The organism is Flavisolibacter nicotianae, assembly GCF_003628535.1.
GTDB lineage: Bacteria > Bacteroidota > Bacteroidia > Chitinophagales > Chitinophagaceae > Flavisolibacter > Flavisolibacter nicotianae.
The window spans coordinates 172,630-403,315 of sequence record NZ_RBCI01000003.1; the positions used below are offsets into that span (position 1 = coordinate 172,630).

187 protein-coding genes and 6 tRNA genes (2 of these 193 running past the window's edge) are annotated in these 230,686 nt (G+C 49.2%); 133 read left to right on the plus strand and 60 right to left on the minus strand.

From position 1 onward, the window contains the following. The 23 genes from D6024_RS09175 to D6024_RS09285 all read left to right on the plus strand — a co-directional run. On the plus strand, nt 1–25 hold the 3' portion of the coding sequence (locus D6024_RS09175) for a TIGR04282 family arsenosugar biosynthesis glycosyltransferase (protein ID WP_121354314.1). Its footprint begins 575 nt before the window's first position; only the last 25 of its 600 coding nucleotides appear in the window; the start codon falls outside the window, past its left edge; the stop codon is at nt 23–25. Next, on the plus strand, nt 22–408 hold the full coding sequence (locus tag D6024_RS09180; protein WP_121354315.1) for a hypothetical protein: 387 nt from the start codon (nt 22–24) through the stop codon (nt 406–408). The genes D6024_RS09175 and D6024_RS09180 overlap by 4 nt, the downstream gene beginning before the upstream one ends. Then, on the plus strand, nt 377–1,072 hold the full coding sequence (locus D6024_RS09185; RefSeq protein WP_121354316.1) for a TIGR04283 family arsenosugar biosynthesis glycosyltransferase: 696 nt from the start codon (nt 377–379) through the stop codon (nt 1,070–1,072). Before D6024_RS09180 ends, D6024_RS09185 begins: the two co-directional genes overlap by 32 nt. 2 nt (nt 1,073–1,074) lie before the next feature. Further along, nucleotides 1,075–1,773, plus strand: coding sequence for a TIGR04283 family arsenosugar biosynthesis glycosyltransferase (locus D6024_RS09190; RefSeq protein ID WP_121354317.1), 699 nt, complete (start codon nt 1,075–1,077; stop codon nt 1,771–1,773). Nucleotides 1,774–1,779: 6 nt separating this feature from the next. Then, nucleotides 1,780–3,216 (plus strand): dihydrolipoyl dehydrogenase family protein, encoded by a 1,437-nt coding sequence (locus D6024_RS09195; protein ID WP_121354318.1) that lies wholly within the window; start codon nt 1,780–1,782, stop codon nt 3,214–3,216. An 81-nt stretch (nt 3,217–3,297) separates the two neighbouring features. After that, nucleotides 3,298–3,621 carry a hypothetical protein gene (locus D6024_RS09200; RefSeq protein WP_121354319.1) on the plus strand — a complete coding sequence of 108 codons (324 nt, stop codon included), beginning with the start codon at nt 3,298–3,300 and terminating at the stop codon, nt 3,619–3,621. Between the two features lie 6 nt (nt 3,622–3,627). Then, entirely contained in the window at nt 3,628–4,308 is a 681-nt protein-coding gene (locus D6024_RS09205; protein WP_121354320.1) for a haloacid dehalogenase type II, read from the plus strand. After that, complete coding sequence (locus tag D6024_RS09210) at nt 4,305–5,378, plus strand: NAD(P)H-dependent oxidoreductase (RefSeq protein WP_121354321.1); 1,074 nt, start codon at nt 4,305–4,307, stop codon at nt 5,376–5,378. Before D6024_RS09205 ends, D6024_RS09210 begins: the two co-directional genes overlap by 4 nt. Continuing rightward, nucleotides 5,371–6,216 carry a sterol desaturase family protein gene (locus D6024_RS09215; protein ID WP_121354322.1) on the plus strand — a complete coding sequence of 282 codons (846 nt, stop codon included), beginning with the start codon at nt 5,371–5,373 and terminating at the stop codon, nt 6,214–6,216. Before D6024_RS09210 ends, D6024_RS09215 begins: the two co-directional genes overlap by 8 nt. 2 nt (nt 6,217–6,218) lie before the next feature. After that, nucleotides 6,219–6,779, plus strand: a complete 561-nt coding sequence (locus D6024_RS09220; RefSeq protein WP_121354323.1) for a peroxidase-related enzyme — start codon at nt 6,219–6,221, stop codon at nt 6,777–6,779. A 210-nt stretch (nt 6,780–6,989) separates the two neighbouring features. Then, nucleotides 6,990–7,364: an ArsR/SmtB family transcription factor gene (locus tag D6024_RS09225; protein ID WP_121354324.1), complete on the plus strand. Its 375-nt coding sequence runs from the start codon at nt 6,990–6,992 to the stop codon at nt 7,362–7,364. After that, nucleotides 7,361–7,987 (plus strand): mercuric transport protein MerTP, encoded by a 627-nt coding sequence (gene merTP / locus D6024_RS09230; protein ID WP_121354325.1) that lies wholly within the window; start codon nt 7,361–7,363, stop codon nt 7,985–7,987. The genes D6024_RS09225 and merTP overlap by 4 nt, the downstream gene beginning before the upstream one ends. 2 nt (nt 7,988–7,989) lie before the next feature. Next, nucleotides 7,990–9,420: a mercury(II) reductase gene (gene merA, locus D6024_RS09235; protein WP_121354326.1), complete on the plus strand. Its 1,431-nt coding sequence runs from the start codon at nt 7,990–7,992 to the stop codon at nt 9,418–9,420. Nucleotides 9,421–9,462: 42 nt separating this feature from the next. Continuing rightward, a complete protein-coding gene (locus D6024_RS26635; protein WP_162944650.1) occupies nt 9,463–9,852 on the plus strand; it encodes an HYC_CC_PP family protein in 390 nt (129 codons plus the stop codon). A 162-nt stretch (nt 9,853–10,014) separates the two neighbouring features. Then, on the plus strand, nt 10,015–10,272 hold the full coding sequence (locus D6024_RS09245) for a heavy metal-binding domain-containing protein (protein ID WP_121354328.1): 258 nt from the start codon (nt 10,015–10,017) through the stop codon (nt 10,270–10,272). 244 nt (nt 10,273–10,516) lie between these two features. Then, nucleotides 10,517–10,645: a four-helix bundle copper-binding protein gene (locus tag D6024_RS27590; protein WP_394338464.1), complete on the plus strand. Its 129-nt coding sequence runs from the start codon at nt 10,517–10,519 to the stop codon at nt 10,643–10,645. Nucleotides 10,646–10,716: 71 nt separating this feature from the next. After that, nucleotides 10,717–13,161: a copper-transporting P-type ATPase gene (locus tag D6024_RS09255; protein WP_121354330.1), complete on the plus strand. Its 2,445-nt coding sequence runs from the start codon at nt 10,717–10,719 to the stop codon at nt 13,159–13,161. 5 nt (nt 13,162–13,166) lie between these two features. After that, on the plus strand, nt 13,167–14,597 hold the full coding sequence (locus D6024_RS09260; protein ID WP_121354331.1) for a Na+/H+ antiporter NhaC family protein: 1,431 nt from the start codon (nt 13,167–13,169) through the stop codon (nt 14,595–14,597). Between the two features lie 27 nt (nt 14,598–14,624). After that, nucleotides 14,625–15,914, plus strand: coding sequence for an efflux RND transporter permease subunit (locus D6024_RS27420; protein WP_121354332.1), 1,290 nt, complete (start codon nt 14,625–14,627; stop codon nt 15,912–15,914). Then, nucleotides 15,911–17,857, plus strand: a complete 1,947-nt coding sequence (locus tag D6024_RS27425; protein ID WP_121354333.1) for an efflux RND transporter permease subunit — start codon at nt 15,911–15,913, stop codon at nt 17,855–17,857. Before D6024_RS27420 ends, D6024_RS27425 begins: the two co-directional genes overlap by 4 nt. A gap of 2 nt (nt 17,858–17,859) precedes the next feature. Continuing rightward, nucleotides 17,860–19,107: a TolC family protein gene (locus D6024_RS09275; RefSeq protein ID WP_121354334.1), complete on the plus strand. Its 1,248-nt coding sequence runs from the start codon at nt 17,860–17,862 to the stop codon at nt 19,105–19,107. Between the two features lie 33 nt (nt 19,108–19,140). Further along, the gene (locus tag D6024_RS09280; protein ID WP_205573254.1) at nt 19,141–20,370 is read left to right on the plus strand and encodes an efflux RND transporter periplasmic adaptor subunit; all 1,230 of its coding nucleotides are present in this window, start codon (nt 19,141–19,143) and stop codon (nt 20,368–20,370) included. A gap of 3 nt (nt 20,371–20,373) precedes the next feature. After that, a complete protein-coding gene (locus D6024_RS09285) occupies nt 20,374–21,624 on the plus strand; it encodes an efflux RND transporter periplasmic adaptor subunit (protein WP_205573255.1) in 1,251 nt (416 codons plus the stop codon). 1,218 nt (nt 21,625–22,842) lie between these two features. Here the strand turns inward: D6024_RS09285 and D6024_RS09290 are convergent. Continuing rightward, nucleotides 22,843–24,099: an alpha/beta hydrolase gene (locus D6024_RS09290; protein WP_205573256.1), complete on the minus strand. Its 1,257-nt coding sequence runs from the start codon at nt 24,097–24,099 to the stop codon at nt 22,843–22,845. A gap of 114 nt (nt 24,100–24,213) precedes the next feature. On the opposite strand from D6024_RS09290, the gene D6024_RS09295 reads away from it, so the two are divergent. From D6024_RS09295 to D6024_RS09305, 3 genes are all read left to right on the plus strand, one after another. After that, nucleotides 24,214–25,119, plus strand: coding sequence for a MerR family transcriptional regulator (locus tag D6024_RS09295; RefSeq protein WP_121354336.1), 906 nt, complete (start codon nt 24,214–24,216; stop codon nt 25,117–25,119). A 224-nt stretch (nt 25,120–25,343) separates the two neighbouring features. Further along, nucleotides 25,344–26,084, plus strand: coding sequence for a ferritin-like domain-containing protein (locus tag D6024_RS09300; RefSeq protein ID WP_121354337.1), 741 nt, complete (start codon nt 25,344–25,346; stop codon nt 26,082–26,084). A 10-nt stretch (nt 26,085–26,094) separates the two neighbouring features. After that, nucleotides 26,095–26,952: a ferritin-like domain-containing protein gene (locus D6024_RS09305; RefSeq protein ID WP_121354338.1), complete on the plus strand. Its 858-nt coding sequence runs from the start codon at nt 26,095–26,097 to the stop codon at nt 26,950–26,952. Nucleotides 26,953–27,096: 144 nt separating this feature from the next. On the opposite strand, the gene D6024_RS27515 is transcribed toward D6024_RS09305, so the two are convergent. Beyond that, nucleotides 27,097–27,456: a four-helix bundle copper-binding protein gene (locus D6024_RS27515; protein WP_317125268.1), complete on the minus strand. Its 360-nt coding sequence runs from the start codon at nt 27,454–27,456 to the stop codon at nt 27,097–27,099. Nucleotides 27,457–27,979: 523 nt separating this feature from the next. Between D6024_RS27515 and D6024_RS09315 the strand changes: the two genes are divergently transcribed. From D6024_RS09315 to D6024_RS09325, 3 genes are all read left to right on the plus strand, one after another. Then, nucleotides 27,980–28,663 carry a response regulator transcription factor gene (locus D6024_RS09315; protein ID WP_121354340.1) on the plus strand — a complete coding sequence of 228 codons (684 nt, stop codon included), beginning with the start codon at nt 27,980–27,982 and terminating at the stop codon, nt 28,661–28,663. Next, the gene (locus D6024_RS09320; RefSeq protein WP_121354341.1) at nt 28,660–29,931 is read left to right on the plus strand and encodes a sensor histidine kinase; all 1,272 of its coding nucleotides are present in this window, start codon (nt 28,660–28,662) and stop codon (nt 29,929–29,931) included. Before D6024_RS09315 ends, D6024_RS09320 begins: the two co-directional genes overlap by 4 nt. A 68-nt stretch (nt 29,932–29,999) precedes the next feature. Beyond that, complete coding sequence (locus D6024_RS09325) at nt 30,000–30,998, plus strand: YncE family protein (protein WP_121354342.1); 999 nt, start codon at nt 30,000–30,002, stop codon at nt 30,996–30,998. On the opposite strand, the gene D6024_RS09330 is transcribed toward D6024_RS09325, so the two are convergent. From D6024_RS09330 to D6024_RS09345, 5 genes are all read right to left on the minus strand, one after another. Further along, nucleotides 30,982–34,047, minus strand: a complete 3,066-nt coding sequence (locus tag D6024_RS09330) for an efflux RND transporter permease subunit (RefSeq protein WP_121354343.1) — start codon at nt 34,045–34,047, stop codon at nt 30,982–30,984. The genes D6024_RS09325 and D6024_RS09330 overlap by 17 nt on opposite strands. Next, nucleotides 34,044–34,979, minus strand: a complete 936-nt coding sequence (locus D6024_RS09335; protein WP_121354344.1) for an efflux RND transporter periplasmic adaptor subunit — start codon at nt 34,977–34,979, stop codon at nt 34,044–34,046. The genes D6024_RS09330 and D6024_RS09335 overlap by 4 nt, the downstream gene beginning before the upstream one ends. Before the next feature lie 17 nt (nt 34,980–34,996). Further along, on the minus strand, nt 34,997–36,229 hold the full coding sequence (locus D6024_RS09340; RefSeq protein ID WP_121354345.1) for a TolC family protein: 1,233 nt from the start codon (nt 36,227–36,229) through the stop codon (nt 34,997–34,999). A gap of 49 nt (nt 36,230–36,278) precedes the next feature. After that, nucleotides 36,279–36,428: a hypothetical protein gene (locus tag D6024_RS26640; protein ID WP_162944651.1), complete on the minus strand. Its 150-nt coding sequence runs from the start codon at nt 36,426–36,428 to the stop codon at nt 36,279–36,281. Between the two features lie 79 nt (nt 36,429–36,507). Beyond that, a complete protein-coding gene (locus D6024_RS09345) occupies nt 36,508–36,729 on the minus strand; it encodes a hypothetical protein (protein WP_121354346.1) in 222 nt (73 codons plus the stop codon). Nucleotides 36,730–36,872: 143 nt separating this feature from the next. On the opposite strand from D6024_RS09345, the gene D6024_RS09350 reads away from it, so the two are divergent. Beyond that, nucleotides 36,873–37,556 carry a phosphatase PAP2 family protein gene (locus tag D6024_RS09350; RefSeq protein ID WP_121354347.1) on the plus strand — a complete coding sequence of 228 codons (684 nt, stop codon included), beginning with the start codon at nt 36,873–36,875 and terminating at the stop codon, nt 37,554–37,556. Between the two features lie 18 nt (nt 37,557–37,574). Here D6024_RS09350 and D6024_RS09355 read toward each other — a convergent pair whose 3' ends face one another. The 3 genes from D6024_RS09355 to D6024_RS09365 all read right to left on the minus strand — a co-directional run bounded on the left by D6024_RS09355 (nt 37,575) and on the right by D6024_RS09365 (nt 40,322). Next, nucleotides 37,575–38,528 carry a phosphatase PAP2 family protein gene (locus tag D6024_RS09355; protein WP_121354348.1) on the minus strand — a complete coding sequence of 318 codons (954 nt, stop codon included), beginning with the start codon at nt 38,526–38,528 and terminating at the stop codon, nt 37,575–37,577. A gap of 79 nt (nt 38,529–38,607) precedes the next feature. Further along, nucleotides 38,608–39,150, minus strand: coding sequence for an MBT domain-containing protein (locus D6024_RS09360; RefSeq protein WP_162944652.1), 543 nt, complete (start codon nt 39,148–39,150; stop codon nt 38,608–38,610). Between the two features lie 221 nt (nt 39,151–39,371). Continuing rightward, nucleotides 39,372–40,322, minus strand: a complete 951-nt coding sequence (locus D6024_RS09365; protein WP_121354350.1) for a cation diffusion facilitator family transporter — start codon at nt 40,320–40,322, stop codon at nt 39,372–39,374. On the opposite strand from D6024_RS09365, the gene D6024_RS26645 reads away from it, so the two are divergent. Both D6024_RS26645 and D6024_RS09370 read left to right on the plus strand, forming a co-directional pair. Beyond that, complete coding sequence (locus tag D6024_RS26645) at nt 40,321–40,752, plus strand: hypothetical protein (protein WP_162944653.1); 432 nt, start codon at nt 40,321–40,323, stop codon at nt 40,750–40,752. The two genes, D6024_RS09365 and D6024_RS26645, sit on opposite strands and share 2 nt — an antisense overlap. 55 nt (nt 40,753–40,807) lie before the next feature. Next, nucleotides 40,808–42,790, plus strand: a complete 1,983-nt coding sequence (locus tag D6024_RS09370) for a phospholipase D-like domain-containing protein (RefSeq protein ID WP_162944655.1) — start codon at nt 40,808–40,810, stop codon at nt 42,788–42,790. Nucleotides 42,791–42,858: 68 nt separating this feature from the next. Here D6024_RS09370 and D6024_RS09375 read toward each other — a convergent pair whose 3' ends face one another. After that, on the minus strand, nt 42,859–43,671 hold the full coding sequence (locus D6024_RS09375) for an ATP-binding protein (protein ID WP_121354780.1): 813 nt from the start codon (nt 43,669–43,671) through the stop codon (nt 42,859–42,861). 196 nt (nt 43,672–43,867) lie between these two features. On the opposite strand from D6024_RS09375, the gene mgtA reads away from it, so the two are divergent. The 5 genes from mgtA to D6024_RS09400 all read left to right on the plus strand — a co-directional run bounded on the left by mgtA (nt 43,868) and on the right by D6024_RS09400 (nt 57,038). Beyond that, the gene (gene mgtA, locus D6024_RS09380; protein WP_121354352.1) at nt 43,868–46,420 is read left to right on the plus strand and encodes a magnesium-translocating P-type ATPase; all 2,553 of its coding nucleotides are present in this window, start codon (nt 43,868–43,870) and stop codon (nt 46,418–46,420) included. Nucleotides 46,421–47,211: 791 nt separating this feature from the next. After that, nucleotides 47,212–47,409 carry a hypothetical protein gene (locus D6024_RS09385; RefSeq protein ID WP_121354353.1) on the plus strand — a complete coding sequence of 66 codons (198 nt, stop codon included), beginning with the start codon at nt 47,212–47,214 and terminating at the stop codon, nt 47,407–47,409. Between the two features lie 329 nt (nt 47,410–47,738). Then, a complete protein-coding gene (locus D6024_RS09390) occupies nt 47,739–51,725 on the plus strand; it encodes a glycosyl hydrolase (protein WP_121354354.1) in 3,987 nt (1,328 codons plus the stop codon). Between the two features lie 35 nt (nt 51,726–51,760). Next, the gene (locus D6024_RS09395; RefSeq protein ID WP_121354355.1) at nt 51,761–54,211 is read left to right on the plus strand and encodes a glycoside hydrolase family 95 protein; all 2,451 of its coding nucleotides are present in this window, start codon (nt 51,761–51,763) and stop codon (nt 54,209–54,211) included. Between the two features lie 274 nt (nt 54,212–54,485). Next, nucleotides 54,486–57,038 carry a sensor histidine kinase gene (locus tag D6024_RS09400; RefSeq protein ID WP_121354356.1) on the plus strand — a complete coding sequence of 851 codons (2,553 nt, stop codon included), beginning with the start codon at nt 54,486–54,488 and terminating at the stop codon, nt 57,036–57,038. Nucleotides 57,039–57,073: 35 nt separating this feature from the next. On the opposite strand, the gene D6024_RS09405 is transcribed toward D6024_RS09400, so the two are convergent. From D6024_RS09405 to D6024_RS09415, 3 genes are read right to left on the minus strand one after another with little or no spacing between them, the layout of a single operon-like run. Next, nucleotides 57,074–57,577, minus strand: a complete 504-nt coding sequence (locus D6024_RS09405) for a GNAT family N-acetyltransferase (RefSeq protein ID WP_121354357.1) — start codon at nt 57,575–57,577, stop codon at nt 57,074–57,076. A gap of 37 nt (nt 57,578–57,614) precedes the next feature. Beyond that, entirely contained in the window at nt 57,615–57,926 is a 312-nt protein-coding gene (locus D6024_RS09410; RefSeq protein ID WP_121354358.1) for a hypothetical protein, read from the minus strand. Nucleotides 57,927–57,944: 18 nt separating this feature from the next. Then, nucleotides 57,945–59,594 (minus strand): CTP synthase, encoded by a 1,650-nt coding sequence (locus tag D6024_RS09415; RefSeq protein ID WP_121354359.1) that lies wholly within the window; start codon nt 59,592–59,594, stop codon nt 57,945–57,947. Between the two features lie 311 nt (nt 59,595–59,905). Here D6024_RS09415 and D6024_RS09425 point away from each other — a divergent pair, with 311 nt between their 5' ends. Next, on the plus strand, nt 59,906–60,595 hold the full coding sequence (locus D6024_RS09425) for a hypothetical protein (RefSeq protein ID WP_162944656.1): 690 nt from the start codon (nt 59,906–59,908) through the stop codon (nt 60,593–60,595). 71 nt (nt 60,596–60,666) lie between these two features. Here D6024_RS09425 and purL read toward each other — a convergent pair whose 3' ends face one another. Next, nucleotides 60,667–62,946 (minus strand): phosphoribosylformylglycinamidine synthase subunit PurL, encoded by a 2,280-nt coding sequence (purL, locus tag D6024_RS09430; RefSeq protein WP_240409993.1) that lies wholly within the window; start codon nt 62,944–62,946, stop codon nt 60,667–60,669. 135 nt (nt 62,947–63,081) lie between these two features. On the opposite strand from purL, the gene D6024_RS09435 reads away from it, so the two are divergent. The 3 genes from D6024_RS09435 to D6024_RS09445 all read left to right on the plus strand — a co-directional run bounded on the left by D6024_RS09435 (nt 63,082) and on the right by D6024_RS09445 (nt 67,442). Next, complete coding sequence (locus tag D6024_RS09435) at nt 63,082–64,359, plus strand: hypothetical protein (protein WP_162944657.1); 1,278 nt, start codon at nt 63,082–63,084, stop codon at nt 64,357–64,359. Nucleotides 64,360–64,516: 157 nt separating this feature from the next. Further along, complete coding sequence (locus D6024_RS09440; protein WP_121354364.1) at nt 64,517–66,706, plus strand: glutamine synthetase III family protein; 2,190 nt, start codon at nt 64,517–64,519, stop codon at nt 66,704–66,706. Nucleotides 66,707–66,824: 118 nt separating this feature from the next. Further along, nucleotides 66,825–67,442, plus strand: a complete 618-nt coding sequence (locus tag D6024_RS09445) for an HAD family hydrolase (protein ID WP_121354781.1) — start codon at nt 66,825–66,827, stop codon at nt 67,440–67,442. 16 nt (nt 67,443–67,458) lie between these two features. Here D6024_RS09445 and D6024_RS09450 read toward each other — a convergent pair whose 3' ends face one another. Together D6024_RS09450 and D6024_RS09455 are read right to left on the minus strand one after the other, a co-directional pair. Beyond that, nucleotides 67,459–68,379 carry a hypothetical protein gene (locus tag D6024_RS09450; RefSeq protein ID WP_162944658.1) on the minus strand — a complete coding sequence of 307 codons (921 nt, stop codon included), beginning with the start codon at nt 68,377–68,379 and terminating at the stop codon, nt 67,459–67,461. An 81-nt stretch (nt 68,380–68,460) separates the two neighbouring features. After that, complete coding sequence (locus D6024_RS09455) at nt 68,461–69,990, minus strand: hypothetical protein (RefSeq protein ID WP_162944660.1); 1,530 nt, start codon at nt 69,988–69,990, stop codon at nt 68,461–68,463. 184 nt (nt 69,991–70,174) lie between these two features. Here D6024_RS09455 and D6024_RS09460 point away from each other — a divergent pair, with 184 nt between their 5' ends. The 10 genes from D6024_RS09460 to D6024_RS09505 all read left to right on the plus strand — a co-directional run bounded on the left by D6024_RS09460 (nt 70,175) and on the right by D6024_RS09505 (nt 88,657). After that, complete coding sequence (locus D6024_RS09460; protein WP_121354367.1) at nt 70,175–72,148, plus strand: KUP/HAK/KT family potassium transporter; 1,974 nt, start codon at nt 70,175–70,177, stop codon at nt 72,146–72,148. Between the two features lie 217 nt (nt 72,149–72,365). Next, nucleotides 72,366–75,833, plus strand: coding sequence for a type IX secretion system periplasmic lipoprotein PorW/SprE (gene porW, locus D6024_RS09465; RefSeq protein WP_121354368.1), 3,468 nt, complete (start codon nt 72,366–72,368; stop codon nt 75,831–75,833). 189 nt (nt 75,834–76,022) lie between these two features. Then, entirely contained in the window at nt 76,023–78,458 is a 2,436-nt protein-coding gene (locus D6024_RS09470) for a penicillin-binding protein 1A (protein WP_121354369.1), read from the plus strand. A 405-nt stretch (nt 78,459–78,863) separates the two neighbouring features. After that, nucleotides 78,864–79,577: a cytochrome c biogenesis protein CcsA gene (ccsA, locus tag D6024_RS09475; protein ID WP_121354370.1), complete on the plus strand. Its 714-nt coding sequence runs from the start codon at nt 78,864–78,866 to the stop codon at nt 79,575–79,577. Beyond that, on the plus strand, nt 79,574–79,792 hold the full coding sequence (locus tag D6024_RS09480; RefSeq protein ID WP_121354371.1) for a CcmD family protein: 219 nt from the start codon (nt 79,574–79,576) through the stop codon (nt 79,790–79,792). Before ccsA ends, D6024_RS09480 begins: the two co-directional genes overlap by 4 nt. A 10-nt stretch (nt 79,793–79,802) precedes the next feature. Beyond that, nucleotides 79,803–81,224, plus strand: coding sequence for a Glu/Leu/Phe/Val family dehydrogenase (locus D6024_RS09485; protein ID WP_121354372.1), 1,422 nt, complete (start codon nt 79,803–79,805; stop codon nt 81,222–81,224). Between the two features lie 240 nt (nt 81,225–81,464). After that, a complete protein-coding gene (locus D6024_RS09490; RefSeq protein WP_121354373.1) occupies nt 81,465–83,018 on the plus strand; it encodes a hypothetical protein in 1,554 nt (517 codons plus the stop codon). After that, the gene (locus D6024_RS09495; protein WP_121354374.1) at nt 83,015–84,199 is read left to right on the plus strand and encodes a toll/interleukin-1 receptor domain-containing protein; all 1,185 of its coding nucleotides are present in this window, start codon (nt 83,015–83,017) and stop codon (nt 84,197–84,199) included. Before D6024_RS09490 ends, D6024_RS09495 begins: the two co-directional genes overlap by 4 nt. 175 nt (nt 84,200–84,374) lie before the next feature. Next, nucleotides 84,375–87,332: a SusC/RagA family TonB-linked outer membrane protein gene (locus D6024_RS09500; RefSeq protein ID WP_121354375.1), complete on the plus strand. Its 2,958-nt coding sequence runs from the start codon at nt 84,375–84,377 to the stop codon at nt 87,330–87,332. 17 nt (nt 87,333–87,349) lie between these two features. Then, entirely contained in the window at nt 87,350–88,657 is a 1,308-nt protein-coding gene (locus tag D6024_RS09505) for a RagB/SusD family nutrient uptake outer membrane protein (protein ID WP_121354376.1), read from the plus strand. Between the two features lie 177 nt (nt 88,658–88,834). Here the strand turns inward: D6024_RS09505 and D6024_RS09510 are convergent, their stop codons facing one another. Next, nucleotides 88,835–89,149 (minus strand): hypothetical protein, encoded by a 315-nt coding sequence (locus D6024_RS09510; protein WP_121354377.1) that lies wholly within the window; start codon nt 89,147–89,149, stop codon nt 88,835–88,837. A gap of 465 nt (nt 89,150–89,614) precedes the next feature. On the opposite strand from D6024_RS09510, the gene D6024_RS09520 reads away from it, so the two are divergent. Continuing rightward, nucleotides 89,615–89,887, plus strand: coding sequence for a hypothetical protein (locus D6024_RS09520; protein WP_162944661.1), 273 nt, complete (start codon nt 89,615–89,617; stop codon nt 89,885–89,887). A gap of 153 nt (nt 89,888–90,040) precedes the next feature. Beyond that, entirely contained in the window at nt 90,041–90,970 is a 930-nt protein-coding gene (gene mdh / locus D6024_RS09525; RefSeq protein ID WP_121354782.1) for a malate dehydrogenase, read from the plus strand. A gap of 50 nt (nt 90,971–91,020) precedes the next feature. On the opposite strand, the gene D6024_RS09530 is transcribed toward mdh, so the two are convergent. Further along, the gene (locus D6024_RS09530) at nt 91,021–93,600 is read right to left on the minus strand and encodes a S8 family peptidase (protein WP_162944663.1); all 2,580 of its coding nucleotides are present in this window, start codon (nt 93,598–93,600) and stop codon (nt 91,021–91,023) included. 141 nt (nt 93,601–93,741) lie between these two features. On the opposite strand from D6024_RS09530, the gene D6024_RS09535 reads away from it, so the two are divergent. The 3 genes from D6024_RS09535 (at nt 93,742) to D6024_RS09545 (ending at nt 96,515) form a co-directional block, all read left to right on the plus strand. Then, nucleotides 93,742–94,569, plus strand: a complete 828-nt coding sequence (locus D6024_RS09535) for a M57 family metalloprotease (protein ID WP_121354381.1) — start codon at nt 93,742–93,744, stop codon at nt 94,567–94,569. A 79-nt stretch (nt 94,570–94,648) separates the two neighbouring features. Beyond that, complete coding sequence (locus D6024_RS09540) at nt 94,649–95,470, plus strand: M57 family metalloprotease (protein WP_121354382.1); 822 nt, start codon at nt 94,649–94,651, stop codon at nt 95,468–95,470. A 235-nt stretch (nt 95,471–95,705) separates the two neighbouring features. Next, on the plus strand, nt 95,706–96,515 hold the full coding sequence (locus D6024_RS09545) for a M57 family metalloprotease (protein ID WP_121354383.1): 810 nt from the start codon (nt 95,706–95,708) through the stop codon (nt 96,513–96,515). A 99-nt stretch (nt 96,516–96,614) separates the two neighbouring features. Here D6024_RS09545 and D6024_RS09550 read toward each other — a convergent pair whose 3' ends face one another. Both D6024_RS09550 and D6024_RS09560 read right to left on the minus strand, forming a co-directional pair. Further along, a complete protein-coding gene (locus D6024_RS09550) occupies nt 96,615–98,018 on the minus strand; it encodes a S8 family peptidase (RefSeq protein WP_121354384.1) in 1,404 nt (467 codons plus the stop codon). A 276-nt stretch (nt 98,019–98,294) separates the two neighbouring features. Next, a complete protein-coding gene (locus D6024_RS09560) occupies nt 98,295–99,248 on the minus strand; it encodes a class I SAM-dependent methyltransferase (RefSeq protein WP_240409994.1) in 954 nt (317 codons plus the stop codon). 139 nt (nt 99,249–99,387) lie between these two features. Between D6024_RS09560 and D6024_RS09565 the strand changes: the two genes are divergently transcribed. The 3 genes from D6024_RS09565 (at nt 99,388) to D6024_RS09575 (ending at nt 102,811) form a co-directional block, all read left to right on the plus strand. Continuing rightward, complete coding sequence (locus D6024_RS09565) at nt 99,388–100,752, plus strand: exonuclease domain-containing protein (protein ID WP_121354386.1); 1,365 nt, start codon at nt 99,388–99,390, stop codon at nt 100,750–100,752. A gap of 161 nt (nt 100,753–100,913) precedes the next feature. After that, the gene (locus D6024_RS09570) at nt 100,914–101,834 is read left to right on the plus strand and encodes a hypothetical protein (protein WP_162944665.1); all 921 of its coding nucleotides are present in this window, start codon (nt 100,914–100,916) and stop codon (nt 101,832–101,834) included. Between the two features lie 224 nt (nt 101,835–102,058). Continuing rightward, complete coding sequence (locus D6024_RS09575) at nt 102,059–102,811, plus strand: DUF2625 domain-containing protein (protein ID WP_205573257.1); 753 nt, start codon at nt 102,059–102,061, stop codon at nt 102,809–102,811. 142 nt (nt 102,812–102,953) lie between these two features. Here the strand turns inward: D6024_RS09575 and D6024_RS09580 are convergent, their stop codons facing one another. Beyond that, nucleotides 102,954–103,388 (minus strand): acyl-CoA thioesterase, encoded by a 435-nt coding sequence (locus D6024_RS09580; RefSeq protein WP_121354388.1) that lies wholly within the window; start codon nt 103,386–103,388, stop codon nt 102,954–102,956. After that, entirely contained in the window at nt 103,385–104,581 is a 1,197-nt protein-coding gene (locus D6024_RS09585) for an MDR family MFS transporter (RefSeq protein WP_121354389.1), read from the minus strand. Before D6024_RS09585 ends, D6024_RS09580 begins: the two co-directional genes overlap by 4 nt. Before the next feature lie 63 nt (nt 104,582–104,644). Here D6024_RS09585 and D6024_RS09590 point away from each other — a divergent pair, with 63 nt between their 5' ends. Both D6024_RS09590 and D6024_RS09600 read left to right on the plus strand, forming a co-directional pair. Then, on the plus strand, nt 104,645–105,343 hold the full coding sequence (locus tag D6024_RS09590) for an FKBP-type peptidyl-prolyl cis-trans isomerase (RefSeq protein ID WP_121354785.1): 699 nt from the start codon (nt 104,645–104,647) through the stop codon (nt 105,341–105,343). A gap of 396 nt (nt 105,344–105,739) precedes the next feature. After that, nucleotides 105,740–106,879, plus strand: coding sequence for a hypothetical protein (locus D6024_RS09600; protein WP_121354391.1), 1,140 nt, complete (start codon nt 105,740–105,742; stop codon nt 106,877–106,879). An 83-nt stretch (nt 106,880–106,962) separates the two neighbouring features. On the opposite strand, the gene D6024_RS09605 is transcribed toward D6024_RS09600, so the two are convergent. Next, on the minus strand, nt 106,963–107,871 hold the full coding sequence (locus tag D6024_RS09605; RefSeq protein WP_121354392.1) for a S66 peptidase family protein: 909 nt from the start codon (nt 107,869–107,871) through the stop codon (nt 106,963–106,965). A gap of 202 nt (nt 107,872–108,073) precedes the next feature. Between D6024_RS09605 and metG the strand changes: the two genes are divergently transcribed. From metG to D6024_RS09625, 4 genes are all read left to right on the plus strand, one after another. Continuing rightward, nucleotides 108,074–110,248, plus strand: a complete 2,175-nt coding sequence (gene metG / locus D6024_RS09610) for a methionine--tRNA ligase (RefSeq protein ID WP_121354393.1) — start codon at nt 108,074–108,076, stop codon at nt 110,246–110,248. A gap of 177 nt (nt 110,249–110,425) precedes the next feature. Continuing rightward, nucleotides 110,426–110,878, plus strand: a complete 453-nt coding sequence (locus D6024_RS09615) for an OB-fold protein (RefSeq protein ID WP_121354394.1) — start codon at nt 110,426–110,428, stop codon at nt 110,876–110,878. Between the two features lie 20 nt (nt 110,879–110,898). Then, the gene (locus D6024_RS09620; protein ID WP_240409995.1) at nt 110,899–111,462 is read left to right on the plus strand and encodes a YceI family protein; all 564 of its coding nucleotides are present in this window, start codon (nt 110,899–110,901) and stop codon (nt 111,460–111,462) included. 9 nt (nt 111,463–111,471) lie between these two features. Beyond that, nucleotides 111,472–112,365, plus strand: a complete 894-nt coding sequence (locus D6024_RS09625; protein WP_240409996.1) for a DUF5777 family beta-barrel protein — start codon at nt 111,472–111,474, stop codon at nt 112,363–112,365. 111 nt (nt 112,366–112,476) lie between these two features. Here the strand turns inward: D6024_RS09625 and D6024_RS09630 are convergent, their stop codons facing one another. Both D6024_RS09630 and D6024_RS09635 read right to left on the minus strand, forming a co-directional pair. After that, complete coding sequence (locus tag D6024_RS09630; RefSeq protein WP_121354395.1) at nt 112,477–113,124, minus strand: heme exporter protein CcmB; 648 nt, start codon at nt 113,122–113,124, stop codon at nt 112,477–112,479. 6 nt (nt 113,125–113,130) lie between these two features. Further along, a complete protein-coding gene (locus tag D6024_RS09635; RefSeq protein WP_121354396.1) occupies nt 113,131–113,706 on the minus strand; it encodes a thymidine kinase in 576 nt (191 codons plus the stop codon). Between the two features lie 115 nt (nt 113,707–113,821). On the opposite strand from D6024_RS09635, the gene D6024_RS09640 reads away from it, so the two are divergent. Next, on the plus strand, nt 113,822–114,670 hold the full coding sequence (locus D6024_RS09640) for a hypothetical protein (RefSeq protein WP_121354397.1): 849 nt from the start codon (nt 113,822–113,824) through the stop codon (nt 114,668–114,670). Here D6024_RS09640 and D6024_RS09645 read toward each other — a convergent pair. After that, a complete protein-coding gene (locus D6024_RS09645) occupies nt 114,643–115,902 on the minus strand; it encodes a 3-deoxy-D-manno-octulosonic acid transferase (protein ID WP_162944667.1) in 1,260 nt (419 codons plus the stop codon). The genes D6024_RS09640 and D6024_RS09645 overlap by 28 nt on opposite strands. Nucleotides 115,903–116,068: 166 nt before the next feature. Here D6024_RS09645 and D6024_RS09650 point away from each other — a divergent pair, with 166 nt between their 5' ends. The 6 genes from D6024_RS09650 to rfbD all read left to right on the plus strand — a co-directional run bounded on the left by D6024_RS09650 (nt 116,069) and on the right by rfbD (nt 122,334). Continuing rightward, nucleotides 116,069–117,205, plus strand: a complete 1,137-nt coding sequence (locus D6024_RS09650; protein ID WP_121354399.1) for a DegT/DnrJ/EryC1/StrS family aminotransferase — start codon at nt 116,069–116,071, stop codon at nt 117,203–117,205. Between the two features lie 5 nt (nt 117,206–117,210). Then, entirely contained in the window at nt 117,211–118,542 is a 1,332-nt protein-coding gene (locus tag D6024_RS09655) for a UDP-glucose dehydrogenase family protein (RefSeq protein ID WP_121354400.1), read from the plus strand. Further along, entirely contained in the window at nt 118,539–119,516 is a 978-nt protein-coding gene (locus D6024_RS09660; RefSeq protein WP_121354401.1) for a UDP-glucuronic acid decarboxylase family protein, read from the plus strand. The genes D6024_RS09655 and D6024_RS09660 overlap by 4 nt, the downstream gene beginning before the upstream one ends. An 83-nt stretch (nt 119,517–119,599) precedes the next feature. Next, the gene (locus D6024_RS09665) at nt 119,600–120,889 is read left to right on the plus strand and encodes a nucleotide sugar dehydrogenase (RefSeq protein WP_121354402.1); all 1,290 of its coding nucleotides are present in this window, start codon (nt 119,600–119,602) and stop codon (nt 120,887–120,889) included. Nucleotides 120,890–120,892: 3 nt separating this feature from the next. Further along, entirely contained in the window at nt 120,893–121,453 is a 561-nt protein-coding gene (rfbC, locus tag D6024_RS09670; protein ID WP_121354403.1) for a dTDP-4-dehydrorhamnose 3,5-epimerase, read from the plus strand. Continuing rightward, nucleotides 121,453–122,334, plus strand: a complete 882-nt coding sequence (gene rfbD / locus D6024_RS09675) for a dTDP-4-dehydrorhamnose reductase (protein WP_121354404.1) — start codon at nt 121,453–121,455, stop codon at nt 122,332–122,334. Before rfbC ends, rfbD begins: the two co-directional genes overlap by 1 nt. A gap of 170 nt (nt 122,335–122,504) precedes the next feature. On the opposite strand, the gene D6024_RS09680 is transcribed toward rfbD, so the two are convergent. From D6024_RS09680 to D6024_RS26650, 5 genes are all read right to left on the minus strand, one after another. Further along, entirely contained in the window at nt 122,505–123,035 is a 531-nt protein-coding gene (locus D6024_RS09680) for a cytochrome c (RefSeq protein WP_162944668.1), read from the minus strand. A 91-nt stretch (nt 123,036–123,126) separates the two neighbouring features. Next, on the minus strand, nt 123,127–123,738 hold the full coding sequence (locus D6024_RS09685) for an SCO family protein (protein WP_121354406.1): 612 nt from the start codon (nt 123,736–123,738) through the stop codon (nt 123,127–123,129). Between the two features lie 2 nt (nt 123,739–123,740). Further along, the gene (locus D6024_RS09690; RefSeq protein ID WP_205573258.1) at nt 123,741–125,540 is read right to left on the minus strand and encodes a cbb3-type cytochrome c oxidase subunit I; all 1,800 of its coding nucleotides are present in this window, start codon (nt 125,538–125,540) and stop codon (nt 123,741–123,743) included. 45 nt (nt 125,541–125,585) lie between these two features. Next, entirely contained in the window at nt 125,586–126,041 is a 456-nt protein-coding gene (locus D6024_RS09695; protein WP_121354407.1) for a cytochrome c oxidase subunit II, read from the minus strand. Nucleotides 126,042–126,050: 9 nt separating this feature from the next. Continuing rightward, the gene (locus D6024_RS26650; RefSeq protein WP_162944670.1) at nt 126,051–126,206 is read right to left on the minus strand and encodes a hypothetical protein; all 156 of its coding nucleotides are present in this window, start codon (nt 126,204–126,206) and stop codon (nt 126,051–126,053) included. Between the two features lie 362 nt (nt 126,207–126,568). Here D6024_RS26650 and D6024_RS09700 point away from each other — a divergent pair, with 362 nt between their 5' ends. Then, nucleotides 126,569–127,123, plus strand: coding sequence for a hypothetical protein (locus tag D6024_RS09700; RefSeq protein WP_240409997.1), 555 nt, complete (start codon nt 126,569–126,571; stop codon nt 127,121–127,123). A gap of 88 nt (nt 127,124–127,211) precedes the next feature. Then, a complete protein-coding gene (locus tag D6024_RS09705; RefSeq protein ID WP_121354408.1) occupies nt 127,212–127,394 on the plus strand; it encodes a hypothetical protein in 183 nt (60 codons plus the stop codon). A 41-nt stretch (nt 127,395–127,435) separates the two neighbouring features. Here D6024_RS09705 and D6024_RS09710 read toward each other — a convergent pair whose 3' ends face one another. After that, complete coding sequence (locus D6024_RS09710) at nt 127,436–127,987, minus strand: GNAT family N-acetyltransferase (protein WP_121354409.1); 552 nt, start codon at nt 127,985–127,987, stop codon at nt 127,436–127,438. A gap of 120 nt (nt 127,988–128,107) precedes the next feature. On the opposite strand from D6024_RS09710, the gene D6024_RS09715 reads away from it, so the two are divergent. Then, on the plus strand, nt 128,108–129,373 hold the full coding sequence (locus D6024_RS09715; RefSeq protein WP_121354410.1) for a hypothetical protein: 1,266 nt from the start codon (nt 128,108–128,110) through the stop codon (nt 129,371–129,373). A gap of 316 nt (nt 129,374–129,689) precedes the next feature. Here the strand turns inward: D6024_RS09715 and ric are convergent, their stop codons facing one another. From ric to D6024_RS09755, 8 genes are all read right to left on the minus strand, one after another. Next, entirely contained in the window at nt 129,690–130,397 is a 708-nt protein-coding gene (ric, locus tag D6024_RS09720; protein ID WP_121354411.1) for an iron-sulfur cluster repair di-iron protein, read from the minus strand. A gap of 80 nt (nt 130,398–130,477) precedes the next feature. Next, nucleotides 130,478–131,245, minus strand: a complete 768-nt coding sequence (locus D6024_RS09725) for an ABC transporter permease subunit (RefSeq protein WP_121354412.1) — start codon at nt 131,243–131,245, stop codon at nt 130,478–130,480. Between the two features lie 107 nt (nt 131,246–131,352). After that, nucleotides 131,353–132,099: an ABC transporter ATP-binding protein gene (locus tag D6024_RS09730; RefSeq protein WP_121354413.1), complete on the minus strand. Its 747-nt coding sequence runs from the start codon at nt 132,097–132,099 to the stop codon at nt 131,353–131,355. Then, nucleotides 132,096–133,328 (minus strand): nitrous oxide reductase family maturation protein NosD, encoded by a 1,233-nt coding sequence (gene nosD, locus D6024_RS09735; protein ID WP_121354414.1) that lies wholly within the window; start codon nt 133,326–133,328, stop codon nt 132,096–132,098. The genes D6024_RS09730 and nosD overlap by 4 nt, the downstream gene beginning before the upstream one ends. A 15-nt stretch (nt 133,329–133,343) precedes the next feature. Next, complete coding sequence (locus tag D6024_RS09740; protein ID WP_205573259.1) at nt 133,344–134,378, minus strand: nitrous oxide reductase accessory protein NosL; 1,035 nt, start codon at nt 134,376–134,378, stop codon at nt 133,344–133,346. 61 nt (nt 134,379–134,439) lie between these two features. Continuing rightward, a complete protein-coding gene (locus tag D6024_RS09745) occupies nt 134,440–135,009 on the minus strand; it encodes a fasciclin domain-containing protein (RefSeq protein ID WP_121354415.1) in 570 nt (189 codons plus the stop codon). Nucleotides 135,010–135,059: 50 nt separating this feature from the next. Then, nucleotides 135,060–137,084 (minus strand): Sec-dependent nitrous-oxide reductase, encoded by a 2,025-nt coding sequence (gene nosZ, locus D6024_RS09750; RefSeq protein ID WP_121354416.1) that lies wholly within the window; start codon nt 137,082–137,084, stop codon nt 135,060–135,062. Between the two features lie 26 nt (nt 137,085–137,110). Then, nucleotides 137,111–137,584, minus strand: a complete 474-nt coding sequence (locus D6024_RS09755) for a c-type cytochrome (protein WP_121354417.1) — start codon at nt 137,582–137,584, stop codon at nt 137,111–137,113. 456 nt (nt 137,585–138,040) lie between these two features. Between D6024_RS09755 and D6024_RS09760 the strand changes: the two genes are divergently transcribed. Then, nucleotides 138,041–138,535, plus strand: coding sequence for a c-type cytochrome (locus D6024_RS09760; RefSeq protein ID WP_240409998.1), 495 nt, complete (start codon nt 138,041–138,043; stop codon nt 138,533–138,535). Nucleotides 138,536–138,608: 73 nt separating this feature from the next. On the opposite strand, the gene D6024_RS09765 is transcribed toward D6024_RS09760, so the two are convergent. Further along, nucleotides 138,609–139,859, minus strand: a complete 1,251-nt coding sequence (locus D6024_RS09765; protein ID WP_162944672.1) for a hypothetical protein — start codon at nt 139,857–139,859, stop codon at nt 138,609–138,611. Between the two features lie 165 nt (nt 139,860–140,024). Between D6024_RS09765 and D6024_RS09770 the strand changes: the two genes are divergently transcribed. The 6 genes from D6024_RS09770 to D6024_RS09795 all read left to right on the plus strand — a co-directional run bounded on the left by D6024_RS09770 (nt 140,025) and on the right by D6024_RS09795 (nt 146,757). Beyond that, nucleotides 140,025–140,471 (plus strand): RrF2 family transcriptional regulator, encoded by a 447-nt coding sequence (locus D6024_RS09770; protein WP_121354419.1) that lies wholly within the window; start codon nt 140,025–140,027, stop codon nt 140,469–140,471. Nucleotides 140,472–140,610: 139 nt separating this feature from the next. Continuing rightward, on the plus strand, nt 140,611–141,339 hold the full coding sequence (locus D6024_RS09775; RefSeq protein WP_121354420.1) for a DUF542 domain-containing protein: 729 nt from the start codon (nt 140,611–140,613) through the stop codon (nt 141,337–141,339). A gap of 42 nt (nt 141,340–141,381) precedes the next feature. Further along, nucleotides 141,382–142,965, plus strand: a complete 1,584-nt coding sequence (locus tag D6024_RS09780; protein WP_240409999.1) for a sensor histidine kinase — start codon at nt 141,382–141,384, stop codon at nt 142,963–142,965. Next, a complete protein-coding gene (locus D6024_RS09785; protein WP_121354421.1) occupies nt 142,940–143,998 on the plus strand; it encodes a response regulator in 1,059 nt (352 codons plus the stop codon). The genes D6024_RS09780 and D6024_RS09785 overlap by 26 nt, the downstream gene beginning before the upstream one ends. A 180-nt stretch (nt 143,999–144,178) precedes the next feature. Continuing rightward, nucleotides 144,179–145,537, plus strand: coding sequence for an oxygen-independent coproporphyrinogen III oxidase (hemN, locus tag D6024_RS09790; protein ID WP_162944674.1), 1,359 nt, complete (start codon nt 144,179–144,181; stop codon nt 145,535–145,537). Between the two features lie 203 nt (nt 145,538–145,740). Beyond that, the gene (locus D6024_RS09795; protein WP_121354423.1) at nt 145,741–146,757 is read left to right on the plus strand and encodes a potassium channel family protein; all 1,017 of its coding nucleotides are present in this window, start codon (nt 145,741–145,743) and stop codon (nt 146,755–146,757) included. Nucleotides 146,758–146,878: 121 nt separating this feature from the next. Here the strand turns inward: D6024_RS09795 and treS are convergent, their stop codons facing one another. The 4 genes from treS to folK all read right to left on the minus strand — a co-directional run bounded on the left by treS (nt 146,879) and on the right by folK (nt 151,780). Further along, nucleotides 146,879–150,229, minus strand: a complete 3,351-nt coding sequence (treS, locus tag D6024_RS09800) for a maltose alpha-D-glucosyltransferase (protein WP_121354424.1) — start codon at nt 150,227–150,229, stop codon at nt 146,879–146,881. 138 nt (nt 150,230–150,367) lie between these two features. Continuing rightward, a tRNA-Gln gene (locus D6024_RS09805) sits at nt 150,368–150,438 on the minus strand. A gap of 188 nt (nt 150,439–150,626) precedes the next feature. Then, nucleotides 150,627–151,259, minus strand: coding sequence for a deoxynucleoside kinase (locus tag D6024_RS09810; protein ID WP_121354425.1), 633 nt, complete (start codon nt 151,257–151,259; stop codon nt 150,627–150,629). A 38-nt stretch (nt 151,260–151,297) separates the two neighbouring features. Next, entirely contained in the window at nt 151,298–151,780 is a 483-nt protein-coding gene (gene folK / locus D6024_RS09815; protein WP_121354426.1) for a 2-amino-4-hydroxy-6-hydroxymethyldihydropteridine diphosphokinase, read from the minus strand. Between the two features lie 61 nt (nt 151,781–151,841). On the opposite strand from folK, the gene sppA reads away from it, so the two are divergent. The 10 genes from sppA to D6024_RS09865 all read left to right on the plus strand — a co-directional run bounded on the left by sppA (nt 151,842) and on the right by D6024_RS09865 (nt 164,925). Further along, nucleotides 151,842–153,590, plus strand: coding sequence for a signal peptide peptidase SppA (gene sppA, locus D6024_RS09820; RefSeq protein ID WP_121354793.1), 1,749 nt, complete (start codon nt 151,842–151,844; stop codon nt 153,588–153,590). 107 nt (nt 153,591–153,697) lie between these two features. Continuing rightward, a complete protein-coding gene (locus D6024_RS09825) occupies nt 153,698–154,795 on the plus strand; it encodes an ABC transporter permease (RefSeq protein ID WP_121354427.1) in 1,098 nt (365 codons plus the stop codon). Between the two features lie 404 nt (nt 154,796–155,199). After that, nucleotides 155,200–155,661: an SRPBCC family protein gene (locus D6024_RS09830; RefSeq protein ID WP_121354428.1), complete on the plus strand. Its 462-nt coding sequence runs from the start codon at nt 155,200–155,202 to the stop codon at nt 155,659–155,661. 75 nt (nt 155,662–155,736) lie between these two features. Further along, entirely contained in the window at nt 155,737–158,835 is a 3,099-nt protein-coding gene (locus D6024_RS09835) for a SusC/RagA family TonB-linked outer membrane protein (RefSeq protein WP_121354429.1), read from the plus strand. A gap of 17 nt (nt 158,836–158,852) precedes the next feature. Beyond that, a complete protein-coding gene (locus D6024_RS09840; RefSeq protein WP_205573260.1) occupies nt 158,853–160,148 on the plus strand; it encodes a RagB/SusD family nutrient uptake outer membrane protein in 1,296 nt (431 codons plus the stop codon). Between the two features lie 80 nt (nt 160,149–160,228). Further along, nucleotides 160,229–161,026, plus strand: a complete 798-nt coding sequence (locus tag D6024_RS09845) for a hypothetical protein (RefSeq protein WP_162944676.1) — start codon at nt 160,229–160,231, stop codon at nt 161,024–161,026. A 65-nt stretch (nt 161,027–161,091) separates the two neighbouring features. Further along, nucleotides 161,092–161,649, plus strand: a complete 558-nt coding sequence (locus tag D6024_RS09850) for an RNA polymerase sigma factor (protein WP_121354431.1) — start codon at nt 161,092–161,094, stop codon at nt 161,647–161,649. Beyond that, nucleotides 161,639–163,012: a TonB-dependent receptor gene (locus tag D6024_RS09855; RefSeq protein ID WP_121354432.1), complete on the plus strand. Its 1,374-nt coding sequence runs from the start codon at nt 161,639–161,641 to the stop codon at nt 163,010–163,012. The genes D6024_RS09850 and D6024_RS09855 overlap by 11 nt, the downstream gene beginning before the upstream one ends. Nucleotides 163,013–163,094: 82 nt before the next feature. Beyond that, nucleotides 163,095–164,360 (plus strand): LVIVD repeat-containing protein, encoded by a 1,266-nt coding sequence (locus tag D6024_RS09860; RefSeq protein WP_121354433.1) that lies wholly within the window; start codon nt 163,095–163,097, stop codon nt 164,358–164,360. A gap of 10 nt (nt 164,361–164,370) precedes the next feature. Further along, entirely contained in the window at nt 164,371–164,925 is a 555-nt protein-coding gene (locus tag D6024_RS09865; protein ID WP_121354434.1) for a hypothetical protein, read from the plus strand. Here D6024_RS09865 and queG read toward each other — a convergent pair. Beyond that, on the minus strand, nt 164,914–165,840 hold the full coding sequence (queG, locus tag D6024_RS09870; protein WP_121354795.1) for a tRNA epoxyqueuosine(34) reductase QueG: 927 nt from the start codon (nt 165,838–165,840) through the stop codon (nt 164,914–164,916). The genes D6024_RS09865 and queG overlap by 12 nt on opposite strands. Before the next feature lie 85 nt (nt 165,841–165,925). Next, entirely contained in the window at nt 165,926–166,897 is a 972-nt protein-coding gene (locus tag D6024_RS09875; protein WP_162944678.1) for a serine hydrolase domain-containing protein, read from the minus strand. A 179-nt stretch (nt 166,898–167,076) separates the two neighbouring features. Between D6024_RS09875 and clpB the strand changes: the two genes are divergently transcribed. The 7 genes from clpB (at nt 167,077) to D6024_RS09910 (ending at nt 175,265) form a co-directional block, all read left to right on the plus strand. Then, nucleotides 167,077–169,692, plus strand: coding sequence for an ATP-dependent chaperone ClpB (gene clpB, locus D6024_RS09880; RefSeq protein WP_121354436.1), 2,616 nt, complete (start codon nt 167,077–167,079; stop codon nt 169,690–169,692). Between the two features lie 146 nt (nt 169,693–169,838). Then, the gene (locus D6024_RS09885; RefSeq protein ID WP_121354437.1) at nt 169,839–170,714 is read left to right on the plus strand and encodes an alpha/beta fold hydrolase; all 876 of its coding nucleotides are present in this window, start codon (nt 169,839–169,841) and stop codon (nt 170,712–170,714) included. A gap of 122 nt (nt 170,715–170,836) precedes the next feature. After that, entirely contained in the window at nt 170,837–171,490 is a 654-nt protein-coding gene (locus D6024_RS09890) for a hypothetical protein (protein WP_121354438.1), read from the plus strand. 105 nt (nt 171,491–171,595) lie between these two features. Continuing rightward, nucleotides 171,596–171,793 (plus strand): hypothetical protein, encoded by a 198-nt coding sequence (locus D6024_RS09895; RefSeq protein WP_121354439.1) that lies wholly within the window; start codon nt 171,596–171,598, stop codon nt 171,791–171,793. Nucleotides 171,794–172,054: 261 nt separating this feature from the next. Beyond that, a complete protein-coding gene (locus D6024_RS09900; protein WP_121354440.1) occupies nt 172,055–172,345 on the plus strand; it encodes an isoamylase early set domain-containing protein in 291 nt (96 codons plus the stop codon). 227 nt (nt 172,346–172,572) lie between these two features. Further along, on the plus strand, nt 172,573–173,418 hold the full coding sequence (locus D6024_RS09905; RefSeq protein ID WP_121354441.1) for a universal stress protein: 846 nt from the start codon (nt 172,573–172,575) through the stop codon (nt 173,416–173,418). A 200-nt stretch (nt 173,419–173,618) separates the two neighbouring features. Beyond that, the gene (locus D6024_RS09910) at nt 173,619–175,265 is read left to right on the plus strand and encodes a carboxylesterase/lipase family protein (protein ID WP_121354442.1); all 1,647 of its coding nucleotides are present in this window, start codon (nt 173,619–173,621) and stop codon (nt 175,263–175,265) included. A 25-nt stretch (nt 175,266–175,290) separates the two neighbouring features. On the opposite strand, the gene D6024_RS09915 is transcribed toward D6024_RS09910, so the two are convergent. After that, nucleotides 175,291–176,073 (minus strand): DUF4184 family protein, encoded by a 783-nt coding sequence (locus D6024_RS09915; protein WP_121354443.1) that lies wholly within the window; start codon nt 176,071–176,073, stop codon nt 175,291–175,293. A 163-nt stretch (nt 176,074–176,236) separates the two neighbouring features. Between D6024_RS09915 and D6024_RS26655 the strand changes: the two genes are divergently transcribed. From D6024_RS26655 to D6024_RS09930, 3 genes are all read left to right on the plus strand, one after another. Next, on the plus strand, nt 176,237–176,443 hold the full coding sequence (locus D6024_RS26655; protein ID WP_162944679.1) for a hypothetical protein: 207 nt from the start codon (nt 176,237–176,239) through the stop codon (nt 176,441–176,443). A gap of 155 nt (nt 176,444–176,598) precedes the next feature. Continuing rightward, nucleotides 176,599–177,852 (plus strand): aminotransferase class V-fold PLP-dependent enzyme, encoded by a 1,254-nt coding sequence (locus tag D6024_RS09925; protein WP_240410000.1) that lies wholly within the window; start codon nt 176,599–176,601, stop codon nt 177,850–177,852. Nucleotides 177,853–177,867: 15 nt separating this feature from the next. Beyond that, on the plus strand, nt 177,868–179,220 hold the full coding sequence (locus D6024_RS09930) for an APC family permease (RefSeq protein WP_121354446.1): 1,353 nt from the start codon (nt 177,868–177,870) through the stop codon (nt 179,218–179,220). A gap of 184 nt (nt 179,221–179,404) precedes the next feature. Here D6024_RS09930 and tyrS read toward each other — a convergent pair whose 3' ends face one another. Beyond that, the gene (gene tyrS / locus D6024_RS09935) at nt 179,405–180,679 is read right to left on the minus strand and encodes a tyrosine--tRNA ligase (RefSeq protein WP_121354447.1); all 1,275 of its coding nucleotides are present in this window, start codon (nt 180,677–180,679) and stop codon (nt 179,405–179,407) included. A gap of 266 nt (nt 180,680–180,945) precedes the next feature. Between tyrS and D6024_RS09940 the strand changes: the two genes are divergently transcribed. The 3 genes from D6024_RS09940 (at nt 180,946) to D6024_RS09950 (ending at nt 188,828) form a co-directional block, all read left to right on the plus strand. Then, on the plus strand, nt 180,946–182,052 hold the full coding sequence (locus D6024_RS09940) for a putative type IX sorting system protein PorV2 (protein WP_121354448.1): 1,107 nt from the start codon (nt 180,946–180,948) through the stop codon (nt 182,050–182,052). A gap of 30 nt (nt 182,053–182,082) precedes the next feature. Continuing rightward, complete coding sequence (gene porU2, locus D6024_RS09945) at nt 182,083–187,152, plus strand: putative type IX secretion system sortase PorU2 (RefSeq protein ID WP_121354449.1); 5,070 nt, start codon at nt 182,083–182,085, stop codon at nt 187,150–187,152. 188 nt (nt 187,153–187,340) lie between these two features. Next, nucleotides 187,341–188,828: a hypothetical protein gene (locus tag D6024_RS09950; RefSeq protein WP_121354450.1), complete on the plus strand. Its 1,488-nt coding sequence runs from the start codon at nt 187,341–187,343 to the stop codon at nt 188,826–188,828. Nucleotides 188,829–188,894: 66 nt separating this feature from the next. On the opposite strand, the gene D6024_RS09955 is transcribed toward D6024_RS09950, so the two are convergent. Genes D6024_RS09955 through D6024_RS09970 form a run of 4 tightly spaced genes read right to left on the minus strand, consistent with a single transcriptional unit; the run spans nt 188,895 to nt 192,525 of the window. Next, a complete protein-coding gene (locus tag D6024_RS09955) occupies nt 188,895–189,647 on the minus strand; it encodes an SDR family NAD(P)-dependent oxidoreductase (RefSeq protein ID WP_121354451.1) in 753 nt (250 codons plus the stop codon). Then, on the minus strand, nt 189,640–190,794 hold the full coding sequence (locus D6024_RS09960; protein WP_121354452.1) for a radical SAM protein: 1,155 nt from the start codon (nt 190,792–190,794) through the stop codon (nt 189,640–189,642). Before D6024_RS09960 ends, D6024_RS09955 begins: the two co-directional genes overlap by 8 nt. A gap of 53 nt (nt 190,795–190,847) precedes the next feature. Next, nucleotides 190,848–191,954, minus strand: a complete 1,107-nt coding sequence (locus tag D6024_RS09965; RefSeq protein WP_121354453.1) for an acyltransferase family protein — start codon at nt 191,952–191,954, stop codon at nt 190,848–190,850. Then, nucleotides 191,935–192,525 carry a riboflavin synthase gene (locus D6024_RS09970; protein WP_121354454.1) on the minus strand — a complete coding sequence of 197 codons (591 nt, stop codon included), beginning with the start codon at nt 192,523–192,525 and terminating at the stop codon, nt 191,935–191,937. Before D6024_RS09970 ends, D6024_RS09965 begins: the two co-directional genes overlap by 20 nt. 96 nt (nt 192,526–192,621) lie before the next feature. Here D6024_RS09970 and rpsU point away from each other — a divergent pair, with 96 nt between their 5' ends. From rpsU to D6024_RS10035, 12 genes are all read left to right on the plus strand, one after another. Then, on the plus strand, nt 192,622–192,819 hold the full coding sequence (gene rpsU / locus D6024_RS09975; protein WP_121354455.1) for a 30S ribosomal protein S21: 198 nt from the start codon (nt 192,622–192,624) through the stop codon (nt 192,817–192,819). A 67-nt stretch (nt 192,820–192,886) separates the two neighbouring features. Then, nucleotides 192,887–193,783 carry a tyrosine-type recombinase/integrase gene (locus tag D6024_RS09980; RefSeq protein WP_121354456.1) on the plus strand — a complete coding sequence of 299 codons (897 nt, stop codon included), beginning with the start codon at nt 192,887–192,889 and terminating at the stop codon, nt 193,781–193,783. A 126-nt stretch (nt 193,784–193,909) separates the two neighbouring features. Beyond that, nucleotides 193,910–194,209, plus strand: coding sequence for an HPF/RaiA family ribosome-associated protein (locus D6024_RS09985; RefSeq protein WP_121354457.1), 300 nt, complete (start codon nt 193,910–193,912; stop codon nt 194,207–194,209). A gap of 144 nt (nt 194,210–194,353) precedes the next feature. Next, nucleotides 194,354–194,426 (plus strand) — tRNA-Thr (locus D6024_RS09990). Nucleotides 194,427–194,512: 86 nt separating this feature from the next. Then, nucleotides 194,513–194,594, plus strand: a tRNA-Tyr gene (locus tag D6024_RS09995). Between the two features lie 85 nt (nt 194,595–194,679). After that, nucleotides 194,680–194,752, plus strand: a tRNA-Gly gene (locus tag D6024_RS10000). A gap of 88 nt (nt 194,753–194,840) precedes the next feature. Next, nucleotides 194,841–194,912, plus strand: a tRNA-Thr gene (locus D6024_RS10005). Nucleotides 194,913–195,142: 230 nt separating this feature from the next. Continuing rightward, the gene (tuf, locus tag D6024_RS10010; RefSeq protein WP_121354458.1) at nt 195,143–196,330 is read left to right on the plus strand and encodes an elongation factor Tu; all 1,188 of its coding nucleotides are present in this window, start codon (nt 195,143–195,145) and stop codon (nt 196,328–196,330) included. A gap of 109 nt (nt 196,331–196,439) precedes the next feature. Beyond that, nucleotides 196,440–196,510, plus strand: a tRNA-Trp gene (locus tag D6024_RS10015). Nucleotides 196,511–196,599: 89 nt separating this feature from the next. Further along, nucleotides 196,600–196,791, plus strand: coding sequence for a preprotein translocase subunit SecE (gene secE, locus D6024_RS10020; RefSeq protein WP_121354459.1), 192 nt, complete (start codon nt 196,600–196,602; stop codon nt 196,789–196,791). Nucleotides 196,792–196,793: 2 nt separating this feature from the next. Then, nucleotides 196,794–197,378 (plus strand): transcription termination/antitermination protein NusG, encoded by a 585-nt coding sequence (gene nusG / locus D6024_RS10025; protein ID WP_121354460.1) that lies wholly within the window; start codon nt 196,794–196,796, stop codon nt 197,376–197,378. 709 nt (nt 197,379–198,087) lie between these two features. Continuing rightward, complete coding sequence (locus tag D6024_RS10035; protein ID WP_121354462.1) at nt 198,088–200,604, plus strand: DUF5916 domain-containing protein; 2,517 nt, start codon at nt 198,088–198,090, stop codon at nt 200,602–200,604. Nucleotides 200,605–200,634: 30 nt separating this feature from the next. On the opposite strand, the gene D6024_RS10040 is transcribed toward D6024_RS10035, so the two are convergent. Next, the gene (locus tag D6024_RS10040; protein ID WP_121354463.1) at nt 200,635–201,351 is read right to left on the minus strand and encodes a class I SAM-dependent methyltransferase; all 717 of its coding nucleotides are present in this window, start codon (nt 201,349–201,351) and stop codon (nt 200,635–200,637) included. Nucleotides 201,352–201,617: 266 nt separating this feature from the next. Between D6024_RS10040 and rplK the strand changes: the two genes are divergently transcribed. The 4 genes from rplK (at nt 201,618) to rplL (ending at nt 203,910) form a co-directional block, all read left to right on the plus strand. Continuing rightward, nucleotides 201,618–202,061 (plus strand): 50S ribosomal protein L11, encoded by a 444-nt coding sequence (rplK, locus tag D6024_RS10045; RefSeq protein WP_121354464.1) that lies wholly within the window; start codon nt 201,618–201,620, stop codon nt 202,059–202,061. A 27-nt stretch (nt 202,062–202,088) separates the two neighbouring features. Then, complete coding sequence (gene rplA, locus D6024_RS10050; protein ID WP_121354465.1) at nt 202,089–202,784, plus strand: 50S ribosomal protein L1; 696 nt, start codon at nt 202,089–202,091, stop codon at nt 202,782–202,784. A 28-nt stretch (nt 202,785–202,812) separates the two neighbouring features. Further along, a complete protein-coding gene (gene rplJ / locus D6024_RS10055) occupies nt 202,813–203,343 on the plus strand; it encodes a 50S ribosomal protein L10 (protein WP_121354466.1) in 531 nt (176 codons plus the stop codon). Between the two features lie 192 nt (nt 203,344–203,535). Beyond that, the gene (gene rplL / locus D6024_RS10060) at nt 203,536–203,910 is read left to right on the plus strand and encodes a 50S ribosomal protein L7/L12 (protein ID WP_121354467.1); all 375 of its coding nucleotides are present in this window, start codon (nt 203,536–203,538) and stop codon (nt 203,908–203,910) included. Nucleotides 203,911–203,966: 56 nt separating this feature from the next. Here rplL and D6024_RS10065 read toward each other — a convergent pair whose 3' ends face one another. Both D6024_RS10065 and D6024_RS10070 read right to left on the minus strand, forming a co-directional pair. Beyond that, nucleotides 203,967–204,920, minus strand: coding sequence for an alpha/beta fold hydrolase (locus D6024_RS10065; RefSeq protein WP_121354468.1), 954 nt, complete (start codon nt 204,918–204,920; stop codon nt 203,967–203,969). Between the two features lie 51 nt (nt 204,921–204,971). Further along, a complete protein-coding gene (locus D6024_RS10070; RefSeq protein ID WP_121354469.1) occupies nt 204,972–205,910 on the minus strand; it encodes a ComEA family DNA-binding protein in 939 nt (312 codons plus the stop codon). A 241-nt stretch (nt 205,911–206,151) separates the two neighbouring features. On the opposite strand from D6024_RS10070, the gene rpoB reads away from it, so the two are divergent. The 5 genes from rpoB (at nt 206,152) to D6024_RS10095 (ending at nt 217,782) form a co-directional block, all read left to right on the plus strand. Then, nucleotides 206,152–209,955 carry a DNA-directed RNA polymerase subunit beta gene (gene rpoB / locus D6024_RS10075; protein WP_121354470.1) on the plus strand — a complete coding sequence of 1,268 codons (3,804 nt, stop codon included), beginning with the start codon at nt 206,152–206,154 and terminating at the stop codon, nt 209,953–209,955. A 108-nt stretch (nt 209,956–210,063) separates the two neighbouring features. Beyond that, a complete protein-coding gene (gene rpoC, locus D6024_RS10080; protein ID WP_121354471.1) occupies nt 210,064–214,359 on the plus strand; it encodes a DNA-directed RNA polymerase subunit beta' in 4,296 nt (1,431 codons plus the stop codon). A gap of 188 nt (nt 214,360–214,547) precedes the next feature. Beyond that, nucleotides 214,548–215,141, plus strand: a complete 594-nt coding sequence (locus D6024_RS10085; protein ID WP_121354472.1) for an OmpH family outer membrane protein — start codon at nt 214,548–214,550, stop codon at nt 215,139–215,141. 181 nt (nt 215,142–215,322) lie between these two features. Continuing rightward, nucleotides 215,323–216,783, plus strand: a complete 1,461-nt coding sequence (locus D6024_RS10090; protein WP_121354473.1) for an APC family permease — start codon at nt 215,323–215,325, stop codon at nt 216,781–216,783. Between the two features lie 9 nt (nt 216,784–216,792). Continuing rightward, entirely contained in the window at nt 216,793–217,782 is a 990-nt protein-coding gene (locus D6024_RS10095) for a bifunctional heptose 7-phosphate kinase/heptose 1-phosphate adenyltransferase (RefSeq protein WP_121354474.1), read from the plus strand. A gap of 417 nt (nt 217,783–218,199) precedes the next feature. Here D6024_RS10095 and sucD read toward each other — a convergent pair whose 3' ends face one another. Then, entirely contained in the window at nt 218,200–219,072 is an 873-nt protein-coding gene (sucD, locus tag D6024_RS10100) for a succinate--CoA ligase subunit alpha (protein WP_121354475.1), read from the minus strand. Nucleotides 219,073–219,300: 228 nt separating this feature from the next. Here sucD and D6024_RS10105 point away from each other — a divergent pair, with 228 nt between their 5' ends. The 3 genes from D6024_RS10105 to D6024_RS10115 all read left to right on the plus strand — a co-directional run bounded on the left by D6024_RS10105 (nt 219,301) and on the right by D6024_RS10115 (nt 224,646). Beyond that, complete coding sequence (locus D6024_RS10105) at nt 219,301–220,626, plus strand: citrate (Si)-synthase, eukaryotic (RefSeq protein WP_121354476.1); 1,326 nt, start codon at nt 219,301–219,303, stop codon at nt 220,624–220,626. A 448-nt stretch (nt 220,627–221,074) separates the two neighbouring features. After that, nucleotides 221,075–222,967, plus strand: a complete 1,893-nt coding sequence (locus tag D6024_RS10110) for an ABC-F family ATP-binding cassette domain-containing protein (RefSeq protein WP_121354477.1) — start codon at nt 221,075–221,077, stop codon at nt 222,965–222,967. 122 nt (nt 222,968–223,089) lie between these two features. Beyond that, nucleotides 223,090–224,646, plus strand: a complete 1,557-nt coding sequence (locus D6024_RS10115) for an NAD(P)/FAD-dependent oxidoreductase (RefSeq protein ID WP_121354478.1) — start codon at nt 223,090–223,092, stop codon at nt 224,644–224,646. Between the two features lie 186 nt (nt 224,647–224,832). Here D6024_RS10115 and D6024_RS10120 read toward each other — a convergent pair whose 3' ends face one another. Then, the gene (locus tag D6024_RS10120) at nt 224,833–225,840 is read right to left on the minus strand and encodes a zinc dependent phospholipase C family protein (RefSeq protein WP_121354479.1); all 1,008 of its coding nucleotides are present in this window, start codon (nt 225,838–225,840) and stop codon (nt 224,833–224,835) included. A gap of 108 nt (nt 225,841–225,948) precedes the next feature. Then, entirely contained in the window at nt 225,949–226,743 is a 795-nt protein-coding gene (locus D6024_RS10125; protein ID WP_121354796.1) for a S1/P1 nuclease, read from the minus strand. Nucleotides 226,744–226,932: 189 nt separating this feature from the next. Between D6024_RS10125 and D6024_RS10130 the strand changes: the two genes are divergently transcribed. From D6024_RS10130 to D6024_RS10150, 4 genes are all read left to right on the plus strand, one after another. Then, on the plus strand, nt 226,933–227,868 hold the full coding sequence (locus tag D6024_RS10130) for an ABC transporter ATP-binding protein (protein WP_121354480.1): 936 nt from the start codon (nt 226,933–226,935) through the stop codon (nt 227,866–227,868). 11 nt (nt 227,869–227,879) lie between these two features. Beyond that, nucleotides 227,880–229,157, plus strand: coding sequence for an ABC transporter permease (locus D6024_RS10135; protein ID WP_121354481.1), 1,278 nt, complete (start codon nt 227,880–227,882; stop codon nt 229,155–229,157). A gap of 471 nt (nt 229,158–229,628) precedes the next feature. Next, complete coding sequence (locus D6024_RS10145; RefSeq protein ID WP_121354483.1) at nt 229,629–230,486, plus strand: UbiA family prenyltransferase; 858 nt, start codon at nt 229,629–229,631, stop codon at nt 230,484–230,486. Next, nucleotides 230,483–230,686 carry the 5' portion of a type III polyketide synthase gene (locus D6024_RS10150; RefSeq protein ID WP_121354484.1) on the plus strand. It continues 876 nt past the right edge of the window, so only the first 204 of its 1,080 coding nucleotides appear in the window; its start codon is at nt 230,483–230,485; its stop codon lies off the right edge, out of view. Before D6024_RS10145 ends, D6024_RS10150 begins: the two co-directional genes overlap by 4 nt.

The following is a 230,686-nucleotide window of genomic DNA, read 5'->3' on the forward strand; positions in this document are numbered from 1 at the left end:
CGCCTTAAATCTCGTAACGCCATGAAAGCGCAGCTCCTATTTGTTTACAATGCAAACAGCGGTTTATTCAGTACAATGACCGACTTTGCTCATAAGATTTTATCGCCTTCAACGTATCAATGCCAATTGTGTGCATTGACCTATGGGAACTTTACCGTAAAGCGGGACTGGAAAACATTCATTGAACGTCTGACAATAGAAACGGCTTTTCTCCACAAAGACGAATTCGAAAAGCAGTACGGATTACAATCTGCTTTGCCGGCTGTTTTTCTTTCAACGGCTAGTACACTTCATGAATCAATCACCAAACAACAAATAGAGCGCTGTCATTCATTGGAAGAACTGAAAAACGTAGTAACACAAAAAATACAGCAGCATGTTCAGCATCATCATTCCAACATACAATGAAGCTGACCAGATTGCACAAACGATCAGCAAAACACATGCGGCTAATGGCAAGTATGAAGCTGAAATCATTGTAGTAGACGGATGCAGCACTGACGGGACTGAGGACATTGCCGAAACAACCGGTGTAACAGTAGTAAGGAGTGAGAGAAAAGGAAGAGCAGCACAAATGAATAAAGGTGCTTCAGTTGCTAAATATGATATTCTTTACTTCCTACATGCCGACAGTACCCCGCCTCATGATTTTACAGGCCAGATATTACAAGCCTTACAAAGGGGTGCAAAGAGCGGTTGCTTTCGCCTTGCTTTTGACTATGACCATTGGTTTTTAAAAGCCAATACATGGTTCACCCGGTTTGATGTAAATGCTGTTCGCTTTGGAGATCAGAGCTTGTTTGTTGCAAAAGAGGTGTTTGAGCAGGCAGGTGGATTTAGAGAAGACTTGCTATTGATGGAAGACCAGGAGATCATACACCGGATAAAGAGACAAGGAAAGTTCAAAGTGTTGAATGATTATGTGATTACGTCTGCAAGAAAATACCTGGAGAATGGCGTGTACAGAATGCAGGGTATTTTTTACCGCATCTGGGCGCTTTATTATATGGGCTATTCGCAGCAGGAACTCCAAGAGGTTTACAGAAAACTGATCAAGAACCATAAGTTGTAGTTATGATAAGCATTGTTATTCCTACATTCAACGAAGAAAACTTTATTGAAAAGACTTTGATCCGACTGAGTGCATTGAAGAAAGAGGCTGATTTCGAAATTATCGTTACTGATGGAAAAAGCACTGACAGAACTACGACACTGGCTGGTACTTATGCAAAAGTTGTAACTGCGGATAAGGGGAAAGGAAGGCAATTGAATGCCGGTGCAAATCATGCAACGGGTGACATATTGTTTTTTGTTCACGCAGACATGTATCTGCCTGGTGGAGCTTTAAATAAAATTGAACAAGTGATCAATATTGACGGGTATGACGGCGGGGGATTTGTTAATGAGTTCTCTTCCCATAACAGGAAAATAAAACGTCTTAGTAGCTTGCTCAGTACTTTATTGATAAACAGATCCAGCAGGAACAAAAATATCTTTTATGGAGACAATGGAATATTCGTAAGAAAGGATGTTTTTCACTCATTAGGAGGCTTTAAAGAAATCCCTATTATGGAAGATTATGACTTTTCATTTCGATTGAAATCCTCATATAAGGTTTATGAAATTATTCAACCACCGCTTATTGTTGATCCAAGAAGGTTGCTGAAGGACGGTTGTGCAAAAACAATCATGAAGTGGATACTTATTAAAAAGTTTTACCTGATGGGTGTACCACCCCATAAACTTACGGCGTGGTATAAGGATACCAGATAATTTAAAATGGCAAAAAATTACTACGATATTATTGTTATTGGCGCGGGTTCAGGTGGTTTAAGCGTAGGCTTAACGATGAATAAGTTTGGCTTCAAAGTATTGATGCTGGCCAAATCCGATAAGGATATTGGCGGTGATTGCCTTAATGACGGATGTGTTCCAAGTAAAGCATTTATACATGTATCAAGATTGTTACACAATGCCAAACAGGCAACAGCATTTGGTTTGACAATTAATGGAAACCCAGATATTGGAAAAGGAATAGAATATGTTTATAGTAAACAGGAATTAATTCGCAAACATGAGAATGCAAAATGGCTGGAAGAGCAGGGAGTAACTGTTGAATTAGGTGAAGCGAAATTTTCAGGCAAAAATGAAGTTGAGATAAATGGTAAGAAATACAGCGCGAAGAATATTGTGATAACCACCGGGTCAAGGCCGAGAAAATTAAATGTGCCGGGTGTCGAGTTGGTAAAGTATTATGATAATGAAAGCATTTTCTATGTTGATAGCTTACCTGACAATATTCTAGTAGTTGGTGGCGGCCCTATCGGAATTGAAATTGCCCAGGCATTGAGGCGTTTTGATAAAAAGGTAACGGTGGTTCATCACGGCCAGAACATTTTAGAGCATGATGATAAAAGAGTTACCTCTATCCTCCTGAAACAATTACAACAGGAAGGAATAGAATTTATATTTTCTGCTACTCTCCAAAGTTTCACATCAGCACAAGAAGCGGTTGTAAAATTAAAGGATAACACAACAAAAAATTTGTTTTTTGAAGCTGTGTTTGTGGGTATAGGTCGGGAATTGCTGTTAGAACCCCTTCAATTGCAGAATGCAGGAATTGAAGTCAGGGAAAATAAGATTGTTGTAGATGATCATTTGCGCACAACCAACAAAAACATTTTTGTATGCGGTGATATCGCCGGGAACCTTGCCTTCTCCCATGCAGCCGAATTTCATGCCCGCATATTAGTTAACAATTTTCTTTCACCGATTAAAAAGAAGCTGAATAACGATCATTTTTCATGGGTAACCTTTACTGATCCTGAAATTGCAACCTTTGGTATAAACGAAAAGGAACTCAAGAAAAGAAAGATTAACTATGAAACCCTGGAAACAGATTTCAGTCACGATGATCGGGCGGTTGTCGATAATTATCAGTACGGGAAAGTCATTCTGTTTATCAGCAAAGGAAAGTTTTATAAAAAAGGAAGAGTATTGGGAGGCACCATGATTGCTCCACACGCAGGTGAGGTTATCCAGGAATTAATATTGGCTAACACGCAAAAGCTATCTGTGGACGCTATTTTTAATAAGATTTATCCTTACCCGGTATCATCCAGGATAAATCAGGGGGTAATTACTCAGCTTAAGGAAAAGCAGTTAACAAATAAGATTAAGAAGTTGTTACAATGGGCTTACAAGCTATTTGGATAATAAAGTCTAATACAATAGCACAACGGGATATAAAGTCAAAGGAGTTAATTAGAAATTCAAAAAATAAATACAAGCAAGCAAATGGAATGGTGGGAAGCTTTTAAGGAGTGGTTTTTAAGTTTGGGTAACAAATACAATGTCAATCCATACATATTTGGCGGCATATATATAGGTGCTATTCCATTCTTTTTCCTGAGCCTTGGCTGGACTATTAAGAAAATCAGGAAAAAGAAGTCTTTTGTATTGCCTTTATTGCTAACATCCTTCTTTTTTATCTCCGCTTACCTGTATCTTCTTTTTGTTGGAAAAAATATTCCTGTGTGGGTTTATGTTTTTATCGGAATTATGATTGCTTATGGCGTTTATTCAACATTTATCAAGATAAAATCAGCGTCGAAAAACTAATTAATTATGAAGCCCGTTATACTATTTGATGTAAACGAGACGATGTTAAACATGTCTCCTTTGAAGAAAAAAATAAACAGACTGTTAGGCAGCAGCAAAGGATTTCGTATTTGGTTCGGAATGTTATTGCAATATTCTCTGGTGGATAATTGTACCGACAATTACCATGATTTTGCAAGTACTGCTTCTGCCACACTTGATATGGCAGCAAAAACTTTAATGGCAGACCTGGATGAAAAAGAAAAAAAGGCAGCGTTGCAATCCATCAAAGAACTACCTGCATATGATGATGTTCCGAAAGGACTGAAATTACTGAAAGAAAATGGCTTTCGATTAGCCACACTTACAAATTCTTCCACAAACACATTGGTTGCACAACTGCAATATGCTGAACTCACCGAATATTTCGAAGCTACCTTAAGTATAGATACAATTAAGAAATATAAACCTTCTTTAGAAACTTATAAATGGGCAGCGGATCAACTGTCGGCAGATGTTTCGGAAGCCATACTAGTGGCGGCACATGGCTGGGACATTGCAGGTGCTCTGCAGGCAGGTTTACAGGCAGCATTCATAGAACGCAAAGGACAATCAGTATATCCGCTTGCTCCAAAACCAACATTTACAGGTAAAGACTTTGTGGATATCGCCAAACAAATTATCTCACGTTATAAACAGGAACGATGAAGCCAAATGACGATAATGCAAAGCTGCCTTCAGACCAGCGACCCTTTAGAGTATTAATTATTTCCGGATCTGACAGAAGGCAATATAATTGCCCCGGTGTTGATAGTAAATCAAGAACTCTCATGCTGAAGATGGCCGAAATGCTTCCGCAGGATTGGGAAATAGATTATGAAGACTTAGGGAATGTGTATGCAAGGGCAAGAATACAAAGTTGTAATGCATGTGTTTCAACTTCAATGGCTTTATGTGTATGGCCCTGCAACTGTTATGAAAAGTATAGTAGCAAGGAGCCTGACCTGATGTGGAATTTAGATCTTTATTCACGGCTTGATATGGCTGATGCCTGGGCGATTATTGGTCCGGTAAACTGGTATAGCTGCAGCAGTAATTTAAAACTGATGTTTGACAGGTTAGTATGCATGAACGGGGGCAACCCTGATGAAAAGACCATTGACCACAAGAACCCCGAAAAGGCAATGGCTCTGGAACATACCGGAGAATGGAAGGCATTAAGCTTAAATCATCTTGAAGGAAGAACCGCAGCTTTCTTTTGCTATGGTGATGAAGGAGGAGATGAAATGGATGAAACAGGAAGACCCAAAGTATTACAACATAAAAATTATTTTAATCCTGATGACGAACCTTTTGAAAATGAAAGAAACGCTTATGCACCTTTGGTTTGGCAATGCCGCTATGGCGGTGTGGAAGTGCCCGACCAGCTTTGGAAGCACTGCACGACAGGAAAAGGAAAAAAGTATAGCGACAACCAGGCAGAAGACATGATTAAAGAAGACGAATTTATTTCGACATTTAATACATGGGTAAAAAGCTTTGCAGGGTTTGTACAACAAAAAGGAAAGGTTCCACCCAACAAATACAGGGCTTTTGGTTATAAACCTCCAAAACACCTATGGGCAAGTGTAGAAGATGGTATCCGTTATTTCAGGATGATGGTTGGAAAAGCACCGAAAGGTTCATCACCGCAAATTCAGGATGATTTAGATTTGAATAATGATGCTACCTGGCATACAAAGAAAGGCGAAGGCGAAAAACTAAGAGGCGATGATTAAAGCCATCTTTGATACATATGGCACACCCTTACTAATAGCGCTATTTGCTATACTCTTTTTGGTTGAAAGCAAATTTCAATTACGAAAAAGAGTTCATAACAGGTGGAAAAGGATGTTTATCAATTTAATTGTTTCCATTCCTGCATTTGCATTACTTCGGCTTCTTTTTATTCCGTTGATGGTTTGGCTGGCAGTCCAAAATCAAACATGGCAGTTCGGAGTAAACTACCTGTATGAAAGTTCATTTGCAGGGAAAGCAGTTGTTAGTTTTTTACTGCTCGATTACAGCATTTATATCTGGCACATATTGCTGCATAAGCTGCCTATCCTTTGGCGCTTTCATTTAGTGCATCATACAGATTTAGATTTAGATGTTACTACAGCATTTCGTTTCCACTTTGGTGAAATGATTGGCTCCATCTTTTATCGTGGTGCTGCTATTTTGGTTATAGGTGCTTCACCATTGATGGTATTGATTTATGAAATTGTATTTGAAGCTGCGACCCAGTTTCATCATAGCAATATGAAGCTGCCATACAGATTTGAAAAAATACTGAACTACATTATTGTAACACCACGCATGCACGGCATTCATCATTCTATGATTAAGAAAGAAACAGATAGTAATTACTCGGTTATCTTTTCTTTCTGGGATAGGATACATAAAACAGTGCGGCTGAATGTTCACCAAAATGAAATAGTAACTGGTGTGCCTTCGTATGCAGACGAAAGGGAACTTACAATAGGCAAGTTATGGATCCTCCCATTCAAGTCAATCAGACAGTGGAAAGACAGCGAAAGGCAGACTGACAAAAAATTCAACCAGCTAAAAAAGTAAACATGGCAAGAATTAGTGTTGTGCAATATGAACAGGCAGAGGGTGAGCTAAAAAGCATCTATGATGATCTGATGGAAGAGCGAGGGAAGTTATCTGAAGTGTTGAAGATACAGAGTTTACACCCTGAAACAATTAAAAGCCATACACAGCTTTACCTGGACATTATGTTAACCCAATCGCCGCTAACAAGAGCGGAAAGAGAATTAATTGCTACAGTTGTTTCTGTAATTAACGGGTGCAATTATTGTCAGATACATCATTCGACTGCGTTAAATGCTTATTGGAAAGACCAGGAACGCATCAATAAATTGTTGAAAGACTATAAATTGGCAAGCTTATCAAGCAAAGAGATGGTTATGTGTGACTTTGCAGTACATCTAACGAAAAATCCATCCGAACATGAGAAAAACAACTACACTGAAACCCTTAAAGAGGTTGGATTGGACGATAGGTCAATACTCGATCTTGTGTTGGTTATATCGTACTTCAACTTTGTTAATCGGACTGTACTGGCATTGGGTGTGCAATTGGAACAAGACAAGGGTGAAGGGTACATATACTAATTGTCTTGAAGGCCCAACATTCAAATCAGTTTTTACGTGCTGTGTTTGGAGTTCAGAAACGACGCCTGAAAGTGGTACTTGTCACTTCTTCTTGCCAACTAATATGATCAGCTAAAAAGCGGTCATAAGGAAGAAGTAGGTCAGAATATTATATGATAGTTAACACTAAGGTTATTTAAGCAATTGCTTAAATAGTTATACCTTTAGGCTATGAGCACAACTTGTATTAGACCGTATGCTGACAACATTCTAATAGGAGAATGTAAAAAGAAACTCCAAAAAGCTATATCCTCATTTGATAAGCTAAGCCAGGTATTAAGCCTTGCAGCTAATGATGTACGATTAAAAATACTCTATCTGCTGGACGAAGAAGGCGAACTATGTGTATGTGATTTGGCGGACATCTTAGAAATGACCATTCCCGCCGTATCGCAGCATCTTAGAAAATTAAAGGATGGCAATGTTCTACAAACCCGTAGGGCTGGGCAGACCATTTTTTATTCTTTGAAGGCAGAACATTTAGAAATAATCAAACCCTTGTTTGAACACATAGCAATTGCTAACCGAAAAAAGCAAAAAGCATGAAACAGGAAACAACATCTAAAGCAGTTACAGGCGTAGGCATATTTGCTGCAATAGCGGCATCACTTTGTTGTATCACACCTGTATTAGCCTTATTTGCTGGTTTTAGTAGTGCAGCTTCATCCTTATCATGGTTAGAGCCTGCACGTCCATTTTTAATTGGTTTGGCAATAGCAGCATTAGGCTTTGCCTGGTATCGTTCACTACGCTCAAAAACCGATACAACGTGCGGTACTGAAGGTAGTTGTCAGGTGGAAAAGAAAAACTTTCTTGCTTCAAAAACCTTCCTGATTGTTATCACAATAGCTGCTATTGCCTTAATAGCATTCCCATACTATGCTAAAATCTTTTATCCAAAGCCACAGAAGCAAAATATAGTAGTAGTTGAAAGCAATAACATTCAGTCAGCCTCATTCACAATTAAAGGCATGACTTGCCAGGGATGTGAAACAGAGGTAAATAATGAATTGCACAAGGTGCCCGGTGTAATTGATGCAGAAACCCATTACGCAAAATGTACCAGCGTTGTAAGGTATGATAAAACTAAGGCAACAGCAGATCAATTGAAAAACGCTATTGCAAAAACAGGTTATGAAGTGACGAATTATCAACTTTTAAATCAATAAATATGGACTGTTGCAATGTTGATACAAAAAATAAGTTTGACCTTATTATTATAGGCGGCGGTTCAGCAGCATTTGCCGCAGCAATTCATGCCGATAGCATGAAACTATCAACTTTAATAATTAATGATGGTTTGCCATTAGGCGGCACTTGTGTGAACGTAGGTTGTGTTCCATCTAAGTTTTTAATAAGAGCCGCAGAAAGCATTCATCGTGCTGCTGCTTTAAACTTTGATGGTGTTACAACAGCTAAGCCTACTATCAATTTTGCTAAAATCATTAAACAAAAAGAAGATTTGGTAAAAGACCTGCAACAGCACAAGTATATTGACCTGTTACCGGGTTTGCAGTATGTGAAAGTAATAGAAGGCAGAGCAAAGTTTGAAGAGAAAAATAAAGTTGAAGTAAATGGAGAAGTATACGAAGGTGCTAAAATAATTATTGCAACAGGCGCCACGACACATATTCCCGATATTGATGGCATCTACGATGTGCCTTACTTAACAAGCAAAACACTTTTTGAGTTAGAACAACAACCACAATCACTTATCATTTTAGGTGCAGGTTATATTGCTCTTGAAATTGCACAGGCTTATCAAAGAATGGGTACTAAGGTTACAATAATTCAACGATCACAGAGTGTTTTGTCAAAAGAAACAAAAGATATTACTAACGAATTAGAAAAACTTCTAACTGCTGAAGGGATAACAATACATACAGGTTCAACAGTCAACAAAGTTTGGAAAGAAAGGAACAAAATCAAGGTGTTTTACACTAACGCACAGAAGGAGACTGATATACTTGAAGCAACTCATATTGTAGTGGCAACAGGCACAAAGGGAAATACAGCAGATTTAGATTTAGGAAAAATTGGGATAGAAATTACAGAAAAGGGGTTGATTAAAGTAGATGATTTATTAAAAACAAGCGCAGAAGATGTATTTGCTATTGGTGATGTTACCACCAATCCTCCTTTTGTTTATACAGCAGCGTACGAAGGAGGCAAAGCAGTTGTTAATGCTTTTAAATTACATCAAAAGCAAACGGACTTTTCTGTTCTGCCTTGGGTTGTATTTACTGATCCCCAGATAGCAGGAGTAGGAATAGATGAAAGAGAGGCAGAAGAAAAAGGCATTCCTCACCAGGTAACCACATTTTATTTAAAAGATATACCCAGAAGCATTGTAGCATTAGACACAAGGGGTTTTATCAAGCTGATCAGAAATCCTGAAAATGATTTGCTTTTAGGGGCAAGAATTGTAGCTCCCGAAGGTGGAGAACTTCTAATGCAACTAAGCCTGATGATAAAATATAAAATACCATTGAAAGAAATTGTAGGTATGTTTCACCCTTACCTTACTTTGTCCGAAGGTGTTAAATTAGCTGTAATGTCCTTTACTACTGATGTGAAGAATATGAGTTGTTGTGCAAGCTAGATTTTTAGATTGGCTTAAACATTGTAGCTTTATACAAGATAAATGAAAAAAGTTTCCGTCATATTACTTCTTTGCATTTACACATTGGCAACAATGGGTTTTAGCCTGAAGGAGTTTTATTGCTGCGGAAAATTAAAATCAATAACGGTTGCCTTTGCCGATAACGGAAAGACAAGTTGTAAAAATGGCAATAGCCAGGACGATAATTGTTGTAAGAATAAATTCCAATATTTTAAGATAAAGGATAATCATGTAACCGCTGCTCATGTCAGCGTTCCGGTTCTTCATTCCATCGGCTTTGAACTTTATTATGCTTCTTTTGAGCATATCGTTTTTGCTTCTCAAAAACCCGCCATTGCCTACCAAAGCCATGCACCGCCGATGCACACTGGCGTTCCTGTATATATTTCCAACTGCGTTTTCAGAATTTGATTTACTCTACTCCTGTTAAAGGCATACCTCTTGTTATGCCCATACGTCTTTGGGTGCATTAACCCAATTTTTCTATTTTTTATTTTCTAATCCTGTTTACCGGCAACCATGTTGCCCCGGTAAACACATCGTTAATTATTTCATTTAATAAAACATACAATCATGAAAAATTTATTTTTTATCGCAGCTATTATTTTATCAATTGCTTTTGTATTTACAGCCTGTTCAGATAACAAAAGCAAAGCAAAAACAGAGCAGTTAGCAAAAGATGAAATTTACACCTGCACCATGCATAACGAAGTAATGAGCGACCACCCCAGTGAATGCCCCAAGTGTGGTATGAAGCTGGTGAAACAAAAGATGACTGCCGAACAGGAGAAGATGATGAAAGAAGGCACCTATGTTAAGCCAAAAGAATAATACTGCAAGGGCAACAGCTAATCTGAAGACCGGGCAACAGCGGACCTGAAGAAAATTTAAAACGATTGTTATGACTGAACAAAAGTATGAAAACTGTATTGCCGCATGTGAGGCATGTGCAGAAGCCTGTGACACCTGTGCGGCACATAGCAACGGTAAACCCGGCATGGAACAATGCGAAACATTATGCAGGGAATGTGCGGACGCCTGCCGTAAATGCGCAGCAGATTGCAATCCGAAAACCATGCAACAGTGTGCCGATGCCTGTCGCCGCTGTGCAGAAGAATGCGAAAAGCACAACAATGAGCATTGCAAAAAATGCGCAGAAGAATGCCGTAAGTGTGAAACAGAATGCAGAAAGATGGTAGCCTGATTTCAATTGACAGGCTATCGGTTAACTAACTGGCAGCCTGTTAATTTTTAAGTTACACTAAACAAAAAATTATGCATGAACATAAAACCTCCACACAGAAACCGGTTGATGCCAGTGGCATTAAGTACGCTTGCCCCATGCACTGCGAAGGCGACAAAACCTATGATAGTCCCGGCAAGTGTCCTGTGTGTGGTATGAACTTGGTGCCGGTGCAGGAAGTAGGAAATAAAAAAAATGAAAATAAGCAGCACGATAAACATCAAACTGCTAACGGTAACACCGGCAAATACTATTGCCCCATGCACTGCGAAGGCGATAAGACTTATAACAAACCGGGCGACTGCCCTGTTTGCGGAATGCGTTTAGTAAAAGAACCAACAGCATCTTCACATGCAACAGCAAAGACGCAATACACCTGCCCCATGCATCCGCAAATCATCAGGGATGTACCGGGTTCATGCCCCATTTGCGGAATGGATTTAGTGCCCATGCAACCAGTTGAAGAAGATGAGGACAAGGCTTATAAAGAACTGTTGAAGAAGTTCAAAATAGCCGTACTGTTCACCCTACCTATACTTCTGATTGCCATGTCGGATATGTTGCCAAACAATCCGCTGCATTCGCTTTTCGGTCAGCCTGTTTGGAACTGGATACAATTTGCGTTATCGCTTCCGGTGGTGTTCTATGCCACCTGGATGTTTTTTAAAAGAGCCTGGACTTCTATTGTAACATGGAACTTAAACATGTTTACACTCATCGGCATCGGCACCGGAGTTGCCTTCCTGTTTAGTGTAATTGCCATGTTGTTCCCCCATATTTTTCCTGCCCAGTTCAAAACAGAAAGCGGAACTGTGTTTGTATATTTTGAAGCAACAACGGTAATTCTTACGCTAATTTTATTAGGTCAACTTTTGGAAGCAAGAGCACATAGCCGAACGAGCGGGGCTATTAAAGCCTTACTGAAATTAGTGCCATCGGAAGCAACACTGATTAGCAACGGCGAAGAAAAAGTAATTCCCATTGACCAGATAAAAAGTGGCGACCATTTACGGATTAAACCGGGAGAAAAAATTCCGGTTGATGGAAAATTAGTACAGGGTGAAGCCAGCATTGACGAAGCGATGATAACCGGCGAACCTGTTCCTGTTGATAAAAGGGTAAATGATAAAGTAACGTCAGGTACAATAAATACCACTTCTTCCTTTGTAATGGAAGCTGAAATAGTAGGCGCTGAAACCTTGCTTTCACAAATCATTCAATTGGTGAATGATGCCAGTCGCTCAAGAGCACCCATTCAAAAGTTAGCAGACAAAATATCCAAATACTTTGTTCCAATAGTAGTCATTGTTTCAGTACTCACATTCTTTGCATGGGTATTGTTTGGTCCCGAACCAAGGTATGTATATGCTTTTGTAAATGCCATTGCCGTATTGATTATTGCCTGTCCCTGTGCTTTGGGCTTGGCTACGCCAATGTCGGTAATGGTGGGTGTAGGCAGAGGCGCTCAATCAGGTGTTTTGATTAAGAATGCCGAAGCATTGGAAAAGATGAATAAGGTTGATACGCTTATCATTGATAAAACGGGCACTATCACCGAAGGCAAACCTTCTTTAGAAAAAGTAATAGCAACAGAAGGATATAATGAAGACGGTTTATTGCAACAAATAAGCTCACTGAATAAGCAAAGTGAACATCCTTTAGCAACCGCTGTCGTGAAATATGCCAATGAAAAGAAGGTGAAATTATCTGATGTAAAGGATTTTAATACCGTTGCCGGCAAAGGGGTTGTAGGAACAGTGGATGATAAAAAAATTGCATTGGGCAATGCAAAGCTGATGGAAGAAATTAAAACTACTATCCCTGAAAGCCTTTTAACACAGGTGCATGAAGAACAGGTATTGGGCAAAACGGTTTCTTTCATTTCAGTGGATGGTAAGGCAGCAGGCTATATTACGATTACAGACAAAATAAAAGAAACCAGTAAAGCCGCCATTGCAGAATTGCTCGAAAATAATATTGAAGTAATCATGCTTACCGGTGATAATGCCAACACAGCAAAAACGGTGGCGAATGAGTTGAACCTATCGGGTTATAAAGCAGAATTTTTACCACAAGACAAATTGAACGAAGTAAAATGGTTGCAGACAGAAGGTAAAAAAGTAGCAGTGGCCGGCGATGGCATTAACGATGCGCCGGCGTTGGCACAGGCCGATGTGGGCATTGGCATGGGTACAGGAACGGACGTAGCCATAGAAAGCGCAGCAATAACTTTAGTGAAAGGCGATTTACAAGGCATTGCCAAAGCAGAGAAGTTGAGTAAAGCAGTGATGCGGAACATCAAACAAAACTTGTTCTTTGCTTTTATCTATAACGTTATCGGGGTGCCTGTTGCCGCAGGAATACTGTTTCCATTCTTCGGCATTTTGTTATCACCCATGATTGCGGCTGCAGCCATGAGCGTTAGCTCTGTTTCCGTTATCGCCAATTCCCTGAGATTACGAAGTGTAAAATTGTAAAACAAATGGAAAACATGACATGGCTTTCAATCATACCACCTCTTCTAACCATTGCTATTGCAATCTGGTCAAAGAAAATTATTCCTTCTCTTTTAATTGGCTTATTAGTGGGAAGTTATCTGCTAAACCCCACTGTTGCAGGTGGTGTAGAAACAGCAGTTGACCAGATTGTAAAAACCCTGACAGACAAAGAAAATCTACAGGTTATCCTGTTCCTGTATCTGTTCAGTGGATTGATAGCCTTGATAAAAAATTCAGGTGGTATAAAGGCTTTTTCCCACGTAGCAGAAAAGTATATCAAAAGCAAAAAAGGAGTATTTGTTACTTTATGGGCACTCCTTCCTGTCACCTTTATTGACTGTGGCTTTAGGGTAGTTGGTGCAGGTTCTATTACACGTTCTCTTGCCGAAAAGAATAAGATAGCCCGGGAACGCCTTGCGTTTATGCTAAACAATACAGCAAGCCCGGTAGTGGAACTTATTCCTATTGCTACAACGTTTGTAGGTTTTAATGTAGCTATAATTAGCCAGGGCTTGAAGGCTGCAGGTAACCAGCAAAGCGGTTCTGCATATTCTATTTGGTTAAAAGCAATTCCATTTGAATATTTCAGCATTGTGGTAATACTAATCACTTTTCTTTCCATCTTTTTTCAGTTCAACAAACCGGAAAATGTTCAAAATAAATCTCAAACCAAAAAAGCGAATGGTAGGATGGATATGAAGATGGACATGGAAGAAGCAGAGCCTGTTCTAAAACCACGGGTGCTTAATCTTGTTTTTCCAATGGTATCCGTTATCGTTTTAAGTCTCTTCTTCTTTTGGTTTTTTGGAAAAAATCAATCTGCTAATACTTCAATTATTTCTGCGATAACAAATACGCAGCCGAACAAAGCAATGCTTGTTGCATTGTTGATTACAATACTCATCTCGTCGGTATTTTATTTCTTTCAAAAATATAATTTGAAAAAAATGACCGCCGATATTATCTCAGGCGGAAATGAGATCATGACCACTTTAGCCATCCTTGCAATAGCATGGTCATTAGCCGGAGTATCACAGCAATTAGGACTAAGTAATTTTATTCAGCAACAGGTTGGCAATTCACTACCGGATTGGAGTGTTCCCGTTTTGCTTTTTCTTCTATCTAGTGCTGTAACTTACTTTATTGGTTCAGGTTGGGGAGCGGCATCTTTAATCATGCCTTTCGCGATACCGCTTGCAGTGTCGGTTGGTGTGGCTATTCCATTGTGCGTAGCAGCAGTTCTAACTGGCGGCACATTTGGCGATGTTACTTCACCTGTGGCGGGAATGACAAATATGTCTTCCAACATAGCACATGCCGACCATTCCAAATACATAAAATATGCTAACCCTTATAATTTTATTGCAGCAGGAATAGCAACCGTTTTGTTTTTAGTCACAGGACTATTTCAATAATAGTCAGAAATAAAAAATTTAGACATAATGGTTCAGAAACTAATAGAAGTATCACTTCACAATCGCTACATCGTGTTGCTGTTAGCAGCAGGACTTTTTGTGTGGGGTATCTTTTCTATTCAAAAAAATCCCATTGATGCCATTCCCGATTTGTCCGAAAACCAGGTGATTGTTTTTACAGAATGGTCAGGCAGGGGACCGCAAATTATGGAAGACCAGGTCACCTACCCTTTGGTAAGTAATCTTCAGGGCATACCCAAAGTAAAAAACATACGTGGCACGTCCATGTTCGGGATGAGTTTTGTTTACATCATTTTTGAAGACAATGTGGATGTGTATTGGGCACGTACACGAGTGCTGGAAAGATTGAATTATGCACAGCGGTTATTGCCGCAGGATGTAACACCAACATTGGGTCCTGATGGAACCGGTGTGGGTCATGTGTTTTGGTACACACTCGATGCAAAACAAATGGATTTAGGCGAGCAACGGGCTTTGCAGGACTGGTATGTAAAATTCGCATTGCAGACGGTTCCCGGCGTGGCAGAAGTAGCTTCTTTTGGCGGTTTTGAAAAACAATACCAGGTAATTATTGACCCTGTGAAATTGCAGTATTACAACCTGTCAATGATGGATGTAATGAAGCAGGTAAAAGCCAATAACAATGATGTGGGCGGCAGAAAGTTTGAAATGTCTGATATGGCATACATCATACGAGGGCTGGGCTACATAAAAAATAAAGCAGATGTTGAAAACATTGCCGTGTCCAATATCAACGGCATCCCTATCAGAATAAAGGACATTGGCAGCGTTCAAATGGGTTCAGATTTACGATTGGGCATCTTTGATGAAAACGGCGAAGGGGAAGCAGTCGGTGGCATTGTAGTGATGCGTTATGGAGAGAATGCAGACAATGTAATCAATGCCGTAAAAATAAAGATGAAGGAAGTAGAAAAGGGTTTACCCGAAGGGGTAACATTTAAGACGGCTTATGACCGAAGCACATTGATTGAAGCTGCCATTGAAACCATCAAAGAAAAGCTGTTTGAAGAAATCATTATTGTATGCATTATCGTCATGCTGTTTTTGTTTAACTGGCGAAGTGCATTAAGCATCATCATTCAAATTCCGGTCACCATTGCTGTCAGTTTTATTTTATTAAATGCTTTCGGTTTGTCATCAAACATCATGTCATTAACAGGTATTGCATTGGCAATCGGGGTGATTGTTGACAACGGAATTATTATGAGTGAAAACGCCTACCGAAATCTATCACTTTGGCAAAATGACCCGGCTAATAAAAAAACAGAAGCATGAAATTCTTAAAACGAAAAATAAAAATAACCAGCAGGAATAGCTATCAAAAGATACCGGAAGGTGTCCGTATGGACATCATTGAAAAATCAAGCAAACAGGTTTCAAGAGGTGTGTTCTTTTCCACCGTAATCATCATTGCTTCCTTTCTTCCCGTGTTCATGCTCACTGGTCAGGAAGGAAAATTGTTCGGTCCGTTGGCTTTCACCAAAACTTTCATACTGGCTGTGGATGCCATACTGGTGTTGACATTAGCGCCAGTGTTGATTTCGTTTTTTATGAAAGGCAGGTTTAGAAATGAAAATGCCAATCCAATCAATCGTTTTTTGGAAAGGATGTATGAACCGGTGATACGAGCCTGCATCAAATGGCGCAAAACAACCATTGCTGTTAACATCATTGCATTGCTGATAAGCATTCCCTTGGTAATGAGCTTAGGCAAAGAATTTATGCCACCGTTGGACGAAGGTTCCATTCTTTTCATGCCCGTTACTCTACCTGATGTTTCCAATGCGGAAGTAAAAAGAATATTACAGGTGCAGGATAAATTAATCAAATCCGTTCCTGAAGTGGCAAATGTTTTAGGCAAAGCAGGTCGTGCTAATACCGCCACCGACAATTCGCCCATCAGCATGATTGAAACGATTGTAACCCTGAAGCCTAAAAGCGAATGGAGAGTAGGTATCACCAAAGAGGCAATCATCAATGAGTTAAACAGCAAGCTGCAAATACCCGGTGTCACCAACGGCCTGACACAGCCTATCATCAACCGCATCAACATGCTTTCTACAGGTATTCGTACCGATGTGGGCATAAAAGTGTTTGGACAAAACCTCGACACCATCAATGCATTAGAACAAAAAATCCGTACCGCCATGCAGGGCATTGAAGGGGTGAAAGATTTATATGTAGAACCCATCACCGGCGGAAAATATATTGACATCAATATTAAACGGGATGAAATTGGCAGGTATGGACTAAGCATCGATGATGTGAATGCTATTGTGGAAAGTGCCTTGGGCGGAATGAAGCTGACCACCACAGTTGAAGGCAGGCAACGCTTTTCGGTGAATGCGAGGTTTGGACAAGATTTCAGGGATAACATCCAGGCATTAAAACAGTTGCAGGTGCAAACGATGAGTGCCGGTCCTATTCCGTTGGAAGCAGTTGCAGATATAAAAATTAGCGAAGGTCCGCCTATGATAAGTTCTGAAAACGCTTTATTGAGAGGTACTGTTTTGTTTAATGTGCGGGACCGTGACCTTGGCGGAACCGTGGAAGAAGCAAGAGCAAGTTTAGATAAGATGATTGGTAAAATGCCCAAAGGATATTTCATTGAATGGAGCGGTCAGTATGAAAATTTAATAAGAAGCCAGAAGACATTGAAGCTAATATTACCCATTGTGCTGCTTATCATTTTTGTGTGTATGTACTTTGCTTTTCATTCTGCACGGGAAGCTTTTTTCAGTTTGATTTCTATTCCCTTTGCGTTAATCGGTGGTGCCTTTATGATTTACTTCTGGGGCGTGAATTTGTCAGTTGCAGTAGCAGTCGGATTTATAGCCCTATTTGGTTTGGCAGTAGAAACCGGTATCGTAATGGTCATTTACCTAAACGATGCCATGCAACAACTCGTAGCGTTAAAAGGAAATTCAAGAGAGACAATCACAAGAGAAGATATAAGAGAATATGTGATTGCCGGTGCTGCCAAAAGGCTGCGACCAAAAATTATGACCGTATCTGTTTCGTTGTTTGCCTTAATTCCAATCCTGTGGAGCACCGGCGTAGGCAGCGATGTAATGAAACCCATTGTGTTGCCAATGGTGGGTGGTGTGCTCACTTCTGCTACGCATATCTTATTGGTAACGCCATTGATTTTTTTGATGACCAAGGAATACGAGCTACGGAAGTTTGGAAAAATAGATGTGCTTGATGTAAAACATTAATCATGAAACTGAAAAATAAAATACTGCTGTTGCTGTTAACTATCTCGTCTGTTGCTGTTGCACAGGAGAAAAAAACCTTGCAGCAAATCATGCAAACAATAGAAAATCAAAATCCCGTTGCCAAAATGTACGATGCACAAATCCGCTCACTGGATGAAACCTCAAAGGGAGCAAGAAGCTGGATGCCTACCGACTTTGGAACCGGTTTTTGGATGACGCCTTACAATCCCAAACTTTGGAAGGGTGATAATGGCACAGGCGGCATGGGTCAATACTTGTTATCGGTGCAGCAAATGTTTCCCAACAAAAAAAAGCAGGATGCAGAAGCCTTATACATGGAAGGCATGTCCGCTTCGGAAAAAGAACATAAGAGATATGAATTATACCAGTTGTATGCTGATGCTAAGAAAAATTATTATGGCTGGGTGATTATAAAAAAGAAAATAAATGTGCTGAATGAAAATGAGAAGCTGCTCAACTTTATGATTAAGGATGCAGAATTGCGTTATAAAAATGGCTTGGATAAATTAAGTGCTTATTATAAAGCAAAAGCCGAACTGGGAAATGTTATCAATCAAAAAATTGAACTGCAAAATGAAATGGTGCAAAAACGCATCCGTTTAAATACATTAATGAACAGCAGCAAACTTGAAACATTTGATATAGATACCAGTTTTTCAGTTCGTGATGTTTCAGCTGAAATGTTAGATACTGCAATTCTCCGTAATCGCAGCGATCTGAAAGCTATTGACCGGGATATTCAGCTAACAGCTTTGCAACAAAATGTAGAACGCAACAAAGTAAAACCTGAATTTGGTGTACGGTATGAACACATGTTTGGATTAGGCGGTATGCCCATGCAGTATACCTTAATGGGCATGGTACGCATACCCATTGGCAGGGCAAACAGGGCATCAAAAGCAAATGTAGAGAGCCTGTCCTTCAAGACAGAAGCCTTACAGCAGCAAAAGCAAATGATTATAAACGAAGCATCAGGCATGGTTGCAGGAATGCTCAGTGAGATAGAAGCAAAGAAAAAGCAGGTAAAACTGTTTGAAGAAAACATTATTCCTGCACTTCAAAAAAACTACCAGGTAATGCAATTAGGCTACGAGCAAAACACAGAACAATTGTTTACACTGTTTGATGCCTGGGACACTCTGAATAAAACACAGTTTGAATATTTAAACCAGGTACAACAACTGCTAAACATGCAGGTTGAACTGGAAAGGATTTTAGAAATTAAATAGACTATGTTCAACAACTATAAAAAATATTCCTTCATGAGTGTCGTTGCTATTTTAGTAATGGTAGTTGCATCTTCCTGCAAGCAAAAAGAAACGGAAACCCACAATCACGAAACCACAGAAACCAAACAATTATACACTTGTCCCATGCATCCGCAGATTATCCGGGATAAGCCTGGTCAGTGCCCTATATGCGGAATGGATTTAGTGAAAAAGGAAACGGCTGCACAAAAGATTAATGATATACAGTTGGAAGACTTGTTGAAGCCTGTTAATGAATTTGTCATTTCTTCTTTGCCCGTTACCACCATTAAAAAAGCTGAAGAAACAATAACCATTGAAGCCATTGGCAGCGTTCAGAACGATACCCATGAAGTGGCTTCTATTTCAGCGTGGATTTCAGGAAGAATTGAAAAACTATATGTCCGCTATCGCTATCAAATGATTATGCCTGGCGACAAAATTATGGACATCTACAGTCCTGAAATTTCAACTGCCCAGCAAAACCTTTTATTCCTTTTGAAAAATGATGCCGCAAATACATCACTCATTAATGCAGCCAAACAAAAACTATTGTTATTAGGCATGAGCAACAGCCAACTGCAACAACTCATCAAAACACGTAAAGCATCCTTTACCATCACGGTCTATTCCCGTGTGATGGGTCATATACACGAAGCCGGGCAGGAAACCATGAATGCATCAGGTGATATGATTTCTTCAGCAGTAACAACAGCTCCTTTAGCTATTCGTGAAGGTATGTATGTACAGCAGGGACAAAAAGTATTTGCTTTAACCAATCCGAATAAAGCATGGGCGGTGCTCAACATCTTTCCCGAAAACCAACATCTTGTAAAAGTGGGCAATCCTGTAAAAATCACTCCAGAAGCAATGCCACATAAAGCATTTGCCGCCAAAATAAATTTCATTGAACCTTTCTTTCGGCAGGGTAGTAAAACATTAACGGCAAGAGTGTATTTCAACAATGGTAGTTTAGATATTCCCATCGGCAGTCCGGTTCGGGCAAATATTTTTGGTAGCACTGCAAACGCAAATTGGTTACCGCAGGAAGCCGTTGTATCTCTTGGCATGAACAATGTGGCTTTTGTAAAAAGTAATGGTGGTTTTGTTGCTAAAAAAGTAATTACGGGAATAAAACAAAACGGTTTGGTGCAGGTGGTGAGTGGCTTAACCGTGAAAGACACGGTGGCGGCAAACGCACAGTATTTAACCGACAGCGAAAGTTTTATAAAAGCAAATCAGTAACACATGAAAGTAAAATATTTTGAGCCTGGCATTAGTACATCTATGAAGCATTCGTTGCGTCGCACTCTTGTACTGTTGGTGCTTTTTTCAGCAATACTGTTAAGCATACCGGCTTGTAAAAATAAAAAAGCAGTTGTAGAAACGGATACGTTTTATACCTGTTCTATGCATCCGCAAATAATGGAGAAGCATCCCGGAAACTGCCCGATATGTGGCATGAAATTAATCCCCGTGAAAAAAGGCAATGCTCCCAAAGCCGGTGAAATACAACTAAGTGAACAACAGATACAATTAGGAAATATCCAGGTAGATACTATTGGCAAAGGCGTAATTGGAAATGAAACGGTATTAACGGCAACACTCAATTACGACCAGCACAAATTAACAGCTGTGAGTGCCAGGGTAACCGGCAGAATTGATAAACTGTATCATAAAAACATTGGCGATTACATCCGCAAAGGAGAACCGTTGGCAGAGGTATATAGCGAAGAACTGAACAATGCAAAGCAGGAATATCTTTTAGCATTGGAAAGAAGAAAGGTGCTTGATAACTCCCTGATAGATTTTGACCAGGTTATTAAAAGTGCCAAAACAAAACTATTGTTATGGGGCATGAGCGATGCCGAAATAAATGCATTGGCAAAAAACGGTAAAGCCAAAACAACCACTACGCTTTACAGTACCGAAAGCGGCTACATTACTGAACTAAATGCACAGGAAGGCGAATACATTAATGAAGGTGGAACGATTGTACAGTTAGCCGATTTGTCAACACTTTGGGCAGAAGCACAGGTTTATACCAGCCAGTTTGCTCAAATAAATAAGAGTGGTATGGTAACGGTGCAGTTGCCCGATATTGGAAAAGAAGTCAATGGAAAAATTGAATTTGTAAACCCTGAAATCAGCCCTGATAAAAGAATAAATTTAATAAGGGTAACCATCCCAAATCCAAACAACCAATTACGTCCCGGCATGTCAGCCTATGTAGTTGTAAAAGGCAATCAGCGAAACGTTTTATCACTTCCCGTTGATGCAGTGTTGCGGGACGAAAAAGGTGCTTCCGTATGGGTGCAGACGAGTAAAAATACATTCAGAAACCAGATGGTAACAATCGGCTTAGAAAGTGGCGACCGCATAGAAATCACTTACGGCTTGGCAAATGGTGATGCAGTGGTAACCAGTGGGGCTTACTTAATCAACAGCGAGTACATTTTCAAAAACGGTGCAGACCCGATGGCAGGGATGAAGATGTAAAGCAGAAAACTTGGATATCAATTTGTAGTACAAATGGCTTCAGTGAAGTGGTCGACTTTTGATGCAAACAAGCCAGATGATTAAATACGGAATACCAGCAGGAGCCATTAGTTTCTCATGACATTTACTTTTTGACAATGCTTTATTCCATCTTCTGGATAAATCCAAGCATTAGGAATACTCACATCAACAACAATTGTATTCGGTTCCGCTGTCAGTGAGTATTCTGAGAAGCGGCATCTGCTGATCTTCAATAAATCGAAATAAGCGATTATTTAAAAGATGCATCGCTATAGAAATCGTGACTTTGGTTGTCAGGTATTTCTTGTTACGTAAATCTTCCAGCTATAAGCACGAAAGAACTTTCGGACATCCGCAGCAAACTCCGGGTTCTCAATTATGGCCAAGAAATTAAGAATGTTTCAAAGCTTGCCGGCATTCATAGCATTAACCATCACGCTCATTCCTGACACATTGTTAACCTATGCAAGGGAACAACTAAGAATAATCCTTTCGGTACAAAAAGAATAAGGTGGTTTTTTGCCGTTGTCACAGATCATCATCATTCTTAATTGGTTATTAGTTTTGTGCTTTATTTTTTTCAAATAATAAGATTTTGAAAATGAAAATATCGGAAACAAACTGTTTTTACTCTATATGAGCTTTCATTAATGTTGCGTTTGGGCTCTCAGACACCAGTACTACTGGAGTTCCTCATTACTTTCCAATTACTTTTATTCTTTACTTCTAGTCAGTCTTTCTTTTCAGATTTAGCACCGGAGCTAAGTTTTGTCTAATGATGTGCTTTAAAGCGTAAATTCTACCTAATAAATCCCATATCTGGTTCGACTTTTTGCTGGTCACCTCCACAAATTATAAAAGCCTTGTAAATCAAGGCTTTTATAATTTGTCTTAACAAGAAAGTCGAACCCGAACTTTCGTTATTCATTTCGTATTTCCTAAGTCAAGAACGATGAAGCGTCAAAAGTTCTTACTCGGAACAATCTACAAAAGTGATTAATTATGTTTTTGCAGTTTATCTTAAGTGAGGAAACTGTTAGCGCCACTAAATTGAAATTGCAGAAAAACTTTTTCTGGTAAATCATTTAACTCTATATAAAAAGGAAGTCCAATCCTTTGAACTCCCTTTTCTGATTTCTTACAATATTTACTTGAACAATTGAAAATCTATATATTATATATACGGGCCGTACAGATTTATTTGTTGAATGATTTCTTCAATTCGCTTGCTGCATAAGCCTGGGCATCTTTTGCATCGGGCACCACAGTTGCCATACCAAAAAACTCGTGGGTTACACCATCATAGAGCTTATAATCTACATCTACACCGGCATCCTTTAATTTATCCGCCAGTAGCTTTCCTTCTGTTTGTAAAGGATCAATTTCTGCCCCAATAACGGTTGTTGGCGGCAAGCCTTTGAGATTGGCGTTTACCAGTGCGATACGGGGATCGGCAGCTTTGCTCATATCGCCTAAGTAGTTCTTCGCAAACCATTCCATCATGGGTTTATTCAGCGGTTTGGCAGCAGCATATTTATGATACGATTCTGAATTCATGTCGTTACTAGCTACCGGATAAACTAATAATTGATGAACAGGCATTTGGATACCCTTGTCTCTTGCCATAATGCTCATGTTGCAAGCCAGGTTGCCACCTGCACTTTCTCCTGCTACTGCTACCATTTTCGGATTGCCATTGATGTTGGCCGCATTTTGTAGCGCCCATTGATAGGCTGCAAACGCGTCATTGTGAGCTGTCGGAAACTTATGTTCAGGACCCTGGCGGTAATGCACCGAAACGACCACCGCCCCGGTTTGCTCTGCTAAAGCCTTTGCCGACGGATCGTACGTATTCAAATCTGCGATCACCCATCCGCCGCCATGGTAATAAACGATCATGGGAAAGGGGCCCTTTCCATTTTTAGGGGTATAAATTCTCGCATGAATTGTTCCGCCCTCCACTGGAATGTCTTTACCCATTGTATCACACATGGAGGGAGGCATAGCAATATTGTTCTCTTTCATGACATCCATTACAGCATCCGTTGGAGTATGCCCTTTTCTGGCAGCTTGTGCTGAAAGGGTTTCAATGGGAGGATCGCCATAGCTGGCTAATTTGTCTGTGACTACCTGCATATTGTCGTCTATATCCTTCGCCCAATCGGGTTTAGGGCCTTTGGGTTTTAAGTCAGGGACTGACATGCTGTTTTCTTTTGCGGAGTGATCACTACTATCCATGGAACTTTGTTTTGAATTTGATGAATTGGAATTGCAAGCCTGTAAAAGAAATATGAAAGCGGCTAGGTAGGAACCAAAAATTTTCATTGTAAATGTTTTTAAGCGAACCAGAACAAATCCTGTAGGAGTTGTAACCAAAAAACGCACCATGACAAGGACTATCAACTTGAAACTTCCCTTTGGTTTAAATAAACCTTCTCTTTTGCCAAAAAACATTCAACAAAATCTGTTTAAATTTTATGATCGAACAGTTTGGGTTGAATAAATGCTTAAATTATGAGCAGGCCCTAAGCTTAGCCATTAAAAAAATATTATTAAAACCGGTTGCTGATGACTTTCGTAGATAATCAAGGAATTAGGTCCAATGCATCTGTTATGGAATTTGGCATCAACGACCTGGAGCGATTATCCGGGATCAAAGCGCACACAATACGAACTTGGGAGCAACGGTATGGAATTCCTAAGCCCGCCTACCGAAACGGGAGAACAAGGATTTATAACCTTGACGATTTAAAACTCCTGTTGGATATCGCTATTTTAAACAGCAATGGCTACAAAATCTCCACTCTCGCCAACTTGTCGAAGGAAGAGATCGCACAAAGGATAAAGGTCTTAAATACGGATGAAGACCTTTATCGTAAGGTCATTAATGAATTGTTCAAAGTAATGTACCAATTGGAGCCGCGAGACTTTGAATCGATTATAGATCAGTGCTTTATCACCTGGCCTTGTCAAATTGTAATGGAGGAAATAGTCGTTCCTTTTCTTAGAAAAGCCGATCTTTTTTGGCAAGGCCGCCAGCTAACAGAAGAGCATTTGGTGGTAACGGTCCTACGAAAAAAAATCCTTTCCGCTATTGAAAAAATTGAAGTGCCGTTAAAAGAAAGTCGAAAGATTTTATTGTTTTTATCTGGCTCAAAGCAACTCGATTTGGCACTCTTATATGCTACTTTCTACATTCGGCATAAAGGCATAGAGGTTATTTACATGGGCAATGATGTTTCCCTTGATAATCTTTCCACCATCTTGGATACCATCAAACCCGATTTTCTGTATACCTACTTTCCTAGGAAATCTTCTTTCCCTTTCGACAAAGTAGCCTGCGTGATTAATCAAAAATCGCCTGGTACCGATATGGTTGTTACGATACATCCAGAGCAAGAGATTAAGTTAACCTCTTTTGACAAGATATCCTTTATGCAATTGGATGAAGCTCTTCCTTTCCTCTGCCAATAGTTGCGACAATGGAGTAATATTTTCACCATCGCTTTTCCACATCTGCTCAATCTATGGCTAGTTATTACTCTTTTAATTAAGCAAGTGAGTAAAGTATTTTTTGTAATCCAAAGGCATGTGATTTTCGTAAATGGCCATAACCCCCTTTTTAAAGAATATAGATCCACCTGTCTTTTTCATGCAATAGGGTTGTTTCTTTTTTCCTACACCTCAAATAAAATTTTATGGCTGAAAAAAAATTACCCGATGTCTATCCGGATGGATCTTCAGATCCAAAACAGGTATCTCGCCGCAAGTTTTTAAATTATGCTGGGCTTTCAGCAGTAACGGCCGTGGCGTTGGCCTCCTGCAAAAAAGATTTTCGGGGCGGAGAGCCTAATGCACCCTTTGCCCAGGATGATCCGCACAACATGCCTAAAAACACGGTTAACCTTGGCTCTGGCGATATAGGCATTCTAAATTATGCGTACGCTTTGGAACAGTTAGAAGCAGCGTTTTACATAAAAGTAGCTTCGTCATTCTATTCGGGAGCAACGAGTAAAGAAAAAGCTTATCTGGAAGATATCCGTGACCACGAGATAGCGCATCGCGAGTTTTTTAAAACAGCTTTAGGGAACAAGGCTATCGGGCCTTTGCTGTTTGATTTCAGTTCCATTGATTTCAGCAGCAGAGCTAGTGTATTGGGCACCGCTAAAGCATTTGAGGATTTAGGCGTTTCAGCCTATAATGGAGCTGGTGAACTATTGCAGAGTCCTGATTATCTGCTCCTTGCCGGTAAGATTGTTTCTGTGGAGGCACGGCATGCGGCCGCTATCCGCGATCTGCTGAGCTATGGAAGTTTTGCCGGGCCAGATGTCGTTGACTCAAATGGTTTGGATGTCTACCGCAAACCCATGGATGTTTTGAGCATCGCGAACAACTACATTGAAACCAAGATCATCGCCAATAATTTACCTACCGCTTAAACTTGATTTTATGAATTTGCATAATGTTATTACTGAAATTGAAAAGATTGACCCGGAGGTCTATGAGCGACTAGATGGAAGAAGAGAAGCTTTGAAGAGCCTTTCCAATGTAGGAAGTAAAATTGCACTGACCGCCCTGCCTTTTGCTCTTGGTTCCCTTTTTTCAAAAGCCTACGGTCAAAGCAGTTCAAGCCAGATATTGGATGTTTTAAATTTTGCTTTGACCCTGGAATACCTTGAAGCAGAATTCTACAATACAGGTCTTGCTTCGTCGGGATTGATTCCGGCAGGAGCGGACCGCAATGCCTTTCAGGTAATAGCCGATCACGAAAATGAACATGTACAATTTTTGAAAACCACCATCATGGCGTTGGGCGGTACGCCGGTGCCAAAGCCGACGTTTGATTATACAGCAGGTAACGGAAGCGGAATGGGGCCTTTTGCCGGCGTATTTACCAATTACAGTTTGTTCCTTGCGGTGTCCCAAACATTTGAAGATACCGGGGTAAGAGCATACAAAGGACAGGCAGCGAACCTTATCAGCAGTAACGAAGTATTGAGAGCTGCCCTTCGTATTCATTCAGTGGAGGCAAGGCATGCTGCGCACGTTCGTGAAATCAGGAGCCGTAGAACAGGAGACCCCTTGGTGGTAGGAATGCCTCAGCCATGGATCACGCTGAATCAAAGCAATATCGCTTCATCGGCAGTACAGCCCAGTTACAATGGTGAAGAAAACACCCTGCAGGCAGGTGTTCAGATCACAGGCATCAATGGATTTGCTATAACATCGGAAGATGCTTCCGAAGCATTTGATGAACCATTAACCAAACAGCAGGTTTTAATGATTGTTGATCCTTTTATTGTATAACATAAACGTTATTAGCTGATGCAGGAAGCCAGGATACTGGCTTCCTGCTATTATTTTTTCACGCATTGATTATACAGCCTCTTACGTTCTAATGAATATGCTTTAATGAGAAAAGCAGACTTTAAGCCTGCTTCTGTATAAATATTATGCTGCCATTTTCCTGCATTCTTCTGCACAGCGCTTACAGGCATTGGCGCATTCCTGGCAGTGCTCGGTTTGGTGTTTAGCACATTCAGCCCCGCATTTTTCGCATATGTCAGCGCAAATGCGACAAATGTCTTTTGCCATTTCGCTCCCTAGGCTCATCAATTGAGCTGCTGCATAACAAATAGCTGCGCATTCCATATCTAGCTGTATGCACTTAGCCATCATTTTCACATCCTCTTCTTGGGTGCAGGAGCTGGCACAATGGTTACAAATGGCGGCGCATTGTAAACAAGCATCAATACACGATTTGTAGGTATGGTATCCGGTCATAACTAATGATTTTGGTTTCGTACGCATGACACAAAAACTAAACCACGTAATATCGGATACCCTTATACTTATCTTATTCGTTTAGCCTTCATTAACTATAACTAGTCTTCTTCTTTTTTGATCCGCAGTTTTTTGGTTTTGAGACTGCTGAGCATTTTTGTCCAATTAAGGGCTTTAATGTGTAAATTCTACCCAATAAATCCCATATCTGGTTCGACTTTTTGTTGGTTAAGTCCACAAGCTTTAAACACGAACCCTGTCAGGTGTGAATCTGGTGGGGTTTTTTGTTGTCCGGGAAAAGGGGGCATTGCCAGCCGGAGCCGGCTTCAACATTTCTTCAATTTTGCTCCGAAACTTTGCTTCAAGTCCGGAGCGGTTGCATGTTTTTTAAAAAACAGGAAGACAAAAAGAACCGTCGCCTGGTTTTCCATTTCGGTCGATCGTACAGTTACCGACTGACGTATGTCGGGTGATCCGCAATGGTCATGTGCTTTGCGTCAACCCAATAGTAGTCGTCGCCATTCCGAAACATTGGCCTAAATTCAGGTAGATGAAAATACTGGTTGTTGAAGATGAAAAAGACCTGTCGCAAAGCATGTGCGATTACCTTTGTGGGGAGCAGTTCATGTGCGAGCAGGCCTTTGATTACCGGACCGCGATGGAAAAAGTTTCCCTCTACGATTATGCCTGCATTGTTCTCGACATTACACTGCCGGACGGCAGCGGGATGGACATTCTGAAATGGTTGAAAGAAGAAGACAAGCTGGATGGCGTGATCATTGTGTCGGCTAAAAATTCCATCGACGATAAAGTGCTGGGACTAAAGACCGGTGCTGATGATTACCTTACCAAGCCTTTTCACCTGATGGAACTTGGTGCAAGAGTGGATGCGATCATCCGCCGCAAAGCGTTCGAGGGAAAAAATATTCTTCGTTTCGATGCACTCGAACTCGACCTGCAGCAGAAAGAACTGCGGGTCGGGGATCAAACCGTCGAACTGACAAAAAAAGAATACGAATTGCTGCTTTACTTCATCAGCAATAAAAACAAGGTCATTGCAAAAAACGCCATTGCCACGCATCTCTGGGGCGACAATTTTGATATTGCAGACAACTATGATTTCATTTACACGCATATCAAAAACCTGCGAAAAAAAATCGAGCAGGCCGGTGCCTCGGACTACATCAAATCGGTTTACGGTATGGGCTATAAATTCAGCCTTCCTTCTACATGAAACTTTTTACCCGCTATAGCCTGGTTAACCTCGCTGCCAACATTGCCATTTTTGTTGTCGCCAGCATTGCTTTTTATTTTTCCATCCGCTATGTGCTCGTGCACCAGATCGATGAAGATTTGCAAATTGAACAGGACGAGATCGCGGCATTTGTAAAAGAACACAACCGTCTTCCCGAAAGCTTTTCGGTATCGGACCAGATCATCACTTTTGCACCCGCGCAAGTGCCGGTGCACCGTCATATCGCGACAGTGAAGCCAGCCCAAATCGGTGCCGCTGGTGTTTCGGGTAATTACCGGAGTCTTGTTTTTGGCATTTCAACGCAGGGGCAAAATTTCCAGGTCACTGTTTCCAAGTCGCTCGAAGGAACCGACAACCTTTTGCAATCCATTTTACTGGTCTCTATTTCAACCATCCTTCTCATCCTGCTGGTTTCGGCACTGCTTAACCGCTATTTGCTGAAAACATTATGGCAGCCTTTTTACGCGGCCTTGCAGGCAGTAAAAAATGTACGGGTAAGCCGGGATCAACCGCTTGCCCTGCCCATGACGAAAATCGACGAGTTCACATTTCTCAACAACACGCTGGAAAGCATCACCAAAGAATCAAGGCTTGAATACCTTTCGCTGAAAACCTTTACCGAAAACGCAGCCCACGAAATTCAAACACCCATTGCCATTATCCGTTCAAAACTGGACCTGCTCATCCAGGATGAGCACCTCACGCAAAAGCAGAGCGCTACCCTGCAGGGTGCCTACAACGCTGTGGAAAAACTAAGCCGGTTGAACGGTTCTCTTTTGCTCCTGGCAAAAATTGAAAACAACCAGTTCGAAGAACGTGAAGACATCTTAATGAAAGAGAAGCTGGAAGAAAAACTGCAGGACTTCCAGGAGTTGTGGCAGGTAAAATCTATCAGCGTTGCCGTGTCGCTGCATCCTGTGTGCGTTCGAATGAACAGGGTGCTAGCCGATATTTTATTGAATAATTTGTTGAGCAACGCCACGAACCACAATGAACCGGGCGGGCATATTTCCATTGAATTGAATGGAGAACAGCTGACAGTACGAAACAGCGGCCTCCGGTCTGCACTTCAAGCGGACAAATTGTTTCAGCGATTTTACAAGTCCTCAACCGGCAGTGCAAGCAATGGTCTTGGTCTTTCTATCGTCAAACAAATAGCCGATGTGTCGTCGATGAAGCTGTGTTACCGCTTTTTGGATCATGAACATTGCTTTACCGTGTTCTGGCCGCAGGATGAAAAAGTATAGTGGCGACAAACGAGCATTGCCACAAATAAATAAAACAGGATCATTTTTTAACGATCATAAATATGCTTATGAAAAAGTATTTCGCCGTGTTTGCGGCTGCCCTTTCTCTTTCTGCGGCTGCGCAAAAAGCGCCGGTTTTTACCATAAAAAAAACCTACCACATACAAAGCCCCGGTGGGTGGGATTATTTAGCCGTGAACAACGGGAAATTGTATGTGTCGCACGGTACCCAGGTCAATATTCTTAACGAGGCAACAGGTGATTCTGTTGGTGTAATTCCAAACACGTTGGGTGTACATGGTATTGCTTTCGACAATGATTTGGGCCGGGGCTACACCAGCAACGGCCGGAGCAACAACGTAACCGTCTTTGATTTGAAAAACGCCCAGGTGCTCACCCAAATCAGTACGGGTGAAAACCCGGATGCCATCCTGTTTGAGCCGCATGCCAAAACGATCATTACCTGTAACGGCCGTTCCAAAACCCTTTCGGTTATCGAACCCACGACAAACCGGGTTGTAAAGACAATTGACGTTGGCGGCAAGCCCGAAGAAGCAGCATCGGATGGCGAGGGCAAATTGTTTGTCAACCTGGAAGACAAAAATGAAATTGTCGTCGTCGATTTACAAACGCACAGTGTCATTCATCGCTGGTCCTTGAGTCCCGGCGAAGGACCCACCGGGCTTGCTTACGACAAAGAAACAAAACGACTCTTTGCCGGCTGCGAACAGTTACTGGTGGTCATGAATGCAGAAAATGGTGCTGTCGTTGCGAAACTCAAAATTGGTAATGGCTGCGATGGTGTTGTGTTTGATGCCAAACAAAAATTAATTTTTACGTCCAATGGCGAAGGAACGCTCAGCGTGATCAAAGAAGGCTCGCCAGAAAAATTTACCCTGCTGGGAAACTTTCCTACCAAACGTGGCGCACGGACCATCGCGTATAACGAAAAGACAGGAACGATCTTTCTGCCGACGGCAGAATTTGAAGCACCGGTCAGCGAAGGTGGACGGCCACGGATGAAACCCGGCTCGTTCCAGGTGCTGGTGATTAAGGCTGATCAGTAGGCGCCAGGCGTCTCCTCCGGAAAATCAACCGGAGCATCGAAGGCAGTACAATGAGCAGGAGCGGAAGCGCCGTAAGAAAACCGCCGATTACCGCGATGGCCAGGGGTTGGTGCAATTCGGCTCCCGTGCCCAGGCCCAGGGCCAGCGGCATCAGGGCTATGATGGCGCCCAATGCCGTCATCAGTTTGGGTCGTAACCTTGTGGAAATGGAATACACGATCGACTCATCCACATCGCCACTGGCCTGTAGCGATTCGCGGAATTGGAGGAAGGTGAAAATCGCGTTTTCGCCGATGATTCCGACAATCATAATCAGGCCTGTATAACTCCCCACATTCAGGGGCGTGTTGGTCAGGAAAAGGGCAAGATAGCTGCCCGATATGCCGAGTACCGCGAGAAGCAATATTAAGGTGGCCACGAAAAAATCCTGGAACAGGAAGAGGATCACACCAAAGACCAAAAGACTGGACGTGACGAGAATGAGCAGCAACTCGTGAAAGGATTGCTGCTGTTGTGCATAGGCACCGCCGTATTCGATGTGGTAGCCCTGTGGCAGCACTACTTGCGCCGACACGTTCCGGCGGATCTCTTTCATGGTGCTGCCCAGGTCGCGGTTCTCCAGCCGGCCGGTCACCACGCCCATTGATTGAAGGTTTTCCCGCTGAATTTCGGCATCACCCGGGTTGATCTCAACTGTTGCCAGTGACGTGATCGGCAGGAGACGACCGCCCGGTGTAAAAATCTGCAGGTGCCGGATGCCGTCCACGCTTTGCGCAGATGTGCCGGGATACACGATGCGGACCGCGGAGAGCTGCTGCCGTTCGAGGATGGTGCCAACCTGCGTGCCCTGCAGGCCAAGCTGAATTTGCGTTTGCAACGCTTGCGGTGTGAGGCCGTATTGCGCCAGCATGGCATTGTTGGGACGAATGCTTACGGACGGACCGGAAATGACAATGCCGTTGAAAACGTCTGCCGTGCCCTCCACTTTTTCAGTAATCTCATTCACCTGCTGCGAAAATTCACGCAGCCTTTCGATATTGTCGCCATAGATTTTGATTTCGATGGGCTGAACAGATTCCATCAGGTCGCCCAGCATGTCGTTGATCACCTGGCCGAAATCAATGGTCAGTGCCGGCTGGCTGCTTTCGACCTGGTGCCGTAGATCGGCGATGACCTCTTCGCTGGAACGCTTGCGGTTTTTCTTCAGTTGAATCAGGTAGTCGCCCCGGTTGGGCTCCGTGATGAAAAAGCCCATTTGCGTACCTGTTCGGCGTGAATACGCCTCCACTTCCGGTACCTTGTTAATGATCATTTCCACCTGGTGCAGCATGCGGTCGGTTTCTTCCAGCGACGTTCCAGGAGGCGAGTTATAATCCAGCACAATGCTTCCTTCATCCATCTCCGGTAAAAAACCGGTTTGCAACAAGGGCAATACCAACCAGATTGAAACGGCCAGCGCGGCGGTAATCACCAAACTGACAATGGGCTTATGGATAAAAAAGCCCACCCATTTTTGTTTCCGCACCTCGTGCGGCTGTTCCGTTGGTTTTGTTGTTGCGTCAGGGCCAGACTTTTCTTTCGTCAGCAAAAGATAAATAACGGGCAGGCAAATCCATGTTACAAAAAACGAACAGACCAGTGCAATGATCATGGTGTTTGTCATCACCTTGAAATATTCACCGGCAACGCCGCTCATGATTTCAAAAGGAATAAAGATTACGATCGTACTGAGCGAAGAACCCACCATTGCCGGCAGGAGATAGTGGATGGCTTTCTGTACCACAACCGTTGACGGCTGGTCCGGGTGCTCTTCGTGTGAACGGTGGATTTGCTCTACCACGACGATCGCATCGTCGATGATCAGACCGATGGCAGCGGCGATAGCACCAAGGGTCATGATGTTGAGTGTGTAGCCAACGGCATACACAACGATCAGTGTCAGGCAGATCGTTACAGGGATGGTGATGAGAATGGTGGCGCTGGCTTTCAGCGATCGCAGGAAAATGATGGCGACGATAATGGCCAGCACAAGACCGATCCACAAACTGTCTGTAACGCTCCTTACCGAATCGTGTACAAAATCGGCCTGTACATAATAAGGCTTTATACTGACGCCGCCGGGAAGCAAATGCCTGAGTTCTTCCACCTTGGCGGCCATGGCCGTAGAAAGGGCAACCAGGTTGGTATTCGGTTGCTTGATAATGGCGACCAGCAGCCCGGCCCTGCCATTGGCGTTGATCTTTGTGTATTCAACGCCTTCGTTGATTTTGGCATCGGCAATGTCTTTTAGTTGGACAATGCGTCGGCCGTCGTTGGCGATCACCAGGTTTTGCAGATCTACCAGCGAGTGAACGGTGGCATCCGTTACCGTAAGATAGAGTTGGCGGTAATCGGACAAATAGCCGTTCGCCTGGATAAAATTCGTTTGTCCCAGTGCCGTGGAAAGTTTATCGGGAGTAATTCCCAGCGTACTCATTTTTTGCGGATCAAGCGTGAGCCAGTATTCTTTTTGTTTCCCGCCGATGATGCGCACTTCCGCCACTCCCGGCACTTGCGAAAGAAACGGTTTGATGGTGTAGAGTGCCAGCATCTTCATGTCGATGGGGGTGTGGCTCTGGCTGGTCGTTTCGAGGGTGTAGCCGATGACCGGGAGAATGGACGGATTCATTTTCTCCACCGTGATCTGCACGTCGGGTGGCAGGCTGTTGCGGATTTGTGCAATGCGGCTTTCGATCCGTTGCTGGCTCAGGTCAATATTGGCGTCCCAGTTCATGAAAGCCGAGATCTCGCAACTGCCACGGCTGGTAATGCTGCGCACATCTTCGAGGTCGGGCACCTGCTTGATGGCATTTTCCAGCGGTTGCGTAACCGTAACCATCATCTTGTTCACCGGTTGCAGCCCTGCATCGGCAATGATCTTGATTTTGGGAAAGGTGATCTCGGGGAAAAGCGAAGTTTGCAGTTTGCCGTATACGTACACCCCGCCCATGAGGATGAGGGCAACGATCACTGTCAGCGGGTTTTTGTACGTGATAAAAAAATTCTTCATTGCTCTCCTTTCACAATTTTGACTTTGGCGGTATCGGGCAGGCCATAGTTGCCGGTCAGCAGGATTTTATCGGATGCGGAAAACGGCGGCCGGAGTATTTCGACACGGTCTTTTGTTTCCATTCCTTTGATGACGGGTACTTTCACGGCCGTTACCGAATCGATCATCTTCATTACCCAAAAGCTTGTTTGCGATTCGTTGGTCAATACGGCCTGCTTGGGAACCGACATTGCCTGCGACCGGTGCGATTTTACCACCCGCACTTTGGCGATCAGGTTTTGTGGAACGGTTGCCGGCGATGCCACTTTGATCAGCACGTTTTGCGTTTGCGAAACAGAGTCCACGTTGGGCAGGATGTTCGAAACAACCCCGTTGAGGTGCGTGTCATCGGGTAAGTCGATTTGCAATGCTTTACCGGTGGTTACGTAAGGCCGCAATTCGTAGGGAAGGTTCAGGATAAAGCCAAAACTCTTTGCGTCGGCCAGCACGGCCAGTTGCTCACCGTCCTGTACATAATCACCGGCCTGGTGGTCGACGGTTTGAACATAGCCACCGGTTGCGGCCCTGATGGTGATAATGCCGGAAAAACGGAAGGAGGGATCGAGCTGGTTGATGGTGTTGCCGAGGGCATGGGCTTCTTTTGTTTGCAGGGTAAACGCGGTTTGCCCCGCCTGTATCCGCTGTCCCGGTTTCACATTCACTGCTTTCAAGTAGCCATTGGCCGACGCCTTGATAAAATTGCTTTGCTGATACGTCGACGTGGCATTGAGCTCGATATAATCATCCAGCGAGGTCGTCTCCACGTTGGTGACGGTGACGGGTGTTCTCACGTCTTCCGGCGCCACTGCCGCCTCTTCTTCCGCTGCTTTTTCCCTGTGCTTGCAGGCAGCAGTCAGCAGAATAATGAAAGAAAAAAGAAGGAGTTTTTTCATGGCCGCTTGTTTTTGCGTTAACGGTTCCAATAATTGATTTCGTTGACAATGCGCAGCCGGTTGACGCTATTCAGTGTCGCCAGGTTTTGTGCATTCAGGTAGTTGTTGATCGCAATAACGTAATCCCGCATCGTGATATCCCCGGTTTGCAGGAGCTTGTTGTTGGCGACAATGAGGGTATGCGAGTAACGGATCTGCCGGTCGATTTTTTCCACGAGCAAATCCAGTGCATTCAACTGCCTGCGCAATTGAGACACCTGGATGGCGTATTGGTTCAGGAAAAACTGTTTGTTCGTCTGCCTCGTCCGCTCCCGTATATCCACCTGCGCCATCTTTAGCTGTTTTTGGCGGCCGTCGTAAATGGGGATGGTAAGGCTTACACCGGCACTGAACCCAAAATTTTTGTACGGCGTTTCCTGCAGGCTCGAGTTGTAGCCACCGTCCGCATAAGCACCCACCCGTGGCTTGTACTGGTAGTTGATTAGCTCTTTTTCGTTGGCAAGACGAAGGCTGTCGGTCGCAAACCGGCGCAGAAAAACCGTGTTCGATAGCGTTGCTTCCATCACTTCCTGCAGGTCGGGCTTTGCCAGTTGCTGAACGGTTGTATCCGTGATACCGGCGAGGTAATTCAGGGTCAGGTAATCGGCGGCATATTGGTTTTGTGCCTGCAGGTAAGCCAGTTCCTGCTGCTGCAAGGTGACGGTAAAATTCAGGTAATCCGTTTGTTTGAACACATTGGCCTGGGCCAGCTTCTTCAGCATTTCTTCCTCGCCCTTCATCAGGTCGAACACGTCTTTGGTAAACGCCATTGCCAACTGGTCGCCATATGCCGTGATGTATTGGTCGGTGAGAGTGCGTACCAGGTCGCGTTGCGAAAGTTGGATGGTGTCCAATAAGGCCCTGCGCTGCAGATCCAGTGTGCGGAGTTGTGCGGAAAGATTGGTGGCTGTTACAAAATTGCGGTTGGCCTGCACAAGCGCCGAAACATTTGCATAGTTGGTGATTGCCGGGTCGTAGCCCCAGCCGCGAAGGGTAGGCGCCACACTGTTGCTGCTAAGAAAGTTGACCTGTGTTCGGAGGGAGGCCCGCAATAACTGGCTGTCGATGCGGCTGATCAGGATCTGGTTTTGAAGGTCGTTGAGAACGGGACTGTTTTGCGTGGCCTGTTGCAAAAAGAAATCAAGGGTACGGGTTTGTGCAATGCACAACAGCGCATTCAACAAGAGTACAAGACTCATGAAATATCTCATCCTGTCTTCAGTTTTAAAAAACGACCGCTGTATACAGCTGTTTTATCCGCTAGGTTTTTCGTTTTTCTGTCACTTTTTGATCACTGCGATTATCGCCTGCATCATTTAGCAACTCCTTTCCCCGCACCGGCACGCTGTAAAAAATCGCCGCCTGCTTTGCTGATTCTTGCCATTTCTTTGAACCGCCTTCTTCCTGCATTTTGATGGCTGGATGACCTGGCGTTGGGCGGCGACATCATGAAGGTGGCCGCCATTCAATTTCAACAATTGTTCCTGTCCTATTGTTCCTGCAGGACATTGGAACGCTTTCGCATTAAAACCGGCTTCCGAATTTTTCGCTTCTTTTCCCTAATCGCCGATGCCGCAGGATGCGCTTTGCGAAAACTTTCTTCGGCGGCCACCGTGATCTTTCTCAAGGCGTGTTTTTGTGAAAACACCGGCCATGGAGCAAGACGCTCTGCTGCCGGCAATATGCGATTTTTAAGTTCGGCATTTTCCAAAAAGCAAACCTAGCCTGCAAATCTGAGTGAATTTTGTAGGAAGAATTTCCCCACTTCAGAATCTCTCCAGAATTGAAGCGCGGGCATTGCCTTGGCTGGAGGAGGCATGTTTTTCATTGCATGGTAAAAAGCAAACCCTTGAAATGAAGGAAGATCAAAAAGTCGTGCAAACGTCCAAAGGCATTTCGTTGCGATTGCTGTTTGTCGCCGGTGTGTTTCTGCTGGCCCTTTTCGTTTTTGGGCTCATTGCCGACGAAATGGTGCTGGAGAATGAAAATCATCTCGATTTCGTCGTGTTTCAAAAGCTGGGCGCCATCACGCATCCTTCGCTGACAAAGCTGATGGTTGCCGTTACGTTTTTTGGCTCCTCTTATTTTTTGTTTCCCGCTTACCTGGTGTTGCTGCTGTATTTTTTGCTTTGGAAAAAAGACAGCAAGGTCTCCTGGAATATCGCTGCCGTGGCCCTTACCAGCACCATCATCCTGTTTTCGCTGAAGGCGATTTTTCATCGCCACCGCCCGTTCGATCCGTTGGTGCAAAACGTCAATGGTTTTAGTTTTCCCAGCGGGCATTCGTTCTCTTCGTTCACTTTATGCGGGCTGCTGATTTATATCCTTTGGAAATACCGGGTCAACGCAGGCCTGCGGTGGACCCTTTCGGTGCTTTTGTTCCTGCTTGCCTGTGCTATTGCGTTGAGTCGCGTTTACCTGCACGTGCATTATGCCAGCGACGTGATTGCCGGTTTCTGCCTTTGCCTGGTGTGGCTCGGGGCATCCTTTTGGGTGCTGGAAAAAATTGGCCGTTCGCGCCGCGAAAAGACGTTGTAAAGAAGGCACTGCCAGGCGCTACCGAAACCGGTAGGTCAGGGCGGGCTCCAGGTGGTCGTAGTTGAATTGCACGCCGAGGGTGACACTGCCTTTTTTCTCCTTGTGGTTTTGCAGATACGCATACCGGTGGTAATTGCGCACGACCTGCAGGCCGGTGATATATCCCAGCCCGGCGCCGGCAAATACATCGCTGATCCAGTGCTTGTTTTCAGTGATGCGGCTGAGACCAATCAGTGTGGCAGCCCCGTATGCAACATAAGGTACCCACGGAAAGTCCCGGTATTCCTCGGCATAAACCGTGGCAGCGGCAAAGGCCGCCGTTGTGTGACCCGACGGAAAGGACGTGCTGCCATGCTTTGCGGAAAATGAGGGGCCGTGGAAAGTGGGATTGGGTTCCGTGGCGCCATCGGCAAGATAGTTTGGCCGTTGCCGCCCCGAAATGAATTTTCCCAGCGCTTCCACGGCACCGGCTACCAGGTACGATTGTGTCGCCAGCAGGGTGGTGGTTTTTATCTTTTGGTTTTTGAATGCCCAGCCATAGAGGCCAAGCGCAGCCAGGGTGTAGCCTTCATAAGCCGCCCCGAAATTGGTAACGAAATTGGAGAGCCCGCGATAGCTGCTGTTTCGTTCCATCAGGTCGGTTGCATACCGTTGAACGGGTTTGTCCAGGGCGAACATTATTCCTTCCAAAACAACGAACCCGCCCACTTTGTGCCAGGCTGAAGTGCGTGTATGAAACGGCCCGGTAACCTCCTGCGTAAAATCTGTTCCCAGCAGCGTAAAATAAACCGGCACATTGATCTTCGTCTTTTCGTTGTAGGCCGTCTGGTTCGTATTGATTTTCCGTCCGCCGGAACTGTCGGGGTGGGCCCTTAGGCTGTCGAGCTTTTTCGCTAAGGAGTCTGTGTTCTGCGCCTGTACGTTGTGTACGGCTAAAAGTGCAACCAGTGAAGAAAGAATGATTTTTTTCACGGTACCTGGGTTTTCAACAAGAAGCAGCAATCATTGCACCATGGTCAGTCCGGTGCACCGGCGCCAGTACTTTCTGCCTTTATTGCGAGTCTGTGCTGTTGCTTCCGATCGTGACCCTGTTCAGGCGGATCTTATGCGTTTTGCCTTCCCGGTCTGTTTCAAAACCACCCTGCCAGCCTGCGTCTTTAAAAGGCCCTGTCGTCCATTGGATGGCTTTCCGCTGCCTGTCGTAGGTGTACGTGCCCGACCCCAGATTCTTTTTACCCAAATCGTAGTAGTTGTATTGCCCGTTGTTTAGGTCAAAATAACCAAGTCGAATGGGCTGCGTCGGGTTGCCGTAAGAGAGGATCAGGTAGGTGCCGTTCCTGGGAGCATCTGCGGCCGGCATTGCACCTGTTTTTACAAGGCGGATATTGGAGGCTTTGATCCATTGCGATTGCGAATAATCCTGGTACTTCACATAGTAGTAACCGCTGTAATCCCCCTCGCCGGCTTTGACTATGCTGGCCTTGTACCAACCGCCTGAATTGAAAACGTCTACCAGGCTACCCGGCTGGAAGGTTTGCCCGTAACCCATTGCAAAAAGGAGCAAAAAAAGAAGAGATAGCGTAAGTCGTTTCATTGTCGGTTTGGTTTAATTCTGAACAAAGCCCCGGCGTTGACGCATGGGCAGCGATGCAATTTTGTACTTGCGAGCGAACTGCCTGCGTAAGCCGGTGCCTGCTGAAGATAAAAACAAATGGCAAGTGGTGCAAGCCGGAAACGCCTGGTCATGGGGCTGCAACGAATTTCCCTGTGGTGAGTCGCGAATGGGGAAGAATGAAATTGTCCAGGCATAATTGTTTAACCCGGTTTTTGCTGGTGCGTTCCTGTTTTTTTACTGCAGGAATCATCTTGCTTCCCGGTTTCAAGTTCCAGTGTGCTGTGGTGGATGTTGTGGTGTTGCAGTTCGTATTTGACCTGCCGGATAACAGCCAGCTTTTCTTCGAACGGCAGGTTGTCGGCAACAGAGATGTGTGCCGTCAGTGCGTTTTCGGTGGTGCTCAGGGGCCACACATGCACGTGATCGACATCCGTCACCTGGTCGACGCGGCGCATCACCGCCACAATTTCTTCGAGCGAAATGGCAGCGGGTACGGCATCAACGGCCAGGTGAAAGCTATCTCGCAGCAGCGACCAGGTGCTTACCAAAATAACGATCATCACCGCCAATCCTAAAACCGGGTCGATCCAGTACTTTCCCGTTAAAGAGATCAGCAGGCCGCCCACCACGACGCCAACGGATACCAGGGCATCGGCCAGCAGGTGCAGGTAGGCGCCTTTTATGTTGATATCATGCCTGCGGTGCCGGTAAAAGAGAAGGGCGGAAACGCTGCTGACCAAGATGCCCATACCGGCCACCCAGGCAATAGTGCTTCCGTTCACGGCAGCCGGATGCAACAGGCGGTTGATCGATTCGTAGCCCAACACACCGATGGCAATCAGGAGCAGGACGGCATTCATCAGGGCTGCCAGCACCGTAGTTTTCTTGTAGCCGTAGGTGTGTGTCCGTGTTGGCTTTTTTTGCGCCAGCCGAAAGGCAAGCAGCGATAGGAGCAGGCTGGCTACATCACTCGCATTGTGACCAGCATCAGTCAGGAGTGCCATCGAACCGTTCAGCAGGCCCGCTCCGATTTCTACGAGCACAAAAGCAATGTTCAGCGTAATCCCGATCACAAAGGATCGCTGGCTGACCTGAGCGGGATCGACGCTGTGCTGGTGCGAATGGCCGTGGTGATCATGCTGTTCACTCATGGTTAAAGAAGACGTCAATTTTCGTTCCCGTCTGAAACAGAAAAAGAACTACGATTTTGAAAATTCACTGCCGGAGCCAGCGGCCCTAAATTGGCGGACTCCCGGTCTTCGTCATCGGGTGAAAGCGAAAATCACGTTACCGGAAATGCCCGTCGATCCGCAGCCGGCAAACAGGGATTCCGGGATCGGAAACGGAAAACCGGTGTTGGTGACAAGGTGCGCATCGAATTCCCAATTCGGTTTCCGTAGATCACCCGGCATGGCCTGTTGCAAAGTGACGACAAAGGGAGAGTTACTCAAGTTTCATCCAACCTGGTTTTTGACATTGCAATTTGCGCTAATGTATTTTAGTTTTGGATTCGCGGTTGCTGTTTGCCAAAGGTGGATCAAGGACAGAAGCGGTTTTGCTGAAAGGAGCCAGGGCAAATAGTCGCTGCCATCAAGTTAAAACCTTTTTTATGCCATCTTCAACAAAGCAAAAGACAATGAGTCCAAAACAACGCCGCGGACTTGCTCCCGGTAGCGCCAGTGCGAGGCGCGTCGTTCCCAAAAAGACGAGCGTCAAAAAAGCGGGTGCGGTGCGAAGAATCGGCGCCCTTGCAGCAGACCGCTGGGGAAGCTGGACGCTGCAGGTTGCAAATCCCAACGACAGCACTGACTGCAAAGTCATCTCCGAACGCTTGAACGGAATGCAGATGATTGCCTACAAGGGCGATGCCATGACTTTGCTGGCTTTTGATCTTGATGAAGACAAGACGACGGATTTTGTCGGCTTTACCATCAAGTGCCAGCCCGGCAGCAATTCCCCGTATTTTTTGATCAACACGCTGCGCTTTGAAGACAAATACCGCGAAGACGAGCAGCTCCACGCCGTTTCGGCGCCACTGGGGACCGACAAGGCCCCGATCCAGAAGTTCCGTTGGCTGCACGTGCCGGGAGATGCGCATCAACCATTGAACAACCCGTTTTATGGTGAATACATTTACACGGTAACGCCCCGTTACTGGAAAAACAATGCACTACAGCCTCTGGATGCTGCGCTTTCTGTGAAAGTAAAAATCAACGTGGAGCCCTTCCGGAGCCAGACAAAAAAGATCACGCTTGGTTTTACACGGGGATTTGTGTCGTCGCAGGCCTATGTGCGCCGGTTTGGGCTGAACGCTGCACTGCGACCGCCACAAACAGTGAATACACTGGTGTTTGATACGAGGGGACAAAGCGGCACCACCAACAATGAGCCCTACACGTTCAAAGATCAATATGCCTGGACCGGCTTCACGGCGCACCGCCAGCTTTTTGCGTTTTTGGAAGAAGTGCGGGCCGATGCCCAAAGCAGCCTGGATGTTTTTGCATATGATCTCGACGAACCGGACATGTGCGCTTTGTTTTTGAGTTTGGCTGCAGAGGGCCGGATCCGTATCATCCTCGACAATGCAAGCCTGCACACGCAACCCGATACAAAAAAGGGCCAGCTAAAATCATTTGAAGACCAGTTCGAGGAAGCTTTTCTCAAGGTGAAAAAAGGCAAGGCAGCGATTGTTCGCGGAAAATTTTCGCGGTTTTCTCACGACAAAGTCATTCTTCAAAAAAAGAACAATGTGCCCGTAAAAGTGCTTACCGGGTCTACTAATTTTTCGTTGAATGGTTTGTACATCAATGCCAACCACATCCTGATTTTTGATGACACATCGGTGGCAGGCCTTTATGCGGATGTTTTTGAAAAATCGTTTTCGAAAGAGCTGATGAAAGCCTTTTCGTCAACGCCGCTAGCACAGGCTCCCAACCGGGCAGGGGGCGTCGATTATGCCTGTTTCAATTTCTCACCACACAAAAAAGGGCCGGCCGATACCTTGCTAAATCATATTGCCAATACCATCGACAGGGCCAGCCGCTGCGTGCTGTTTTCGGTGATGGACGTTACCGGTGGCGGGCCGGTGCTGGAGCATCTTCGCAACGAAAGCAACAATACAAACGTGCTGAGTTATGGGATTACCGATAACGGCGATCCGGCCGATCCGGCCGACCTGGTCTCCGGCCAAAAAACCAAAACGGTTCGCTATACAGCCGGCTCACGGAAAGGCGTGCTTGTCAACACCAGGCAAAGTTCCGCAAAGCTGCCGCCGCCATTCAACAAGGAACCAAGCTACAGGGCGCACAAGATCCATCACAAGTTTGTGGTGGTCGATTTCAACAGCAATAATGCAAAGCTTTACTGTGGCTCGTCAAACCTGGCAGCGGGAGGGGAGCAGGCCAATGGCGATAACCTGATCGAAATCTCGGACCGCGACATCGCAACAGTGTTTGCTATCGAGGCAGTGCGGCTGGTGGATCACTATGCGTTTCGCACCGCCGTGGATACGAACGGCGAGACCCGTCCGCTGGTCCTGGATAAAACGGACAAATGGTGCAGGCGTTATTACAACAAGGATGATATCAAATACATCGACAGGCTCTATTTTTCCCGGTAATCGGTTGGGCTGATATAGTTCGATTCTTTTTCCTTGTGAATGCAACCCTGCAGTACAAAACGCAGCTTCTATTTTAATTGGTAGGCGGCAACAGTTTTGGCAAAAAATGTCGGGACATAAACAATTTTTTTCACTGGGTCGTAGCCGATATCGGCCGTGTTCTTTTTGCTGGCCGATGTTTCCAGCAAGGTTTTGACAGTGCCGTTTGCGGATACGTAAAAGATATAACCACTCCAGGCACTTGCCAGAAAGTCGCCATTGCCCAGCGGTTCGATGCCGTCGCCGGGTTGCGGCAATTCTGCCAGTTTAGTGATGGTTTTGTTTTCATCGGCTTTGACAAAAGATTTACCGGAAGCAATATAAAGTTCGCGGCCCACAGCTTTCAGGCCATTCACACCCTGCATATTTTCGAGGAAGAGAACGGGTTGCTCTTTTTCCAACCGCCAGATTCTCGCGGTTTTTGAATCGGAAACGTATATAATGCCTTCGTCCGTGACGGTGATATCATTCAGGCCGCTGGCACCTGGGATGGGTATACGTTTTTCTGCCTGTGCTGTTTTGGTATTGATGACGACCACCTCGCTGATGTCGGCAACATAAAGATGGTTTTTGTAAAGTCCCAGGCCTTTGGGTGCGTTCAGTCCTTTTACCCAGGCGGAGTCATAATTTGTTCCATCGTCTTTCAGCCGCGCAATGCCTCCTTTGGCGTCGGCATCCCAGGGATTGCCGTCGATCAGCGAAACATACAGTAGACCGTTTTGTGTGTCGGGCAGCACCGACTCCGGGACAGCGACAACGCTGTCCGTTTCCCAACGTTTTTCCAGTTGCTGGCTGTGAGTGGATGAAAAGAAGAGCAGGAGTGCAAACAGAAGTGGTTTCATGACAGTTGACTTTGTATGAGGGAAAATAAGAAAATTCAGGCGCTTCTTGTCTCGTTGCGTAACCGGAAAATTGGGCCGGGCATTTTTGTGGTACAGTTTGGAATTCCTTTGTGTTGCTTGCGTTGCCTGACCACCGTTCTCCCGCGGCAAGACCGAAATCAGCCTTTTCAGACAATGGATTGCCTATTTTTTGTGCATGGATCAAATTGGACATCACGAGGCCGGACCGGCCTTCTGGACTTTGCCGCCGGCAGAAGCATTTCGCCTGGTAAGGACTTCGGCTGGTGGCCTGTCATCCTCCGTGGCTGCGCGGCGACTGCGTCGGTATGGTGCCAACAGCATTCATCCCAAACGAACAACCACGGATCTCCTGCTGTTTTTGTCGCAATTCAAAAGCCCTATCACGCTGTTGCTGATTATCGCCGGCGTGCTGTCGCTTACGCTTGGCGAATTTTCCGATGCGGTTATCATCCTGCTGATCATACTGGTGAGCAGCCTGCTGGGTTTTTGGCAGGAGCGGGGCGCCACCAATGCCGTGAACGAACTGCTGAAAATGGTGCAGGTCAGTTGCGCGGTTTTGCGTGACGGGAAAGAACAGGAACTCCCTGTAGAGAAAGTGGTGCCAGGAGACATTGTCGTTTTAAATGCGGGTGATGTAATTCCCGCCGACTGTCTTTTGCTCGAAGCGCAGGAATTGTATATCGATGAAGCAGCGTTCACCGGTGAAACGTTTCCGGTGGAAAAAAAGGCGGGGCTTGCAGAAGGCGATGCGCCCCTCGCAAAGCGAATCAATTCGGTTTTTATGGGATCGCATGTGATCAGCGGCACCGCCAAAGCCATCGTCATGCAAACAGGAAGCGCAACCGCCCTGGGTGATATTTCCGGTCGCCTCCAGGCAAGGACGCCGGAAACAGCCTTTGAGAAAGGCATCCGGCGGTTTGGTTATCTGCTGATGGAAATTACACTGGTGCTGGTCTTTATGATCCTTGCCATCAACGTGCTGTTGCACAAACCGGTGCTGGACAGCATCCTGTTTTCGCTGGCGCTGGCCGTGGGGCTGACACCGCAATTGCTGCCAGCCATTATCAGCATCAACCTGTCCGTTGGTGCCAGGGAGATGGCAAAAAAGCAGGTCATTGTGAAACGACTTTCTGCCATTGAAAACCTGGGGAGCATGGATATTCTTTGTTCCGACAAAACAGGCACCATCACGCAGGGTAAGGTGACACTGAAGGATACACTTGATGCAGCGGGCCGGCATTCGGAAAAAACGAAACGCTTTGCCTGGCTCAATGCTGTATTGCAAAAAGGATTTACCAATCCCATCGACGAAGCCATCCGCAGAGCGATCGATGAGCCCCTTACAGCCTATCGCCTGCAAGCGGAAGTGCCGTATGATTTTATCCGCAAGCGCCTGACTATACAGGTGCAGTCGGGAAACGAAAACCTCGTGATCACCAAGGGCGCATTGGACAATGTGCTTTCCGTTTGCAACAGGGTAGAGGAAGCCGATGGGAAGGTCTATCCACTGGTGGATAAACATGCAGATATCCGGAAGGCTTACAGGTCGTTAAGCCGTTCCGGTTACCGCGTGCTGGGTGTCGCATACACAACCGGTAGCGAGCAAAAAAAATTCACTCGTGCCGATGAAACCAACATGATCTTTTTGGGTTTTATCAGCCTGTTCGACCCGTTGAAGACCGATGTGCTGCAAACAATCCGGGATCTCGACGATGCGGGTGTAAAACTGAAAATCATTACCGGGGACAATGCGTTGGTGGCGGCCAGTCTTGCGCAGCAAGTCAACATAAAAGAACCGCTTATCGTCACGGGGAAAGACCTGCGGCTGATGAGCGAATCGGCCCTCGTTCACCAGGTAGGACGGACACACATTTTTGCCGAAGTGGAACCCAATCAAAAAGAGAAAATCATCCTGGCCCTGAAAAAGGCCGGTCACGTGGTTGGGTTCCTGGGCGACGGGATTAACGATGCACCGGCCTTACATGCCGCTGATGTCGGCATTTCGGTGGACACCGCCGTTGACGTTGCCAAAGAAGCTGCAGAGATTGTGCTTCTCAGCCATAGCCTACAGGTGCTCACCACCGGGATTATCGCCGGCCGGAAAACATTTACCAATACCATGAAGTACATCTTTATGGCAACAAGCGCCAACTTCGGGAACATGTTCAGCATGGCTGGCGCATCGTTGTTTTTGCCTTTTCTTCCCTTACAGCCCAAGCAGATTTTACTCACCAATCTTCTCACCGATGTGCCGGAAATGGCCATTGCAACCGACAGTGTCGATGCGTCGTCGCTCGACAAACCACAACGCTGGAGCCTGTCTTTTATTCAACGCTTCATGATCGTGTTCGGGTTAATCAGCTCTGTGTTTGATTACCTGACATTCGGTGTGTTGCTCTACCTGGTGAAAGCAGACCAGGCGCAATTCCGGACCGGGTGGTTTACCGAATCGGTGATTTCAGCCACGGTGATTGTGCTGGTGGTTCGAACCCGGTTGCCATTTTTCAAAAGCCGTCCCGGCAAATGGCTCATGTTGGCAACCTCGCTCGTGATTGCCTTTGTGCTGGCATTGCCTTATCTGCCGTTTGCTTCCTTGTTGGGATTCGAACAACTGCCCCTTGCACTTTATGGCTATATTTTTTCACTGGTCGCTCTTTATGTCCTGTGTGCGGAAACGGCAAAGCGATGGTTCTATCGGAAACACCGGTCCCCGCGAAAGGCCGGGTGAAATTCGTTTTGCGTTGTCTTTACGCTGCAACTTTCGGAGCCATCACCCAGGATTCTCGTGCCGATACGGTTTTTTTACGGGGTAAACATATGTGAACAAAAATATATTATTCGTTGGTTTTTAGTGTTTTGTGCTGAGGATTAGGATCTAGGGAGAAATAATCTCGAAAAATTTCCATCTCTTTTTTGGCTGTTTGCCAGGATATTTTATCTTCAATCCAGTTTTCATAGGGTACGGATTAAAAACGGGCTAAGGTTTCCACCTTGGCCTTCTTTTTACAAGTTATCCCCATTTTTTACCATTGCTTGCAAAATCGAAATTCAACCAGTAATCTTGTCTTGGTTTTTCATAGGATATTGGATTTTACAGCGGGGCAGGATTTCCATCCAGCCCTTTTTCTTTTCTACCCGGTTACCAGCCATCCTTCCGCCGCGCTGGTAAATAACACAAATTTCATTGCGTACTTCTACGATCAAATTTTCGGTGGTTTACGCGTTGCTGACGTAATATCTGTGGTGTGAAAAAAGAGCAATTCCGCCCTTGTGCAGCAAACTGTGCCCCGCTACTTTTGTGGCAGAAGTTGATTGATAGCGATATCAATAAATCCAATACCAAAAGAAAAGACTAAACACTATCCAAAGAAGACCGTCCAGTAAGTTTTTGTAAAAAATCCAGCACCTAAGAAAGCCAATAAAGTCCAGTATCAGTCAACTTCTTCTTTTCCGTTTAATCCCCACCGCAGAAAACTACCAGCATAACGTTTTAGTTATACATCCAAAGCCAATTGTCCTATGTATTTAAAACTTGCTATTGCGGGAAAGGTAATTGCCTCTGTTCCCCTCAATGTAAAAGAAGCCTCAAACCTGGAATACCTGTACACCAAGCGGTTTTTGCTGACGGAAGCCTGTTCGGCCCTACTGCACTCGCAAAAAGAAAACCCGGTTTATTTCATTGAAGTGGATTCGAAAATGAACCGTTCCGAAGCGTGACGAAGCACCCGCACATGCAAAACAAACCGCGTGGTTTTATACGGCTACGCCGTTGCATAAAGTGAAAGCAACGCCTGGTCGTTGATATGATTTTCCGATCCTGTCAAAAACAAATCCATTCGTCCCTGGCAATTCGTTCCTGCGAAAACAGATAACTCACCGTCGTACACCATTGCAGTCCCCTCCGGAAGAGGGGACTTTGCTATTGTACCTCCATCCATTCCCTTCCCGGTATTGTAATTTGGAAAAAAGAAGGACGAGAGCTTGTATTTCCTTTTCGCTATGCCTTACATTTAAGGACCTAATTTTCTAACGTACACCAGCAACCAATGACAGACCGGAGAGGTTTTTTAAAGAACACCATCATGACCTCAACCGGTATGATGATCCTTCCCTTTCTTTCGTTTGCTGAAAAAGCAGAACAGGAATTAACCGGTGATGAACTGGAAGAGGGGTTTTCCCGTCCTCCGGCTTCGGCCCGGCCCCTTGCGTTTTGGATGTGGATGAACGGGCATATTACCCGGGAAGGGATTTCCCGTGATATCGACGCCATGAAACAGATGGGTCTTGCCGGGGTCTTTATTTACAATGCGGGCATGGGTGTTGCCAAAGGCCCTGTTGCCTATGGCAGTGCCTTGTGGGATGAAATGGTTGTTCATGCCATGCAGGAGGCGCAGAAGGCAGGCCTGCAACTCTTCCTCCACAATTCACCGGGCTATTCCAGTTCCGGCGGCCGTGGTGTGACGCCGGCAATGGGCATGCAGCAACTGGTTTGGTCGGTCGTTCATGTCGAAAGCAAGGATGGCGTTGATGTGATTTTGCCGCAACCGTTTACCAAGCTGGGTTATTACCGGGATGCTTTCGTGGTGGCCTTTCCCGCAACGGCGGAGCGTAGACTGATGCGGGACCTGTTGCAACGTGTACGCATCAACGGAAAAGAAATTGACAAAAGCGTTTTGCTGCAGGCGAATACCGGCGGTGGACTGGAGCTCCGGCCGGAAAGCGATGGGAAGGCAGTGGTGCAACTGGAGTTTGCCGAACCTTTCACGGCACGATCAATTGCAGTAACGAGGCTTTCTGAACCTTCGGTTTCGGTGTACGACGCGGCGTTCGATCATCCGCCGGCGATGGTTTTGCAGCGCAGCGACGACGGCGTTTCATTTACCGATGTATGTCCTGTCAGCATGCCCTTTCTGCGGTCGGTGGATGCACCGGGTATACAAACCTTTCCTGCCGTAAAGTCGCGGTATTTTCGACTGATCGCTAATAAAAAAACAACACTGACCGGGGTGGAGTTGTTTGAAGGCCCGCGGCTCGCCGACTGGGCCGGCAAGGTTAATTTCACCGACCGCGAACAGGCCGAAAAGCCGGAACCAATCGACCAGCAATTTGTGATTGACCCGGCAACGGTTGTTGACCTGACATCACACCTGCAATCTGGCGGAAGGCTGCTGGCAAAACTGCCTGCGGGTAACTGGACGATCCTTCGTATGGGACATACCTGTACGGGCACCCGAACCGTCGCGACACCGGACGATGCAGGCGGCCTCGAGATCGATAAATTCAGCAAAGAAGCTGTTGACGCTTATTTCGAATTACAACTCGATTCACTTTTTTCGCGGCTGAAAAGATTTGCCGGAAATACTTTCAAAGGTGTATTGATCGACAGCTACGAAGTAGGGAAACAAAACTGGACCTCCCGCTTTCCCGAAGCCTTTGCCCAAAAACGGGGCTATCTGCTGGTGGGTTGGTTGCCGGCACTCACGGGCCGTGTTGTTCAATCGATTGAAAGCACCGAAAAGGTGCTGTGGGATGTACGCCGCACGCATGCGGATCTCATTGCCGAAAATTATTATGGTCGTTTCCGGGAACGCTGTGCATCTGCCGGCCTGCAATTCCTTGCACAGCCCAACGGCGACGGCGTATTCGACAGCCTGCAGGTGGGGCGCAACCTGGATGTTCCGATGGCGGAATTCTGGGCAAGTTACCTGCCGGGAACCATCAACCTGTGCAAACAGGCCGTCTCTATCGCCCATGGTTATGGGAAAAAAATCGTGGCGGCTGAAGCCTACACCGGTCTGCCGTTCACAACCAAATGGACAGCCTATCCCTTTGCCCTGAAAAGCCAGGGAGATCATATCTATTCGCTTGGCATCAACCGGTTTGTTTTCCACGTGATCGTTCACCAGCCTTATACAACCGGTTTGCCCGGCATGACCATGGGCCCGTTTGGAACGCATTTCGATCGCAACAATACCTGGTGCCGCCAGTCCGGCACCTGGATTGACTGCCTGGCCCGCAGCCAGTTCCTCTTGCAGCAGGGGCGGCCGGTCGCTGATATTCTTTATTTTAAGGGCGAGGATCCTGCATCGGGCATACCGGATGTCAACTATGTGGATCCGCCGGTGCCCAGAACCCTAAACGGTGATGTGATCGGGCCGGACGTCCTGCTTCACGATACGAAAATGTCGGGCACGACGATCATGCTGGCAGGCGGCATGCAATACCGCTTGCTGATCCTGGCGCCGCTAAAAAAACTTTCGGTACCCGTCCTGCAAAAACTACAGGAACTGGTTGCGCAGGGCATGATCCTGCTGGTAACTGCCCGGCCCACAGACATGCCGGGGCGGGCAAACGAAAGAGAGACCGAAGCCAGAAAGCTTGCCGGTGAACTGTGGGGTGACCTGGATGGACAGGCAATTAAAGAGCGATCCTATGGCAAGGGAAAGATTTACTGGAACAAACCACTTGCTGCTATCCTGGAGGAACAGGGCATTCTTCCCGACTTTGAATTTACATCCGCCCGAAACGATGCGGCGGTTCACTTTACGCACCGGGTCATGGGCGAAACGGAAATTTATTTTATCAGCAATCACCTGCGCAGAAGAGAAGCAATTGTTTGCCGCTTTCGCGTTGCCGGAAAGCAGCCCGAAACCTGGGATCCGCAAACCGGTGAAGTGAATATGCCGGTCGTGTACGACACGGAAAACGGCAGAACCAGCCTGCCTGTCGTACTGGATCATGCCGGTTCGCTGTTTGTCATTTTTCGTAAAAAGATTGCCTGGCGGTCTTACACGGCCATCGATCAAAATGGCGCATCCCTGCTTTCCGCGAAAGCCTTTCCCCCAGTCGTTCAAACTCCCTTTCCGGATGTGACCAACAATTTCACGATCCTTTTTTGGGTGAAACCGGATACCGCTTCCGTTCACCCGAAAGGGCTGCTGATTTTTCCACCGGAAGGTGAAACGGTTTATGGTACCGGTCATGCTGCCTGCGGAATGGCGGCCGGGCAAAACGGCATCCGGATATTTGAGCGGGAAAAAGGACCGAATCATGGTGCCCGTGAAATGATCAAAACAGTGCAGCCGCTGGAAGGCTGGACACACCTGGCGCTTCGTTATAAAGACGGCCAGCCTTCCCTGTACATCAATGGCCGACTGGCCGCCAGTGCCGCCGCTTCGGGGAAAATCGTTCATCCCGGCCTTGGTACGCCGCCGACAGACGAAGCTTTTTCTGCTTTTTTTGAAGGCAATTTTACGATGCCGCAACTGGTCAGAGAGGCACTGGGCGAAGCTGCCATTTACCAGCAGTTTCATGCCGGCTTGCCACCGACTGAACTGCCCTATCCGGTCCGGGTAAACAGGCAACAACCGGGCGAATTAGTGATGCAGGCCTGGCAAAATGGGTTCTACGAATTGCAAGGTGATGGAGCGAAAAAAGCAATTCAGGTGACGGGCTGCCGGGTCGTGCCTCTCCGAAATTCCTGGCAGGTGCAATTTCCCGCGGGTACCGGCGCTCCGTCTTTCATTCAGCTAACCGAGTTGCAGTCTCTCCATTTGCATCCGGAATTTGGCGTTCGGCATTTTTCCGGCACGGCAACCTACCGGGCAGTTTTTCAGTGGGAAAAAAACAAAACGTTTCCCGGTCAGCGGGTCTTGCTTGACCTTGGCCGTGTGGAAGTGGTGGCTGAAGTGGCGCTGAACGGGAAAGCGGCCGGCCTTCTTTGGAAAGAGCCCTTCTTTGCCGAGGTGACCAATTTGCTGCGTCCCGGGAGCAATGTGCTCACGGTCCGCGTAACGAACCTTTGGCCCAACCGGATGATTGGCGATGCCTACCTGCCGGAAGAAAATACCTACAACGAAAACGGTTTTGTAACGCAGTTCCCCGATTGGTTTCTCCACAACAAGGCCAAGCCGGGGCAGCGCATTACGTTTTCGGCGTGGAAAGCACTGGAGAAAACCAACCCCTTGCTGACATCGGGTTTGCTCGGCCCCGTCCGGCTGATTGTGGGCCGCCAAATGACTATCCGCGAATAAATTGAGCTTTCACATTCAAAACAACGAACAGGCACATGCGTTTTTCACATCGGTTTTTTTGTTCCTCAATTTTGGTCCTTGTTACCGGCCGGCTTTTGGCGCAGGCCGATGTGCAGGTGAAATTCGATTCGCCGGCAACACATTTCACGCAGGCCCTGCCGTTGGGCAATGGCCGGCTCGGGGCCATGGTTTTTGGCGGGACCAGCCAGGAGCGCATCGTGCTCAACGAGATTTCCATGTGGTCGGGTGGTGTAGAAGATCCGAATCGTCACGATGCGCATGAGCACCTGCCCGAAATCCAGCGCCTGCTGCAGCAGGAGAAAAACAAGGAAGCACAGGACTTGCTTCAACGCTATTTTACCTGTGCGGGCAAAGGCTCCGGCAACGGAAGCGGTGCCCATGTAAAATTTGGCTGTTATCAAACCCTGGGCGACCTTTTTATCCGCTGGCACGATACGGCAGCGGCAGTTACCGCGTACAACAGGGTTTTGCAACTCGACAAAGCCTTGGCGACGACTACCTGGAAGCGGGGTGCCGTTTCCTTCACCGAAGACGTGTTTGTCAGTGCGCCGCAGCAGGCCATTATCGTTCGCCTTCGCACCAACACTCCCGGTGTACTTTCGTTTGATCTTGCCCTGAACCGCAAAGAAGCGGCGACTGTCACGGCGAACGGGCGGGAACTTTCTTTCTCGGGTAGCCTTGACGGTGGCAATGGCGATAAAGGCGTGTCGTTTGCTGCCTATGCAACCGTGCTGCCGGCTGGCGGTAAAGTGGAAGCGGTCAATAGCCTGCTCCGTGTAACCGGCGGCACCGAATGCCTGGTGATCCTGGGCGCTGCAACAGACCTGAACTGGCCGGATGTGACGCATCGGGGCCCTGAGCCGTTGCCGGTTGCCACCCGGCAGGTAATGGCAGCAGCAAAGCTTCCTTATAAAACACTGTGGCAAAACCATCTTGCCGATTATGCATCCTATTTCGATCGCTGCCGGATCAACTTTTCAGGCGCTGCTTCTGATTCGCTGGTTTCTCTTTCAACTGCCCGACGCTTGCAACGCTATGCTGCCGGCGAAAGCGACACACAGTTGCCCGCACTTTATTTCAATTTCGGACGATATCTCCTGATCTCGAGTTCCCGACCCGGCGGCCTGCCGGCCAACCTGCAGGGGCTTTGGGCCGAAGAATACCAAACGCCCTGGAACGGCGACTATCATCTCAATATCAATTTACAGATGAATTACTGGCCGGCAGAGGTCACGAATCTTTCACGGTGTCACGAGCCTTTGCTGGAATTCACCAGGAATTTGGTGAGGCCAGGCGAAGAAACGGCAAAAGCCTACTACAACACCGGAGGCTGGACAGCACACATGATGAGTAATCCCTGGAAATTTACCGCACCCGGGGAAAGTGCAACCTGGGGCTCTTCGCTTACCGGTGGTGCCTGGCTTTGCGAGCACTTGTGGAACCATTACCGTTTTCATCCGGACAAGAATTACCTGCGAACCATCTACCCGGTACTCAAAGGAGCAGCACAGTTTTATACCGGCATCCTGATTACCGATCCGAAGACCGGCTGGCTGGTGACAGCGCCTTCCAATTCGCCGGAAAATACCTATATCACAGCCGAGGGTTTTCATGGGCAAACCACGATGGGGCCGACCATGGATATGCAAATCGGGCGGGAATTGTTGGGCAACACCATCGAAGCGGCTACGCAATTGGGTGTCGATAAAAGCTGGCGGGACTCGCTGGCCCAAACCAGGCAGCACCTCGCACGGAATCAAATCAGTCCGTCTACCGGGGGCATCCAGGAATGGATCCGCGATTACAGGGAAGCGGAACCGCAGCACCGGCATGTGTCGCAACTCTTTGGTCTTTATCCTTACAACGAGATCAATGCGATTGACGCCCCCGAACTGGTGGAAGCAGCAAAGAAAACCCTGTTGCGCCGCGGCGATGAAGGCACGGGCTGGTCGCGGGCCTGGAAGATTGCTTTTTGGGCCCGGCTCGGCGACGGCGATCACGCATTGAGAATGTTTCGGAATTTACTGGAGCCGGCTTTCAGATTGGATGTTTCTTATACAACAAAAGGGGCGGGTACCTATCCCAATCTTTTCTGTGCGCACCCGCCGTTCCAGATCGACGGCAATTTCGGCGCAACGGCAGCCATTGCAGAAATGCTGTTGCAAAGCATCGGCAAAGAGGGGATCATCCGCTTTTTACCCGCCCTTCCCACCAGCGCCGCCTGGCGCAGTGGCCGGGCAAAAGGCCTTTGCGCTCCCAATGGTTTTGAAACGGATTTTTCCTGGAAGGAAGGGGCTTTGCAAAAAGCTGTTATCCTTTCAACAGCAGGTAACGTTTGCACGGTGGATTTGCCGATTGGTATGCGGGCTTATACGGCCGCGGGCAAACCGGTTGCTCTTCGAAAAATTAGCGGTACGATCGTTTCGTTTGCAACCCGAAAGAACATGAAATATATGCTGCGCTGACAGCAGGTATTGTTGCTTGCGTGGCGGTTTGTTAATGCAAAAGCGCTTGTTTTTTCGAACGGTAATAAGTGGTGCCTGTCAGGGGGATAGGGAAGGAGGTGCCGCTTTGATGTGGATAAGGTAATACCCTTAGTTGCTAAAGGAAAGCGTGCTTTTTGAAAGATATGAGTGGTGGGTTTCCTATTTTTATTAACGTTTATTAACGAGTGTTTTTGCCAGTCTAAAACACTGGGCCCCTCGTGCGGGCAGTGAACATTGACAGAATGCTTTACCTATGACCAACCAATCCAAGCCGGCCGGCACCGGTGCGTGGCAGGAGCAATTAAAAGGGCAGCAAAGACTGCTGGACTTTTCACCGGATGTGCTCTGTTCCTTCGACAGCGAAGGCCGTTTCCTCATGTCCAATACAGCCTCTCAAAAAGTATGGGGCTATTTTCCCGACGAACTGGTTGGCCGTTGCTTTACGGAGCTCGTTGTTCCTGAAGACCGCGAAGCAGCATGGACAATTGTTGCTGCTGCCAAAGCGGATGGAGATGTACGTCATTTTCAAAACCGCACCTTGCGAAAAGACGGTTCGGTTGTTCCTATTCTTTGGATGCTGCAATGGGAGAAGGGAAATGGGGTTGTTTATGCTGTGGCCAAAGATGCCACGGAGAAAGTAAGAGAAGAGAAAACCTGGAAACGCCAGGAGGATCGTTTGTTACGGGCTTATAAGCTCGCCGGCATCGGCTGGTGGGAATGGGACGTGGCCAGCCAGCGTAGCACGATCTCTGACGAGCTTTACGAACTCTATGGTTTACGAAGGGAGGATTATCCCGATTTTACCATCGCACATTATTATACCCTCATTCATCCGGATGACATAACCATCGTACAGCAGGCGAATACCAACAGCCTGCAAGGCCGCCCCAGCCAGTACAAACACCGGATGATCAGGCCGTCGGGTGAAGTGATTTACGTGGTGAACGACGTCCGTGTGATACTGGATGCAAACGGCAATGTTGTGGTGATGTACGGCACCACGAAAGACATCACCGAAAGTAAAAAAGCCGAACTGGCTTTGCGTTCTTCGGAGCAACGGCTCACGCAAACACTGGAAAATATTGACGATGGTTTCATCACCATGGACCGGCAATGGACCGTTTTGTACATCAATCGAAAGATGGAAGAAATGTTGCCGCGGACACGGAAGGACATCGTGGGAAAAAATTTCTGGAAAGAACTGGGCGATGCTGTTCCGCAAAAATATTATTCGGAATACCATCGTGCTTTCGCAGAAAACAAGCCTGTGCACTTCGAAGAATACGATGCGGCGTTGGGCACTTGGGTAGAAGTCAGCGCCTATCCATCCGCGGAAGGATTATCGATTTATGTGAAAGATATCACCGAACGGAAGCAGCAGCAGGAAGCGCTTCGCGAAAGCAACCAGCGCTACGAATACGTGACCAAGGCCACAAGTGATGCCATCTGGGACTGGGATCTGCAAACCAATGAGCTTTTTTGGGGTGCGGGAGTTCAGGCCATTTTTGGTCACCATATCAGTAAGCAAAATGCGAACATGGAAAGCTGGATGCGCAACGTGCATCCCGACGACCTCGAACGGGTGATGCTGGGTTTGCAAAACGTGATCGGACAAACCGGCAACATCTGGATAGACAAGTACCGGTACCAGAAAAATGACGGCTCCTATGCATACGTGATCGACAAGGGGTTTGTGATTCGTGATGAAACAGGCAAGGCTACCCGAATGGTTGGCGCCATGCAGGATATTACGCTTCAGCGGGAAGCCGAGCAAATTATCAAGGTTTCCGCAGAACAGTTCCGCCTTCTTTTTTTCAAAAGCCCCAAACCGAAATGGATTTTCCGCAGCGAAGACTGGCAAATTACGGAGGTCAACCAGGCGGCGATTGACCTGTATGGCTATTCGCGGGAAGAATTCCTTTCTCTGCGAATACCCGACCTGAAAGTAGAAGCCGATCTGCCAGAGTTTTATTCCCTGATGGAACACCAGATCGAGCAATACCAAACCATCGTCCGGCATGTAAAGAAAAATGGCGAAGTTTTCTATTCCGAGCTTAGCACCAATGCCATCGACCTGGCAACCGGCCGCCATTTTATCGTTTCGGGCGATGACATGACCGACAAATTGCGCCTGCAGCAAAAGCTGATCGAAGAAAAAATTGCGGCACAAAAAGAAATCGCAAAAGCCATTCTGGATACGCAGGAACGGGAGCGGAGCGAGATCGGAAAGGAACTGCACGACAACGTCAACCAGCTTCTCACAACGGCCAAACTCTATATCGAAAACATTCACTATTTCCCGGAGCAAAGAGAAGCCTTCGTACAAAAGGGCGTGTCTCTTTTGCAACGGTCGATCGATGAAATCCGTTTCCTCTCCAAGCAGCTGGTAACACCCGTTATGCACGACATCGGCTTTGAAGCCACGATCGAAGAATTGATTTCCCATTACCAGTCGCTGCAGTTGTTCGAGATCGGGTTGCACTACGCTATTTGCGAAGAGGTGCTCGACCAGGGACTGAAGCTGACGATCTACCGGATCATCCAGGAGCAACTCAATAACATTGTCAAGTATGCCCAGGCTTCACTGGTGCAGGTGGCTGTTGAATACGGGGAAAATGAGTTGAAAGTTGTGATCAGCGACAATGGTGTTGGTTTCGATAGCCGCAAGATCTCAAAAGGCCTGGGCCTGAAGAATATGAAAAACCGGGCGGACGTTTACAAAGGCCAGGTTGATATACAGGCCGAGCCGGGTGAAGGCAGCACCATTACCGTAACCTTCCCCTTACTGGAGCAGGTTACCCTATGACGTGTAATTGAAGAAAAGCATAAGGCAATCGGCACTTAAGGGGAAAGCGGTTTCAGCATCCACAAATCGCAGCCGAAATGCCCTGTTTCGCCAAGTGGTTTGTCCAGGTAGTGAAAGCCGAATTTTTCGTAGGTTTTCAAGGCCTGCTTCAGTTCCGGCATGGATTCGATGTAGATGTTTTTGTAGCCGCTGTCTTTTGCAAAATCGATGCAGGCGTGAATGATTTTCTTGCCAAGCCCGATTCCCCTTGCCTGCGGCAGCAGGTACATTTTTACCAGTTCGCAGGTATCGGCCGGCAGTCCAGGCGACGGGAAAATGCCACCACCGCCAAGCAGTTCTCCATTTCTCTCCGCTACATAATAAACAGACCCGGGTGTGCTTTGAAACAGTTCGAACAAGGCATCTGTGGTGGGATCGTAATACACGGTGCCGGGCCGGTTGGCACCAAATTCTTCCAGTGTTTTGCGGATGATGGCTGCAAGTGCCGCATTGTCGTCTTTTCGAATGGTTCGGAGAATTGTTTCTTCCAGTTGCAGCATACGGTATTTTTATGGGCCGGAAAATAAGGGAATATTCCTAGCGTCTGCTAAAAAGGTTTTGTATTTGTGCGGAAAACAGGTGCTGTTGTTTTGCAATTGGTGGCGATTTAGGCATCTTTACCATAAGACCTGGATCCAATGAAAACCTAAACGTATTCAATATCCAGACCGCTTTTATCCAATCCTTTGAAAAGAACCCAGGCGTTCCGTCCAGTAAAAAGATTAAAGCTTTTTCGCCTGTAAAAAAAGGCCCCGGTGTTCCGGGGCTTTTTTTATGTGTAATGTCAAACGTGAAAAGTGAAACAGAAGATTTCGATTGAAACGAAAGGATTTTCGGTTTGATTTTCACGTTCGATATTTTACGTCCTCAGATCATCTCGCTTTGCAGCAGCGGGTTGGTACCGATCAGTCGTTTTTCATTGAATTTTTTTGCGGCAGCCACGAAGTGTACAAAAAGCGGGTGCGGGGCCTCCACCGTGCTTTTTAACTCGGGGTGATACTGGCAACCGATGAAAAACGGGTGGTTCTGGATTTCCATGATCTCCACCAGGCCAGTTTCAGGATTTCTGCCCGACGCGATCATGCCGCCGTCTTCGTATTGCTGCAGGTACCGGTTGTTGAATTCGTAACGGTGACGGTGGCGCTCCGAGATCGTTGGGGTACCATAGATTTGTTGCGCCAGTGTTCCTTCCTTGATCTCGCAAGGGTAGGAGCCGAGGCGCATCGTGCCGCCTTTGGCCGTAATTTGTTTTTGTTCTTCCATCATGTCTACCACCGGCTCATCTGCTTTCGGGTCCATTTCGGTCGATTGGGCATTTTTGATACCCAGCACGTTCCGGCCGTATTCGATCACGGCCATTTGCATACCGAGGCAAATACCGAAGAAAGGCAGACCGCTTTCACGGGCATATTGCACCGCTGTGATCTTTCCTTCCACGCCACGGTAACCAAAGCCCGGGGCAACCAGTAAGCCATCCAGGTTTTGCAATTTTTCCGCGACGTTTTCCGGTGTGAGAAATTCGGAGTGAATGGGCACCACCTGTACCTTGCATTCGTTGACGGCGCCGGCGTGTACAAACGCTTCGAGGATGGATTTGTAGGCATCCTGCAACTCCACGTATTTGCCAATCAGGCCGATGGTGATTCTTGCCTTGGGATATTTGAGCTTGTCCAAAAATTCTTTCCAGCGTGTCAGGTCCGGATCGTGCTTGCCGCTGATCTGGAGTTTTTTCATGACGATCAGGTCCAGCTTTTCGTTCATCATCAGCAGCGGCACTTCGTAAATGGTGCTGGCGTCCGGTGCTTCGATCACCGCTTCGGGTTTCACATTGCAGAACTGGGCGATCTTGCGCTTGATATCCTGGTTCAACGGCTCTTCGGTGCGGCACACGATCACATCCGGGAACACGCCGCTTTCGCTCAGTTGGCGCACCGAGTGTTGCGTCGGTTTTGTCTTTAATTCTTTCGCCGCTTTCAGGTAAGGAATCAGGGTCAGGTGAACGACCAGCAGATCCTCTTCCGGCAATTCCCATTGCAACTGGCGAACGGCTTCAATATAGGGCAGTGATTCAATATCACCGACCGTTCCGCCGATCTCGGTAATTACAATGTCGAATTCATTTTTTTGGCCCAGCAACAGCATGCGGCGCTTGATCTCGTCGGTGATGTGCGGCACCACCTGCACGGTTTTTCCGAGAAATGCACCTTCGCGTTCTTTGTTGATGACATGCTGGTAAATGCGGCCGGTGGTGACGTTATTCGCCTGCGACGTATAGATGTTGAGAAAGCGTTCGTAATGGCCCAGGTCTAAGTCGGTTTCGGCGCCGTCTTCCGTGACATAACACTCACCATGCTCGTAGGGATTCAGGGTACCGGGATCGACGTTGATGTAGGGGTCAAACTTTTGAATCGTCACCCGTAGTCCTCTTGCCTGCAACAGCTTTGCCAGCGAAGCTGCAATGATTCCCTTTCCCAAACTGGATGTTACCCCGCCGGTAACAAAAATAAATTTCGCCATAAAAAAAGTTTACAGTTTACTGTTTGCAGTTGTTTTTGATGATTAGGTGCAGCGCAGAAAAGTCGGCTGCATTCACGATTGACGAATCTCGCCTCACGCTTCGGACCAGCAGGAGAAAACTTCCGGGAGGTCATGCAAACCTACATCAAATCCTGTGGCGGAAAGTAAGTTTTAACAGGGCTGTGGAAAAGTGGAGGATTCCTGCGAATAAAAGCCCGTACACCGGGCATTTGCAGTGGTTGCAAAATGAATTGGCTTGGAAACAAAGCAGATGAATCCTACTATTGCAGCCGCAAACCAAAATTAATTGTATGAATAGCCTGTCCCCTCAAAAAACTACGGTTTTTCTTTTAGCGATCGTTTCACTTGTGTTTTTTAGCAGTTGCCTTACATCTAAAAAAATGGACCGCTTTGTGGCGGAGCAATACAATAACCAGTTGCCGAAGGAAGACAAGAAAAAGAAAGCGGATTTCACCGTTACGTCTGCAATTGCATCGCCTGCCAGTGCCCTGTCAACAACGAAACAAAAAACCAGCAAGGTATTGCCACTGGTCGTTTACTGGCAATATGATTACCGTCACACCTGTTCGCTGAACCCAACGATTGCTGTCACGCAGTTTTCCAATGCAGTCAATACCCTGGCCACGAAGGGGCTCAGTCAAAAGCTGAACGGGCAACACCTGGATCTGACCGTTGAAGAAGCGCCACGGGCATTTGCGTTGGTGGACAAGGCGCACATGATCTGGCTGATCTATGCCATCAGTTGGGATAAAATTTACATGGAACCTGACTTTAAGGACCTGGTGGTTTCCTACAAGGTTACAGGAGCTGGCAATGCCGTGAAAGCCGGTAAGATTACCGTAAAAAATCCCTCGCAAAACAAGGGTATTCGGTTCTTTCAATCCTGGAAGTCGGCAACCTCCGAATACCTGGCCGATTACAATGCGACCATGACCGCTATGACCAAATCATTTGTCAACCAACTGATCGAAGAAATGTAAAATCGGCTTTGCAGTAATAAGAAAAGGGGACAATCATTTGTCCCCTTTTTATTTTAATTAGAGACGGCCTGCTAAATCATGGCCAGTGCCTCTTCTGAATCCAGTTCTTTGATAAGGTGTTTTTCGATGGCCGTATCGTAAAGACTCTTCCAGTGATCAATCTCTCCCCAGGCTTCGCCGTCTACAGAGATGTTGCCGGCCGTAACGGTTCCCAGCGATAAAACAGGAATGTCGCAACGGAGAACTTCCTGCCAGAAATCGCTGCGCTGTTTTTCTGTGACAGTCACCACAACGCGGCTCTGCGCCTCGCCAAACCAGAAGGCGTCGCTACGGGTACCGGCGTCGGTTTTGACAACGGAAAAACCCAGGCCGTTTGGAAAAGCGCTTTCCAAAAGTGCGGTTACCAGGCCACCTTCGCTGATGTCGTGTGCGCTTTCGATCAGGCTATTTTGAATCAGGCTTTGGATACACTGCTGCAGGCTGAATTCCTGTTCCAGGTCGAAATAGGGTGCAGGTGAGCTGGTCACGCCGGCGATCTTACTCAGGTATTGCGAGCTGGCCACATCATTTTTCACGGCCCCCAGTAAAAAGATTTCATGGCCTTCTTCTTTAAAGTCGAGGGTCATTTTTTTCTTCAGGTCTTCAACCAGGCCTACCATGCCGATCGTTGGCGTCGGAAATACAGGCCCGTCGGGGTTTTGGTTGTAGAAGCTGACGTTACCCCCTGTAACCGGCGTGTCGAACCGGCGGCAGGCTTCGCCCATGCCTTTTACGGCATTCACAAACTGGTAATACACTTCCGGGTCGTACGGATTGCCAAAATTCAGGCAGTTGGTAACACCCAGCGGAATGCCGCCGCTGCAGACAATGTTCCGGGCGGCTTCGGCCACGGCAATCATGGCGCCTTTATACGGATCTGCATGTACAAAACGACTGTTGCAATCCACGGTCATGGCAATGCCTCTTCCGGTTTCTTTCACCAAAACAATGGCAGCATCGGTTGGCGAATTGGTTGATGTGTTGACCGTGCCCACCATGCTGTCGTATTGATGGTAAATCCAGCGCTTGTTTGCGATGGAGGGAAGCTGGATCAATTGTTCTGCAACCTCTTTTAGATTTTTGGGCTCGTCAACGGAAGCGATGGTGAAATCCTTGCTCGTTGCAAGGTAGCCGGGTTCGCGGTATTCCCGCTCATATTGCGGTGCGCCGCCGCCGAGCACCAGTTCTTCGGCAGGAATTTGCGCTTCCAGTTCGCCATGCATGTAAAAGCTCAGTAGGCCATCTTCTGTTACATGCCCGATCACGGCGTTTTCCAGGTCCCACTTATCAAACACTTTTTTTACCTCTTCTTCGCGGCCTTTTTCCACCACGAGCAACATGCGTTCCTGGCTTTCGCTGAGAAGCAGTTCCCAGGCCTTCATGTTTTGCTGGCGCATGGGCACTTTGTCAAGGTCGACGTGCATGCCCACGCCGCCCTTTGCACTCATTTCGGCCGTGGAGCAGATGATGCCGGCAGCACCCATGTCCTGCATGCCGACCACTGCACCGGTTTCAATCACCTCGAGGCAGGCTTCCAGCAGTTTCTTTTCCTGGAACGGATCGCCTACCTGCACGGCGGGCAATTCTTCAGTACTTTCTTCGGTGATTTCTGCCGACGCAAACGAAGCGCCGCCAATGCCGTCTTTTCCTGTTGCACTGCCGACATACATCACGGGATTACCGGATCCGGCAGCTGTTGCCGAAACTGTTTTGCCGACTTTCACAATACCGACACTCATCGCGTTTACCAGTGGGTTGGTGTGGTAGCATTCGTCGAAATATACTTCCCCGCCAACGGTCGGTACGCCGAAGCAGTTACCGTAGTGCGAAATGCCGTGCACCACGCCGGCCAGCAGGTGCTGTGTTTTTTTATCTTCCAGCTTGCCAAAGCGAAGCGAATTGAGGGAAGCGATCGGACGTGCCCCCATAGTGAAAATATCGCGGTGAATGCCGCCCACGCCGGTGGCTGCGCCCTGGAAGGGTTCGATGGCAGAGGGGTGGTTGTGCGACTCGATTTTGAAGACCACACCATAGCCTTCGCCAATGTCCATGAGGCCTGCGTTTTCTTCGCCGGCTTTGACCAGCATGCGGCTGCCATCGCGGGGCAGGGTCTTCAGCCACTTGATGGAATTTTTATAACTACAATGTTCGCTCCACATGCCCGAAAAAGCACAGAGCTCGTTGAAGTTAGGCGTACGGCCAAGTTTCTGTTTGATCAGCTCGAATTCTTCTTCAGTGAGGCGGAGTTGTTTCGCGGTTTTTACGGTTACTTCCATGATGTAAATGAAAGGAGCAAAACTATGTGATTTCAAAGTTCACCGGTTCATAAGTTCACCCGTTCACGGGTTGGACGTAAAATAATTCGGCTGCAACAGCTTCAACCTGTGAACTCGTAAACCGGTGAACTTGTGAACTGATTTGCCTATTTTGCGCCGCTAAACATCCTTGTGTTGGAGCACCTGGTTTTTGCTGCTTATCTGATTTTTTTTGCATGGCTCGTAACGAGGGTTCGGTTTTTTACCCAAACAGGCCTGTCCAAACCGCAACTGGTGATCTTCTTTTTGCTGAAAGTGATGGCCGGCATTCTGTACGGTTGGATCGGCGTGTATTATGGCGAATTGGCGCAGATGGTGGATACCTGGGCGTTTCATTTTGAAAGCATAAAAGAGTATCACCTGCTGCTTACCAACCCCGGCGAATTTTTCAGCAGCATTTTTCACAACACTTACCAGGAAGGCTACACGAAATTTCTTGCATCTGAAAACTCGTGGTGGAATGACCTGAAGGGGACCTTTTTTGTCAAGATGCTGGCCATTTTTAATGTCTTCAGCTTTGGCAATTATTATGTCAATGTCATCATGTACTCGTTCCTGACCTTGTTTGGGCCCATGGCCATTTACAGGGTCATGAAAGAATCCTTTCCCGGCAATCGCCTGCCCATTTTGCTGACAACGTTTTTCATTCCTTCGTACCTGTACTGGACGTCCGGCCTGCACAAGGACGGGCTTCTTTTCCTGGGTATCGCACTCGTCGTATATCATTTCTACTTTGTGTTAAAGGAGGGGCGTGCAAGCGTGGTACGGGTGGCTGCTATCCTGCTGGGACTTTTGCTGGTGCTGGCCTTACGCAATTTTTTGCTGATCCCGTTTTTACCGGCCCTCTTTGCCTGGGCCGTGGCAGAAAAACGCAAAACGTCGCCGCAGCTCGTGTTTGCCTGTATTTATGCTGTATTTGTTGTTCTTTTTTTTACGGCGCGGTACATTCATCCGCGTCTCGATTTCCCCGAGGAAGTGGTGTCTCGCCAGCAGGCGTTTTTTCGCCTGGTGGGCAATTCGGCGGTCACTGTTTCTCCCCTCGAACCAACGTTCCTGTCGTTTTTGCGCAACACGCCACAGGCCTTTGTTCTCAGCCTTATTCGACCTTATCCGTCGGACGTGCGCCACTTGCTTTCTTTGGCGGCCGCAACGGAAATCAACGCATTGCTTTTGCTTTCGCTGCTTTGCCTCTTTTTTCGCCGGCGGAACGCTTCCCTCACGCCGTTTGTCTTGTTTTGTCTTTTCTTTTCCATGTCCTTCCTGCTCATGATCGGCTACACCGTCAATATTCTAGGCGCCATTGTCCGGTACCGCAGCATTGTGCTGCCGCTGTTGTTTGTTCCCATTGTGGCCGGCGCCGATTGGACACGAATCCGGGAGCGCTTTGCCGGAAATATGGCAGAAAAATAGATATTTAAAATCCTGGCTTTTTATGAAATAAACCAGGTTTCGTGCTGCCGTGTTCGATCGTTTGCTTCCGAAAATTCTTATTTCTTCAGGCTGAGGGGGAAAATTTGCGCTGATTTTATTCGGAGAATTTGATTTTCTTTGAGAAAATCTATTTTTTATGTCTCTTCGATTTAATGCCCTCGTAAATCTGCAAACGATATCCGAACGTGATGAACCAAGGTGCACGAAGATCACCGCAATATTTGCCGAAAATGTATTTACTCACCAGGTGGCCCGTCAGTTCCTCAGCGACGAAGCCTATAAAAGCCTGACTGCATCCATCAAAGCCGGGCAAAAAATCGACCGTTCCATGGCCGCCCAGATCGCCAACGGCGTCAGGGCCTGGGCCGAGAGCAAAGGTGTGACTCATTATACGCACTGGTTCCAGCCGCTTACAGGTACCACGGCCGAAAAGCATGACTCATTTTTTACCCTGAAAAGCGACGGCACGCCCATCGAACAGTTTGATGGCGACGCACTGATCCAGCAAGAGCCCGATGCATCGAGTTTTCCGAGCGGCGGCTTGCGGGCCACATTTGAAGCCCGTGGGTATACAGCCTGGGATCCTTCTTCCCCGGCTTTTATCATGGACATTGGCTATGGCAAAACACTTTGCATCCCGACGATTTTTGTTTCCTATACAGGGGAGTCGCTCGACTATAAAGCGCCCTTGCTGAAAGCGCTGGAAGCCATCAACAGGGCTGCCGTTGATGTGTGCAATTATTTTGACCGCAACGTGGAAAGAGTGACGCCGACCCTTGGCTGGGAGCAGGAATATTTTGTGGTGGACGAAGGCCTGTTCAATGCCCGTCCCGACCTGGTGATGTGTGGCCGCACGGTGTTTGGTCACAACTCGGCCAAGAACCAGCAACTCGAAGACCACTACTTCGGTTCGATACCCGAAAGAGTGTATGCATTTATGCGCGACTTTGAAGAAGAAAGCTACAAGCTGGGTATTCCCCTGCGCACCCGTCACAACGAGGTGGCGCCGGCCCAGTTCGAGTGTGCCCCCATTTTTGAAGAAGTGAATATTGCCGTAGACCATAATACCCTGTTGATGGATATTATGTCGCGGGTGGCGGCCCGGCATAAATTGCGTGTGCTGCTGCACGAAAAACCCTTTGCCGGCATCAACGGTAGCGGAAAGCACAACAACTGGAGTTTGGCAACCGATACAGGTGTAAACCTCCTGGCTCCCGGCAAAACGCCAAAGACCAACCTGATGTTCCTCACCTTCTTCGTGAACACTATCAAGGCAGTGCACGATCATGCCGATCTGCTTCGCGCCGCGATTGCATCGGCTTCCAACGATTTTCGCCTGGGTGCCAATGAAGCCCCGCCGGCCATCATTTCGGTTTTCATCGGCGGCTACCTCACCCGGGTTTTGGAAGATGTGAAAGAAAGGGTGGGAGACAAGTTCGACGAGCAGGACGAAAGCATGCTGAAGATCGACATTCACCGCGGCATTCCCGAACTGCTGCTCGACAATACGGACCGCAACCGCACGTCGCCGTTTGCGTTCACCGGTAATAAATTCGAGTTCCGTGCTGTTGGTTCTTCGGCTAACTGTGCAAACGCCATGACCGTGCTGAATACCATCATGGCAGAAACACTCCGCAACTTTAAACGCAAGGTGGATTCGCTGATTGAAAAAGGCGAAAAGAAAGAGATCGCTATCCTCCATGTATTGAAAGAGTCCATTGTTTCCAGCGAAAAAGTGTTGTTCGATGGAAACGGCTATAGTGAAGAATGGCAGCAGGAAGCCGAGCGCCGCGGTTTGCCCAATGTCAAAACGACGCCGCTGGCACTCGATGCGATGGTCACCGATAAGGCCAAGAATTTGTTTAAAAACAATGGCATCTATACGCACAACGAGCTGGAAGCCCGCCATGAAATTGAGCTGGAGAAATACATCAAGAAAGTGCAGATCGAAAGCCGTATCATGGCCGAACTGATGACATCGTACGTTCTGCCGGCATCGATCAAATACCAGAATACGCTGGTGGAAAACATCCGCGGACTGAAAGAAGTTGGTGTGGCAGAAGGTGTTTGCGACCAGCGCACGCAGGTGTTGAACAAGATTTCGAAACACATCAACGAAGCAAGTCGCCTGACGGTTGAAATGATCGAGGCCCGGAAGAAGTGCAATGCGCTTGACGCAACCCGCGACAAAGCAGTTGCCTACTGCAACGACGTGAAGGAAGCCTTCTTTGAGCCGCTTCGCTACCACGTGGATAAACTGGAGCAACTGGTAGACGACAAGGAATGGTACCTGCCCAAGTACCGCGAACTGTTGTTCCTGCGCTAAAAATGTTCTTTAATTCAAAAAGCCTGCATTAGAACAATGCAGGCTTTTTTTGTGGCCGGTTCCGGTTAGGGAAAATCCGGGTGCAAAAGCGATCAATCAACTATCTTTTCCTGCAGACATGAAAAAGAAAGCAATCATTTTTGATCTTGATAATACCATCTATCCCGTGTCCGCCATTGCCACGGAGTTGTTTGCCTCGCTGTTCCGGCTGCTCGAAGAAAGCGGTGAGTTGACAAAGAACTTGGACGAGGTGAAACAAAACCTGATGCGCCGGCCATTCCAGTTGGTGGCTGCCGACTTTGGCTTTAGCGAGAACCTGGCGCAAAAAGGGACAGACCTGCTGGCCAACCTTCGCTACGAAGGACCGATTGCGCCATTCAGCGATTATGCAGAAACCAGGATGCTGCCAGTTGAAAAATTCCTGGTGACCACCGGTTTCCTGGCCCTGCAGCAAAGCAAGGTGGAGGGCATGGGGATTGAAAAAGACTTTCGTGAAATTCACATTGTGGACCTGACGAAGGCAACGAAAAAGAAGGTCTTCACCGATATCATGGACCGGCATGGTTTTCAAAGGGCGGAGGTCCTGGTCGTTGGCGACGACCCCGAATCCGAACTGAAGGCCGCCGTGGAACTGGGCATCGACGCCGTGCTTTACGACAAGATCAACCTGCATCCGGAGCAGACATCGTTCCCGCGAATCATTGATTTTGGCGACCTGCGGGCATTTGTTCTGTAAAAACTGGCTGAACGGCTTATTGCCACAATGACGTTCCATACTGCACGTAAAGAACATAACCGACCATCAGGAAAAACAAGAGATTGGATAGCCAGGCTTTTGGCGGAAAGAAATACGTGGCTGCATGGAAACAGGCAAAGGGAGCTGCTACCAAGATCCAGTTACTGAACGATTCGTAGGTATTGATAAACGGTACAAAAAAGGCCAACACCAGGTAAAGCAACAGGATGCTCCAATTCTTGCGGACCTGGATCAGCATTTTATGCAAATGGCTCTGCACGAAAAAACCACCCAGTAAAAACGGGATCGTTAGCAAAACCGTACTGGCGGCCAGCCAAACCGTGCTGCGCAGTTGGGGCACTTTTACCGAAACGTGCGGCATAAACGAGGCAAAACTCAGGTTGCCCGTCAGGAAAAGATAAGAACCATAAAAATAATAAGGGGTCACACAACCCAGTAGAAACAGGATGACCTCATTCAGCCGGAACGGTTTAAGGACCATCATTCCGATCAAAAAACAAAGCAGGAAAGCGGCTGACGGAAAGTAAATATAGGAGGCGATGCCCAGCAGCAAACCGATGTTGAAGATCGGTCCGCGGGCCACCTGCACATTGTAAAGACGATAAAGGACAATCAGCGCCCAGAGTATGAACGTAGCGGCTACCAGCGGCGAAGAAAGATAATTCCATTCGGGCAACAGGCTTGTCAGCAAGAGGTAGGCCATGGCCGGCAAGTAAGTGGCTTTGCCCAGCATGCGAAATTCGTTCATGAAATAATTGATCATAAACGCCTGCGCATACAGCAAGACCAGGGCGAGCAGTGAGCCAAGCATGGCGTTGCCGGGACCTGTCGACCGCAGCGCGTTCAGCAAGCCGTGATAGAGGTCGGCGTCGTTTTGCGTGGCAACCAGCGGCTTTGGATGCAGGAAAATTGGCATTTTCAGCAAAAAGCCAAAAAGCAGGAGTACGAAAATGTTACCCGGGGTTTTTTGTCGGAATATGGAAATCACCCGGCAATTCTATTGATTAAATTCCACTTTTGCAAAGCAAATGCTGTTTCGGTAGTAACAGGGAATGATCATTTGCGTGCTGCTGACCTGTTTTCCGTACTTGGGCATGAACTCGTAGCCACGGTCGAGATTTTTCAACGTGGGGTTATGGGCGATTTGCCCGTCGGGCGACAAAGTGAAATCATTCAGCAACAATGCCCTCTTTTCGTCCAGGTTGAAGAGGTAGTGAATTTGTCCGCCCGTATTGACGGTTTGATAAGAGATGCGGTCGTCCGACTCGTCGTCAAACTGTTCTTTGTGAATCACGTTGCTCCATTCCAGTTTCCCGGTCTTGTCAAACGAAAGCACGGTGATATTGTCGGCATTGTACCGCACGTTGTTGCGGGAGGTGTAGAACGGATCGCGGCGCCAGTAGAGCGAGCGGTAGGGCGAATACAGGCTGTAGTAGTCGTACATCGAAAGCGGGGAGCCGTAGAGGTAGTTCCAGCGGTTCCAGGGGGTGCCGCGGGAAATGGTATAGTACGACTCGGTGTTGATGACAAAGCCGCCATCCCGCTTTACAATGATATTGCGGATGAAATAGTCGTTAAAGGCTGATTTGACATTGGTGTTGCCGCCCTTGGCTTCGCGGCGCAGTTCTTCGTTCAGTGCAACGGTATTTTGCAATACCGGCTGCCGGGTAGCCTTGTCCCACACATAAAAATAAAAGCCTTCCACATCGCCGCGCTTTTTATTGTAATAAAATGACGTGACAAAAAAGCGTTTGTTGGCGTTGTCTACCTTGATATGCAGTTCGTCGAGGAAAATCTTGTCGGGCTGTACGTTGACGATCAGCGCCGAATCGCTGAGGGCCGGCTTGTAAATCAGCCAGGACTCCTGCAGGGTTTCATTATTAGCCCGTTTGAACTTGGTGAATGCCATATCGCCGTCGTTGTCCAGGTGAAATTCATCCAGGTTGTCCTTATATTCTTCCATCGGTATTTCCATGCGGCTGCGTTTCAACAGGGCCAGGCTCTTGTCGAACAGGAGCGTCGTCAGCACATAGCGTTCTTTGTTTTTGGTGTTGATCTTGAAGACCATCAGTTTTGACTTGTCTTCGTTGCTGACGGTAGTATAAATCTTGTTATTACCGCCAAACCCGATGTGGGTGGTGTCGAGCGGAATGATGTCGGAAATCTTTTTGCCCATGCCGTCCACCTTCACGGCTTCGCAATAGACAACCCGTTTTTTTTCATACTGGTAAACAACATAGGTAAAATCGGTATAGGGATAAAAGTCGATGTTGATGAGGCGGTCGGGGGAAATATAGTCCAGTTCCTCCTTCGCCACCTGCTCCATGTCGTTGTTGTAGGCGGCGATATAATTACGGTTCTTGTTGTTTTTGTACACCAGGAAATTACCGTCCACCTTGCCAATCACTTCGAACCGCATCCGGCGGGAATCGTCGTTATCGGCCTCGGAATACACAATGCGTTGAGCCGTCGAGCACAGGGACAGGAAAAGAATCAAAACGGAAAAAAGGGAAAAGCGCTTGAGCATAAGAAGCATTCGTCGTTTAAGAAATTAAAGTTAGGGGTTGTTTTGTTATGAAGACGTTTAAGCCATGGCATCGGCTGCATGGCGGGGAAAGATGGGCAGGTACGGGTAAAGGGCTTTTTTTTACGCATTACTTAAACCAACCGTTTTCCCTATACCTTTGCCAACTGCAATAAATTTTTCTAAAGTGAGAATACCCACAAACCGGGTCACCTTCGCGGGATTACTGATTGCCCTTGGAATTATCTACGGAGACATTGGAACATCGCCTCTTTATGTATTGAATGGCATCACCAGAGACCGGGTCATTTCAGAGCAGCTGATCATCGGGAGCCTTTCATGCATTATCTGGACGCTGACGCTGCAAACCACCATCAAATATGTGATCCTCACCCTGCGGGCCGACAACCGGGGGGAAGGGGGGATCTTTTCGCTTTTTGCCCTGGTAAGGCGGCAAAAGCGCTGGCTGGTCTTTCCGGCCATGATCGGCGGGGCCGCCTTGCTGGCCGACGGCATGATTACGCCACCCATCACCGTTACCTCGGCAGTCGAGGGGCTTAAACACATTCCCCTGCTGGCCAATATCCACCAGTCGATGATCATGTACATTGTCATCGGCATCCTGTCCTTTCTGTTTTTTATGCAGCAGTTTGGCTCGGCCTTTATCGGCCGGTTTTTCGGCCCCATCATGACGGTATGGTTCATTACGCTGGCGTCGATGGGATTTTTGCATCTTTTTGACAAAATACAGGTGTTGAAGGCCTTTAGCCCGCATTACGCCATCGAAATGCTGATGCGTGAGCCAAACGGTTTTTACATCCTGGGCGGTGTTTTTCTGTGTACCACCGGTGCCGAAGCGCTTTATTCTGACCTGGGCCATTGCGGCAAATGGAACATCCGGTATTCCTGGATTTTCGTCAAGGCCTGCCTTATTATTAATTACCTGGGGCAGGGTGCCTGGCTTCTGAGCAACCACCTGGGACAAACCATTACTGCCGATGCGATCAATGCCGGCTTCAACCCGTTTTACGGAATCATGCCCGACTGGTTTGTTTATTTCGGCATTGCCATCGCCACAGCAGCGGCCATCATCGCCAGCCAGGCCCTGATTTCGGGTTCCTTTACCCTGATCAGTGAGGCCATGCGGTTGAACCTTTGGCCCAAGCTGCGCATCAATTATCCAACGGAAGAACGGGGGCAGCTGTATATCGGGGCGGTCAACCTGATGCTGTTTGTCGGTTGCGTGGGCATCGTGCTCTACTTCCGCGAATCATCCCGGATGGAAGCGGCCTATGGCCTGGCCATCACGCTTTGCATGATCGCGACCTCCATGCTTTTTGCCAATTTCCTCGTTTCCCGCCGCATCCGGCCGGCATTCATCTGGCTTTACCTGATTGTTTACCTGACGATCGAAGGCAGCTTTTTATATGCCAACCTCGATAAATTTCCCCATGGTGGTTACGTTGCGCTGATTGTGGGTGGTGCGCTGTTTCTGGTCATGTTTGTCTGGTTCAAGGCCCGTAAGATCAAAAACCGCTACGTGGAATTTGTGCGTCTCGAACATTATATTCCCAAGATCCAGGAGTTGAGCAACGACCGGTCGGTGCCCAAATACGCCACCCACCTGGTATACCTGACCAGTGCCGACAACCCCAAGGAAATCGAGCACAAGATCATTTACTCCATTTTAAGCAAGAAGCCGAAACGGGCGGACATTTATTGGTTTGTGCACGTCGACACGCTGGACGAGCCGTATACCATGGAGTACAAGGTCGAGCACATTATCCCCAACGATATTATCCGGGTCGACTTCCGCCTGGGTTTCCGCGTTGAACCCCGTATCAACCTGATGTTCCGGAAAGTGGTCGAGGACCTCGTGGCCAATAAAGAAGTGAACATCGTCAGCCGCTACGAAAGCCTGGAAAGGGGTAAAGTAACCGGTGACTTCACTTTTGTGGTCATGGAAAAATACCTGAGCCAGGACAACGACCTGCCGATCATCGAGCGCCTCATCATGAAACTGCATTTCTGGCTGAAGGAAGTGTCGCTCTCTGAAGAAAGAGGTTTTGGCCTCGATGCCAGTACCGTAATCGTCGAAAAATTCCCGCTGATCGTTTCGCCGGTAACCAACATGAAGTTACGGCGGGTGGGAGAGCACTAGGCTGCAGAACAGATGAACAAGGAGTGGCGAATTGTAAAATGCCGCCGGCTCGTCTTTCCTTTTACCCAGCAGGCAGGCCGCTGTTCGGAAAAAGGATCAACAAAGCGAACCCCTTCCAGGTTCCTGGTTCCCTGTTCTTCTGTTCGATATTCGAATCCTTCCTCCGGCATACTAAATTCTTTGCATTTCCGTTTAGAACACTTTAGTTTGCGCTGGAATGACTCGAAGCCGCTATACCTATTTTACGCTGATCGCGATCCTTCTCTGTACGGTTTCCGCCTACGCCCAACCCGGGTTCAAAGTGGATATTGAAAAGCCCAAACCCTATCAGGAGCGGAAGCTGAAGGCCGAGAAAACAGGCGAGGGAAAGATCAAGATGCCCCGGCTGTTGCTGCAAAACCTCACCACGCATTACAATTACGTCTTTAATGCCAACAATAAGCTGAACGAGATCCTGGAACGTGCCCGTGAACAACACAAGGATGATTACAGTTTACTCCTTCCTTTTTACAGCTACGATCTGAACACCACGGCCGCAGACAGCGCCCAGTTGGATTCGGTGATCTACAAGGCCCGGACGGGAATCCTCAACCATGACCTGCGCAACGAATGGGGCGATGAGCTCTACCTGCTTTGGGCAGAGGCCTGGCACCTGCAAAAAAAGTTTGATTCGGCTTCGCTGATGCTGCAGTTCATCAACTACGCCTATGCGCCGCAGTACGAGGACGGCTATTACAAATTCATTGGCTCCAATGTCGATGGGGCCCGGGAACTGAGTATTGCAACGAAAGAAGAAAAGCGTTTCCTCCACAACAATCTTCAAAGCCGCAACAACGCCTTTCTCTGGCAGGCCCGCACCCTGATTGAACGGGAGGACATGGCTGGCGCCGGGAGCCTGCTGATGACGCTGCGGCGTGACCCCGCGTTCCCGAAACGGCTGGCCAATTCGCTGGACGAAGTGGAGGCCTACTGGAACTACAGGCAAAAGCGTTGGGACAGTGCCGCCGCCCACCTCTTGGCCGCACTGGATGGCGACTATCCCAAACTGGAAAAATCCCGCTGGACCTACCTGGCGGCGCAACTCCTGGAGCGGTCGGGAAAGGCCGATGAAGCGTCGAAGCTGTATGCGAAAGTGGCCACCCAAACGCCGGACCCGGTGATGGAGATCTATGCCCGCCTCAACCTGGTACGCCTTAATAAGAGTGGCGACGAAAATGCCATCGATCAAAATATTGCCGAGTTGCTGAAAATGGCCAGGCGTGACAAATATGAAGAGTATCGCGACATTATCTACTACATGGCGGCGCAGATGGAACTGGAGCGCAACAACATTGCCGCTGCCAGCGACCTGCTGATCAGGGGTGCCCGGTTCGATAATGGCAACGGGGCTTCCCGCAACAAGGCGTTTCTGCAAATTGCCGATGTACTTTATGAACAAAAGAAATACCTGCCGGCGGCCAGTTTTTACGACAGCGTACAGGTAGTGGATTTAACCGAAGCCGAAACGGGCCGGGTGTTTTCGCGGAAAGCGGCCCTGTCGAAAGTGGTGGCATACAGCGGCGTGGTTAGCCGGCAGGACAGCCTGCAGCGCATTGCTTCCCTGCCCCAGGCTGAACGCGATGCGTTGGTGAAGGCGATGGTGAAAAAGCTTCGCAAAGCACAGGGACTGAAAGAAGAAGTGGTGGCAACCCCCGGCAATGCCTTGCCGAACCTGGGCACGACAACACCCCCCGACCTTTTTTCAACCCAACAAAAAGGAGAATGGTACTTCTATAACACTGCAGCAAAGGTGCAGGGGTCGGCCCAGTTTAAAGGCATATGGGGCAATCGTCCCAATGTTGATAACTGGCGCCGTTTTGCTGCCGTCAACCAGTTATCGCTGAACCAGCCCGACCGGGTGCCCGAGGCCAATAATCCCAACCTGTCGGGCAATGTCGCTGCGCTTTCGGCCGATGAACTGTCGTTTGATAATTTACTGGCCAAACTGCCATCAACTCCCGAGGCGCTGACGGCGTCCAACGACTCCATCCGCAACGCCCTGTTCAACCTGGGGCTGGCCTACCTTAAAGAGGTGGAAGATTACCCGCTCGCCATCGCCACCTTTGAAGAATTGCGCCGGCGTTTTCCCGACGGTAGTCACATACCCGAGACGCTGTTCCAGCTTTACTATGCCTATACAAAAACAGGCGATGCTGCGGCGGCGGCCCAAATAAAAAAATTGTTGAGCGAACGATACCCGACCTCGCGGTATGCATCCATTGTGCTTAGTGGCAAAGATCCCATGGCAAAGAGCGACGCCTCTCCGGAAGCCACCAGGGCCTACGAAAATGTTTACAACCTGTTTATCGAAGGGCGGTTTGACGAAGCCGAAGCCGCAAAGCACATTGCCGACAGTACGTACAAAACGACCTACTGGCAACCCCAACTTCTTTATATCGAAGCGGTGTACTACATCAAACAGCGCCAGGACAGCGTTGCGCAAAACGTATTACGGACCATCGTCAGTCAAAACACGAACCAGGCGCTGACCGAAAAAGCCAAAAACCTGATGGATGTGTTGGCCCGCCGGCAGCAGATCGAAGACGAACTGGCCCGCCTGCAAATCACTCGTCCGTCGGAGGAAGACACCGTTGTCAGTGCGCCGGTCGCCTACCAAAAGCCGGCAGAAAAAAAGGATACTGCTGCTGCTGTCGTGACCAAGCCGGCACCAAAGCCTTCTGTTGATACGGCCGCCCTGGCAAAGGCAAGAGAAAAGCAGATCAGCGACAGCATTGCCACGAGCCTGGCCACCGCCAAACGACTCAAGGAAGCTTTGGATAAAGCGAAACGGGATTCGCTGGCACTGGCAAAACAGCAAGCAGCGGATGCACTTCGCGACTCGCTGGCGCAAAAAGCGCTGGCCGCCAAAATGAAACGGGACTCACTAGCCGCTGCAAAAGAGGCTCGTGAGCAGGCAAAAAAAGACAGCATTGCCCTGGCCAAAGCCCTGCGTGAGCAGGCGAGGGATTCGTTGGCCATGCGCAAATATTTGGAAAAGCGCCGGATCGATTCCCTTGCCAGGGTAACCAGGGATTCAATCCTGCTGGCGAAAAAGCAGGCAGCCGAAGCCCATCGCGACTCGCTGGCCCGCAAGGCCCTTGCGGAGAAAGAGCGAAGGGACTCGATTGCCCTTGCCAGGGCAGCGCGGCAGCAAGCCATTAAAGACAGCATTGCGATGAGTGAACTGGCGCTGAAGCGCTTCAATGACTCGCTGGCCCGGAACAAGCCAAAGCCGCCAACGGAACCCACCGTTTCGCCGCAGGGATACGTTTACAGTCCGGGCGACCCGCATTATGCCGTGGTGGTGCTGAACAAGGTGGACCCGATTTTCGTGAACGAGGCCCGCAATGCATTCGACCGGTACAACAAGGAAAAGTATTTCAACCAGTCGATGGATGTGCAAATCCTGAACATGGCCGGCGATACCCGTTTGCTGCTCGTGAGCGGTCTGCCCTCTGCCGCTGCCGCTGCCGATTATGCAACCAGGGCGAAAGCGTTGGCGGCGACCGAAATTATTCCCTGGTTGACGGGTAACAAGTATACGTTCAGTATCATCTCCGCATCCAACCTGGAAATCCTGAAAGTCAAAGCCGACCTGCCCGAGTACCAACGGTTTTTGGAGCAACATTTGCCGGTAAAATTCTAGGCAAAGAGCCAAAAGAGTTGAAAGTAGAAAAAGAGATGCAGGGTCATTCTCTTTTTCTCTTTCTTTCGATCGTGCCGTACGAAGGAGCAGAAGGGTGGCGTTTGGTTAATTTCTTTTTCTCTCTTTTCAACCTTTCAGTCTTAGCCTTAGTTTTGACCTCTTATTCGGACCTACACTAATTCAACATACATGAAAAAGAGCTTTCGCGTTTTCTGGACTCTGTTTATCGGCGGGTTTGCTGTTGTTGTGATCTTTATCCTGCTTTGCGTCTTCGGTGCTTTTGGAAAGCTGCCCTCACTGAAGGAACTGGAAAACCCCACCATCCTGCAGTCCTCCGAAGTGTTTGCGGCCGATGGCACCCTGATGGGAAAATACTATGTGGAACGGGGAAACAGGAGCAGTGTTTCGTACCGCGACATTTCTCCGCACGTCATCAGCGCCCTGGTATCAACAGAAGATGAGCGCTTTTACAGTCATTCGGGCATCGACTTTAAACGCACCTTCAAAGCGGTGCTGACTCTCGGAAAGGACGGAGGCGGAAGTACCATTACGCAACAGTTGGCAAAGGCCCTTCTCGAGCAGGGAAGCAAAAACAAGGCAACGCGTCTGATTGAAAAAGTCAAAGAATACATTGTGGCCCTTCGCCTGGAGCGGAATTTCACCAAGGAAGAAATCGTGGCCCTCTATCTCAATGCAGTTCCTTTCGGCGATAACGTTTATGGGATTCGCAATGCTGCCCGGACCTTCTTCCAGAAAGAACCCTATAGCCTGTCGGTTGACGAATCGGCCCTGCTGGTTGGCCTGCTTCGCGGAAACTCCATTTACAATCCCCGCACGCATCCCAAGGAAGCAAAAGAGCGCCGCAACGTGGTGATCGGCCAAATGGTGCGAAACGAAAAACTGCAGCCGCAGGAGGCCGAACGCTACAAGGCACTTCCCATCAAGCTGAATTATAAAAAGCTGGATGAAAATGCCGGCTATGCACCTTATTTCCGCGAAGTGCTGCGCAACGAAGTAAAGAACGTATTGAAGGATGTAAAAAACCAGGACGGTGATGAATACAACGTGTACAAGGACGGCCTGAAGATTTATACCACTATCAATCCCCGTATGCAGGATTATGCCGAAGAAGCCATGGTGCAACAAATGCCCATCCTCCAAAAATCCCTGAACAGCCAACGCAATGTTCGCACCGGTTCGGTATGGCAGGGGCACGAAGACGTGCTGGAAGCAGCCATGAAGAACAGCGATCGCTGGCGCAACATGAAAGACGATAACATTGACGAAAAAACCATCCGGGCCAGCTTCAAGCAAAAGGTGCCGATGAAGGTCTTTGCCTGGAATGCCAAAAAAGAAAAGGATACCGTGATGACGCCCATGGATTCCATCAAGTATCACCGGCAGATGATGCAGGTGGGCTTTATGGTAATGGACCCGGTAACCGGCGAAGTGCGTGCCTGGGTGGGCGGCATCAACTTCAAAACCTACAAACTGGATCATGCGCAGCTGGGCGTGAAACGGCAGGTGGGTTCGTCCATCAAGCCTTTCCTTTATTGCCAGGCCATCGAAGAAAGAGGCATGACTCCTGAATCAACAGTGGTGGACGAGCAGCAGTCGTTTGGCAAGGACCAACTGGTGCCGGCCACCAGCAAGTCCTGCACGGGACGGTCGATGAGCATGGCCTCTGCACTGGCCTGGAGCCGCAACTGTGCCACGGCCTATATCATGAAACAGGTGGGGCCGGCGCAGTTTGCCAATTTTTTAAAACGCATCAACATTCCAACGCCGGTGCAGCCTTATCCGTCCATAGCGCTGGGCTCCTGCGACTTGTCGCTTTACGAAATGCTGTGGGGTTATACCATTTTTGCCGGTGGTGGATTTTCGACCAAGCCGACCTTTATCAGCCGCATCGAAGACCGCAACGGCAACGTGATCTACCGATCCAACATTGGCACCAACCGCAGCCAGGTCGTGAGCGAGGCCACAGCCTACCGCATGTGTAAAATGATGGAAGGCCCGGTTACCAAAGGAACAGCCGGTGGCCTGATGCAGGCCCTGGGTGTAAGGGAAATGGGCGGGAAAACCGGTACGACCAACGACAACGCCGATGCCTGGTTCATGGGTTATACACCGCAGTTGCTGGCAGGTGTATGGGTTGGCTGCGACGATCGCTTTATCCGCATCGAAAGTGCGCAGGGCTACGGCGGTACGGCAGCACGGCCTATCTGGCAGGCCTTCTTCCAGAAAGCGCTGAACGATCCTAACCTGGGACTGAACAAGGAAGCCGAATTTGAAAAGCCGGCCGACCTGCAAAACGAGATCACCAATGCCGATATCCTGGAGATTATTCCCAACAGCATGGAAGATGCGGCCGGTGAGAACGCCAACACGAACGCGGACGACTATACGCTGGACACGACCTCGTACCGCGATATCAAACCCGAGTCGGAGAAGCCGGTCCAGGAAACACCGATCCAGAAAAAAGATACGGCAAACAAAAAACCGGCTGCCGAAAACGCAACCAATCCCGAAGAGAAAAAAGAAAAGAAAGGATTTTTTAAACGGTTGTTCGGCGGCGGCAACAAAGACAAGGACAAGAAAGAAGAAAAGAGTAATGATTACTGATATCGTTCAGAGAGAAACAGAAATGGTGGCCACCGCGGTCACCATTTTTTATGGCACTATTCAACTGCCGTCGAGACGGCGCAAACAATTGGTGAGTCGTGCGGCATGAAACGGGAGAAAGGAAGTCTATAACGGGACGAAAGGCTCCCCCTTTCACATTTGCCGTTTGTCGTCTCACCACGCCTTGTTAGTGGATTGGCTTGACCACCCAACCGTCGATCGGAAGAAACAAACGACTGCGGAGAAAAACACTGCTGTGACCCGTCATCCGCCATCCGGCAAAACCATTGCGATGCGAAAGCCAAATGATTGAAAAGCGTCGCTTTATTTTCTCCTTTCCAAACTATGCTTTCCCTTATTTTTGCTCCCGAATTAAACGATTGCAGCGAACTAAACACCCGATGAATGAAGAAAAGGTGGTGGAAAATACTGTGCATCTTCCTACTTGTTTACACGGTACTTGCAGGATTCAATGTGTTCAATCTGGACATTTTCGCCGTACCCCGTAAAGACATTATCCAGGAGTCGATCCGTAACCTGTACTTCCATGTGTGCATGTGGTTCAGCATGATGATCCTCTTCACCATTTCGGTGGTGCATGCCGTGCGGTTCCTGCGCACCAACAATCTCCGTTACGACATTCTCTCGCGGCAGTACGCCGGCGTCGGCATCCTGTTTGGCATCCTCGGTTACAGCACCGGTATCATCTGGGCTTCATTTACCTGGGCCGATCCCAACAACTCGTCGTTTTCGTCGTTTGGCTCTATTGCCAAAGACCCGAAGCTGATTGGTGCCGCCATTGCCCTCCTGATTTATTTCGCCTACCTCGTGTTGCGTGATTCGATCAACGACCTGGACAAGCGGGCCCGCATCGGGGCCGTGTACAATATTTTTGCCTTTGCTTTTTTGTTTCCTTCCATCTGGATCGTTCCCCGCCTGCTGGACAGCTTGCACCCCGGCGGCCAGGGCAACCCGGCCCTGAATCCCACCGATGTGGATGCGCGGATGCGCCTGGTGTTTTACCCGGCCGTGATCGGCTGGACCCTGCTGGGTGTTTGGATCGTCAGCATCAAAGTGCGGCTGCAATTGATCAAAGAAAAAACGGTTATCGTATCATGATAAAAAAAGCTTTGCTGGCAGGTCTTCCACTCTTCTTGTCGATGGTGCTCCGGGCACAGGACAGAACGGTGGAGATGGCAGACAACATGCGGCGCAACGGGAAAATCTACGTCGTGGTGGCAGTTGTGCTCACCATTCTTGCTGGGCTCTTTCTCTACCTGTTCCGGCTCGACAAAAAAATCTCGAACCTTGAAAAAAATCAATCATCATTTTAAATAAACCAGTATGTCGGCTACAAATGGCTATAGTTTTTTTGGCGCGGTTGAGAAGAGTTTCGACAAGGCGGCCAATTTCACCAAGTGGGACCCGGGTATCCTTGAGCAAATCAAAGCCTGTAATTCTATCTACTCCATGCGCTTTCCGGTTCGCATGGACGACGGTCGCATCGAAGTGATCGAAGCCTACCGGGTGCAGCATTCGCACCATAAAACTCCCTGTAAAGGCGGGATCCGTTTTGCCGCGGAAGTGAACCAGGATGAAGTGATGGCGCTGGCCTCGCTGATGACGTACAAATGTGCCATCGTGAATGTGCCTTTTGGCGGTGGTAAAGGCGGCATTAAGATCAATCCCAAAAAATATTCGGTTTACGAACTGGAAAAAATCACCCGCCGTTATACAGCGGAGCTGGTGAAGAAAAATTTTATCGGTCCCGGCACTGACGTTCCCGCTCCCGATTACGGAACCGGCGAACGCGAAATGGCGTGGATCGTGGATACCTATATGGGACTTCGTCCCGGCGAGATCGATGCACTGGGTTGCGTAACGGGTAAACCTGTCACGCAGGGTGGAGTTCGCGGCCGCAGGGAAGCCACCGGCCTTGGGATTTTTTATGGTGTTCGCGAAGTGTGCAACATGCCGGAGATCATGGACCGTGTGGGTCTACCCATCGGTATCGCCGGCAAAAAAGTGATTGTACAGGGACTGGGAAACGTGGGTTACCATGCCGCCAAATTCTTCCAGCAGGCCGGTGCAAAAATCATTGCCCTGGCCGAATACGAAGGCGCTATCCGCAACGACGATGGCCTGGACGTGGATGCCGTGTTTGAACACCGCAAAACATCCGGCTCGATCCTGAATTTTGCCGGCGCCCAAAACTTTGCGAAGAACCTGGACGCGCTGGAATACGACTGCGATATTTTGATCCCGGCGGCACTGGAAAACGTGATCAACGGCGAGAATGCTCCCCGTGTCAAAGCAAAGATCATTGGCGAAGGCGCCAACGGTCCGCTAACGCCGGAAGCCGATGAAGTGTTTGTGAAAAAAGGAACGATCGTGATCCCCGATATGTACCTGAACGCCGGTGGCGTAACGGTTTCTTATTTCGAATGGTTGAAGAACCTGAGCCACGTTCGCTATGGCCGGATGGAAAAGCGCTTTACGGAGAACATGAATGCGCACATCATCAGCCAGATCGAAGAACTGACAGGCAAGCAGGTGAGCGAACGCGAACACCAGTTTATTGTGCATGGCCCCGAAGAAGTGGACCTGGTGCACAGCGGCCTGGAAGAGACCATGATCACGGCCACCCGCGAGATTATCGACGAGTGGAAGCGCAACCCCCAGATCCCCGACATGCGGACGGCTGCTTACGTGGTGGCCATCAACAAGGTGGGCACGTCGTATGCCGAACTGGGCATCTTCCCATAGCAGAAAGTTGTAAAAAGCATTTTCAACCCCGCATCAAAGCGGGGTTTTTTGTTGCATGGCTCTGCAGCGAAAAGTCACTAACGGAACCGGGCCGCCGCGAATAAAATCGGGTCATTACTAAAGCCAGATCCATGCTCCCGGTGGCGTCCTTTGCTTGGCGATTCGGGAAATTGTTGCTATCTTTTCTCTACTGCGCTGACAATTTGCTACCCGCCTTTTTTTGACGTAAACCGGTTCGCCATGACCCGTCCTGCTTTGCTGCCGCTTGCTGCTTTGCTGTTGTCCGTCGGTTCGGTATGGGGACAAAACAAACCGTCGAACGTTCCCCTCAACAGGCAGGTACTCCGACAGCCGGAGGTTTCCGTTTACAATCGTTCGCAGGTTTTGTTTACCGGCCAGGTGTTTGACCAATCCACAAAAGCCGTTGTGGTTAGGGCTGCGGTCAGAGTGGTTGACCTGGATAGCAACCGGCATTCACTTTCACTGGCGACAAATGCCGACGGTGTCTACCGTTTTTCTCCCAGCCAGCTTCACAATTTTCGTATCGACATTACCCAACAGGGGTATGAAGCCTATTCGTCGCAAGTCTATAATTCCACCGCATTGCTCCGCAACCGGCAGTACATCCTGCCGGCGATATACCTGGTGCCCCCAAAGGCGCCGGAACAGTCACCCGGTCGCACCGATCAGCCACCGACAGACAACAGGAAGCCACCTGCAAACAGACCGCAAACGGATACAACGCCCAGCCCCAAAGAAGTTTACCTGCAACAAAAATTGCTGAACGACTATCATGTGTTGCCCAGCCCAAGCGCCTATGCGCTCTATTATGCCCTGAACCCAGGGTTGAAAGACATGACCCAGGTGCCGGCCGGTTATATCATCCGGCGGCCGCAAACACCCGCTTTTACAACGGAAATGCGGCGGGATTTTTCGCAGCAGTTCAAAGACGACTCGCAGAACGATGAAGGGGCGCAAAGCTCGCTGTCTGATTCCATCAGGGTCTTTACCGATACCTACCAGCGCACCTTCGACGCGGCCAGGATTGCTTACCACGAGGTGAATCCAGACTCAGTGCGCCAGCTTTTCTCCGTGATCCGCAACGACCTGCAGAACTACACGAACCGCGTTGGCGACACCCGGCGGATCAAGGCAATGCAAATGGCAGCGGCGGTCGGCGTTTGCACGCAAACGATTCGCGAGGTTATGGTAAAAGCGGTCATCGAACGGGAAGAATACGACAGGCTGGCGGCGCTGGGAAGTTACCTGGCTAACCTGGTGAACTCAAACAGCCTGCTAGATTTTTTTCGCAACCTGCTGGAGGGTGTTTCGCTGGCAAGGCCATTGGCAACACAACAGGCTTTTTTCTTTGCAGCCTTCCGGAAGGATGTACCCGCCGAAAAGGAAAAAGGGACAACAAGAGATGCCCTGTTGAACGACACCCGGGCCTTTACCGTATCGGTGCACCTACAGTTGACGGATGGTTCCGTGGTTTCGGATGGCGCTACTATTACCGAGCGGTACGCGGTGATTTTTTATCCGCCTAAATTAAAAGCCATCAAAGGCCTGCATATTCCCTGCAAGCCCAAAGCCACCTTCGGCAATGTGAACCTTTTTGAAGGCCGCTTCGAGCACATGGTGATCGATACGCGTACCGGTAAGGAGATGCAAATCGTTCCGGCCGAGGAAAACACGTTTGATACAAAGCCCGCTTTTGCAAAGCCGGCCAGGGCTTTACTCATAGGGGATGTGAACTTTACCGAAATCCAGATACTGGTAAAAGCAAAAGAATGAAACGCCTCTTGCGATACCGTGTTTTCGTTATTACAGGATTGTTCCTGTTGCTGGGCATCGGCGCTTCCCTGCTTGCTAAAGCGGAAGAATTGAAGCTTTCGTTCCTCCTGCTGGCACCCTTGCTGGCGCTTGCTGTCAGTGCCCTGCTTTTGTTCCTGATGAAATCGGGAAAGGGGAAAAAGCTCAGTTCTTCCCTACGGCTGGTGGCGCTGGTCAACTTTGTCGCAATGGTTGCAACGCTTGTTTTTTACCTGAACCTGTTTAACCACACCACGTTCCGATTTGTGCACGGCGATGGCAGCATCACCCTGCATGTCAAGGGAAACAAAGCCTGCTATTCGGAAGCCGCACTGCAGTGCAAAAAAGAAAATCCCGGGATATCCGACGAAGAGTTGATCAGCCTTTGCTTCACCAACCCGATGTATAAGAACTGGGCCTGGTCGGAGGACTGCATCAAGAAAAATCAGCTTTGGCTCGTCGGTGGCTACTGCCTTGTGGTGCTTTTGCTCGGTTCATTTTTTTCGTTCATCGGCGAATATTTTGCCTGGAAGGCCAACCGCGTCAACGCCCTGTTCGAGGACGATCTTTTCGAAAGCGACGAGATCTCCGTCTTTATTTCTTACAGTCACGAAGACAAAAAGACGGCCGATGCGCTGAAAGTACTGCTGGAAAAAGAAAAGATCAGGGTTATTCTCGACTCGGGGGCCATGGTTGCCGGCGGAGATATCAGTGGCTTTGTGTACCAGTCGATCCTCCAATCGGACGTAACCCTGGCAATCGTTTCCCGGGCCAGCCTTCTATCGAGTTGGGTGGCGCTGGAAACGGTCAGCACGTTTTTCCTGCAAAAATTCTCGAAGAACAAGCGCTTTATTGCCTGTTCGCTCGACAACGACGTCTTTCAGCCGGCATTCATCTCCCAAGCTGTGCACACGATCGATGCAAAGCTGGCGGAGATCAATGCACGCATCGGGCGGCAGGACGAGCTGAAGGTCGATACCCGTAACCTGAATGACGAAAAGAGCCGGTTGCTGTTGCTGCGCAGCCACCTCGATGAGATTGTGTACCGCCTCCAAAACTGCCTGCGTGTGGACATCAGCGACGGGAAACTGGCAGAAAACTTTCCCTTCCTTTTGAAAAGCATCTGTGATTCAGCGACACAGGAAGTTTCGGAACTGGCCTGAGGGTTTCTACCTGCGGTAGGGAAACCGCCAGCGAAAAGCAACATTTGTCTCAAGCCGGCTGTCTTTTTTTCAACCTGTTCAACACCCGACCGCCGTATGCGGTTGATTCCCCGCTACCGTTGCAAAGCGCCTCCCGGCCCGGAAAGCAATTTTCATTCAAGAAAACCAATCCTTTATGCGAAAGAAAATTGATCTGATGGCCATGGTGCTGTTGCTGTTGCTTCCTTTTGGCGCAATGGCACAAGTGGTGGTATCGGGCACGGTAACCGATGCGGCCAATGCACCCCTGACCGGCGTAAGTGTCCGCTTGCGCAACTCGCCGGCAGCTGCCGTTACCGATGCCGCCGGACGGTTCAGCCTTTCGGTTCCGAGTGCCTCCGGGACGTTGGAGTTTACCTACGTGGGCTTTGCCACGCAAACCGTTGCACTCAGTCCCGGTGTAACCACCTATACGGTCAAACTGCAGGAAGCCGAGGGCCGCCTGAACGAAGTCGTGATCACCGGTTTGGCCAGTTCCGTCAAGCGAAGCAACTTGGGAAATGCCGTGGCTTCGGTTTCGGCCAAAGAGCTGACCGGAACCACTGTGCAACCCACCATGGATGCGGCCCTTTACGGGAAATTCACCGGCTCCAATATCTCGGCCAATTCGGGTGCGCCGGGTGGTGGCATTTCCCTAAAGCTGCGGGGCATTACCTCGCTGGTGGCCAACTCCCAACCCCTTTTTATTGTGGACGGGGTGTATTATGACAATTCCAGCATCAATGCCGGCCTGAATTCCGTGTCGAAAGCGGCCGGGCAGGGCAGCACCAATTTTCAGGACAATCCTTCAAACCGCATTGCCGACCTGGATCCCGACGACATTGACCGCATCGAGATCCTGAAAGGGGCTTCGGCTGCGGCGATCTACGGATCAAGGGCCGCTGCCGGCGTGGTCCTCATTACCACAAAACGGGGCCGGACGGGAAAACCCCGCATTGAACTGGCGCAGTCCATCGGCGCCCAGTGGCAACTGAAAAAGCTGGGGCAACGCGATTGGACGGAAGAGAAGGTGAATGCCTCTATCGGTCCCAATGCGGTGCCGCTTTTCCGGGCGGCCAACGGAAAGGTCTATAACTACGAAGAAGAGCTGTACGGCAACACAGGCACCATGAGCAATACGCGGATCAGTGTGAGCGGGGGGAACGAAAATACCAAGTATTATACGGGCTTTACCTACAAAAGCGACGAGGGGATCGTAAAACGGACAGGGTATCGAAAATCTTCCTTCCGGCTGAACCTTGACCAGAAGATCACCAGTTTCATCGACGGAAGCTTCAATGCCAATTATGTTTCCTCCAGGGCCGACAGAGGCTATTTCAACAACGACAACACCAGTACGACCCTTGGGGTGTCATTTGTTTCCACACCGTCGTTCATCAATCTTTATCCCGATGCCAACGGCAACTATCCCGACAACCCGTTGGCCCCTTCCAATTTTTTACAAACAAGAGACCTGGTGACCAATCGCGAAAATGTTGACCGTATCCTTTTGGGGGGAACGGCCACCGTCCGCATCCTGAACGGATCAAAGCACAACCTGCGGTTCATCGCCAGGGGCGGATTGGATCAGTACACGCTGAACACCATAGCGCTTTTCCCCCGCGAACTGCAATTTGAGAAAAACGGCAACGGTACCAACGGCGCTTCCATCAATGGCACCACCATCAGCAAAGGAAAAAACCTCTCTGCCTTTTTGGTGGACAATGTGGACGTCAGCAAGCTGAATTTCAGAACGCAGGTGGGCCTGACAGCAGAAGACCTTGACCAGAATAATGTGGTAAACACAGCTACACAGATGATCGGTTCGCAAAGCAATGTCAACCAGGCCGGATCCATAAAGGCCGACCAGGCGGTTTTAAAGCAAAATGACCGTGGCTTTTTTGTGCAGGAAGAGGTGAATTACCAGGACAAACTGATTGCCACCCTGGGTTTGCGTGGCGACAAGTCGTCCCGAAATGGCAATGCCAACAAACTGTACTACTATCCCAAAGCGTCGCTTGCACTGAATGTACATCGCTTTTTCTCCCTGAACACCGGGGCCTTCAGCCAGTTGAAACTGCGGTCGGCCTATGGCCAGTCCGGAAACTTTGCCCCGTTTGGCGCCATTTACCTTTCGCTTCCGCCAGTGATCTTTAACAATACCGCCGGTTCGGTGGTAGACCTTACCCGGGGCAACCCGGCGTTGGAGCCGGAGCGCCAGAAAGAATGGGAGCTGGGGCTGGATGCTGGTTTCTTCAACGACAGGGCAAGTCTTGAATTCACCTACTACAACAAAACCGTGGAAGATCTTTTGCTCAAAGTCGTGGTACCGCTGTCATCCGGCTATACCGATGCCTGGCGCAACGTGGCGGCCATCGAAAACAAGGGCGTGGAAATAGCGCTGAACGCCACACCGGTGGTTTCGAGAGATCTGCATTGGAACTTTACGGCGAACTTCTGGAAAAACACCGCCAAAGTGACCCGGCTCGATGTTCCGGCGTTCAACACCGGCGCCTTTGGGGCAACACTTGGCACCTACCGGGTTGAATTAGGAAAGAGCCCCACGCAGATCGTGGGTATAGGCACAGCCGACGATAAGATTGACCCGGTAACCAAATTGGCGGTCTATGGCAATGGCGAACCGGATTTCAACCTCTCCTCTTACAACGATGTTTTCTACAAAAGTTTTGAGCTGAGTTTTTTGGTGCACTGGAAAAAAGGCGGGAACAACATCAACCTTACCACCCTGCTTTCGGATATTTTTGGAACCTCACCCGATTACGACAAAAAAAGCCTGGACCCCAGCGGGCAAAAAACCAACGGGGAATACCGCCTGGCGGCACTGGGCTCAACGGCCAGGCCCTGGGTGGAAGATGCTACGTATTTCCGTCTGCGGGAGATCGGCCTTTCGTACCGGCTGCCCAAATCGCTGTTCCGCAATGCGGCCGATGTAAGGGTTGGCGTTTCCGGCCGAAACCTGATCAATGTGTTCAAGTACAACAGCTACGATCCGGAAGTGTCCAATTTTGGTTCCAACGCCATTTCGAGCAATGTGGAAGTGACGCCATTCCCCTCGGCTAAAAGTGTACACTTTACCGTAAACCTTACTTTCTAACCCATAAAAATGATTGTATGAAAAAAAGAATCGGTCAGTTTGCGCCTGGGGTTCTCTTTGTCGTGCTCTTGTTTTCGGCTTGCAAGGTCGATCCTATTCCTGATCCCAATAACCCCGGCGTGAGCTTTGTTTCTTCCAATGCCACCTTGAGCGATATTCAGAACCTGGTGGACGGCTCGGAAGCCGCCATGCGCCTCACGTTGAACTTTTATTACGACGATGTAAATGTGATCGGCCGGGAATATTACCGGTTTTCGACCTCGGATCCGCGGTTTACTTCCGATCTTTTGGGGAAGGCCAATGCGGTGCTGGACAACAACACGTTTTATATCACCAACCCTTACGGGGCACGGTACCGTGTGATTCGTAATTTGTATATCCTCATTGATGCATTGAGCAACACCAAAGCGACAGTCACCGATGCCCAGAAAAAAGCCGGTATCGCCTATGGCAAATCCGTTCAGGCCTATCAACTGTTGCTGGTTTACAACCTGCTTTACAATAACGGGATCCGGGTGGATGTCAAGGATCCGGACAAGCCCGGGCCTTTTCTCAGCCGCCAGGAATCCATAGACGCCATCATGAATTTGCTGAACGAAGCCAACACGGATTTGAAGGGCAACAACGTGAGCTTTCCATTCAGCACAACGCTTTGGTCGAACAATGCAGCAGAGTTCGCTAAGTTCAACAGGGCCCTCGCGGCAAGAGTGGCGGTTTACCGCCAGGACTGGAACGGCGCCAACACCGCTTTGGCGGAATCTTTTCTGAATTTGAACGGTGATCTGAATACAGGCGTTTATCACCAGTTTTCTACAGCCGGTGGCGACGAGTTGAATCCGCTGTACTTTCCACCCAACTCCTCCGGTGAAGCCAGGCTGGCGCAGCCTGCGTTTGTAACAGAGGCCTCGCCGAATGACAAAAGGGTCAGCGCAAAGGTTTTAAAGCGGGCGGCTACCGGATCGCAGGATGGTTTACGAAGCGACTATGACTTTTTCCTGTACAAAACCAACACCGATCCCATTCCGATTATTCGCAACGAGGAACTGATTCTCTTGTATGCGGAAGTAAAGGCCCAGACCAGCCAGCCGGGTGAAGCCGTGAAGGCGATTAACCGAATCCGCAATGCGGCCGGCATCGGCGATTACACAGGGGCCCAAACAACCGATGCGCTGATTACCGAGATCCTGCGCCAGCGCCGTTATTCGCTTTTTGGCGAGGGCCACCGCTGGATCGACCTGCGTCGTTACAACCGGTTAAGCGAATTACCGATCGACCGGCCCAACGACGACGTCTGGCTGCAGTTTCCGCGGCCGGCGAATGAATAGGAGGGTAGTTTGATATTGAGATATTAGATATTGGGATATTGGATATTGGTGTTCGATACGTGGCAAGCGGTCTTTTAGAAGAAGAGTGTACTTTATGTGTCTTCCTTTACGATTGTACCTGTACAAAAAAAGCCGCTTTGAAATCTGCCCAATATCCAATATGCCAATATTGCACACTCAAAAGTTCCAGTCCTCGTCCTCTTCTTCATCGAACTGCTCGTATTGTTCTTCCAGTGTGGCGTCAAAGGTTTCGTAGCTAAACTCCTGCCCCCATTTTGCAGCGGCGTAAACAAACGCAAAATTCAGGTCGTACAGGTCGTCCTGTGTCAGCCAGTCTTCGTCGGTCGCCAGCAGGATCCAGTCGTAAAAAAAACTGCCCTTGCGGTCGTAGCGCAACGATGTCAATGTATCTTTTGGAATGACAAAGCGCTGCAATTCAGTCCCCTGCCATTCGATTGTGTCGTCTGTGATCGTCCAGTTTCCAAATTGCATACGAATAGAATTGAGCCGGAAAGGTAAAGACAAAGTTTACACCAAACCGGCCTGGCGGAGGGAGTATTTCTGGCGGCTGCCGGCTGCGGAATCGGGAATATGGCACAGACGGCCGCACAAGATCTTCCGGTGGCCGTCTGTGCAAATTTGCTGGGGAAAGCAGGTTTTTTCATTCGAAAAAAGGGGGTGTCCAGGCCAAAAAATCCGGCGAAGAATTTATCAACAGCCGGAGAAATCGTTTTTCAGGACAATATCTGGAAGATGACGCCGTTTAAAAACGGGCTAAAAACGGTAGAAATCGCTTGAATCAGGACGGCGCCGTGCGAAGCAGGCTGCACAAAAAATCGTGCAGATTTTGCGGTAAAAAGATTATCCACAAAATGCGATTTAACATTGTTCAAAGCGGATTTTGGCCGATTATTGCCCCCGGAATTCAGGTTTCATTTTTATCGCAATTTTCCAGCAATGAGTATCCATTTTTCAAAGATTATAAAAGCCGGTGACCGGAATCGTGAGTTTAATTTCAATCGTACGAACCGCGCCAATGTTCAATACAATGTGAATGTGCCCGACGAGCGAGGCAACCGCATTTTTTTCACCATGTACCAGGAAGCGGGGGTGTGGAAAATTGCGCCGGATATTTTGCCTGCGTGGATCACGGCCATTGAAGAGGAACTGGGCCGCGCCATCGACGAAGAAAACAAGGCCGAGGTAGAACGGGAAAGCCGTCTGCGGTAAGCAGAGAACTGATTGTGCAAAGGCAAACCATTCAATGGTTTGCCTTTTTTTATTCCGGTTTTATTCCAGGTAAGAAAGAAAAGGTGGAACACTTTTCCTTTCCTACATTTGCTGCGCAAAATATTTTCTTACACCATAAACGATTTCCGAAAGATGAAAGTTACTGTTGTAGGTGCTGGTGCCGTTGGTGCAACCACAGCCGATAATATTGCCCGTGCAGCCTTGTGCGAAGAGTTGGTGTTGCTCGATATTAAAGAAGGGCTGGCCGAAGGAAAATCCATCGACATGATGCAAACCGCAGCCTTGCTGGGTTTTGACACAAAGATCGTTGGCGCCACGAACGACTATGCAAAAACAAAAGGTTCCGACGTGGTTGTCATCACGTCTGGTTTGCCCCGCAAACCGGGAATGACCAGGGAAGAGCTGATTGGCACCAATGCCAACATTGTTCGGGGTGTAACACAAAATATTTTGGAGCATTCTCCCAATGCCACCATCATCGTGGTAAGCAACCCGATGGACACCATGACCTACCTGACGATGACCACCAGCGGCGTGGCCAAAAACAAGATCATCGGCATGGGCGGTATTCTCGACAGCTCCCGTTTTAAATATTACCTGAGCCAGGCGCTGAACTGTTCTCCGGCTGATCTGAATGCGGTGGTGATTGGCGGTCATGGCGATACGACCATGATCCCGCTGATCCGCTATGCAACCTGGAACAGTGTTCCGGTAACAGAATTCCTGAGTGCCGAACAACAGCAAAAAGTTGTTGCCGATACCATGGTGGGTGGCGCAACGCTGACAAAGCTGATTGGCACGTCGGCCTGGTATGCTCCGGGTGCGGCCGTTGCTGCGCTGGTCAGAAGTATTGTACGTGACGAAAAGAAATTGTTCTCCTGCTGCGTGTCGCTGAGCGGCGAGTACGGGCAAAATGATATTTGCCTGGGCGTGCCCGTGGTCATTGGCAAGAACGGCTGGGAAAAGATCGTCGATTACAAATTGAACGGCGATGAGCAGGCGCTCTTCAACAAGTCTGCCGATGCGGTTCGCAACATGAACGACGTGTTGAAAACCTTGTAAACAGAACCGAATTGAAAATGAAAAAGGCGAACCCCGGTTCGCCTTTTTTGTTAGAAGATGATTTGCTTGTGAATTCGTTCGGTACCGTTTTTATCGATAATCCGAATGAGATACAAACCCTTTGAAAACGGCACGGCTGAAAAATTCGTGACTGTTTCGGTCAGTTCCTGGCGATATACCTGCCGGCCCGTGATATCAAAAAACAACAACGTGTAGCGGCCCACTTCCTGCACGATGACATTGAAGGCGCTTCCCTGTGCCACGGGGTTGGGATAAAAAACAACCGGCACCGTCTCGCTTACGGCAAACACGGTTTCGATACTGCTGTAAATCGCGACACCGTTTTCCAGTTGAATTTTCAGGCGGTAGCGGTTCTCGCCTGCATGCAGGCTGCCGTCGAAAAAACTGAGCGTCGTGAGAGAAGGTTGGTCAATTGTTTGGAGCGGGACGAAAGCAGTACCATTCCATTTTTCCAAAAGTACAGTAGCCACTTTGTAAACGCTGCCCAGTTGCGCTGTAAACGTTGCGCTGGAAAGAGTTTGCGTTTGCACATAAAAGCTGCGCAAATAACAGGCAACACCCTGCGAATTGTAGTTGAGCGTATTGCTGCGAAGTCCTTCCCTGTTGCCAATCAGCGGCGCGACGCTGTAAAAAAGGGAAGGCTGCAACGCTTTCTGTAACACGGCGGCTGTATCCGGGAAAAGGCCAACCGCCTCCAGGTATTTTTCGCCCAGCCGGTACAAACGGTATTGTTTTACCGGGAGGGCATTCCAGTATAACAGGAATGAGTCGACACAAGTAAAACCCGTTTGCAGGTGCGGCTGCGGGTTGATGGTAAACGTGTCGGATAGAAACACACCGGTGCTATTGGTTAACCGCAGTTGGGCAAGGGTAACGGTATCGGGTACTGTCCACTTCAGCACTTTTTTTGAGAGATCACTCACCTCGCCGGCCAGCCGCCAAATGCCATCGGCCGCAGCAAAGTCGACTCGGGCACTTCCGCTGCTGTTGGTCTGCCAGCGAAGGACCTGCGTACGGCCGGCCATAAGGTGATCGGTGGCAGTGGGGAAAGTCCAGTAAAACGTGTTCAGGGTATCCATTTCGTAGGCAACGGCAAATGCCTGCCTGGCCGACTGCAGCCGGCGGCCCTGCACATCGATGGTGTATGGACCGGGTGCCGGGTGATCGATCGAGATTTGCTCCACGTTGTTCAGTGTATCCACTTTCCGTTCTGCCGGTGCCTGCAATGAGTCGATGTTGGCTACAGATCGCAAAACCCAGGGTAGCCAGCTTTCGCCGCTTGCTGATCGCAGGCGAAGATCGAGGTCGTTGACAAGGGCTTTGGATGCATTCGGTGCTGCCGGTAAGTCGGTCCACACCAATGTCAGTTTGAGGCGGGTAACATTGGCGGGAACGGTTACCGTGAGCGATCTGATTTCATTTTGTGCAAGGCTGTCTTCCCAGATCCTGCCGGCCTGGCAATCCTGCAAGGCTTTGAATGCGTTTAAACTTCCATAGCCGGAGGCATAATCAATCCCTGCCGGTCCAACATCATCGGCACCGTTCAGCAGCAAGGCTTTGGTGGTAGCCGCTGCCGGTAGCTTTCCGGCATGCAATCGCTTGTACATGTCCTGCACCAGGACGGCTGCACCCGAGGTGAGGGCTGCTGCCCCCGAGCTGCCGTCTTCACCGTACGCCACCAACTCCGGCTTAACCCGTCCGTCGTAAGCCGGTCCCTTGGAGGAAAGAAGCAAAAGCTGGTTGGCGGAGTCAACACCGCTGACGGTAATGATGTTTTTCGCCTGCTTGAAGTCGCCGGTAAGGTTGGCCGTATTGGCAATGCCTGCATAAGGACCCGATGCATTGGTAACATTACCCGAATTGCCGGCCGAAAAGACATGCAGCAGCGTCGGGTTGTCCGCGACGGTTTTGTCGTAGGCCACAGCTTCGTTGCCATAAAAATTTTCAACGGCCGTGCCATACGAATGGTTCTGCACACTGATGTTGTAGCGGCGAACTAAAGAATCAGGGTCGGGAAACAGGTTGGCGAAGTCTGCCGATGTGACCAAAGCCGCCGGTGCAGCACCAATGGCATAGGGAGAGGTATTGGCGGCACCGGCAATGATGGTAGCCATTAAACTGGCATGCGTAGTGGGATTGGCGTTTTCCAGGCCTGTTCGAAATACGCGGCCTTTCAGGTCGATGTCGGTTGTGTCGAAAAGCCGTTCTTTCACCGAAACATGAATTGAATCGCCACGAATGATCGGAAAACGGGCTTGTGCATACGTAATCTGGTTGAGGGTGGGATCGGATGTACCGGTATTCACTTCTTCCTTTGGCGGATGGGTGCGGTTGATAAAGAGCACTTGCTCGTTTCGTGCCAGGCTATCAAGAGATCGTACGGGCAGCCGCATCAACAGGAAGGAGTGGGAAGGAGTGGCCAGGATACGGAACGGGCCACTCGGAAGCGGCTTTTTTACCGAAACCGAAACATCAATACTGTCGGTGCGGGAACGGGCTGCGGCCAGTTGCTGCAGGCCCGGCGAAAGTTTGGTAAGGGCCGGTTCGCGAACCTGTCCAAAAGCAGGGAGCACAACCGCTGAAAGCAGCGCCGGAAGCAGGTTTTTCATCATAGGGCAAATTAGGGAAAAGCTGTTGTACCCACTTGTAAGGATTAACCCCTATTTTTTAATATTTATTTAACTTATTCAAATTTTCTTTTAAATTGACAACCTGAAACGTTTTCACACTAACCAAAAAAAACACATTGAATGAAAAAACTGATCAGACCCTTTGCGGCCGTTTGCGCTGCGGTAATTCTCCTGGCTTCCTGTAAAAAAGATGCAAAAGATGTCGTAAAAGACACGGTTTCCGTCGAGGCACTTTCGCAGATCCAGCATCTTGGTTTTAGTACAGATGGCGTACAAAAGGCCAGTGGCGGCTACCTGGTGGAAGGTGACATCTTTCTGAGCGATGCTCAACTCAGCACGTCTCCCACTTCACCCAACATGGTGATTGCAAACGAGGAGCATTACCACACGTTCAACATGGTGAATGTCTCCAACCACCCCACGATCAAAATCGCCCTGAACAACAGTTCTGCTCAGCACGATGCAGCATTTTCGGCTGCATTGGACGAAGCCATCAGTCGCTACAACAATGAAAACCTGACGGTCAAATTTCAGCGTGTTACGACCGGCGCCGACATTACGGTGGTGGCGTTTTACGAGGTGAGCAACACACTTGGGTCTTCCGGTTTCCCCAACAGTGCCGGCGATCCTTACAACCAGGTAAAAATGAATACCTACTGGTACAGCACCGGAACCGACGCTACCAACGTCAACTACATTGGTACCATTATGGCGCACGAAGTGGGCCATTGCATCGGCTTCCGTCACACCGATTACATGAACCGTGCGTATAGCTGCGGTGGCAGAAAACAAAACGAAGGACAATCCAACACCGGTGTAGGCGCTGTGTATATTCCTGGTACACCTACCGGTGGCGATCCGAATTCATGGATGCTTGCCTGCGTGGGTAGCAACGTGAACCGGCCTTTCAATGCCAACGATAAAATAGCACTCTCTTACGTCTATTAATTTTTAAAGCCGCCTCAAAAGGCGGCTTTTTCTTTTCCCCGAATCCTCTTATTCCGGTTTCACCCAAAACCATAAATACATGAAGAAAGTTTTAAAGCCCGTTCTGCTCGCATCAAGCCTTGCACTGCTGTTTACAGCCTGTAAAAAAGATGCAAAAGACATGAAGGTCGACGACATATCGCCGGCAGTTCGTTCACAAATTCAAAGTCTTGGCTTCAGCACCAATGATGTCAGGAAAGTCGATGACGGTTACCTGGTGGAAGGCGATATCGTTTTAACGCAAAATGATCTTGCCTATGCCTCCAGTTCTCCCGAAATTGTCTATGCCAACGAAGAGCATTACCGTACCAACAATCTTGTAAAGGTTAGCTCATATCCGACGATCAAAGTTGCCCTGAACAATAGTTCATCGCAGCACCAGGCCGTGTTTTCCGCAGCACTGGACGAAGCCATTCGCCGTTACAATGCCGAAAGCCTGACCATTAAGTTTCAACGGGTATCAAGTAGTGCAAACACCACGGTGGTGGCGTTTTACGAGGTGAGCAATACCCTTGGTTCTTCCGGTTTTCCAACCAGTTCAGGTGCACCGTATAGCCAGGTGAAGATGAACACCTATTGGTACAGCACCAGTACCAGCAGTACCAATGTCAATTATATTGCGACCATCATGGCGCATGAACTCGGCCATTGCATTGGCTTCCGTCATACCGACTACATGAACCGTGCATATAGCTGCGGCGGTTCGGCTGTGAACGAAGGCTCGGCCGGTGTAGGCGCCGTGTACATTCCTGGCACACCTTCCGGCCCGAGTGCCAACTCCTGGATGCTGGCCTGCGTGGGCAGCAATCAAAACAGGCCGTTTACCAGTGCAGACAGAACTGCCCTGAACTATCTTTATTGAACTTTCATCAACGTTTCAGACAAACTATCCCGCTAAAAAGCGGGATAGTTTGTTTTATGAAAGCGGGCTGGAAGTGCATTGCCGGCTTTGGATTTCAAATACATCTACCCTTCAAAGGGCGGCCAATCAGGGCGTGCATTGACAGGGAATAATATTTCCTGTCAGCGTGATAGAATTTGTTAATGATTTGTAAATTGGATTGTCAACCCTTTTTGATTAAACAATTAACACGCTCATGAAACACATTCTATCCCCGCTGATGATTGCAGGTATCGCGGTCCTTGGTTTTAGTTCCTGTAAGAAAGATACAAAAGACATTGTGCAGGATGAGGTTACACAGGAAACTTTGAGTAAGATCGGTAGTATGGGCTTCTACAACAAGAACGTTCAGAAAGTAGAAGAAGGTTACCTCGTTGAAGGCGACATTGTTTTGACGGCAAGCGATTTAAATTCCACTCCTGTGGTCTATGGCATGCGGGTTGGAACCACGGAGCAGTACCGGACCAATAACCTCGTAAACGCCGGTGGCGGACGAGTGATTACGGTTGCCCTGTCGAGCAAACTCCCATCTTCGTATGGCGCTGCGCTGGATGAAATGGTGAGGCGGTACAATGCCGAAAAACTGACCATTAGCTTTCAACGCGTTTCGGGCAGTGCCAATATCACGTTTGTGCAAGGGCATGGCAGCTACCTGGCTTCCTCCGGCTTTCCCACGTCAGGCGGCGACCCGTATAGCCAGGTCAAAGTAAACTCGCAATACATCGGCAGCGGAAACGGCAGCAATACCTTCATCAATTACCTGGCGACCATTTTTGCCCACGAAGTCGGGCACTGTATCGGCTTCCGTCATACCGATTACATGGACAGGAGCTATAGCTGCGGTGGTGCATACGCCAATGAAGGAACGTCTTCCGTCGGTGCAGTATGGATTGCCAATACACCAAAGACAGCCGAACCCAACTCGTTCATGCTGGCCTGTATCAGCTCGGGACAAAACCGTCCATTTGATAATTACGACAAGATCGCGCTGGCCGCTATGTATTAAACGGCTTCCCCTTCCCATAAAAAAAGACCGCAATTGCTGCGGTCTTTTTCGTGAAGAGAAACGAAAAAGGTGAACAACCTTGCTTTACCGGGTTTATCTCTATTTGGATAAAGCTCCAAAGGCGTCGAGCCGGCCGCCGGTGACCGTTTTGCCGCTGAGCGAAGCAGTGGGTACCGCACTGGCCAAAATCGCGTTCTTGATGGTTGCCGCGCTGGCGCCGGGATGTGCGGACGCGTACAACGCACAGGCGCCGGTGACATGCGGTGTGGCCATGGAAGTGCCGCTGTAATTGCTGTACGTATTGTAGGCCGTGGTGGAAATAATCCCCGAACCGGGTGCGCCCAGGTCCACCGTCGTCGCACCATAATTGGAAAAACTTGCCCTGGCCCCGTTGGACGTGATGGCGGCAACCGCAATCACGTTGGACAGGTTGTAATTGGAGGGGTAATTAGCCACCGCATCATTGTTGTCGCCAACACCGTCGCTGCCACCATTGCCGGCGGCGGCAACAAACAGGATATTGGCATTATTTGCACGGCTGATGGCATCGTAGAGTGCCTGCGAATAACCGCCGCCGCCCCAGGAATTATTCGATGCCACGATGTTCAGGCCGTGCCGGGTTTTGAGGTTGGTCAGGTAATCAACAGCTTTCACGGCATTGGAGGTGGTCCCACCGAATACACCCAAAAATTTTGCAGAGATCAGGGTTACGTTCCAGTTGACACCGACCACACCTGCGCTATTACCGCCCTTGCCGGCAATGGTGCCCGATACGTGTGTGCCATGGTCGTCACGGTTACCGCTGGTGCCGCCGTCGTAAATCGTATTGTTGTTGCCGGCAAAGTCCCAGCCATGAATGTCATCGACATAGCCATTGCCGTCATTGTCCCTGCCATCAGCCGGATCGAAGGGGTTGGTCCAAACCTGGCCGCTGAGATCGGGGTGGGTAAACTGGATGCCTTCGTCAATGATGCCAACATAAACGGAAGCGGAACCGGTATAGCCGGCGGACCAGGCGGCCGCCGCATTGCTGCCATACTGGTTGGCCGGTGTCGTGCCGGGCCCGTACATCCCCCATAACTGCCCGCTGCTATAATAGGTGTCATTGGCAGTAGCGCCGAAGGTGTAGATCCAGTTTGGTTCGGCATAGACCACATCCTTGTTGCCTTTCATTTTAGCCACGGCGTCCCTCGGGTCCATCGCGGTGCTGATGACAAAAAAACCTTCTTCATCGCCGGCCGTTTTCATGGCATCCGTGGTAATGTTTTCTTTAATAGTACCACCGATTTTTGCCAGGGCATCACTGCGTCCGCTGACAGAAGTTCTCGATTTGAATTTCACCAGCAACTCATTGGGAACATATTGCTGGTCTGTTTGTGGCCGGGTCAATTGGTCGGTCAGGTCTGGCGCCGCCTCGGCAGAAGACGGAGCGGTTTGGATTTCCTTGACGCAACTGCTGAAGAACAGGGTGGTGATGACGCCGAGAGTCGCTAATTTTTTCATGTGTGTAAGTTTTTTTATTTGAAAAAGTGGCGTGGGTAAATCGGACGTGGTTCAAACACCGATACTGGTTCGGTTCTTTAAATATAAAAAATATTTATACGTTATGCTACAGGCCAGGTGTTACAAACCAGTACCAGCAGGCGATGCCATTAAATGCCTGACCAGGCTGCGAAAGCGGGGAAGGAAAGGTGATGGGCAGCAGGAAGTTGCCCCGATCAGGGAACGCCGAAGGTTGGGTAAAGGCAATCCAGGCAAGCGGACTTTTTGTCCGGTGATTCAGATCTTTTGAATCCGGAAGCACTGCCGCTTCAACTTGCCGGTAAAGTCGAAGGGCGTGGTGGCCTTGGTGATGTCTTTTATGGAAGAAGACAGAATGCCCTTTTCATCCAGTTGAAACTTTGTGTAATTGGTGCTGAAAAAAAGCTGACCGCCGGTTGTCAGCGCCGTCAGGCAATCGTTGATGAGCGATACATGATCACGCTGGATATCCAGTACACCTGCCATGCGCTTGCTGTTGCTGAAGGTTGGCGGGTCCATGACAATCAGGTCGAAACGGCCGGCCGGTAAGTCCTTTATGTACTGCAGAACATCGGCATGCACCACCCGGTGCGCTGCGGTGCCGGGAAAATTCAGTTGCATGTTTCGTTCGGCCCATGAAAGGTAAGTTTTGGACAGGTCAACCGACACCACTTCCGAAGCACCGCCGGCCATGCCGTATACGGAGAACGAACCGGTGTAACAAAAAAGGTTGAGCAGGCGCTTGTCTCTCGCTTCATCCCGCACCATCTGCCGGGTCAGGCGGTGGTCGAGAAAAAGCCCGGTATCGAGGTAGTCACTCAGGTTGACGATAAATTTCAGCCCGCCTTCTTCCACGACGAATTCATTTTTTTCGGCGGCAATCTTTTCGTACTGGCTTTCGCGGTGATCTTTCCGTTGTCGGAGCTTTATAAAAATGGCATCCTTTGCAATGCCCGTTACGCTGCTCATGACGAGCAGGCATTCGTCCATCCACCGTTCGTGTTCTTCGTCCGAAAAGCCATGCCGGCGCTGGTACTCCGACACATAAAGCCGCCCGTCGTAGTTTTCAATTATGAAAGGGAATTCGGGCAGGTCGTGGTCGTAAACGCGGTAGCAGGAAATGCCTTGGCGCCTCGCCTGTTTGCTGAGATGGCGGAACACTTTTTCCAGCCGGTTACGGAACATTAAATATTTGTCAAAGGATTGCTGCATTGCTAAATTTATTAGAACTTCGACAACCCCAAACGGGAGTTCACAAGTTCGCGTGTTCAGGAGTTCGCAAGTTAATGCAAGCTGATGGGAACACTCAACTCGTGAACTTGTGAACCTGTAAACTTGTGAACTTTTCCGGATGTACGCGATCGTAGACATTGAAACAACGGGTGGCTATGCCTCGGCCAACGGGATCATTGAAATCTCCATCCAGGTATTTGATGGCGAGAAGGTGATTGAAACGTTTGAAAGTCTTGTCAACCCCGGCCAGACCATTCCCCGCTATATCCAGGCCTTTACCGGCATTACCAACGAAATGGTGGTGGATGCTCCTGCCTTTGAGGAAATCGCGGAGAAGGTGTTTACGATCCTGCAGGGGAACATTTTTGTTGCCCACAATGTCAACTTCGATTACTCGTTTGTCAAAAGCAACCTGGATTATTACGGCTATACCTTCACCGCCAAAAAGCTTTGCACGGTCCGGCTCTCGCGGCAGATCTTTCCGGGCTTTCCTTCTTACAGCTTAGGCAATCTTTGCCAGTCATTGGACATCCGGATCGAGAACCGGCACCGGGCCGGCGGCGACGCCGAAGCCACGGTCGTACTGTTCAAAATGCTGCTCGAGAACGATGCAAAAGGCGCCATTGAAACAAGCCTCAACCGCAACTCGAAAGAAGCGATCCTTCCGCCGAATGTGCCCAAAGCACATTTCGAGGCCCTTCCTACCACTCCTGGCATTTACTATTTCCACGACCAGAAAGGAAAGGTGATTTACGTGGGCAAGGCCAAGAACATTCGCCAGCGGGTGAACTCGCATTTCTGCAATAATTCCGATGGCCGGCAAAAGCAGAATTTTGTGCGCAATATGCACGGCATTTCGTTTCAGCAAACGGCAACGGAACTGATGGCCGCCATCCTGGAAAGCACGGAGATCAAGCGCCTGTGGCCCGAATTCAATGTGTCGCAGAAAAAACCCGAGGAGGTCTTCGGCATTTTTGTGTACGAAGACCAGAACGGGTACATGCGGCTGGCGATCGAAAAGAAGCGGAAGAATTCTGCACCCATTTACACCTTTCATTACAAGGTGGACGGCCATGGCGTGATGCGCAAACTGCTAAAGGAGTTTTCGCTTTGTCCCAAGCTTTGTTTTTTGCAAACCAGTACCGACCAGTGTGTGGGCATTGCTGAAGAGTACTGCCATGGTGCCTGCGAAAAAAAAGAAGCGCCGGCCGCCTACAACGAACGGGTGCTTCAGGCCATTGCGTCGCTGACCATGCGACCTTCGTACGTGGTGCTGGACAAAGGCCTGACGGATGACGAGGTTTCCTGCATCATGGTGGTGCAGGGCAATTTTTTTGGGATGGGCTACCTGCCAAAAAACTTTGAGACCATCACGCAAAAAGCGATTGAAGAATACATCACGCCGTATAAAGACAACAGCACCATCCGCATGCTGCTAAGCACCTTTGTCAACACCAACCCGGAACGAGTGAAAATGCTGTGAGGTTTCGAAGCGGCTTGATTCAGAGGGTTTCCTACACTGTTTACCGTCGGTTTTTAACGATGCCTGGAAGAAGAGGTTATTGTATTGCAACTGATGCAGGTGGTTCAATTCACATCGAAATATTTGGTAATTTTCAGTGACAAAGCTTTGTTCTTTAACACATGTCTAAGGAGCAAAATAAACCACGCACATCTTCTGCCGGTAGGGAATATAAAAAAACATCTGCCCCTTCCCCTTTTGTTCCTCGGGTGGCTGAGGCCAAACTCCAAAAGTCGGCACCTGTATTTGCGTCAAACGCAAACGCCCCTAAAGTTTCGGAAGTTCATCAGCCGATACACGTGCATCACGAAAAGAGATGGATGGATTATTTTTTTGAATTTCTGATGGTTTTTCTTGCCGTGATCCTGGGGTTTCTATTTGAAAATCTTCGGGAGCATTCCGTTGAACAGCGAAGAGCAAAAGAATATGCGCAGTCACTTTATAATGATTTAAAGAAGGATGTAGAAGCAGTAAAGGAACTGCTTGATCTTAAAAACTGGCGAAGCAAAAAACTTGATAGCTTAATGACGGTAACAAGCGCCTCCGAAATTGAAACACACGTGCCGGAAGCTTATTATTTAAGCTGTGTTTTAGTGATCCCAGATCGTGCATTCAGGCCTTCAGACATCACTGTTCAACAACTTCGCAATTCAGGAAGCCTGCGGTATTTCAGTCTGCCGTTGATCAATCGTATTACACAGTATTACAATAATTGTAATGCGTATGCAGAGATTGAAAACGAATTCCGGCAACTGTCCCCTCCATATTCTTTGTCCGCAAAAATATTTGATGCAGATATGCTTGCATCACTGTTTAGCAAAGCGGCACCGGCTGATTTAAAAAAAGTGATCCAGCGACCCGACTCAACCTTGCAATTCAAACTGCTTCCTTCGTACAAAGAAACACTGAATGAATACAGGCTGTATGTAGGCAAGCAAAAACGCGGCAATGATGGTATGGTGAAGCTTTTACTGCCACAGATGGTAGAAAAACCACAAAGAGAGCTTATGGAAGAACTGCAAAAGGAGTATCCTGTCCAATGATCAAATCAAATTTCCACGTCACGTTATCCACTTTCTTTAAGTTGGAGGCTCTGGTTGAAAATAACGGACAATTTGCCTGCAACATCCGCTTGGAAACCCAGGTTGACGACTATGACTTCAACAACATATCTTAATGAACTGCAACAACAGGAGAGTGAAGCAAGGCAATATTGATTCCCTACCTTCACAAAGTTGTTAACTGTTACAAACTATCTTAGACCTTTATGCGAAAAGTTCTAACTGCTTTTGCCTTTTCCTTTTTTACATTGGCAACGTTTTCTCAAAATAAAATGCGACCGCTTGACCAGTTAATTAATAAAACAGATCCTGGTTGGACACTGGTTCAGGAGTGGATTCGCAATGCAAAGAATAACGTGGAAGTGCTTCCCTGCGACACGGCAAAAGCAAAAGATGCCTTGTATAAAACGCAAGTGACCACACGGTCACCTATGGGGGCCATCATCTATTCTACCGGCGGCTTGCTTATTGACGGTGGCTGGATTCGCGTTTTGGGTTCGGGAAGCCGAAAACTCAATCGGACACTCCCCGAATGGAACAAAGGCAAATCTTTCAAAGAATTTGGCAAGCAACCATCATTTCTTTTAGTAGCGGACGATGCTGCCGGCGGTTTCTTTGCCATTAATGGCGGCGCCTTTGGAAGTGATGCCGGCAAGGTTTATTATTTGTCACCAGACACCATTGAGTGGGAGCCGCTTGATTTGACCTATTCGGCGTTCCTGAACTTCTGTTTTAATGGAGACCTAGCCGACTTTTACAAGGAGCTTCGGTGGAACGACTGGAAAACGGAAGTGGCAAATCTGAACGGCAACATGGTTTATAACTTCTTTCCGTTCTTATGGACAAAAGAAGGGAAAGACATCAACAAGGTTTCCAGAAAACCCATTCCAGTGGAAGAGCAGTTTAGCTTTACGCTTGACATGCGTAAGCAACTTGGGTTGACGAAAAACGGCCTGTAAAATGGTATTCGTGCAACGGTGGCTGCCGTGCACAAATCACGTCCAACAAAAACTTCCTGCACATTCAGGAGGTTTATAACTCCAAAAACAACTCGCACAAAGCGGCTACTTGCTACTCACTTCTCCCTGCTCGCTATCCTGCCTACTGCCATTCAAATCCCTCCGCCTTCGGCATTTCTTCAAACACCTCGTGTACTTTCTCCGGCGGCGACATCAGCTTGCGCTGCACCAAATTCATCCAGGCTCCGTCGACAGTCAGCTCGGCGCAAAGCACGTTGTCGTTTTTCAGGATCTGGTGGCGGATGCTCCAGCGGGAAAAGTCCTTCCGTGCTTTCGTCACCTGCAGGTTGATCGTTACTTCATCGCCGCTCTTGATCTCTCTTCGGAAAATGCATTCTTCCCGGAAGAGGATCGGGCCGAATTTCAACTGCATCATCACGTCGGCCGTCAGGCCATGTTCATTTAAAAATTCCACGCGACAATAAGCACCCCAATCGTAATAAACCGAATGACGCAAATGAAAATTCGGATCTAAGTCCGACCAACGGATCTGGATAATTCTGCTGAACTCTTTCATGCCAAACTTCTTTTCAAAAAATAAAAACCAACGGCTGCAAATGTGCAGAGAAAAAAATCAACCACCCACAGGATGGAAAAGCCAAGCCAGGCCGCCAGTTGTGTTGCCAGCGTTGGCGCCAGCACGGTGGCCGCTGCAAACGACATGGTGTAGAGTGCCGCATACTGCCCGCGGTTGCTTTCGGTGCTGCGCTTGACCCAAAAATTGTTCAGGAAGGGAAAAAGAAACATTTCACCAAAGGTGACGATGATCATGCTGGCCACGGCAATCGTTGTCGTTTTTCCCGCACCCAGGGCCAGGAAGGCGGCCCCCATCAACAGCGAACCGGTCATAATGTACAACAGCGAAGAGCGGCGGTTTTCCAGCTTGTACACCAGCACCATTTCGATTGCTGCAATCAGCAGACCATTCATCGCTAAAATCCACCCGATCGTGGCTTCGTTCAGGTTTAATTCCGTTTTGTAGTAGGCCGGCAATACGCTGAATAACTGGAAAAAAACAAGACCCACTAAAAACAGGTAAAACATGCCCTGTAAAAACGGTTTGTCTTTGTAGGCTGTTGTCGTCGACTCGTTCTTCCGGGACTTTGCTTTTTCCGGTTTCGGTTGTTTGGAAGGGGAGAGGCCTGCAAACAACAGGAAGGAAGCCGCCATGCAGGTTAATCCGTCGGCCCAGAAAAGGTAGCTGTAACTGATGCTGGCCAGCACGCCGCCTACGGCAGGACCGATCGACCAGCCAAGATTAATCGCCAGCCGGTTCAGGGAGTAGCAGCGAATGCGGTTGCTGTCGTTGCTGTAAGCGGCAATCGCCGCCGCGTTGGCCGGACGAAACGCTTCGCCCAGGGAGCTTAGCAGAAAAATGCAAAGCGCATATTGCCACAGCGAATGCATTTGCCCCAGCACGATAAAGAAAATGCCGTTGATAAAAAGGCTGAAGAACTGGATGTAAAACGAACCGAAACGGTCTGTTAAACGGCCGCCTAGGTAGCCGCCCACAATCGATCCGAGGCCAAAAGCACCCATCACGTAGCCGGCCTCCCGCAGCGAGTAACCTTCGTGGGTGAGGTAAACGGTGAGAAAGGGGATGACCATGGTGCCGCTACGGTTGACAAACATCACCAGCGCCAGCCACCACGCCGGCCGCGGGATGCCTGTGTAAGCGTTTTTGTAAAGTTGTACCGGGGCCTGAAGCATGGCCGAAATTAAAGGATGCTTTACAACCGAACCGCCTATTTTTGCTGCCTTAATCAGAAACGCATGAAAAAACTCGTTGTTGCCGCCCTGGTTCTTTTCGCGGTATCGGCACAGGCACAGAAACGCAAGCCTGTAGCCCGTAAAAGCACCGGCACCACTGCTGCCCGGCCATTGAAGAATCTCACCGATTCGGCTTCGTATGCTCTTGGTCTTAGTGTGGCCAATTTTTACAAACAGCAAGGCTTTAAAAACCTCAACTCGTCGCTCATCGCCAAAGCCATCAATGATGTGCAGGCCAACCGCACACCCCTTTTTAGCGAACAGCAAGCCAACGAATGCATCATGTATTTTGCCAACCCGTTGCTGCGCACAACAATTGAGGAAGGCAAACGGTTTTTGGCCGGCAACAAAAACAAGGCTGGTGTGAAAACCACCGCGTCGGGTCTTCAATACGAAGTGTTGAAAGCAGGAAGTGGCGTCAGGCCAAAGGCAACCGATACGGTGGAAGTGAATTATGCCGGTACTTTACTCAACGGAACAGAATTCGACAACTCGTACAAAAGAGGAAAGCCGATTGAGTTTGCACTGAATGGCGTGATCCGCGGCTGGACCGAAGGTTTGCAACTGATGCCGGTTGGTTCCAAATACAAATTTTACATTCCTTACGAACTGGGTTATGGACTGAATGGAAATGGTCCCATTCCAGGTGGTGCCACACTGGTTTTTGAAGTCGAACTTCTCCAGGTTAAGCCCGGGAAATAACCGGTGAACCGAACAGGATAAAGCCCATTCGAACCGAGTGGGCTTTATGTTTTTAATGTACCCGGCTGCACCGCTCCGGCGTGGCTTCCGTTGCGTCGCACTCGTGTACATCCGGGAATTCTATTCAGCACCGTTTCATTTTTAATCTTTGAAAATCCTGCCTGTTCAATTCATGCAATTTTTCTTTAAAGGCTGTTGCGAAACATCTTTACCGGTTGCTGTATGAAAAGAAAGTAATTAGCCGTACATTTCGCACCGTTCGTTTTCAGCACGTACAACCGATTCATTTTTCCCAGCCGCGAAGGCGGTGAAAAGAGGCTGTTAACGGACTCTGAAATAACATTTTCGTTGTAACCTTTGGGCATTCTTTTGCTTTTAATAAGAAAAACCTAGACCATGACTAAATTCTACCCTCTTCTTCTTTCTGCTTCCCTTTTTTTTATCGGGTGTAAAACCGCCAGCAAGGCCTATAACAAAGGCGACTATGCCGACGCCATTGAACTGGGCATCAAAAAGCTGCAGAAAGACCCTTCCGATGCAGACACACGGGAGCTTGTGAAAAGTGCCTATTCCTACGCCGTCAATCAATCGGAAGCAAGCATCCGAAACCTGTCTGCCGGCAACGAAGAAAGTCGCTACGAAGCCATTCTTCGCGAATACGACCGCCTGCAGGATCTTTATGAAACCATTCAACAGTCACCTGCTGCTGCGGGCTTTATCCGCCCGACCAACTATGGCGATTATGTACAAACGTACCGGGGCAAGGCGGCCGATGTTCACCTGGCCAATGCCGACAAATGGATGGAACAACGGACCAAGCAGGCGTACCGGGAAGCCTACAACGAATACAACCGTGCCTACCGCTATCGCAACACAACCGACGTCAAACAAAAACGCGACCAGGCTTACGACCTCGCGGTGACAAAGATCCTGGTGGTGCCCATCCAGAATTATGGCGGCTACAGTTATCACACCAACTACCAGTTGCAACAGTTCCAGAACGAGGTGATGCGGACGCTTGCCTACAACATCAATGATAATTTTGTGCGCTTTTATTCCGAGTGGGACATGCATGGCAAAAATTTCGAACCCGACCAGGTCCTGGAAATGAACCTGGGGCGCATTCGCATTGGACAGCCGTACGACGAACAAAGCTCCCGCGAAGTGAGCAAGCAGGTGGTGGCAAAGGAAACGGTATACAAAGCCGATTCGGTCGTGAAAGAATATGCAACCGTTCGTGCCCGGATCACCAACACCCGCCGCACACTGGTTTCGGAAGGTGAACTCTATCTGACCATCCGGGACACACGTGGACGAATTTTGTGGAACGACCGGTTTACCGGCCAGCACCGCTGGCAAACTGAGTTTGCCACGTATACAGGCGACGAAAGAGCACTGAGCGACAATGACCGTTCGCAATTGAACCGCAACACCAATAACAACCCGCCACGGGAAGAAGAAATCATGAATGAACTGTACCGGCAGATCCAGCTGGACCTGTCGAGCCGCCTGCGTGGCTATTTTGCACGGTTCTAGTCTCGCTAAAAATTCAAAAGTCAAAATTCAAAAAGGAAACCGTCTTCCTTTTTGAATTTTGACTTTTATTTTAACCCGGCTTCCTATAACTCTGTCAGTGCGACAGTCGTTTCATCAACCGAAAGCTGGTAACGGCCGCCGATTTTTAAGGCGTAATTTTCTTTCTGGTGGCCAACGGGGAAGCCAAAACAAATTGGATACGTATAGTCTTTGACATGTTCGTGAATGATCTCGTGCACTTCTTTCCCAAAAGGTCGTTCAGTGTCTTTGTTCTCGGTAAAACCACCGATGATCAGTCCCGCCAGTTTATCCAGCTTGCCGGCCCGTTTTAGCTGAAGCAGCATCCGGTCGACGTTGTAGAGATACTCGCCGACATCTTCAAGGAAAAGAATCCTGTTCTTTGTTTTTACTTCAGAGGAGCTCCCAACAAGGTGTGCCAGCAGGGCCAGGTTACCGCCGACCAGTTCACCTCTTGCCGAACCTTTTTGATTATAAGGGTCACCATTGCATTCGTAATTTGCTTTCTCGCCTTCCAGTGCCTGGCGCAAGGACCGCACATAGGGATTGTTGAATTCCCCTTCGTTAAACGCCGCCGCCATCGGTGCATGCAGGGATGCAATTTTATACCTGGCCTGCAGGTGCGAGAGCAATACCGTAATGTCACTAAAGCCAATGAGCCACTTCGGGTGCTTTTTGAATTTTTTAAAATTCAACCGGTCAATGATCCGGCTTACACCGTAACCGCCGCGGGCACACAGGATGGCACTGATCTTCTTGTTGTCCAGCATTTGTTGAAGATCCGCAAGGCGTTCCTCGTCCGTTCCGGAAAAATAATTGGCGGCGCCGCTGTGGGTGGTTGCGCCAAGTTCCACCGTGTAGCCCCAGCTATCCAGTGTTTCGATGCAGGCCTGCATTTTTTCGATCGGCATAAAGCCGGCCGGCGCCACTATGCCGATCGTGTCTCCTTTTTTCAGGTAAGGTGGGAATTTCATAAACCGGTAATCTGGCCACAAATTAATGTTTGTGCGCCCAATTCAAAAGCGGTTGCGTGGTTTGCGGTATTTTTGCGCGGCGGATTGGCAGGATTTGAAACAGATTGATCGGAGCAAGTTCCCGTAATCACTCAGTTCTCCGCTGCGCGGCATCACTATAACAAAGAAACGTAATTCGTAAATCCGAAATGAACCAACAGTCATGACGACAACGCCTAAACGATATTTGATTACATCGGCCTTGCCTTATGCCAACGGCTTAAAGCACATTGGCCACCTTGCCGGTGCCTACATACCGGCCGATATTTATGTGCGCTACCTGCGGGCACAAAAAAGAGATGTGGTGTTTGTTTGCGGCAGCGACGAACACGGAACGGCCATTCCCATCCAGGCCATGAAGGAAGGCACGACTCCACAGGCGATCATTGACAAGTACCACGGCATCATGAAGCAAAATTTCGATGATCTTTCGATTTCGTTTGACATTTATGACCGCACGTCGAACCCGGTACACCACGAAACCACGCAGGAATTTTTTACTTACCTGAACGACCGGGGCGAACTGGAAGTCAAAGAGAGCGAGCAGTATTACGACGAAGAAGCGCAAACCTTTTTGGCCGACCGCTATATCAAAGGCACCTGCCCCAATTGCGGTTTTACGGGGGCCTATGGCGACCAGTGCGAAAAATGCGGTACGTCGTTAAGTCCCGATGACTTGATTGACCCGGTGAGCACGCTGAGTGGCAAACCGCCGGTGAAAAAAGCAACAAAACACTGGTACCTGCCGTTGAACAAACACGAAGACTGGCTGCGCAATTGGATTCTCAATGAGCACCAGGCTGACTGGAAGACAAATGTGCTGGGCCAGTGCAAAAGCTGGATCGACGCCGGTCTGCAGCCAAGAGCCGTGACAAGAGACCTGGACTGGGGGGTCAAAGTGCCCCTGCCCGATGCGGAAGGCAAGGTGCTGTATGTGTGGTTTGATGCGCCGATCGGCTATATCTCCGCCACCAAGCAGTGGGCAAAGAATACCGGCAAGGACTGGGAGCCGTACTGGCTGGACAAAGACACCAAGCTGGTTCATTTTATTGGAAAGGATAACATCGTTTTCCACTGCATCATTTTCCCGGTGATGCTCAGGCTGCATGATTTTATTGTTCCCGATAACGTGCCCGCCAACGAGTTCATGAACCTCGAGGGCGACAAGATGAGCACCAGCCGTAACTGGAAGCTGGACATGCAGGATTATATCGACGATTTCATCAAAAAGGAAAACGGCGGGCCGCAGCTGGCCGATTCCCTGCGCTATTATCTGGCCACGATTCTTCCCGAAACGAAGGACAGTGAGTTTACATGGAAAGGATTCCAGGATGCGGTGAACGGCGAGCTTGTGGCCGTGTTTGCCAATTTCTTCAACCGCACGTTCGTGCTGATGCACAAACTGGCCGGTGGTAAAGTGCCAAGGTTTCACAACGACATTGCCGATGCGAAAGACAATGAGTTGATCGAGGAAATCAAAAAGTCGAAAGGGGGGATTGAAAACCTGCTGGAAGAATACAAGTTTCGAGATGCCCTGTTCAATGTAATTGACCTTGCCCGCAAAGGCAACAAGTACATGCAGGAAAAAGAGCCCTGGATCAAGGCGAAGCAAACCAACAGCGAAGGCGCGGTGACGGCAGAGGCGCAGGCCCAGATCGACAACTGCCTGCATGTTTGCCTGCAGCTTTGCGCAAACCTTGCCATCTTCATCAATCCCTTCCTACCCAACACGGCAAAGAAAATGTGTCACATGATGAAGGTCGTTGACAAAATGCTGGAGTGGGACAACGCGGGTTCGCTGAAGCTGCTGAGTGTAGGGTATTCTCTCCGGGCACCGGAACTGCTGTTCCGCAAGATCGAAGATGCCGAAGTACAGTACCAGGTAGATAAATTAAAAGCAGGATTGGAGAAATCGAAAATGGAACAGGAGAAGGCAAATGGCAATGAGCCAGCAGCAGTCAGCAAGGAGCAAACGTCAATGGTCGACACGCCGCAGCCTGCAAACGTGAAAGCCGAAATTGTTTACGACGATTTTGACAGGCTTGACCTACGGATCGGGACCATCCTTACTGCAGAAAAAGTGCAAAAAGCCGATAAGCTTTTAAAGCTGGAGGTAGACCTTGGTTTTGAAAAAAGAACCATCGTGTCTGGCATTGCACAGCACTTTACTCCCGAAGAATTGCTGAACAAGCAGGTGATCGTGGTGGCCAACCTGGCGCCCCGCAAGATGCGGGGAATCGAAAGCCAGGGCATGATCCTGACGGCCGAAGAGCCGGACGGAAAACTGATCCTCGTAAACCCGGACAGCCTGGCGAAAAATGGTTCCAATGTGAAATAAGGAATTGATTTTTATTTTGAAAACAGCGGTTACAGAACCGCTGTTTTTGTTTACTCATGTGAGACTGAATGTCCGGAATGACGGGAGGCAAGGCCGTCAATTGTGATATAAAAAGGTTAAAGACAGTAGAAGGAGGTGGTAGGCCCAAAAACGATGATTTATCTTTAGTGACACATTATGAAGCGAAGAATTTTACTCGGCATCATCGCATTTGTCCTGGTTGTAGGCCTGGTCGGCGCCTATTTTTATTTTAAACAGACACCCGACATTGTGCAGGACAAACCACACGCGGCGGTGCAGGCCAAAGACCTGCTTGCCGCTTTTGAACAGGATACGGCCGCTGCACGCAGGCAATACATTGACAAAGTAGTGGAAGTAACAGGTGTGGTCAAACGTGTGGATACGTCCGGTGCAGTGGTGCTGGGGGACGAAACGTCGCCTTCGGAAGTCGTGATCGGACTTGACCGCCGGCACATGAAGGATTACGAAAGTCTGAAGATTGGCAGTGTGGCCGTCATGCAGGGCATCTGTAGCGGCTATGCAAAAAGCAGCAGTGATCCAACCGACCTGTTGGCCAGCCTGGGCACGACCGTCCAGTTGCGGTCGGCCGGCGTAAAATCAAAACAATAAGCCCTATCAAAAAAATGACAATGATGTTCAGGAAGAAGTTTGTTCTTTTTTTCGGTTTCGTACTCTTTGTAACAGTAGCCGGTGCCCAGGACCGTTATTTTACCAAGACCGGTAAAATCAATTTTACCTCCAAAGCTCCCATGGAGGACATCGAAGGAAAAAACAAAACGGTTACCGCCGTGCTGGATACAAAATCCGGCGCCCTGCAGTTCAGCGTGCAGATGAAAAGTTTTGAATTTGAAAAGGCGCTGATGCAACAGCACTTCAACGAAAACTACGTAGAAAGCGATAAATATCCCGACGCGGTTTTCAAAGGCGTTATCGCCAACAACGCCGCAGTGAATTACGCCAAAGAAGGGACCTACACCGTGAACGTAAAAGGCAAGCTGACCCTGCACAATGTGACCAAAGATGTAGACGTGCCCGGAACCATTAAAGTAAACGGCGGCAAAATTGAAGCGTCTTCCGCATTCAATGTGTTGCTGTCCGATTTTCGCATCTCGATCCCGTCGGCTGTAAAAGAAAAAGTTTCCAACAGCATCCGCATCACCGTGGAAACGAAGCTCGACCCACTGAAAGGTTAACCAGTTTATATGATAGTCAAACCTGCCAGCCTGCTTTTCGGAGCAGTCGTCCTCCTCATGTCCTATCGGGCCGCGGGGCAGAACGAAGACCTGCTCAAAGGAGTTGTCGACACCACTCCGAAAAAAGAAAAGGTGTACAATGCGTTTAAGTCAAGCCGCGTCATCATGTCGCAAAGCATGGAAATGCTGCAGCCGGGGGTGCTCGACTTCCGGGTGCTGCACCGATTTGGCAATGTCAACTCCGGTGCCGGCGAATTCTTCGGTCTTGATCATGCCAGTATCCGGCTGGGACTGGATTATGGCCTGTCCAACGCTCTTTCCATCGGTGTCGGCCGCAGCTCGTACAAAAAAGAAATCGATGGCTTCATCAAGTATCGTCCCGTTCAACAGTCGACTGGTCCGGGCGCCACGCCCTTCTCGCTGCTGGGCGTTGTGGGCACAACCATTCAAACTGGCCTTTACAGTGCAACCGCACCGCACCAGTTTACATCCCGTCTTGCGTATTACGGGCAATTGATCCTGGGGAGAAAGTTTACGGAAAGGCTTACGCTGCAGCTTTCTCCGACTTTGTTGCACCGTAATTATGTGGAGACACAAGCCGATCCGAACGACCTGTTCGCCACAGGCTTTGGCGGCCGGATCAAATTGAGCAAACGTGTTTCGCTGAACGTGGATTATTATGCCGTGTTCAACCAGAACAGCGCACGGAACGTCCACAACCCGCTTTCGATCGGCTTTGATATCGAGACCGGCGGCCACGTTTTCCAGCTGCATTTTACCAATGCAATTGGGATGAACGAGCGGGTGTTCCTGACGGAAACGACCAACGACTGGGGACGGGGTGACATCCAGTTTGGCTTTAATATTTCGCGGGCCTTCCAGTTAAAAAAGCGAAAGGGATGACTTGGTTTTCGACAACAAAACAGCCAGGTCTTTGTGCGTGGAGTAGCCAGTAGGAAACATGAATAACTAAGCCGCATGCTAACCATTCACGACAGCATATGTGTGCCAGCATTAATCTTTCCAGAGAAAAGGGAAGAGAATGAGCGAGAGCAGGATCACCATGACGTCAAAGGCAACCAGGATTAAAACGCTGGCGACGGAAATCGGTTCGCCGGCAGCAAAGACCGAAGACGATACTTTCATCAGCACCAGTAATTGCGGAATGATGATCGGGAAACCGAGGATGGCCATGATGGCTGCATTCTGCTGCGCCTTGGCTGCAATGGCCGCCAAAAACGTAAACACGAGACTCATGCTCCACCCACCCAAAAACACGATCCCGATAAAAGCCGCCGTTTTTTGCACAGGGTAGGAAAGAAACAGCGAAAAAACCACCATGCTCAAAAGGCTCATCACCAGCATCAGCACCGAGTTGAAAAGCAGCTTGGCCAGTACAAAATGCTGCGGCGAAGAGATGGAGTGATAGTAAAGCATGCGGCTACGGCTTTCCTGCAAAAAGCTTTTGGCTACCGCATTGATGGAGATGAACAGCTGGATGATCCAGAAAAGGCCGATCCAGGTCCGGTTGTCCGGGCTCTCAATCGCCATGTAAAGCACGAAGATGGTGGCGCCGATGTACAGGAGCACACCATAAAATGCATACTGCTGCCGGATTTCGAGCAACAGGTCTTTTTTGAACAAGGTGAGAATTTGTTTCATCGTCGTTTATTCAATCGCCCCATCCAGCGTATAGCAAACCCGGCACCGCGGCTCGTAGGCATTTTTGGCGCCCAGCATCACCTGCTCCTCGTTGGGAATGATTCGGTAGGAGTAATTGGCAATGTTGCCGCATTTCACGCAAATCGCATGCAGCTTGGTGACATAATCGGCCTTGGCCATCAAAAAAGGCATTTGCCCAAAAGGCTTTGCCATAAAATCCATGTCCAGCCCGGCAACAATCACCCGCACGCCGCGCAGGGCGAGCTGATCGCACACGTTGGAAATTTCGTCATCAAAAAATTGCGCTTCGTCAATACCGACCACATCCACGCCCTGTGCCATCAGCAGGATGGTTTGCGAGTTGTCGATCGGCGTGGAGTGAATTTCGTTCTCATCGTGCGACACAATCTTGATTTCATCGTAGCGCACATCGATGGCAGGTTTGAAAATCTCGACTTTCAGGTTGGCTATTTTGGCCCTTTTCAGGCGACGGATCAATTCTTCAGTTTTCCCGGAAAACATGGAACCGCAAATCACTTCAATCCAGCCCCGCTTTTCTCCATAGAGTGGTTCAATAAACATGTGAATAACTATTATTTTGGCTTAGCAGTCGTTTTTTTACAAACACTTAATAATTTTAGGCCCTACCTTACGTTACCGTAATATCCTGTTTGAAAAAAACGAAAGTACCATAATCATGGAAAGAATACACACGCTCATCGATAAATTGTCCCAACAAAAAACACAAGGCGCTTCTCCCTCTCATCTCCTGTTTACCGTGCAATTGTTGCAGCAGGAATTGTTGCAATTGCAAAACAGCCAGGAAACAGTCGGAACCAAAAAAGTCGCGGTTACCCTTCCGTTCAACACGGTGGTTGCAATGGCCGAAGCCGTGGTGACCGTGCCGGTTGAGCAGCCAAAAGTGGCCCAGGCCCCCGTTGTGGAAAAAGAAATAGAAAAAGAAATTTATGTGTTGGACCTGGTATCCGAAGAGCCGGAGGAGGAAGAAGTGGCCTCATCCCAGCACGAAGAACCGGTTTCGCAAGGGAGAGAATATTCGCTTCGTAAGCCCCTGATCCAGGAAAGCTTGTTCGAGGAGCCAAGGCAGAAAGCAAAGGAAGAGCCGCGGCCAACTTATTCGGCGCAGCAGCTTTTCAACAGCGCATTTGAATCAACGATGGATGTGCCCACCCTGTCGCAATACGGGGCAACCGCTGAAGTACACGAAAAAATTGCCGAAAGGAAAGAGTCACTCAACGACCGCCTCAAGCGGGAGCAGACAGAAGTGGCACAGGTGCTGAAAGAAACACCCATCAAGGATTTGCGCAAGGGCATTGGCATCAACGACCGCTTTGTTTTTGTTCGCGAATTGTTCCGTGGCGATGAGGCTGCCTATGAGCGGAGCATCAAAACCATCAACAACTTTAATATTTATTCCGAAGCCGAGTACTGGATGAGCCGGGAGTTGCGGTTGAAACTGGGCTGGAATGACGATAATGAAACGGCCAAGCACTTTTATCAGTTGGTGAGAAGGCGCTTTTCCTGAATAAATTCAAGGATGGTGCCGGTCGCCCCGGTATTTTCGTCAATATAACGTTTGGCCGCTAAACCGGTTTTTCGCAGGTGGTTCTCATCCGTGAGCAAATCATCTGCAATTTTTTTGAAGCCACCGGCATCAGCAAAGCTGAAGGCGCCGCCAGCCGCGATCATTTCTTTTCCCTCCCTGTATTTTTCAAAATGGGGTCCGAAGAGCACCGGCTTTCCCCAGACCGCCGCTTCCAGTATGTTGTGAATGCCGTCCTTGGTAAAACCGCCGCCAACATAGGTGATCGTCGCATAGCGGTAGAGGCGGGAGAGCAGGCCCACGCAATCGATGATCAGCGTTTGAGAATTGTCGCGGGCAGAAAGTCGGGCGGTTCCTTTTTCCAGCGCGGAGTAAAGAAGAGCACCGTCGAAGAGCGCCTGTACCTGCGAAATGTGACCGGCATTGATTTCATGCGGCACGATAATCAGTTTCACATCCCTGTTTTGCCGCACGTAGAGGGCCAGCACGTCTTCGTCGCCGGGCCAGGTGCTGCCGGCCACAAGGAGTTTTTTACCGGCAGCAAATTCGGAGATCAGTGGAATGTCGGAAGCGCTTTTTGCGATTTTGACCACGCGGTCAAAACGGGTATCACCACCGATGCTGCAGTGTGAAATGCCGTTTGCCTGCAATAAATCGAGGGAGGTGCTGTCCTGCACGAAAATGTGGCGGAACAAAAAAAGCATCTGCCGGTAAAACCCTCCATACGTCCGGAAAAAAAGCTGGTCTTTGCGAAACACGGCGCTGATCAGCAGGATCGGGACATGGTGAAAAGCAGCTGTGGCCAAGTGATGATACCAGAATTCGTATTTGACAAAAATGACAAGCGAGGGCCGCACCTGGTGGTAAAAACGCTCTGCTTCTTTCTTTGTATCCAGGGGTAGGTAGGTAAGAATGTCGGCGTGGGGGTAATTCCTGGCTGCCCCGTAACCGGAAGGAGAGAAGAAGGTTACCAGGATTTTTTTCTGCGGATAAGCTGCTTTCAGTGCTTCGATCACCGGTTTGCCCTGTTCGAATTCGCCGGCAGAAGAGCAATGCATCCAGATGACTGCGTCGGCTGGGGCAATGTTTTTTTGAAGCTGCTCTGCCACCTTTTTTCTCCCGTCGATCCAGGCAGCAGCTTTTTTGTTACCGTACGCAGCCAGCTTTACAGCCAGCCGGTAGAGTTGAATAAAACCATCATATACTAGTAGCATTGGACGCATAGCGGGGCAAAGCTAACATCCCTGACCTTACTGATATTTCCCTATTTTTGCGACCGCTGATAAATGGGTGTTCTTTGGATCGTTTTGGTCTGTCGTCTTTCCTTCCTGGGAAGAAGAATTCCCGGTCAGTCTTCTTAACTCTTAATCGGAAATCAGAATGCGCCCCATTCAAATGGTTGATCTAAAGCAGCAGTACCAAAAGCTCAAAGAGGAGATCGATGCTGCCGTGATCAGTGTGCTGGAAAGCAGTGCGTTTATCAACGGTCCGCAAGTACACTCGTTTGCCGCTTCGCTTGCATCGTATAATGGTGCCCGTCACGTGTTGCCTTGCGCCAACGGTACCGATGCTTTGCAGATTGCCATGATGGCACTTGGCCTGCAACCCGGCGACGAGGTCATCACGCCTTCGTTTACTTATATAGCTACCACAGAAGTGATCGCCCTGCTGAAGCTGACACCGGTTTTCGTGGATGTGGATCCCAAAACATTTTGCATCGATCCAAAAGCGATCGAAGCGGCCATTACGCCCCGGACCAGGGCCATTGTGCCGGTTCATCTCTACGGGCAGGCTGCCAATATGGAGGAGATCATGAAGATTGCCGACACGCACGGCTTGGCTGTCATTGAAGACAATGCGCAGGCGATCGGCAGCGAATACATCTTTTCAGATGGAACGGTGAAGAAGACCGGGTCGATCGGCACCATTGGCACGACCTCGTTTTTCCCCAGCAAAAACCTGGGTGGCTATGGCGACGGCGGCGCCCTGATGACCAACGACGATGCCCTGGCCGAGACGATTAAAATGATCGCCAACCACGGGCAGAGCAAACGGTATTATCACGACATTGTCGGCTGCAACAGCCGCCTCGATACCATCCAGGCAGCCGTGCTGGAAGTGAAGCTAAAGCACCTGGATGCCTATATTGATTCGCGGAGAAAGCTGGCCGATGCCTATGACCAGGCTTTTCAGGGGCAGCCAGGCGTCACCACGCCTTACCGTGCGCCGTACAGCAAGCACGTTTTTCACCAATACACGCTGGTGCTGGACGGTATTGACAGGAATGGCCTGCATGACTATCTTGCGTCCCGCAACATTCCTTCCATGATCTATTACCCGGTTCCGGCCCACCGGCAAAAAATGTTTGAGAGCTTCGGCTCTTCGGCAACGTCGCTGCCGGTGACCGACTGGTTAACAGAGCGGGTGATTTCCCTTCCGATGCACACGGAGATGGAACAGGAGCAGCTTGAACAGATCACGACTGAAGTCGTAAATTATATCAACAAACAATACTAGCGAATATGAGAATCACGGTAGTTGGCACGGGTTACGTGGGATTGGTGACAGGCACTTGCCTGGCGGAAACGGGTAACCACGTATGTTGTGTGGACATTGATGAACGAAAAGTGGAAAAGCTTCGCCAGGGCACGATGCCGATTTATGAGCCGGGACTGGAAAAACTTTTTGAACGCAACCTCAAGGAAGAGCGTCTTTCCTTTACCACGTCACTGTCTGAGGGCATTGAACATGGTGAGATTATTTTTTTGGCCCTTCCCACGCCTCCCGGTGAGGATGGTTCGGCCGATTTGAAATATGTATTGGGCGTTGCCGGGCAGATCGGCACGTTGCTGACCGATTACCGGGTCATTATCGACAAAAGCACGGTACCGGTAGGCACGGCTGAAAAAGTGGCCGCAGCCATCCGCAAAAACTACGATGGCGCTTTTGACGTTGTCTCCAACCCCGAGTTCCTGCGGGAAGGCGTGGCCGTGGAAGACTTCATGAAGCCCGATCGCATTGTAATCGGCACCACGTCCGAGCGGGCCCAGAAACTGCTGACCGAACTGTATGGTCCGTATGTGCGCCAGGGCAATCCCATCATCTTTATGGACGAACGCAGTGCGGAACTGACCAAGTATGCGGCCAATTCCTTTCTTGCCGTCAAGATCTCTTTTATGAACGAGATTGCCCAACTCTGCGAACGGTTGGGTGCCGATGTGGACATGGTTCGTCGTGGCATTGGCTCCGATGAGCGCATCGGTAAGCGTTTTCTCTTTCCCGGAATTGGCTATGGTGGCTCTTGTTTTCCCAAAGACGTTAAAGCCCTCGTGTACTCGGCAAAAGAAGCGGGTTACCAGTTTCGCATCCTTGATGCCGTAACCGAGGTGAACGAGGCGCAGAAATTGCATTTGGTCAGCAAGATCAAGCGGTACTACAATGGCGACCTCACTGGCAAGCGCTTTGCTTTGTGGGGACTTGCCTTCAAACCCAACACGGACGACATTCGCGAAGCACCAGCCCTGGAAATTATCCATGCCCTGCTCGCAGAAGGAGCTACAGTTAGTGCTTACGATCCCGAGGCCATGAAGAACGTACAAGCGATGCTGGGCAACAAGATCACGTTTGCCGACTCGCCTTACGATGCACTGCGGGGCGCCGATGCCCTGGTGGTTGCCACTGAATGGAACGAGTTCCGCACGCCGGATTTCGACAGGATAACCGCAGCGCTGAAAGATCCCGTGGTGTTTGATGGGCGAAACGTCTTTGATGTGGAACAGATGGCTAAAAAAGGCTTTCACTACGAAAGCATTGGCCGGCCGCTTGTCAACCAACCCGTAAACTTGTGTAAATGAAAAAACGCGTCCTGATCACAGGGGCGGCCGGCTTTCTGGGCTCCCATCTCTGCGATCGTTTTATAAAAGAAGGGTACGAAGTCATTGCCATGGACAACCTGATCACCGGTGACCTGCGCAATATCGAGCACCTCTTCCCGCTCAAAGAATTCGAGTTTTATCACCACGATGTCACCAAGTTTATCCATGTTCCCGGAAAACTTGATTACATCCTGCATTTCGCGTCACCGGCAAGCCCGATCGATTACCTGAAGATCCCCATTCAAACCCTGAAAGTGGGTGCGATGGGCACGCACAACTGCCTGGGGCTGGCCAGGTCCAAAGGCGCACGGATACTGGTTGCCTCAACGTCTGAAGTTTACGGCGACCCGCAGGTGCACCCGCAGCCCGAGGAATATTGGGGAAATGTGAACCCGGTTGGTCCCCGCGGTGTGTACGACGAAGCCAAACGGTACATGGAAAGTATCACCATGGCCTACCATAATTTCCATGGCCTCGAAACAAGAATTATCCGCATTTTTAATACCTACGGGCCCCGCATGCGGCTCAACGACGGCCGAGCGCTGCCCGCTTTTATCGGGCAGGCCCTGCGTGGCGAAGATCTCACCGTTTTTGGCGACGGGTCGCAAACCCGCTCGTTCTGCTATGTCGATGATCTGGTGGAAGGCATCTACCGCCTTTTGCTCAGCGACTATCACCTGCCGGTGAACATTGGCAACCCCGACGAAATTTCGCTGAAAGATTTTGCCGAAGAAGTGCTGAAACTGACCGGCGGAAACGTGAAGATCAGTTACCAGCCGCTGCCGGCCGACGATCCCAAGCAACGCCAGCCCGACATCACCAAGGCCAAGGCCATACTCGATTGGGAACCCAAAGTGGCCAGGGCAGAAGGGCTGAGAAGAACCTACGACTATTTCAAAACGCTTCCACAGGAAGAGTGGGCAAGGAAGCCCAAGGAATTTACAAGCCGTTAGGGCTTTCTGTGCGGAGAGGGGTTCTTCGTGCCGGATTTAACTATTCTTATTCACCCTACGATTATACTTTAAAACTGAAATCAATGTACCAGGATCTGATCGAAAAAAAAGAAAAGCTGGCGGTCATCGGACTGGGTTATGTGGGTCTTCCCATTGCCCTGGAATTTGCCCGTAAAGTGTCCGTTATCGGATTTGATATTAATGAAAAGCGGGTCGAAATGATGCGCCAGGGCATCGACCCGAGTAATGAACTGGATAAGAAAGCATTCGACGGATGCGATATCGAGTTTACCACGTCACTCGATGTGTTGCGCCAGGCAAAGTTTTTTGTCGTTGCCGTTCCCACGCCGGTTGATGAACACAATGTGCCCGACCTGAAACCGGTGAAAAAAGCGTCGGAAACGATTGGTAAGGTGATTAAAAAAGGCGACTATGTCGTGTTTGAGTCAACCGTATATCCGGGTTGTACCGAAGAAGACTGTCTGCCCATTATCGAAAAATTATCCGGGCTGAAAAATGTCGTAGATTTTAAGCTGGGTTATTCGCCGGAACGGATCAACCCGGGCGACAAAAAACACACCATTCGCACCGTTATCAAGGTGGTTTCGGGTTGTGATGCGGAATCGCTGGAAGAAATTGCCAAAACCTACGAACTGGTGGTTGACGCAGGTGTTCACCGTGCGTCGAATATCAAAGTAGCGGAAGCGGCCAAGATCATCGAGAACACGCAGCGTGACCTGAACATCGCCCTGATGAACGAACTTTCGATCATCTTCGATAAAATGGGGATCAATACATTCGAGGTGCTGGAAGCGGCCGGCACAAAATGGAATTTTCTGAAGTTTTCTCCGGGCCTGGTGGGTGGTCACTGCATCGGCGTGGACCCTTACTACCTTACCTACAAAGCAAGTGAACTGGGTTTCAATTCCCGTGTGATCCTTGCCGGGCGGTACATCAACGACAACATGTCGAACTATGTTGCCCGCAAAGTGGTGCGCCATATTATCAGCAATGTGAGCGACGTGAAGTCTTCGAAAGTGCTGGTGATGGGAGCGACGTTCAAAGAAAACGTCAGCGATATCCGGAACTCCAAAGTAGCTGACGTTGTCAAAGAACTTCGTGAGTTTTTTGTGAACGTGGATGTGGTAGACCCGCATGCCGACAGCGATGATCTGCAGCACGAATACGGCTTTGGCCTTGCCGCCGAAACGGCCAACGACTACGACGCGGTGATCGTTACAGTTTGCCACGAACCTTATGCGGACCTCGACGAGAATTATTTTGCTTCCATTACAAAGCCCCACGCCGTAATTGCGGATCTGAAGGGTGTCTATCGTGGAAAAATCAACAAAAGAAATTACTGGAGCTTTTAAGCAATGCCATTTCATCAGACGACTATTCCTGACCTCTTGCTGTTCGAGCCAAAGGTCTTTGAGGACAGCAGGGGTTATTTTTTTGAAGCCTACAACGAACAGCTTTTTCAACAGGAAGGAATTACCATCCGATTTGTGCAGGACAACCAGTCCAAGTCCTCGTATGGTGTCATACGCGGACTGCACTACCAGTTGCCGCCCTATGCCCAAACGAAACTGATCCGCGTACTGCAGGGCAGCATCATGGATGTTGCTGTCGATATCCGCAAAGGATCGCCAACATACGGGCAGGCCTACGTTGTAGAACTATCGGCAGAGAACAGGAAACAGTTGCTGGTGCCGGCCGGTTTCGCACACGGGTTTTCGGTCGTTAGCGAAACGGCTGTTGTTTTATACAAATGCGACCAATTTTATAACAAAGAAAGTGAAGGGGGCATCCGCTTCGACGATCCATCGCTCAACATTGACTGGCGAATTGAAAAAGGACAGGAGGTTGTTTCAGAAAAAGATTTGGCGTTGCCCTCTTTCTCTCTTTGTAAGAATACGTTTGAATATTCCCGCTGATGGCAGTACCGACAATCCTGGTAACGGGCAGCAATGGCCAGTTGGGCAGCGAGCTGCGAGAACTGGCGCCGTCCTGGCCCCAGTTTAAGTTTTGCTTTTTTTCCCGCAGCGACCTGGCGATCGAAAACAGTGAAGAAGTGGAGCGGGCCTTTGCACTGCTACGTCCGCAGTATGTCATCAATTGTGCTGCCTACACGGCGGTGGACAGGGCCGAAACCGAGAAAGAGCAGGCCATGGCGGTCAATGCTATAGCAGTGGGTTTGCTGGCCGAAGCTGCACACCGGTTTGGGGCAAAATTCATTCATGTTTCCACCGATTATGTGTTCGATGGGCAAAGCCGTGAACCGCTGACGGAGGAAAGTCCTGTGTCTCCGGTAAATTTTTATGGCGAAAGCAAACTGCGTGGCGAGCAGGAGGCGTTCAGGCTAAATCCCGACAGCCTCGTAATCCGCACCGCGTGGGTGTATTCGTCTTACGGCAAAAATTTCGTGAAGACAATGCTGCGGCTGATGGCCGAAAAAGAAAGCATCAGCGTTGTCTCCGACCAATGGGGATCGCCAACCTATGCCGCCGATCTTGCCACTGCGATTCTGCACATTATTGAAAGCAAACTTTGGCGGCCGGGCATCTATCATTACAGCAATGAAGGCGTGATCAACTGGGCCCAGTTTGCCGAAGAAATTGCCCGTTTGTCACACAGCAACTGCAAGGTAAATTTCATCACCACCGACCAGTATCCAACACCCGCAAGGCGACCTGCCTACTCGGTGATGGACAAGCATAAAATTGCATCGGTGTACAACGTTCCTATCCGTCCATGGAAGGAAAGTTTGCAGGAATGTCTGGCCAAACTTGCTGCCGATCCGGTCGTTTATCCATAGCTTGCAAAAGAAAATCCAGCCTTCGGTTAGTGCCGGAATAAAGGCATTTGGATGCTTCGTAATGGCCACATCGCGAAAAATCTTTTATTGTCGTAGACGTTATGTTACTGCATAGAAAAATGCCCCGGGAACGGGGCATTCGGATGAAACGAAAACTCAACGAAACAAATTTATACTTTCTCTTTTGCAGATCGCTGGTATTGCTTTAACTGGACAGCAAAAATGAGAACGCCAATTAACAGGCATACCAGGGCAATGTAACTCAGGAAAAAACCGTAGTTCGCAAAGGTCAAAGGTTTGTACGATGGACGCAGTTGGGATGGACGGGCAAAGGGAGCTTTTTCGGGGTTGCTGCCCGTCGCTTCCGACTTGATGTATTCAACAATGTTTTTAATGTTATCGGCCGAAAGGTCCGGGTGGTCGGGCATCGGAATGTGGTTGAACTTATTGAACAACTCCACTGCAGTTGCGTCGCCTTTTTTGATCACAGTTTGCGATGAATGCACAAAGTTCACAATCCAGTCGATCGTACGTCTTTTGTCCACACCGGCAAGTGCGGGGCCTGTCAGTACTTTGTTGATGTTGTGACAGCCGGCACACCGGGCCGAAAAAATCGTCTTGCCTTCTTCAACGGGTGGTGCGGCAAAAACTGAACAGGCGAGGAGAACGGCGCTGGCAAAAAAGAGGAACGTTAGTTTCATTGTGTTTTTGTATTGCTTGGGCAAAGATGTTTTTTGCGAAGCCGAAAAAATCTTACAAACCACAGGTGCGGAGATGATTTTTGTCAGGGTTCTATTCCGCTTTTTGCAAACGGCCAATGTCGCGGATTAAACGCTCGGTTTCTTTTTCGTCGGTGCCACTGTAATAACCGCGTATGCGCTTTTGCCTGTCCAGCAGAACCAGTTTGTCGCTATGAATAAAATCCTGCGGGCCACCATCGCCGTCGGTGGCCACTACGCGGAAGCTTTGCCTGGCCAGTTTGTAAATCTCTTTTTTGTTGCCGGTCAGCAGGAGCCAGTTGCCGGCGATGTTCATGCGGTTGGCATAGGAATGAAGCTGGCTGGCTGAATCACGTTCGGGATCCACGCTAAAGGAAACCAGCAGCAGGGTTGAATCGTTGCGGTAAGCTGCCTGCACGGTTTTGAGGTTTCGCACCATCTTCGGGCAAACCACCGGGCAGTGTGTAAAAAAGAAATTGGCCACAACGATCTTGTTGTCCCAGTCCTTCAGTGTTGCAGAACGCCCTTGCTGGTTGATCAGCGCATAACTGGTAACGTGGTGGTTTTCTTCAAGCAGAACCGGTAGAGCGGTGTAGCGATCCTGGTACCATTTGACAAGGGCGTAGACCGTGACCGGTAGAATCACCACGATAGCGATAAAGAGCCAATGACTGTATTTTTTCATTTTTATTTTTTCCGGTACGATACAATGGTTTCATTGCCGGCTGCAGAGGATGTTGCCGCAGGCGCAGCCTGAACCGGAACCGGGTTATCCGGCGTAAACCGCGGTGCACCGGGGCCGGGGTTGCGGGTGGCGTCTAAAAAGGCCGGGATATAAGCAACAACCAGGATCACCGCCATCGTTACCAGCCAGGGCTTGAACGTATCGAACAAGGGGATGCGTTTTTCATCGTGAAGCACCTCGCTTACAGGGAAGTCAAGCTGCCCTTTTTCCGAACGTTTTTTCAGCATCGTTCCAAAGAACACAACAAGAAACAACATGCCGGCAATGAACATGATAATACCCCCCATGAGTCCCAGCATCGTCGTCGGCACCCATTCTGGTGTGAACAATTCGTGCGTCGGGTTCAGGTAGGTCATTCCCAGGTTGGTGCGACGCGGTTCACCAATCAATCCGCCCCAGGAAAGCCCGGTGGAGAAGATCAGGATACCGACCACCCATACATAAGGGAGAACGACGGCGAGTTTGGGCATGTAAAGTTGTTTGCCCGAGATTTTGGAATAGAGGTAGAGGCTCATGCCGATGATGCCGAGGAAAACCGGGCCCGCAACCGTCATGTGGAAGTGCCCCGGTATCCATGCCGAGTTGTGAATGGTGTTGTTCAATTCACTCGATGCATTAACAATACCGGTAAGTCCACCAAAGATGAAAAGAAACAGGCCGCAGATCAGGTAGGCAAATAAGTAACGGTCGGGGTCGAGGTAGGGAAGCCGGGTAAAAAAACCAAGGAGCCCTTTGGCGCCGCGTTTGCGGCCGGCGTATTCCAGCGAAGCCGCAATGGTAAACGCCGTGATGAAACTGGGGATCATTACAGCAAACGTCAGGATGCTTTGAAAAAGCTTGACGCCTTTGGTGATGGACGGGTCGGAAAACTGGTGGTGAACACCCACCGGCACGGAGTAAAGCAGGAAAAGAAAAGCGGCAATGCGTCCGGCCATATCCGAATAGAGCTTTCCGCCGGCGAGCTTCGGCAGGAAATTATAGTACATCACGTAAGCCGGCAGGAGCCAGAAATACACGAGGGCATGTCCAAAAAACCAAAACAAGGTGCGGGCCAGCGTTACATTCACGGTGGGACGGAAGCCCATGGCCCAGGGCAGGATCAGCACCAGCACTTCGTAGGCGACTGCCAGGGTACACACAAACCAGATGATGAAATTCACAAGCGTGCCCACCACCGCAAGCGGTGTTTTGGTCTCGGGGTTTTCGCGTTTCCATTCGCGGTAAAGTCTTGCCCAGTCGAAAAGCGGGATCCAGGATCCCACAATGAGAAGCGCCGTACCCAGGTAAAAAAGAGGGTGGCCTTTCAGCGGCGGGTAAAACGTGTAAAGTACCGAAGCTTTGCCAGCCAGCATGGCCCAGGCGGCCATCAGCGTGCCCATCGTCATCAGCCAAAAGCTAAGCCAGGTCAGTGTTTTATTGGGCTCGCGCCGCAGGTAAAACGTAATGGTCGCATGGCCGAAGGCCACGGCAAAAAATGTTGTCAGCACGATGGCATTGATAACGCCGTGCAGCGTGAGGCCCTGGTAGTAATCGAGTTTGAGGAAGGCCTGCTGGTGCAGTACGCCGGCACGGTAAATGACCTGCATCAGTCCATGGTAAATTCCGATGGAAAGAAGTGCAAGGGGAATCCCCAATTCCCAATAGACAACTTTTCGTAACCAGCCGGAAATCTGCATCCCGCTAAGCAGCGAAGCCGGTGCTGGCTTTGCCTGGACAGGAAGGGTTTGTGTGTTAGTGTTCATGCGAATGCGTTTGTTGTGAATGCGGGTTTGGATGGCGAATGCTTACTACCGTGCAGCGGGATCGTTCACGATCACCTCGGCCTGCATGTTCTGGTGTCCCACGCCACAGTACTCGTGACAGGTGATCTTATATACTCCAGGCTTGTCGAATTTGACGGTTTGCTTGTTGATGTTGCCGTATACGGCCATCATGTTCACGTTTTTTTCGGAAATGAAAAAGCCGTGAACGACATCTTTGGAGCTGAGGTAAAAGTCCACATCGCTGCCTACCGGTATATAGACCTGCGCGGGCTGGAACTGCCACATCGAAGCAACCGCAAACACCTGGTAGGTCTTGTCGTCCAGTTTTGTAACCTTTGGTTCCGTGTAGGCCTTGTCGAACGGGAGGCATTCCGGAAGATCATTGTATTTGCTCCTTGCATACAGCATCGAAAAAATAAAAACGGCCAGCAAGGCGCCGGTCATCAGCAGAACGCGTTTTTCAAATCGATCGAATTGCATACAGCTTATTTACGCTCTTTGAAGCATGAGGGAATAGATACTGTACCAGATGATGGCGCCGAGGATTACCAGCAGAATAAAAAAAGCGATGGCGCCTTGGGGCTTGAAGGTCCGGTCAAATTCGGAATCGGTAGATCCGGCAGGAGGAAGGTCTGTTCGTTCCATTTTGAATGAGTTTTCGTGCGATCAAAACTATCCTGGTGGAAAGAATAGGATGCTGACGTGCTGAATGGAAAATTATGATTTTCGTCAGGGTTTTAAAATGTTGGGGCATGCGGCGGGTAGGCCTTCTCGGAAGCCCCGCTCAGGGCATTTGCAAACAGCGGTTGACTGCAACCTGGTTGTTGTCGGTGTTCGTTTGGCCGTTGCGGAAACCGCTTTTTGTTTAGGCAATATCGTTAGAGACGGGTCGACACCAATTATTGGCAGCTCTGCTTTTGATATCCTGGAACTCGAACTTCCAAGGGGAAATCGATTGAGGCGTTGCAAGGGATTTGTAGCGGAGGCAATTTCCGTTTCAGTGTCAAATGGCTGTGATTTTTTTCAGGGCAGGTAGCGATTGTACGCAGGACTGGCAGGCCTTCTCTATTTTTACCGAAAGCACCGTTATGAAGGCAGCATCGGCAAGCGAGATCAAAAAAGAACTGAAGACCCTTGAGCACAAAGACCTCGTGGAGCTTTGCCTGCGCCTGTCCCGCTACAAAAAAGAAAACAAGGAGTTGCTAACCTTCCTCTTATACGAAGCCGACAATCTTCCCCACTACATTGCAAGCGTAAAAGAAGAACTGGACGAGATCTTTGCCGGCGTCAATACCAGCAGCGTTTTTTTTGCTAAAAAAACCATTCGCAAAGCCCTGCGCACGGCAAACAAATACATCCGGTATGCCGGCGACAAAACGGTGGAAATTGAAATTTTGCTGCATTTCTGCACCGATTTCCAGGGTATGCGGCTCGACTGGAAGCGGAGTTCACTGCTGTCCAGGATTTACGACAACCAGGTGAAAAAGATTGCGGCTGCGATCGAAACCCTGCACGAAGACCTGCAATACGATTACCGGCGCAGCTTTGACCGCCTGAAATGATATGCCTCCGGTTTTTTTCGGCCGAAATGGAGTAACTTTCACATGTGTCCTTGGCACGTGAATTGGCTTATTCTCCAAAATCACTTGTATGAAAAAAATACTGTTAGGAGCCCTTGTTGCCGCCGCTGTAGCAGGCGTTGTCTGGTACCTGTACGACGAAGAAAACTTCAAAGACACGATCGATGACCTGAAAGACAAAGCCGACGGTGCTTTCGGGAAGGTAAAAGACAAGTTTGCCCGGCAGCGGGAAGAAATGGCAGATTCGCTGTAAAATGCCTTAGGTCTCTGGAAAGAGACCTTTTTTTTGCCTTCTTATTTCGGCGCCAGCAACGAATAGATCACACTGTCGAGAAACTGGCCGTTGGAAAAATAGTTTTCTTTAAAATAGGCTTCACGCACAAATCCCGAATGCTCCAAAACACGCATCGATGCTGCATTCCCGGGATTGACGTTGGCCTCGACCGAATGTAGATTCATCGTTCCGAATCCATACTGTAAAACGGCCTGTATGGCTTCCTTCATCAGGCCTTTGCCCTGGAGGGAAGGGTGAAGCAGGTAGCCGATCTCGGCGCGGTAGTGTTCTTTTTGAATCCGCCAAAAGCCGATGGTGCCCATGAGCGGCGAACCTTCTTTGGTGAAAATTCCCCACGTAATGGCGTCGTTGTTTTGCAGCATGTCTGTCAGCAGGGCGATATAGGCCAGCGCATCGTCGACGGTTTGCGCCAATGGCCGGTCAATATACCGCATGACTTCTTTGTCAGACCGCATGGAGAAAAGAGCCGGTGCGTGTTCAGGCAGCATTTGCTGCAACTGCAGCCGATCGGTTTCCAACAGCGGGAAAGGAGAAAACTGGAGTGAAAGCATGGGATGGTTTTGCGGGCTAAAGATCAAGGAATTTCTAAAATTTCAAAAACCTGATAAAACTCATAGCAATCACTGAACAAAAAAGCAGGCGGGAACCGCAAATCGGCGGACATTCGGGCCATGCCTTTACAGAACAATGGAGCAAAAGTGCGCCTGCAGCAGTTGTTATTCCCGATCGCATTTTTTAACCTGTTGCTGGTTGCTTCAATCGGCCTCCTGCTTCGTTCCGTGCCTTTTTTACCGCACTTCCCACTGGACTATAAAAACCTGTTGCATGGTCACTCGCATTTTGCCTTCGGCGGCTGGGTGTTGCCGGTGTTGCTGGCCCTCCTGATGAAAATGTTCCCCGCGTTGAGGGATCGCATTGCCTACCGGCACTGGAGAAATATCGCCGCGCTGGTTTTGGTTTCCGCTTACGGTATGCTGCTTTCCTTCCCGGTGCAGGGCTATAAAGCTGTCAGTATTTCGTTCTCTACCTTATCCATTGCCGCAACATTTTACCTGGCAATAGTTTGCTGGAAGGCCGCAAAAGGAATGACGCACACTACATCGCTGCGTTTCGTAAAATGGGGTTTGCTTTATGCCTCTCTTTCGGCCATCGGTCCGTTTGCTACTGGTCCGCTGATAGCAATGGGCAAAAGCGGCAGCCCCATTTATTTTGACGCGATCTATTTCTACCTGCATTTTCAATACAACGGTTTTTTCACCTTCGCGGTAATAGGACTGCTTTACCAGCTAATGGAGCAGCAGGGCACTGCAGCAAATGGACGAAAAGCATTTTGGCTGTTGAATGGCGCCTGCCTGCCAACCTATGCGCTTTCGGTATTGTGGAGCGAGCCTTCCATTGCCTTCAACCTGGTTGGTGCGATGGGCGGATTGCTGCAGGTTGCCGGCGTTGTGTACCTGCTGAAAGATTGGTCGGCAGCAAAGGCGCTGAGAAAATCTGCACTTCTCAAATGGGTGCTATCAGCCTTTGTGTTGAAAAACGTCCTGCAGTTGTTCAGCGCCCTGCCAGCCGTGGCACTGCTGGCTTACCACAGTCGCAATTTCGTGATCGCTTACCTGCATTTGGTGCTATTGGGATTTATCAGCCTTTTTGTTTTCAGCCAGGTGTTTAAAAGCAGCCAGCTTGGCCGGTATGGCGTGGGGCTTTTTCTTTTTTCTTTTTTTACGACCGAACTCCTGCTGGTGCTCAATGCCTCGCCTGGACTGCTAGGCCTTACTGTTCCGTATTATGCGCAGTTGCTACTTGGTTTCAGTGTATTCTTCCCGGTTGGCGTGGCATTGATGGTTGCAGGCCTTGGCAAAAAACAGTACTTCGAACAGGTGGAACCCGGTGAAATTAAATTGCCGTCAGGCTGGCATCGTGTGCGAACAGAAATCTGAAGGGCTTCCAAATGAGTAGTTAGGGTCCTTCCTGTGGAAAATTGTTGAGAATGCCGCGACCTGATGGAGGAAGGCTTTCACAGCTATTTACATTGAGACTACCAGGATTCTGTTTTGAATGACGGTCATTCACTACCGATAGCGTCGGTGGCTATGAACAGGAAATCACTTCCGGCTTTTTTAATTCAATTTCTACAGGCTTGTATCGGTTTCATCAATTCCTTTTTTCCGTTTCCTAAAAATAAAATTCCTCTTGCAGGCTGGTCGTTGCCGACCGCTGCAAGAGGAAAATAGCCTTGTGTTTGAACAAAGCGATTTATTGTTTCAGCTTTTCATATACCGCAATGGCTTTGGGGAATAAGATATAATTCTCCAGGTGCACATGCTGGTGCAGGTCCGCTTCAAAATCCTGTAGTGAAGCAAGGCTCAAACGAAATGTTGTGCAGGCGCCTTCTGGTGCCGTGTAGTTGCTGGTCAGCTCGCGGATCCGTTGCATCAGGTTTCCCGCCCTGTCGTGCTCTTCTTCCATAACGTTGATCGGGCCCGTGTAATAGTCAAGCGGCACATCCAGCGCACCATTGGCTTCCAGTTCTTTGATGCGGGGAAACAGCACCCGTTCTTCTTTCAGCATGTGCTGGTTCATCTCTTCCTGTATTTCTGAAAAAAGCTGGAAAACCTCTTTCATATAAGGAAAGCTATCGCCGTGTTTTGTTGCCACCCGCAACACGTAATTGTAGATCTGCGGCATGTTGAACTTCACATAGGTGTGATGGGTCTGCACGATGTAGTCGGCAAGAACCGTCAGGGACAGGGCATTGAAATCAATGGCTGTTGATTGCGTTTCAATCGCGTTGTTCAATTCTGCCAGAATCTCTTCTTTGTTCAGGGCTCTTTCGGTACATGCCTGTTCCAGCGGCCGTTTGCCTTTACAGCAAAAATCAATGCCGTATTTTTCGAAAATCGGTGCGGTCTGGTGATAGTCGGTCACGATCTCTGAGATCGTTCTGTTGAGTAGTTCTGTCATAGTGGTTATAGTTTTAAGTTTAGCGTTTTGTGTTTAAAGTTTCGCGTTCTTTTCCTTCTTCATTCATTTGTTCCTCTGTTCTACAGGTCTTTTTTACTGAAGGAGCGGAGGGACAGCAACAGCGGTACGATCATCCAAAGCAGCAGGGTGCCGAAGGTGTAGATCATCCCTGCACTGCTGCCAAAAAAGTCTTTGTACGTGGCGCCGGTATATCCCATCAGGGCACTGACATCCATTTGCAGCATCAGGTAAATGCGTCCCAGGTCAATCGGGTTGAAGGAAGACAGGACCATGATAACTTTCTCCAGCGGGTAATCGCTGAAAGCAAAAAGGATCACCAGGAGCAGGCCGTCAAAGATCAGCGCAAAGAAAAACCAGAGCAGCAGCGCTGCGCCAATGCCACGGGCCTTGTCCCTTGATTTGATGGAGGCAAAAAAAGCAATGGAGGTAAACACCAGCGTCAGCAAACTGCCGATGAGCAGCAAGGCAATGCCGGTACTGTCGAAGTTGTAGAGCACCACCGGGATGCCGACGCCAACCAGGTAAGCGGTCACCAGTGATGAACCGATGCCGGCAAATTCGCTGAGCAATACTTTTTTCCGGCTCACCGGCTGCGTAAGCATCAGCTCAATAAACTCGTACGAGTTGTACCAGTGAATGGTGGAGAAGACCATGCTGACAAGCGGTACCACGATCAGTACGATGTTTAATAAACTCAGCACGGCTTTGCTGCTATTCTCTTCCATCTGGAAAAGGCTTAAGGACACCAGCAGCAAAAAAGCGGTGTAGGCGAGAACAACCCTGTTTCGCAGAATGTCGTATAGGACGTATTTGGATATTTTGAGCATACTTGTATTTTTTGCTGAAACGTCAAATGTGAAGCGTGAGACCAGGGTTACCGTCAACATTAAGGGCTCTACAGTTTCACGTCTCCCGTCTGTCGTTTCATGTTTGTTTAGCCGTTGGCAATCTTCCGGTAATGAAATTCCTGTTGCTGGTTCCCGTTTTTCATCACGTACGCAATGGCTTTGCTTAACTTGTCCTCCCCTGTTAGGTCGTACAATTCTTTAATGGAATTGTACAGCACCACTTTGCCGTCCTGCAGGTACAGCACGTCGGTTGTCAGTTCTTCCAGGTCACTCAGGATGTGAGAGGTAAGCAGAATGAGTTTACCCTTCTTTTTTTCCGCAATGATCTTTTCCTTCAGCACCTCGGAGGCAATCGGGTCAAGGCCGGCAGTTGGCTCGTCAAGGATCAGTACATCGGCATCAAACAAAAAGGCAAGGGCCGCACTCACTTTTTGGCGTGTACCACCCGACAGGGATTTCATCGTTTTGTCCTGCATGGTATCCAGCTTGAAGCGGTAGAATAACTCTTCATCGATCTTGTGATCGGTACCCCGCAGGTTGCGGATCATCTGAAATACCTGGCCAATCTTCATGTTGTCGGGGTAGCGGCCGATCTGCGGCATGTAACCAATCTGGTTGCGGTAGCTGATGTCCTTGTCGGTAGAGATGCCGTTGAAAAGGATCTGCCCGTTATCCGGCTTCACCAGGCCCAGGATGGATTTGATCAGCGTTGTTTTTCCCGAACCGTTTGGCCCGATCAGGGACACGACCTGTCCCTTGTTGAAATCAACGTTGATGTTATCGAGTGCTTTGAGCTTTTTGAACTGCTTGTGTACGTTTTCAATCTTGATCATAACGAACTCCTTTTCATCATTGGTTTTTCATCGAACATGTTTTCCGGTGTCAGGCTGGGAATGGCTTTCTCCGCCTTGTCGAGCAATGTCACCATGAAACTGCGCATCAGGACGGCCGCGTTGGGATTTTGCTCAATCACCATGGAGTACATGCTGATCGGGTGGTAGGGCACATCGCCGTAACCGTCTTTGTTCATGTCGTACCCGTCGTATTTGTCCCAGTAATTGTTGCGCAGCGTGTTCAGCATCAGGGTGCCGTTGGTGGCCACGTCGAAGGTGTTGCCGGCAAACGCGTTGTACTGGAGTATGTTTTCGTTGCAGCTTGCCGCCATGCGGATGGCGTAGCCGTTGCTGCCAAAATCGTTGTTGTCCACGTTGATGCGGTTGGTGCTTTCCATCAGGATACCCACCGTGTTGTTGTCAAACTTGTTTTGCAGGATCTGCCCGTCGGAAATTTCTTTCAGCAACAGGCCGTACGCATTGCCACCCCAGTTGTGCACGAAATGGTTGCCCTGCATCAGTACGTGGTGCGAATACATCACCGCTACACCGGCGCCGTTGTCGCGAAAGGTGTTGTCGATATAGCTGTCGTTGTTGGAGAACATAAAGTGCAGGCCGTAACGAATGTTGTTATGGCTGTTGTTTTGCTGGATAACCGAGTTGGTGACAAATTCAAAATAGATCCCGTCGCGGTGGCCCTGCACATCGTTGTCTTTTACCAGCATGTCATCGCACTTCCACAGGTGAATGCCGTTGCCGGAAGTTTGTTCTGTTTTGGTCAGGCCGCTGATGGTATTGTGCTGCACCACGCAGGTCGTTGCGTTGGCAACGTGGATGGCGAAATAAGCGTTGCGGATCGTGTTGTTTTCAATCAGTACGTAGCTGGCGTCGATCACACTGATGGAGGCATAATCATTCATGCTGGAGTAGCCTGAATTTTCAAACATGATGCCTTTGATGACGATGCCGCTGCCGGTTACGGTCAGGATTTCGTACTTGTTCTCTCCGTCCAGTACCGGGTTATTTTCGCCCAGCAGCGTCAGTGATTTGTTGATGACGGTGTTGCCTTCTTTGTAGCGGCCGCCTTGCAGCAGGATTGTATCGCCTGCCTGTGCCATTTCAACGGCTTTGTGAAGAGAGGTGATGCGTTGACCTTTGCCGACGCGAATGCTGTTGGCAAAAACGGTAGTGGAAAGAAGGAGAAGTAGTATCGTGATGTTTCGTTTCATTTTCGTTTTCGACGGTTAAGGTTGAGCGTTGAAAACCTCGTCCCATGTTTTGACCTGGCCGCCGGTTTCAGTCGCTTTGGCCGCTGCTTTTTCTTTAGTGACAAAAGCAGCGGCGTTGCTGTTCATCGGACTTTTTAATTGTGGGCTTACCACGAAATAACTGGACTTTACATCGAGGAAATGGTTGTTGTTGTCGTAGTCAACGAATACGGTTTGTGCGATGTCGGCTTCTTTCACACTGCCGGAATGAATGAAGTGTGACAGGCAATGTGCATCATCAAACTTGAAGACCTTTCCTTTTTTGGTGATGATCTCGCCACCAAACTTCGGCTCGATGATCGTCATTTTGCAATCGTCGCACATGTCCTTGCCGTACTGGAAAGGGGTAGGTTTTACGGAGCACGAATTCAGTGTTACAATTACAAGTGCCGCAAGCGCCACCTTGTTCTTCAGCGAAGGAGAAAGCTTTACCTTTTGTGCTTTGCTGCGGCGGAATTCATAGGCCCATACCAGGATGACGAGGGCGCCTGCTGCAATCACAATCCATCCGCCAACATCGGGATAAGAGTAAGCGTCGAAGTTGAGCAGTGTCTTGTGGCCGAACAGCGGCGGCTGGTAGGAGAGACCCGGCACCTGGATGGCGGCTTTGGGGTCAAGGTTGTGGCCGTAGTCGTATCCCCAGCGGTAAAAATCATACATGGCGGCAGCACCACCAAGCAGTGTCAAAACAATGGCGGCGAACAAGATTTTTCGTTTTCCGGTAAGGGCCACTACAAGACCGAAAGCAATAAAAAAATAAACGATATAGGTTAAGAAGTTGAATTCGGGAAACATGTCGGCGCTGATGTGCTTCATGCCGATGTAGTGGTTCAGCCCGTTGATGATCTCCACCTGGCCGGTGATTTTGTTCAGCCAGATCTGCATAGTCAGTCCTTCGGGGTATTGTGGGGCAATCAGGAAGATAAACCACACGGGGAGAAATAGGGTGGCGAGCAGGCTAAGGGAAGCGAAGGCTATAATGATTCTGGAGGGAAGGCTCATCTTTTTCATAACACGCTGTTCTTTTTAAAACTTCCCGGTTTTGCCAACCGGGAAGTTGTGGAGATTGTAACTATTTGGATGGCGGCAGCAGCACGGCGTCGATCACGTGAATAACGCCATTGGATGCTGGTATGGTGGCAATGATATTGGCAGCGTTGTTGATCCTGATCTTACCATCGGCGGATTTGCTGATGGTGATGTTGCCACCGTTTACTTCATTCAGGGTTTGCCCGTCCTGCATGAGGGTGGTGCTCAGGTTGCCGACAAATACATGGTACTGCAAAATGTCCTGCAGCTTTTCTTTGTTCCCGGGTTTCATCAGGTCTTCCACCGTGCCTTTGGGTAGTTTGTCAAACGCTTCGTTGGTGGGAGCAAACACGGTAAAAGGTCCGGCGTTGGAAAGCGCATCAACCAGTCCGGCCTGTTTTACGGCCGCCACCAGTGTTGTGTGATCTTTTGATCCCGCCGCAACTTTTACCACATCCTTTGCCGACTCGTCGTCCTGCACGGCCGACTGGCCGGCAGCCGGCATGTTTTCCGATGTGGCAGAAGCCACTTTGGTGTCTGTTGCTGCATCGTTGCAGGAGAGGATCGCGGTGGTTGCCATAGCAGTGATTCCAAAAATGAAAAGCTTTTTCATATAGAAGTTTTTAAAGAGCAGCTTTCCTGTGAAAGCTGCTCTTATCTGTTTTAGTGTTTGATTGGGTTGGTGGACGCTCCGCCGCTGCCTTGTGGTTGGCCGCCGAGCGGGTTTTTGTTGGTTCCCCATGCCAGGGCCACGCTGCTTCCGGCCGGAGATACCCGCACATAACCCTGCATTTCCTGGTGCAGCGCCGAGCAGAAGTCGGTACAATAGATCGGGAAGATCCCGGTTCTGTCAGGCGTCCATTTGTAGGTTTGTGTTTCGCCGGGCATGATCAGGATTTCCGCGTTGTTCGACCCTTTCACCGCAAAGCCGTGGGGTACATCCCAATCCTGTTCCAGGTTGGTTACGTGGAAGTAAACCACGTCACCCATTTTTACGCCTTCAATGTTGTCGGGTGTGAAGTGCGAACGGATAGAGGTCATGTACACATGCACTTCGTTGCCTTTTCGTTCCACTTTTGCCTGTCCTTCACCCTTCGCGGCATAAGGGTTCGCATTGTTTTCGATCTTGTAGATTTTCGTGCTCTGCTTCGAAATTTTTTCAGCCGGAAGGGCTTCTGCGTAGTGTGGCTCACCCACGGTCGGGAAGTCAAGGATCATCTTCATTTTATCACCGCTGATGTCGTATAACTGTGCGCTTTGGGCCAGCTCGGGACCGGTAGGCAGGTAACGGTCTTTGGTGATTTTGTTGTAGGCGATCAGGTATTTGCCATAAGGCTTACCGGTCGGTCCGCCCATCACGCTTAAGTGACCAACAGAATAATAGGTCGGGGCACGGTCCAGCACTTTCAGGTCTTTCAGGCTCCATTTGACGATCTCGGATGAAACGAACATGGATGTGTACGCATTGCCGTTGTTGTCAAATTCGGTGTGCAAAGGACCAAGACCCGGCTTTTGTACTTCACCCTGCAAGGCAGCTTCATACTTGATCACAGGAATGCCGTCGTAGTTGCCATCGAAAGCTTTGTCGGCAATGGCTTTCTGGATTTTTGCAAACGAGAAGACCGGAATGGTTGCCGCCAACTTGCCGCTACCAACGATAAATTGACCGGAAGGATCGGTGTCGCAACCGTGTGGTGACTTGGGACAAGGGATGAAATAGAGCAGTTCGGGGCAATCTTTCGGATCCAGCACGGTCACTTCGTTCATGATCGTGGACGTGGCCTGGTGTTTTGTTTCGTCATACAGGTTGTGTGCATACTTCACGGCTTCTTTCTTGCCTTTACCCTGGGCGAGGTACTCTTCTGCTTTTTTCCAGTTTACGGCCATGATGAAGTCTTTGTCTTTGGCAGACGCATTCACTTCCAGCAGTGTGTTGGCCTTTTCCGAATTGTAGCAGGAGAAGAACATCCAGCCGTGCGAAACTTTTTTACCGGCACGGGCCAGGTCAAAGTTGACTCCCGGTGTACGGATCTGGAATGCAATGTTCATATTGCCGCTGGTGGGATCAACTTTGATAAAGCTGACCGTTCCTTTGAAATTGTCTTTGTAGGAGCTGATGGACACGTCACCGTTCTGGTCGTCCAGCGGAACAGAAAAACGTGTGCCGGCGACAACATACTCCGAGTTTTCCGTAATGAAAGGAGAGGAGTGGTTACCGGCGCTGTTGGGAATCTCGATGATCTCGGCTGTGCGGAACGATTTCAGGTCCACACGGGCAATCCGCGGCGTGTTGTTGCCGTTGGCAAAGACCCAGCGGCCATCGTGTTCGCCATTGGTTTCCGACAGGGCAATGTGGTGCAGGTCGTCCCAGGGAACCATACCGTGCGAAGTGTTCAGCATGGGCTTTGTTTCCTCGCTAAAGCCCCAGCCGTTTTCGGGGAACTGCGAGAAAACAGGAATGATTTTCAATAAGCGGCCAGAGGGAACGCCATAGACGCTCATTTGTCCGTTAAAGCCACCGGAGACGAAGTTGTAAAACTCGTCGTACTTGCCGGGAGCCACATACACCTTGGCTGCCGCATCGCCGCTAACGGCCGATTCTGCGCCTTTGGGTTTGCAGCTAAAGAGTCCGGCTGTTGCGGTGGCAGCCAGTGCAAGCGTTGTTAGGAGTTTGTTCGGGAGATACATATACGTGAATTGAATGTTTGTGGAAATTATTTTTCGCCGTCGTTGCTGCGCTGGAATTCCAGCACTTTGCGGGCTTCGTCTTTTGTCAGGTTTTGATTGGGCATGCGCACCAGGCATTCTTCCAGTAACTTCTGGGCAGCGGGGTCTTTTTCCAGCATGACGTCCACGTTGGTGATCATGTTGATGATCCAGTCGGGGGAGCGACGCTTGGTCACGCCTTTCCAGCCGGGGCCCACCAGTTTTTCATCGGTCAGCTTGTGGCAGCTCTGGCACTTGACATCATAAATGCTTTTCCCGTCGCTGACCCACTGTGCATTCAAAGGGTGGGTGAGTTGAACATCTTCGGGCTTGACAACATCTCCGTGAACTTCGGTTTGATTCTTCGTCAGTTCCTGCGTGTCCAGGGGATCGTTGTTTGTCGGCGTTTTGCTGACGCATGCAACAAGACCAAAAAAGAAAGAAATCATCAGGGACATTTTCAGGATCGCTGTTTTTTTCATTTGCAGAGTTTTAATTTTTAAAAGAGATAGAGAGGTCTTTTTTCCGATGGTAAAAGTATTTCCGCATCATTTCGTTGGTGGTGAGGTCGGTCATTGCAAAAGATGATAATAGTCAGGTTGAGGTGAGTATTGATAGGGAATTGCTCTCTTAAAAAGAGGAAGACGCCTCTCCAGAAACTCCGGAGATCACCAGGTCCATAATGGCACATTTTTCGGGAGGGAAAAACAGCGAATCGGGTGTAAAGGAAAACAGTGTACCTTTCTTTTGACCGTTTCGATCATGCGTGCCTGTAAGAAAAAAAGGATGGACAGGTTTTAAAAGAAGAGCCTAATACCAGGCGAAAGTGCCAGCAAACTTGGGTTGTTGCAGTGCAGATAAGTACTGGCAGGCTACTAAAATTGCGTTGATTCAATAGGATATAAACAGTAAGATTTTTTCACCAAAAGATCAATTTTATGATGAAACAGCATTTTTTATCGCTTGCCTCGCTTGCTTGCGCTTTCTCGCTGCTCACAGCCTGTAATTCCGGCTCGGACAAGGGCAATGCAGCCACATCCGACAGCACATCCACTACAACGACGACCAGTACTGGCGAAGCCAGCGGTAGTGATACCAAGGGCATTGGCAAATTCAAAAATGTAGAGCTCACCCATCCGCTGGATGAAAAAATGGTGGCAGCCGGCCAAAATGTGTATAATGTAAAATGCGCCTCCTGTCACAAAACAACAGAAGAAAAACTGGTAGGGCCGGGCTGGAAGGGCGTGACCGACCGCAGAACACCGGAGTGGATCATGAACTTTGTGACCAATACCGAAGAAATGATCAACAAAGACACGGCTGCGCAAAAAATGCTGGAGCAGTGTCTGGTGCGCATGCCCAACCAAAGCCTGAACGACCAGGATGCACGTGACGTACTGGAGTTCATGCGCAAAAATGACGGTAAGAACTAAAGGCAGATAGATTATCAACTTTTTCTTGCTGTAAGCTCCATTGGCACCGCTGAAACCGTGGCAGTAATGCTGCTCAGTTTTTCAACGGCTGCCATTGCTGGCTTACAGCTTTTTTATGGGCCCAATAGGTCCAGGCAATGGCGCCGGCTCCTGTAAACAGGCAAATGCTGGCAAGCCATAGCAGCCAGTTGTATATGCCGCTGTTGGTTTTAAACAGGATGCCCAGCCCCTGCAGCATCAGCAGCGTTTCGGTAGCGATAATGCCAAAAGAGAAAAGCAAAAAAGGAAAGCGGCGGCTTTTTTGGCCGTTGACGAAATAGCCTTCTTCGAGCAGGTGGCTGAGGATGAAAAAGGTGACAAACCCAAGAAAAACCAGATGCAAAAACCCGATAATGACCGGCCGGTCACCATATACCGCATGGCCCAAAGAAGGGATAAGCGTGCCGACATTCAGGAGCATTTTCAAAAGAAAAGAAAGGGCCGAAAAATACCAGAGTGTACCTGCCAGCGGATACGTAAAAAGCGAGTCTTTTTTCAATCTTCTGAAGAAGCTTGCGAAATAAAATGTGGCAAACAGGATCAGCAAGGCGCCTGCTGCTGCCAGGCTGTAATCGATCACCCGGCCGTGCCAGAGCAACGAAAGAAAAAGTGCCGGCAAAAGCGAAGCACAATAGAACCGGGCAAAGCGTTGTGCCTGTTTGTTCAGCGTAATTCCCTTCCCGTTTAAGAACCGGAAAAAAAGTGCAAAAACGGCAAGCGTAAAAAAGCCGTTGTACTGGAAGTGCAGGAACGTATAAATGCTGTCACGGTAAAGCGTAGAACCGGTGGCCTTGAATAAAAGAATAGACACAAGGCCCAGCGGGCCAATTGCCGAGACCAGCAGTGCAATAACTGCTGCAATGGCCAGTAGCCGAATGGTTTTTTCCTTCACCGTTTTGATCACATCAGTTAAAAAGACAGGCGCAAATACGTAGGTCACCACTATATAAAGCGATGAAAAAACGATGGCCACGTTGCTGTAGCCCTGGAAGGGAAAAAATACAGCCATGCCCAGCGAACTGATTTCAATTCCGGCGAGCATCCATTGATAAAAGCGTTTGCCGGAATGCGTTGGCGGCAGCAGGTTGTAAATGAGTAAAACAAGCATGATCAGTCCGACCCAGCCGCCAAAGGCAAAATGCGAATGTGCACTCAGCATGTTTCGGTAGTCGACAAAGGGAAGCGGAAACAGGATCTTGCTGCGCAGGATAAAACCAAAAAAAGCAACAAGGAATAGGTTGATGAGACTAAGGCCAATCCAGAGCTGTTTGTTGGGTTTAATCATCGGAAAAAGAAAGGTAAGCAATAATAATAATCCCGTGTGTTTGTAACGCTCCGCAAGTTGCCGGTGCACCGCCGGTGAAAAGTTGACGGTTCTCAAAGGGCAACATGAGTAAAGTCAAAGATTGGCGGCTGTTGCCGGGCGACTTTTATCCACTAAACCGGTGATATGATTTTTTCCAAATCATTTGGCTATTCATTGCGGGGCATTTTGTTTGTTGCACTTCGGGCCAGCGAAGGGCCTGTGCAACTGGATGAAATGGCGGAAGCCCTTGGTGTGCCGCGTCATTTCATGGGAAAGATCATGAAACGGCTGGCGCAAAATGGAATCCTTTCATCGCAAAAAGGACCGACCGGCGGGTTTTTCCTGAATGAGACGACGTTATCCCGCCCGCTTATGGATGTGTACCGGCTTACCGACCACCCGGAAGAACTGGAGCAATGCGTCTTAAGCCGCGGGACGTGCAATTCGGAGCATCCCTGTCGCCTGCACGATAAAGTGTTGCCGCTGAAAGCCCCGTTGAACAAAATTCTTTACCATACAACAGTGGGTGAATTGTTGGATACCGACCAGAACGAACTGCTGCACGGCCTTACCGCTGTGGACAGCGCCTGAACCAGCGCCTGTGGCTCTCTCGGGCGAGGGCAACCGAAACCCGAAATGCAGGTTTGATTCTTCTCAGTTGCAAACCTGATAAAAATCATATTCCCTCTTCCGGCCACATTTTTAATTTGTTGTTTATATATAGAATCTTATGCAGGGTGTTAAGACCGTCCGTGATTTCGTGATCGACGATTACCGTACCGCCGACGTGTTTCGGAAATGGGGCATTAATTATTGCTGTGGCGGAAACTTGCCGCTTGCCGAAGCGTGTTCAGCGCAGCAGATCAACCAGGCCGACCTGGAAAAGGATTTAAAACAAGCCACGCGAAATGTGCTGCTGTCGAATGGCATTGCTTTTAACGAGTGGCCTGTGCCGTTTTTAACCGACTACATTCTTCATGTTCACCATCAATACCTGAAGACGGCCCTGCCGTCGCTGCGGCAGTTGCTGGCTTCATTTGTGCCGGGACATTTAAAAAAATACCCGCACCTGGCCGTTGTGCAGCAAACCTTTCTCGACCTGGCCGAGGAAATGGAAGAGCATATGAAAGAAGAGGAGGAAAGTATTTTTCCGTACGTCAAGCAAATCAACAGCACCTACCATCAAAAGGAAAAATACGGCGGTTTGTTTGTGCGGACGATGCGCAAGCCGCTGGGACAAACCATCGAAAAAGAGCATGGCCGCATTGAATCATTGTTACACCAACTGCGGGCCCAAACCGGCCATTACAGCTTTGGTCCCGAAGCCTGCGCCAACTACCAGGTTATTTACAACAAGCTTAAAGAATTTGATGCTGACCTGGTACAGCACAAGCATTTGGAAAACAACATTCTTTTTCCCAAAGCGCTGGAGATGGAAAAGTGCCTGCTGCAAGTATAATTCTTCTGCCTTAAGTTTGTGGAAAGTGATTCATCTGTGACGATGCCCCAACTCTCAAGCCGGCAAGCCAGCGTCTACGCTTTTTTGGTATTTGCCATCACCATCGCACTTGCTTTGTATATGCCGGGCTACAGCATTACCCTCAGCGGGTTGCTTATGGTGATCTTTCTTTCCGTGTTTGTACCGGGCCGCGGCGCCACGCTCATTGCAGGTGTGGGCAGCAGCGTTGTGGTATTGCTTTTCCTGGTCTGGAGCAATTGGATCAGGAAGCTTCCGGCATCGGGAGCCGAGTACTTTTTCCTGTTTATTCTCATTTCTTTCAGCACACTGATCGTCCTTTACATCAAGGGCCTGCTGCGAAGCATTCAATTCGATAAATCGCACATGACCTCCCTGTTCGAGAACGCAACCGAAGGAATCATCCTGGCCGACCAGACGGCGTCGATCGTGCTGGTGAATCCGTCGGCCTGCCGGATGTTCGGCTACGACCAGGATGAACTGGTCGGGCAAAAAGTAGAGGTGATGCTGCCTACCCGTTACCGGGCCGGGCATGTGCAGCTACGCGATGGGTTTTACCAACATCCGCAAAACCGCGAAATGGGTTCGGGTCGCGACCTTTTTGGCCAGCGGAAGGACGGGTCAAATTTCCCTGTGGAAGTAAGCCTTAGCTCGTACCGCCAGGATAACAAGCAATACGTGATTGCCTTTGTGGTGGATATCACGCACCGCAAGGAAATTGAGCGCAGTATGCTGGAACAGCAGAAACAACTGGAAAAAGTTACCAATGATATCCGGCGCATGAACGTCGAACTGGAAGGCAAGGTGGAGGAGCGGACGATCATCCTGAAAGAAGCCCTGCAGCGGCTGGAGCAGTCGCAGGAAGAACTGAGCGAAGCGCTGGATAAGGAAAGGCAGCTCAATGAAATTAAAAGCCGCTTTGTGTCGATGGCGTCACACGAATTCCGGACGCCACTGAGTTCCGTGCTATCGTCCGCATCGCTCATTGGCAAATACACCACCACCGAACAGCAGCCGAACCGCGACAAACACGTAAACCGAATCAAGGAAAGCGTCAAGCACCTGAACGACCTGCTCGAAGACTTTTTAAGCCTGGGCAAACTGGACGAAGGAAAGATCGGTGCCCAGGTGGGCGTTTTTCATTTGTCCGAAACCATCCACGACACCATCGACGAAGTACGGGGGATGATTCGAAAAGGGCAGGAAATTAAATACACGCATGATGGCGACGACTGCGTGAACAGCGACAAAAAATTGCTGAAAAATATCCTGATCAACCTGCTAAGCAATGCCCTGAAGTTTTCCGAGGAAAATGCCACAGTGGATGTCGAGAGCCGGGTGGATGGCGAGATGGCTACGATCCTCGTGAGAGACAAAGGCATTGGTATTTCGCCGGAAGACCAGGACCATCTTTTCTCTTCCTTCTTCCGGGGCAAGAACGCACTGAATATCCAGGGGACAGGCCTGGGCCTGCACATTGTGAAGCGCTATACCGAATTAATCGGCGGTACCATAAATTTACAGAGTGCGCTGGGCCACGGCACCACCGTTACGATAACAATACCCATTAAAGAAAATGAGCATGACGAAGACAATTCTGGTCATTGACGACAACAACGATCTGCGGGAGAACACCGCGGAAATCCTCGACCTGGCAGGCTATAAAACCCTGACGGCTGAAAACGGAAAACGCGGGGTGGAAGTGGCCACGAGGGAAAAGCCCGACGTGATCGTTTGTGACATCATGATGCCCGAACTCGATGGATACGGTGTGCTGCACCTGCTGCGCAAAAACCCCGATACGCAAAATATTCCGTTCATTTTCCTGACGGCAAAAACCGAACGCAGCGATTTTCGAAAGGGCATGGAAATGGGAGCTGATGATTATGTAACCAAACCCTTCGAAGACATCGAACTGCTCAACGCCATCGAAGTGCGCCTGAAAAAAGCGGAAGTGCTGAAGCAGAATTATGCATCGTCGCCGCAAGGCCTGACGCAGTTTGTGAAAGACGTAAAGGACAGCGGGCTGCTCAAGCATCTTTCCGACCAGTATGCCGTGGAAAATTTTCACAAGAAGCAGACGCTTTACCAGGAGGGCAAACGTCCCCGCTTCCTTTACTACCTCGTGAGCGGAAAAGTAAAAGCATTCAAATCGCACGAAGACGGCAAAGAATACATTACAGACCTGTTTAGCGCCGGCGATTTCATCGGCTATACAGCACTGATCGAAGACAAAAACTACGACGACAGCGCCACGATTTTGGAAGATGCCGATATCATGCAAATCCCGCGGGATGAATTTCTCGGAATGATTTACAGTGACATTAACATAGCGACAAAATTCATTCGGATTGTCACGCAGAACGTCAAGGAAAAGGAAGAACGCCTGCTCAACCTGGCCTACAGCTCGCTTCGCAAGCGGGTTGCCAAGGCGCTTGTAGACATCCATGAAAAGTTCAACAAAGACGGGCAGAAAAACCTGATCGAATTTTCGCGGGAAGACATTGCGCAATATGTGGGCACAGCCACCGAATCGCTGATCCGGACGTTAAGTGATTTCAAAGGCGAAAAACTGATTGATATTAAAAGCGGCAAGATCTCCATAATCAATCTTGACAAGCTAAAGAACCTGCTTTACTAACTCCCGTTTCATACGCCAAAAGCCAAATGTGAAAACAAAAAAGGTGCATCCTGTTTTTATGTTTGGCTTTTGCATTTTGGCCTTTGGCTCACCTGACAAATCTCCCCTTTGGTTCTAACCTGCATCATGTTTTACGCATCGGTGGGATTCTACTTTTGAACCATGATGCCAAATGAAACCGTGAATCCTCTGTTGGTACGGAAATACAATCAGCCACTGCCACGCTACACAAGTTATCCCACTGTTCCCGTCTGGAAGGAGCACCTGGATGTGGAAACATGGAAGAGTCTTTTTGTGCAAAAATTTGCCGAGCAGAACCACGTCAATGGCATCAGTATTTACATCCATTTACCATTTTGCGAATCGCTGTGTACCTACTGCGGTTGCAACAAAAAAATTACCACCAACCATTCGGTGGAAGAAGAATACCTGCAGGCCATTGAGAACGAGTGGAGGCTTTACCGCCAGTTGATGAAGCAAACGCCGGTCATTCGCGAAGTGCACCTGGGCGGCGGCACACCCACCTTTTTTTCTCCGCGGAACTTAAAACGCCTGCTGTCCACCATTTTGAAAAACAGCATTGTCCATCCGCGTCACGAGTTCAGTATCGAAGGACACCCGAACAACACGACCGAAGAACACCTGAAACTGCTGTACAGCCTTGGCTTCCGCCGTATCAGTTACGGGGTGCAGGACAATGATCCGCGTGTGCAGCGGGTGATTAACCGCATTCAGCCGGTAGAGAATGTCAGGCGGGCTACCGAACAGGCAAGAGCCATCGGTTTTACATCTGTCAACTATGACCTGATCTACGGCCTACCGCTACAAACACTCGAAAGCATCGAGCAAACCATTAACGAGGTGATCGCCCTGAAACCGGACCGCATCGCTTTTTACAGCTATGCCCATGTGCCCTGGACAAGCAAGGCGCAACGCCTGTTCGACGAAAACGACCTGCCCGACGCGGAAACAAAAATCCAGTTGTACTTAAAGGGCAAGGACCTGCTCACCAAAGCCGGGTATGCTGATATTGGCATGGATCATTTTGCCCTCCCGCATGATGAACTCTTTTTGGCCAGGGCAACCGGTCGCCTCCACCGGAACTTTATGGGCTACACTACGCAGAATACGGGGATGTTGCTGGGGTTGGGCGTTTCCAGCATTTCCGACACCGGCAATGGCTTTGCGCAAAACGAAAAAACGCTGCACGACTATTACGCCGCGGTGAACAACGGCCGGTTTGCCATCCGGAAGGGTTATGTGCTGAGCGAGGAAGACATTGCTTTTAAAAAATACATTTTGGATATCAGTTGCAAAGGCGCCACGACCTTCGGAAACAACCACCTGGCTTTGCTGAAAGCGTATACCTTTCCAAAACTGGATGCCCTTGCGGCTGATGGACTGGTGGAGTGGAACAGCCTTGGAGTACGGTTGACAGAGCAGGGGCACTTTTTCATCAGGGTGGTATGCAGCGCCTTCGATCTTTACCTGCAAAGAGGAGAACAAAGTGCAAAACCAATTTTTAGCAAAGCCATTTAAATTCTATATTCGTAGAACTGTCTGATGATTGCTTGCCATTACGGCCCTCGTTTCGTGCGGGGGCCTTTTTTTGGGTTAAGTACAAAAATTCCTTTAGCGAAAGACAGGCTGGGAAAGAGAGGATTTTTTTTGTTCCTCACTCAACTTAAGCCTTACTTTAACAGGCGCCGACTCAATGCCTGCCACCGTTGTAAATTCGTTTTATGCCGCTGGGTAAAAAATATACGCCGCTGACCTACTGGATGCTTGCGATTTTGTGCGTTTTCCTGTTTGGCGTATGCGGTTACGTGCTCATCGAAGGCTACAGCCTTTTTGATGCTTTTTACATGGCGCTGATTACCATTACGACAATTGGCTACCACGAAGTCAAGCCGCTGTCGCAGGTGGGAAGAGTGTTCAACTTTTTTTTTATCCTGACGTCTTTTACCACGTTCACGTTTTTGCTGGCACGGATTACCCAGTACATCCTGAGCGGGGAAATGACGTTTTACCTAACCAAAAGGCGACTTATGCAAACGCTGGAAAAGATGAATAACCACGTCGTGATTTGTGGCTTCGGACGCAACGGGCACCAGGCGGCCAAAACCCTGAAAGCACACAAGATTGATTTTGTCGTGATCGAAAAAAATACCGAAGTGATGCGGCAGCATTTTCACGACGACCGGTCGCTTGTATACCTGAGTGGCGATGCCACGGATGATGACATGCTGATCGAGGCCGGCGTGTCAAGGGCACGGGCAGTGCTGATCACGTTGCCCGAAGATGCCGACAATGTGTTTATCGTTTTGTCGGCGCGGTCGCTTAACCCCGGCCTGCAGATCATCAGCCGGGCTTCCAACCAGAGTGCCACTGCCAAGTTGTACAAGGCCGGCGCCGACAGCGTGATCATGCCCGATGCGATCGGTGGCATGCACATGGCAACCCTGGTGTCGAAACCGGATGTCATCGAGTTTATAGACTTCCTCTCCGGCGAGGATGGAGAGTCCATTCATATCGAAGCCGTGGACTACGAAAAGCTACCGGTCTCCATCCGCGACAAATCGCTAAAGGAAATCATGGACTGGAAGAAAACCGGAGTCAATTGCATTGGCGTTAAAGACAAGCAAGGCAAGTTCCGGATCAATCCACCCGATAGCATTGTCATTTCCAACGGCATGAAGGTAATCGTGCTGGGCACCCGCGAACAGATTGCCGAAATGCAGCGAAATGTCGGGGAGTAAGCTTTGTTTTTTTCGCCAGACGCTGTTTGGATATTTGGATAATTCGATATTGGGATATTATCTGTAACCAATATCCCAATATCGAATATCTTAATATCTAATCATTGTACTGAAACCGGCATTAGCCTGCTTGCTGCGCTGCCTGTTCTGTTTCGGCTACCGGTTCTTTTGCTTCTCCTGTGCCCAATACCATTTGCAGCATGCGAAGCGGTATCATTACGCGGTCCGGGTGATGCATTAGTTCCTGGTTCAGCAGGTGCAGGGCATTTTCCAACAAATACGTTTGCAGCAATATTTCCAAATCGTCGTTGTTGCCGGGGACAACCTGGCTGCCGTTGATCTTTTCCAGGTAAGCTTTCAGGAAAAAGTTCGTCATGTAGTGTGCCCAGAAATCGGCAAAGGGCAGCAGTTCCGCAATCTCTTCGGTCTGCGCATGCGTCGTTGTCAAAAATCCGTCGTACGCCACGACATAGAAAGAGCGGATCATCGCGGCCACGTCACGCAGGGGCGAACGCTTTAGCCTCCGTTCGCTGTAGGCCCTGGTGGGATTGCCGCCAAAGTCGTGCAGCACGATATCCTTGCCGGTGAGGAGGATATGCGGCAGGCCGAAATTGCCGTGCACACGGATCTTCTGTACATCGAGCTTCTTGCTGTAAATGCGTTTCAAAAGGTTGGTTACCCTATCGCGTTGGCTGCTGAAGGCCAGCATGTCGTCGTGCAAAGCCTCCGGCAATGCGGCGCTTTTTTTATCCAGGTTTTGCCAGGTTTCCCTGACCAGGGACGTAAACGACGAAAACAGCGACCGCTGGTAGTGCAGCGAAAACTCTTCGGGGACAAATTCCCGCGAAAGATTTTCTGCCAGCGCCAGGTGTAGTTCGGCTGTCCGTTCGCCTACCAGTCTTGCCATTTCTGCGGCATTGGCACCCACAAATTCCTTCATTTCATCGCTCAGTTCTTCAAACGCAACCGGCTCCGTCAGGGTTCCCTGTTTCGGATAACGCTGGAGCTGGGACCGGTCCCTTGCGAGGATGCGTTCGATGTAATTGGCGATTCTTTCCTGCATGTACCGATAGCCGTCGCCGTGGTTTTCTTCGAGCAGTTCCAGCATGGCCAATTGGAAAAACGTACTGCCCAGCCGCCATTCGATTCCGCCAACGTAGCGGGTGGTGTGCTGGAAGACTTTTTCCTCCGAGAGGTAGCGGGTGATCTCGACGTCGGGGTGAATGCCCTTGTCGACCTTGCGGTAGTATTTTAAAAAAAAGGTGTTGTCGTAAGAGAGGGCCGTATGCAATTCGCTGGTTGTATGAACCTTTGCCTTGATCTCCGGCACCTTTTCGAGGTGGGTCTTCAAAAGGTCTTTGGCTTCAAAAACAATTTCGCCGCCTGCCATGAACCGCTTGTTGTTGGCCAGGAAACGGAAGATGGCTTCCTGGAAAGAAACGGTGTAAATGCCATCGCAAAGAAGGCCTTCTTCATTTTCGACGCGTATCCGTGCAATGATCGCTTCCGGTGCCGACGCTTCCAGTTTTCTTGCTTCCTCGCCGCTTACAAAAACAAGCGGCAGTTGATAATACTCCGGCAGGCCGCTTTCGTAGGCAACTTCGACAAGCAGAATTTGCGCATCGCTTCCATCGACCGGCAAAGCCGTTTGGGCAACGATGGCTGTGCTGTAAATGCGTTTTCCCTTACCGGCAAACCACCGGGTCGATGCAATATAATCGGGCAGTACAAGATTCTGCAGGAGTTCTACCGTGTTGTCCTGCAGCAGGTGCTCCCATTGCTGTACGTTAAAATAGGGAAGCTTTTTTTCTACCCTCGTTTCCTGCTGCGGCTTTTCCAGAACGAACCACTGGTAGTCGTGCGGGCCAAGGGTGAAAAAGTAAGGACTGGACTCTTTTATGGCCGGAAAGCGGCTCTTGCTGAACGCTTCCAGCGGCACATAGCCTTTGAATTCCGACAAATCAATTTCGGCCGGCTGGGAGTATTTGGAAAGGTTTACCACAACCAGCAGGGTTTCGTCCTGGTAGCTGCGGGTAAACGCCAGGATTTTGGGATTGTCTACCGGGATAAAGGTCATGTCGCCGCGGCTGAAGGCTTTGTATTTTTTGCGCAGGTTGATGATGCGCTTCATAAACCAGAAGAGCGACGACGTATTGGCCCGCTGGGTTTCCACGTTCACCGATTCGTAGTGGTATTGCGGGTCCAGGATCACCGGCAGGTAAAGGCGTTGCGGGTTGGTGTCGGAAAAGCCGGCGTTCCTGTCGGGCGACCATTGCATGGGGGTGCGAACGCCGTCCCTGTCGCCGAGGTACACGTTGTCGCCCATCCCGATTTCGTCGCCGTAATAAATCACCGGTGTGCCGGGCAGCGAAAAAAGCAGGGAGTTCATTAATTCAATCCGCCGCCGGTCGTTTTCCATCAAAGGTGCCAGGCGGTGGCGGATGCCCAGGTTGATCCTGGCTTTGGGGTCTTTTGCATAGACCTTGTACATGTAATCCCGTTCTTCATCGGTTACCATTTCCAAGGTCAGTTCGTCGTGGTTGCGCAGGAAGATGGCCCACTGGCAATTTTCGGGAATGGCCGGGGTTTGGTCAAAAATATCGGTGATGGGATAGCGGTCTTCGCGTTGCAGGGCCATGAACATGCGGGGCATCACCGGGAAGTGATAGTTCATATGGCACTCGTCGCCGTTGCCAAAATACGAAGCCGAGTCTTCGGGCCACATATTGGCTTCCGCCAAAAAGCAAATACCGGGATAATGCTCGTCGATATAGGCCCGGAGTTTTTTCAGGTAAGCATGGGTCTCGGGAAGATTTTCGCCGTTTGTGCCCTCCCGCTCGAAAAGATAGGGAACGGCGTCCAGGCGAAAGCCATCTACTCCCATGGCACACCAGTAATCGAGAACTTTGATAATCTCTTCCTGCACCTGCGGGCTGTCGTAATTCAGGTCGGGCTGGTGGTGAAAAAAACGGTGCCAGTAATATTGCTGGGCCACCGGGTCCCAGGTCCAGTTCGACGCTTCGTAGTCGGTGAAAATGATGCGGACGTCTTTGTATTTTGTTGGGTCGTCGCTCCAGACGTAATAGTCCCGCTCGGGTGAGCCTTTCGGTGCCCTGCGGGCCCGCTGAAACCACGGGTGCTGGTCGGAGGTGTGGTTGACCACGAGTTCGGTAATGACCTTCAGGTTGCGCTTGTGTGCTTCGTCGAGCAGGAGCCTGAATTCCTCGATATTGCCGTAACGCGGGTTAATGGTATAATAATCGGCAATGTCATAGCCATCGTCCCTCAAGGGCGAAGGGTAGAAGGGAAGGAGCCAAATGGCGGTGACACCCAGTTCCTGCAGGTAATCCAGTTTTTGCAGCAGGCCTGCAAAATCGCCGATTCCGTCGTTGTTGCTGTCGGAAAAAGCCTTGATGTGGAGTTCGTAGATGATAGCGTCCTTGTACCAGTGCAGTTTATCGTCTAAAACCATATGCGAAATTCTTGTTCCTGAATCCGCATAATTAATGTGCCAAGAATGGAAAGGGGAAAGGTTAAGGATAAGGTTAAGGTGAAGGTTAAGATTGCGTGAACGGATAGAAAATGAAAAACCCCGCTTGTGCGGGGCTTGTTGAGCTACAAGGATTCGAACCTTGACAGACAGAACCAAAATCTGTAGTGCTACCGTTACACCATAGCTCAATCCGAAAGGAGTGCAAAAATAGGGGTGGGGGAAAAACGAGCCAAAATTTTTTTTGTTTTTGTCGCCTGATCTTTTCACTTGCGTTGAATCAGTTGCGTAGATAATTTCGGCCGCGAACCGCAATGCGAACGTGACTGTTCGGACTTCATGCCAGATTGCAGTCTGTCCCCCCTTTTTCAAAAACACATCACGGGAGTGTTAAATAATGTTGTCCTATTTCGTAGTCTTTTTCGAGGGCATCAATGATCGTTTGCAGGTGCGCTTCGTTGCCGATAAAATCGGCGTTCGATGCATCCACGAAAATGGTTTTCAGGTTGTGCTGCCGAATGTAGTGGGTGTACGTTTCCTGGATGCTGAAAAGATAGTCGTCGGGGATGCTTTGCTCGTAGGTGCGGCCCCGCTTGCGGATGTTTTGCTGCAGCCGTGTAACCGGCGCATGCAAATAAATTAAGATATCCGGCTGGATCAGTTGCTGGTGAATGATGTCGAAAAGCCGTTGATACAGGTTGAACTCATCCTGCGGCAGGTTGACCTTGGCAAAAAGCAGGCACTTGGTAAAAAGGTAATCCGAGATCGTGACACTTTGGAAAAGATCACGCTGCTGCAACAGTTCTTTTAATTGTTTAAAACGCTCCGCCATGAAAAACAATTCCAGCGGGAACGCATATTGTTGGGGGCTTTCGTAAAATTTAGGAAGAAAGGGATTGTCGGCAAACTGCTCCAGGATCAGGCGGGCATTGAACCGCTCTGCCAGCAAATGTGACAGTGTTGTTTTGCCGGCGCCAATGTTCCCTTCAACAGTGATGAATGAATACTTCATTTGAGAGCCGGCAAAATAAAAGATGTTGCAGCAACCGCTCAGGAAATTTTATGCACATCCAGCCGGTCGGGGCATTCTGCCAACAGCTGCGTGATTGTTTTGTTGAGAACCGGGTGAACAAAACCAGGGGCAATTTCAGCCATCGGCACAAGAACGAACCGCCTGTTCTGGATTTGCGGGTGCGGGATGGTCAGTGTGTCGCTGCACAGCACCGCGTGGTTGAAAAACAAGATGTCGATATCGATGATCCGCGGGCCGTAGCGTGCATCGCGTTTGCGGCCGAGGCTTTCTTCGATCTCCAAAATGATTGGCAGGAGGGCTTCAGCCGAGAGGCTGGTTTGGAGAACCAATACCTGGTTCAGGAAAGAATTTTGGTCCTCGACACCCCAGGCGGCGGTTTCATAAAGTGCGGATTGCCGGACGATGGGGCCGCACCGGCGGCCGATTTCCGTGCGGGCAGCGGCCAAAAATGCCTTCCTGTTGCCCATGTTGCCGCCTATCAGTAAATACGCTTTGTTCATTGTCTACACTCACTACGGCGTCAAATATCCTGTATTTTTGACGTTTGAAATTTTTTGCCGCATGCGAAGCTTCTTTAAAATCTTCTTTGCTTCTTTCCTTGCCCTGGTGATTTTTTCCCTGCTCGTTTTCTTTTTGCTGCTTGGTTTTTTCAGCAGTGTTACAAAAAAGAATGAGCCGGAAATTGCAGCCAAATCCGTCCTTTCCATCGACCTGGGGAAAAAGTTTAGTGAACATACCAACACCGCGCCGCTGGCTGCATTGGCCGGTGGCAACCAGCCTTCGCTTTACGAAGTGATCCGCCTGCTCCATTATGCGAAGACGGACAAAAACATCGCCGGTATTCTATTGAACATGGATGACAACGGCAACGGCTTTGCCGCGTCCAATGAACTGCGAACGGCATTGCTTGATTTTAAATCTTCCCAAAAATTCATCATCGCCTACGGCAACACCGTTTCGCAATCCGCTTATTTTATCGGCAGCGTTGCAGACAAAGTCTATGTCAATCCCACCGGCTCTTTCGAGTGGCTGGGTTTTCACGTTACGTTACCCTTTCTGAAGGACATGCTGGCAAAACTGGACATCCAGCCGCAGATCTTTTATGCCGGCAAATTCAAAAGCGCTACCGAAATCTTCCGCACCGATCAAATGACGCCGGAAAACCGGTTGCAAACGACGGCGTGGCTGGGAAATATCTACCGCTATTTCCTGCGCCAGACAGCCCAGGCACGGAAAGTAGATACGGCAACCCTGTACCGCCTTGCGGCAACAGCGTCGGTGCAAACACCACAGGATGCCGTGGCCAACAAACTGGTAGATGCGACCCGCTATGACGATGAAGTGCGGACAGAGATCAAAAAACGGCTGGGGATTGGTCGCTCAGATGTCCTCAATCTTGTACCGCTCAATACCTACAGTGATGCCGTGAATATCCGCAAAGGGGGCCGCAATAAAATTGCCGTGATCTATGCCGAAGGCGATATCGTTGATGGCACCGGCGACAACACACAAATCGGCGGCGAAAATTTCCGGGCATTGATTCGCAAGGCGAGGATGGACAAGGACGTGCGGGCTATTGTTCTGCGGGTGAATTCCGGCGGTGGTAGCGCCCTGGCCAGTGACGTGATCTGGCGGGAACTGCAAATGGCAAAACAGGAAGACAAAAAACCCATTGTTGTCAGCATGGGCGATGTTGCTGCTTCCGGCGGGTATTACATTTCCTGCGGTGCCGACAGTATTTTTGCCAATCCAAACACCATCACCGGTTCGATCGGGGTGTTTGGCATCATACCAAACATGCAGGGGTTTTTCAAAAACAAGCTGGGAATCACCTTCGACGGCGTGAACACGGCGCCCTATGCCGACGCCGGATCCGTGGTGAAGCCGATGGATGAAAAAGAACGCAGCATTATTCAGGGAAGCATCGAGCGGATCTATGGGGCATTCAAGCAGCGGGTGGCTACAGGCCGGAAACGCGATACGGTCTATGTGGAATCGATCGCACAGGGCCGGGTGTGGAGCGGGGAAGATGCACTGCGCATTGGCCTGGTGGACAGGCTGGGTAATCTTGACGATGCCATTGCCTGTGCGGCCCGCATGGCCAAGCTCACCGACTACGGGCTGAAAGAATACCCGGAAAGCGAAAACTGGCTGGAGAATATCCTCAACCGGAAAAAGCAGGAGCCGGCCGCCCTGATCAAAAATGAAATTGGTGAAGAGAACTACAAGGTGTTTGAGCAGGTGAAAAAGATTAAAGCCATGACAGGCTCGGTGCAGGCCAGGCTGCCCTTTGAAATTATTTTTAAATAAAGAGCGATGAGTGAAGAATGATGAGAGGCGGCCGATTGTTCATCAGTTATTACGCAGCATAGTTGGTACTTCACTCCTCACTGATTATTCATTACGCATTACGCAACATGTCGAATTATTCTCAAATCAAAGCCATGCTGGCCGTGACGAAAGCCAGCCTGGTGGCAACGTTTCGCAGTCCGCAGTCCATTTTTTTTTCACTGTTTTTTCCCATTGTCCTGATCTGGATCTTTGGATCGCTGGCCGGTGGCAGTAGTGCGCCATCGGTGGACGTGGCATTTGAAAAAGGCATCGATACCACGACGGTTTTGTACCAGCAACTGGCCCACCACCCGTTTTTGCGCATGGCCGACCGCAGTAAAAAAGATGTGGAAGATGAACTGCGCAAAGGAAGGGTTGCCGCCATTATCGATATTCAAAAAACGGTTGGTGCCACCACACCTTATGTCATTCACCTGCGTACGTCATCGGCCAGCCAGCGCGACTATGCCACCCTGCAAACAATCCTGAGCAACACCATCCACACCGTGGACGAAATGGTCTATCCCGACCGCCAGTCGGTGGCTTCCATCTCGCAAACCGTGATTTCCGGGCGCCGATACAAAATGATCGATTTCTTCTTGCCCGGCATGATCGGTTTCTCGCTGATCGGTTCGGCTGTCTTTGGTGTCGCCTTCCTGTTTTACTCGCTGCGGGAAACGCTGGTGCTGAAGCGCATGTATGCCACGCCCATCCAGCGGGGGTACATCATCCTGGGCGAGAGCATTTCAAAAGTGTTGTTTCAGTTGATGACAGTCGTGGTGCTGATCGCATTTGGCTATTTCATGTACGGCTTTTACCTGGCGCACGGTCTTCTGACGTTTTTCGATATGCTGTTCTTTTCGCTCCTGGGCCTGATGGTTTTCATGGGATTTGGTTTTTTGATCAGCGGGCTGGCGAAAAACCAGAACGTCATTCCCATCTATGCCAACCTGTTTATGTTCCCGCAGTATTTTTTAAGCGGTACGTTTTTTCCCAAATCGGCACTGCCGGCAGGGATGCAGCCCTTGCTCCAGTTTCTGCCGCTTACGGCGCTGAACGATGCCTTGCGCAACGTGGCTTTTGAAGGGTCCTCGTTCTGGAGTTGCTGGCCACAAATGTTGGTGCTGCTCGTTTGGGGCGTTTTGGTTTATGCCTTAACCGCGAAGTTCTTCCGGTGGGAGTAGGAAGTTTGGAGTTTGGAGTTTGGAGTTTGGAGTTTGGAGTTTGGAGTTTGGAGTTTGGAAAAAATAGAACCCGGTAAGATAAATGAGGATCCCTGTTTTTTGCTGCGAAGCAGTGGCGTTTGTAGAGAGAGAAATTAGGGAAGAGAACCGGCTCTGGGGAATTCCTGTGTTTAGGAGTTTTGCACTGGTGGTTCAAGCCATTGACGCTGGCCATTAAAAGATAAAGCAATAAACTGCAATGGTTGCACAATGCCAGGCGAATTCCCGAATGTACAAGAGAGAGTTTTCGTTTTTTCAACCGGATGAAAAGAAGACAAGAAAGCAAAGACCGCAACATGGCTCAATAAACGTTCTGTTGCCGGTCACAAAAAAATAAAAACCGTTCATTCAATCGTTCACTATTCATGCGCATTATAAAACTTGGCATTCTTTCGTTTGTTTTCTTGTTTGTTTTGATGACACTCATCTCGCTGTTGATTCCCTCGCAGATCCGGTTGTCGAAAGCAACGAACCTGCCCAACAACCGGCAACGCATATGGGCGATCGTAAAAACCGACACGTCCTGGCACCCGGCATACAGGGATACCGCAACGGTTAAAGCGTTTTCCGTTCTACAAAAGACAGTCGTTGCGCAAACGGATTCAACCTATGTTGTGCAACTGCTGCAGCCGGGCCGTACACCTGTCACCAGCGGCTTCCAGTTGTATGGCAAGCCCGAATCGGATTCACTGACACTTCAATGGTACATGGATTTCCGCCTGGGATGGTATCCCTGGCAAAAGTTCAGCTCCCTGTTTTACGAACGGACCTACGGCTCCATGATGGAAAAAGGTTTGGCAAATATCAAGGAGCAACTGGTGTACTGATATCACCACTTGTACATGTGCAGTTTTGTTGATTAAGGATATTTCCTCAACTTGCTATAAATAAAAACTGCTAGCATGAGTATTCATTTGACTAAGTCCGGAGGATCGAAACGAACCTTCTGGCTCCTGCTATTCCAATTGCTTGGCCTCTCCCTTTGGGCCCAGGTACAAATCAGTGGCCGTGTAACCGGTCCGCAGAACGAGGGCCTTCCCGGCATTACCGTTCAAATTCAGGCAACACGTTTTTCCACCAGCACCGAGCCGGATGGAACCTATTCACTTTCGGCCCCGCTGAAACCGGGCAGCTACCAAATTCAGTTTACCGGTGTGGGCTTTAAAGCGCAAACCAAATCGATCCAGGTCAGTGGCAGCGCCGCGCAAACAGTGGATGCACAACTTGAAGAAGATGCCCTGAAAATGGATGAAGTGGTGGTGACCGGTACATCGGCCGGTACGACACGCCGACAGCTTGGTAGCTACATCAGCACCGTGAAGGCCGACGAACTGACCAAAGGCGCCACCGGTGATGTGCTGGCTGCGCTGCAGGGCAAAACAGCGGGTGCGCAAATCAGCCAAAACTCCGGCGATCCGGCTGGTGGTATTTCTGTGCGTCTCCGCGGTGTCAGTTCAATCAACTCGTCTTCCGAGCCACTTTACATCGTTGATGGTGTCATTGTAAACAATGCCACCAACCGCGTGACCAACACGCAGAACAGTTACGATGGTTCCAACTTCGTGGGCACCATCGGGCAAAACCGGATGGTGGACATCAACCCAGCCGATATCGAGCGGATAGAGGTATTGAACGGCGCGGCGGCCGCCGCCATTTACGGCTCGCGGGCCAATGCCGGTGTGATCCAGATTTTTACCAAGCGGGGCAGAAGCGGTGCGCCGGTGGTGAATTTCTCCACGTCGATCATGGTCAATGAACTCCGCAAAAAACTGGCGGTAAACCAGGCGCCGGTAAAATTCGGCGGTTCTCCTGATGTGCAGACACAGGACATCCTTACGACAACCCTGACCACGACAACCCCGGTTACGCGGTACGACTACCAGGATTATATTTTCCATACCGGCGTCGGTACGGATAACAACGTATCGGTGAGCGGCGGCAGCGAAAAAAGCCGTTACTATGTTTCCGGTTCTTATTTCTATAACCAGGGCATTATTCGCAATACCGATTTCCGGCGCTATAATTTCCGCGCCAATTTCGACCAGACCTTCAACCGTGTGTTCAGCATGACGATGGGACTGAACTACATTAACAGTGCCGCCAACGAAAAACCCAATGGCAACTCCTTTTTCTCCCCCATGAACTCCGTCACCATCATCGGGAACTTCCACAACATCTTCGAACGCGACGCCAATGGCAACATCAAGGCTGTCGGGGAAAGAGGCCGTGTCAATCCCGTATCGGTCATCGAAGATTTCAAACAACGCCAGGAAACTAACCGGGTCATTGCCAGCCTGGGTGCAAAGCTTCGTCCGTTCAACGGGTTTACTTTCGACTACACGCTGGGCATCGACAACTACGGGCAAAACGGAACGACCTTTATGCCGCCGTTTGCCTACAATGTCAACACGGCTTTCTTTGGTGGCGGTCCTACGCTGAACCCCACGTTGAACGGTTATGCCAGTACCGGTAACGATTATTTTTTCCAGATCAACAATGAACTGAACGCCAACTACCAGTTCGACATCACGAAGGACCTGGGATCGACCACACAGGTGGGCTATTCGGTGCAGTATGAGAAGAACCGTTATGCTTTGTTGCAGGGCAGGGGATTGAGTCCTTTTGTGGAGACGGTAAACGGTGCCAGCACCATCCTTCCCAGCACCGATGAACGGACCGAAATTTCGATTTCCGGTGCGTACCTGCAGCAAAATTTCAAGTACATGAACAAGCTGTTCCTCACCGGTGCGGTACGCAGGGATGGTTCGTCCGTGTTCAGCAAGGACCAGCGCAACCAGATGTACTACAAAGGCAGCGTGAGCTACCTGCTTTCGGAAGAAGATTTCTGGAAGAAGAGCATGCCCTGGTGGAATACATTCAAGCTGCGGGCTGCTTATGGCGAAAGTGGCAACCTGACCGGTATTGGTGCCTATGCCCGCTTCAACCTGTACAGTTCCAATTCCTACCTCGACCGCTCCGCACTGCAATCGAGCAACCAGAAGACCAATGAAAACATCGGCCCTGAACGGCAGAGAGAACTGGAGATCGGTACGGACCTTTCGTTCCTCAATAACCGCGTTGGCGTGCAGTTCAACTGGTACAACAAGCGGGTGGAGAATATCAACATCAGCCGCCAGGTGGCACCCACAACCGGTTTCACTTCGGTGCTCGATAACTTCGGCGAATTGGAAAACAGGGGTATCGAACTGGTGCTCAACGGCTCGCCGGTGGCAAACAAAACAGTTAACTGGAACCTGACAGCCATCTTTAACCGTAACCGCAACAAGATGGTCAACATCGGCCAGGCCCTGACCCTGCTTTCCACCAACGGTGGCGCACCTGTGGCTTTGCTGCAAGGCTACCCGGTCGGCGTGTTTTACGGAACCTTCTTTGCAGTTGATGCCAACGGCAGCCAGGTGAAAAACAGTACCGGGTTCCCACAGATCGAAAAAGGCAAGCAGGTTTCCGCAACGGTTTACGAGGTGCAACGCGATGGCAGTGGCCTGCCGACCGGCACAACGTTGCGCAAGGTGATTGGCGACCCCAACCCGGATTGGACCGGCTCACTCATCAACGAAGTTGGGTACAAGCGTTTCAATTTGCGTGTGCAGTTGGACGCGGTGCAGGGCGTCGATGTTTTTAACGCTGACTTTCGCACACGCCAGGGTGTTGGCAACGGCAAAGTGGCCGAGCAGGAGCACCTGGGTATCCTGCCCCGTGGGTACGTGAACAGCGTTTACCAAATCGAAGAATGGCGGGTCGATGACGGCTCTTTTGTCAAGCTTCGCGAAGTGTCACTGTCTTACAGCCTGGGTAAAATGCGGTTCTTTAACGACCTGTCCATTGGCTTGAGCGGCCGTAACCTGGTGTCGTGGGACAACTACAAAGGCTATGATCCGGAAGTGAATGCTGCCGGACAAAGCACCCTGCTGAGAGGCATTGACTTTGGTGCTGTACCCATTCCGCGTACCTACCGTTTAAGCATCAATGCCCGTTTCTAACCTCCAAATCGCACATCATGAAAATGAAATTCATAAAACACACAACATACGGTCTTCTTTTGCTTGCACTGCTGTCGCAAACGGCGTGTAAAAAAGATTTCACCAATCCCAATGCCGCCACCGAAGACCAGGCCTTCAGCTCTCCGCAAGGCCTGACCGGCGTGGCTGTCGGCTTGCAGCGGGTATACACCGCCGGACGGGCCAGCTCTCTTTACAACCGCACTGCCATCAATGGTTTGCTGACCAACGAACTGGTTGTGCTGAACCAGGGTAACACTTCCGAGTACCAGTTGCAGTTGGGCAGCGGCTCGGTGGATGGTACCAATACCATGCTGGCCGGTCTTTGGTCGAGCAGCAACAAGATCATTTACGATGCCGACAAGGTGCTGGCCGGCGCAGCCAGTCTGGGTGACAAGGCCTATGCAAGTGGCCTGATTGGGTATACGACCATCTTCAAGGCGCTGGCGCTGGGCGACCTGGCCATGTTCTGGCAACAGGTGCCTGCTGGTATCGGCCAGAGCGTCACCTTTGTCGACCGTGTGCAGGGATATACAAAAGCTATCACCGCCATCGATGCAGCGCTGGCAGCGATCAACGCGGCACCCATTTCCGCGACCTTCCTGCTGAATATTCCTGCCGGTATCGACATTGTCAATACGCTGAATGCGTTAAAGGCGCGGTATTCGCTTTTTATCGGCAATTATGCCCAGGCACTTGCGGCGGCGAATATGGTGGACCTGACAAAAAAATCGACGTTCAATTTTAGCAACGTGAACCTGAACCCGATTTTTGAAACGGCAACGTCCACCAATAATGTGTATGGCATTCTGGATATCGCAACGCTTGGCTTGCCGGCCGGTTTGCAGCCGGATCCTGCAGACAAACGCCTGGCGTTTTATACCACAAATGCCTACGCGTCGAAGATTGCCGGTTTTGGTGCCGCTGCCAACACGCCGTTTCCCATTTATCTGCCGGGTGAAATGACACTGATCAAAGCAGAGGCGTATGCCCGCATGACTCCGCCGGATCTTGCAAATGCCCTGATCGAGTTGAATAAAGTGATCACGAAAAAACCGGCCAATGATCCGTTTGGCGTCGGTGCCGACCTTCCCCTGGCCGGTCCGCTGACGCAACAGCAAATCCTCGACGAGATCTACCGGCAACGCAGCATCGAACTTTTCCTGAGCGGCTTGCGCCTGGAAGACATGCGCCGCTTTGGCCGGCCGTTGACAGAACGGCGACGGAATTTCCTGCCGTATCCCTTCCTCGAGCGGGACAACAATACCAATACGCCTGCCGACCCGGCGTTCTAAAAACAAACAAAGGCTGTTGATTTCAACAGCCTTTGTTTTTGTGTTTTGATGGTGCTCTCTTCGAATCCTACTTTTGTTTCATGAGTAGGCCTTTCTTGCTTCTTTTCTTTTTCCCCCTTTCTCTGGCTGTGATGGCGCAGGGTGATACACAGACCGACTGCTACGAAACATTCTTTGCCACGGCCGCAAAAGTGAAAAACACCAAAACGGTAAAGCTGGTTGTCAACAAGAAAATACAAACGCTGTTTGCCTACCTGAAACAAACGATTTCCGGCCTGGAGCAGCGGGTGGCCCTCAAAGACCTTGATGGCGATGGCAGGGCCGAACTGGTGATCTATAATTTCACCGGAGGTGCCCATTGCTGCGATGAATTTTATTTTTTCAAAAACATCAGCGGGTCTGTGTTTGCACCGGCCGCCAGGCTATATGCCGGCAGTACCTGTGTTTCCGGCACGACATTCCTCTATGACTTTGCCGAACCGTTCGGCTATTTCTATACCTGCTTTGCCTGCGAGCTAGATGAAAAAAAGAACAGCAAGGGCGAAAAATATGAACGCATTGCCAATATCAGCCTGACCTATAAAGCCGGCAAGCTGCTGGTCAGTCCCGGCGATGCGGCGTTAAAGGAAAAGTTACTTCGCAACCTTCGGTACATTAAATCATTAGGCTGGGATGGCGGTGCGAAGAACGATGAATTTGACGACGGCAGGCGCAAGGCCCTGGCACAAACACTGGCCGTGTATTATTTTTCGTTTGGTAAAAATCTGCCGGAAACAAAAAAGATCTTCGATGCTTACTACCCGTATAAAGATGCGGCAACCGTGTGGAAAGATTTCGGCGTGCTGCTGACCAATGTGCAGAGCCAAAACAGTTTTTAAAAAAATAATCTTCACCTGCTGCAACGCCGGGCCGCCAGTTATTGTCAAGGCTTACAGGAACATTTATGGACGATCACCGGCTGGTACACGAATGCCTTAAGGGGAAAGCAGTTGCGCAACGGCAGCTTTATGACCGTTTTGCGTCAACAATGCTGGCCGTGTGTTATCGCTATACAAAGTCTGTTGCCGATGCAGAGGACGTGTTGCAGGAAGGCTTTGTCAAAGCGTTCAGAAACCTGCAGCAGTACAAAGGAGATGGCGAATTAGGCGCCTGGCTGCGCCGGATCATGGTGACAACGGCCATCAATTTTTTGAAAAAGAACAGTCGTTACCAAACCGAGCTTCTTTTTAGCGACGAGCAACTGCACGCCGTGTCTTCTTACGAACCGGAAATGAATTTGGCTGCCAAAGAACTCGCCGACCTGATACGGCAACTGCCCGCGGGCTACCAGGCAATTTTCAATTTATATGCAGTGGAAGGATACAGCCATGTGGAAATCGGGCAGTTACTCGGTATCAGCGAAGGCACGTCGCGCAGCCAGTATGCGAGAGGCAGGTCTTTGCTGATTAAATGGATTGAACAACGAAGCAACGAAGTTAAAAACGCCAGCTATGCAAGGTAGTTTTGAAAAAAAAGTACAGGAAAAGATGGAGGAGCTGCAGCTGTCTCCCTCTGCACCTGTTTGGGAGAAAATAGAGCTCCAGGTCAGGCCGGAGAAAAAGCGACGCAGGATCTTGTTCTGGCTTTTGTTCCCCACTGCCTTGCTGGCCGGCGGCATGTGGTGGTTGCTTTCGGAAAAAACTACCCGGCGGCCAACGGCCATCGAACAAGCGGTTCCTGGTGGAACGAAAACGGGAGCGAAGAAACAGGTTGTTGAAACCTCAGAGGCTGCGCAGCAGAAAACGAATACACAAGAGGTTCAGACAGTTTTGCCGCAACGGACAGGAACCGCAAGGCTGCCGTTAATGATGACTTCATCCGGTCATCAACAACGCACTAAAAGAGTGCTGCTTGCAAGTAACATACATGATACATCGCAGCGTCAATCAATAGATGCAGGAAACGAAAAAACGACTCCTGAGTCGAAGCCGTTGCCGATAGCTGATAAAACACCAGCCATCCGAAGCGAAGGTGCACACGCTGACAATAAGCCTGTAACTTCTGCTGCTTTGCCTTCGCCTTTAAAAGCAGATACCCCGGTGCAGCAGAAAGCTGCAGAGGAAAAAGCAGAACGTCTCCAGGCGGGTGCCGACAGCGGAAAAAGAAAGGCGGCTGTTGTACAGAAAAAAGTGACCGGGAAAATCTTATTGACAGCCGGGTGGAGCTGGCAGACCGCGACAACAACCTCCGGCAATCTTTATTCATCACCAAGCCAGTCGGCAAATTCGCCGGGTACGCCAGGCCCGCTTTACCAGCCGCAGCATACCAGTGCAGGGGTTTCCTTTTCGCTGGGCTATGCAATGGAAAAAGCGTTGTCCGGCCGCCTGACGCTAACGGCCGGTATCCAGTACGCTTATTACAGCACGCGGCAAAAAGTGGGCAATTACAAAACGCAGGATACCACGCTGCGCTTTCAGGACAAGGAGTTCATTGTCGCCGGTTATTTCAGCAACACTGCTGCGGCCTATGCGTCACAAGCCACTTATACCAATCATTTTCATGTAGCGGAACTACCGGTGAGTTTGCAATACCAACTGGTGAAGCGCCTGCCGCTTTTCGTGACAGCCGGCGCCTCCTACGGCCGTTTGCTCAGCAGCAACGCATTGACCGTTGACCAGTCTTCGGGGCTGCTTTACCTGAACAAGGAGAACAACCGCAAGCATTCTTTCAACCTCTTTGCTGCAACGCAGTTTGCTGTCGTCAACAAAAAGAGCTGGAAGCTCACGACGGGTCCTGTGTTCCAGTACAATGCGGTGCCGCTACAAAAAACCGGCAGCCGGTCGCACCTGCTTTTTGCGGGGTTGAAAACCGGGATTAATTTCTGACGTTGCGTGCAACGAAACCATTCGCCGGCTTGTCAGAAGGCAAAGAGTTGACCCGTTATTCTTTACAATCAAAACCATCGTTATGCAAAAAGTTAATTGCTTTGGTAGCGGACTGCTTGGTGCTCTGATGCTCATGTTCCTGCTACAGGGTTGCCTGAAAGACACCTACCGCGAAACCTACCAGATCTACGTGCCCACCTACAAGTCGCTGACGCAGGTGCGCAGCGAAATGAAGAGCGGGCCCGCCCAGCCTTTGCAAAACATCGGCAAGCTGAATGTGTTTGGCAACTATCTTTTCCTGAACGAAGTGAACAAGGGCATTCACGTGATCGACAACTCCAACCCGGCTGCGCCAAAGAACATCGCCTTCATCAACATTCCGAATAATATCGACCTCGCGGTGAAAGGCTCCTATCTCTATGCGGATTCGTATTCCGATGTTGCGGTGTTCGATATCTCGCAACCTGCCAACATCGTCCCTGTGAAGTTCCTGAACAATGTGATCAAAGAAAAGAACCGTTACTGGTACGGCAATACCGTCAATGCAGATTCTATCCAGGTGGTTGTTGGTTATACCGTCAGGGACACCACCGTGGATGTAAAGCAATACAGGCGATGGCAGTCTTGTGCAAACTGCATGTATGCACAGGCCGATCTGAAAGGTGTGTTTTACACCGCGGCGCCGCAGGTTGGCGTTGGCGGTAGCATGGCTCGCTTTACCATCGTGAACGATTACCTGTATGCCGTGTCAAGCAGCGAGCTTTACTCCATCAGCCTTGCCAATCCCGTTGATCCGCAACTGACGGCCACGCGGAACATGGGCTGGAATATTGAAACCATTTACCCGTTTCGCGACAAGCTATTCATCGGTTCCCGCACCGGTATGTTCATTTACAGTCTCGCCAACCCCGCTGCGCCAGCGCAGCTAAGCCAGTTTACGCATGCCACCAGTTGCGATCCGGTGATTGCCGACGACAACTATGCCTATGTCACACTTCGCACAGGCACCACCTGCAACGGAACTTTGAATCAACTGGACGTGCTTGATGTTTCCAATGTAACGGCCCCCGTCTGGCAAAAGTCGGTGCCCATGACCAGTCCGCACGGCTTGTCAAAAGACGGCAACTATCTTTTTATCTGCGACGGGAAGGACGGCTTGAAATTATACGATGCCACAAACCCGGTAGCACCGCAACTGGCCAAGCATGTCCCCGGGCTCGAAACCTATGACGTGATTGCGCTGCATGGCAACGCCATCGTGGTGGCCAGCGACGGCCTATACCAATTCACGTACGGCAACGGCACAACGCTATCACAGATCAGTAAACTGGCGATTGAAACCAACTAAAACCACAGTTATGAGAAAATTGATTGGCTTCTTTTTCATGCTCTTTTCTATTTGTGCAACGGCGCAAAAAACAAAGCCCTCCTTTGTTGCATCCGTACAGGGTGGCCTGCTCGAGGGTGAAGCCGGATCGGCTTTCCAATTGAAGGCGGTGAACGGGTTTCAAAGGCAATCCTGGTCCGCCGGCATCGGGGTTGGAGTGGATTATTACCACACCCGAAGCCTGCCACTTTTTCTCGACCTGCGCAAGTCGTTTGGCAAGGGCGAAAAGACCCCCTTTGTTTATGCAAATGGCGGCTATCATTTTCCCTGGCTGAAAACCGGAGAACAGGAATGGAATGACGTGGACGTCAAAGGCGGAATGTACATGGATGCAGGCATCGGGTATGCATTCCCGGCATTCAAAAACACGAAGCTTTTCTTTTCCGCCGGTTATTCGCAAAAGAATTATTCAAGGGTCTCGAACTACCCGGTGTACATCGATATTTTTCCGCAGCCTCCGATGTCAAAGACGATTTCTGATTACAAACTTCGCCGCTTCAGTATACAAACCGGTTTACGGTTTTAGGAATTTGATGTTGCGCTGGATGCCTTTGTGTTTCGAGCGGCTAAGCGGGGAATGTTTGAAGATCTTTTTGAAGGCTTCTTCGCTCAGCGCTTCCCATTCCCTGGTGGAAAGATTCAGGATCTCGGGCAGCGGTGCAAAGGCTTCCTCGCTGTGCGGCTTGCTGAAGCGGTTCCAGGGGCAAACGTCCTGGCAGGTGTCGCAGCCAAACATCCAGTCACCGAACTTGCCTTTCATTTCTTCCGGGATGATCTCGTCTTTCAGCTCGATGGTGAAATAGGAGATACATTGGCTTCCGTTCACCACTTTCCCTTCGCTGATGGCGCCAGTAGGGCAGGCGTCGATGCAGCGCCGGCAACTACCGCAATAGTCTTTGGCAAACGGATCGTCGTATCGGAGTTCGACATCGATGATGAGGGTGGCAATAAAATAAAAGGAGCCGCTGTCTTTGGTGATCAGGTTGCCGTTGCGGCCAATCCATCCAAGCCCGCTTTTGGTGGCCCAGGCTCTTTCCAGCACCGGCGCCGAGTCCACAAAACCTCTTCCGCTGAACTGGCCAATGTGCTCCTGCAGTTCGGCCATCATACTTTTCAGGCTTCCCTTGATGACGTTGTGATAGTCGGTGCCATAGGCATATTTCGAGATCTTGAACTCACCGCCGATCTCTTGCTGGGGATAATAATTTTTCAACAGCGTGATGACTGACTTCGCACCCGGAACGAGTTTGGTCGGATCAATGCGGAGGTCAAAATGGTTTTCCATGTACTGCATTTTGCCGTGCAGGCCCTTGTGCAGCCACGCTTCCAGGCGGCGGGCATCTTCATCCAGCGGCGCTGCTTTGGCAATGCCGCAATGATCAAAGCCATAGCGGGAGGCCAGTTGTTTGACAAGACCGGTATGTTTTTCGGCAAAGGGCATAACCATAGAATGCAGCAAAGGCTGCAAAGTTGCATGTTCCGGCAAAAGAAATGCGAAAACCTGCTCCCCCGTTGAAAAATTGTAGTTAGTTCTTTTTAACCGGGAAATGCTGGTCGGCAATCTGCTTTAGGTCAAGAAAAGGCTGCGCCGTTTGGTCGCCGGGGAAGTTGCGGGTGAATACAAGAAAGACGAAGCCGCGGTGAAAATCCACTTCCGGCCAGGTGCCTGCCAGGCCGGGTACCACTAGGGAAGCTGCCTTGCCACCCTGTGGGGCGGATTTATCCGCCGTCCATGTGCCCAGGGCAAATGAAAAACCCTGGTCAGCGGCAGGCGCATTTTTGATTTGGGCCGAAGCTACCTGGATTTTGCGCATTTCCTCCAGGGCGCTTTCGCTTAGCACTTGCTTGTCGCCGGCCTTTCCATTGTTCAGGAGCATCTGTAAAAATTTTGTCAGGTCTGTGGCAGTTGAATTCGCACCGCCGGACGGGTCGGGTGCCGAGCCGTCGTCGGTGGTGAAGCTAGTATTGCGCATGCCAAGCGGTACAAACAACTTTGTGCGGATCAGTTGATCAAAACGCTTTTTCGTTACGGCCTCTGCCACCCGGGCGGCGACAACAGGACCGTAGGAACTATACCGGAATTCTTCGCCGGCATTGGCATGGATTTCTTTTTTGAGGATGTCGGTCACTTCTTCGTCCAGCGAGGCAAACTTCTTTTTGTCAAAGAGGCCGCCCAGTTTGGAGCCTTCTTTTCCAAGGCCTGTCTGGTGGGTAAGACAATGGCGGAGGGTAATATAGTTGCGGCGATAGCTCTCAAAGATCGGCAGGTACTTGCTGACAGGGTCATCGAGTGAAAGCTTGCCTTCATCGGCTAACTGAAGGATGAGTGCCGTGGTGAGCCACTGGCTGCTTGCACCGATGGGCGATGGCGTTTTCAGGTTGGCGATGTCGCCGGTGGTGCGCTGGTAAACGACCGAATCACCAACAGCAATCACTACACTAAAATCATTTCCGAGTTGTTTCTTTTTGTCGTCCATCACCTTGTCCAGGGCAGGCATCGGGCTTGGGGCTGTGCTCTTTTTTTGTGAAAAGGAAACCTGCAGAAATAGCAGGAAAACCGCGAGCAGACTGCATTTGAGGCAGGTAGTTTTGAATTTGGCTGACATATTTTCGGTAGAATTTGGTATGGACTGTGGTTTGATAATTGTATCAACGAATATCAACGAAAGTTAATTGTATGAACCTAAACAACTTTACCATAAAAGCCGCTGAAGTAATTCAGCAATCGCAACAGCTTGCGTTCAACCATTCCAACAGCAATATCGAGACGGAACACATCCTGAAAGCCTTGCTGGACCAGCAGGATTCACCCGTGGAATACCTGCTCAAGAAAAACGCAGTAAACGTACAGCAACTGGAGTCCAGGCTGGATGCTCAGATCGAACGGCTGCCCAAGATCAGTGGCACGGAGCCTGCGCAAAATATCAGCCGCGACGCCAATAATGTTGTGCTGAAAGCCAATGCTTCCTTAAAGCAGTTTGGCGACGAGTTCGTCACACCCGAGCACCTCCTTCTCGGCCTTGTTATGGGCAATGATAACACTGCTGGTTTGTTGAAAGACGCAGGCCTGACCGAAAAAGGCTTGGTGGCTGCCATCAAGGACCTGCGCAAGGGCTCGACCGTGACCTCGCAAACCCAGGAAACCCAGTTCAACGCATTGAATAAATATGCGAAGAACCTGATTGAACTGGCCCGCCAGGGCAAGCTCGATCCGGTGATCGGCCGGGACGAGGAAATTCGCCGCACCCTGCACATCCTTTCCCGCCGCAGCAAAAACAACCCCATTTTGGTTGGTGAGCCCGGCGTTGGTAAAACCGCCATTGCCGAAGGCCTTGCCATGCGCATTGTCAACGGGGATGTGCCCGAGAACCTGAAATCGAAAACCATATTTGCACTGGACATGGGTCAACTGATTGCCGGCGCTAAATACAAAGGTGAGTTTGAAGAGCGACTGAAAGGCGTGGTGAAAGAAGTGGCAACTTCTGAAGGTGAGATCATTCTCTTTATCGACGAGATCCACACACTGGTGGGCGCAGGTGGTGGTGAAGGCGCGATGGATGCGGCCAATATTCTGAAGCCGGCCCTGGCCCGTGGCGAGCTGAGAGCGATCGGCGCCACGACCCTGAACGAGTATCAAAAATATTTTGAAAAAGACAAGGCGTTGGAACGTCGCTTCCAGAAAGTGATGATTGACGAGCCTTCGGTGGAAGATGCCATTTCGATCCTCCGGGGGCTGAAAGACCGCTACGAAACACACCACCATGTACGGATCAAGGATGAAGCGATCATTGCAGCCGTGGAATTATCGGTGCGTTACATCACCGATCGTTTTCTGCCCGACAAGGCCATTGACCTGATTGACGAAAGTGCCGCCAAGCTTCGCCTCGAGATGAACTCCATGCCGGAGGAACTCGACAAGCTGGAACGCCAGATCCGGCAGTTGGAAATTGAACGCGAGGCAATCAAAAGGGAAAACGATGAAGAAAAATTAAAAGAGCTGAATACGCAGATCGCCAACCTCGCCGTGGAGCGTGATACCCTCAAAGCAAAGTGGCAGGAAGAGAAAGAACTGGTTGAAAAAATTCAAACGTCCAAAGCCGATATCGAAGCCCTGAAGCAACAGGCCGAGCAGGCGGAACGCGAAGGAGATTATGGAAAGGTAGCCGAGATCCGTTACGGCCGTATCAAGGAAAAGGAAGCGACGATCACAGACCTTACCAGCCAACTGAACGAGTTGAGTGAACACGGCAAACGCCTAATGAAGGAGGAAGTGGATGCGGAAGATATCGCCGAAAGCGTTGCCAAGGCCACGGGTATTCCGGTTGCCAAAATGCTGCAGAGCGAACGCGAAAAGTTGTTGAACCTGGAAGATGAACTGCACAACCGCGTGGTGGGTCAGGACGAAGCAATTGTTGCCGTAGCCGACGCCATCCGCCGCAGCCGGGCAGGCCTGAGCGACCCGAAAAAGCCGATTGGCTCGTTTATTTTCCTGGGTACGACTGGCGTAGGTAAAACCGAGCTGGCAAAAGCACTGGCCGATTATCTTTTCGATGATGAGCACATGATGACCCGGATCGATATGAGCGAATACCAGGAAAAGCACACCGTGTCACGCCTGGTGGGTGCGCCTCCCGGATACGTGGGATACGATGAAGGTGGGCAGTTGACGGAAGCCGTCCGCCGCAAGCCCTACCAGGTTGTGTTGCTCGACGAGATTGAGAAGGCACACCCGGATGTATGGAATGTATTGCTGCAGGTGCTGGACGACGGCCGCCTGACGGACAACAAAGGCCGCGTGGTGAACTTTAAGAACACCATCATCATCATGACTTCGAACATGGGCAGCGATATCATCCAGGAAAATTTTGCCGATGTGAATGAGCGGAACAAGGATGTGGTTGTAGAGCGCACCAAGGTCGAAGTGATGAACCGGCTGCGGGAAACCATTCGTCCGGAATTTCTCAACCGTGTGGACGAGATCATTCTCTTCCAGCCGTTGATGAAAAACGAGATCAGGGGCATTATCCGTATCCAGTTGGAAAACCTGAAAGCGCTGGTGGCCCAAAGCGGTATCCAGTTGCAGTTTTCCGATTACCTTTTGGATTACCTCGCCGAAAATGGGTTTGACCCGCAGTATGGCGCCAGGCCCTTGAAGCGCCTGATCCAAAAAGAGATTGTCAATGCCCTGAGCAAGAAGATACTTTCCGGTGCGATCGATAAGATGCACCCTGTGTTGGTGGATGTGTTTGATGGCGTTGTGGTGTTTCGCAATGAGGTAGAGCAGCACGCTTGAGTGTTGAAGAGGAAGGAACAGGCCCCGCAGCGATGCGGGGCTTTTTGTTGGAACAGGTTACCAGAAGGTGAAGCAGGCTTGCACGGATAAGCGGTCTTTTCTGTTTGAACCGGATCGTGTAATTTCAAAAACACAAACCCTCGCACATGAAACAGCTTGTTTTGGCCGTTGCCTGTTGCTTATTATTTGCCCACCTTTCTGCACAGGATTTTGAAACGGAAATGAAAAAATACCTGAAAAACACCACCGGAATTCCGTATGGCAATAACAAGTCGGCAGGAAAGTATTACCCGGTCCGCGGTATTCAGATGTATACAGAAACATACGGCTCAGGGCAACCGCTTCTGATCATCCACGGGAATGGTGGTTCCATCAACAACTTCACAAACCAAATTCCCTATTTCAGCAAAAAATACAAGGTCATTCTTGCCGACAGCCGTGCACAGGGTAAATCAAAAGATGAAGGCGACTCGCTTTCCTATGAAATGATGGCCGACGACTATGCCGCTTTGCTCGATGCAATGAAGGTCGATTCGGCACTGGTGATCGGCTGGAGCGATGGCGGGATCAATGGCCTGCTGCTGGCGATTCGTCATCCGCAAAAAGTAAAAAAGCTGGCCGTAACCGGTGCCAATTTATGGCCTGACACCACGGCCGTTTTCAGCGACGTGGAAGACCTGGTAACGCCGGCCTATACCACACTCAAAAACAAAACGCAAAAAAACGCCGAAGAAAAAGCAGGGTGGAAGCTGGTGCGCCTGCTGGTTGAAGAACCGCATATTTCCTTGCAGGATTTGCACAGCGTTCGTGTGCCTACTCTCGTCATTGGCGGTGATCATGACGTTATCCGGCCTGAGCATACGCTGCTCATTGCCCAGAACATCCCGAGTTCCTATTTGTGGATCCTGCCGAATTCGGGCCATTCGACGCCGCTGGTTTATACGGATGAATTCAACCGGAACGTGGATGCATTTTTCTCCCGGCCTTACCGGCAAATTCAAAAGGAAGGGCGGTTCTTTTAAGCCGGATGCCTGCAAGATGTCAAAACGCAGACGGCAGGCAATAGAAGAAGGATTTAAACGTTACTCTTTTTCATTCATTCAAGTCTTTTGCAACCTGGTTTGCAGGAAATAACAACTTAACCATGAAAAAAGGAATTCTGATCGTATTGCTCCTTAGCTCCGTTTTTGTGAAAGCGCAGTCGCTGAAAGAAGCGTTGTTCAGCGGGAAGTTGAAAAATGATCCGGGCACGGTAATCCGCAAAGGGGACGACCTGTCGGCAAAGATCGATACAGCCCAAAAAGTCCCGGCCGCCGATGAAACAGCGAAAATAAAAACGGCAATACCGCCAACTGACTCCCTTTCAAAAATAACGGCTGGTGCTGTCACCCCTGCCGCGGTTCCGGTCAAAAAAGACTCAGCGCTTGCAGTGGTGGACTCAGCAGCAGCGATGGTCGATACATCAGCGGCGGCAGCGGTGCCGGTGACAAAGCCCAAAGACAACAATGCGATCTGGAAAACCTACATGGATTCCCTGAATACGACATTAAAAACCGAAGTCCTTTCGTCCAAAAAAGTAAAAAGCGGAAGTTATTATGTCCTGGTTTCGTACACGATTGGCACCGACGGGCAGGTGACGGTCGGCGATGTGTTTCTTTCGCCGGAGAATGCCTTCCTGCAACAGCAGATCAAAGACAGGATCTCCCTGGAAACGCCACGCCTCAACCCGGTGCTTTCCGACTCCGGCGCTCCGCGCAAGGTGAACAAGAAATACAATTTTACCCTGACAAAAGAGTAGGACCGCAGCCAGCCTTTTTGTTACCAGAAACCTTTGCCTTGGCGGGAAATTGTATTCCTGCAGTGGGTGGTGGTTTTCTCTTTATGTTTGCGGGCTGTTTAAATCATGAAAGCCAAGCACACCATTCTTCTCATTGCCCTCGGTTTCTGCTTCGATTTTGTCGGCTCGTTTTCAAAGCTGCTTCATCGCGGCGAGTCCACATCCCTTCTTTTGCTGGCGACCATTCTGAAAGTGCTGGGCGTTCTTTTGCTGTCCTACAAAGTGGTCAGGTACGAGGGTTTCCGCAAGTTCATGGAGCGGTAAATGCCCGGTCACCTTCAACTTTTTCTGCGCAAACAATTGTTAAAAGCGATTTGCCAGTGTGAAAACTTGTCAGCACCGCTAAACTAAATAGCAAGGCAAAAAAGCGCCGATTCGGACCATTTCTTGTTTAAAATGGGCGCCGAAAGCGCTTGATATGGCAATCCTTTTTCAAATGATGAAAACTGACAATGCGACAAATTGTGAAGAAGAAGGGTTACTTTTTTCTTTAATTTGTATACAGAAGCAAAACAATCCATCAAAATGATCCAAAAAACATACTTCAAGACCAAAGATTACTGCAAAGTGAAATTCACTTTGAAGCCTGAGAATGCAGAAACCGTAGCGATTGCCGGTTTGAACAGCGATTGGAAGACCCTGGTCAGCATGAGCAAAAAGAAAGACGGCACCTTTTGCGCTGAAGTTTCCCTTCCGAAGGAAAGCCAGCACGAATTCAAATACCTCGTCAACGAAAAAGAGTGGCTGAACGAGCCCGAAGCCGACAAGCAAAAAAAGAACGAGTTCGGGACTACCAACAGCGTGATCATCCTCTAAGGAAGGCTGTTTCAACCGATTGATTTCCGGGAAAATTCTTTGTACAACACTGTACAAAAGCGGTATTTTATTCCGACACTGATACTGTTTTCTAACGCTGTCTGTTTGGCGTGCGGCCAGATTCTGCCCATGTTCAATGGCTGCATCGTGTGATATTCGTCATGCCGTTTTTCAGGCCGGTCATTGCGAACGCGGCGCAGAGTGAATAGATTTGGAAAAACTTCGGTATGAAAATGTTCATCGCCGCCTTCGACGGGCTTGAGTTTTCGGAAAGCACGCTGCAATATGCAATCTTCCTGGCCAAATGGAGTCGTGCGCAATTGGTAGGCGTTTTTTTGGAAGACTTCACCCGGCGCAGCTATGGCTTTAAGGAAATTGCCGCTTACGAAGGAACAGACAGGGACCATTTCGTGCGACAAATGGATGCCCGCGACTCTGCACTTCGGAAAGAAAGTGTTGCGCTTTTTGAAAAAGCCTGCAAAGAAGAAGGGGTAAATTATGATGTTCACCGCGACCGGAATGTGGCCTTGCAGGAACTTCTGGAAGAATCAATTTACGCCGATCTGCTTATTATTAGTGCCGGCGAAACAATGACTGGAGAGGAAGAGCCGGCACCCACACGGTTTATTCGCGACCTGCTGAATGATGTAGCCTGTCCGGTGATCCTGGTTCCCGAATCCTTTCAGCCACTTAAAAAGCTGGTTCTCTTATATGATGGCGAGCTTTCGTCCGTCAACGCCGTGCGGAGCTTCCGTTATCTTTTTGATATCCCTGATGATTTTGCGACCGAGGTTGTAACCGTGAAAGAGCAGGATGAATCGGAACGCCTTCCCCACAACCGGTTGATCAAAGAATTTATCAGGCGCCACTATCCGCAAGCCCGGTATACAATTCTGAAAGGGGATGCCGAAGACGCGATCGTGCGCCGGCTACAAAGCGAACATCACAAGCCGCTGCTTATTCTCGGTGCCTACCGCCGAAGCCGTTTGTCGCGGTTGTTCCGTCCCAGCATGGCTGATCAGTTATTGGAAAATCTGTCAATGCCGCTTTTCATTGCTCCCAACAAAGCCTGATACCAGGCTGATTGCAGGTTGCGTATTTCCGGAGGTGAGTGATGGTGAAGGATAGAAGACAGGGGAAAGAACAAGCCGCTTTTCACTCCATATTGTTGTTAGATCGCATTAATGTTTCGGGTTGACCAGTATGAAATATCTCTTTCAGAAAATTACCGGGCAGGGCAAGATACAGTGCGAAGTTTGATTAACTTCCTTGCATGAAAAGACCCATATTTCTTTCGATTGGCTTGCTTGGCCTTGCATTTGGTGCACTGGCGCAGGCAAAAAATAAAACAGCCGCTGCAGCCAGCGGCAATCAGTCGTTACAGGTCCGGACCGTCAGCGGCATCGTGGAAGGGCGGCTGGAAGCTTCCGGTGTACGATCGTTCAAAGGCATCCCGTATGCGGCACCTCCCGTTGACAATCTTCGCTGGCGCGAACCACAGCCCGTTAAGTCCTGGACCGGCGTGCACAAGGCCGACCATTTTGGGCCACGAGCCATGCAAACCGCCATCTTCGGAGATATGAATTTCCGTTCCGACGGCGTGGGCGAAAACTGCCTTTACCTCAATGTGTGGGCGCCGTCTCAAAAGACCAAGACCTTGTTGCCGGTGCTGGTTTACTTCTATGGCGGTGGCTTTGTTGCCGGCGACGGCTCGGAGCCGCGTTATGACGGCGAAAGCATGGCGCAAAAAGGAATCGTTACCCTGACCGTCAATTATCGCCTGGGATTGTTTGGTTTCTTTTCCCATCCCGAGCTCACCAAAGAATCCCCCCATCATGCCTCCGGGAATTATGGGCTGCTCGACCAGGCGGCAGCCTTGCAATGGGTGCGGAAAAACATTGCTGCATTTGGCGGCGATCCCAACCACGTAACCATTGCCGGGGAGTCGGCCGGTTCCGTGTCTGTCAGTGCACAAATGGCTTCGCCGCTGGCAAAAAATCTCATTGCCGGTGCGATCGGCGAAAGCGGTTCGTTGCTGGGTACCTTGTCGCCGGCACCACTTTCCGAATGTGAAAAGACCGGTGAGGAGTTTGCCCGCAGCATCGGTGCCCATTCGCTGGCCGAATTACGTTCCATTTCAGCAGATTCTCTACTGGGTGCTTCGGCTCGTTTTGGTTTGTTCCGGTTCCGGCTGTCTGTTGATGGTTATTTTCTACCCAAAGACCCGCTGGAGATTTTCCAGAAGGGCGAGCAGGCGCATGTGCCTCTCCTTGTGGGATGGAACAGCGAGGAAATGAATTACCGTGCGCTGATGGGTGGCGATAAACCGACGAAGGAAAATTATGAAAAAGCCGTTCGAAAAGTTTATACAGACAAGGCCGATGATGTGCTGAAAGTGTATAAACCGGCCACCGACGACGAAGTGGAGGCTGTGGCCACAGCCCTGGCCGGCGACCGCTTTATTGGATTCAGCACGTGGCGCTGGGCTGATCTGCAGGGTACCACCGGCGGCAAACCCGTTTACCGCTATTTGTACGAACGTCCCCGCCCGCCAATGACTCCTGAAATGGGCAATGCCTCACCGGGCCTGGCCGGCGGTGTTCAACGTGGCAACACGCCTCCGCCGCCACCCGCTAAGGGTGCCGTGCATTCGGCGGAAATTGAATATGCCATGGGAAATTTAAGCACCAACAAAGTGTTTGCCTGGACGGAAGACGATTATAAAGTCTCCCGCACGATGCAGGAATATTTTGCCAATTTCATCCGCAAAGGCGATCCTAACGGACCGGGTGTATTGAACTGGCCGGCAGCCAACCGCTCGAAGGATGTCCCGGTCATGCACATCAACGTGCAGTCACGGGTGGAGTTGGAAAAAAACAGGGAACGCTACCTGCTGTTGCAGGCGGCTGCGAAAAATTAACCAGGCAAAAGAGTGGGCAAATGATTTACAAAGGGTGGCGGAAACGCTGCCCTTGTTTTTTGACGCCGGCCGAGGTTTTAGGTTTTTCGCGAAGGCGAAACGTAAAGACAAGCGAGGCGAAGAGAATGCCGAGCAGAAAGGCATTGATCAGAGAGATCACGAGGTCGTCCAAAACCGGGCGCCGGAGATAGGGTAGTTGTACAAAGAAAAAACTGCAGGCGGCTACCCAGCAGCATAGCCAATAGCGGTGGCTTTTCACCCGGCTGGCAACGGTTGCGACCGGCAGTTGCCAGATAGCATAAAGAACGAAAAAGCCGCCGATGAGTGAGCTGAGATCCCAGAAAAGAAAATAGGTCATGTGCCGCTCTTCCGGTGTTACGAACTTTTGAAACCCCGACGCAGCCTGTACCATCGGGACGGAATGATGCGTTAGTTTGTCCCACAACAGGTGCGAGGCAGCACCCGCAAGGATTGATAAAAGCACAATGCGCCAATTTGCAGCAAACCACTGGTTCCAGTTAAAAGATTGGAACGTGGCCATTCTTCGTTTAAGAAAGAGCGGCGCATGCAGGTAAAAAGGCCCGCGAACAAGGTTGTGAAACAGAAAGCAAAGCAACAGGCCAGCCGGCAAATCAGCATAAAACAAGCCCCCGATGGTATGGCTGTAATGGCTCTTGTGAAAGACACGGACAAAATATTCAAAGTCTGGAACAAGACTGCCGGCAACAAGCCCGGTAAGTGAAACCCGTTTTCGCAAGAGGGAATGGGCCGGAAGTACTATAGCAGGGTGTGAAAACGTAAACGGCATCGGTCAGGATATTCAAAAAGTGTGCGGTTCCTTATTTGCAGGTGTAATGATAAGCAAATATGGGTGCAAAACGCTTGCGGTCGCTTATTCACTTTACGTGGCAATATTCTTGCGGGGATGGAAGAACAACGATCTCATTCTTTTATCCATTAAAAATGATTTTATGGCAAAAAACAATTTGCAGGAAAGTCAGCAGGCAAAGCAGAATGTTACGATTGGTATCCAGGGAAACGAAGACACAAAGGTGTCGCACGACACAGAAGGCCGTCAACGTTCCCAGGATCAGGATGACCGGCACATACCCAACCAGGAGCAGTCTTCCAGGCCCGGTGTTGGCCGTGCGGACAGTGGCCCGGAGCAGAATATTTAGGGGTCAGTTTGATTTTCATTTTATCCAATGCCGCCGGAGAGCGGCATTTGTTATTACCGGCCTGTTTGTGTCCGTTTCTCTCCTTCAATCTTCCTACATTTATGCAAACTCAACCCATGCCCTTCAATCGCAGGAATTTTTTGCAAAAAGCAGGAATGGCTTCTGCCTCAGCTTTGGTTTCTTCAATTTTTCAGCCATCATGGAGCAGGAACCTGGAGAAGGCCATGCGGGAAGCGGAGGCCCTGTCGCCGGACGAATTGGCCAGCGACGAAGATTTCTGGTACTACATTCAACAGTCATTTACGGTTTCGCCGTCCATCCTCAACTTCAACAACGGCGGCGTGTCGCCGGCACCCAAAACCGTGCAGGACGCCATGAAACGTTTTTACGACTACAGCAACGAGGCGCCGAGCTACTACATGTGGCGCATCCTCGACCAGGGGAGGGAAACGCTCCGCACCAACCTGGCAAAGCTTGCCGGCTGCAGTACCGAGGAAATTGCCGTCAACCGAAACGCATCCGAAGGTTTGGAGACCGTTATTTTCGGTTTGCCGTTGAAGGCCGGCGACGAAGTCGTGGCGGCCAAGCAGGATTATCCCAACGTTGTCAATGCCTGGAAGCAACGCGAACAACGCGACGGAATCAAAATCGTCTGGGTAAACCTGGAATTGCCCTCCGAAGACGAGGATTACCTGGTGAGCCAGTACGTAAAGGCTTTTTCCTCCAGGACCAAAGCTGTCAACATCACGCACATCATCAACTGGAACGGGCAGGTATTGCCCGTGCGGAAAATTGCCGACGAAGCACACAGGCGTGGCATCGACGTGCTCGTGGATGGGGCACACAGTTTTGCCCATCTGGAGTTTAAAATACCCGATCTCGGTGCCGACTATTTTGCCACAAGCCTGCACAAATGGCTCTATGCACCCATCGGCAGCGGGCTGCTTTTTGTGAAACGCGAAAAGATCAAAAACATTTACCCGCTGTTCGCCTCCGATGTACCGCTGAAAGAAGACATCCGCAAATTTGAGCACCTGGGAACACGGCCTTTTTTCATCGAGCAGGCCATCGGCAAGGCGATCGAATTTCACCAAATGATCGGAAGCGAACGAAAGCAGAAGCGCCTGCACTACCTGAAAAATTACTGGATGGAAAAGGTAAAGGACCTGCCGGGTGTAAAGCTGCACACACCGCTCCATCCGCGTTGGAGCGGCGCCATCGGGCTGGTATCGGTAGAGGGTAAAAAGCCATCCGAGCTGGATAGTTATCTGTTTGCTAACCACCGCATCCATACAACTTCGATTGTTTGGGAAAATATCAGCGGTGTCCGCATTACGCCCAATGTTTACACCACTACGTCGCAACTGGATGAACTGGTTCGCGGCATTACCAACTTTGCCAAAATTTAGTTGTTACACGAAGGGATGGAATTGCTGAAACGACGACTGACGCTGTTGCAGGCGACCGCGATCAACATGATTGACATGGTGGGCATTGGTCCATTTGTGGTCTTGCCGCTGGTGATACGCGAATTCAACTCGCCGCTTTTTCTCTGGGCCTGGATCGCCGGTGCCCTGCTGGCCCTAATCGATGGCATGATATGGAGCGAACTGGGTGCAGCTTACCCGCTGGCCGGTGGCAGTTACAATTTTTTACGCATTGCCTACGGGCCAAAATGGGGGCGGCTTGCGAGTTTTTTGTTTGTGTGGCAAACGGCTATCCAGGCACCGATGGTGCTGGCTTCCGGGTCAATTGGTTTTGCCACTTACGCCAAATACCTGCTCCCTTCCATTGAACCGTGGCAGCAAAAAGCCGTTTCGGTCGGCGTTATCCTTTTTGTCACTTTCCTGCTTTACCGGAAGATCGAATCGGTAGGCCGCCTCTCGCTTTTTCTTTGGGTCAGTGTGCTGGGAACGATGGCATGGATCATAGCTGGCGGGCTGCTGCGGCATTCGCCGCAATTTTCTTTGCCGCTAACTCCATCCGGTGAAACCGAAATTTTTAGTGCCGCCTTCCTGCTGCCGCTTTCGTTTGCCGCACAGAAAACCGTTTACAGTTACCTGGGTTATTACAATGTTTGTCACCTCGGAAGCGAGATCGTTCGGCCCGAGCGAAACATTCCCCGCAGCATCTTTTTTTCCATTGTGAGTATTGCAGTCCTATACATTGGCATGAACATCAGCATCGTCAGTGTCGTTCCCTGGCAGGAAGCGCAGCACGTGGATTTCGTCATCTCGGTATTCATGGAAAAGGCGTTTGGCCCCACGGCGGCCAACGTGGCGACGGCACTGGTTTTACTGGTGGCCTTTTCTTCGCTGTTTGCCGTGCTGCTGGGCTATTCGCGGGTGCCCTTTGCGGCCGCGAGGGACGGCAATTTTTTTCCCGTTTTTGCAAGGCTTCACCCCACCAAAAACTTCCCGCACATTTCCCTGCTTTTCATTTCCGGACTGGCCATTTTGTTTTCGTTTCTTTTTTCGCTCAAGCAGGTCATCAGCGCCATCCTGGCCATGCGCATCCTGGTACAGTTCATTGCGCAGGCAATTGGGGTGATCCGGTTGCGAAAGAAAAGAGGCGTAAAGGACCTGCCCTTTAAAATGTGGTTGTATCCCTTGCCGGTCGTGGTTTCCATCCTGATCTGGCTGGCCCTGTTTGTTTCCACCAAAATGTTCGCGATCTGGGGCACCTGCATGGCGCTGGCCGGCGTCGTGGTTTTTTACATGAAGGAAAAAAGAGCCGGAAATGATGCGCTGCCAACCGTTACCGGTGAAGAAATTTGATACCGGGCAGCCATCCAATTGCAACAATTGTATGAAGTCAAAAGATGGCTGTTCTTTCCGCTGTCATCCGGCACCTGTCATCGCAAAAACAGCTATGCAAACGCTTTGATGTGATAGGGATGAATCACAGGCAATAAAAAACCCCGCCTGGAAGAGCGGGGTAAAATCGGGTGGAACCGCAACATCACTGGGCGACGAGCAGGTAGTAGTTTTTCTTTCCTTTCTGCAATAAAATGTATTTGCCGTGGAGCAGGTTGCTGCTGTCGACATGAAACTGGACGTCGCTGATCTTTTTGCGGTTGATGCTCACGCCGCCGTTCTGGATCATTTTTCTTGCTTCGCCTTTGCTGGGAAAAATAGCAGTTTGTGTCAACATGTCAACCACGTTCACGCCCCCTTGCAAATTGCCCATGGAATAGTGCACCTTCACCACACCTTCCATGCCTTCCAGATCGTCCACGCTCAGGCTTTCGGCCGGTGCGTTTTGCTGCGAAAAAAGCTTTTGCGTGGTTTCAACTGCTTTGCTGTATTCTTCTTCGCCGTGTACAAAAACCGTGATCTCCTGTGCCAGGCGTTTTTGCAGGATTCGTTTCGAGGCATCCTGGTTGTGTTCGTGCACGAGGTCTTCAATTTCCTGCTTCGGGATAAACGTGAAGATCCGGATCCATTTTTCGGCATCGGCGTCGGCTGCGTTCAGCCAGAACTGGTAGAACTGGTAGGGCGTCGTTTTTTCCGCATCCAGCCACACATTCCCGCCTTCCGATTTGCCAAACTTGCCGCCATCGCTTTTGGTCAGCAGCGGGCAGGTAAAGGCAAAGGCTTCGCCACCGGCTTTGCGGCGGACCAATTCCGTCCCGGTCGTGATGTTGCCCCACTGGTCGCTACCGCCCATTTGCAGTTTACAGCCTTTGTTTTGGTAGAGCCAGTAAAAATCGTAACCCTGGATCAATTGGTAGGTGAACTCGGTAAAGGAAATTCCCGTTTCGCTGTCGATGCGCTTGCGAACGCTTTCCTTGCTCATCATGTAGTTCACCGTGATGTGTTTGCCCACGTCGCGGATAAAATGCAGGAAGCTCATGTCGCGGAACCAGTCGTAGTTGTTCACCATTTCGGCGGCCGTAGGACCGGGAGTAAAATCCAGGAACTTCATCAACTGGTTTTTGATTCCTTCCACATTCTTTTGCAACACGTCTTCGCTCAGCAAATTGCGCTCGGCGGTTTTCCCGCTCGGGTCGCCAACCATGCCGGTGGCGCCGCCGACCAGGGCAAACGGTTTGTGACCGGCCCGCTGCAGGTGCACGAGCAACAAGATGGGGACAAGGCTGCCGATATGCAGCGAATCGGCTGTAGGGTCAAAGCCGATATAGCCGGAGGTGATCTCTTTGTTCAACTGTTCTTCGGTGCCCGGCATGATGTCCTGGATGAGGCCACGCCAGCGGAGTTCTTCTATGAGGTTCATTTTGTTAAAATTTGCCCTTCGCCGCCGGCCTTTTACCGCTGTATCTACCGGACGGTGAACGGGCCGCTTCGGGCGGTGAAGTGTTAAGAAAACAGGTCGCAAATGTAGGCAGGCGGGTTGAAATATGCAGGTGTTTTTGTCGCGACAATGCCTGAAAAGGCTGTCTCCACTGTGAATATCAATTTCGGAGATTATATTTGTTCACGCAGCCAATATCCATGAATAGACGTTTCAGTCATGCTATCGCTTATCCGAAAATCACTGTGATGAAAAACAAGCTCCTTGCGCTTGCCCTTTCCGGGCTCTTTTTTTCTTCCTCCCATGCGCAATTCCGAAAATATTCCAACGAATTCTTGAACATCGGTGCCGGTGCCCGTGGCCTGGCAATGGGAAGTTCGCAGGTGGCTTCAGTTACCGACGGCACGGCCGGTTACTGGAACCCGGCTGGCCTGGCCAACGTCAAAGACCATGGCAATGTGAACCTGATGCACGCCGAATATTTTGCCGGAATAGGCAAATACGATTATGCCAGCCTGGCACTGCCCATGTCGGGTAACAGGCGGACACTGGGCCTGACAGCTCTTCGCTTTGCCGTGGACGACATCATGAACACGCTGTTCCTGGTAGAACCCGACGGTTCGATCAATTACAATAATATCCAGGCCTTTTCGTCGGCTGATTACGCCTTTCTTTTATCGCTGGCACAAACGCTGGAAGAAACCGATAACAAGAAAGTCAACTTCGGCATCAACGCCAAAGTCGTTCACCGCAGTGTCGGGCATTTTGCCAAAGCCTGGGGATTTGGGCTGGATGCGGGCCTGCAGGTCATAACCGGCAACTGGCGCATCGGGGTCGCAGCCCGCGATGTGACATCCACGTTCAATGCCTGGTCGTTCTCCTTTACCGAAAAGGAAAAGGAAGCGCTTTACCTGACCAACAACGATATCCCGGTAAAGTCGACCGAGATTACCGCCCCACGGCTGATCCTTGGAGCGGCACGCAACTTCCGTTTTTCGAACAAAGTCAGCCTCCTGGCAGAAGCCAATTTTGATTTTACGTTCGACGGTGAACGCAATACGCTCCTGAGCGGTGAGCCGATCAGCATCGATCCGAAATTCGGTGCCGAGCTGAATATCAGTAACTCGCTCTACCTGCGTGGCGGCATCAACAATTTCCAACAGGCCCTTTCGGATGGCGACACGCTGAACAAGAAGAAAGTGTGGATTTACCAGCCGAGCGCCGGCGCCGGTTTCCGCCTGCAAAACGTGCGGATCGACTATGCGTTCACCAACCTGGCCAACCAGTCGAACCCGCTTTATACCCATGTGTTTTCCATCCAGTTTGACCTGGTTAACAACAAGAAAAAAAAGTAGCCTACCCCTCCGTACTAAAATAACATTGCGATGAGAAAAATTTTTTTGGGCCTGCTGTTGATCTGGGCTTTTGCGGCCACAGCGCAACAAAAGTTCAACAACGAATGGATTGACTATACCAAAACCTATTACAAATTCAAGGTTGGTAAAAACGGCTTGTACCGGATTTCGGCAGCGACCCTTTCGGCTGCGGGCCTGGGTACCGCTACTGCCGAACAATTCCAATTATGGCGCAATGGGAAAGAAGTGCCGGTGTATACGACAAAACCAAGCGGCAGCTTCGATGCGACCGATTACATTGAGTTTTGGGGAGAAATGAACGACGGTAAGCCCGACCGCGAACTGTATCGCGATACGGCATTTCAATACAGCAACAAATGGAGTTTGCTCACCGATACGGCTGCCTATTTTCTTACGCTGAATACAGGCGGTGCCAACCTTCGCCTGCAGCCGACAGCCAGCGACGTAAGCGGCAACACCTTGCCGGCTGAACCCTGGTTTCTTTATACGGCAGCAAAATATTACCGTGACCAGATCAATCCTGGCTTGTACTACGTTGTTGGACATGACCACCTGATATCTTCGTCTTACGACAAAGGCGAGGGCTGGACATCTGCCGACATCCAGCGCAACAGTACACTGACGGAAAATTTTTCGAACCTGTACCCGGCAACGGGCGGACCGGCTGCAACAATTAATGCTGCATTAACCGGCAATGCCTATAATACCCGCCGGTATAAGATCACGGTCAATGGCGATTCGGTACTGGGCAACCTGCTGCCTTATATGAACGAGGCCGTGGACCAGGGATCGTTCAGCACAAACCTGCTTAGTTCCGGTTCGGCATCCGCTGTCATCAGCAATGTCACGGACAACTGCGGCTCTTCGTCCTGCCCGGTTGACCGCATGGTTGTTCACAAGCTGGAGATTACCTATCCGCGGCAGTTTAATTTTGGCGGGGCCGCCAATTTTGAGTTCGCACTCCCGGCCAGCAACGGGACCTATCTGGAGATCAGCAATTTTAATCATGGTGGCGTTGCCCCGGTACTGTACGATCTGACCAATGGGCAGCGATACAGCGCCGAACTTTCCGGCTCACTGGTGAAAGTGGTCTTGCAGCCGTCTGCGACGCCGCGAAAACTGGTGCTGGCAAGCCAGGTGCCAGCCAATGCGGTTGCGATAAACAGCCTGCAGGTGCGCAATTTCATCAACTACAATACAGCCGCAACACGGGGCGATTACCTGATCATTTCCAATCCCTTGCTCTTCGACGGTGCCAACGGATCCAACCCGGTGGAAGAATACCGGGCTTACCGAACTTCCGCCGAAGGCGGGGGCTTCACTGCTAAAATTTATTTGGAAGACCAGTTGGCCGATCAATTCGGTTTCGGCATTAAAAAGAATCCAGCCGCTATCCGGAATTTTATTCTGTACACCCGCAGCAAATACCCGGTTGAGCCGCGGTTCGTGTTCATCATCGGACGCGGCGTTCACTATCTTCATCAACGGACCCTGGAAAGCGATTCGCGGCAAAACGTCAGGGATAACCTTGAAAAACTCAACCTGGTGCCCACCTTTGGCTACCCAGCGTCGGACATGCTGCTGGGTGCAGACCTGAGCACGTCAAAACCACTGGTTCCCGTTGGAAGGCTGACAGCTATTACACCGGCAGAAGTCTCTACCTATTTAAAAAAGATCAAGGAGTACGAAGGGGCCCAGCGCACCTTGTCGCCTTCCGTCAGCGACAAAGCCTGGATGAAAAATGTGGCCCATATTATTGGTGCCGGCGATGATGTGCTGGATGATATTTTATTCCAGTACCTGGAAAACTACCGCCGTAAAGTGGAAGACACGCTTTGGGGTGGCAAGGTGACCACCTTTCGCAAATCGTCGACCAGCCTGGTAGAGCAGTTGAGCGATGCGGACCTGACAAGGTTGATCAATGAAGGTGTCAGCCTGATTACCTATTACGGGCACTCCTCGGCAACGACGCTAGAGTTCAACCTCGATGACCCCGCAAACTACAACAACCAGGGTAAGTACCCGATGTTCTGGGCCCTGGGTTGTAACGCCGGCAATACCTTCGATTACAACGAAGGCCGCTTTTCGTCCCGCACCTATTTATCGGACAAATATGTGATGGCGCCGGATAGAGGATCCATCAACTTTTTGGCCTCCACGCATTTTGGCGTAGTGCATTATCTCGATATCTATAACTCCCGTGCTTATGCCAGCATTACCGGCCCGCTTTACGGTAAAAGTATGGGTGAGCTGATGAAGAAAACTATCAATGACGTTTATTCGTTTACCACCACCGAAGACTTTTTTGCCCGCTGCAATGCCGAGGAAACAGTGCTGAACGGCGACCCGGCTGTAACCCTGAACCAGCAGGCAAAACCGGATTATGCGGTAACGGAGGATATGGTATCCGTCTCGCCCAATTTTGTCTCTGTCGCTGACCAGTCATTCAAGGTGAAGATTAAAATGGTGAACCTGGGTAAAGCGATCAACAAGCCAATTGCGATAGAAGTGAAACGCCAGTATCCCAATGGTTCAATCGAGATCATTCACCGTGACACGATCAAAGGTATTCGCTATTCCGACTCTTTGAGTTTTGCTGTCCCAATCGATCCGATTCGCGACAAGGGAAATAATAAAATTTCCGTAACGGTCGACGCCGATAATGCGGTTGATGAATTGTTTGAAACCAACAACTCGACTTCCCGCGACCTATTTATTTTTGAAGAGGAGGCAAGGCCGATTTACCCGCAGGAGTTTACAATTTTGAACAAACAAAATGTGACCTTGAAAGCCTCAACCGCCAATCCATTCGGGAATTTGAAACAATACCGTATGGAGATTGATACGACAGAAAAATTCAATTCGTCACTGAAAGGATCTGCATCTATTACCTCAAGCGGCGGCCTGCTGGAATTTTCACCTGGAATTAGTTTCACCAACAACACGGTTTATTACTGGCGGGTAGGAGTGGTTGCTGCAAACGGAACTGTACAAAACTGGAACAATGCTTCGTTTGTCTACATTGGTAATTCCAGCAACGGTTACAACCAATCGCATTATTATCAGCATGCCAAATCAGGAGAAATCGGGTTGTATCTTGACTCCACGTCCCGTACCTGGCGCTATGATTCTGTGCTGAACAGTCTGGCGATGCGGAACGGTTTGTATGGTACAGCAACCTTGCAGGAAGGAGATTTGACGGTCAGTGTGAACGGATTAAGATACATCCGGAGTGCCTGTGTTGGCTACTCGCTTATTTTCAATGTCTTTAACCCAAATACATTCAAGCCGGCAACAAATACAACGGGCCAGTATGGAAGTGCTCTTCCCTGCCTGCCCGGCCGTGAATGGAATTACGAGTACAGTTACATGACCGCTGCCAGCCGCAAAAAAATCATGGACTTTATGGATTCGATTCCTGCCGGCTCAATTGTCGTTGTGCGGAATATTATGAATACTTCACAGGCCGGCGGTTTTGTCAGCGACTGGAAGAACGACGAAACCATAAACGGTGCAGGAAATTCCCTGTATTCAAAATTAAAAGCAGTTGGATTTTCTGACCTGGATTCGTTTTACAGACCCCGAGCATTCTCGTTCGTGTACAAAAAGGGCGGCGGCTTTACCCCAACTTCTTTGTTTTCCGAGGGTGCGTATGATGTACTTAACCATGTTGTCTATGTAAAATCACCCGACTCTGTAGGCTATACGATTTCGCCAGTTTTCGGGCCCGCTAAAACGTGGAAGCAGTTAACGTGGGATGGGAAAAGTGTGGAAGCGGTCAATACGGATCAACCAACAATCAATATTGTCGGCATCCGGTTAAATGGTACGGTTGATACCCTTGTTCGTGGAATTGATCAAACACAGCATAGTTTCGATATTTCAACTATTGATGCGTCCATCTATCCCAATTTGCAACTGGTGCTTCGTAACATGGATAGCGTCAACTTTACACCTCACCAACTAAGTTTTTGGCGGCTAACGTTTGACCCGGTTCCCGAAGGGGCATTGGCACCCAACCTTTATTTGAAAGTGAAGGACACCGTGGATGTGGGTGAGCCGTTGGATTTGCAGGTCGCATTTAAGAACATCACCGATTCGCCATTTGCCGATAGCCTGACTGCAGCCTTCGTCGTTACAGACAGAAATAATGTACAACATCGAATGACTGTGCCTGCATTCCGCAGACTGGTTGCCAACGACACGTTGCATGTGCATTATACAATTGCAACAAACGCTCTTGTTGGAAACAATACCCTGTTCCTCGACGTCAATCCAAACCATGCGCAGCCGGAACAGTTTCATTTCAACAATTTTGCTTACCGCAACTTTTATGTTCGGGGTGATACACTGAATCCATTGCTTGACGTGACGTTCGATAATCTTCACATCTTAAACCGGGACATTGTATCGGCCAAGCCGGATATTTTGATCAAACTGAAAGACGAAGCCAAATGGATGCTGCTGAACGACACGTCGGTTGCCACAGTGCAAGTTCGTTTTCCCAACGGGTCTCTCAGAACTTATCGCTATAATTCGGATACACTGGTATTTGAGCCGGCAACAGGAGCACCCAATGCGTCAAATACAGCGACCATACGGCTACGGCCTTATTTTGCGGAGGATGGCGATTACGAACTGATTGTTACCGGAAAAGATATGAGTAGCAACGCAGCCGGAACAATGTCGTACAGGGTGTCTTTCCAGATATTGAACAAGCCGATGATTTCTAATATGCTGAACTATCCGAACCCGTTCACCACGTCTACGGCATTTGTCTTTACACTCACAGGGGCCGAGGTGCCGCAGAATATTAAGATTCAAATCTTAACCGTGACAGGCAAAATCGTTCGCGAGATCACGAAGGAAGAATTGGGGCCGATCCATATTGGCCGAAATATTACCGAATACAAATGGAATGGTACCGATCAGTTTGGCCAAAAGCTGGCAAATGGTGTTTACCTCTACCGGGTGACGACCAACCAGAATGGAAAGTCTCTGGACAAGTACCGGCAAGCTGATGACAATACAGATAAGTATTTCAATAAGGGATATGGTAAAATGTACCTGATGCGATAACAAACCGGAAAATGCTCCCTGTAAAAGCAGGGAGCATTTTTTTTCGGACAAATCTGCTCTCCGCAGGAATGCTGTATTTTTCACTTTTTTCAAAAATCGATCTTCTGTGAGGTCCGTCGTAATTGTAGCCGCTTCCGGCGAATGTTCAACGTCGGTTTGAAACGTGGAGGCTATAAACTGGATATGCTATGCGCAAATCATTTTTATCGGATAGTCTGATACTTGGTGTGTTTTTTCTTCTTTGCGTCCTGCTGTTTTGGCCAACGATTTTTAAGCCATTTCTATCCGACGATTACGAAGTGATCTACCGTGTTGTCATACAAAAGCAACTTTTGCTAAAGGGTTTTTTTCGGCCCTTATCTGATTTGTCGATCTACCTCTGTTCGTTGATTGGCGGCTTGTACGCACCCGTTTACAACGTCTTTAACCTTTTGGTCCATGCGGCAAGCTGTTTTGTGTTGTACAAACTTTGCCTGGTTTCTGAATTATTTCCCCCTGCTAAGCGCAAGTTCATCGCATGGACGGCTTCCTTTTTGTTTTTGATTTATCCATTCCATGTCGAGTCTGTTGTCTGGGTTGTCGGCCGGGCGTCCAGCCTGTCGAATTTTTTTGGTTTTTTGTCCTTGCTTACGGCGTTCTCGCGAATTCGGGCGCCTTGGCGGACCTTCCTGGTTTGTTTGTTCTATTTTATCGGCCTTGCCAGTTATGAAACCATTTTTCCGCTGCCGTTAATCATTCTCATTTTACTTTATGAGCCTACCAGGCCGCTGCGGTCTTATCTCCCCTTGGCCGCAGCTATGGCAAGCACATTGGTCTTGCACATAATCGTCAGGGTTTCACTGGCAGATACTTTTGCGGGGCAGTATGGTCAAAAAATATTTACACCCAGTGTTGGAGGCTATCTTGTCAACGCGTTCAAAGTAACCGGGCGGCTTTTCCTGCCGCCTTCCGGCCACTCTGCTCTTCTCTCAGTGCTTTTTGTTTTTATCGCAGGGGGCCTCATTTATACATCGTACCGGGTCCTTCGTTCGGCCCGGGATTGCCGGCTTCTTTTTGGTAAATTGATTTTGGCCGTTCTTGTATCCGCAATTATCCCATTCATGTTCGGGCTTAGCACGCATACATCAGAAGGTGATCGAATTGTTTATTTTACCTCGTTTTTTTTGATGTTATGGCTGGCTTTTTTGATTTCTCTGGTAAAAGACCGTTTTGTCCGGTTAACCGTTATTGCTGGTTTGTCAATATACTTTTTGGTATTTCTTTTTATCGGTAATATGCATTGGCAGACAGCAGGTAAACTGACAAAGCAATTGCTGGGGGAGATAGGACAGATTCGCAAACACTATTCCTCCGTTGGATTGCTTGATATTCCTGACGAGTATAAAGGTGCTTTCGTTTTTCGGGTAGGCTTTCAGCAAGCTTTGCTACTGAATCATATCGATACGGCAGGTGTTGCAATTCTTCGCGTGATGACATCTGAAGAGGCCAGCCAGGTTCATGAAACCCTTTCGCCCCAAAAGAAAACAAATGGCTTTTTTCTACAACCCAATACCGATTTGACAGACTCGCTCATTACCGTAGTGGAGCCTGTTACTTTCGACACCGTCCGGTACAGCCGGTCTTCGTTTGAAAAACTTTTTTATTGGAATAAGGCCAAGTTGCTTCCGGTACAATAATACAGGAGAACAATTCAATCTTCTCTAAGATGTTTGGCGTATGGCGGTGGAGCTACAAGGCATCGATCAGGATTTCTGCTGCAATTTGATCCGCGAATTGATGAGAGCCGTATAGAAAAAGGATGGAAGAAACCGGTAAATTTTATAAACAATGATCCAGCGTTTGCTAATAAATGCTCTTTCTTTTTTTTGTGCGATGGCTCTTTTTGTTTGTATTGCCGCTTTCTGAAGGCTTGCCATCCAAAACAGGCGATCGCCCTTGGCCATTTGGGTGTCGATATAGCCGGGGATGATTTCAGTGACTGCAATTTTTTTGTTCTGTTCGCGTAGTTTCAAGCGTACTCCCTCCGTATAAGAAGATTGAAACGCTTTGCTGGCGTTATAGGCCGGGGCCGTTTTATTACCCCTTGCCGCAGCAATTGATGTTATGGCAACCAGGTGACCAGCGCCTTTTTCCAAAAAATACTGGTAGCCGGCATTCATTGCTGCCGCAAAGCCCAATACGTTCACCTGGATCGTCTGCTGTTCGGTTTCAAAAAGGAGAGCAGGGTTGAATTCGACAATAGAAGCCGCTATGATCAGCATATCAATCCCGCCCATCTCAGTAATGATGTGTTGCAGATTGGACGCACTCTCCGTTTCGGCAATGTCAAGCGGGAATGATTTGATTGACGTTTTTTCGGCAATTTCTTCCAGCAAATGTTTTCTCCTGCCGATAATGCCAACCTGGTTTCCTTCTGCAGCATATAATTCGGCAAGTCTTCGGCCCAGACCAGAGGTGCCTCCAATGATTAAGACGGTTTGGGTTTTTTTATGCATTGATCAGTTGACGGTATGTTTTCTTTTTTTCAGCCTCCCACCAATAATAGCCGAGTAGTTTCGTGGTTACAAAACGGCCAAAATACTTTTCGAAATTTCGGTAAAGGATGACATCGTATTTCCGGTGAAAGTTGATCCAGCAGGCATTGCAATTCTTTTCGTAATGCGCCTGCTTTTCAACGGAGGCCGGGGCATTGAAAATTGTATCAAGTGAGTCTGCGAATACGTTTCCCAGCATGACATCCAGGTGCTGGCAGATCGGCACATCGCCGTTCGGTAATACAACCAGGCTGTCTAAAATGCTGTGGCAGTTTAGCCGTAAGTTGCCTCTTCGCCACTCGTCGAACAGCAATAAAAAATCATAGTTCTCGGCAAATTCACGAATGGTTGGCGGCAGGTGATCTTTGATGCTGATAAGCTGGTGTTCTGCATGTTCCGGTTGCTGGCGACTCTCCGTGAGATGCTTTGCTGTTTTATAGGTTAGCGATTCACTGTTTTTTAATGATCCTATTTCGCTGGCACGGGCATTTGCAAGCGTATCAAAAAAAGAAATGTTGTTGTATACGCCAATACGCAGGTCGACCTGGTATTTTTTGCAAACCTGTGCTACGTGTTCCAGGTCGTTAAAATCGTTGTAAGGCGATAACGTGAACATGGCGCTGATGGGCACTTGTTTGTGGTGTTTCTCAATGATCCGGATGATCCCATCATATCCGTCTTTACCACGCATAGACTGGTATGTTTCCTTCGGGCCATCCAGGGAGATAAACAAGCGTTGCGGGGTGAATTTAGCAAGGGCTTCCGAAACATTTTCGGGCTTCAGGCCATTGGTTAGCAGGTCGTAGTTGGGATGGTGTTTGGAAAACCAACTCAGAATATCCATCGCATTGGGATGCAACAGGAACTCGCCGCCTTCCAGTCCCACCATGGTATGCCTGGTTACACAGCGGCTCTGCATCACCTCAATAATTTTTTCAAGCGGCAGGAATTTGACAGGCCGTTTCGTCCAAATCAGGCAGTGCTGGCAGGCGGAGTCGCATAAGTCGGTTCCATAAAACATGAGGGTCGACAACCTTTTCCGGGAGGGGAAAATTTTGTTGTTTAGAAATGTAGAACCCCTGTTAATATAGTTTTTAGCACTGTACATAATTAGTCCTCAACGGATAAAGATAATGGAAAGGATGTGGCCTGACCTGCATCTTAACGTTGTTGTTGCAACAAAGATGGAAGGGCAGGTGGTTTTGCTGGCTGGTTTGGAAAATATTTTTTGAGATGGAGGAAATATCGCTCCAGCGTGTAAAAACTAATTGTGCTAATGAGAAGTGTTAACAAAAGGCTTGAGGCCACCACCACTGGTGAGGAAGAAGCTGCACCAAAAAACTTTGCACAAAGTGAAACCGTAACCAGATTGATGGGCAAATGAAGCAAATAAACTCCGTAGGAGATTTTACCGATGAAATTTAGGATTCGGTTATTTCTCAAAAGAGATAAAGAGGTATCGCTTTGTGTAAAAAACAAAAGGAAAAGATAGGCAACCAGGGCAATCAGGCTATAACCAATGGTGGCCATGAAAGGCGTTTTCATCGAGGCAGAACGAAAAGTCAGGATGCCGGCAAATAGGACTCCCAGGCTGGTGACCAGCAAAAGCAGGGCGGGTGCTTTTCGAATTCGGTACCCACAGCCTAAAAGCGCTCCGAAAAGAATGCTGTCGATCCGTGTAAATGTATTGCAGTAATAGACCGCAAATTGGTCCGGATACTGGTGCCAGAGTAGGGTTCGTAAACAAAATACCACCGGTAGCAAGAACAGGATGAGGCGTGTCAGTTTTTTTCTTGAAACGAAATAAACAAGGATGGGGAAGAATAGGTAGAACTGCTCTTCAACTGCCAACGACCATAGGTGATTTAAATAATATTCCTGCGGGAGCCTTTTAAAAACAAAGAGCCAGTTTTCTAAAAAAAGAAAATAGTAAAACCAGTTTTCTTTATAAAAAACCAAGCGATTGTGCAGGTCAAAAACGCAGACTACCAAAAAAAAGACGGACAAAAGTGCCAGGCAAAGAGGAAGAATGCGCAGGGCACGCCTAATATAAAAATTTCTGAAAAAGGATGATTTATTCTTGTCGGTACGCAGTAAGATAGTTGTGATGAGAAACCCTGAAATCACAAAAAACAGGTCAACGCCCATCCAGCCCCATTCCCAGTTGGCGTTAGTGATATAAAAATGGGAGAAGATAACGCTTAAGACGGCAATCCCACGGAGAGCATCAAGACCGGGGTAATACGATTTAGTGGATAAAGCCTGCATTGCGCACAATATACTTTCCAATCATGTCAAATTCCAGGTTCACACTGTCGCCCTCCCTGAGAGACCGCAGGTTGGTATGTTCGAACGTGTAAGGGATGATGGCTACTTTGAACGAATTTTTTTTCACATCAAAAATGGTCAGGCTGATGCCGTTCAGGCTGATAGAGCCTTTTTCAATCACCAGCGGCGCAAATTTTTTGGGGAAGCTAAAGGTGAACTCATGGCTGCCGTTGCGGTCTTTGATTTTTTCGCAGTTACCGGTCGTGTCGACATGGCCCTGTACAAAATGCCCGTCCAGGCGTTTTGAAGGCAGCAGGCTTTGCTCTAAGTTGACGGATTTCCCGATGGCCCACTGTTGCAGGGCGGATTTTTCCAGGGTTTCCAAAACGGCCGTCACCCGGTGGCGATTTTCCCGGACTTCTTCTACCGTCAGGCATACGCCGTCGTGCGCCACGCTCTGGTCAATGGTAAACGAATGGGAGAGGGGAGATTCGATCCAAAACGTCTTGTTGGTGCCGCTTTCGTACAGTTCTTTCACGTCGCCAAGGCTCTCGATAATTCCGGTAAACATGCGGTAAAATTCGGGGTTTTTACATTTTGTTTTGGATTGGAGCGAAAATTGCGGCTATATTTGCGTTTCCAAAAAAAGCAAAAGGAGGTATAACGCATGCTAATTATCGATTCAAAAGACTGCGAAAACATAGACAAGGCTCTGAAGAAATACAAAAAGAAATTCGAAAAAGCCAAGATCTTGTTGCAGTTGCGTGAAAGACAGTCGTTCACCAAGCCTTCTGTAAAACGCAGGGGTGAAGTGCTGAAGGCTGTTTACAAGCAAAAGATAGCAAGCGGAAAGATCGAAGCCTAAGGCTTCTTCCTCTACCACAATATTGTATAGCTGCAAGGTTTTCTCTACTTTGCAGCTATTGTTTTTTATGGAAAGCCACCACCTCCTACTACAGCCCTTTCTCGATTACCTCAAGTTTGAGAAGCGTTATTCCCGCCACACCTTGCTTTCCTATGAAACGGACCTGGTTGCTTTTTTCGACTTTTTGGTAGTGCAATATGGCGATACGGAACTGCCACAGATCACCCACACCCTGGTTCGCAGTTGGCTGGCTTCGCTGAAGGACGGCGGCCTGTCGGCAAAGACCATTAACCGCAAAATTTCCACCCTCAAGTCTTTTTTCAAGTACCAGGTAAAGACCGGCACTATCCGGCAAACGCCGATGGCGAAAGTCATCGCCCCGAAAAGTGAAAAGCGGCTGCCGAATTTTGTTGCGGACAAGGATATCCAGACGCTGTTTGACCACGTGGAATTTCCCGACACCTGGAAAGGGGCCACGGAACGCCTGCTGCTGCAGCTTTTTTACCAGACGGGGATGCGATTAAGCGAAGCGCTGGGCCTTAGTGAGAGCAGTATCGATTTTTCAAAGTGCACCATCAAAGTGCTTGGCAAGGGCAACAAGGAGCGCATCATTCCCATGAATGCTACGCTGAAAGACGAATTGCAGGCGTACCTGCACAGGAAAAAAGCGGAAGTGGAAGCTGGTGCTGGCGCCTTATTTGTGACGAAGAAAGGAAAACCCGTGTCGCCGCGTTCGGTTTACGCCTCCGTCCGCCATTACCTGACCCTTGTTACGACCATTCAAAAGCGGAGCCCCCACGTCCTGCGCCACACCTTTGCCACCCATCTCACCAATAATGGCGCCGACCTGAATGCCGTAAAAGAGCTGCTCGGACACAGCAGCCTCGCCGCTACGCAGGTCTATACACACAACACGATCGAAAAGCTAAAAAGCATTTACAAAAATGCGCATCCAAAGGCCTGAAAATTGTGATGGAAATCACGAAATATTTTTGCTTTTTTTCTTTGGCGAAATAGGTTGAAAGAGTACCTTCATAGTCCTACCGGAAATTGTTCTTTGACTTATTTTTTCACAGATAAAACCAATACTATGATCGTACATGTTCAAGCGCTTCACTTTGATGCGGACCGAAAATTGGTGGATTTTATTACCAAGAAATTGGAGAAACTGAATCAGTATCACGACCGGATTATCAAAGTGGATGTAATTCTTAATCTGGACAATGTAAAACATCAGATTAAGGATAAAATTGCAGAGATACGGGTGCATGTGCCACGGGCTGATTTTTTTGTAAAGTCAACCAGCAAGTCGTTTGAAGTTTCATTTGAAGAAGCTTTCAATGCAGTTGTTCAACAGATAAAAAAGAAAAAAGAAAGACAAGCCGCTTAAAAAATTGATAAATCCTGCCTTCGGGCAGGATTTTTTTTGCCCTTTGCTGAAAAATTTTTTGTTTCCATTTTGCTGATATTCATTTTCCATTACCTTTGCCATCCCGAAAAACAAGGGAGCTCTTTCAAAGGATCAATAAAACACGCCACTTTAGCTCAGCTGGTAGAGCAACTGATTTGTAATCAGTAGGTCGTTGGTTCGACTCCGACAAGTGGCTCAGGCCTATTTACTATTTAAGCGATAAGATTTAATATTGCGGTTTTCCACGTATTTAATTGTCACTTTTAAATTTTAAATAGAGGCGGGCAGGTTCCAGAGCGGCCAAATGGGGCGGACTGTAAATCCGCTGTCTTCGACTTCAGTGGTTCGAATCCACTCCTGCCCACAGGGCCACTTGCCGACAGGCAATTGGCAGATAAACAAGTTCTTTGATTTGCAAATTGCCTCTTGGCTTTTTGCATATTGAACAAGCGGGAGTAGCTCATTTGGTAGAGCGATAGCCTTCCAAGCTATAGGTGGCGAGTTCGAGCCTCGTCTCCCGCTCCCTTTCAGTTTGCAGTCTGCAGTTAGCAGCTTGCAGTTGTTGAATCTGCAGTGCCAACTGCCAACTGATCACTGCCAACTGAGGTACGCCGTTGTAGCTCAGTGGTAGAGCACTTCCTTGGTAAGGAAGAGGTCTGGGGTTCAATTCCCCATAACGGCTCAAGTCGTGAATGGTAACCGGTCAAGCGTGAATGAGGGAAACTTCAGGGAACGTTTGGCATTTTGCAGTTTACGGTTTCGCTGCAAAGCGAACAAAATGTAGAAGTGTGCGACGCAACAGAATTTCAATCGACATCCTGTTGCCGGCAACATAAAAATTTTCCTTCGAGCTGTTAGTTGGTTCGTCGGAAGCAAACAAAAACAAAAACTCCACAACTAAAAACCGATAAGATGGCAAAAGAAAGTTTTAAGCGGGATAAACCCCACGTTAACGTTGGTACCATCGGTCACGTTGACCATGGTAAAACCACTTTGACTGCTGCTATTACCTCCATTCTGTCTCAGAAGGGTTTAGCAGAAGCAAAAAAATACGATGAAATTGATGGTGCTCCGGAAGAAAAAGAGCGTGGTATCACCATTAACACTGCACACGTAGAGTACCAAACAGCCAGCCGTCACTATGCACACGTTGACTGTCCTGGTCACGCTGACTACGTAAAGAACATGATTACCGGTGCTGCGCAAATGGACGGTGCTATCTTGGTTGTGGCTGCTACCGATGGTCCTATGCCGCAAACAAAAGAGCACATCCTGCTGGCCCGCCAGGTAGGTGTACCTCGCATCGTGGTATTCATGAACAAAGTTGACTTAGTTGACGACCCCGAGCTGCTGGAACTGGTTGAGATGGAAATCCGCGACCTGCTCAGCTCTTACGGTTTCGACGGTGACAATACGCCGATCATTCAAGGTTCTGCTACAGGTGCCCTGGCTGGTGAAGCAAAATGGGTTGCAAAAGTAGAAGAGCTGATGGATGCGGTTGATGCCTACATTCCGCTGCCTCCTCGTCCGGTGGATCTGCCGTTCCTGATGTCTGTAGAGGACGTCTTCTCAATCACCGGTCGTGGTACCGTTGCTACCGGCCGTATCGAAAGAGGTCGTATCAAAGTTGGTGAGCCTGTTGAGATCGTTGGTCTGATGGATGCTCCGCTGACTTCTACTTGTACAGGTGTGGAAATGTTCCGCAAACTGTTGGATGAAGGGGAAGCTGGTGACAACGCAGGTCTGCTGTTGCGCGGTATTGAAAAAACGCAAATCCGCCGCGGTATGGTTATCTGTAAGCCGGGTTCGATCACGCCGCACACTGACTTCAAAGGCGAGGTTTATGTACTGAGCAAAGAAGAAGGTGGACGTCACACGCCATTCTTCCAGAAATACCGTCCTCAGTTCTACTTCCGTACAACGGACGTTACCGGTGAGGTTGAACTGCCTGCTGGAACGGAGATGGTAATGCCTGGTGATAACACGAACCTGACTGTAAAACTGATCCAGCCGATCGCGATGGAGAAAGGTTTGAAGTTCGCCATCCGCGAAGGTGGTCGTACAGTTGGTGCCGGTCAGGTAACTGAAATTCTGAAATAAGCTTTTTGCCTTTAGCTTTTAGCTATTGGCCGAAAGGCAGGGCAAATAATCCTATATTTGCTCCATATTGCTAAGAGCTATTAGCGCTGCTAGTAGCTCTTAGCGTTCTACGGGCATAGTTCAATGGCAGAATAGCGGTCTCCAAAACCGTTGATGGGAGTTCGAATCTCTCTGCCCGTGCAAATAAAAAGTTCGAAGTTCGAGGTGTGATGTTCAATTTTTTTGAACCCAGCCTCGAACTTCGAACGTAATAAACCACGAACGATTTTATGAACAAGATTTCAATTTACTTCCGCGAATCGTACAAAGAATTGACGGAAAAAGTGACCTGGCCCAACTGGCTGCAATTGCAGCAGTCGACCATGATTGTGCTGGCTGCGACCCTTCTGATCACGGCTGTTGTGGCGATTATGGATCTTATTTCGGCTACCGGCCTGAAATTTATCTACAAAATTTTCTAAGAATGGAATCAACAGCACAAAATACACAAGAGCCGCAACAGCAGGAAACCAAGTGGTATGTGCTGCGTGTGGTAAGTGGTAAAGAAAAAAAGGTAAAAGAATACCTCGACAAGGAAGTTTCCCGCGGCGGCTGGGGACATGTTGTGAAGCAGGTATTTCTCCCGGTGGAAAAAGTTTACAAGGTCCAGAACGGGAAGAAGGTGATGCGGGAGCGCAACTACTATCCCGGCTATGTGATGATTGAAATTGCCGAAGGAAAACTCAGCGACGACCTGAAAGAAATTATTAAGAATACATCCAACGTCATTCACTTTCTTGGTAAGGAAAATCCCATTGCCCTGCGCAAGGCAGAAGTGAACAAGATGCTTGGCAAGATGGACGAAATGGCCGAAGCGGGTGGGGTGAGCATGAGCGAGCCATTCATCGTTGGCGAAACCATCAAGATCATTGAAGGGCCGTTCAATGACTTTAACGGGGTGATTGAAGAAGTAAATGACGAAAAGAAGAAATTAAAGGTGACTGTAAAAATCTTCGGTCGTTCCACACCAGTAGAGCTGAACTACATGCAGGTAGAAAAGCTGAGCTGATTGTATTAGAACAGAGATTTATTTTTAAAAGCTGGTTCAATTGGACCAGCTTTTTTTATGCCCGGCCCCGGTCTTTAGTTTTATAGATGTACCTGCGCTACCCGGTGGCCAGAATCTGGCAACTTCTTGCAGGGGTAATGTTATTGCGACTTGTCTATGCTGCGCTGATCATTCCCTTGCAGTACAAGGCTTTCCCGGCTATAGACAGCCGGTGGCTGTGGCCGCAACGGTTATCAGGAACGCTTCACTTCAATACAGGGGCAAAGCCGTGCGGTTTCCTGTGGCAATCAAAAACCGGATGTTTTCCTACCGATCCGATACAGTCACAAAGCCCTCCGGCATCTCCTATCAAATTCCTTCCTATTACTTTTTGTCAACGGGCAAAATCATGACCTTGATACAATGCCGCATGCGAGAACCGTCTATTTTTCATACGCTTCGCAAATGGATCAGCATGCTGTTGATTCGGTGTTCTGTTTTTTCGACGGAAATATGAATGCGAAGGTGATTTTCTACCAGCTAAAAGAGATGGCGGAAGCAGGCCTTAGGAAACCTGGCGATGCAATGAAGGCATTCAAATGAAATTGGTACCGGCGTTAATGAAAACATAATTCACCTTGGTAGATTTTGTTTTTGATAAGCGGTAACTATTTGAACACTTGCTACGTATAACTTCGTTGAACGGGATGCCGGCGCCAAACCACAACCAATGCGTACAACTATTTTTTTGCTTCTCCTTGCGTTTACACTACCACTTGCCGCTCAACAGAAAATTGCTAAATCGGTTCCGGCAAAGCGAACAACCGCTTCGCTAAAAATTGATGGCAATCTTGATGAACCGGCCTGGAAAGAGGCGGTTCCGGCAAAGGATTTTATCGAGTGGCGGCCCACAGCCGGCAAAGCCGAAGATTCAGCAAACAGGACAATTGTTTACCTGTTATACGATAATACGTCGGTGTATGTCGGTGGCTATTGCTACGAGCGGACAAAAGACAGCATTTCACGAGAGCTGGTGGGAAGGGATGTTGTGGGGGTGAATGATTTCGTTGGTGTTATCCTGGACACCTATCATGACAAAATCAATGCTTCAGGCTTTTATGTGACGCCTTATGGCGAACAGTTCGATGCCAAGTATTCCAATACCGGCAATAACGAGGAAGATCCTTCCTGGAATGCCGTGTGGGACAGCGAAGCAAAAATTCATGCGGACGGTTGGAGTTTTGAAATGCGCATTCCTTATTCTGCACTTCGCTTTGTTAGCCGAGACAACCAGACGTGGGGGTTGAACATTACCCGTCGCCGCAACAAAACCGGTCAGCAATACATGTGGAACCCGATCGACCCTAACGTAAACGGCTTTATCAACCAGGAAGGCGACTGGACCGGCCTAGGTAAAATTGAAGCACCAGTGCGGCTTTCCTTTTCTCCCTACCTGTCGGCTTATGTCAATCATTACCCCAACAAAACAGAAGGTGTAAAAGATTTTACCTCCTCGTTCAATGGCGGTATGGACGTGAAGTACGGGATCAGCAATGCCTTTACGCTGGATATGACCCTGATCCCAGATTTCGGCCAGGTGCAGAGCGATAACCGCGTGTTGAACCTGTCGCCCTTCGAGGTCAAATACAATGAAAACCGCGCCTTCTTTACAGAGGGCACCGAGTTGTTCAATAAGGGAAATCTTTTTTATTCAAGGCGCATCGGTGGCCAGCCCCTTCATTATTGGGATGTGTATAATCAATTGGGAGCGGACGAAACGGTGGAAAAGAATCCAACGGAATCGAAGTTGATCAACGCGACCAAAATTTCGGGACGGACACAAAAAGGGTTGGGTATTGGTTTTTTCAACGCGATCACCAAACCCATGTATGCCGAAATTGGTGAAAATGGAAAACCAAACCGGCAAGTGGAAACTTCACCGCTCACCAATTATAATATCGTCGTACTGGATCAAACCTTAAAGAATAACTCGTCGGTGTCGTTTATCAATACCAACGTCCTGCGCAGCGGTGCCGATTATGACGCCAATGTCAGCGCTGCCCTTGTTAATTTAAATAACAAGAAGAATACGTACAATGTGTACGGAAAATTCTCGCTCAGTCAACTCACCGCCTCGCCGGTTGCGCCAGCAGCCACAGGTTATTCCCATAATGTAAGCGTTGGTAAAACCGGTGGCAGCCTTCGTTTCCAGCTCGGGGAAGAGCTTGCCGATGACAAGTACAACATCAACGACATGGGCATTCTCTTTAACAACAATTACATCGACCATTATTTCTGGACCGGCTACCGTTGGATTACGCCGGGCAGCTGGTACAACCGGATACAGGTTAACTACAACGCCTATTACAGCATGTTGTACAAGAAAGTGCAGGGTCAGAAGATCAACAGCGAGTTTCAACGATTCAATACCAATATCAATGCAAATGCGCAGTTGAAAAACCTTTGGTTCGTCGGTATTTATTTCGGGTATTCTCCGGCCGGCAACGATTTCTACGAGCCACGCAATACCGGTTACTCGTTCCGTGCCCCCGAGCGCCGCCAGTTCAGTACCTGGTTCGAAACTAATTATGCCAAAAAATACGCGGTTTCGGTCAACTATTTTCTGGGGGTGCGAAGCTTGTTCAATAGTCCAAACCACCAGTTGGACGTCTCGCACCGCTACCGCTTCAGCGATAAATTTTCCCTGACCCATTCCTTGTCCTATTACCCGGCTACCAATGATGCCGGCTATTACAACAACTATTACCGCCAAGATGTGAATGGGAATCAAATTCTCGATCCCGGTGGGAAACCAATCCTGGACGATATTCTCTTTTCCCGGCGGGATTTGAAGACCATCGAAAATGTGCTTTCGGCCAAGTTCAATTTTAATAACCGGTCAGGCGTGACATTCAGGGCACGGCACTATTGGAGCAAAGTGCATGTAAAGCAATTGTATGACCTGGCACAAGACGGTTCGCTTGCCCCAACGATGCATTCATCCGTGGGATTGGAAAACCAGAGCGTAAATATCTTCAACATTGATGCGGTGTACACGCTGCAGTTCGCTCCCGGCAGCTTTATCAATATTGTTTGGAAAGACGCCAGTTTCCTGGCTGATAATGCGATTGACCGGAGCTATTTCAAAAATTTCGACCGGACACTGGCAGAGCCCCAGAACAACAATTTGTCCATCAAAATCATTTATTACCTCGATTACCTGAATTTCAGAAAAGGCAAGAAATAGCTGTGGCCGTTCGTCTTTTTGGCAAGCCTGTCAGACGACTTTGAAAATAGAGAAGTAATAATTGTTGGCCGCCGCGATCATTTCCAGGTTGATGTAGTACGCCTGTACAAAGTCCAGGAAAGCCTTAAACTCGTGGGTCGGAACGGCAAACTCGTCGAAAAAGATCAGGTCGCCCTTTTTGAGAAAAGGAGCGAGGCTGGTGAGGGCATATAGCGTGGCGGAATAGATGTCCGCGTCCAACATCAGTACGTTGCGACGGCTGTTGTCCAGTTCCGGTAAAAAGCGGTGGATGGTCTGCTGAAACAATCCCTGGTAAAACTTTCCGCGTTCGTCCTGGATAACCGGTATCTGGTTTTCGTTGGAAAATGACCCTTTTTTGAAGGGACCCCAGTCTTCGGGGAGGCCGGTAAAGGTATCGAACCCATAAAACCGGCTTTGCGGGTTTTGATTTTCCTGTAAAAAAAAGCGAAACGAATGACCGGCCGCCACGCCAAACTCCATGTAATTGATGGCTTCACCGGCCAGACCTTCTTTTTCGATCACCCGTTTGTAAAGTTGATAGCGTTTTTGGTAGTCCCATTTCGACGGGAAATCGTTGTGCACCTCCGGTTTGCTCCTGGCCACCAGGTCAGAAAGCTTGGTCATGCAGTACAGGTTCAGGAAGAGGGAAGAGAAGGGATTGAGCAGCTTGTGCAGCCGCAGGTAGATAAAAATGATTTTACTGTACCGGATAAACGCAAGTTTCATTCGTTGCTGTTTGGACGTTCAAAAGTGAGATTCTGACAGGGGGGCAAAAATAGGTGCTAAACCGCGTTGGATTTGCGGCCCTTCAAATCTTATTGGATTCCTAAATCAGCCCGCAGAGGCATCGTTTTCTTTTCAAATTAAAAAAGATACCCTAGATTTGCGACCCCAAACAGTTCTTTAGAAATTCACTCTGTGTGAAAATTGAGGAATTTGGGAGACTGAGTAGATAACCGAAAAGTCGCTTGAACCAATAAATCAGAAGAAAAATGGCAAAAGAAATCACTGGCTATGTAAAGCTTCAGTGCAAGGGTGGCCAGGCCAACCCTGCACCTCCGATTGGTCCGGCGTTGGGTTCCAAAGGTGTTAACATCATGGAATTCTGCAAGCAATTCAACGCAAGGACTCAAGACAAAATGGGCAAAGTGCTTCCTGTTTTGTTGACTGTTTACTCCGATAAGTCGTTCGACTTTATTATCAAAACTCCTCCAGCAGCCGTTCAGCTTAAGGATGCCGCGAAAATTCAAAGTGGTTCAAAAGAGCCTAACCGCCAGAAGGTGGGCAAGGTAACCTGGGCACAGATCGAAGAGATCGCTAAAGACAAGATGCCCGACCTTAATGCCTTTACCCTGGAAAGCGCCATGAGCATGGTCGCCGGTACGGCCCGCAGCATGGGATTGACTGTAGAAGGTGAATCACCGTTGAAAAAATAATCTCGAACACTTTAAAAGAATTTCAAAATGGCATTCATTCCTAAAAAAAGAAAAGCAGCAAACGCAAAAGTTGATGCGAACAAAGCTTACTCTTTGAAAGATGCGTCTGCATTGGTAAAAGAGATCAACACCACGAAGTTCGATGCGTCTGTTGATTTGCATATCCGCTTGGGCGTTGATCCCAAAAAAGCTGACCAGGCGATCCGCGGTACGGTAACCCTCCCGCATGGTACTGGTAAAACAAAACGTGTATTGGTGCTTTGCGGCCCCGAGCAGGAAGCCGCTGCCAAAGGCGCTGGTGCCGACTACGTAGGTTTAGACGAGTTTGTACAAAAGATTGAAGGTGGCTGGACAGATGTTGACGTGATTGTTGCAACACCGGCCGTGATGCCGAAAATCGGTCGTCTGGGTAAAATTCTCGGTCCCCGTAACCTGATGCCGAACCCGAAAACAGGTACCGTTACAAACGATGTAGCGTCTGCAGTGAACGAAGTAAAAGGTGGTAAGATTGCATTTAAGGTAGACAAAGCGGGTATCATCCACGCTTCGATCGGCCGTGTTTCTTTCAGCCCCGAGAAAATCGCCGGCAACGCTCAGGAACTGATCAATGCCCTGATCAAGGCAAAGCCTGCAACCGCAAAAGGTACGTACCTGAAAGGGTTGACAATGGCTGCGACCATGAGCCCTGGTATTGCTATCGACACAAAATCTTTTGTTCACTAATCCTTACGTGGGATAAAAACTTATTATCATGACCAAAGAACAAAAAAATGAGATCATAGGAGAGTTGAAAGAGAAATTTTCTCAGTACAACAACTTCTATGTTACCAATACAGAATCGCTGTCCGTAGACCAGGTCAGCAAATTGCGCCGCGCTTGTTTCAGCAAGAATGTTGAAATGCGTGTTGCCAAAAACACCTTGATCAAAAAAGCGCTGGAATCGTTTAACAACGAGAGCTACAATGGCGTGTTTGACTCGCTGAACAATGTAACAGCCCTGTTGTTTTCTGAAAATCCAAAAGAGCCTGCACTGATCATTTCTTCTTTCCGTACCGACAGCAAAGGAGAGAAGCCTGAACTGAAAGCAGCCTTTATCAACGGTGATATCTACACCGGCGACAACAACCTGGAAACACTGACAAAGATCAAGACGAAGAACGAATTGATCGGCGAAGTGATCGGCTTGTTGCAATCACCTGCGAAGCGTGTACTGGCTGCCTTGCTGCACCATCACGAAAAGCAAGCTGAAGGTGCCTCTGCAGAAGCACCGGCGGCAGAATAAGAGAGAATCGCTGCAAGCCGCAAGCTTTTAGCCGCAAGACCTAAAGTGCAATTTGTTCAATGAGTCTTGCAGCTTGAGGCGAACAGCTCAAAGCTTCTTATAAAAGCCCAGGCCTGAGGGTTAATTAAGGCAAATTTTTTTAAACCATCCTCCGGAGTTTAAAACCATGAAGGGGGAAAAAATTTAATCAAAATGGCAGACGTTAAAAATCTTGCAGAACAATTAGTAGGCCTTACTGTAAAAGAAGTACAGGAACTGGCTGATTTCTTAAAATCAGAATACGGCATTGAGCCCGCTGCTGCAACTGTTGTAGCTGGTCCTGCTGCCGGTGGTGCTGCTCCTGCTGCTGAAGAAAAAACATCTTTCAATGTTATTCTGAAATCCGCAGGTGCTTCTAAACTGAACGTCGTGAAGATTGTAAAAGATCTGACTGGTTTGGGTCTGAAAGAAGCAAAAGACCTGGTAGACGGCGCTCCGAAGCCTGTAAAAGAAGGTGTTGATAAAGCTACCGCTGACGACATCGCGAACAAGCTGAAAGAAGCTGGTGCTGACGTTGAAATTGCTTAATTCAACTACTTCCGATAAAATCAAGAGCCCTGCATTTGCAGGGCTCTTCTGTTTTCTTACCGGCCAAGAAAATTGTTCAGCAAGGCAAAAAGGGCCTGCGGTTCTTCCACCTGTGGGTTATGGCCCGAGTGTTCAAACATCACAAAGCGGGCCTGCGGACAATAATCTTTGTACTTCACCATCATCCGCGGTACGGCCACACGGTCGTAGCGTCCGCCATAAATTAAAACCGGCATTGGCAGGTTTTTTAATTGCTGGCGAAAATCAAAATTGCCGATGTCGTTGCCTACAATAAAATCGCCATCCTTGCCCACCATTTGGTAGTAAAGTTTTGTATTCATTGCGTTGGGATAAGGCTTTGCGCCCCTGCTCCGGAAGTTGTCCGGGTTGTAGGCATACAGAAAGCCATAGGGCACCTGCCCGTAGATTTCCTGGTGCAATGCATCGCTTGAAACAGCGCCTTTCTCCCGGATGCGCGTCAGGCTGTCCCATACTTCCGGGTAGTTGGTTTTAATTTCATGGTTGCTGTTGTCGTCGTTTTCCTGCCACATCACAAACGAGTGAAACGTATTGGCCAGGACCAGGTGCTTAACATGTTGCGGATATTTCACGGCATAGCCCTGTGCGACTACACCGCCATACGAATGACCGAGAACATTGATTTTATCGAGATGCAGGGCCGTTCGCAAACCTTCAATGTCTTCGATGTCTCTTTCGATGGTATAGTCTTTCACGTTCTTTGCCGTATCGGATTTGCCTCTTCCAAAGGCATCAAAATAAATGAGCATATAGTGGCTGGCAAGGGTATCAAACCGGCGAAGTCCGACATGTGCGCCACCGGGTCCGCCGGAAATCAGGATCAGTGGGTCGCCTTTCCCAACGGTGACCACCCAAAGTCTGGCACCGTTCACGGTTATGTATTTCCCATCTGTCTGGCTGTCGGGATACGTGATTTGTGCTGAAGCGGCCAGTGCGAGAAAGCAAGTCAATAGAAAGAAAAGTTTTTTCATAAGGGGAAATTAGCAGCGGATGACCGGATGCTCAAAAGATTTTGCCTGGGACTACAATCCCAGGTAATGCGAAAGTTTCAGGAAGGTTGCCTCGTCGATCAACACGATATTTTTGAGTTCTTCCAAGGTTTTGAACCCACCATGCTGGTTTCTGTACTCAACGATCGCATTGGCTAAATTCCAGCGGATATAGGGATGTACTTTCAATTCGTCCTTTGTTGCTGTATTCAGGTTGATTTTCCGGATGCCCGCCTCGTCCACCTGCAGCCTGCCTTTGATTGTTTGAAACGTGCTGTCGGGCAATCCGTAGGTTTCGCCAATTTGATCGACTGAATAAAATCCACCCAGTTTTTCCCGGAACGAAATGATCCGTGCGGATAGCCGGCTTCCAATTCCCGGTAGGGCAATCAAAGCCGTTGTGTCGGCTTCGTTGATATTGATCACAATTGGCTTTCGCTCGCCCTGCTCTTTTTTAAAATTGCCGTTTTCATATTTCGGGTATTCCTTCCGCTGGACCGACGTGATCGTGATATAGTCTTTTACCCGTTCGTAGAACCCCTGCGGCATTCCCCAAATCTTTTGAAGGTCTTCCGGCCTGTAAAATCGGCCGCCTTTGCTGATATAATTGATGATGGTTTTGCTTGTTCTGTCGTTGAGCCCCATCCGCTGCCAATCCTGAAGTGAAATGGTGTTGGGATCGAATTCAAATAATTCGCCGGCCGTAAACCGTTTGTTGGAAGACGGTTCGTAGGAGAGCGAACGGGTGTTTTCTTCCCGCCGGTACAACGGCTTTTTCGCCTGCCGGTGCTGCAAGGTGTCGATCGCCATCACCAGGACACTGTCCTGCCGCAGGGCAAACGGTTGGTCGGTGGGAGCAAGAAAACGCGGAAGAAAAAGACTGCCAGCAATAACGGCAACGATAAAAATGGCAAAGATCCGGTCCTTCTTCGTAAAGGTAAAAAGGTCCTGCAGCCAGGTTTTGGTAGACATGGTAAAAAGTTACCATCTATTAAGAAAATACAAAAATATTTATGGCGCAATCTTTGTTGGCGATAAAAACTTGCTCGTGAACGATAAATAATTACTTTTGCTGTCCTTTAGTTTTGGCCAAAAACAATTTTGACGTCGCAAATTCTGAATTAAATTCCTCATTTTCAAGCGTTTATTTCGAAGAGAAATAGGGGCTTGGGAAGCTTTTGCTGCGTCAGAACTAAAAACCGGTTTGTAATATATGTCTACAACAACGAATCAAAGGATCAATTTCGGAAAAATTGGAAATCTTGCCGAAACCCCTGATCTTCTCGCGGTTCAGATCCAATCGTTCAAGGAATTCTTCCAGCTCGAAACCACTCCCGACAAACGAAATGTAGAAGGTTTGTTCCGTGTGTTCAAGGAAAATTTCCCCATCACCGACACCCGCAACATTTTCGTGCTGGAGTTTCTCGATTATTTTATTGATCCGCCCCGCTACACCATCGAAGAGTGTATGGAGCGTGGTCTTACGTATGCTGTTCCCCTGAAAGCAAAGCTTCGCCTGAGCTGTAACGACGAAGAGCATATCGACTTCCAGACTATCGTTCAGGACGTTTTCCTCGGAAACATTCCGTACATGACGCCCCGCGGTACCTTCGTGATCAACGGTGCGGAGCGTGTCGTAGTTTCCCAGTTGCATCGTTCGCCGGGTGTATTCTTCGGTCAGTCAATCCACCCCAACGGAACAAAGATCTACTCGGCAAGGGTGATCCCGTTCAAAGGTGCGTGGATGGAATTCGCGACCGACATCAACAACGTGATGTATGCCTACATCGACCGGAAGAAAAAGTTCCCTGTAACGACCCTTCTCCGTTCTATCGGGTATGAAACCGATAAAGACATCCTGGAACTGTTCGGCATGGCCGATGAAGTTCCCGGCAACAAAAAAGACCTTGAAAAATATGTTGGCCGTCGTTTGGCAGCCCGCGTTCTCCGTAGCTGGGTAGAAGACTTCGTGGATGAAGATACCGGTGAAGTGGTGTCGATCGAGCGGAATGAAGTTGTATTGGAGCGTGACAGCGTGCTGGACGAAGAGGCGATCGAAACCATCGCCGACATGGATATCAAATCCGTCTTTATCCAGAAAGAAGACGTCGGTGGTGACTATGCCATTATCTACAATACCTTAAATAAGGATACTTCTAACTCTGAACTGGAAGCGGTTCAGGTGATCTATCGCCAGTTGCGCGGTGCAGATGCGCCGGATAACGAAACGGCAAGAGGGATCATCGATAAATTGTTCTTCTCGGACAAGCGTTACGACCTCGGTGAAGTGGGTCGCTACAAGATCAACCGTAAGCTGGGTCTGAATGCAGAGAAAGAGCAGAAAACGCTGACCAAAGAAGACATCATTTTAATCATCAAATACCTGGTTCGCCTGACGAACGGTAAGGCGGAGATCGATGATATCGATCACCTGTCGAACCGCCGTGTTCGTACAGTGGGCGAGCAACTGTATGCGCAGTTCGGTGTGGGGCTGGCCCGTATGGCCCGTACCATCCGTGAAAGAATGAACGTTCGTGACAACGAGGTGTTCACGCCGGTTGATCTGATCAATGCAAGAACACTGTCGAGTGTGATCAATTCGTTCTTCGGTACATCACAATTGTCACAGTTCCTCGACCAGACAAACCCGCTTTCTGAGATCACGCACAAGCGTCGTATCTCCGCTCTCGGACCTGGTGGTCTGAGCCGCGAAAGAGCCGGTTTCGAGGTACGTGACGTACACTACTCGCACTACGGTCGTCTGTGTACGATTGAAACGCCGGAAGGACCAAACATTGGTCTGATCTCTACGCTTTGCGTACACGCTGCCATTAACGAAATGGGCTTTATTGAAACGCCTTACCGCAAAGTAAAAGACGGTAAAGTGGACATGAAGCAACTCACGTTCCTGAGTGCCGAAGAAGAAGACACGGCGAAGATTGCCCAGGCCAATACGCCTCTGGATGAGAAAGGCAATTTCGTTGAAGATAAAATTGTGAGCCGCGAAACAGGCGACTTCCCGATCCTTGGCAAAGAAGAAGTGGAATACATGGACGTAGCCCCGAACCAGATCGTTGGTTTGTCGGCCTCGCTGATTCCCTTCCTCGAGCATGATGATGCCAACCGTGCCCTGATGGGTTCGAACATGCAACGTCAGGCGGTGCCGCTGTTGCGTCCGGATGTACCGGTTGTTGGTACAGGCCTGGAAGGCAAGGCTGCCCGTGATGCCCGTATTCAAATTCATGCTGACGGTGAAGGCGTAGTTGAGTTCGTAGATGCCAACGAAATTCATGTTCGCTACAACCGTAACGACGAGCAGCGTTTGGTTTCTTTTGAAGATGACCTGGTGATCTACCGGTTGACCAAATTCATCAAAACCAACCAGGAAACGTCGATCAACCTGAAGCCTGCTGTGAAGAAAGGCCAGCGTGTGAAAGACGGTGATTTCTTAACCGAAGGTTACGCGACCAAAGACGGGGAACTGGCGCTTGGTAAAAACCTGAAAGTGGCCTTCATGCCGTGGAAAGGTTACAACTTCGAGGATGCCATCGTAATCTCTGAAAGAGTTGTCAAAGAAGATATGTTTACTTCCGTTCACATTTCCGAATATGAACTGGAAGTACGTGATACCAAATTGGGTGAAGAAGAGTTGACACCGGATATCCCGAACGTTTCGGAAGAAGCAACCCGCGACCTGGACGAGAACGGTATCATCCGTATCGGTGCCCAGATCAAGGAAGGCGATATCCTGATCGGTAAGATCACACCAAAAGGTGAGTCTGATCCGACACCGGAAGAAAAGCTCTTGCGTGCCATCTTCGGTGACAAAGCCGGTGATGCAAAAGACGCTTCGCTGAAAGCACCGAACGGTGTGGAAGGTGTGGTGATCAACAAGAAACTGTTCCAGCGTGCAAAGAAAGACAAGAACGCCAAGGTTCGTGAGAAAGCCGCTCTGGAAAAGCAGGAAAGAGACCACGAGAAGAAAGTGAGTGAGTTGATGGAAGTGTTGCTCGACAAACTGCAAACCCTGTTGAAGGAGAAAAACTCCGCAGGTGTGAGCAACAACTTTGGTGAAATACTGATCGGCAAAGGCGCCAAGTTCACGCAAAAGAATCTGGCAAGCATCGACTACCAGAACGTGAACCCCCTGGGCTGGACCGGTGATGCAAAAATTGATGAGCAGATCAACATTCTCCTGCACAACTACAGCATCAAGTACAACGAAGAACTGGGCCGTTACAAGCGGGAAAAATTCAACATCTCTATCGGTGACGAATTACCTGCCGGTGTGTTGAAGCTGGCCAAAGTTTACCTGGCTGTGAAGCGGAAGCTGAAGGTGGGTGATAAGATGGCCGGTCGCCACGGTAACAAAGGGATCGTTGCAAAGATCGTTCGTGCCGAAGACATGCCGTTCCTGGAAGACGGAACACCGGTTGATATCGTGCTGAACCCGCTGGGTGTACCGTCCCGTATGAACCTCGGACAGATCTATGAAACGGTTCTGGGTTGGGCCGGTATGCAACTGGGCGAGAAGTTTGCCACGCCAATCTTTGATGGTGCTTCAACAGAAGATATCGCGAAGTTCTGCGAGCAGGCCGGTATCCCGATGTTTGGTCACACCTACCTGTACGATGGTGAAACCGGCGATCGCTTCGACCAGAAAGCAACCGTGGGTGTTATCTACATCATCAAACTGCACCACATGGTGGATGATAAGATGCACGCAAGGAGCATCGGACCATACAGCTTGATCACACAGCAACCGTTGGGTGGTAAGGCGCAGTTCGGTGGTCAGCGTTTCGGTGAGATGGAGGTGTGGGCCCTGGAAGCTTACGGTGCATCCAACATCCTGCAGGAACTGTTAACCATCAAGTCGGATGACATCATCGGTCGTGCAAAAACATACGAAGCAATTGTGAAAGGTGACAACATTCCGCGTGCCGGCATTCCTGAATCATTCAACGTACTGGTTCATGAATTGAGAGGCCTTGGTCTGGACCTGAAATTCGATGAATAATTTGACGTGAGGCGTGAAACGACAAACGTGAGAAAAACTCCGTTGTTTCACGTCTCACTTCTCACGTTTCACTTTTCAAAAAACTCTTCAAATCAGAAATATTTAAACATGGCTTTTAATAAAAGAGACAATCGTCCAAGACCATCGTTTTCCAAGATTACGATTGGTCTGGCTTCACCCGACAGCATTTTGGAGAAAAGCTTCGGTGAGATCCTTAAGCCTGAAACCATCAACTATCGTACGTACAAGCCGGAAAGAGACGGTTTGTTCTGCGAGCGGATTTTTGGTCCTGTAAAAGATTACGAATGTGCCTGCGGTAAGTACAAGCGCATTCGTTACAAAGGCATTGTTTGCGACCGTTGCGGTGTGGAAGTAACTGAGAAGAAAGTGCGCCGCGAACGCATGGGACATATCAAACTGGTTGTACCCGTTGTACACATTTGGTATTTCAAATCCCTGCCGAATAAAATCGGTTACCTGCTCGGCATGAGTTCCAAGAAACTGGAAAGCATCGTGTACTATGAGCGTTTCGTGGTGATCCAACCCGGTCTGCGTGCCGACAAAGGACAAAACTTTGGCGACCTGCTGACAGAAGAAGAGTACCTCGACATCCTGGATGCTTTGCCAAAAGAAAACCAGTACCTGCCCGACGAAGATCCGAACAAGTTCATCGCCAAGATGGGTGCCGAAGCGGTTCATGATCTGCTGGCCCGTATTGACCTCGACCAGTTGTCGTACGACCTGCGCAATGCCGCTGCCACCGAAACGTCGCAACAGCGGAAAGCAGATGCCCTGAAGCGCCTGTCTGTTGTAGAAGCTTTCCGTGATGCACAAACGAGAATCAGCAACCGTCCCGAGTGGATGGTAATGCAATACATCCCTGTCATTCCGCCGGAACTGCGTCCGCTGGTTCCGCTGGATGGTGGCCGTTTTGCCTCTTCTGACCTGAACGATTTGTATCGTCGTGTGATCATCCGTAACAACCGCCTGAAGCGTTTGCTGGAGATCAAAGCACCGGAGGTGATCCTGCGTAACGAAAAGCGTATGCTGCAGGAAGCCGTTGATAGCTTGTTTGATAACTCTCGTAAATCAAACGCAGTTAAAGCTGAAGGTGGCCGTGCGTTGAAGTCGTTGTCTGATGTACTGAAAGGTAAACAAGGCCGTTTCCGTCAGAACCTGCTCGGTAAGCGTGTGGACTATTCCGGTCGTTCGGTGATCGTGGTAGGTCCTGAACTGAAGCTTTACGAGTGCGGTCTGCCGAAAGACATGGCGGCGGAATTGTTCAAGCCGTTTATCATTCGCAAACTCATTGAAAGAGGTATCGTCAAAACAGTGAAGTCTGCCCGTAAACTGGTCGACAAAAAAGAAGCTGTGGTTTGGGATATCCTTGAAAATATTCTGAAAGGTCACCCGGTGATGCTGAACCGTGCCCCAACGCTGCACCGTTTGTCTATCCAGGCCTTCCAGCCCAAATTAGTAGAAGGTAAAGCCATCCAGTTGCACCCGCTCGTAACGTCTGCGTTCAACGCCGACTTCGACGGTGACCAAATGGCCGTGCACGTGCCCCTGAGCAACGCGGCGATCCTGGAAGCGCAATTGCTGATGCTGGCTTCACACAACATCCTGAACCCGCAGAACGGTACGCCCATCACCCTGCCTTCACAGGACATGGTACTGGGACTGTACTACATCTCGAAAGGGAAAAAATCAACTGCTGACGTAAAGGTTCGTGGCGAAGGAAAAGCCTTCTACAGCACCGAAGAGGTGATCATCGCCTACAACGAAAACCGCATTGATCTGCATGCGCACATCAAGGTGAAAACAAACGTTCGGAACGATGACGGCACGCTTACCAACAAGTTGCTTGATACAACCGTTGGCCGTGTCATCTTCAACCAGTTTGTACCCAAAGAAGTGGGTTTTGTCAACGCCTTGTTGACGAAGAAAAACCTGCGGGAAATCATTGGTGATATCATCAATATCACGAACATTCCAAAGACGGCGAAGTTCCTTGATGATATCAAGCAGCTTGGTTTCCGCATGGCCTTCCGTGGTGGTTTGTCCTTCTCTATCAATGACCTGATCATTCCTGAAATCAAGCAGGAACTGGTGGAAAACGCCAAAGGTGAAGTTGAGGAAGTGTGGGAGAACTACAACATGGGTCTGATCACGAACAACGAACGGTACAACCAGATCGTTGACATCTGGTCACGTGTGGATACGCGGATTACCGAGACGTTGATCCGTGACCTGGCAACTGATAAACAAGGTTTCAACTCCGTGTTCATGATGCTTGACTCAGGCGCCCGTGGTTCCAAACAGCAGATTAAGCAGCTGGCCGGTATCAGGGGTCTGATGGCCAAGCCGCGGAAGTCCGGTTCAACTGGTTCGGAAATCATCGAAAACCCGATCCTTTCCAACTTCAAAGGCGGATTGAACGTATTGGATTACTTTATCTCTACCCACGGTGCCCGGAAAGGTCTGGCCGATACCGCCCTTAAAACAGCGGATGCCGGTTACCTTACCCGTCGTCTGGTAGACGTTGCACAAGACGTTGTGATTACAGAAGAAGATTGCGGAACCCTGCGTGGTATCGCCACTTCTGCCCTGAAAGATAACGAAGACATCATCGAGCCGCTGGCCGACCGTATTGAAGGCCGTACCTCGTTGCACGATGTGTACGATCCGCAATCGGAAGAACTGCTGATTGCTGCCGGTGAAGAAATCACCGAAACCATTGCCAAGCGCATCGAAGATGCCGGCATTGAAACCGTTGAGATCCGCTCCGTACTGACCTGCGAAAGCAAGCGTGGTACCTGTGTGAAGTGTTATGGTAAAAACCTGGCAACCGGTTACATGGCGCAGAAAGGTGATGCCGTTGGTATCATCGCAGCCCAGTCAATCGGTGAGCCTGGTACCCAGCTGACCCTGCGTACCTTCCACGTGGGTGGTGTGGCTGGTTCTGCAGCTGTAGAATCAACACTGGTTGCGAAATTCGACGGTACGATCCAGTTCGACGGTGTTCGTTCTGTACCTTCTACCAACAACGAAGGCGATCAGGTTCAAATCGTGATCGGTCGTACAGGTGAAGTACGGATCATGGACCAGAAGAACGACCGTTTGCTGATCACCAACAACATTCCTTACGGTTCTACCCTGCAGGTGAAGGATGGCCAGCAGATCAAGAAAGGCGATGTGATTTGCACATGGGATCCGTTCAACAACGTGATCATCGCAGAGATCAACGGTACACTGAAGTTTGAGAATGTCCTGGAAGGTATCACGTTCCGTGAAGAAGCTGACGAACAAACCGGTCACCGCGAGAAAGTGGTTATCGAAACCCGCGATAAAACAAAGATCCCGTCCATCATCGTTGAAGGAAAAGACCGCAAGTCCTACAACATGCCAACCGGTAGCCACATCGTCGTTGATGAAGGCGAAGAAGTGAGAGCCGGCCAGGTGCTCGTGAAAATTCCACGTGTGCTGGGCAAGTTGCGTGACATCACGGGTGGTCTGCCACGTGTAACCGAATTGTTCGAAGCCCGTAACCCGTCGAACCCCGCGATCGTTTCTGAGATCGATGGTGTGGTGACAATGGGTGCAGTGAAGCGTGGTAACCGCGAGATCATCGTTGAAGCAAAAGATGGTGTAACCCGCAAATACCTGGTGCCGCTGACCCGCCAGATCCTGGCGCAGGACGGCGACTTTATTAAAGCCGGATCGGCCTTGTCTGACGGTCAGATCGCTCCTGGCGATATCCTTCAAATCCAGGGACCGTTCGCCGTACAGCAGTACGTCGTGAACGAGATCCAGGAAGTATACCGCTTACAGGGTGTGCGGATCAACGACAAGCACATCGAGGTAATCGTTCGCCAGATGATGCGCAAGGTGTCGATCGTTGACCCGGGTGATACGAAGTTCCTGGAAGAAGATCTGACCGATAAGTTTGAGTTCATCGACGAGAACGATCACATCTTCGACAAGAAGGTAGTGACCGAGCCTGGCGAAAGCACTCGCATGAGAGCAGGCCAGATCGTGACACTGCGTGAACTGCGGGAAGAGAATTCCATTCTTCGCCGGAACGACAAGAAGCTGGTGGAGTACCGCGATGCAAAACCGGCAACGTCACAACCGACCTTGCTGGGTATCACCAAAGCATCGTTGGGTGTACAAAGCTGGATCTCCGCCGCATCGTTCCAGGAAACAACCAAGGTCTTGTCTTCTGCCGCCATCCAGGGTAAGACAGACGACATGCTTGGCCTGAAAGAGAACGTGATCACCGGTCACCTGATCCCGGCCGGTACGGGTCTGCGTGATTTCGAAAACATGATCGTGGGTAGCAAGGAAGAATACGAATTGCTGCAAACAGCCCGCGAAGCCATGTCTTTCGATGACGAAGAGTAAATCCAATTCGCAATTTTGCAATCGGCAATAAGCAATTAAGGAGCAAGAAAATTCTTGCTCCTTTTTTTATTTGCAAATGGTCTATTTTCAAGGCTGGATTTGTTTTTCGTCTCACGTTTCACGTCTGACGTTTTAACACTTCAAAATGCACTGTTAACCCTATTTTCGTCCGATAAATCTTCCCCTGCATGAAGAATGCTTCACTCATTTTAAATCTTGTTTTATTGGTTGCTGTTGGTGTTCTTTTTTACTTGCATTTTGCTGGTAAAAAAGGAACCGAGACCCGTGTTGCTTCAACCAAGCACACCAACCCGGCGGCAAACGGTGATTGCAAGATTGCCTACTTCGATATGGACAGCATCAACAATTCGTTTGTGCTGATCAAAGACGTAAAAGCAGAATTGGGCAAGGAGGAAGAAAAGATCAATTCAACACTGACCAATCTGCAAAAATCCTACAACGACCGAATCACGCATTACCAGGGACAGTCGCAAACCATGTCGCAGGTGGAGAGTGAAAAAGCCAACCGCGACATCCTGCAGTTGCAGGACCGCATTCGCACCACCAAGCAGGAAATGGAACAAAAATACCAGGACCTCTACATGCGCAAAATGCAGGATGTAAAAGCCAAAGTGGAAGAGTACCTCAAAGAGTACAACAAGGACAAAGGCTATTCGTATATTCTTGCCTATGAGCCTGGCTTTATCTTTTACCGCGACAGTGCATTGAACATTACTTCCGATATCATCGCGGGACTGAACGAAAAGTATAAGAAAAAGTGAGACGTCAAACGCGAGACGTGAAACAGGAGAAATCAAACGATTTCTCCTGTTTTGCTTTTGGGACTCTGCAAGACCAAAGCAATAGAAAATCCGGTTGGTGATTGTGGACGGAAAGAAGCGTCTCATGTTTCACGTTTGACGTTTCACCTCCCACGCCGTATCTTCCAAAAAAATTCTTTGCATGCAGGAAGAGGTACTGACTCCACGAGAAGCAGTTCAGGAAGACAAAAGCTTCAAGCGTTCCCTTGGTTTAACTGACGCGACCATGATCGTTGCCGGCTCCATGATCGGCTCCGGAATTTTCATCGTCAGCGCCGATATGCTCAAAGACCTGGGCTCGGCCGGGTGGCTGATCGCGGCCTGGCTCATCACCGGTTTTATGACGCTGACGGCGGCACTGAGCTACGGCGAGTTGAGCGCCATGTTTCCTAAAGCCGGTGGTCAGTATGTGTACCTGCGTGAAGCCTACAATCCTTTCATTGGCTTCCTGTATGGCTGGAGTTTTTTTGCAGTGATTCAAACCGGCACTATTGCCGCCGTAGCCGTGGCTTTTGGAAAATTTCTCGGCTACCTCGTTCCGTCATTGGGCGATGGCAATATCCTGTTCGGTTCCGCGGATGGCTTCAAGGTCACCGCGGCACAAATGGTCGGCATCGTTCTGATTCTTTTTTTGACATACATCAATACTCGTGGCATTAAGAGTGGGAAGGTGATCCAGACAACGTTTACGTCAGCAAAACTCTTAGCACTTTTTGGACTCATTATTTTTGGCTTGCTGGCCGCCAAGGCTACTATCTGGAATGCCAACTGGCAGGATGCCTGGGAGATCAAGCAACACGCTTCACGAATGAAGCCGCCAGGTACGTCCAACACCTGGACTCCCCTCATTGGGTTTACGGCACTTGGGGCCATTGCATCTGCGATGGTGGGCAGCATCTTCAGCTCCGATGCCTGGAACAACGTGACCTTCATTGCCGGTGAAGTCAAAAACCCGCAACGCAACATTGGCTTGAGCCTGTTTTTGGGAACATTGATCGTGACGATCATTTACGTTTCTACAAACCTGATGTACCTCTCCGTATTGCCTGTTGAACAATTGGCCTTTGCCAAGGATAACCGCATTGCTTTATCTGTTTCAACCGAAATTTTTGGCGCTATCGGAACCACGATTCTTGCATTGCTGATCATGGTCTCGACGTTTGGCTGTAACAACGGTTTGATCCTGGCTGGTGCACGGGTGTATTACACGATGGCCAGGGATCGCCTGTTCTTTAAGCAAACCGGAACGCTGAACAAAAATGCCGTCCCTGAATATGCCTTGTGGATTCAATGTGCAATGGCCTGTGCGCTTTGCCTCAGCGGGCAGTATGGAAACCTTTTGGATATGGTTTCCTTTGTAGTGGTACTTTTTTATGTGCTGACCATTGCCGGTATCTTTATTCTCCGCAAAAAAAGTCCGGATGCAGAGCGTCCTTACAAAGCGTTTGGCTACCCGTTGTTGCCAGCCATCTACATTGTAATGGGAATTGCCTTTTGTGCGCTGCTCATCCTGTATCAGGGAGTTTATCCGTATTATGGTCTGGGTATTGTACTTCTTGGAATTCCAATATATTTCGTTGCTTTGGCCCGCAAAAAAGCATAGCAGGGAATTATGGAAAACTTCGGGCAATTGTTTCGGGATTTTGAATCGATCAAAGTGGGTGTGATTGGCGATGTCATGCTCGACACCTACATCTGGGGCGAAGTGGAACGGATCTCACCCGAAGCCCCTGTTCCTGTTGTTTCGCTCCACCACAAAGAACAACGACTGGGAGGGGCCGGAAACGTAGCCCTGAACCTGCAGTCGATGGGAGCGGAGGCTTTTGTTTTGTCGGTGACCGGTGCCGACGATGATGCCCGGTGCCTGATGAACCTGTATGCAGATCATGGCATCAATACGGCCTATTGTTTTGGAAGTGAAGACCGCGTGACCACTAACAAAACCCGCATCATCAGCCGCAACCAGCAAATGATGCGGCTGGATGCCGAGATCACCAGGGATCTTTCCCCGCTTGACCAAAAAACACTGCTTGAAAAATTCCGCCAATTTGCAGACGACGTAAAGCCCCAGGTGGTCGTGCTGGAAGATTACAACAAAGGCGTCCTTACCGAAGAAGTCATTGCAGGGGTGATTGCCATTTGCAAACAAGCCGGTATCCTCACCGCCGTCGATCCCAAACGCAAAAATTTTTTCAGTTATAAAGGCGTCGACATTTTCAAGCCCAATCTGAAAGAAGTGCGGGAAGCCCTGAACATGCTTTCTGTTGATGTCGAGCTTCATCACCTGGAACAAATTCACCGTGAATTGCAGGCGATTTTACAGCACCGGATTTCGCTGATCACCCTGTCGGAAAAAGGCGTTTTTTTCCAAAAAGACGAGGAAGCGGCCATCATTCCTTCGCACATCCGCAACATCGCCGATGTGTCAGGTGCCGGTGATACGGTGATCGCCGTTGCGGCTCTTGTGTATGCCGCCCGCAAAAATGTGCACCTGATGGCCGAACTGGCCAATATCGCAGGAGGGCTTGTGTGCGAAGAAGTCGGCACGGCAGCCATCAATCCGCAGAAATTGTTTCATGAATGCGAAATGCTGCTTTCGTAGTGATGCGTGGAGTTGCATTTTTGCTGCAGGCTTATAACAAACCGTTTCGATAGTAGGATCTGCCTTGGTTAGGGAATGAACAGGTGGTTTGTGCGGATCGAAAACGCAGGTGTTGCCTAATCCGGAACAATTGTGTTCCCTTAACGATAATTTACCATGGAAGGCTGAACGGGGCGAAGCTACGGCAGCCTATTTGCTATTCCTGAAAATAACAACCTATTCCGGTTTTGACTTCCGGTATACAACAGTTCGAATCTGTCCCTATTGAAGATGACGAGGCCCTCCGATTAAGAAGGGCCTCACTTATTTAGAGAAGCTGCAGGCCGTAAGCCGCCGGCTTCATTTAGATTTTGCAAAGTCAAGCTGCAGCGAAAACGTGGTGCATTGGCTTGCAGCCAGTCGCTGTAAGTTTGCAGCTTATTTAATCACGCCTGCCATCGTTTTACCAATATCGGCCGGGCTGTGAACGACATGAATGCCGCACTCTTCCATAATCTTCATTTTGGCAGCCGCCGTATCTTCCGCTCCGCCCACAATGGCACCAGCATGACCCATGCGGCGTCCGGGAGGGGCTGTTTGACCGGCAATAAAACCAACAACTGGTTTCTGGTTGCCGTCTTCCTTGATCCAGCGGGCCGCTTCGGCTTCCATACCGCCACCAATTTCACCAATCATGACGATGGCATCGGTCTCCGGATCGTTCATGAACAATTCTACAGCTTCCTTGGTTGTAGTTCCAATGATCGGATCTCCACCGATACCCACCGCCGTAGAAATTCCCAGGCCGGCTTTGGCCACCTGGTCGGCTGCCTCGTAGGTAAGTGTTCCGGATTTTGATACGATACCGATACGGCCTTTTTTGAAAACAAAGCCAGGCATGATGCCCACCTTGCACTCGTCGGCCGTAATAACGCCGGGGCAATTCGGACCAATCAGTCGCGTGGTTTTACCTTGCAGATAAGCTTTTACTCGTACCATGTCCTGGACAGGAATGCCTTCGGTTATGCAGACCACGAGGCCCACGCCGGCATCGGCAGCTTCCATAATAGCATCGGCGGCAAATGCCGGCGGCACAAAAATGATGGACACGTTGGCGCCGGTTTCTTTGACGCATTCGGCAACGGTATTGAAAACTTTTCTGTCGAGGTGAATCGTGCCACCTTTACCCGGTGTAACACCGCCCACGACATTGGTTCCGTATTCAATCATTTGCGAAGCATGAAACGTGCCTTCGGTGCCGGTAAAGCCCTGCACCAGTATTTTCGAGTCTTTGTTTACAAGAATGCTCATAACTGATTTTAAGTTGCGCAAAAGTAAAGAAGTTTGGGGTTTTGCGTTTGGAGTTTGGGGTTATTCTTTCATTCAGCCAAACTTTTCAAATGATGCCTGTTTGAAATGTGCAGGGTAATTTTTCGGCAACATGCCAATCCTGAATTCCGGACTCCGAACGCCAAACAGTTCTTTCCTTAACTTTATCCCGCTTAAATTAACCCTACTCAGTATAAAATCAACAACCTAATGGGAATTATCAAAGACAGGTTTAAGGAGAAAGGCGACGCGTTGGCAGCCGAAATCAAAGACCTCCTCAAAGAACACGGAACAAAAAAGATTGGAGAAGTGCAGTTGTCGCAGATCTACCAGGGCATGCGTGGCATGACCGGCCTGGTGACAGAGACATCGCTTCTAGATGCGCAGGAAGGTATTCGTTTCCGCGGCTATTCCATTCCGGAATTACGGGAAAAGCTGCCGAAGGCGGACCGTGGTTCCGAGCCGCTGCCCGAAGGCCTTTTTTACCTGATGCTGATCGGTGAACTGCCCACAGAAGCCGACGTGCAATCGATCACCGATGTATGGCAGCGCCGCAGCCATGTTCCGAACCATGTCTTTGCAACCATTGAGGCCCTGCCCGTATCGTCTCACCCAATGACACAGTTTGTGACGGCGGTGATGGCACTTCAAACGGAAAGCCAGTTTGCCAAGCGCTACGCGGCCGGCATGAGCAAAAAAGAATACTGGGATGCCGTGTTCGACGACAGCATGGACCTGATTGCCCGCCTGCCCCGGGTGGCTGCTTATATCTACCGCCGCAAGTACAAGGGGGGCGTGCACATTCAGCCCGATGGCCTGCTCGACTGGGCCGGTAATTTTGCACACATGATGGGCTTTGAGAACGACAGTTTCAAAGAGCTCATGCGTCTATACATGACTATCCATGCCGACCATGAAGGCGGTAACGTATCTGCACATACGACCCACCTGGTTGGTTCTGCCTTAAGCGATCCTTATTTGAGTTATGCGGCTGGCATGAATGGTCTTGCCGGCCCGCTGCACGGACTGGCCAACCAGGAAGTGATCAAGTGGATATTCGAAATGCGGGAAGAACTGGGCACCGAATTGCCAACCCAGGAACAAATTGTCGAGTATGTAAAGAAAACCCTGGCTGCCGGTAAAGTGGTTCCGGGCTACGGACATGCCGTCTTGCGTAAAACCGATCCGCGCTTTACCGCGCAAATGGAGTTTGGTAAAAAGCACATGCCCGATGACTCGCTGGTCCAAACTGTTTGGAATGTTTACGAAGCCGTGCCGCCGATCCTGCAGTCGCTCGGCAAGATCAAAAACCCCTGGCCCAACGTGGATGCACACAGTGGTGCCTTGCTTGTTCACTACGGCATGGTGGAATACGAATTTTATACGGTGCTCTTTGCCGTCAGCCGTGCATTGGGCGTGCTGACCAGCCTTTGCTGGGACAGGGTCCTGGGCTTCCCGCTCGAACGTCCGAAATCTGTTACAACAGCGTTGGTAAAAAAGTGGATTAAAGGCGAAGACGAGATCTGGGGAGAATAGCCCCTCGATCCCCAAAAGCCTCCCCAAACCCCTCCAGGGAGGGGCTTTCCATCGCACAGACCCTTGCTTTTGCACGATACTTCAAGCCTTCATCATTTTTGATGGAGGCTTTTTGCTGCCGTTTGGCGTCCTCGTCAACGGCTTTTCTTTGCCCCGGAGGGGCATCCTGTTAATAGAAAACGAATCGTAAGTAGAACAAAGCTCCGAAGGAGCGATATATTTTTTATGGTGCCAGCAACAGAATAGCCATGAAGCTTCCGTTGCACAGCTTATCCTGACGAAGGATGGGCTCTGTTCAACGTTTGGAACATAGGGCGGCAAAAAAGAATTCCATCCCTTCAAGGGATGGAATTCTTCGAAATAGTAAATCATCTTGCCCAAGCGGGCCTTGTTCCTGGAATTTCCCTCTCCTTGAGGCGAGGGCCGGAGTGAGGTGTATCTTTGCGCCATGCATTACGTGTCAGCAGAGAATTTGAGTAAGTCGTACGGTGTAAAACCCCTCTTTCAAAACATTTCCTTTCACATTTCCGAAGGTGATAAGATTGCGCTGGTAGCTCGCAACGGTTCAGGCAAATCAACCTTGCTCAAGATCATTGCCGGTCAGGAAACGGCAGAGACAGGAAAGATCTGGATCAACAAAGACGTGGACCTTGCCTTTTTTGAACAGGAGCCAAAACTGGATGAGGCAGCCACCACGCTGGATAACATCTTTCACGTTGCCCACCCGGTGTTAGCGGCCATCAAAGCATACGAAGAATTGCTGGATGAAGAAGAAGATACGGCAGAATACCACCAAAAGTTCAGCGATGCCATGATCAAAATGGACGACATGGGCGCTTGGGATTTTGAAGCCAAGGTGCAACAAATTCTAAGCAAGCTAAAGGTGCACAACCTGCACCAGCAAGTCGCAACCCTTAGCGGCGGTCAGCGCAAACGTATTGCCCTTGCCCGGACGCTGATTGATATTGGCTTTGAACACAAGCACGTGTTGCTGGTGATGGATGAACCGACCAACCACCTGGATGTGGAAATGGTGGAATGGCTGGAACATTATCTCAACAAAGAAAACGTTACCCTGATACTGGTCACCCACGACCGTTACTTTTTAGACAATGTGTGCAACGAGATCTGGGAGATGGATGAAAGCCTGTATGTACACAAAGGCGATTATCAAAATTTTCTGGAAAAGAAAGCAGCCCGTGAGGAGGCCGAAGCGGCTAGCATTGGCAAAGCCAGGAATCAGTACCGCAAGGAACTGGAATGGATGCGCAAGCAACCAAAAGCAAGAACGACAAAATCAAAAAGCCGCCAGGATAATTTTTACGAAATAGAAAAAAAAGCAAAGCAGCAGTTGGTGGATCAGCAGGTGCAATTGCAAAGCAAAATGAGCCGGCTGGGCGGCAAGATCGTGGAGATGAAAAAGGTGTACAAAAGCTTTGGCGAAAAGGTCATTTTAAAAGGCTTTGACTACGCGTTTAAAAAAGGCGAACGCCTGGGCATCGTGGGAAAGAACGGCGCCGGCAAATCCACCTTCATCAATATTCTTCAGCAGTTGGAGCCTGCCGACAGCGGCAAGATCAATGTTGGCGACACGGTTGTTTTTGGCAACTATTCGCAAACGGGTTTGCAGGTAAAAGAAGACATGCGGGTGATTGAATATGTAAAGAACATTGCCGAGAATTTTCCGCTGGCCGATGGGTCGAGCATGAGTGCCGCACAATTTCTTGAACTCTTTCTTTTCCCCCCGGAGCAGCAATACACCTATATCAGCCGCTTGAGCGGCGGCGAAAAAAGGCGCCTGCATTTGCTCACCATTTTATTTCGCAATCCCAATTTTTTAATACTGGATGAGCCGACAAACGACCTGGACCTGCCAACGCTTTCGGTGCTCGAAAGTTTCCTGCTTGACTTCCCGGGATGCCTTTTGATTGTGAGCCACGACCGCTATTTTATGGACCGCCTCGTTGATCACCTTTTCGTGTTTGAAGGCGAAGGCCGGATCAGGGATTTCCCCGGTAACTACACCCAATACCGTGAGTGGCAAAAGCAACAGGAAGCCTTGCCGGAAGAAGTGAAAAAAGAGCTGCCTGCTGTACATGCGATGGAAGAAAAACCGGTACCGTCAAAAAAGAAATTAAGCTTTAAAGAGCAACGTGAATTTGAAGTCCTGGAAAAGGAAATAAAGCAACTGGAAGCTGAGCGGGATGAGTTGACCACGCAGCTTTCTGATGGCGCATTGCCTTTTGAAAACGTGCAAAAAATATCGGAGCGTATCACCGCCATTAATCAACTGGTTGATGAAAAAGAAATGCGCTGGCTGGAACTAAGCGAGGTACAATAAACTACGCACTATTCTCCCAGACCTGGAGGTTTCAAAAAACCTCCAGGTCTGGAAAGTCTGAATGAGAACCGGTGATGTGACCTGTCACATCACCCCAATTTTCAGGATAAAAACCTGACAACATGCAAAAGAAAATCTCCCTCAAGGTGCTGCCGTCGGAGGCAGCCGATCCGGCAAAACTCACGACCCTTTTTGCACAAGCCTGTGCTGTTGCGCCATCACGCCTTACGGGCTATAGCGTTCTCAAACAATCGATCGATGCCCGCAGTCGCCGGCAGGTGTGGGTACAGGTAACAGCCGAAGTCTTTGTTGACGAACCGTTCCCGGAACGCCAACTGCCGACACTGCAACTGCAGGATGTGCACCATGCAGAACGACAGGTCATCGTGATTGGTGCAGGTCCGGCCGGACTGTTTGCTGCGTTGCGGTTCCTTGAACTGGGCATAAAACCCATCGTCCTCGAAAGAGGGAAAGACGTTCGTGCACGCCGCCGCGACCTGGCCGCCATCAACAAAGAAGGCGTGATGAATCCGGAAAGCAACTACTGCTTTGGTGAAGGCGGTGCCGGCACCTACAGCGATGGAAAATTGTACACCCGCAGCACCAAGCGTGGCGACGTGGCCAAAGTACTGAACACACTGGTGCAATTTGGAGCCGATGAAAAGATCGTCTATGAAGCACATCCGCACATTGGCACGAACAAGTTGCCCCACATCATCACGGCTATCCGCGAGAAGATTCTTGAATGTGGCGGCGAGGTCCGCTTTCAAAGCAAGGTCACGGATTTTCTTCTTGACGGAGACACGGCAAAAGGTGTTGTTGTAAATGGCGGGGAAAATGTACATGCCGAGGCGATTGTTTTGGCCACTGGTCATTCGGCACGGGACATTTTTCACTTGCTGCATCAAAAACAAATCGACATCCATTTCAAGCCCTTTGCGCTGGGCGTTCGCATCGAACACCCGCAAAGCATCATCGATACGATTCAATACCATTGCCCGACGAGAGGAGAGTACCTGCCGCCGGCTTCGTATAGCGTGGTGGAGCAGGTGAATGGCAAAGGCGTGTTTTCGTTTTGCATGTGCCCCGGCGGCATTATTGCGCCGGCAGCAACGGCCGAAGGTGAAGTGGTGGTAAACGGCTGGTCGCCGTCGAAGCGAAATAACCCTTTTGCCAACAGCGGCATCGTGGTGACCGTGGATGAAACGAATATCGCGGCTTATCAAAAACACGGCCCCCTGGCCGGTATGTATTTTCAGCAATCCATCGAACAGAAGGCCTTTGCGGCAGGCGGGGGAAAGTTGGTGGCACCGGCGCAGCGCATGGTGGATTTTGCCAACAATAAAATCTCTTCTTCGCTGCCTGCATGCAGTTACCTGCCCGGTATCCACTCCATCTCATTGAAAAACGTATTGCCGCCATTCGTTCACCAGTCCTTGCAAACGGCATTCAAAGAATGGGGCAAACGCATGCCCGGGTATTTTACCAACGAGGCTGTTGTTGTGGCCACCGAGTCGCGAACTTCATCACCGGTGCGAATCCCGAGAGGAGAGGATTTGCAACATCCGCAAATTAAAAATCTTTATCCCTGTGGCGAAGGCGCCGGTTATGCGGGCGGGATTGTCAGTGCGGCGATGGATGGCGAACGGGTGGCCAATGCCATTCATGCGAGAAGATGATTCGCCTGCTCTTTTGTAACCGGAAAAGGATTGATCACCGCAACGCAATGCGTTTGGTGCTGTATAACGAACCTTCAAAATGAAGCGACAGGCCGTAAAGCGATATCGAACGTTTCTACTGTCATCTCTCATCCGTCAACTAACCAACCGTCGCAAAAGATGATTGGCCAAAAGAATGTTCCCGGTTTACTCTTCCGTATTGCCTGCACCCTTTTTGGAAAGCAGCAGGCCGTTTTTCAGGAGGCTATTCTTGCGGTAAGCCTTTACCTCTTCCTGTAGTTTTTCCTGGGCTGCCGTATCCCATTTCTGGTTGAGAAGGTTGGTGAGGTCCGGGCGCCCCGCGTCCACCCAGCAGGTGTACCAAAAATCGGCCACCAGGTTGGCCGCCCGGATAGCCTGCCTGTTGATGCTGGGTTGCAGACGTTGGGCATAGGCCAGTGCAAAATTCCGGCTGTAGGAACGGACGTCTCGGCCATTGCGTTTTTGATAACGGTATTTGGCGGAGTCGGTAAATGTTTTGCTCAGGTCACGTTCGGTTTCCAGCACGGAAGGCACCAGCGCAAAAGATTGCCGCACCGCCTTCCAAACTGCCTTTTCGGGGTATTTTAAATAGCTGGCTTTTTTGCCGGCTTTCAGGTTGAATTCTTCAAGCGTCAGTTCCGGCACCATGCTTTCCCACAGTGCGTGCAATCCTTTTTGATTTGTCAACTGACCGTCGTAGTTCATGCTGGTGTGCAGCGGCACATGTGCATCTTCGATGTAGTGTGCCATGTCGGTTGCGTAGAACAGGATACTATCCTTTTGACCGTGTCGGAAAGCATTGGTGAGGCGGTCTTTCATCACCATGATCCAGTAGGGAACATAGCCGTATTTCAGCAGCGTGTCTTTTGTGTAGCGGGCAACGGCCGCTTCCCAGTTCTGCGGCATTTTGTGCGCTGCGTCTGCGCCATAAGCCTCGAAGTCAATAAAATGTTTGGAGGCCTCGGTAGGGTCGCTGTTGCGCCGCTCGTCGGGACGAACCGAAAATCGGACAATGGCCTCCCTGTTCTGGTAAAAGAAAGGCTGCAGGGCAGCGGGCAACTGGTAAATGGCAAGCTGGCTGATGCTGCGGTGCATTAAAAATCCCCAACTGCTACACAGGGCCAGCAGGACAATTAAAACGACAGACACAACACGGTTTTTCAAAAACGTCATGGAGGAAATTTTTGCAAAGGTGCAGGAAAATAAAAAGCATTGCCGGCAGTAGAGCATCGCACTCTTTGTACCGGAAATGCTTTGGTTGAATAAATCGTTTCGGAGTCCTTATTTGAAAATGCTGTTCAGCAAGCCGGCCAGCCGCACGCCGCCTTTCAGAAGCCGTTCGTTCACGGTACCGATATGGTGAAAATTGTACTCGTAGCCAAGCCGCTGGTCTTTTTCCGTGATCTCGGGATACAGTTGCTCGGAGATGGCGTAGGACTCGGCAATCCACGCCGTCACCGGTTGTTTTTGCCATGCCTGCCGCTGCGGCGCTGTTGTGTGATTGATAGCGGCTGCATATTCGGTATAACTCAATTGCTGGTAGTTGACCAAACCTTCATCCCAAACCGAATGCAGATTCGAGGGTGCGTTGAACCACATGACCCGTACACGGTTTCCGCCCAGGTCTTCTTTGCGGCCGGTGTGCATCGGTTGGTGCACATCGCCCACAAAATGCACCAGCAGGCGCAGGTACATCCGCTTCTGTTCGAGCGGGAGGCTTTTGTTTTTCAGTTCCTTTACCAAAAAGTTGATGCGGGTGTAAACGTCGGTTACAGTATCCGTTTTCAGGTAGGCGAGAACCTGTGCTTCGGAAAGGCCTTTTTCCAGGTTGACATAGTGCCAGGGACTCAGGTAGTTGAACGTCGTGTCGGATTTGATAAAATCGGCCCAGTTGCTGCCGATGGCCAGCGACTCGGTTCCCAGGATTTTTTGGATCTCGGCCCGTGCTTTCGACGTGAGGTAAGAGTCTGCAATTTCACCAACGATGCGGTGACCCAGCATACCCCAGGCCATGGCAAAGAACGGTACGGCGAAAAAGAAACAGCACAATGCAATTTTTCTGATTGTTTTTATCATGTGAAAAGATGGTTTAGAAAGCAGGTCCAAAAATAGGCCGGCAGGAGTTGACTCCCAATATTTTGCTGTTTCGCATTTGCTTCGTCGGTATTGGGATGGACAAACAACCCGTTTGTCAAAAAAAGAGGAGGCTTGTAGGCAGAAAGATGTAATCTTGATGGTCAAAAATTTTCGACCAAAACCTGTAGCATGAACAACCTGTTGGAAGCCCGCAACCTGAAAAAATACTTCGCTACCCAAAAAGCCGTCGATGATATTTCGTTTTCCGTAGCACCGGGAAGCATCTTCGGCCTGCTCGGGCCAAATGGTGCCGGCAAGACCACACTGATCCGCATGATCACCGGTATTTTTTTTCCCGACAGCGGCGACATACTCTTCGAAGGCAAACCATTCGATGCCCTGAAAGACGTGGAACGCATTGGCTACATGCCGGAGGAAAGAGGCCTGTACAAAAAAATGAAGATCGGCGAGCAGGCCCTTTACCTTGCTCAACTCAAAGGGCTTTCGCACAGTGACGCCACCCGACTGATCCGGCAATGGTTTGTGAAACTGGAAATGGAAAGCTGGTGGAATAAAAAAGTGGAAGACCTCTCGAAAGGGATGAGCCAGAAACTGCAGTTTGTGACCACCGTGGTACACAATCCAAAACTGATTATCCTGGACGAGCCCTTTAGCGGCCTGGACCCGGTAAACAGTAACGTGATCAAAGACGAGATCTTTAACCTGGCAAAAAACGGTGCGACAATTCTCTTCAGCACACACCGGATGGAACAGGTAGAAGAGATCTGCGATCACATTGTCCTGGTGAACAAAGGCAAAAAAATCCTGGATGCCACGGTAAAAGAAGCAAGGCAGCAATTCAAGGAAGGTTTGTTCCGGATTGGCTTTGATGGCGAACCGATCGTCCCGGATCACCCGTCCTATTCCGTCATCAAGAAAGAAGAACAATCCGTCGTTGTGAAGATTGCGGAAGGCTATACCTCCAACACTGTCTTGACAGCCCTGCTGCAGGAAGGCGGCGCGATCACATCGTATAATGAGATCCTGCCTTCGCTGAACGATATATTCATTGAGTTGGTGGAAGGCACACCGGCTACCCGTCAATTCCAAAACCTTACTGCATAAACTGACCCGTCATGAACAAATCCCTGCTCATTATAAAACGCGAATACCTGACCCGCGTTCGCAAAAAGACATTCATCATTTCTACCATCATGTTCCCGTTGCTCTACCTCCTGCTTATTTTCGGAACGGGCTACATCGCCAAAAAAACATCCAAGCAACTGCGGGTTGCCGTCATCGATTCTTCGGGTCTTTTTGACAAACGGACCGTGGCCGAAAGCAACCTGCGGGACAGTTCTTCCTACCTCGAATACGTGACGGCCAATCAGGATAGTGTGAAGCAGCATTTTTCCTCCATGGGATTTGATGGCTACGTGGTCATCCCGGCAACGGATTGGCGGAGTGAAGAACATAAAGTGGTGCTGCGGACCGACAAAACGCACGGCATTCAATCTATTGTGGGGGTGCAGAACAAACTCAATAGCATCTGGAACAATCTCAAATACCAAAAACTGGGAATTGACGAACAGACAAGGGCAACGCTCGACCGCAACCGCATCAGCCTCGAGGAGGAAAACCTGCAGGACAAGGGTGCCAATGCCGGTATTGCCAGTGGCGTTGGGTATATCTGTGCCTTCCTGATCTATTTCATCCTGCTCATTTACGGTTCGCAGGTAATGATGGGTGTGATGGAGGAGAAAACCAACCGCATTGCGGAAGTGATGGTCTCCTCGGTGCGTCCCTTCCAGTTAATGCTGGGCAAGATCATAGGGATCAGCCTGGTGGCGCTGACGCAATTCCTGTTGTGGATCGTTTTTGCTTTTGTGATCTTTAATATCACCAAGGCATCAGGTGCCGGCAGCAACGCCGTTTCGGGCATAGTGGCAAGTGCGCAGGACATTTTTACCCGCATCAACATTCCGCTTGTTCTGTTTTGCTTTGGCTTCTACCTGCTCGGTGGCTTCTTTTTTTATTCGTCGCTCTATGCCGCTATCGGCAGTGCTGTAAACGAAGACATGCGGGAAGCGCAGTCGCTGGCTTTCCCTGTTACCATGCTGGTTATTTTTTCCATTGCCATCATGACTGCTGCCGTTAGCGACCCGACCGGCGACCTGGCTTTCTGGGGCAGCATCATTCCGTTCAGCTCACCCATTGTGATGATGGCCCGCGTTCCCTTTGGCGTGCCGGGAACAGTACCCTGGTGGCAACTGGCCCTGTCCATGGTTTTGCTGATCGCGGGCTTTGTGCTCACCACCTGGTTCGCCGGTAAAATTTACCGTACGGGAATCCTGATGTACGGGAAAAAGCCGAGTTGGAAAGAAATGGCCAAATGGGCTTTTAAAAGGAGCTAAGTGGCCTCCCCAAACCCCTGCAGGGAAAGGCCCCCTCGATCCCCCAAGGGGGAAGTGGCCCGGCACAGACAATTGCTTTTGCACGATACTTCAAAGCCTTCGTCAGTCATGCTGGTGGAGGCTTTTTGCTGCCGTTTGGCGTCTCCGCCGACGGCTTTTCTTTTGCCCCGAAGGGGCATCCTGTTTATAGAAGAGTGAACAAAGCTCCGACGGAGCGGAATATTTTTTTGGTGCCAGCAACAGAATATCGATGAAGCTCCCGTTGCGTCGCACTCTTCAGCGTTGGGGAATTCTCTTCGGCACTTTTCATTCACCGATTTCTTCCCGTCTATTTTTCTCAGTCCAATAGGACGATAATATTTGCTCTCGTTATCCGCAGCACCACTAGCGCTGTCGTTAAAGGGAAGGAGAGTGCGGTGAACCTTGCGTATTTTAGAACCGGGGAAGACAGCCTTTTCCTTCAACCTTACCATGCTTCAACGCTCCACGATTCAATTGCTGCGCTTTCATTTTTCGCTCTTCCTGTTGCCCGTTTATCTATTCGCCTTAAGCCAGGCGCCGGTCATCAATGCCTTCAACGCGGTTCTTTCATTTTGCATACTCCACCTGCTGGTTTATCCTTCCAGCAATGGCTACAATTCCTATATGGACAGGGATGAAACGCCCATCGGCGGACTCGCTTCGCCCCTCCAGCCAACGAAACAGTTGTTTTATGTTTCCGTTTCGATGGATGTTTTTGCGGTTGTGTTGTCGTTGCTGGTCTCACCGGTCTTTGCAGCGGGTGTATTGCTTTACATTCTTGCCTCCAGAGCCTATAGTTACCGCGGCATCCGCTTGAAAAAATACCCGCTGACCGGCTTTCTCACCGTCTTTGTTTTCCAGGGTGCGCTCATTTTTTTGCTGACCTACCATGCGGTGACAGGATTGACAATCTCGCAGGTACCGCTGCTGCCGCTTTTTTTAGCCAGTTTGCTTATTGGCGCTTTGTATCCGCTGACGCAGGTCTACCAGCATGAGGAAGACCGGCGGGATGGTGTAACCACGATCAGTTATTTGCTGGGTAAAAGAGGGACGTTCGTGTTCAGTATGCTGCTGTTCCTCCTCGCTACAGTTGGGATGTACCGGCTTTTTACGCTGCAGGACAAGCCCAACTTTTTTTGGCTTTACGTGTTCTGTCTTCTGCCTGTGGTCCTATTTTTTCTGTATTGGATGGGCAGGGTTTGGCGGGATGAAAAGGCGGCAGATTTCAAAAACAGCTTACGCATGAATCTTCTCTCTACTCTTTGCACCACGGCATTTTTCGCGACCCTAATTGTCCTTAACCATTGAGTAAAATTATTTCCATAGGAACGGCCGTGCCGGCACATTGTCACCGGCAGGCGGACATTCTTTCCTTCATGCAGCATGTATTTGCACTGAACGAAAAGGAGGCCCGAAAACTGCGTTTCCTTTACAGCCAATCGGGCATTGCGCAGCGCTTTTCTGTTTTGCCGGATTATTCGCGGCCACTACCGGAATGGAAATTTTAT

Excerpts from the sequence above, each read along its gene's own strand:
- tuf (WP_121354458.1), top strand. The coding sequence starts at position 195,143 with ATGGCAAAAGAAAGTTTTAAGCGGGATAAACCCCACGTTAACGTTGGT.
- D6024_RS26655 (WP_162944679.1), top strand. The coding sequence starts at position 176,237 with ATGGCAAAAAACAATTTGCAGGAAAGTCAGCAGGCAAAGCAGAATGTT.
- secE (WP_121354459.1), top strand. The coding sequence starts at position 196,600 with ATGAACAAGATTTCAATTTACTTCCGCGAATCGTACAAAGAATTGACG.
- ccsA (WP_121354370.1), top strand. The coding sequence starts at position 78,864 with ATGAAGAAAAGGTGGTGGAAAATACTGTGCATCTTCCTACTTGTTTAC.
- D6024_RS09340 (WP_121354345.1), bottom strand. The coding sequence starts at position 36,229 with ATGAGATATTTCATGAGTCTTGTACTCTTGTTGAATGCGCTGTTGTGC.
- D6024_RS09840 (WP_205573260.1), top strand. The coding sequence starts at position 158,853 with ATGAAAATGAAATTCATAAAACACACAACATACGGTCTTCTTTTGCTT.
- D6024_RS09360 (WP_162944652.1), bottom strand. The coding sequence starts at position 39,150 with ATGAAACGACTTACGCTATCTCTTCTTTTTTTGCTCCTTTTTGCAATG.
- D6024_RS09905 (WP_121354441.1), top strand. The coding sequence starts at position 172,573 with ATGAAAATGTTCATCGCCGCCTTCGACGGGCTTGAGTTTTCGGAAAGC.
- D6024_RS09425 (WP_162944656.1), top strand. The coding sequence starts at position 59,906 with ATGAATAGCCTGTCCCCTCAAAAAACTACGGTTTTTCTTTTAGCGATC.
- D6024_RS09585 (WP_121354389.1), bottom strand. The coding sequence starts at position 104,581 with ATGCTTCAGGCCCCGGTACAACTTTACAAAAACGCTTACACAGGCATC.
- D6024_RS09290 (WP_205573256.1), bottom strand. The coding sequence starts at position 24,099 with ATGTTTTTTGGCAAAAGAGAAGGTTTATTTAAACCAAAGGGAAGTTTC.
- D6024_RS09375 (WP_121354780.1), bottom strand. The coding sequence starts at position 43,671 with ATGAAACCACTTCTGTTTGCACTCCTGCTCTTCTTTTCATCCACTCAC.
- D6024_RS09210 (WP_121354321.1), top strand. The coding sequence starts at position 4,305 with ATGAAGCCAAATGACGATAATGCAAAGCTGCCTTCAGACCAGCGACCC.
- D6024_RS09915 (WP_121354443.1), bottom strand. The coding sequence starts at position 176,073 with ATGCCGTTTACGTTTTCACACCCTGCTATAGTACTTCCGGCCCATTCC.
- D6024_RS09855 (WP_121354432.1), top strand. The coding sequence starts at position 161,639 with ATGCAAGGTAGTTTTGAAAAAAAAGTACAGGAAAAGATGGAGGAGCTG.
- D6024_RS09255 (WP_121354330.1), top strand. The coding sequence starts at position 10,717 with ATGCATGAACATAAAACCTCCACACAGAAACCGGTTGATGCCAGTGGC.
- D6024_RS09560 (WP_240409994.1), bottom strand. The coding sequence starts at position 99,248 with ATGCAGCAATCCTTTGACAAATATTTAATGTTCCGTAACCGGCTGGAA.
- D6024_RS26635 (WP_162944650.1), top strand. The coding sequence starts at position 9,463 with ATGAAAAAAGTTTCCGTCATATTACTTCTTTGCATTTACACATTGGCA.
- D6024_RS09655 (WP_121354400.1), top strand. The coding sequence starts at position 117,211 with ATGAGAATCACGGTAGTTGGCACGGGTTACGTGGGATTGGTGACAGGC.
- D6024_RS09860 (WP_121354433.1), top strand. The coding sequence starts at position 163,095 with ATGCAAAAAGTTAATTGCTTTGGTAGCGGACTGCTTGGTGCTCTGATG.
- D6024_RS09225 (WP_121354324.1), top strand. The coding sequence starts at position 6,990 with ATGAGCACAACTTGTATTAGACCGTATGCTGACAACATTCTAATAGGA.
- D6024_RS09505 (WP_121354376.1), top strand. The coding sequence starts at position 87,350 with ATGAAAAAAAGAATCGGTCAGTTTGCGCCTGGGGTTCTCTTTGTCGTG.
- D6024_RS09405 (WP_121354357.1), bottom strand. The coding sequence starts at position 57,577 with ATGCTGCAACTGGAAGAAACAATTCTCCGAACCATTCGAAAAGACGAC.
- queG (WP_121354795.1), bottom strand. The coding sequence starts at position 165,840 with ATGCCCTTTGCCGAAAAACATACCGGTCTTGTCAAACAACTGGCCTCC.
- D6024_RS09570 (WP_162944665.1), top strand. The coding sequence starts at position 100,914 with ATGTCTAAGGAGCAAAATAAACCACGCACATCTTCTGCCGGTAGGGAA.
- D6024_RS09765 (WP_162944672.1), bottom strand. The coding sequence starts at position 139,859 with ATGATTAAACCCAACAAACAGCTCTGGATTGGCCTTAGTCTCATCAAC.
- sppA (WP_121354793.1), top strand. The coding sequence starts at position 151,842 with ATGCGAAGCTTCTTTAAAATCTTCTTTGCTTCTTTCCTTGCCCTGGTG.
- D6024_RS09695 (WP_121354407.1), bottom strand. The coding sequence starts at position 126,041 with ATGCAATTCGATCGATTTGAAAAACGCGTTCTGCTGATGACCGGCGCC.
- D6024_RS09930 (WP_121354446.1), top strand. The coding sequence starts at position 177,868 with ATGGAATTGCTGAAACGACGACTGACGCTGTTGCAGGCGACCGCGATC.
- rplK (WP_121354464.1), top strand. The coding sequence starts at position 201,618 with ATGGCAAAAGAAATCACTGGCTATGTAAAGCTTCAGTGCAAGGGTGGC.
- D6024_RS09530 (WP_162944663.1), bottom strand. The coding sequence starts at position 93,600 with ATGAAAAACCTGCTTCCGGCGCTGCTTTCAGCGGTTGTGCTCCCTGCT.
- D6024_RS09955 (WP_121354451.1), bottom strand. The coding sequence starts at position 189,647 with ATGCATAAAAAAACCCAAACCGTCTTAATCATTGGAGGCACCTCTGGT.
- D6024_RS09180 (WP_121354315.1), top strand. The coding sequence starts at position 22 with ATGAAAGCGCAGCTCCTATTTGTTTACAATGCAAACAGCGGTTTATTC.
- D6024_RS09470 (WP_121354369.1), top strand. The coding sequence starts at position 76,023 with ATGAAAAAGAGCTTTCGCGTTTTCTGGACTCTGTTTATCGGCGGGTTT.
- D6024_RS09810 (WP_121354425.1), bottom strand. The coding sequence starts at position 151,259 with ATGAAGTATTCATTCATCACTGTTGAAGGGAACATTGGCGCCGGCAAA.
- D6024_RS09440 (WP_121354364.1), top strand. The coding sequence starts at position 64,517 with ATGTCTCTTCGATTTAATGCCCTCGTAAATCTGCAAACGATATCCGAA.
- D6024_RS09865 (WP_121354434.1), top strand. The coding sequence starts at position 164,371 with ATGAGAAAATTGATTGGCTTCTTTTTCATGCTCTTTTCTATTTGTGCA.
- D6024_RS09700 (WP_240409997.1), top strand. The coding sequence starts at position 126,569 with ATGGCTGTGATTTTTTTCAGGGCAGGTAGCGATTGTACGCAGGACTGG.
- D6024_RS09625 (WP_240409996.1), top strand. The coding sequence starts at position 111,472 with ATGATAGTCAAACCTGCCAGCCTGCTTTTCGGAGCAGTCGTCCTCCTC.
- D6024_RS09220 (WP_121354323.1), top strand. The coding sequence starts at position 6,219 with ATGGCAAGAATTAGTGTTGTGCAATATGAACAGGCAGAGGGTGAGCTA.
- D6024_RS09965 (WP_121354453.1), bottom strand. The coding sequence starts at position 191,954 with ATGCAGGCTTTATCCACTAAATCGTATTACCCCGGTCTTGATGCTCTC.
- D6024_RS09190 (WP_121354317.1), top strand. The coding sequence starts at position 1,075 with ATGATAAGCATTGTTATTCCTACATTCAACGAAGAAAACTTTATTGAA.
- D6024_RS09630 (WP_121354395.1), bottom strand. The coding sequence starts at position 113,124 with ATGAAACAAATTCTCACCTTGTTCAAAAAAGACCTGTTGCTCGAAATC.
- sucD (WP_121354475.1), bottom strand. The coding sequence starts at position 219,072 with ATGAGCATTCTTGTAAACAAAGACTCGAAAATACTGGTGCAGGGCTTT.
- merA (WP_121354326.1), top strand. The coding sequence starts at position 7,990 with ATGGACTGTTGCAATGTTGATACAAAAAATAAGTTTGACCTTATTATT.
- D6024_RS09725 (WP_121354412.1), bottom strand. The coding sequence starts at position 131,245 with ATGCTCAAAATATCCAAATACGTCCTATACGACATTCTGCGAAACAGG.
- D6024_RS27425 (WP_121354333.1), top strand. The coding sequence starts at position 15,911 with ATGAAATTCTTAAAACGAAAAATAAAAATAACCAGCAGGAATAGCTAT.
- D6024_RS26645 (WP_162944653.1), top strand. The coding sequence starts at position 40,321 with ATGGTTAAAGAAGACGTCAATTTTCGTTCCCGTCTGAAACAGAAAAAG.
- D6024_RS09450 (WP_162944658.1), bottom strand. The coding sequence starts at position 68,379 with ATGCCAATTTTCCTGCATCCAAAGCCGCTGGTTGCCACGCAAAACGAC.
- D6024_RS09835 (WP_121354429.1), top strand. The coding sequence starts at position 155,737 with ATGAGTATTCATTTGACTAAGTCCGGAGGATCGAAACGAACCTTCTGG.
- D6024_RS09745 (WP_121354415.1), bottom strand. The coding sequence starts at position 135,009 with ATGAAAAAGCTTTTCATTTTTGGAATCACTGCTATGGCAACCACCGCG.
- D6024_RS09535 (WP_121354381.1), top strand. The coding sequence starts at position 93,742 with ATGAAAAAACTGATCAGACCCTTTGCGGCCGTTTGCGCTGCGGTAATT.
- D6024_RS09645 (WP_162944667.1), bottom strand. The coding sequence starts at position 115,902 with ATGCTACTAGTATATGATGGTTTTATTCAACTCTACCGGCTGGCTGTA.
- D6024_RS09370 (WP_162944655.1), top strand. The coding sequence starts at position 40,808 with ATGAGTCCAAAACAACGCCGCGGACTTGCTCCCGGTAGCGCCAGTGCG.
- D6024_RS09970 (WP_121354454.1), bottom strand. The coding sequence starts at position 192,525 with ATGTTTACCGGAATTATCGAGAGCCTTGGCGACGTGAAAGAACTGTAC.
- D6024_RS09875 (WP_162944678.1), bottom strand. The coding sequence starts at position 166,897 with ATGCCTGCCCTGGACAAGGTGATGGACGACAAAAAGAAACAACTCGGA.
- rplA (WP_121354465.1), top strand. The coding sequence starts at position 202,089 with ATGGCATTCATTCCTAAAAAAAGAAAAGCAGCAAACGCAAAAGTTGAT.
- mdh (WP_121354782.1), top strand. The coding sequence starts at position 90,041 with ATGAAAGTTACTGTTGTAGGTGCTGGTGCCGTTGGTGCAACCACAGCC.
- D6024_RS10090 (WP_121354473.1), top strand. The coding sequence starts at position 215,323 with ATGCAGGAAGAGGTACTGACTCCACGAGAAGCAGTTCAGGAAGACAAA.
- D6024_RS09305 (WP_121354338.1), top strand. The coding sequence starts at position 26,095 with ATGAATTTGCATAATGTTATTACTGAAATTGAAAAGATTGACCCGGAG.
- merTP (WP_121354325.1), top strand. The coding sequence starts at position 7,361 with ATGAAACAGGAAACAACATCTAAAGCAGTTACAGGCGTAGGCATATTT.
- D6024_RS09545 (WP_121354383.1), top strand. The coding sequence starts at position 95,706 with ATGAAACACATTCTATCCCCGCTGATGATTGCAGGTATCGCGGTCCTT.
- D6024_RS09795 (WP_121354423.1), top strand. The coding sequence starts at position 145,741 with ATGCCGCTGGGTAAAAAATATACGCCGCTGACCTACTGGATGCTTGCG.
- D6024_RS09300 (WP_121354337.1), top strand. The coding sequence starts at position 25,344 with ATGGCTGAAAAAAAATTACCCGATGTCTATCCGGATGGATCTTCAGAT.
- D6024_RS10145 (WP_121354483.1), top strand. The coding sequence starts at position 229,629 with ATGCTTCAACGCTCCACGATTCAATTGCTGCGCTTTCATTTTTCGCTC.
- D6024_RS09910 (WP_121354442.1), top strand. The coding sequence starts at position 173,619 with ATGAAAAGACCCATATTTCTTTCGATTGGCTTGCTTGGCCTTGCATTT.
- D6024_RS09445 (WP_121354781.1), top strand. The coding sequence starts at position 66,825 with ATGAAAAAGAAAGCAATCATTTTTGATCTTGATAATACCATCTATCCC.
- nosD (WP_121354414.1), bottom strand. The coding sequence starts at position 133,328 with ATGAAACGAAACATCACGATACTACTTCTCCTTCTTTCCACTACCGTT.
- D6024_RS09205 (WP_121354320.1), top strand. The coding sequence starts at position 3,628 with ATGAAGCCCGTTATACTATTTGATGTAAACGAGACGATGTTAAACATG.
- D6024_RS10065 (WP_121354468.1), bottom strand. The coding sequence starts at position 204,920 with ATGAAAAAACTTTTCTTTCTATTGACTTGCTTTCTCGCACTGGCCGCT.
- D6024_RS09925 (WP_240410000.1), top strand. The coding sequence starts at position 176,599 with ATGGCTTCTGCCTCAGCTTTGGTTTCTTCAATTTTTCAGCCATCATGG.
- D6024_RS26650 (WP_162944670.1), bottom strand. The coding sequence starts at position 126,206 with ATGGAACGAACAGACCTTCCTCCTGCCGGATCTACCGATTCCGAATTT.
- D6024_RS09760 (WP_240409998.1), top strand. The coding sequence starts at position 138,041 with ATGATGAAACAGCATTTTTTATCGCTTGCCTCGCTTGCTTGCGCTTTC.
- D6024_RS09620 (WP_240409995.1), top strand. The coding sequence starts at position 110,899 with ATGATGTTCAGGAAGAAGTTTGTTCTTTTTTTCGGTTTCGTACTCTTT.
- treS (WP_121354424.1), bottom strand. The coding sequence starts at position 150,229 with ATGGTTTTAGACGATAAACTGCACTGGTACAAGGACGCTATCATCTAC.
- D6024_RS09615 (WP_121354394.1), top strand. The coding sequence starts at position 110,426 with ATGAAGCGAAGAATTTTACTCGGCATCATCGCATTTGTCCTGGTTGTA.
- D6024_RS09335 (WP_121354344.1), bottom strand. The coding sequence starts at position 34,979 with ATGAAAAAACTCCTTCTTTTTTCTTTCATTATTCTGCTGACTGCTGCC.
- D6024_RS09850 (WP_121354431.1), top strand. The coding sequence starts at position 161,092 with ATGGACGATCACCGGCTGGTACACGAATGCCTTAAGGGGAAAGCAGTT.
- D6024_RS09415 (WP_121354359.1), bottom strand. The coding sequence starts at position 59,594 with ATGGCGAAATTTATTTTTGTTACCGGCGGGGTAACATCCAGTTTGGGA.
- D6024_RS10035 (WP_121354462.1), top strand. The coding sequence starts at position 198,088 with ATGCGTACAACTATTTTTTTGCTTCTCCTTGCGTTTACACTACCACTT.
- D6024_RS09660 (WP_121354401.1), top strand. The coding sequence starts at position 118,539 with ATGAAAAAACGCGTCCTGATCACAGGGGCGGCCGGCTTTCTGGGCTCC.
- D6024_RS09960 (WP_121354452.1), bottom strand. The coding sequence starts at position 190,794 with ATGTACAGTGCTAAAAACTATATTAACAGGGGTTCTACATTTCTAAAC.
- tyrS (WP_121354447.1), bottom strand. The coding sequence starts at position 180,679 with ATGAACCTCATAGAAGAACTCCGCTGGCGTGGCCTCATCCAGGACATC.
- clpB (WP_121354436.1), top strand. The coding sequence starts at position 167,077 with ATGAACCTAAACAACTTTACCATAAAAGCCGCTGAAGTAATTCAGCAA.
- D6024_RS10130 (WP_121354480.1), top strand. The coding sequence starts at position 226,933 with ATGAACAACCTGTTGGAAGCCCGCAACCTGAAAAAATACTTCGCTACC.
- D6024_RS09195 (WP_121354318.1), top strand. The coding sequence starts at position 1,780 with ATGGCAAAAAATTACTACGATATTATTGTTATTGGCGCGGGTTCAGGT.
- D6024_RS10040 (WP_121354463.1), bottom strand. The coding sequence starts at position 201,351 with ATGAAACTTGCGTTTATCCGGTACAGTAAAATCATTTTTATCTACCTG.
- D6024_RS09590 (WP_121354785.1), top strand. The coding sequence starts at position 104,645 with ATGAAAAAACTCGTTGTTGCCGCCCTGGTTCTTTTCGCGGTATCGGCA.
- D6024_RS09315 (WP_121354340.1), top strand. The coding sequence starts at position 27,980 with ATGAAAATACTGGTTGTTGAAGATGAAAAAGACCTGTCGCAAAGCATG.
- D6024_RS27420 (WP_121354332.1), top strand. The coding sequence starts at position 14,625 with ATGGTTCAGAAACTAATAGAAGTATCACTTCACAATCGCTACATCGTG.
- D6024_RS09395 (WP_121354355.1), top strand. The coding sequence starts at position 51,761 with ATGCGTTTTTCACATCGGTTTTTTTGTTCCTCAATTTTGGTCCTTGTT.
- D6024_RS09580 (WP_121354388.1), bottom strand. The coding sequence starts at position 103,388 with ATGAAAGAGTTCAGCAGAATTATCCAGATCCGTTGGTCGGACTTAGAT.
- D6024_RS09680 (WP_162944668.1), bottom strand. The coding sequence starts at position 123,035 with ATGAAACTAACGTTCCTCTTTTTTGCCAGCGCCGTTCTCCTCGCCTGT.
- D6024_RS09200 (WP_121354319.1), top strand. The coding sequence starts at position 3,298 with ATGGAATGGTGGGAAGCTTTTAAGGAGTGGTTTTTAAGTTTGGGTAAC.
- D6024_RS09605 (WP_121354392.1), bottom strand. The coding sequence starts at position 107,871 with ATGAAATTCCCACCTTACCTGAAAAAAGGAGACACGATCGGCATAGTG.
- D6024_RS09940 (WP_121354448.1), top strand. The coding sequence starts at position 180,946 with ATGAAAAACAAGCTCCTTGCGCTTGCCCTTTCCGGGCTCTTTTTTTCT.
- D6024_RS09770 (WP_121354419.1), top strand. The coding sequence starts at position 140,025 with ATGATTTTTTCCAAATCATTTGGCTATTCATTGCGGGGCATTTTGTTT.
- D6024_RS10105 (WP_121354476.1), top strand. The coding sequence starts at position 219,301 with ATGGGAATTATCAAAGACAGGTTTAAGGAGAAAGGCGACGCGTTGGCA.
- D6024_RS09495 (WP_121354374.1), top strand. The coding sequence starts at position 83,015 with ATGAAACGCCTCTTGCGATACCGTGTTTTCGTTATTACAGGATTGTTC.
- D6024_RS10135 (WP_121354481.1), top strand. The coding sequence starts at position 227,880 with ATGAACAAATCCCTGCTCATTATAAAACGCGAATACCTGACCCGCGTT.
- D6024_RS09755 (WP_121354417.1), bottom strand. The coding sequence starts at position 137,584 with ATGAAAAAAACAGCGATCCTGAAAATGTCCCTGATGATTTCTTTCTTT.
- D6024_RS09640 (WP_121354397.1), top strand. The coding sequence starts at position 113,822 with ATGGAAAGAATACACACGCTCATCGATAAATTGTCCCAACAAAAAACA.
- D6024_RS09320 (WP_121354341.1), top strand. The coding sequence starts at position 28,660 with ATGAAACTTTTTACCCGCTATAGCCTGGTTAACCTCGCTGCCAACATT.
- D6024_RS09500 (WP_121354375.1), top strand. The coding sequence starts at position 84,375 with ATGCGAAAGAAAATTGATCTGATGGCCATGGTGCTGTTGCTGTTGCTT.
- D6024_RS10120 (WP_121354479.1), bottom strand. The coding sequence starts at position 225,840 with ATGACGTTTTTGAAAAACCGTGTTGTGTCTGTCGTTTTAATTGTCCTG.
- D6024_RS27515 (WP_317125268.1), bottom strand. The coding sequence starts at position 27,456 with ATGCGTACGAAACCAAAATCATTAGTTATGACCGGATACCATACCTAC.
- D6024_RS09575 (WP_205573257.1), top strand. The coding sequence starts at position 102,059 with ATGCGAAAAGTTCTAACTGCTTTTGCCTTTTCCTTTTTTACATTGGCA.
- D6024_RS09280 (WP_205573254.1), top strand. The coding sequence starts at position 19,141 with ATGAGTGTCGTTGCTATTTTAGTAATGGTAGTTGCATCTTCCTGCAAG.
- nosZ (WP_121354416.1), bottom strand. The coding sequence starts at position 137,084 with ATGTATCTCCCGAACAAACTCCTAACAACGCTTGCACTGGCTGCCACC.
- D6024_RS09490 (WP_121354373.1), top strand. The coding sequence starts at position 81,465 with ATGACCCGTCCTGCTTTGCTGCCGCTTGCTGCTTTGCTGTTGTCCGTC.
- D6024_RS09985 (WP_121354457.1), top strand. The coding sequence starts at position 193,910 with ATGATCGTACATGTTCAAGCGCTTCACTTTGATGCGGACCGAAAATTG.
- rpoC (WP_121354471.1), top strand. The coding sequence starts at position 210,064 with ATGGCTTTTAATAAAAGAGACAATCGTCCAAGACCATCGTTTTCCAAG.
- D6024_RS09485 (WP_121354372.1), top strand. The coding sequence starts at position 79,803 with ATGTCGGCTACAAATGGCTATAGTTTTTTTGGCGCGGTTGAGAAGAGT.
- ric (WP_121354411.1), bottom strand. The coding sequence starts at position 130,397 with ATGACAGAACTACTCAACAGAACGATCTCAGAGATCGTGACCGACTAT.
- rplL (WP_121354467.1), top strand. The coding sequence starts at position 203,536 with ATGGCAGACGTTAAAAATCTTGCAGAACAATTAGTAGGCCTTACTGTA.
- D6024_RS09510 (WP_121354377.1), bottom strand. The coding sequence starts at position 89,149 with ATGCAATTTGGAAACTGGACGATCACAGACGACACAATCGAATGGCAG.
- D6024_RS10085 (WP_121354472.1), top strand. The coding sequence starts at position 214,548 with ATGAAGAATGCTTCACTCATTTTAAATCTTGTTTTATTGGTTGCTGTT.
- D6024_RS09390 (WP_121354354.1), top strand. The coding sequence starts at position 47,739 with ATGACAGACCGGAGAGGTTTTTTAAAGAACACCATCATGACCTCAACC.
- rplJ (WP_121354466.1), top strand. The coding sequence starts at position 202,813 with ATGACCAAAGAACAAAAAAATGAGATCATAGGAGAGTTGAAAGAGAAA.
- D6024_RS09365 (WP_121354350.1), bottom strand. The coding sequence starts at position 40,322 with ATGAGTGAACAGCATGATCACCACGGCCATTCGCACCAGCACAGCGTC.
- metG (WP_121354393.1), top strand. The coding sequence starts at position 108,074 with ATGACGACAACGCCTAAACGATATTTGATTACATCGGCCTTGCCTTAT.
- D6024_RS09740 (WP_205573259.1), bottom strand. The coding sequence starts at position 134,378 with ATGAAAAAGATGAGCCTTCCCTCCAGAATCATTATAGCCTTCGCTTCC.
- rpoB (WP_121354470.1), top strand. The coding sequence starts at position 206,152 with ATGTCTACAACAACGAATCAAAGGATCAATTTCGGAAAAATTGGAAAT.
- D6024_RS09550 (WP_121354384.1), bottom strand. The coding sequence starts at position 98,018 with ATGAAAAAATTAGCGACTCTCGGCGTCATCACCACCCTGTTCTTCAGC.
- mgtA (WP_121354352.1), top strand. The coding sequence starts at position 43,868 with ATGGATCAAATTGGACATCACGAGGCCGGACCGGCCTTCTGGACTTTG.
- D6024_RS09980 (WP_121354456.1), top strand. The coding sequence starts at position 192,887 with ATGGAAAGCCACCACCTCCTACTACAGCCCTTTCTCGATTACCTCAAG.
- rpsU (WP_121354455.1), top strand. The coding sequence starts at position 192,622 with ATGCTAATTATCGATTCAAAAGACTGCGAAAACATAGACAAGGCTCTG.
- D6024_RS09730 (WP_121354413.1), bottom strand. The coding sequence starts at position 132,099 with ATGATCAAGATTGAAAACGTACACAAGCAGTTCAAAAAGCTCAAAGCA.
- D6024_RS09260 (WP_121354331.1), top strand. The coding sequence starts at position 13,167 with ATGGAAAACATGACATGGCTTTCAATCATACCACCTCTTCTAACCATT.
- D6024_RS09185 (WP_121354316.1), top strand. The coding sequence starts at position 377 with ATGTTCAGCATCATCATTCCAACATACAATGAAGCTGACCAGATTGCA.
- D6024_RS09895 (WP_121354439.1), top strand. The coding sequence starts at position 171,596 with ATGAAAGCCAAGCACACCATTCTTCTCATTGCCCTCGGTTTCTGCTTC.
- D6024_RS09455 (WP_162944660.1), bottom strand. The coding sequence starts at position 69,990 with ATGCTCAAGCGCTTTTCCCTTTTTTCCGTTTTGATTCTTTTCCTGTCC.
- D6024_RS10115 (WP_121354478.1), top strand. The coding sequence starts at position 223,090 with ATGCAAAAGAAAATCTCCCTCAAGGTGCTGCCGTCGGAGGCAGCCGAT.
- folK (WP_121354426.1), bottom strand. The coding sequence starts at position 151,780 with ATGAACAAAGCGTATTTACTGATAGGCGGCAACATGGGCAACAGGAAG.
- D6024_RS09715 (WP_121354410.1), top strand. The coding sequence starts at position 128,108 with ATGCCTTTACAGAACAATGGAGCAAAAGTGCGCCTGCAGCAGTTGTTA.
- D6024_RS09350 (WP_121354347.1), top strand. The coding sequence starts at position 36,873 with ATGAAGGAAGATCAAAAAGTCGTGCAAACGTCCAAAGGCATTTCGTTG.
- D6024_RS09600 (WP_121354391.1), top strand. The coding sequence starts at position 105,740 with ATGACTAAATTCTACCCTCTTCTTCTTTCTGCTTCCCTTTTTTTTATC.
- D6024_RS27590 (WP_394338464.1), top strand. The coding sequence starts at position 10,517 with ATGCAACAGTGTGCCGATGCCTGTCGCCGCTGTGCAGAAGAATGCGAA.
- D6024_RS09650 (WP_121354399.1), top strand. The coding sequence starts at position 116,069 with ATGCGCCCCATTCAAATGGTTGATCTAAAGCAGCAGTACCAAAAGCTC.
- D6024_RS09245 (WP_121354328.1), top strand. The coding sequence starts at position 10,015 with ATGAAAAATTTATTTTTTATCGCAGCTATTATTTTATCAATTGCTTTT.
- D6024_RS09215 (WP_121354322.1), top strand. The coding sequence starts at position 5,371 with ATGATTAAAGCCATCTTTGATACATATGGCACACCCTTACTAATAGCG.
- D6024_RS09845 (WP_162944676.1), top strand. The coding sequence starts at position 160,229 with ATGAGTAGGCCTTTCTTGCTTCTTTTCTTTTTCCCCCTTTCTCTGGCT.
- D6024_RS09685 (WP_121354406.1), bottom strand. The coding sequence starts at position 123,738 with ATGAAAAAATACAGTCATTGGCTCTTTATCGCTATCGTGGTGATTCTA.
- D6024_RS09900 (WP_121354440.1), top strand. The coding sequence starts at position 172,055 with ATGATCCAAAAAACATACTTCAAGACCAAAGATTACTGCAAAGTGAAA.
- D6024_RS09565 (WP_121354386.1), top strand. The coding sequence starts at position 99,388 with ATGTACGCGATCGTAGACATTGAAACAACGGGTGGCTATGCCTCGGCC.
- D6024_RS09785 (WP_121354421.1), top strand. The coding sequence starts at position 142,940 with ATGACGAAGACAATTCTGGTCATTGACGACAACAACGATCTGCGGGAG.
- D6024_RS09890 (WP_121354438.1), top strand. The coding sequence starts at position 170,837 with ATGAAAAAAGGAATTCTGATCGTATTGCTCCTTAGCTCCGTTTTTGTG.
- D6024_RS09950 (WP_121354450.1), top strand. The coding sequence starts at position 187,341 with ATGCGCAAATCATTTTTATCGGATAGTCTGATACTTGGTGTGTTTTTT.
- D6024_RS09830 (WP_121354428.1), top strand. The coding sequence starts at position 155,200 with ATGCGCATTATAAAACTTGGCATTCTTTCGTTTGTTTTCTTGTTTGTT.
- D6024_RS09295 (WP_121354336.1), top strand. The coding sequence starts at position 24,214 with ATGACTTTCGTAGATAATCAAGGAATTAGGTCCAATGCATCTGTTATG.
- D6024_RS09775 (WP_121354420.1), top strand. The coding sequence starts at position 140,611 with ATGCAGGGTGTTAAGACCGTCCGTGATTTCGTGATCGACGATTACCGT.
- D6024_RS10070 (WP_121354469.1), bottom strand. The coding sequence starts at position 205,910 with ATGTCTACCAAAACCTGGCTGCAGGACCTTTTTACCTTTACGAAGAAG.
- nusG (WP_121354460.1), top strand. The coding sequence starts at position 196,794 with ATGGAATCAACAGCACAAAATACACAAGAGCCGCAACAGCAGGAAACC.
- porW (WP_121354368.1), top strand. The coding sequence starts at position 72,366 with ATGACTCGAAGCCGCTATACCTATTTTACGCTGATCGCGATCCTTCTC.
- D6024_RS10125 (WP_121354796.1), bottom strand. The coding sequence starts at position 226,743 with ATGATAAAAACAATCAGAAAAATTGCATTGTGCTGTTTCTTTTTCGCC.
- D6024_RS10110 (WP_121354477.1), top strand. The coding sequence starts at position 221,075 with ATGCATTACGTGTCAGCAGAGAATTTGAGTAAGTCGTACGGTGTAAAA.
- D6024_RS09710 (WP_121354409.1), bottom strand. The coding sequence starts at position 127,987 with ATGCTTTCACTCCAGTTTTCTCCTTTCCCGCTGTTGGAAACCGATCGG.
- D6024_RS09705 (WP_121354408.1), top strand. The coding sequence starts at position 127,212 with ATGAAAAAAATACTGTTAGGAGCCCTTGTTGCCGCCGCTGTAGCAGGC.
- D6024_RS10095 (WP_121354474.1), top strand. The coding sequence starts at position 216,793 with ATGGAAAACTTCGGGCAATTGTTTCGGGATTTTGAATCGATCAAAGTG.
- rfbD (WP_121354404.1), top strand. The coding sequence starts at position 121,453 with ATGGCAGTACCGACAATCCTGGTAACGGGCAGCAATGGCCAGTTGGGC.
- D6024_RS09385 (WP_121354353.1), top strand. The coding sequence starts at position 47,212 with ATGTATTTAAAACTTGCTATTGCGGGAAAGGTAATTGCCTCTGTTCCC.
- D6024_RS26640 (WP_162944651.1), bottom strand. The coding sequence starts at position 36,428 with ATGCAGGAAGAAGGCGGTTCAAAGAAATGGCAAGAATCAGCAAAGCAG.
- D6024_RS09665 (WP_121354402.1), top strand. The coding sequence starts at position 119,600 with ATGTACCAGGATCTGATCGAAAAAAAAGAAAAGCTGGCGGTCATCGGA.
- D6024_RS09400 (WP_121354356.1), top strand. The coding sequence starts at position 54,486 with ATGACCAACCAATCCAAGCCGGCCGGCACCGGTGCGTGGCAGGAGCAA.
- D6024_RS09780 (WP_240409999.1), top strand. The coding sequence starts at position 141,382 with ATGCCCCAACTCTCAAGCCGGCAAGCCAGCGTCTACGCTTTTTTGGTA.
- D6024_RS09635 (WP_121354396.1), bottom strand. The coding sequence starts at position 113,706 with ATGTTTATTGAACCACTCTATGGAGAAAAGCGGGGCTGGATTGAAGTG.
- D6024_RS09480 (WP_121354371.1), top strand. The coding sequence starts at position 79,574 with ATGATAAAAAAAGCTTTGCTGGCAGGTCTTCCACTCTTCTTGTCGATG.
- D6024_RS09325 (WP_121354342.1), top strand. The coding sequence starts at position 30,000 with ATGAAAAAGTATTTCGCCGTGTTTGCGGCTGCCCTTTCTCTTTCTGCG.
- D6024_RS09275 (WP_121354334.1), top strand. The coding sequence starts at position 17,860 with ATGAAACTGAAAAATAAAATACTGCTGTTGCTGTTAACTATCTCGTCT.
- D6024_RS09330 (WP_121354343.1), bottom strand. The coding sequence starts at position 34,047 with ATGAAGAATTTTTTTATCACGTACAAAAACCCGCTGACAGTGATCGTT.
- D6024_RS09825 (WP_121354427.1), top strand. The coding sequence starts at position 153,698 with ATGTCGAATTATTCTCAAATCAAAGCCATGCTGGCCGTGACGAAAGCC.
- rfbC (WP_121354403.1), top strand. The coding sequence starts at position 120,893 with ATGCCATTTCATCAGACGACTATTCCTGACCTCTTGCTGTTCGAGCCA.
- D6024_RS09540 (WP_121354382.1), top strand. The coding sequence starts at position 94,649 with ATGAAGAAAGTTTTAAAGCCCGTTCTGCTCGCATCAAGCCTTGCACTG.
- D6024_RS09885 (WP_121354437.1), top strand. The coding sequence starts at position 169,839 with ATGAAACAGCTTGTTTTGGCCGTTGCCTGTTGCTTATTATTTGCCCAC.
- D6024_RS09285 (WP_205573255.1), top strand. The coding sequence starts at position 20,374 with ATGAAAGTAAAATATTTTGAGCCTGGCATTAGTACATCTATGAAGCAT.
- D6024_RS09520 (WP_162944661.1), top strand. The coding sequence starts at position 89,615 with ATGAGTATCCATTTTTCAAAGATTATAAAAGCCGGTGACCGGAATCGT.
- D6024_RS09690 (WP_205573258.1), bottom strand. The coding sequence starts at position 125,540 with ATGAACACTAACACACAAACCCTTCCTGTCCAGGCAAAGCCAGCACCG.
- porU2 (WP_121354449.1), top strand. The coding sequence starts at position 182,083 with ATGAGAAAAATTTTTTTGGGCCTGCTGTTGATCTGGGCTTTTGCGGCC.